This is a genomic window from Sphingomonas plantiphila (assembly GCF_046000505.1).
In the GTDB taxonomy this organism is placed as follows: Bacteria; Pseudomonadota; Alphaproteobacteria; order Sphingomonadales; family Sphingomonadaceae; genus Sphingomonas; species Sphingomonas plantiphila.
In genome coordinates, this window is sequence record NZ_JBELQC010000001.1 from 623,427 (window position 1) to 844,172 (window position 220,746).

General features: G+C 67.7%; 230 protein-coding genes, 4 tRNA genes and 2 pseudogenes (1 of these 236 cut by a window edge). 99 read left to right on the plus strand and 137 right to left on the minus strand.

Annotation, left to right across the window (positions count from 1 at the left end; all coding sequences use genetic code 11):
- Positions 1-36 precede the first annotated feature (36 nt).
- Together ABS767_RS02840 and ABS767_RS02845 are read right to left on the minus strand one after the other, a co-directional pair.
- Positions 37-450 (minus strand): DUF2141 domain-containing protein, encoded by a 414-nt coding sequence (locus ABS767_RS02840; RefSeq protein WP_408076852.1) that lies wholly within the window; start codon positions 448-450, stop codon positions 37-39.
- Complete coding sequence (locus tag ABS767_RS02845; RefSeq protein ID WP_408076853.1) at positions 392-1,171, minus strand: sterol desaturase family protein; 780 nt, start codon at positions 1,169-1,171, stop codon at positions 392-394. The genes ABS767_RS02840 and ABS767_RS02845 overlap by 59 nt, the downstream gene beginning before the upstream one ends.
- Here ABS767_RS02845 and gluQRS point away from each other — a divergent pair.
- From gluQRS to egtD, 6 genes are read left to right on the plus strand one after another with little or no spacing between them, the layout of a single operon-like run.
- The gene (gene gluQRS / locus ABS767_RS02850; protein ID WP_408076854.1) at positions 1,158-2,162 is read left to right on the plus strand and encodes a tRNA glutamyl-Q(34) synthetase GluQRS; all 1,005 of its coding nucleotides are present in this window, start codon (positions 1,158-1,160) and stop codon (positions 2,160-2,162) included. The genes ABS767_RS02845 and gluQRS overlap by 14 nt on opposite strands.
- A 9-nt stretch (positions 2,163-2,171) precedes the next feature.
- The gene (locus tag ABS767_RS02855; RefSeq protein ID WP_408076855.1) at positions 2,172-2,399 is read left to right on the plus strand and encodes a twin transmembrane helix small protein; all 228 of its coding nucleotides are present in this window, start codon (positions 2,172-2,174) and stop codon (positions 2,397-2,399) included.
- Between the two features lie 3 nt (positions 2,400-2,402).
- Positions 2,403-2,837, plus strand: coding sequence for a hypothetical protein (locus ABS767_RS02860; RefSeq protein WP_408076856.1), 435 nt, complete (start codon positions 2,403-2,405; stop codon positions 2,835-2,837).
- Positions 2,838-2,847: 10 nt separating this feature from the next.
- Positions 2,848-3,417: a cob(I)yrinic acid a,c-diamide adenosyltransferase gene (locus tag ABS767_RS02865; protein WP_408076857.1), complete on the plus strand. Its 570-nt coding sequence runs from the start codon at positions 2,848-2,850 to the stop codon at positions 3,415-3,417.
- A 44-nt stretch (positions 3,418-3,461) separates the two neighbouring features.
- Entirely contained in the window at positions 3,462-4,721 is a 1,260-nt protein-coding gene (gene egtB, locus ABS767_RS02870; protein WP_408076858.1) for an ergothioneine biosynthesis protein EgtB, read from the plus strand.
- Positions 4,721-5,698: an L-histidine N(alpha)-methyltransferase gene (gene egtD, locus ABS767_RS02875; RefSeq protein ID WP_408076859.1), complete on the plus strand. Its 978-nt coding sequence runs from the start codon at positions 4,721-4,723 to the stop codon at positions 5,696-5,698. Before egtB ends, egtD begins: the two co-directional genes overlap by 1 nt.
- On the opposite strand, the gene ABS767_RS02880 is transcribed toward egtD, so the two are convergent.
- Positions 5,695-6,807, minus strand: a complete 1,113-nt coding sequence (locus ABS767_RS02880; RefSeq protein ID WP_408076860.1) for a GNAT family N-acetyltransferase — start codon at positions 6,805-6,807, stop codon at positions 5,695-5,697. The genes egtD and ABS767_RS02880 overlap by 4 nt on opposite strands.
- A gap of 74 nt (positions 6,808-6,881) precedes the next feature.
- Between ABS767_RS02880 and ABS767_RS02885 the strand changes: the two genes are divergently transcribed.
- A complete protein-coding gene (locus tag ABS767_RS02885; RefSeq protein ID WP_408076861.1) occupies positions 6,882-7,343 on the plus strand; it encodes a DUF2721 domain-containing protein in 462 nt (153 codons plus the stop codon).
- Positions 7,344-7,363: 20 nt separating this feature from the next.
- Here ABS767_RS02885 and ABS767_RS02890 read toward each other — a convergent pair whose 3' ends face one another.
- Positions 7,364-8,014 (minus strand): DsbA family protein, encoded by a 651-nt coding sequence (locus ABS767_RS02890; protein ID WP_408076862.1) that lies wholly within the window; start codon positions 8,012-8,014, stop codon positions 7,364-7,366.
- 86 nt (positions 8,015-8,100) lie between these two features.
- Between ABS767_RS02890 and ABS767_RS02895 the strand changes: the two genes are divergently transcribed.
- The gene (locus ABS767_RS02895) at positions 8,101-8,589 is read left to right on the plus strand and encodes an asparaginase domain-containing protein (RefSeq protein ID WP_408076863.1); all 489 of its coding nucleotides are present in this window, start codon (positions 8,101-8,103) and stop codon (positions 8,587-8,589) included.
- A 9-nt stretch (positions 8,590-8,598) separates the two neighbouring features.
- Here the strand turns inward: ABS767_RS02895 and ABS767_RS02900 are convergent, their stop codons facing one another.
- From ABS767_RS02900 to ABS767_RS02915, 4 genes are read right to left on the minus strand one after another with little or no spacing between them, the layout of a single operon-like run.
- Complete coding sequence (locus ABS767_RS02900; protein WP_408076864.1) at positions 8,599-10,026, minus strand: Na+/H+ antiporter NhaC family protein; 1,428 nt, start codon at positions 10,024-10,026, stop codon at positions 8,599-8,601.
- On the minus strand, positions 10,023-11,177 hold the full coding sequence (locus ABS767_RS02905) for a trans-sulfuration enzyme family protein (protein WP_408076865.1): 1,155 nt from the start codon (positions 11,175-11,177) through the stop codon (positions 10,023-10,025). The genes ABS767_RS02900 and ABS767_RS02905 overlap by 4 nt, the downstream gene beginning before the upstream one ends.
- Positions 11,174-12,070 carry a glycosyltransferase family 8 protein gene (locus ABS767_RS02910; RefSeq protein ID WP_408076866.1) on the minus strand — a complete coding sequence of 299 codons (897 nt, stop codon included), beginning with the start codon at positions 12,068-12,070 and terminating at the stop codon, positions 11,174-11,176. Before ABS767_RS02910 ends, ABS767_RS02905 begins: the two co-directional genes overlap by 4 nt.
- Positions 12,067-13,902, minus strand: a complete 1,836-nt coding sequence (locus ABS767_RS02915) for an asparagine synthetase B family protein (RefSeq protein WP_408076867.1) — start codon at positions 13,900-13,902, stop codon at positions 12,067-12,069. Before ABS767_RS02915 ends, ABS767_RS02910 begins: the two co-directional genes overlap by 4 nt.
- A gap of 97 nt (positions 13,903-13,999) precedes the next feature.
- Between ABS767_RS02915 and ABS767_RS02920 the strand changes: the two genes are divergently transcribed.
- Positions 14,000-14,839 carry a sulfotransferase gene (locus ABS767_RS02920; RefSeq protein WP_408076868.1) on the plus strand — a complete coding sequence of 280 codons (840 nt, stop codon included), beginning with the start codon at positions 14,000-14,002 and terminating at the stop codon, positions 14,837-14,839.
- 34 nt (positions 14,840-14,873) lie between these two features.
- On the opposite strand, the gene ABS767_RS02925 is transcribed toward ABS767_RS02920, so the two are convergent.
- The 5 genes from ABS767_RS02925 to ABS767_RS02945 all read right to left on the minus strand — a co-directional run bounded on the left by ABS767_RS02925 (position 14,874) and on the right by ABS767_RS02945 (position 17,878).
- Positions 14,874-15,023 (minus strand): hypothetical protein, encoded by a 150-nt coding sequence (locus tag ABS767_RS02925; protein ID WP_408076869.1) that lies wholly within the window; start codon positions 15,021-15,023, stop codon positions 14,874-14,876.
- A gap of 83 nt (positions 15,024-15,106) precedes the next feature.
- Positions 15,107-15,421 carry a PqqD family peptide modification chaperone gene (locus ABS767_RS02930; RefSeq protein WP_408076870.1) on the minus strand — a complete coding sequence of 105 codons (315 nt, stop codon included), beginning with the start codon at positions 15,419-15,421 and terminating at the stop codon, positions 15,107-15,109.
- A complete protein-coding gene (locus ABS767_RS02935; RefSeq protein WP_408076871.1) occupies positions 15,418-16,386 on the minus strand; it encodes a sulfotransferase domain-containing protein in 969 nt (322 codons plus the stop codon). The genes ABS767_RS02930 and ABS767_RS02935 overlap by 4 nt, the downstream gene beginning before the upstream one ends.
- Positions 16,275-17,186, minus strand: coding sequence for a phosphoenolpyruvate carboxykinase (ATP) (locus ABS767_RS02940; RefSeq protein ID WP_408076872.1), 912 nt, complete (start codon positions 17,184-17,186; stop codon positions 16,275-16,277). Before ABS767_RS02940 ends, ABS767_RS02935 begins: the two co-directional genes overlap by 112 nt.
- A 5-nt stretch (positions 17,187-17,191) precedes the next feature.
- Entirely contained in the window at positions 17,192-17,878 is a 687-nt protein-coding gene (locus ABS767_RS02945; protein WP_408076873.1) for an aspartyl/asparaginyl beta-hydroxylase domain-containing protein, read from the minus strand.
- Between ABS767_RS02945 and ABS767_RS02950 the strand changes: the two genes are divergently transcribed.
- Complete coding sequence (locus ABS767_RS02950) at positions 17,877-18,311, plus strand: lasso peptide biosynthesis B2 protein (protein WP_408076874.1); 435 nt, start codon at positions 17,877-17,879, stop codon at positions 18,309-18,311. The two genes, ABS767_RS02945 and ABS767_RS02950, sit on opposite strands and share 2 nt — an antisense overlap.
- 51 nt (positions 18,312-18,362) lie before the next feature.
- On the opposite strand, the gene ABS767_RS02955 is transcribed toward ABS767_RS02950, so the two are convergent.
- Complete coding sequence (locus tag ABS767_RS02955; protein WP_408076875.1) at positions 18,363-18,953, minus strand: TetR/AcrR family transcriptional regulator; 591 nt, start codon at positions 18,951-18,953, stop codon at positions 18,363-18,365.
- Positions 18,954-19,028: 75 nt separating this feature from the next.
- Between ABS767_RS02955 and bdcA the strand changes: the two genes are divergently transcribed.
- Positions 19,029-19,742, plus strand: a complete 714-nt coding sequence (bdcA, locus tag ABS767_RS02960) for an SDR family oxidoreductase (RefSeq protein ID WP_408076876.1) — start codon at positions 19,029-19,031, stop codon at positions 19,740-19,742.
- Positions 19,743-19,797: 55 nt separating this feature from the next.
- Here bdcA and ABS767_RS02965 read toward each other — a convergent pair whose 3' ends face one another.
- Entirely contained in the window at positions 19,798-20,670 is an 873-nt protein-coding gene (locus tag ABS767_RS02965; protein WP_408076877.1) for an SDR family oxidoreductase, read from the minus strand.
- Positions 20,671-20,777: 107 nt separating this feature from the next.
- Between ABS767_RS02965 and ABS767_RS02970 the strand changes: the two genes are divergently transcribed.
- Entirely contained in the window at positions 20,778-21,665 is an 888-nt protein-coding gene (locus ABS767_RS02970) for a LysR family transcriptional regulator (RefSeq protein ID WP_408076878.1), read from the plus strand.
- Positions 21,666-21,787: 122 nt separating this feature from the next.
- Here the strand turns inward: ABS767_RS02970 and ABS767_RS02975 are convergent.
- The 5 genes from ABS767_RS02975 to infA all read right to left on the minus strand — a co-directional run bounded on the left by ABS767_RS02975 (position 21,788) and on the right by infA (position 23,794).
- Positions 21,788-21,863, minus strand: a tRNA-Phe gene (locus tag ABS767_RS02975).
- A 31-nt stretch (positions 21,864-21,894) separates the two neighbouring features.
- Positions 21,895-22,068: a DNA gyrase inhibitor YacG gene (locus tag ABS767_RS02980; protein WP_408076879.1), complete on the minus strand. Its 174-nt coding sequence runs from the start codon at positions 22,066-22,068 to the stop codon at positions 21,895-21,897.
- On the minus strand, positions 22,065-23,003 hold the full coding sequence (locus ABS767_RS02985; protein ID WP_408076880.1) for a ribonuclease: 939 nt from the start codon (positions 23,001-23,003) through the stop codon (positions 22,065-22,067). The genes ABS767_RS02980 and ABS767_RS02985 overlap by 4 nt, the downstream gene beginning before the upstream one ends.
- Complete coding sequence (locus tag ABS767_RS02990) at positions 22,996-23,565, minus strand: Maf family protein (RefSeq protein ID WP_408076881.1); 570 nt, start codon at positions 23,563-23,565, stop codon at positions 22,996-22,998. Before ABS767_RS02990 ends, ABS767_RS02985 begins: the two co-directional genes overlap by 8 nt.
- A 10-nt stretch (positions 23,566-23,575) precedes the next feature.
- A complete protein-coding gene (infA, locus tag ABS767_RS02995) occupies positions 23,576-23,794 on the minus strand; it encodes a translation initiation factor IF-1 (RefSeq protein WP_066578926.1) in 219 nt (72 codons plus the stop codon).
- A 169-nt stretch (positions 23,795-23,963) separates the two neighbouring features.
- On the opposite strand from infA, the gene ABS767_RS03000 reads away from it, so the two are divergent.
- The 7 genes from ABS767_RS03000 (at position 23,964) to ABS767_RS03030 (ending at position 28,160) form a co-directional block, all read left to right on the plus strand.
- Positions 23,964-24,539 carry a NifU family protein gene (locus tag ABS767_RS03000; protein ID WP_408076882.1) on the plus strand — a complete coding sequence of 192 codons (576 nt, stop codon included), beginning with the start codon at positions 23,964-23,966 and terminating at the stop codon, positions 24,537-24,539.
- The gene (locus tag ABS767_RS03005) at positions 24,539-25,132 is read left to right on the plus strand and encodes a malonic semialdehyde reductase (RefSeq protein ID WP_408076883.1); all 594 of its coding nucleotides are present in this window, start codon (positions 24,539-24,541) and stop codon (positions 25,130-25,132) included. The genes ABS767_RS03000 and ABS767_RS03005 overlap by 1 nt, the downstream gene beginning before the upstream one ends.
- Complete coding sequence (gene tsaB, locus ABS767_RS03010; RefSeq protein ID WP_408076884.1) at positions 25,125-25,748, plus strand: tRNA (adenosine(37)-N6)-threonylcarbamoyltransferase complex dimerization subunit type 1 TsaB; 624 nt, start codon at positions 25,125-25,127, stop codon at positions 25,746-25,748. Before ABS767_RS03005 ends, tsaB begins: the two co-directional genes overlap by 8 nt.
- Complete coding sequence (gene rimI, locus ABS767_RS03015) at positions 25,745-26,221, plus strand: ribosomal protein S18-alanine N-acetyltransferase (protein ID WP_408076885.1); 477 nt, start codon at positions 25,745-25,747, stop codon at positions 26,219-26,221. The genes tsaB and rimI overlap by 4 nt, the downstream gene beginning before the upstream one ends.
- A 107-nt stretch (positions 26,222-26,328) precedes the next feature.
- Positions 26,329-26,745, plus strand: coding sequence for a MucR family transcriptional regulator (locus ABS767_RS03020; RefSeq protein WP_408076886.1), 417 nt, complete (start codon positions 26,329-26,331; stop codon positions 26,743-26,745).
- A gap of 124 nt (positions 26,746-26,869) precedes the next feature.
- A complete protein-coding gene (locus ABS767_RS03025) occupies positions 26,870-27,292 on the plus strand; it encodes a Fur family transcriptional regulator (RefSeq protein ID WP_408076887.1) in 423 nt (140 codons plus the stop codon).
- 4 nt (positions 27,293-27,296) lie between these two features.
- Positions 27,297-28,160, plus strand: a complete 864-nt coding sequence (locus tag ABS767_RS03030) for a lysophospholipid acyltransferase family protein (protein ID WP_408076888.1) — start codon at positions 27,297-27,299, stop codon at positions 28,158-28,160.
- Positions 28,161-28,169: 9 nt separating this feature from the next.
- On the opposite strand, the gene ABS767_RS03035 is transcribed toward ABS767_RS03030, so the two are convergent.
- Positions 28,170-28,400, minus strand: coding sequence for a hypothetical protein (locus tag ABS767_RS03035; protein ID WP_408076889.1), 231 nt, complete (start codon positions 28,398-28,400; stop codon positions 28,170-28,172).
- Positions 28,401-28,492: 92 nt separating this feature from the next.
- Between ABS767_RS03035 and ABS767_RS03040 the strand changes: the two genes are divergently transcribed.
- Positions 28,493-30,310, plus strand: a complete 1,818-nt coding sequence (locus ABS767_RS03040) for an ABCB family ABC transporter ATP-binding protein/permease (protein WP_408076890.1) — start codon at positions 28,493-28,495, stop codon at positions 30,308-30,310.
- Positions 30,311-30,314: 4 nt separating this feature from the next.
- Here ABS767_RS03040 and ABS767_RS03045 read toward each other — a convergent pair whose 3' ends face one another.
- Together ABS767_RS03045 and ABS767_RS03050 are read right to left on the minus strand one after the other, a co-directional pair.
- Positions 30,315-30,470, minus strand: coding sequence for a hypothetical protein (locus ABS767_RS03045; protein ID WP_408076891.1), 156 nt, complete (start codon positions 30,468-30,470; stop codon positions 30,315-30,317).
- Entirely contained in the window at positions 30,467-31,792 is a 1,326-nt protein-coding gene (locus tag ABS767_RS03050; protein ID WP_408076892.1) for a dihydroorotase, read from the minus strand. The genes ABS767_RS03045 and ABS767_RS03050 overlap by 4 nt, the downstream gene beginning before the upstream one ends.
- 44 nt (positions 31,793-31,836) lie before the next feature.
- Between ABS767_RS03050 and ygfZ the strand changes: the two genes are divergently transcribed.
- Positions 31,837-32,562, plus strand: a complete 726-nt coding sequence (ygfZ, locus tag ABS767_RS03055) for a CAF17-like 4Fe-4S cluster assembly/insertion protein YgfZ (protein ID WP_408076893.1) — start codon at positions 31,837-31,839, stop codon at positions 32,560-32,562.
- On the opposite strand, the gene ABS767_RS03060 is transcribed toward ygfZ, so the two are convergent.
- The 6 genes from ABS767_RS03060 to ABS767_RS03085 form a co-directional block, all read right to left on the minus strand.
- Positions 32,551-33,261 carry a phytanoyl-CoA dioxygenase family protein gene (locus ABS767_RS03060; protein WP_408076894.1) on the minus strand — a complete coding sequence of 237 codons (711 nt, stop codon included), beginning with the start codon at positions 33,259-33,261 and terminating at the stop codon, positions 32,551-32,553. The two genes, ygfZ and ABS767_RS03060, sit on opposite strands and share 12 nt — an antisense overlap.
- Before the next feature lie 135 nt (positions 33,262-33,396).
- On the minus strand, positions 33,397-34,521 hold the full coding sequence (locus tag ABS767_RS03065; RefSeq protein WP_408076895.1) for an OmpA family protein: 1,125 nt from the start codon (positions 34,519-34,521) through the stop codon (positions 33,397-33,399).
- Positions 34,522-34,624: 103 nt separating this feature from the next.
- Positions 34,625-35,131: a DUF2793 domain-containing protein gene (locus ABS767_RS03070; protein WP_408076896.1), complete on the minus strand. Its 507-nt coding sequence runs from the start codon at positions 35,129-35,131 to the stop codon at positions 34,625-34,627.
- 3 nt (positions 35,132-35,134) lie between these two features.
- Positions 35,135-37,294 carry a phage tail protein gene (locus ABS767_RS03075; RefSeq protein WP_408076897.1) on the minus strand — a complete coding sequence of 720 codons (2,160 nt, stop codon included), beginning with the start codon at positions 37,292-37,294 and terminating at the stop codon, positions 35,135-35,137.
- Between the two features lies 1 nt (position 37,295).
- A complete protein-coding gene (locus ABS767_RS03080) occupies positions 37,296-37,667 on the minus strand; it encodes an NlpC/P60 family protein (protein WP_408076898.1) in 372 nt (123 codons plus the stop codon).
- A complete protein-coding gene (locus ABS767_RS03085) occupies positions 37,664-38,470 on the minus strand; it encodes a DUF2163 domain-containing protein (protein WP_408076899.1) in 807 nt (268 codons plus the stop codon). The genes ABS767_RS03080 and ABS767_RS03085 overlap by 4 nt, the downstream gene beginning before the upstream one ends.
- 134 nt (positions 38,471-38,604) lie before the next feature.
- Between ABS767_RS03085 and ABS767_RS03090 the strand changes: the two genes are divergently transcribed.
- Complete coding sequence (locus tag ABS767_RS03090; protein WP_408076900.1) at positions 38,605-39,012, plus strand: hypothetical protein; 408 nt, start codon at positions 38,605-38,607, stop codon at positions 39,010-39,012.
- Here ABS767_RS03090 and ABS767_RS03095 read toward each other — a convergent pair.
- The 11 genes from ABS767_RS03095 to ABS767_RS03145 all read right to left on the minus strand — a co-directional run bounded on the left by ABS767_RS03095 (position 39,009) and on the right by ABS767_RS03145 (position 46,794).
- Positions 39,009-41,315 carry a DUF2460 domain-containing protein gene (locus ABS767_RS03095; protein ID WP_408076901.1) on the minus strand — a complete coding sequence of 769 codons (2,307 nt, stop codon included), beginning with the start codon at positions 41,313-41,315 and terminating at the stop codon, positions 39,009-39,011. The genes ABS767_RS03090 and ABS767_RS03095 overlap by 4 nt on opposite strands.
- 377 nt (positions 41,316-41,692) lie before the next feature.
- Positions 41,693-42,247: a tail tape measure protein gene (locus ABS767_RS03100; protein ID WP_408076902.1), complete on the minus strand. Its 555-nt coding sequence runs from the start codon at positions 42,245-42,247 to the stop codon at positions 41,693-41,695.
- A complete protein-coding gene (locus ABS767_RS03105) occupies positions 42,240-42,455 on the minus strand; it encodes a phage tail assembly chaperone (RefSeq protein ID WP_408076903.1) in 216 nt (71 codons plus the stop codon). Before ABS767_RS03105 ends, ABS767_RS03100 begins: the two co-directional genes overlap by 8 nt.
- A complete protein-coding gene (locus ABS767_RS03110) occupies positions 42,452-42,760 on the minus strand; it encodes a GTA-gp10 family protein (protein ID WP_408076904.1) in 309 nt (102 codons plus the stop codon). The genes ABS767_RS03105 and ABS767_RS03110 overlap by 4 nt, the downstream gene beginning before the upstream one ends.
- Positions 42,757-43,164: a phage major tail protein, TP901-1 family gene (locus ABS767_RS03115; RefSeq protein WP_408076905.1), complete on the minus strand. Its 408-nt coding sequence runs from the start codon at positions 43,162-43,164 to the stop codon at positions 42,757-42,759. The genes ABS767_RS03110 and ABS767_RS03115 overlap by 4 nt, the downstream gene beginning before the upstream one ends.
- Before the next feature lie 108 nt (positions 43,165-43,272).
- Positions 43,273-43,659: a DUF3168 domain-containing protein gene (locus ABS767_RS03120; RefSeq protein ID WP_408076906.1), complete on the minus strand. Its 387-nt coding sequence runs from the start codon at positions 43,657-43,659 to the stop codon at positions 43,273-43,275.
- Positions 43,656-43,859: a hypothetical protein gene (locus ABS767_RS03125; protein WP_408076907.1), complete on the minus strand. Its 204-nt coding sequence runs from the start codon at positions 43,857-43,859 to the stop codon at positions 43,656-43,658. The genes ABS767_RS03120 and ABS767_RS03125 overlap by 4 nt, the downstream gene beginning before the upstream one ends.
- Complete coding sequence (locus ABS767_RS03130; RefSeq protein ID WP_408076908.1) at positions 43,856-44,395, minus strand: head-tail connector protein; 540 nt, start codon at positions 44,393-44,395, stop codon at positions 43,856-43,858. The genes ABS767_RS03125 and ABS767_RS03130 overlap by 4 nt, the downstream gene beginning before the upstream one ends.
- Positions 44,396-44,418: 23 nt before the next feature.
- Positions 44,419-45,366: a phage head spike fiber domain-containing protein gene (locus ABS767_RS03135; RefSeq protein WP_408076909.1), complete on the minus strand. Its 948-nt coding sequence runs from the start codon at positions 45,364-45,366 to the stop codon at positions 44,419-44,421.
- On the minus strand, positions 45,366-45,632 hold the full coding sequence (locus tag ABS767_RS03140; protein WP_408076910.1) for a spike base protein, RCAP_Rcc01079 family: 267 nt from the start codon (positions 45,630-45,632) through the stop codon (positions 45,366-45,368). The genes ABS767_RS03135 and ABS767_RS03140 overlap by 1 nt, the downstream gene beginning before the upstream one ends.
- A gap of 106 nt (positions 45,633-45,738) precedes the next feature.
- Complete coding sequence (locus ABS767_RS03145) at positions 45,739-46,794, minus strand: phage major capsid protein (RefSeq protein WP_408076911.1); 1,056 nt, start codon at positions 46,792-46,794, stop codon at positions 45,739-45,741.
- A 205-nt stretch (positions 46,795-46,999) separates the two neighbouring features.
- Between ABS767_RS03145 and ABS767_RS03150 the strand changes: the two genes are divergently transcribed.
- Positions 47,000-47,287, plus strand: a complete 288-nt coding sequence (locus ABS767_RS03150) for a hypothetical protein (protein ID WP_408076912.1) — start codon at positions 47,000-47,002, stop codon at positions 47,285-47,287.
- 64 nt (positions 47,288-47,351) lie between these two features.
- Here ABS767_RS03150 and ABS767_RS03155 read toward each other — a convergent pair whose 3' ends face one another.
- Positions 47,352-47,858 (minus strand): lyase, encoded by a 507-nt coding sequence (locus ABS767_RS03155; RefSeq protein WP_408076913.1) that lies wholly within the window; start codon positions 47,856-47,858, stop codon positions 47,352-47,354.
- 185 nt (positions 47,859-48,043) lie between these two features.
- On the opposite strand from ABS767_RS03155, the gene ABS767_RS03160 reads away from it, so the two are divergent.
- Both ABS767_RS03160 and ABS767_RS03165 read left to right on the plus strand, forming a co-directional pair.
- Positions 48,044-48,412 carry a hypothetical protein gene (locus ABS767_RS03160; protein ID WP_408076914.1) on the plus strand — a complete coding sequence of 123 codons (369 nt, stop codon included), beginning with the start codon at positions 48,044-48,046 and terminating at the stop codon, positions 48,410-48,412.
- Positions 48,394-48,627: a hypothetical protein gene (locus ABS767_RS03165; RefSeq protein WP_408076915.1), complete on the plus strand. Its 234-nt coding sequence runs from the start codon at positions 48,394-48,396 to the stop codon at positions 48,625-48,627. The genes ABS767_RS03160 and ABS767_RS03165 overlap by 19 nt, the downstream gene beginning before the upstream one ends.
- Here ABS767_RS03165 and ABS767_RS03170 read toward each other — a convergent pair.
- From ABS767_RS03170 to ABS767_RS03210, 9 genes are all read right to left on the minus strand, one after another.
- Entirely contained in the window at positions 48,573-49,106 is a 534-nt protein-coding gene (locus ABS767_RS03170; protein ID WP_408076916.1) for an HK97 family phage prohead protease, read from the minus strand. The two genes, ABS767_RS03165 and ABS767_RS03170, sit on opposite strands and share 55 nt — an antisense overlap.
- Positions 49,107-49,159: 53 nt before the next feature.
- The gene (locus ABS767_RS03175) at positions 49,160-49,441 is read right to left on the minus strand and encodes a DUF6127 family protein (RefSeq protein WP_408078638.1); all 282 of its coding nucleotides are present in this window, start codon (positions 49,439-49,441) and stop codon (positions 49,160-49,162) included.
- 32 nt (positions 49,442-49,473) lie between these two features.
- On the minus strand, positions 49,474-50,610 hold the full coding sequence (locus ABS767_RS03180; RefSeq protein WP_408076917.1) for a phage portal protein: 1,137 nt from the start codon (positions 50,608-50,610) through the stop codon (positions 49,474-49,476).
- A gap of 122 nt (positions 50,611-50,732) precedes the next feature.
- Positions 50,733-51,185 (minus strand): hypothetical protein, encoded by a 453-nt coding sequence (locus ABS767_RS03185; protein ID WP_408076918.1) that lies wholly within the window; start codon positions 51,183-51,185, stop codon positions 50,733-50,735.
- 95 nt (positions 51,186-51,280) lie between these two features.
- Positions 51,281-51,952, minus strand: coding sequence for a spermidine synthase (locus ABS767_RS03190; RefSeq protein WP_408076919.1), 672 nt, complete (start codon positions 51,950-51,952; stop codon positions 51,281-51,283).
- A gap of 37 nt (positions 51,953-51,989) precedes the next feature.
- Positions 51,990-52,730: an NRDE family protein gene (locus ABS767_RS03195; RefSeq protein WP_408076920.1), complete on the minus strand. Its 741-nt coding sequence runs from the start codon at positions 52,728-52,730 to the stop codon at positions 51,990-51,992.
- Between the two features lie 42 nt (positions 52,731-52,772).
- On the minus strand, positions 52,773-54,092 hold the full coding sequence (locus ABS767_RS03200; protein ID WP_408076921.1) for a DNA-packaging protein: 1,320 nt from the start codon (positions 54,090-54,092) through the stop codon (positions 52,773-52,775).
- Complete coding sequence (locus ABS767_RS03205; protein ID WP_408076922.1) at positions 54,082-54,705, minus strand: hypothetical protein; 624 nt, start codon at positions 54,703-54,705, stop codon at positions 54,082-54,084. Before ABS767_RS03205 ends, ABS767_RS03200 begins: the two co-directional genes overlap by 11 nt.
- 225 nt (positions 54,706-54,930) lie before the next feature.
- A complete protein-coding gene (locus ABS767_RS03210; protein WP_408076923.1) occupies positions 54,931-57,483 on the minus strand; it encodes a family 20 glycosylhydrolase in 2,553 nt (850 codons plus the stop codon).
- A gap of 98 nt (positions 57,484-57,581) precedes the next feature.
- On the opposite strand from ABS767_RS03210, the gene ABS767_RS03215 reads away from it, so the two are divergent.
- Positions 57,582-58,643: a glycosyl hydrolase family 18 protein gene (locus ABS767_RS03215; protein WP_408076924.1), complete on the plus strand. Its 1,062-nt coding sequence runs from the start codon at positions 57,582-57,584 to the stop codon at positions 58,641-58,643.
- A 69-nt stretch (positions 58,644-58,712) separates the two neighbouring features.
- Positions 58,713-59,453, plus strand: coding sequence for a GntR family transcriptional regulator (locus ABS767_RS03220; protein WP_408076925.1), 741 nt, complete (start codon positions 58,713-58,715; stop codon positions 59,451-59,453).
- On the opposite strand, the gene ABS767_RS03225 is transcribed toward ABS767_RS03220, so the two are convergent.
- The 4 genes from ABS767_RS03225 to ABS767_RS03240 form a co-directional block, all read right to left on the minus strand.
- On the minus strand, positions 59,450-60,934 hold the full coding sequence (locus ABS767_RS03225; protein ID WP_408076926.1) for a tryptophan halogenase family protein: 1,485 nt from the start codon (positions 60,932-60,934) through the stop codon (positions 59,450-59,452). The two genes, ABS767_RS03220 and ABS767_RS03225, sit on opposite strands and share 4 nt — an antisense overlap.
- Entirely contained in the window at positions 60,931-62,316 is a 1,386-nt protein-coding gene (locus tag ABS767_RS03230) for a tryptophan 7-halogenase (RefSeq protein WP_408076927.1), read from the minus strand. Before ABS767_RS03230 ends, ABS767_RS03225 begins: the two co-directional genes overlap by 4 nt.
- A complete protein-coding gene (locus ABS767_RS03235; protein ID WP_408076928.1) occupies positions 62,313-63,818 on the minus strand; it encodes a tryptophan halogenase family protein in 1,506 nt (501 codons plus the stop codon). The genes ABS767_RS03230 and ABS767_RS03235 overlap by 4 nt, the downstream gene beginning before the upstream one ends.
- A gap of 115 nt (positions 63,819-63,933) precedes the next feature.
- Positions 63,934-67,137 (minus strand): TonB-dependent receptor, encoded by a 3,204-nt coding sequence (locus ABS767_RS03240; protein ID WP_408076929.1) that lies wholly within the window; start codon positions 67,135-67,137, stop codon positions 63,934-63,936.
- Between the two features lie 177 nt (positions 67,138-67,314).
- Between ABS767_RS03240 and ABS767_RS03245 the strand changes: the two genes are divergently transcribed.
- From ABS767_RS03245 to nagE, 5 genes are all read left to right on the plus strand, one after another.
- Entirely contained in the window at positions 67,315-68,391 is a 1,077-nt protein-coding gene (locus ABS767_RS03245; protein WP_408076930.1) for an acyltransferase family protein, read from the plus strand.
- Positions 68,392-68,481: 90 nt separating this feature from the next.
- Positions 68,482-69,522 (plus strand): SIS domain-containing protein, encoded by a 1,041-nt coding sequence (locus ABS767_RS03250; RefSeq protein WP_408076931.1) that lies wholly within the window; start codon positions 68,482-68,484, stop codon positions 69,520-69,522.
- Positions 69,519-70,685 (plus strand): N-acetylglucosamine-6-phosphate deacetylase, encoded by a 1,167-nt coding sequence (gene nagA, locus ABS767_RS03255; protein ID WP_408076932.1) that lies wholly within the window; start codon positions 69,519-69,521, stop codon positions 70,683-70,685. Before ABS767_RS03250 ends, nagA begins: the two co-directional genes overlap by 4 nt.
- A gap of 19 nt (positions 70,686-70,704) precedes the next feature.
- Complete coding sequence (gene ptsP / locus ABS767_RS03260) at positions 70,705-73,212, plus strand: phosphoenolpyruvate--protein phosphotransferase (RefSeq protein ID WP_408076933.1); 2,508 nt, start codon at positions 70,705-70,707, stop codon at positions 73,210-73,212.
- Positions 73,209-74,900, plus strand: a complete 1,692-nt coding sequence (gene nagE / locus ABS767_RS03265; protein WP_408076934.1) for an N-acetylglucosamine-specific PTS transporter subunit IIBC — start codon at positions 73,209-73,211, stop codon at positions 74,898-74,900. The genes ptsP and nagE overlap by 4 nt, the downstream gene beginning before the upstream one ends.
- A 46-nt stretch (positions 74,901-74,946) precedes the next feature.
- Here nagE and dapF read toward each other — a convergent pair whose 3' ends face one another.
- Positions 74,947-75,885 (minus strand): diaminopimelate epimerase, encoded by a 939-nt coding sequence (dapF, locus tag ABS767_RS03270; protein ID WP_408076935.1) that lies wholly within the window; start codon positions 75,883-75,885, stop codon positions 74,947-74,949.
- A gap of 104 nt (positions 75,886-75,989) precedes the next feature.
- Between dapF and ABS767_RS03275 the strand changes: the two genes are divergently transcribed.
- The 3 genes from ABS767_RS03275 to ABS767_RS03285 are packed head-to-tail and all read left to right on the plus strand — an operon-like array spanning position 75,990 to position 79,428.
- Positions 75,990-78,491, plus strand: a complete 2,502-nt coding sequence (locus ABS767_RS03275; protein ID WP_408076936.1) for a DUF2339 domain-containing protein — start codon at positions 75,990-75,992, stop codon at positions 78,489-78,491.
- Between the two features lie 43 nt (positions 78,492-78,534).
- Entirely contained in the window at positions 78,535-78,957 is a 423-nt protein-coding gene (locus ABS767_RS03280) for a hypothetical protein (RefSeq protein ID WP_408076937.1), read from the plus strand.
- 3 nt (positions 78,958-78,960) lie between these two features.
- Entirely contained in the window at positions 78,961-79,428 is a 468-nt protein-coding gene (locus tag ABS767_RS03285) for a hypothetical protein (protein WP_408076938.1), read from the plus strand.
- A gap of 4 nt (positions 79,429-79,432) precedes the next feature.
- On the opposite strand, the gene ABS767_RS03290 is transcribed toward ABS767_RS03285, so the two are convergent.
- Complete coding sequence (locus ABS767_RS03290) at positions 79,433-79,912, minus strand: DUF6456 domain-containing protein (RefSeq protein ID WP_408076939.1); 480 nt, start codon at positions 79,910-79,912, stop codon at positions 79,433-79,435.
- Positions 79,913-80,002: 90 nt separating this feature from the next.
- Between ABS767_RS03290 and ABS767_RS03295 the strand changes: the two genes are divergently transcribed.
- Both ABS767_RS03295 and ABS767_RS03300 read left to right on the plus strand, forming a co-directional pair.
- A complete protein-coding gene (locus ABS767_RS03295) occupies positions 80,003-80,572 on the plus strand; it encodes a helix-turn-helix domain-containing protein (protein ID WP_408076940.1) in 570 nt (189 codons plus the stop codon).
- Positions 80,573-80,644: 72 nt separating this feature from the next.
- The gene (locus ABS767_RS03300; RefSeq protein WP_408076941.1) at positions 80,645-81,004 is read left to right on the plus strand and encodes a hypothetical protein; all 360 of its coding nucleotides are present in this window, start codon (positions 80,645-80,647) and stop codon (positions 81,002-81,004) included.
- Between the two features lie 12 nt (positions 81,005-81,016).
- Here ABS767_RS03300 and ABS767_RS03305 read toward each other — a convergent pair.
- Positions 81,017-81,092: transfer RNA gene (locus tag ABS767_RS03305), tRNA-Val, on the minus strand.
- Between the two features lie 93 nt (positions 81,093-81,185).
- On the opposite strand from ABS767_RS03305, the gene gltX reads away from it, so the two are divergent.
- The 9 genes from gltX to ABS767_RS03350 all read left to right on the plus strand — a co-directional run bounded on the left by gltX (position 81,186) and on the right by ABS767_RS03350 (position 87,901).
- Entirely contained in the window at positions 81,186-82,523 is a 1,338-nt protein-coding gene (gene gltX, locus ABS767_RS03310) for a glutamate--tRNA ligase (protein ID WP_408076942.1), read from the plus strand.
- A 117-nt stretch (positions 82,524-82,640) separates the two neighbouring features.
- A complete protein-coding gene (locus ABS767_RS03315) occupies positions 82,641-83,309 on the plus strand; it encodes an energy transducer TonB (protein WP_408076943.1) in 669 nt (222 codons plus the stop codon).
- A gap of 42 nt (positions 83,310-83,351) precedes the next feature.
- Positions 83,352-83,708 carry a hypothetical protein gene (locus ABS767_RS03320; RefSeq protein ID WP_408076944.1) on the plus strand — a complete coding sequence of 119 codons (357 nt, stop codon included), beginning with the start codon at positions 83,352-83,354 and terminating at the stop codon, positions 83,706-83,708.
- Positions 83,709-83,722: 14 nt separating this feature from the next.
- Positions 83,723-84,667, plus strand: a complete 945-nt coding sequence (ribD, locus tag ABS767_RS03325) for a bifunctional diaminohydroxyphosphoribosylaminopyrimidine deaminase/5-amino-6-(5-phosphoribosylamino)uracil reductase RibD (protein ID WP_408078639.1) — start codon at positions 83,723-83,725, stop codon at positions 84,665-84,667.
- Positions 84,668-84,682: 15 nt separating this feature from the next.
- The gene (locus ABS767_RS03330) at positions 84,683-85,291 is read left to right on the plus strand and encodes a riboflavin synthase (protein WP_408076945.1); all 609 of its coding nucleotides are present in this window, start codon (positions 84,683-84,685) and stop codon (positions 85,289-85,291) included.
- Positions 85,278-86,429 (plus strand): 3,4-dihydroxy-2-butanone-4-phosphate synthase, encoded by a 1,152-nt coding sequence (gene ribB, locus ABS767_RS03335; protein WP_408076946.1) that lies wholly within the window; start codon positions 85,278-85,280, stop codon positions 86,427-86,429. Before ABS767_RS03330 ends, ribB begins: the two co-directional genes overlap by 14 nt.
- A complete protein-coding gene (gene ribH, locus ABS767_RS03340; RefSeq protein WP_408078640.1) occupies positions 86,429-86,845 on the plus strand; it encodes a 6,7-dimethyl-8-ribityllumazine synthase in 417 nt (138 codons plus the stop codon). Before ribB ends, ribH begins: the two co-directional genes overlap by 1 nt.
- A 52-nt stretch (positions 86,846-86,897) precedes the next feature.
- Complete coding sequence (locus ABS767_RS03345; RefSeq protein WP_408076947.1) at positions 86,898-87,440, plus strand: GNAT family N-acetyltransferase; 543 nt, start codon at positions 86,898-86,900, stop codon at positions 87,438-87,440.
- Entirely contained in the window at positions 87,437-87,901 is a 465-nt protein-coding gene (locus ABS767_RS03350) for a hypothetical protein (RefSeq protein WP_408076948.1), read from the plus strand. Before ABS767_RS03345 ends, ABS767_RS03350 begins: the two co-directional genes overlap by 4 nt.
- Here the strand turns inward: ABS767_RS03350 and ABS767_RS03355 are convergent.
- Entirely contained in the window at positions 87,886-88,977 is a 1,092-nt protein-coding gene (locus tag ABS767_RS03355; protein ID WP_408076949.1) for an alkene reductase, read from the minus strand. The two genes, ABS767_RS03350 and ABS767_RS03355, sit on opposite strands and share 16 nt — an antisense overlap.
- A 57-nt stretch (positions 88,978-89,034) precedes the next feature.
- Between ABS767_RS03355 and ABS767_RS03360 the strand changes: the two genes are divergently transcribed.
- Genes ABS767_RS03360 through ABS767_RS03375 form a run of 4 tightly spaced genes read left to right on the plus strand, consistent with a single transcriptional unit; the run spans position 89,035 to position 93,885 of the window.
- Positions 89,035-89,976, plus strand: coding sequence for a DMT family transporter (locus ABS767_RS03360; RefSeq protein WP_408076950.1), 942 nt, complete (start codon positions 89,035-89,037; stop codon positions 89,974-89,976).
- Positions 89,973-90,632, plus strand: coding sequence for a COQ9 family protein (locus ABS767_RS03365; protein ID WP_408076951.1), 660 nt, complete (start codon positions 89,973-89,975; stop codon positions 90,630-90,632). The genes ABS767_RS03360 and ABS767_RS03365 overlap by 4 nt, the downstream gene beginning before the upstream one ends.
- Positions 90,629-93,349, plus strand: coding sequence for an ATP-dependent DNA helicase (locus tag ABS767_RS03370; RefSeq protein WP_408076952.1), 2,721 nt, complete (start codon positions 90,629-90,631; stop codon positions 93,347-93,349). The genes ABS767_RS03365 and ABS767_RS03370 overlap by 4 nt, the downstream gene beginning before the upstream one ends.
- Positions 93,346-93,885, plus strand: coding sequence for a SixA phosphatase family protein (locus tag ABS767_RS03375; protein ID WP_408076953.1), 540 nt, complete (start codon positions 93,346-93,348; stop codon positions 93,883-93,885). The genes ABS767_RS03370 and ABS767_RS03375 overlap by 4 nt, the downstream gene beginning before the upstream one ends.
- A 10-nt stretch (positions 93,886-93,895) precedes the next feature.
- Here the strand turns inward: ABS767_RS03375 and ABS767_RS03380 are convergent, their stop codons facing one another.
- From ABS767_RS03380 to rpmF, 5 genes are all read right to left on the minus strand, one after another.
- Positions 93,896-94,225 carry a MerR family transcriptional regulator gene (locus ABS767_RS03380; protein WP_408076954.1) on the minus strand — a complete coding sequence of 110 codons (330 nt, stop codon included), beginning with the start codon at positions 94,223-94,225 and terminating at the stop codon, positions 93,896-93,898.
- A 1-nt stretch (position 94,226) separates the two neighbouring features.
- The gene (locus ABS767_RS03385) at positions 94,227-94,526 is read right to left on the minus strand and encodes an integration host factor subunit alpha (protein ID WP_408076955.1); all 300 of its coding nucleotides are present in this window, start codon (positions 94,524-94,526) and stop codon (positions 94,227-94,229) included.
- Between the two features lie 97 nt (positions 94,527-94,623).
- Positions 94,624-95,619 carry a beta-ketoacyl-ACP synthase III gene (locus ABS767_RS03390; protein ID WP_408076956.1) on the minus strand — a complete coding sequence of 332 codons (996 nt, stop codon included), beginning with the start codon at positions 95,617-95,619 and terminating at the stop codon, positions 94,624-94,626.
- A complete protein-coding gene (gene plsX / locus ABS767_RS03395; RefSeq protein WP_408076957.1) occupies positions 95,616-96,647 on the minus strand; it encodes a phosphate acyltransferase PlsX in 1,032 nt (343 codons plus the stop codon). Before plsX ends, ABS767_RS03390 begins: the two co-directional genes overlap by 4 nt.
- A 41-nt stretch (positions 96,648-96,688) precedes the next feature.
- A complete protein-coding gene (rpmF, locus tag ABS767_RS03400; protein ID WP_408076958.1) occupies positions 96,689-96,868 on the minus strand; it encodes a 50S ribosomal protein L32 in 180 nt (59 codons plus the stop codon).
- A gap of 207 nt (positions 96,869-97,075) precedes the next feature.
- Here rpmF and ABS767_RS03405 point away from each other — a divergent pair, with 207 nt between their 5' ends.
- From ABS767_RS03405 to ABS767_RS03425, 5 genes are all read left to right on the plus strand, one after another.
- On the plus strand, positions 97,076-97,498 hold the full coding sequence (locus ABS767_RS03405) for an MAPEG family protein (RefSeq protein WP_408076959.1): 423 nt from the start codon (positions 97,076-97,078) through the stop codon (positions 97,496-97,498).
- A gap of 118 nt (positions 97,499-97,616) precedes the next feature.
- Positions 97,617-98,594 (plus strand): SIS domain-containing protein, encoded by a 978-nt coding sequence (locus ABS767_RS03410; RefSeq protein ID WP_408076960.1) that lies wholly within the window; start codon positions 97,617-97,619, stop codon positions 98,592-98,594.
- Complete coding sequence (locus tag ABS767_RS03415) at positions 98,578-99,387, plus strand: 3-deoxy-manno-octulosonate cytidylyltransferase (RefSeq protein ID WP_408076961.1); 810 nt, start codon at positions 98,578-98,580, stop codon at positions 99,385-99,387. The genes ABS767_RS03410 and ABS767_RS03415 overlap by 17 nt, the downstream gene beginning before the upstream one ends.
- A 75-nt stretch (positions 99,388-99,462) precedes the next feature.
- On the plus strand, positions 99,463-101,217 hold the full coding sequence (locus tag ABS767_RS03420; RefSeq protein WP_408076962.1) for a type I secretion system permease/ATPase: 1,755 nt from the start codon (positions 99,463-99,465) through the stop codon (positions 101,215-101,217).
- The gene (locus ABS767_RS03425) at positions 101,214-102,557 is read left to right on the plus strand and encodes an HlyD family type I secretion periplasmic adaptor subunit (RefSeq protein WP_408076963.1); all 1,344 of its coding nucleotides are present in this window, start codon (positions 101,214-101,216) and stop codon (positions 102,555-102,557) included. The genes ABS767_RS03420 and ABS767_RS03425 overlap by 4 nt, the downstream gene beginning before the upstream one ends.
- A gap of 18 nt (positions 102,558-102,575) precedes the next feature.
- On the opposite strand, the gene ABS767_RS03430 is transcribed toward ABS767_RS03425, so the two are convergent.
- Positions 102,576-102,650 (minus strand) — tRNA-Thr (locus ABS767_RS03430).
- A 100-nt stretch (positions 102,651-102,750) separates the two neighbouring features.
- Here ABS767_RS03430 and ABS767_RS03435 point away from each other — a divergent pair.
- Positions 102,751-102,921 (plus strand): hypothetical protein, encoded by a 171-nt coding sequence (locus tag ABS767_RS03435; RefSeq protein ID WP_408076964.1) that lies wholly within the window; start codon positions 102,751-102,753, stop codon positions 102,919-102,921.
- On the opposite strand, the gene nudC is transcribed toward ABS767_RS03435, so the two are convergent.
- The 3 genes from nudC to mutY are packed head-to-tail and all read right to left on the minus strand — an operon-like array spanning position 102,918 to position 106,122.
- A complete protein-coding gene (nudC, locus tag ABS767_RS03440) occupies positions 102,918-103,802 on the minus strand; it encodes an NAD(+) diphosphatase (protein WP_408076965.1) in 885 nt (294 codons plus the stop codon). The two genes, ABS767_RS03435 and nudC, sit on opposite strands and share 4 nt — an antisense overlap.
- The gene (locus ABS767_RS03445) at positions 103,802-105,112 is read right to left on the minus strand and encodes a serine hydrolase domain-containing protein (RefSeq protein WP_408076966.1); all 1,311 of its coding nucleotides are present in this window, start codon (positions 105,110-105,112) and stop codon (positions 103,802-103,804) included. Before ABS767_RS03445 ends, nudC begins: the two co-directional genes overlap by 1 nt.
- Positions 105,109-106,122, minus strand: a complete 1,014-nt coding sequence (mutY, locus tag ABS767_RS03450; RefSeq protein WP_408078641.1) for an A/G-specific adenine glycosylase — start codon at positions 106,120-106,122, stop codon at positions 105,109-105,111. Before mutY ends, ABS767_RS03445 begins: the two co-directional genes overlap by 4 nt.
- A gap of 90 nt (positions 106,123-106,212) precedes the next feature.
- Here mutY and ABS767_RS03455 point away from each other — a divergent pair, with 90 nt between their 5' ends.
- From ABS767_RS03455 to ABS767_RS03480, 6 genes are read left to right on the plus strand one after another with little or no spacing between them, the layout of a single operon-like run.
- On the plus strand, positions 106,213-106,725 hold the full coding sequence (locus tag ABS767_RS03455) for a DUF721 domain-containing protein (RefSeq protein ID WP_408076967.1): 513 nt from the start codon (positions 106,213-106,215) through the stop codon (positions 106,723-106,725).
- Complete coding sequence (locus ABS767_RS03460; protein WP_408076968.1) at positions 106,725-107,411, plus strand: DsbA family protein; 687 nt, start codon at positions 106,725-106,727, stop codon at positions 107,409-107,411. Before ABS767_RS03455 ends, ABS767_RS03460 begins: the two co-directional genes overlap by 1 nt.
- A gap of 25 nt (positions 107,412-107,436) precedes the next feature.
- A complete protein-coding gene (locus tag ABS767_RS03465) occupies positions 107,437-108,180 on the plus strand; it encodes a thioredoxin domain-containing protein (RefSeq protein ID WP_408076969.1) in 744 nt (247 codons plus the stop codon).
- Positions 108,181-108,207: 27 nt separating this feature from the next.
- Positions 108,208-111,621 carry a chromosome segregation protein SMC gene (gene smc, locus ABS767_RS03470; RefSeq protein ID WP_408076970.1) on the plus strand — a complete coding sequence of 1,138 codons (3,414 nt, stop codon included), beginning with the start codon at positions 108,208-108,210 and terminating at the stop codon, positions 111,619-111,621.
- Entirely contained in the window at positions 111,618-112,124 is a 507-nt protein-coding gene (locus ABS767_RS03475; RefSeq protein WP_408076971.1) for a hypothetical protein, read from the plus strand. The genes smc and ABS767_RS03475 overlap by 4 nt, the downstream gene beginning before the upstream one ends.
- A gap of 1 nt (position 112,125) precedes the next feature.
- Positions 112,126-113,460, plus strand: a complete 1,335-nt coding sequence (locus tag ABS767_RS03480) for an MFS transporter (protein ID WP_408076972.1) — start codon at positions 112,126-112,128, stop codon at positions 113,458-113,460.
- 103 nt (positions 113,461-113,563) lie between these two features.
- Here ABS767_RS03480 and ABS767_RS03485 read toward each other — a convergent pair whose 3' ends face one another.
- Positions 113,564-115,855 carry a glycoside hydrolase family 3 N-terminal domain-containing protein gene (locus tag ABS767_RS03485; RefSeq protein WP_408076973.1) on the minus strand — a complete coding sequence of 764 codons (2,292 nt, stop codon included), beginning with the start codon at positions 115,853-115,855 and terminating at the stop codon, positions 113,564-113,566.
- A 180-nt stretch (positions 115,856-116,035) separates the two neighbouring features.
- Here ABS767_RS03485 and ABS767_RS03490 point away from each other — a divergent pair, with 180 nt between their 5' ends.
- Together ABS767_RS03490 and ABS767_RS03495 are read left to right on the plus strand one after the other, a co-directional pair.
- Entirely contained in the window at positions 116,036-117,031 is a 996-nt protein-coding gene (locus ABS767_RS03490; protein WP_408076974.1) for a LacI family DNA-binding transcriptional regulator, read from the plus strand.
- 31 nt (positions 117,032-117,062) lie between these two features.
- Complete coding sequence (locus ABS767_RS03495; RefSeq protein WP_408076975.1) at positions 117,063-118,508, plus strand: glucoamylase family protein; 1,446 nt, start codon at positions 117,063-117,065, stop codon at positions 118,506-118,508.
- A gap of 42 nt (positions 118,509-118,550) precedes the next feature.
- Here the strand turns inward: ABS767_RS03495 and ABS767_RS03500 are convergent, their stop codons facing one another.
- The 8 genes from ABS767_RS03500 to ABS767_RS03535 form a co-directional block, all read right to left on the minus strand.
- The gene (locus ABS767_RS03500; protein WP_408076976.1) at positions 118,551-120,377 is read right to left on the minus strand and encodes a family 43 glycosylhydrolase; all 1,827 of its coding nucleotides are present in this window, start codon (positions 120,375-120,377) and stop codon (positions 118,551-118,553) included.
- Between the two features lie 9 nt (positions 120,378-120,386).
- Positions 120,387-121,061 (minus strand): DUF6445 family protein, encoded by a 675-nt coding sequence (locus tag ABS767_RS03505; protein ID WP_408076977.1) that lies wholly within the window; start codon positions 121,059-121,061, stop codon positions 120,387-120,389.
- Between the two features lie 68 nt (positions 121,062-121,129).
- On the minus strand, positions 121,130-124,120 hold the full coding sequence (locus ABS767_RS03510) for a TonB-dependent receptor (protein ID WP_408076978.1): 2,991 nt from the start codon (positions 124,118-124,120) through the stop codon (positions 121,130-121,132).
- A gap of 182 nt (positions 124,121-124,302) precedes the next feature.
- Positions 124,303-127,500: an amidohydrolase family protein gene (locus tag ABS767_RS03515; RefSeq protein ID WP_408076979.1), complete on the minus strand. Its 3,198-nt coding sequence runs from the start codon at positions 127,498-127,500 to the stop codon at positions 124,303-124,305.
- 66 nt (positions 127,501-127,566) lie between these two features.
- Positions 127,567-128,154 (minus strand): methionine biosynthesis protein MetW, encoded by a 588-nt coding sequence (metW, locus tag ABS767_RS03520; RefSeq protein ID WP_408076980.1) that lies wholly within the window; start codon positions 128,152-128,154, stop codon positions 127,567-127,569.
- Positions 128,151-128,567, minus strand: coding sequence for a GNAT family N-acetyltransferase (locus ABS767_RS03525; protein ID WP_408076981.1), 417 nt, complete (start codon positions 128,565-128,567; stop codon positions 128,151-128,153). The genes metW and ABS767_RS03525 overlap by 4 nt, the downstream gene beginning before the upstream one ends.
- Complete coding sequence (metX, locus tag ABS767_RS03530; protein ID WP_408076982.1) at positions 128,564-129,679, minus strand: homoserine O-acetyltransferase MetX; 1,116 nt, start codon at positions 129,677-129,679, stop codon at positions 128,564-128,566. The genes ABS767_RS03525 and metX overlap by 4 nt, the downstream gene beginning before the upstream one ends.
- Positions 129,680-129,704: 25 nt before the next feature.
- Positions 129,705-131,261 (minus strand): flavin monoamine oxidase family protein, encoded by a 1,557-nt coding sequence (locus tag ABS767_RS03535; protein ID WP_408076983.1) that lies wholly within the window; start codon positions 131,259-131,261, stop codon positions 129,705-129,707.
- Positions 131,262-131,339: 78 nt separating this feature from the next.
- Here ABS767_RS03535 and hisC point away from each other — a divergent pair, with 78 nt between their 5' ends.
- Together hisC and ABS767_RS03545 are read left to right on the plus strand one after the other, a co-directional pair.
- Positions 131,340-132,452: a histidinol-phosphate transaminase gene (hisC, locus tag ABS767_RS03540; RefSeq protein ID WP_408076984.1), complete on the plus strand. Its 1,113-nt coding sequence runs from the start codon at positions 131,340-131,342 to the stop codon at positions 132,450-132,452.
- Positions 132,449-133,204, plus strand: a complete 756-nt coding sequence (locus ABS767_RS03545; RefSeq protein ID WP_408076985.1) for a prephenate dehydrogenase/arogenate dehydrogenase family protein — start codon at positions 132,449-132,451, stop codon at positions 133,202-133,204. Before hisC ends, ABS767_RS03545 begins: the two co-directional genes overlap by 4 nt.
- Here ABS767_RS03545 and ABS767_RS03550 read toward each other — a convergent pair.
- From ABS767_RS03550 to ftsE, 4 genes are read right to left on the minus strand one after another with little or no spacing between them, the layout of a single operon-like run.
- Positions 133,201-133,905: a lysophospholipid acyltransferase family protein gene (locus ABS767_RS03550; RefSeq protein WP_408076986.1), complete on the minus strand. Its 705-nt coding sequence runs from the start codon at positions 133,903-133,905 to the stop codon at positions 133,201-133,203. The two genes, ABS767_RS03545 and ABS767_RS03550, sit on opposite strands and share 4 nt — an antisense overlap.
- Positions 133,898-134,440, minus strand: coding sequence for a YdcF family protein (locus ABS767_RS03555; protein WP_408076987.1), 543 nt, complete (start codon positions 134,438-134,440; stop codon positions 133,898-133,900). Before ABS767_RS03555 ends, ABS767_RS03550 begins: the two co-directional genes overlap by 8 nt.
- Positions 134,437-135,330, minus strand: a complete 894-nt coding sequence (locus ABS767_RS03560; protein ID WP_408076988.1) for a cell division protein FtsX — start codon at positions 135,328-135,330, stop codon at positions 134,437-134,439. Before ABS767_RS03560 ends, ABS767_RS03555 begins: the two co-directional genes overlap by 4 nt.
- Positions 135,327-136,034, minus strand: coding sequence for a cell division ATP-binding protein FtsE (gene ftsE / locus ABS767_RS03565; protein ID WP_408076989.1), 708 nt, complete (start codon positions 136,032-136,034; stop codon positions 135,327-135,329). Before ftsE ends, ABS767_RS03560 begins: the two co-directional genes overlap by 4 nt.
- Before the next feature lie 164 nt (positions 136,035-136,198).
- Between ftsE and ABS767_RS03570 the strand changes: the two genes are divergently transcribed.
- Positions 136,199-136,882: an MJ0042-type zinc finger domain-containing protein gene (locus ABS767_RS03570; RefSeq protein ID WP_408076990.1), complete on the plus strand. Its 684-nt coding sequence runs from the start codon at positions 136,199-136,201 to the stop codon at positions 136,880-136,882.
- On the opposite strand, the gene ABS767_RS03575 is transcribed toward ABS767_RS03570, so the two are convergent.
- Complete coding sequence (locus ABS767_RS03575; protein ID WP_408076991.1) at positions 136,854-138,212, minus strand: MATE family efflux transporter; 1,359 nt, start codon at positions 138,210-138,212, stop codon at positions 136,854-136,856. The genes ABS767_RS03570 and ABS767_RS03575 overlap by 29 nt on opposite strands.
- A gap of 118 nt (positions 138,213-138,330) precedes the next feature.
- Between ABS767_RS03575 and ABS767_RS03580 the strand changes: the two genes are divergently transcribed.
- Positions 138,331-138,417: transfer RNA gene (locus ABS767_RS03580), tRNA-Leu, on the plus strand.
- Positions 138,418-138,861: 444 nt separating this feature from the next.
- Here ABS767_RS03580 and ABS767_RS03585 read toward each other — a convergent pair.
- Entirely contained in the window at positions 138,862-139,500 is a 639-nt protein-coding gene (locus ABS767_RS03585; RefSeq protein ID WP_408076992.1) for a PilZ domain-containing protein, read from the minus strand.
- A 217-nt stretch (positions 139,501-139,717) separates the two neighbouring features.
- On the opposite strand from ABS767_RS03585, the gene ABS767_RS03590 reads away from it, so the two are divergent.
- Positions 139,718-141,220 carry a tryptophan halogenase family protein gene (locus ABS767_RS03590; protein ID WP_408076993.1) on the plus strand — a complete coding sequence of 501 codons (1,503 nt, stop codon included), beginning with the start codon at positions 139,718-139,720 and terminating at the stop codon, positions 141,218-141,220.
- 95 nt (positions 141,221-141,315) lie between these two features.
- Here ABS767_RS03590 and ssb read toward each other — a convergent pair whose 3' ends face one another.
- Positions 141,316-141,876 carry a single-stranded DNA-binding protein gene (gene ssb, locus ABS767_RS03595; protein ID WP_408076994.1) on the minus strand — a complete coding sequence of 187 codons (561 nt, stop codon included), beginning with the start codon at positions 141,874-141,876 and terminating at the stop codon, positions 141,316-141,318.
- Between the two features lie 35 nt (positions 141,877-141,911).
- Here ssb and ABS767_RS03600 point away from each other — a divergent pair, with 35 nt between their 5' ends.
- On the plus strand, positions 141,912-142,085 hold the full coding sequence (locus tag ABS767_RS03600; protein ID WP_408076995.1) for a DUF4169 family protein: 174 nt from the start codon (positions 141,912-141,914) through the stop codon (positions 142,083-142,085).
- A 439-nt stretch (positions 142,086-142,524) separates the two neighbouring features.
- On the opposite strand, the gene feoB is transcribed toward ABS767_RS03600, so the two are convergent.
- The gene (gene feoB / locus ABS767_RS03605; RefSeq protein ID WP_408076996.1) at positions 142,525-144,372 is read right to left on the minus strand and encodes a ferrous iron transporter B; all 1,848 of its coding nucleotides are present in this window, start codon (positions 144,370-144,372) and stop codon (positions 142,525-142,527) included.
- Positions 144,369-144,632 (minus strand): FeoA family protein, encoded by a 264-nt coding sequence (locus tag ABS767_RS03610; protein ID WP_408076997.1) that lies wholly within the window; start codon positions 144,630-144,632, stop codon positions 144,369-144,371. The genes feoB and ABS767_RS03610 overlap by 4 nt, the downstream gene beginning before the upstream one ends.
- 146 nt (positions 144,633-144,778) lie before the next feature.
- On the opposite strand from ABS767_RS03610, the gene ABS767_RS03615 reads away from it, so the two are divergent.
- Complete coding sequence (locus ABS767_RS03615) at positions 144,779-146,359, plus strand: lysine--tRNA ligase (protein WP_408076998.1); 1,581 nt, start codon at positions 144,779-144,781, stop codon at positions 146,357-146,359.
- Positions 146,360-146,377: 18 nt separating this feature from the next.
- Here ABS767_RS03615 and ABS767_RS03620 read toward each other — a convergent pair whose 3' ends face one another.
- Entirely contained in the window at positions 146,378-147,856 is a 1,479-nt protein-coding gene (locus ABS767_RS03620) for a DUF389 domain-containing protein (RefSeq protein WP_408076999.1), read from the minus strand.
- 73 nt (positions 147,857-147,929) lie between these two features.
- On the opposite strand from ABS767_RS03620, the gene nhaA reads away from it, so the two are divergent.
- Both nhaA and ABS767_RS03630 read left to right on the plus strand, forming a co-directional pair.
- Positions 147,930-149,180 (plus strand): Na+/H+ antiporter NhaA, encoded by a 1,251-nt coding sequence (gene nhaA / locus ABS767_RS03625; RefSeq protein ID WP_408077000.1) that lies wholly within the window; start codon positions 147,930-147,932, stop codon positions 149,178-149,180.
- Complete coding sequence (locus ABS767_RS03630; protein ID WP_408077001.1) at positions 149,180-150,184, plus strand: histone deacetylase family protein; 1,005 nt, start codon at positions 149,180-149,182, stop codon at positions 150,182-150,184. Before nhaA ends, ABS767_RS03630 begins: the two co-directional genes overlap by 1 nt.
- A gap of 301 nt (positions 150,185-150,485) precedes the next feature.
- On the opposite strand, the gene ABS767_RS03635 is transcribed toward ABS767_RS03630, so the two are convergent.
- From ABS767_RS03635 to sucC, 5 genes are all read right to left on the minus strand, one after another.
- Positions 150,486-151,223, minus strand: a complete 738-nt coding sequence (locus tag ABS767_RS03635; RefSeq protein WP_408077002.1) for a hypothetical protein — start codon at positions 151,221-151,223, stop codon at positions 150,486-150,488.
- A gap of 95 nt (positions 151,224-151,318) precedes the next feature.
- On the minus strand, positions 151,319-151,441 hold the full coding sequence (locus ABS767_RS03640; protein ID WP_408077003.1) for a DUF6471 domain-containing protein: 123 nt from the start codon (positions 151,439-151,441) through the stop codon (positions 151,319-151,321).
- A gap of 349 nt (positions 151,442-151,790) precedes the next feature.
- A complete protein-coding gene (locus ABS767_RS03645; RefSeq protein WP_408077004.1) occupies positions 151,791-152,717 on the minus strand; it encodes an electron transfer flavoprotein subunit alpha/FixB family protein in 927 nt (308 codons plus the stop codon).
- A complete protein-coding gene (locus ABS767_RS03650; protein WP_408077005.1) occupies positions 152,714-153,463 on the minus strand; it encodes an electron transfer flavoprotein subunit beta/FixA family protein in 750 nt (249 codons plus the stop codon). The genes ABS767_RS03645 and ABS767_RS03650 overlap by 4 nt, the downstream gene beginning before the upstream one ends.
- 188 nt (positions 153,464-153,651) lie before the next feature.
- The gene (sucC, locus tag ABS767_RS03655) at positions 153,652-154,851 is read right to left on the minus strand and encodes an ADP-forming succinate--CoA ligase subunit beta (protein ID WP_408077006.1); all 1,200 of its coding nucleotides are present in this window, start codon (positions 154,849-154,851) and stop codon (positions 153,652-153,654) included.
- Between the two features lie 195 nt (positions 154,852-155,046).
- Between sucC and ABS767_RS03660 the strand changes: the two genes are divergently transcribed.
- A complete protein-coding gene (locus tag ABS767_RS03660; RefSeq protein WP_408077007.1) occupies positions 155,047-155,550 on the plus strand; it encodes a sterol desaturase family protein in 504 nt (167 codons plus the stop codon).
- Positions 155,547-156,293 (plus strand): sulfite exporter TauE/SafE family protein, encoded by a 747-nt coding sequence (locus ABS767_RS03665; RefSeq protein ID WP_408078642.1) that lies wholly within the window; start codon positions 155,547-155,549, stop codon positions 156,291-156,293. The genes ABS767_RS03660 and ABS767_RS03665 overlap by 4 nt, the downstream gene beginning before the upstream one ends.
- Before the next feature lie 59 nt (positions 156,294-156,352).
- Here the strand turns inward: ABS767_RS03665 and ABS767_RS03670 are convergent, their stop codons facing one another.
- The gene (locus ABS767_RS03670; protein WP_408077008.1) at positions 156,353-157,288 is read right to left on the minus strand and encodes a ribose-phosphate pyrophosphokinase; all 936 of its coding nucleotides are present in this window, start codon (positions 157,286-157,288) and stop codon (positions 156,353-156,355) included.
- Positions 157,289-157,531: 243 nt separating this feature from the next.
- Between ABS767_RS03670 and ABS767_RS03675 the strand changes: the two genes are divergently transcribed.
- Genes ABS767_RS03675 through ABS767_RS03685 form a run of 3 tightly spaced genes read left to right on the plus strand, consistent with a single transcriptional unit; the run spans position 157,532 to position 161,204 of the window.
- Complete coding sequence (locus ABS767_RS03675; RefSeq protein ID WP_408077009.1) at positions 157,532-158,815, plus strand: 3-methyl-2-oxobutanoate dehydrogenase (2-methylpropanoyl-transferring) subunit alpha; 1,284 nt, start codon at positions 157,532-157,534, stop codon at positions 158,813-158,815.
- A gap of 50 nt (positions 158,816-158,865) precedes the next feature.
- Entirely contained in the window at positions 158,866-159,870 is a 1,005-nt protein-coding gene (locus tag ABS767_RS03680) for an alpha-ketoacid dehydrogenase subunit beta (protein ID WP_408078643.1), read from the plus strand.
- A gap of 5 nt (positions 159,871-159,875) precedes the next feature.
- Positions 159,876-161,204, plus strand: a complete 1,329-nt coding sequence (locus tag ABS767_RS03685; RefSeq protein ID WP_408077010.1) for a dihydrolipoamide acetyltransferase family protein — start codon at positions 159,876-159,878, stop codon at positions 161,202-161,204.
- Between the two features lie 35 nt (positions 161,205-161,239).
- Here the strand turns inward: ABS767_RS03685 and ABS767_RS03690 are convergent, their stop codons facing one another.
- Both ABS767_RS03690 and ABS767_RS03695 read right to left on the minus strand, forming a co-directional pair.
- Complete coding sequence (locus ABS767_RS03690; protein WP_408077011.1) at positions 161,240-162,520, minus strand: spinster family MFS transporter; 1,281 nt, start codon at positions 162,518-162,520, stop codon at positions 161,240-161,242.
- Positions 162,521-162,607: 87 nt separating this feature from the next.
- Positions 162,608-164,833: a TonB-dependent receptor gene (locus ABS767_RS03695; protein ID WP_408077012.1), complete on the minus strand. Its 2,226-nt coding sequence runs from the start codon at positions 164,831-164,833 to the stop codon at positions 162,608-162,610.
- Between the two features lie 105 nt (positions 164,834-164,938).
- Between ABS767_RS03695 and ABS767_RS03700 the strand changes: the two genes are divergently transcribed.
- Positions 164,939-165,595 (plus strand): TetR/AcrR family transcriptional regulator, encoded by a 657-nt coding sequence (locus ABS767_RS03700; protein ID WP_408077013.1) that lies wholly within the window; start codon positions 164,939-164,941, stop codon positions 165,593-165,595.
- Between the two features lie 3 nt (positions 165,596-165,598).
- On the opposite strand, the gene aguB is transcribed toward ABS767_RS03700, so the two are convergent.
- The 4 genes from aguB to ABS767_RS03720 all read right to left on the minus strand — a co-directional run bounded on the left by aguB (position 165,599) and on the right by ABS767_RS03720 (position 169,949).
- Positions 165,599-166,453 (minus strand): N-carbamoylputrescine amidase, encoded by an 855-nt coding sequence (gene aguB / locus ABS767_RS03705; RefSeq protein WP_408077014.1) that lies wholly within the window; start codon positions 166,451-166,453, stop codon positions 165,599-165,601.
- 62 nt (positions 166,454-166,515) lie between these two features.
- The gene (locus ABS767_RS03710) at positions 166,516-166,869 is read right to left on the minus strand and encodes an Imm8 family immunity protein (protein WP_408077015.1); all 354 of its coding nucleotides are present in this window, start codon (positions 166,867-166,869) and stop codon (positions 166,516-166,518) included.
- A 448-nt stretch (positions 166,870-167,317) separates the two neighbouring features.
- Positions 167,318-168,286 carry an agmatine deiminase family protein gene (locus ABS767_RS03715; RefSeq protein WP_408077016.1) on the minus strand — a complete coding sequence of 323 codons (969 nt, stop codon included), beginning with the start codon at positions 168,284-168,286 and terminating at the stop codon, positions 167,318-167,320.
- Between the two features lie 4 nt (positions 168,287-168,290).
- The gene (locus ABS767_RS03720; RefSeq protein WP_408077017.1) at positions 168,291-169,949 is read right to left on the minus strand and encodes a M28 family metallopeptidase; all 1,659 of its coding nucleotides are present in this window, start codon (positions 169,947-169,949) and stop codon (positions 168,291-168,293) included.
- A 122-nt stretch (positions 169,950-170,071) separates the two neighbouring features.
- Between ABS767_RS03720 and ABS767_RS03725 the strand changes: the two genes are divergently transcribed.
- Positions 170,072-172,012: an alpha/beta hydrolase family protein gene (locus tag ABS767_RS03725; protein ID WP_408077018.1), complete on the plus strand. Its 1,941-nt coding sequence runs from the start codon at positions 170,072-170,074 to the stop codon at positions 172,010-172,012.
- A 45-nt stretch (positions 172,013-172,057) separates the two neighbouring features.
- On the plus strand, positions 172,058-173,380 hold the full coding sequence (locus ABS767_RS03730) for an alpha/beta hydrolase family protein (RefSeq protein ID WP_408077019.1): 1,323 nt from the start codon (positions 172,058-172,060) through the stop codon (positions 173,378-173,380).
- Between the two features lie 73 nt (positions 173,381-173,453).
- On the opposite strand, the gene rpsD is transcribed toward ABS767_RS03730, so the two are convergent.
- From rpsD to rpiB, 7 genes are all read right to left on the minus strand, one after another.
- Entirely contained in the window at positions 173,454-174,068 is a 615-nt protein-coding gene (rpsD, locus tag ABS767_RS03735) for a 30S ribosomal protein S4 (RefSeq protein ID WP_145848632.1), read from the minus strand.
- Between the two features lie 170 nt (positions 174,069-174,238).
- Positions 174,239-174,484, minus strand: a complete 246-nt coding sequence (locus tag ABS767_RS03740) for a hypothetical protein (RefSeq protein ID WP_408077020.1) — start codon at positions 174,482-174,484, stop codon at positions 174,239-174,241.
- A gap of 93 nt (positions 174,485-174,577) precedes the next feature.
- Positions 174,578-174,817 carry a hypothetical protein gene (locus ABS767_RS03745; protein ID WP_408077021.1) on the minus strand — a complete coding sequence of 80 codons (240 nt, stop codon included), beginning with the start codon at positions 174,815-174,817 and terminating at the stop codon, positions 174,578-174,580.
- 102 nt (positions 174,818-174,919) lie between these two features.
- Entirely contained in the window at positions 174,920-175,636 is a 717-nt protein-coding gene (locus ABS767_RS03750; RefSeq protein WP_408077022.1) for an RNA methyltransferase, read from the minus strand.
- The gene (gene nrdR / locus ABS767_RS03755) at positions 175,633-176,106 is read right to left on the minus strand and encodes a transcriptional regulator NrdR (RefSeq protein ID WP_408077023.1); all 474 of its coding nucleotides are present in this window, start codon (positions 176,104-176,106) and stop codon (positions 175,633-175,635) included. Before nrdR ends, ABS767_RS03750 begins: the two co-directional genes overlap by 4 nt.
- 3 nt (positions 176,107-176,109) lie before the next feature.
- Positions 176,110-177,417, minus strand: a complete 1,308-nt coding sequence (gene glyA, locus ABS767_RS03760) for a serine hydroxymethyltransferase (RefSeq protein WP_408077024.1) — start codon at positions 177,415-177,417, stop codon at positions 176,110-176,112.
- A gap of 25 nt (positions 177,418-177,442) precedes the next feature.
- Positions 177,443-177,880 carry a ribose 5-phosphate isomerase B gene (rpiB, locus tag ABS767_RS03765; RefSeq protein ID WP_408077025.1) on the minus strand — a complete coding sequence of 146 codons (438 nt, stop codon included), beginning with the start codon at positions 177,878-177,880 and terminating at the stop codon, positions 177,443-177,445.
- Positions 177,881-178,043: 163 nt separating this feature from the next.
- On the opposite strand from rpiB, the gene ABS767_RS03770 reads away from it, so the two are divergent.
- The 3 genes from ABS767_RS03770 (at position 178,044) to ABS767_RS03780 (ending at position 180,423) form a co-directional block, all read left to right on the plus strand.
- Positions 178,044-178,445 (plus strand): hypothetical protein, encoded by a 402-nt coding sequence (locus ABS767_RS03770; RefSeq protein ID WP_408077026.1) that lies wholly within the window; start codon positions 178,044-178,046, stop codon positions 178,443-178,445.
- 95 nt (positions 178,446-178,540) lie between these two features.
- Positions 178,541-179,776, plus strand: coding sequence for a DUF3419 family protein (locus ABS767_RS03775; protein WP_408077027.1), 1,236 nt, complete (start codon positions 178,541-178,543; stop codon positions 179,774-179,776).
- A gap of 26 nt (positions 179,777-179,802) precedes the next feature.
- Positions 179,803-180,423 carry a class I SAM-dependent methyltransferase gene (locus ABS767_RS03780; RefSeq protein WP_408078644.1) on the plus strand — a complete coding sequence of 207 codons (621 nt, stop codon included), beginning with the start codon at positions 179,803-179,805 and terminating at the stop codon, positions 180,421-180,423.
- Here ABS767_RS03780 and ABS767_RS03785 read toward each other — a convergent pair.
- On the minus strand, positions 180,420-181,193 hold the full coding sequence (locus ABS767_RS03785; RefSeq protein WP_408077028.1) for an SDR family oxidoreductase: 774 nt from the start codon (positions 181,191-181,193) through the stop codon (positions 180,420-180,422). The genes ABS767_RS03780 and ABS767_RS03785 overlap by 4 nt on opposite strands.
- Positions 181,194-181,247: 54 nt before the next feature.
- Between ABS767_RS03785 and ABS767_RS03790 the strand changes: the two genes are divergently transcribed.
- Positions 181,248-182,015, plus strand: coding sequence for an ATP-binding cassette domain-containing protein (locus ABS767_RS03790; RefSeq protein WP_408077029.1), 768 nt, complete (start codon positions 181,248-181,250; stop codon positions 182,013-182,015).
- A complete protein-coding gene (locus ABS767_RS03795) occupies positions 182,012-183,538 on the plus strand; it encodes an ABC transporter permease/substrate-binding protein (protein ID WP_408077030.1) in 1,527 nt (508 codons plus the stop codon). The genes ABS767_RS03790 and ABS767_RS03795 overlap by 4 nt, the downstream gene beginning before the upstream one ends.
- Here the strand turns inward: ABS767_RS03795 and ABS767_RS03800 are convergent.
- On the minus strand, positions 183,535-183,825 hold the full coding sequence (locus ABS767_RS03800) for a 4a-hydroxytetrahydrobiopterin dehydratase (protein WP_145848610.1): 291 nt from the start codon (positions 183,823-183,825) through the stop codon (positions 183,535-183,537). The genes ABS767_RS03795 and ABS767_RS03800 overlap by 4 nt on opposite strands.
- A 38-nt stretch (positions 183,826-183,863) precedes the next feature.
- On the opposite strand from ABS767_RS03800, the gene ABS767_RS03805 reads away from it, so the two are divergent.
- The 3 genes from ABS767_RS03805 to ABS767_RS03815 all read left to right on the plus strand — a co-directional run bounded on the left by ABS767_RS03805 (position 183,864) and on the right by ABS767_RS03815 (position 185,618).
- The gene (locus tag ABS767_RS03805) at positions 183,864-184,274 is read left to right on the plus strand and encodes a metallopeptidase family protein (protein ID WP_408077031.1); all 411 of its coding nucleotides are present in this window, start codon (positions 183,864-183,866) and stop codon (positions 184,272-184,274) included.
- The gene (ccmA, locus tag ABS767_RS03810) at positions 184,271-184,855 is read left to right on the plus strand and encodes a heme ABC exporter ATP-binding protein CcmA (protein WP_408077032.1); all 585 of its coding nucleotides are present in this window, start codon (positions 184,271-184,273) and stop codon (positions 184,853-184,855) included. The genes ABS767_RS03805 and ccmA overlap by 4 nt, the downstream gene beginning before the upstream one ends.
- Positions 184,856-184,973: 118 nt before the next feature.
- Positions 184,974-185,618, plus strand: coding sequence for a heme exporter protein CcmB (locus tag ABS767_RS03815; RefSeq protein ID WP_408077033.1), 645 nt, complete (start codon positions 184,974-184,976; stop codon positions 185,616-185,618).
- A gap of 297 nt (positions 185,619-185,915) precedes the next feature.
- On the opposite strand, the gene ABS767_RS03820 is transcribed toward ABS767_RS03815, so the two are convergent.
- The 11 genes from ABS767_RS03820 to coxB form a co-directional block, all read right to left on the minus strand.
- Complete coding sequence (locus ABS767_RS03820) at positions 185,916-186,785, minus strand: class I SAM-dependent methyltransferase (RefSeq protein ID WP_408077034.1); 870 nt, start codon at positions 186,783-186,785, stop codon at positions 185,916-185,918.
- 144 nt (positions 186,786-186,929) lie between these two features.
- Positions 186,930-188,330, minus strand: a complete 1,401-nt coding sequence (gene thrC / locus ABS767_RS03825; protein WP_408077035.1) for a threonine synthase — start codon at positions 188,328-188,330, stop codon at positions 186,930-186,932.
- A gap of 42 nt (positions 188,331-188,372) precedes the next feature.
- Positions 188,373-189,017 carry an SURF1 family protein gene (locus ABS767_RS03830; protein WP_408077036.1) on the minus strand — a complete coding sequence of 215 codons (645 nt, stop codon included), beginning with the start codon at positions 189,015-189,017 and terminating at the stop codon, positions 188,373-188,375.
- The gene (locus ABS767_RS03835) at positions 189,014-189,388 is read right to left on the minus strand and encodes a DUF983 domain-containing protein (protein WP_408077037.1); all 375 of its coding nucleotides are present in this window, start codon (positions 189,386-189,388) and stop codon (positions 189,014-189,016) included. The genes ABS767_RS03830 and ABS767_RS03835 overlap by 4 nt, the downstream gene beginning before the upstream one ends.
- A 9-nt stretch (positions 189,389-189,397) precedes the next feature.
- Positions 189,398-190,303 carry a cytochrome c oxidase subunit 3 gene (locus ABS767_RS03840; protein ID WP_408077038.1) on the minus strand — a complete coding sequence of 302 codons (906 nt, stop codon included), beginning with the start codon at positions 190,301-190,303 and terminating at the stop codon, positions 189,398-189,400.
- A 41-nt stretch (positions 190,304-190,344) separates the two neighbouring features.
- Entirely contained in the window at positions 190,345-190,899 is a 555-nt protein-coding gene (locus ABS767_RS03845) for a cytochrome c oxidase assembly protein (RefSeq protein WP_408077039.1), read from the minus strand.
- On the minus strand, positions 190,896-191,042 hold the full coding sequence (locus ABS767_RS03850; protein WP_408077040.1) for a hypothetical protein: 147 nt from the start codon (positions 191,040-191,042) through the stop codon (positions 190,896-190,898). The genes ABS767_RS03845 and ABS767_RS03850 overlap by 4 nt, the downstream gene beginning before the upstream one ends.
- Positions 191,039-191,941, minus strand: a complete 903-nt coding sequence (locus tag ABS767_RS03855) for a heme o synthase (protein WP_408077041.1) — start codon at positions 191,939-191,941, stop codon at positions 191,039-191,041. Before ABS767_RS03855 ends, ABS767_RS03850 begins: the two co-directional genes overlap by 4 nt.
- 47 nt (positions 191,942-191,988) lie before the next feature.
- Complete coding sequence (locus ABS767_RS03860; protein ID WP_408077042.1) at positions 191,989-192,435, minus strand: hypothetical protein; 447 nt, start codon at positions 192,433-192,435, stop codon at positions 191,989-191,991.
- Positions 192,436-192,507: 72 nt separating this feature from the next.
- The gene (gene ctaD / locus ABS767_RS03865) at positions 192,508-194,184 is read right to left on the minus strand and encodes a cytochrome c oxidase subunit I (RefSeq protein ID WP_408077043.1); all 1,677 of its coding nucleotides are present in this window, start codon (positions 194,182-194,184) and stop codon (positions 192,508-192,510) included.
- Between the two features lie 3 nt (positions 194,185-194,187).
- Positions 194,188-195,333, minus strand: a complete 1,146-nt coding sequence (gene coxB, locus ABS767_RS03870) for a cytochrome c oxidase subunit II (protein WP_408077044.1) — start codon at positions 195,331-195,333, stop codon at positions 194,188-194,190.
- Between the two features lie 215 nt (positions 195,334-195,548).
- Between coxB and pyrE the strand changes: the two genes are divergently transcribed.
- From pyrE to ABS767_RS03910, 8 genes are read left to right on the plus strand one after another with little or no spacing between them, the layout of a single operon-like run.
- A complete protein-coding gene (pyrE, locus tag ABS767_RS03875; RefSeq protein ID WP_408078645.1) occupies positions 195,549-196,130 on the plus strand; it encodes an orotate phosphoribosyltransferase in 582 nt (193 codons plus the stop codon).
- A complete protein-coding gene (locus ABS767_RS03880; RefSeq protein WP_408077045.1) occupies positions 196,127-197,203 on the plus strand; it encodes a serine hydrolase domain-containing protein in 1,077 nt (358 codons plus the stop codon). Before pyrE ends, ABS767_RS03880 begins: the two co-directional genes overlap by 4 nt.
- A complete protein-coding gene (locus tag ABS767_RS03885) occupies positions 197,200-197,928 on the plus strand; it encodes a pyridoxine 5'-phosphate synthase (protein ID WP_408077046.1) in 729 nt (242 codons plus the stop codon). The genes ABS767_RS03880 and ABS767_RS03885 overlap by 4 nt, the downstream gene beginning before the upstream one ends.
- A gap of 49 nt (positions 197,929-197,977) precedes the next feature.
- Positions 197,978-198,388 (plus strand): holo-ACP synthase, encoded by a 411-nt coding sequence (gene acpS, locus ABS767_RS03890; protein ID WP_408077047.1) that lies wholly within the window; start codon positions 197,978-197,980, stop codon positions 198,386-198,388.
- Between the two features lie 14 nt (positions 198,389-198,402).
- Complete coding sequence (lepB, locus tag ABS767_RS03895; RefSeq protein ID WP_408077048.1) at positions 198,403-199,257, plus strand: signal peptidase I; 855 nt, start codon at positions 198,403-198,405, stop codon at positions 199,255-199,257.
- 4 nt (positions 199,258-199,261) lie between these two features.
- Positions 199,262-200,383, plus strand: coding sequence for an AI-2E family transporter (locus ABS767_RS03900; RefSeq protein ID WP_408077049.1), 1,122 nt, complete (start codon positions 199,262-199,264; stop codon positions 200,381-200,383).
- On the plus strand, positions 200,380-201,018 hold the full coding sequence (gene maiA / locus ABS767_RS03905) for a maleylacetoacetate isomerase (protein ID WP_408077050.1): 639 nt from the start codon (positions 200,380-200,382) through the stop codon (positions 201,016-201,018). The genes ABS767_RS03900 and maiA overlap by 4 nt, the downstream gene beginning before the upstream one ends.
- Positions 201,015-203,054, plus strand: a complete 2,040-nt coding sequence (locus ABS767_RS03910) for a TonB-dependent receptor (protein WP_408077051.1) — start codon at positions 201,015-201,017, stop codon at positions 203,052-203,054. Before maiA ends, ABS767_RS03910 begins: the two co-directional genes overlap by 4 nt.
- Before the next feature lie 12 nt (positions 203,055-203,066).
- Here the strand turns inward: ABS767_RS03910 and ABS767_RS03915 are convergent, their stop codons facing one another.
- The 18 genes from ABS767_RS03915 to ABS767_RS04000 all read right to left on the minus strand — a co-directional run bounded on the left by ABS767_RS03915 (position 203,067) and on the right by ABS767_RS04000 (position 218,295).
- Complete coding sequence (locus ABS767_RS03915; protein WP_408077052.1) at positions 203,067-203,465, minus strand: flagellar export chaperone FliS; 399 nt, start codon at positions 203,463-203,465, stop codon at positions 203,067-203,069.
- A 4-nt stretch (positions 203,466-203,469) separates the two neighbouring features.
- Entirely contained in the window at positions 203,470-204,906 is a 1,437-nt protein-coding gene (gene fliD / locus ABS767_RS03920) for a flagellar filament capping protein FliD (RefSeq protein ID WP_408077053.1), read from the minus strand.
- A 30-nt stretch (positions 204,907-204,936) separates the two neighbouring features.
- Complete coding sequence (locus tag ABS767_RS03925; protein WP_408077054.1) at positions 204,937-206,079, minus strand: EscU/YscU/HrcU family type III secretion system export apparatus switch protein; 1,143 nt, start codon at positions 206,077-206,079, stop codon at positions 204,937-204,939.
- Positions 206,079-206,852 carry a flagellar biosynthetic protein FliR gene (gene fliR / locus ABS767_RS03930; RefSeq protein WP_408077055.1) on the minus strand — a complete coding sequence of 258 codons (774 nt, stop codon included), beginning with the start codon at positions 206,850-206,852 and terminating at the stop codon, positions 206,079-206,081. The genes ABS767_RS03925 and fliR overlap by 1 nt, the downstream gene beginning before the upstream one ends.
- A 162-nt stretch (positions 206,853-207,014) precedes the next feature.
- Positions 207,015-207,284, minus strand: a complete 270-nt coding sequence (fliQ, locus tag ABS767_RS03935; RefSeq protein ID WP_408077056.1) for a flagellar biosynthesis protein FliQ — start codon at positions 207,282-207,284, stop codon at positions 207,015-207,017.
- 7 nt (positions 207,285-207,291) lie between these two features.
- A complete protein-coding gene (fliP, locus tag ABS767_RS03940) occupies positions 207,292-208,098 on the minus strand; it encodes a flagellar type III secretion system pore protein FliP (RefSeq protein WP_408077057.1) in 807 nt (268 codons plus the stop codon).
- Entirely contained in the window at positions 208,095-208,349 is a 255-nt protein-coding gene (locus ABS767_RS03945) for a flagellar biosynthetic protein FliO (RefSeq protein WP_408077058.1), read from the minus strand. Before ABS767_RS03945 ends, fliP begins: the two co-directional genes overlap by 4 nt.
- Positions 208,350-208,356: 7 nt before the next feature.
- Complete coding sequence (gene fliN, locus ABS767_RS03950) at positions 208,357-208,647, minus strand: flagellar motor switch protein FliN (RefSeq protein ID WP_408077059.1); 291 nt, start codon at positions 208,645-208,647, stop codon at positions 208,357-208,359.
- On the minus strand, positions 208,644-209,573 hold the full coding sequence (locus tag ABS767_RS03955; protein ID WP_408077060.1) for a FliM/FliN family flagellar motor switch protein: 930 nt from the start codon (positions 209,571-209,573) through the stop codon (positions 208,644-208,646). The genes fliN and ABS767_RS03955 overlap by 4 nt, the downstream gene beginning before the upstream one ends.
- 27 nt (positions 209,574-209,600) lie before the next feature.
- Complete coding sequence (locus tag ABS767_RS03960) at positions 209,601-210,209, minus strand: flagellar basal body-associated FliL family protein (RefSeq protein ID WP_408077061.1); 609 nt, start codon at positions 210,207-210,209, stop codon at positions 209,601-209,603.
- A 21-nt stretch (positions 210,210-210,230) separates the two neighbouring features.
- On the minus strand, positions 210,231-211,451 hold the full coding sequence (locus ABS767_RS03965) for a flagellar hook-length control protein FliK (RefSeq protein ID WP_408077062.1): 1,221 nt from the start codon (positions 211,449-211,451) through the stop codon (positions 210,231-210,233).
- Between the two features lie 27 nt (positions 211,452-211,478).
- The gene (locus tag ABS767_RS03970; protein WP_408077063.1) at positions 211,479-211,910 is read right to left on the minus strand and encodes a hypothetical protein; all 432 of its coding nucleotides are present in this window, start codon (positions 211,908-211,910) and stop codon (positions 211,479-211,481) included.
- Between the two features lie 32 nt (positions 211,911-211,942).
- A complete protein-coding gene (locus ABS767_RS03975) occupies positions 211,943-213,271 on the minus strand; it encodes a FliI/YscN family ATPase (protein WP_408077064.1) in 1,329 nt (442 codons plus the stop codon).
- Between the two features lie 8 nt (positions 213,272-213,279).
- A complete protein-coding gene (locus tag ABS767_RS03980; protein ID WP_408077065.1) occupies positions 213,280-214,005 on the minus strand; it encodes a FliH/SctL family protein in 726 nt (241 codons plus the stop codon).
- Complete coding sequence (fliG, locus tag ABS767_RS03985) at positions 213,998-215,008, minus strand: flagellar motor switch protein FliG (RefSeq protein ID WP_408077066.1); 1,011 nt, start codon at positions 215,006-215,008, stop codon at positions 213,998-214,000. The genes ABS767_RS03980 and fliG overlap by 8 nt, the downstream gene beginning before the upstream one ends.
- Before the next feature lies 1 nt (position 215,009).
- Complete coding sequence (fliF, locus tag ABS767_RS03990) at positions 215,010-216,671, minus strand: flagellar basal-body MS-ring/collar protein FliF (RefSeq protein ID WP_408077067.1); 1,662 nt, start codon at positions 216,669-216,671, stop codon at positions 215,010-215,012.
- 2 nt (positions 216,672-216,673) lie between these two features.
- Positions 216,674-217,045, minus strand: a complete 372-nt coding sequence (gene fliE / locus ABS767_RS03995; RefSeq protein WP_408077068.1) for a flagellar hook-basal body complex protein FliE — start codon at positions 217,043-217,045, stop codon at positions 216,674-216,676.
- Positions 217,042-218,295 carry a sigma-54 interaction domain-containing protein gene (locus ABS767_RS04000; RefSeq protein WP_408077069.1) on the minus strand — a complete coding sequence of 418 codons (1,254 nt, stop codon included), beginning with the start codon at positions 218,293-218,295 and terminating at the stop codon, positions 217,042-217,044. The genes fliE and ABS767_RS04000 overlap by 4 nt, the downstream gene beginning before the upstream one ends.
- A gap of 253 nt (positions 218,296-218,548) precedes the next feature.
- On the opposite strand from ABS767_RS04000, the pseudogene ABS767_RS17605 reads away from it, so the two are divergent.
- Both ABS767_RS17605 and ABS767_RS04010 read left to right on the plus strand, forming a co-directional pair.
- Positions 218,549-219,067: pseudogene (locus ABS767_RS17605) on the plus strand (flagellin N-terminal helical domain-containing protein); the annotation flags it as partial.
- A gap of 858 nt (positions 219,068-219,925) precedes the next feature.
- Positions 219,926-220,180, plus strand: a pseudogene (locus ABS767_RS04010) (flagellin); the annotation flags it as partial.
- Positions 220,181-220,329: 149 nt separating this feature from the next.
- Here the strand turns inward: ABS767_RS04010 and ABS767_RS04015 are convergent.
- Positions 220,330-220,746, minus strand: partial view of a M28 family metallopeptidase gene (locus ABS767_RS04015; RefSeq protein ID WP_408077070.1) — the final stretch only. Its footprint extends 978 nt past the window's final position; the window shows 417 of its 1,395 coding nt (coding positions 979-1,395); its start codon lies beyond the right edge, outside the window; it ends in the stop codon at positions 220,330-220,332.

Here is a 220,746-nt window from a genome sequence, read left to right on the forward strand (position 1 = left end):
CGCAATTGGATGCGTGGCATCCGCCGATTCATCCGCTCACAGCAGATAGCGCATCTTCACCCGCTGTTTTGTCCCATCGAGCTGGAAGCTGGCGGCGCCGAATTTGGGCGGGCCGAAGGCGATGGCGGGGTTGCGGCTGAACCCGAAGCCTTCGCGCGGAATGCCGAGCATCGTGTCGAGTTTCTTGTTCCCGTTCGCGTCGTGGATGATCGCGACGGCATAGTCGGCCTTGGCCAGCCCCTCGAACCGGGTCGTCGGGTTCGCCGCCGAGATCGTCCGCGAGATGCCGCGGGGATCGTCCTTGCAATCGGGAAAACTGTCGGGGCGCGCGGTCAAGCAGATCTGAAGCACGCCCTTGGCATTGCGCAGCCCGGTGACTTCGAGGTCGAGGCTACCGACCGGCGAGGCCGCCGGGAGGAGGAGCAGCGCGGCGGGAAGCAGCGCGCGCATGTGCTTTCTGGAAATCGCCAATCCCCCGGTCTGTGCCGCAAAGCCGGTCCCAGAAGCGGAAATAGAGACCATAATTGCACCCATATTGCTCATGGTGCCGCTGATGATGGCTCGCGGTGATCAGCCACGCCCCCAGTGGCCCCCGCCACATCACCCGCGGGAACACCTCCCACCCCATGTGATTGGTCACACCCATAACCGTCATGATTCCAAGCACAAAGCCCAATGCGGCGACATGGATCGGAATCACGAAGATCAGTGACGGAATTACCACGGCGCCGGTCAGTGCCTCGATCGGATGGAAGCTCATCGCCGCCCAGGCGGTGGGCGGGCGGCTGTCGTGGTGCACGGCGTGCGCGATGCGGAACAGCCGCGGGCGGTGCATCCAGCGGTGGGTCCAGTAGAACCACGTGTCGTGCGCGAAGAGGTAGAGAAATACCGAGAGCGGCAGATGCCAGAGCGGGAAGGCCGAGACATCGGTGTAGATCCGCGTCCAGCCATGGTGCTGCCAGCCCCAGGCGATGACGCCCGCCGGGACGCCGTAGATCGCGGCGCTGGCGAGGCTCCAGATCACCTCGCGCCGCATCTGGCGATCAAGCCCGGCATAGAGACCGGGATGCCGCACGCGCGTCGCCCAGGCGAACGCGCCCGAGACGATCAGGTAGCGCACGCCGACGATCAGCGTCATCGCGAGTGCCGACAGGAGGATGGCGAGGAGCATGGGCAGCCTCTACATGGAAATCGTGCCATCCGACAGCCACACCATCGTCACCCGCTTTGCGCCGAGCCCGACCGGGCGGCTGCATCTCGGCCATGCCTTTTCGGCGATCGCGGCGCATGATTTTGCGCGCGAGCGGGGTGGCAGCTTCCTGCTGCGGATCGAGGATATCGACGGGACGCGCAGCCGCGCGGAGCATGTCGAGACGATCCTGGCCGACCTGCGCTGGCTCGGACTCGACTGGGATGGCGATGTGCTGTTCCAGTCTTCCCGGCTGAATGCCTATCAAGCGGCGCTCGACGATCTGCGCGCACGCGGCCTGATCTATCCGTGCTTCTGCACGCGCGCCGATATCGCGGCGAGTGCGAGCGCGCCGCATGGGCCGGACGGGCTGGTCTATCCCGGGACGTGCCGGGGGCTGGAGGCACCGGACCTGACCCAGCCGCATTGCTGGCGGCTGGATATGGGGGCCGCTCTGGACTCCCTGAGCCGTCACCCCCGCGAACGCGGGGGCCCATCTCCTGCCGGTGAACCGTATCGGACCGACGCGGCAGATGGACAGTTTGGGAGATGGGCCCCCGCGTTCGCGGGGGTGACGGACGAGTTGGAATTCGAGGACTCCCGCTTCGGCAGGATCGCTGCCGATCCGGGCGCGCATGGCGATGTCGTGCTGGCGCGCAAGGATGCGCCGGCCTCCTATCACCTCGCGGTCACGATCGACGATGCGATGCAGGGGGTGACCGATGTGGTGCGCGGCGAGGATCTGTTGCCGGCGACGCACGTCCACCGCCTGCTCCAGGCGCTGCTCGGTCTGCCGGTGCCGCGTTATCATCATCACCGCCTGTTGACCGGGCCGGATGGCGCGCGGCTGGCCAAGCGCCACGGCGCGCCGACACTCGCGGCGCTGCGGGAAGGCGGGGCCGACGGGCGGGCGCTGGCCGATGCGCTGCGGCGGGGCGAGCTTCCGGTTGGATTCGGGGCGGCATCGGCCTAGATAGGAGCCATGAAACTCTTCCTGATCCTGCTGCTCATCGCCGCGATGCTCGCGACCGTCTTTGCGCTCATCAAGGGGATCGTCGCATTTCTGCGCACCACCGAGGCGGAGCTGAACTCCAGCGACGGGCCGAGCGCATCGTCGCTCAAGTCGAACAAGGCGATGCAGCAGCGCATCCTGTTCCAGGGGATCGCCATCGCCATCGTCGCGCTGTTGCTGCTGCTCGCGAGCAACTGACGAATGCCGGCGAGGCCGGTCCGCTCGGTTCTGCCGCGCTGGGTGCTGCCTCTCTTGATCCCCGCATCCTTATCCGGATGTGGAAGTTCCGAGCCTGAGCGCTTTTGTGGCGCGAGTTTCTGTCTGAAGGATGTTCCGCCTCAAGCCGTTTCGCGTGCCCCGACCCCGCATGACTTCGCAGTCTATCGACTCGCGACCACTGCCGGGCCGCTTACGATCTATGAGGGCAATCATCCGCCGGATGTGTCCCGATCGCTCGACGATTTCCATACGCTTGCCGACGGGCGGCTGCGCGCGATTCAAAGGATCGATGAAAATGTCGCGATCACTTTTGTGAACGTCCGCCCCGACCAGCCGCGTTACGTGGTGATCAGCCTCCCATGCCGCACAGGGATTTGCCAGATCGATCGCATTGCGGCGCGTTTGATCGCGCGATAGCAGGAAGCAGATGGTCAAGCTCAACAAGATCTACACACGCACCGGTGACGACGGCACCACGGGCCTTGTCGATGGATCGCGCGTTGCCAAGCACGATCCGCGCATGGCCGCGATCGGCGATGTCGACGAGGCGAACAGCGCGATCGGGGTCGCCATCGCGGCGATGGGCGGGGCCTATCCCGCGCAGTTGCTGGAGACGGTGCAGAACGACCTGTTCGACCTGGGCGCCGATCTGGCGACGCCGGGCGACGATTTCGAGCCGGGCGAGATGACGTTGCGCATCGTTCCCGCGCAAGTGGCGCGGCTGGAGGCTGCGATCGATGCCGCCAACGACACGCTGGCGCCGCTCACCAGCTTCATCCTGCCCGGCGGATCGCAGGCCGCAGCAGCGGTGCATCTGGCGCGCGCGATCGTGCGCCGGGCCGAGCGCAGCGCGACCGCGGCGGCGGCGGCGGTGTCGCTCAACCCGCAGGCGCTGACCTATCTCAACCGCTTGTCCGACCTGCTTTTTGTTCTTGCGCGCGAAATGAACCAAAAGGCGGCGGGCGACGTTCTGTGGACGCCGGGGGCGCATCGCTGAGCTGAGGAATTGACCCTCGTCGCGTTTCGCGGTAGGAGAACGAAATGCGAACGAAGGCGAGTCCCGCCGCGTGCTGCACAACGCTCGAAGCGCGGTTCCGCGCGGTCCGGGCGCTATCCGCGAACTTGGTATCCACCCTCTCGGACGCGGATGCGACCGTGCAGTCGATGGAAGACGCGTCCCCCGCCAAATGGCATCTGGCGCACACGACATGGTTCTTCGAGACGTTCGTGCTGCGCGATCATGTGCCGGGCTATGCGCTGCACGACGCGCGCTTCCCGTTCCTGTTCAACAGCTATTACGAGGCCGAGGGGCAGCGCCATGCGCGGTCGCGGCGCGGCATGGTGACGCGCCCGGCACTCGACGAGGTGCTGGCCTATCGCGCGGCGGTGGATGCGGCGTTGGTCGATGCGCTGCCCGACCTGCCCGATGCGGCGCGCGCGCTGATCGAGCTGGGTTGCCATCACGAGGAGCAGCATCAGGAGTTGCTGCTGACCGACATCCTGCATCTGTTTTCGTGCAATCCGGTCGAGCCCGCGATCTGGCCGGGCGAGCGCAAGGTGCCGGTGGCGATGCCGGGGCCGCTCGGCTGGATCGACGGGGCGCAGGGCGTGCACGAGATCGGCACGGAGGGCGACGGGTTCGCGTTCGATTGCGAGGGGCCGCGCCACAGTGTGCTGTTGCACCCGCATGCGATCGCCGACCGGACGGTGACCAATGGCGAATGGGCGGCGTTCATCGCCGATGGCGGCTATGCCGAGCCGCGGCACTGGCTGTCCGATGGCTGGGCATGGGTGCAGGCGCAGGGGATCGAGGCGCCGCTCTATTGGGAGCAGCGCGACGGCGGCTGGACGCGCTTCGGGCTCGACGGGCGGCGCGCGATCGATCCGGCGGCGCCGGTGACGCATGTGAGTTTCTATGAGGCCGATGCCTATGCCAGCTGGGCGGGCGCGCGGCTGCCGACCGAGGCCGAGTGGGAGGTCGCGGCGGCGGCGCACGATCCGCTGGGTGGCAATCAGCTGGATGCCGCCGGGCCGGTCGAGCCGCGCCCGGCAACCGGCGGCCCGGCGTTCTTCGGCGATGTATGGGAATGGACCGGAAGCGCCTATCGCCCCTATCCCGGCTTTGCCGCCGCCGAGGGCGCGGTGGGCGAGTATAACGGCAAGTTCATGAGCGGGCAGTGCGTGTTGCGCGGCGGAAGCTGCGCCACGCCACGCGGCCATGCGCGCGCCAGCTACCGCAATTTCTTCTATCCGCACCAGCGCTGGCAGTTCACCGGCGTGCGCCTCGCAAAGGATCTATAATGCTAAAGCAGGAAATCGAGGATGGCGAGGCGGGCCTGGCCGATCCGGCATTCCGCGCCGATGTGCTGAACGGCCTTGCCGCGCGGCCGCGGGCGATTCCCGCGCGCTGGTTCTACGACCGGCGCGGGTCCGAACTGTTCGAGGACATTACCCGGCTGCCCGAATATTATCCCACGCGGACCGAGGCGGCGCTGCTGGAGCGGGTGTCGCCGGACGTGGCGGATTCGATCGGGCGCGGGGTCGCGGTCGTCGAATTCGGCTCGGGATCGTCGGCCAAGACGCCGGTGCTGCTGCGTGCGGTGAAGCCCGCGGCCTATGTACCGATCGACATTTCGGGCGAATTCCTGCGCGCGTCGGCGCGCGGGATCGCGGCGCAGTTCCCTGATATCGCGGTCGAGCCGGTCGAGGGCGACTTTCTCAAGCCGCTGAAGCTGCCGGCCGGGATCGGCGGGATGACGCGACTGGGGTTCTTTCCGGGATCGACGATCGGCAACATGGCACCGTTGGCGGCGGTCGACCTGCTGCGTGCGATGCGCGCGTCGCTGGGCGAGGGATCGGCGCTGCTGATCGGGATCGACCGGATCAAGGATGCCGACATACTGGTCCCCGCCTATGACGATGCGCAGGGGGTGACGGCGGCGTTCAACCTCAACCTGCTCGAGCGGATCAATGCCGAGCTGGACGGGACAATTCCCGTCGACGCGTTTCGTCACGTCGCGCGCTGGAACGACGAGCTGGCGCGGATCGAGATGCATCTGGAGGCGGTGCGGCCGGTGGCGTTCGAGGTCGAGGGACGCGGCTTTGCGATGGCGGCGGGCGAGACGATCCATACCGAGAACAGCCACAAATATGGCGACCGCGACGCGCGGTTGCTGCTCGCGGCGGGCGGGTGGACGGTCACGCGTGCATGGGCCGACGAGGCCGGACTGTTCGGGCTGTATCTGGCCGAAGCCGGCGCGCCGGAAACGGCGCCCTAGCGGCGCGGCTCGACATTTCCGCTTGCCCGCCAGCGGCCGCGCAGCAGGCGCGCCGCGAGCGCGGGAAGGCCGGGGCGGACGAACAGCCAGTCGCGGATCGCGGGTCCGGCATCGGCACCGATCACGCGTTTGTATCCACTATCGCCCGCGCCCCAGTCGACATCGGTGATGCCGTCTTCGAGCGCGCGGACGAGGTTGCGGTAGTAGAGCAATTTGCCCGGCGAATGCTTGGCGACGCGCGGGTCGTAGCTGTTGGCGATGGCGTATTTGAGCGACCCTGCGTTGAGGTCGAACGAGAAGGCGGTGGGTGCGCCATCGATGCGCAGCACCGCGGCCCACAGCATCTGCGCGATCACCGGATCCTGCGCGGCGGCGCGCCAGAAGGCGCCGTGGCCGTCATCGGTGAACTTGGCATCGCGCCCGTCGGTCCGCTCGGCGATCCAGCTGTTGCGTTCGATCGTGGCGAGATCGTCGAATGCCTGTGCGGTCCAGTCTGCGCCCGAGACGAAGCTCCAGTCGGGGGTGCCGTGTTCGGCGAGATGTTTTTCGTGGAAGCGGTTCTTGCGTAGCGTCGAATTGCGCGGCCAGGTCCCCTCGGCCTGCAGCGCGGCCATGTCGAGCAGGAAGCTTTCGGCGACGAAGCGGTCGAGCGCGACCCAGCCGCGCGCGGCGGCGGCGGCGCGCAATCCTTCGAGCGCGGGATCGCCGTCATAGATCGGGCCTATGCGCAGCGCATTGGCGTGCCGGGCGAGCGTGTCGAGTGCGACTTCGAACGCCTCCGTGCCAGCGTCCTGCGCGACGGGGAAGCTGCGGAACGGCCAGTAGCAGCCGGGCACGCTGGCGAGCTGCAATGGGGCGGGGCCGGTCGCGACGAGCGGCAGCGCGAGCAACGGCGCGCCTTCGCGCAGTACGGTGAGCGTGCGCGCCGCCCCGCCATAGGCGTGCAACGCGGCGGCGAACCAGCCATAGCGCAGGAAACGATGCGACGGCGCGGCCTTCGCGGCCACCGCGTCGAGCGCGCTGGCCAGCCCGTCGCCGATACTGACGGACAGCAACGGCGGCAGGCGCGTGAATTCGGCGAGCGGCATCGGCTTCGTCATTGCCCGCATGTAGCGCGCAAGGAGTTACCAAGCGGTGGAAGTCCCGCTTGGCGCCGCGCATGCCGCACCATAAGATGAGGGCAATGCAAGCCCCGATGCTCTCCACCGTCGCAGCGACGATCCAGACCGCGATCGCGCCCGTTTTCCTGCTCGCCGGCATCGCGGGCATTCTCAACGTGCTGGTCGGGCGGATGGCGCGCGTCGTCGATCGCGCGCGCAAGATCGAGCAGCTTCACCCGGTGTCGACCGGGGCGGAGCATGAGCGGCATGTCTGGGAATTGCGCCTGATCGACCGGCGGCTGTCGGTGATCAACACCGCGATCTGGCTGTGCGTGGCGAGCGGAATCGCGATCTGCCTGGTGGTCGCGCTGCTGTTCGGGGCGGAGATCGTCCATCTCGACATCGGCGTCGTCGTCGCGGTGGCGTTCATCGCATCGATGCTGTTGCTGACCGCGGGGCTGGTCGCGTTCCTGGTCGAGGTGCGGCTGTCGGTGCGCGCGGTTCATGTGCGCGAGGAGCTGCTGGAGCGCGATCGCACGGGATAAGCGCGCCGTTCGCTGCCGCGCTATTGCGTCTGCTTGTCGCGCGACATCTGCACCGCCTTTTTGAGCGTCGCGAGATCGACCAGACCCGGAATCACATAAGGCCCGACCAGGATGCCCGGCGTGCCGGAAAGGCCGAGCAATCTGGCATAGCCGCCGGTTCGCGAAAGCAGCGCGTCGATCGCCGTCTTGTGCTTCGCCTGATCGGCGACGAGCCGGTTCCAGTCGAGCCCGGCCTTGTCCGCCGCCGCGCGGATCTTCGCGGCATCCAGCCGTCCGCTGGTGGCGATGAGCGCGCGGTGGAAGGCGAGGTGGCGATCCTGCCCCTGAAAACGGGCGGCGACCGCGGCGCGCGCGGCGTCGCGCGATCCCGCGCTGAGGATCGGCCAGTCGCGATAGACGACGCGAACCTTGCGGTCCTGCGCCATCAGTGTGTCGAGCGTCGGGCTGAAGCGCCGACAATAGCCGCATTGATAATCGGAGAAGACGACGATGGTGACATCGTGGCCGCGCGGCGCGATCGTGGGCGCGAGCGGGTCGTTGCGAATGCGCTCACGCAGCTGCTCCACCTCAGCCCGGCTGCGGGTATCGCCCGATTCGGCAACTCCATCGGCCTGCGCGAAGGCGGAAGACGGGACGAGAAGGGCGAGCGCGGCGAGGATCAGCGACTTCATCCGCCCTGCCTAGCGCAGTTGCCGGCCGATGCGAAGGCGCCCGCACCGATGTGACAGCGGAGCGGCGCGCCGCTATAGGCCGCGGCATGGCAGATATCCTGATCCTCACCACCGGCGGCACGATCGACAAACTCTATTTCGATGCGCTGAGCGAATATCAGATCGGCGACAGCGTGGTCGCACGGCTGCTGGCGGTCGCGCGGTCGGCAGCGGACGTGCGGGTGGTCGAGCTGATGCGCAAGGACAGCCTGGAGCTGACCGACGCCGATCGCGCGCTGATCGCCGACGTGGTGCGCGCCGCGCCCGAGGAGCGGATCGTCATCACCCATGGCACCGACACGATGACGCAGACCGCCGCCGCGCTGAAGGATATTCCGGGCAAGCGGATCGCGCTGCTCGGCGCGCTCGCCCCCGCGCGGTTTGCCGAGAGCGATGCGGCGTTCAACCTGGGGATGGCGTTCGCGACGGTGCAGGTCGCGCCGGCGCCGGGCATGTGGATCGCGATGAACGGCACCGTCTTTCCCGCCGACCGCGTGCGCAAGGACCGCGAGCGCAACAGCTTCGTCGCGGTGTAGCGCAGGCTGCTACGCGACGGGTGCGGTCCGGCCCCGCGCGAGCAGCTTTGCTGCAATCAGCGACGCGACCGGGCTGAGCCAGCAGAACAGCGCCCAGGGCGCATAGGCGAGCGTCGGGACGCCGAGCGTCGTCGCCATGAACACCGCCGAGACGGTCCACGGCATCAGCGGTTCGGTAACGGTCACCGAATCCTCGATACTGCGCGACAGCGTTTCGGGGCGCAGGCCCCATTCCGCATAGGGCCGTCGAAACAGCCCGCCGACGACCAGCGCGGTGACCCCGCCATGGCTGGTCATCGCCACCATGATCGCCCCAGCGGCCATCGTCGCGGCGACTAGGCTGAACACCGAGCGGACCAGCGCGAGCAGCGCGTCCATCAGCCGGTCGAGCGCGCCCGACACCCGCATCGCCGCAGCCAGCAGGAAGGCCGCGATGATGAACAGCAACGTCCCCGCCATCGACATCACCCCGCCGCGATCGAGCAGGTTGGCGAGCGTCGGGGGCAGCGCGGTGTCTCCCAGCATGGTCGCGGCATCGAAGCCCTGCACGAAGCTGGTCATGGCGGCGGCCGACGCGAAGCCCTGATGCGCCACCCCGATGACGAGTGCGATCAGGGCGGACCCGGCCAGCACCAGCGCGGGCGGCTTGCGCAGGCAGATTCCGACCAGCGCGATCAGCAGCGGGATCGCCTCGAGCGGACCGAGGCGGAACGCGGCGGCAAGCGCGTCGCGCATCTGCGCGGTACTGGCCGCCCCCGCCCCCGGCGGTACCGCCTCGAAAAAGCCCAGAGCGGCGAAGACCGCGAGCGCGACGAGGGCAGGCGGGATGCTGGTCCACAGCATGTGCCGGATGTGGCGATACAGGTCCGCCCCCGCGCCGATCGCGGCGATATTGGTCATGTCCGACAGCGGGGATAGCTTGTCCCCGAAATAGGCGCCGCACACCACGGCACCGGCCACCGGCGCCAGCGGGATCTGCAGCGCGGTCGCCGCCCCCATCAGCGCGACCCCCACCGTCCCGGCCGAACCCCAGGAGGTGCCCGAGATGACCGACATGAGCGCGGTCGCGACAAATGCGGTCAGCGCCATATAGTGTGGATCGATCAGGTCGATGCCCAGCACCACCAGCAGCGGGATCGTCCCGCCGAACATCCAGCTGCCGATCAGCGCGCCGATGGTGAGCAGGATGAGGATCGCGGGAAACGCTTCCCCGATCTGGCGCGCGGTTTCGGCCTGGACCTGCTCCCACCCTGCCCCCACCGATGCGGCGACGATCATAGCGACCGCGGCGGCGGCGAGGATCGAGACCAGCAGCGCGTCGCCGCCGGCCTCGACCGCAAACATCGACAGGCCGATCGCGCCGAACAGCGTCAGGATCGGGAGCAGGGCCAGCGCGAGCGGGAGCCGCGGGACCGGCGCATCGATCCCGGCAGTCATGCGAGCGCCCGATCCAGATCGGCGATCAGCGCGGAGGCACCCTCCAGCCCGACCGACAGTCGCAGCAGCGCGGCCGGAATGCGCAGCGTCGGGTCCGCACCGGGATCGCGCTTGTGCCCGGTGATGACGAGGCTCTCGGCGCCGCCCCACGAAACCGCCTTGCCGAATAGGTCGAGCCGGTTGGCGACCTCGACCGCGCGCGCGAATCCGCCGGCCGCGACTTCGAATGCGAACAGCCCGGAATGGCCCCGGCGATTGCCGGCCCCTTCCGGCGCAGCGTCCAGATCGGGATGGAAGACGCGTGCGACCGCCGGATGCTGCGCCAGAAACCGCGCGAGCGCCAGGCCATCGGCGTGATGCTGGCGCAGCCGCGTTGGCAGCGTCATCAGCCCGCGTAGGAACAGCCACGCCTCGAACGGCGGCATGACCGCGCCCATCAGCATATAGGCGTTGTAGAAGATGCGCTCGACCAGCTGCGCCGAGCCGATCACCGCGCCGCCCAGCGCGTCGCTGTGCCCACCGATATATTTCGAGCAGCTGTGAACCACCAGATCGACGCCGAGCGCGATCGGCTTTTGCAGCAGCGGGGTGGCGACGGTATTGTCGATCGCGGTGAGGATATCGCGATTGCGGGCGAGCGCGACGATGCCGGGCAGGTCGATTGTGCCGAACCGCGTCGACCCGGGGCTTTCCATGAAGATCAGCCGCGTTTCTTCGCGCAGCAGCGGCGCGATCGCGTCGGGGCTGCCGGTGAAACACTGATCATGGCTGATGCCGAAATCCGCCAGCCGCCGCGCGAGTTCGAGCGTCGGGCCGTAAATGTCGTTGACGAACAGAATATGGTCGCCCGCCTTGAGCAGACCGAACAGCACCGCGCCGATCGCGCCCATGCCCGACGCGAAGCATTTGCAGGCCTCGCCGCGTTCGAGCGCGGCCAGGGTGGTTTCGAGCACCTGCACGGTGGGGTTGGTGCCGCGCGAATAGGTTGCGGTCAGGTGCTCGCGTGCGAGGTCGCGATGCAGGTCCTGCATCGTCGCCTTGCGAAACAGCGACGCCTGCGCGATCGGCGGAAGCACGGCGCCGCCATGCGCATCCGCCCCTTCCCCGGCGCGCAGACAGATGCGCAGGTCGTGCGGGTCGAGGTCGATCATCGCTTCGCAGTCATCCAGGGCGTCGAAATGCTGTCCGGCAACAGCGTGCGGGCGCGGGCGCGCCAGCCGGCGATCGCCTGGAACATCAAGGGGTTACGGACCAGGCCGGTCCTGGACGCGGTCCAGGGCTTGGGCGACCCGTTGAAGTGCAGCACGGCGATCGCATCGAACGGCATCGGTTCCTTGTGCGCGATGAGATCGGCGTAGAACAGGAGGAAGTTGAAGCGCCACGACATGAGCGACACGCGGTGTTCGAAGATGCGGTTGAGCACCAGCTGATCGGTGTGGCTTGCTACGATTCCCGCCCAGCGCTCGGGTGCGAGCATGGCCAGCGCCTGGCGATAGGCGCGACCGTCGAGTGCGGTCGAACCGAACAGCATGAGTCCGGCGTTGAACGTCGGGTAGAGGGCGCCCTCCGCGTCCGGAGGCACTTCGGCGAAGCTGGTGCGATCCCAGGCCAGACCGCGCAGGAAGCCCGCGTCGCCGACCGCGACGACATCGCCCGGCGAAGCGGCGAACATTGGCAGAATCGACGCCTGGAACAGCACGTCGCTGTCGCAGAACAAGACCTGTGCATAGTCCTCCAACGCGAGGGTGGCGAGCGAATGGAAGCGCGCGCGGCGTCCCGCGAGCCGGGGTACCGCGTGGACCAGCGTCGCGATCGCGTCGGCCAGGTCCTGCGGGATGCGGCGGAATTGCAGATCCGGCCAGATTTGCGAGAGGGTGCGTATCGATCCGGCCGACAGATCGGCATCGTGGAAGATGACGATATCGCCGGAAAACCAGCGATTGGTGTCGAGGAAGGATCCGATCGCCACGATCGTTCCCGGCAGAAAGTCGTCGGTCGACACGGTGGCAAGGCACAGCCGTCCGGTCGGCGCGGCGACGCTCACAGGAAGCGCGAGCCGAGGAACTGGATGGCGCGCGAGGCCGCGAAGGCCGGACCGGGCCGGATTCCGCGCAGCTTTCGGCCATCGGGCTTAAGGGCGTCGTGCACCCGCTCCATCGCGATCCAGGACAGTGCCCGCGCATTCGGCTGCACCAGGCCCGGCAGCGCGAGCAGCGTCTCGCGCGCCGCGTGCATTGCGTCGACGGTGGCGTCGATGCGGATCTGTTCGGTCTTGTCCTGGTTCCAGGTGACCGCATCGGGCAGCAAACCATCGAGCGCGCGACGCATGACGTACCGGTTGATCGACCCGCGGCGGAACTGTTCGATCGGCAGGCCGAGCGCATATTCCATCAACCGCCGGTCCAGCAGCGGATAGCGGTAGACGATGCCGCGGCGCGCCCCGCTGTCGGCCCAGCAGTCGAGACGGCTCTGGAGATGCCCGCGCTGCAGCAACGCCGCGCGGACCTGCAGGGCGTTGCGTTCGACGACGGCGGAACTTGCGCGCGGCTGCCAGCGGCGAAAGGACGGGTGACGAAGGGAGGTGGCTGCCCGCCCGGGGAGCTGCGCAACCGACGTCGCGAGCATCTGCAATCCGAGCCGCCTGAACATTCCGGCGGCCCTGCGAAACGCGCGATATCCCTTGGTGCCCGACAGACGGACAAAGCGCGCGAACTGGCCGCTGAGCAGCAGGCCCATCAGCACGCCCCGACCGTTGAAGGACACGCAGTCGTCGCCGCCCCAGCCGGACAGCATGACACGGATGCCGGAGGTCTCCGCCGCACGCATCACCGGCAGTTCCTGGACCAGGCTGACGTCGATCGGGCGGAGATAGGGGTCGAGCGTGAAGCATTCGATCACGTCCTGCACCGTGGGCGTGGCATACTGCATGGCGAAGCCTTCGGCGGCGACCATCGCATCGATGATCCTGTGCTCATGGACCGCGGGCGCTCCCCCCTCGCCGGGCGCGGGCTGCCACGCGAAGCACGCCGGCGCCGGGCGACCGGCGGCACGCAACTGATGCGCGGCGATCGTCGCGACGCTGGAGGAGTCGAGCCCGCCCGTCATGTGGCTTCCGACCGCGCCGCTTCGTGGCAGCCTCACGCGGACCGCCTCGACCAGAAGCGCGCGCAGGCCTTCGCCATAGTCGGCATCCGAGTCGCGGCTGACCCGGGGCAGTTTTCGAGGGTCCCACCATCGCTCGATCCGTGCGCTGGTGCGATCGGCCAGCAGCCGATGTGCGGCGCGCAACCGCCGGACCGGAGCGAGAAAGGTGCGGTCGGGCGGGACGCGGCTGCCGCTGTCGAGATAGCGCCCGATGGCATCGAGGTCCGGGGTACGCGGCACGCCACCGCCGCGCGCCAGCGCTTCGAGTTCGCTGGAAAAGACGATCCGCTCGCGATCCCGGAAATAGTAGAAGGGGACGATCCCGATATGATCACGCATGCAGATCGCCTGGCCGCTGCGGCCGTCCCAGATGACGAAGGCATAGTCGCCGTAGAGCCGATCGAGACCGACGCGGCCGGAGCTGCGATAGACCGCCAGGACGAGGTCCAGATCGCTGGCCGTATTCGGCTGGCTCAGTTCGGCGCGCAACTCCGCGCGATTGTCGAGCCGTACGTTGCCGACCGCGGCGAGATCAGCCGAATCGTCGATGGCGATCGCCTCCCCGCCCGGTTCGCCTGCGTCATCGATCGGGCGGACGCCGAAGCGGGCGCGTGCGCTGGCGTCCTGCCACAGGCGCACCGGCGCCCGGGCGCGAGACGCGGCAGCATCGAGCATCGGCGCGACGCGGTCGGGCGCGGTGTCGATCGTGAATTCAACCTGTCCGCAAAACATTCCCGGCGCCTTTCGCGAGCGCGTTCGTTATCATCCATGAATGACGTGCGCTACGCATGTACTTGAAACATCGGCAATCGCGCGCTCTAGCCGGGGCATGATCCATGCGGACTCCGATTCACATCCGCTGCGTGTGCCCGGTGTCGCGCACGATCTCGAACGACTGGTGCAGACCCATCTGTTCGTGATCGGACCCAATAACAGCGGATCGACCTTTCTGCGCCGCGCATTCGAGAACAGTCGGCATAGCTGGAACCTCGATCGCGAGGGCCAGCACATGGCTGGCTTTTCCGGGCCGCGGACGCGGGGCAGCGGCAAGGCGTTGATCTGGAATGCCACGCCCGAGCGTCGGGCGGAGTTCGCCGATCCTGCTGCGTTCGACTGGGAGCGGTCGCGGCGTGCCTGGTACTTTCACGCGTTTGCGCGTGACCCCGGGGCCAGCGTCTTCGTCACCTCGTCGCCACCCTTTCTGCTTCAGGTGGAAGCATTGCGGACGGGATTTCGCGATGCGCGGTTCATTTTCCTGACGCGCGATCCCTATGCCATCGCCGAGGGGGTGCTGCGTCGAGCGGCCCAGCAACAGATTGCAGCCGACGAGGACATCGTCGACGTCGTCGCCGCCCATGTCATCCGCTGCCTGGCGGATCAGAAGCGCAACCAGACGGACTTCGCATCGTGCGGTATCGCGCTGCGGTACGAAGATATGTGCGCCGATCCTGCGCGCAGCGCACAGGCCGTCCGCGCGCTCGTGCCGGCGCTCGACGATTTCACCCTTGAGGGCGCGGTCGCGGTGAAGGGAATGTACCGCGAGCCGCTGCGCGACATGAACGCCCAGCAGCTCGCGCGCATGCCAATCGCCACGCGTGCACGGCTCACCGAACGCTTCCGCGAGCACGAAACGCTATTGGCGGATTTCGGCTACCAGCTTGTCCCATGACAGGACGATGGCAGCCGACATCGCGACCGAACAATCAGCTCTGGTAGTAAGCGTCCCCGCGCTCGGTATCGGCAATGATCGGAACGGTCCCGCGAGTCGCGTCGATCGTGTTGACCGTGGTCATGGTCGGCGCCGTCCATTCCTTGCGCTCGACCGGCGCGGCGATATCGTTCTTGTCCGTCATGTCGCTTGTCCCCTAAAGATGCCCATCAAAGAATGAGACATCAAAGCGCTCAACAAGTGCTTGATGTCATTTCCCATGTCAACTCATTCCGGTGACACCGGAGCGGCCGCCGACGCGGACCGCAGGTGGGCGAACTTGTTGTCGATAATTTTCTGGAGAAAGGCGCCGACCTGCTCCCGGCATTGCCGATCGTCGACCGCATATTCGGCGACGAGTTCGGTGCACAGGGTGCCGAACCTGACGGGCGAGGCGATCCGACGCCAGATCACGGCGCCGATCGCGTCGAGCTCGTAATAGTCGCCGGTATCGAGGTCCATCATGACGACCGAACCGTCAAGTTCGGTGAACAACACCTCGCTGTCCCGCTCGATCACCATATCGTCCGTGAATGCGGTCACGCTTTTTCTCCCTCGATCGGCCCGGCTTCGGACCTATCATATCCGAGCGAATGCATAGCCTTAGCGTGCGCCGACTCGATACTGGCGATTTGCCCGATACTCAATTCATTCCGCCAGCCCCCTGCCCTGCCGCTGCGAAAAAATGGCGCGGCGTTGCGCGGACGCTCATGGAACGGGGTATCGCGCTCCTGCGCCTGCAGGCGCTCGAACCGCGCCGCATCGATGGCCTTGGCCAGATCGGCCTCAGAACAGGCGACGCCGGAAAAGGAGAGCGCCTTACCGAACGCAGCGAGCGGATCGGCGAGCATATCCTCGAAGCGGAGCAGATGGACCGGGAGCTCGGTCTGCGCGAGCCATGCTAAGGCATGGTCGCTCCAGCTGCCCATCGGCTCGTCGATGACCAGCCCGCCGCGCCGGAACTGACTGACGTGGTCGGAACTGGCCATCCGTTCGATGGTGTCGTCGATGCTCTTGCCGCGGTGATGGGCATAGGAACAGGCGACATCGCGCGGATCGCGGACGAGGTAGATTACGCGCGCCGCATCGCGGCTGCCGAATGACGTGAAATCGCCATCCGCGGGCAGAAACGCTTCGTGCGTTTTCCAGAAGACCGGCCGCTCGCTTTCTCGCGCAACCTGTTCGACGACGAGACCGCGCAAGCACCGGCGCTCGTCCGCCGAAAGTTCGTCGAACGGTAGGCCCACGACTTCTTCGAACAGCCCGACGCCGGGCCCCCACTCCCCCGGATCGATCGTATTGATGTCGACCGCGCCCGCCGAGAGTATCGCCTGCAGCACGGCGCGGAACCAGGTATTTCCCGATTTGGGATAGGAGGCCAGCCACACGACAGGCATCACGCCGTCGCCACCGCCGCGGCACCGTCCAGCGACAGGAAATCCTCTTCGAGCTGGTCGGCGAGTTCGGTCAACCGGAACGTGTCGAGCGGACGGCGCACCTGCCTGCATTCGACGCTCTGCAGCAATGTGGTGATCTTGCCGAAATGATCCGGCCACAGCCCTTGCGCCTTGCAGATGCGCTTGCGGTGCGTGAAGTCGGACAGGCTGTTGAAGGCGTTGATGCGCGCCATGGGCTGAATGGAAATCGGCGCGTCCCGCGCCGGATAGAGCAGATAGATGGCCCGTATCCGGACCGGATCCACATTTATCGCTTCGCTGGGGACGATGAACTTGTCGATCCCGGTCAACCGGCGGGTGGCCGCGTCCTGCGAAATCTCGAGGTGATTCATCGTGTCCTGCCACAGGCGGAAGCCGGGATAGGCCGGGATGGCCATCGGTTCAGCCGGGCGTTCGAAGCAAATCGCCGTGACATCGTCCGCGATCAGCGGATAGCCGCGGCGGCGCATTTCCACAGCGAGGGTCGATTTGCCCGCACCCGAGCGGCCGGCAAAGGCGACCGCACCGTGCGGCGTGCGGATCGAACTGGCATGCAGCGTGAGCAGCCCACGCTGCTGCAGCAGCGCGGTCAAGCCCGATCCGGTCAGAAAGACGCGAATCCGCCCGTCATCGATGCTTTCGAACGTCACCCGGCGCCCGTCGCGCACCAGAATCGAGCCGTATCGCGGATCGTGCATGTAGAAGGCGCCGCGCTCGGCCTTGCTGAGACCGAAGGCGCGCGCATCGGGGCCGAACGGGTGATCGGTCGGCCCGCGTTCGATGGTCACGTCGGGAATTTCGGCGTGATCGTCCGCGAAGGGAAGCGCGATATCCGAATGGATGGCCAGCCCGTAGGCGCGATAGCGGTGCATGGGCTTCAGGCGTGCTCGTGCGCCGACACCTGCCCGGAACGGGCATCGTCGAAGACTTCGAAGACGAGATGAATCCGGTCTTCGTCTCCGAAATTCTCGACCGCGTGGCGGACCACGTTGTTCACCTCATAGGCATGCCCTGCCCGCAGGTGGAACGGCTCGCCTTCGATCACGATCAGCGCCTTGGGATTGGTCTGCAGCGGCACGTGAATCTTGTGCGCCCGCCGGTCGGACTCGCCGCCATCGACATGGCGATCGATCGTGCCGCCCGCTTCGAGCCGCGCCAGCATCGCCTTGGGATATTCGCGCGCGCGAAACCCGTAGCCGCGCGTGACGTGATCGAACACGGGCAGCAGCAGGGGTTTCCACACATGCCAGGCGGGGTAGGTGTCGAACAGGCGCGGATTCGCATTATGGGGCGTGAAGCGAAACAGAAGGTGCCGCGTGCTGTGAAAGCACTCGAAATCATTCTGCTTTTCCGCGTCGGCCCTGTTCCAGGCCGTTTCCGACAGACGGGCGACCATGCGCTGCAACGCTTCGGTGTCGACCGCGCCGAGATCGCGGATACGCGCCGGCTTTTCGACGATCGCGGGCAATTCGGCTTGGACGTCGGCGGCGGTCTGCATGGCGAGCAGACTTACCCGGAATGCAAAGGCTTGGAAATAGACGCCGAAGCGGCGATGAGGACGCATGACGATCGGCAAATGGATGATCCGTGCGGAGGCGGCGGCCGGCTTGGCGCTGGCCAGCACGCTCGTCCACCTCGTCCCGTTCCGATGGTGGCGATCGTCGCTTGGCCCGCTGGGGCAGGACAGCGCGCCGCCCGCTTCGCTGAACGAAGAGCAGAAACGGCGGGCAATCGCCATCGGGCGGCTGGTGCGGCGCGTTGCCGAACGGCTGCCCCTCGATGCCGCCTGCCTGCCCCAGGCGATGGTCGGCCGATGGATGCTCGCCCGGCGCGGCATTCCTGCGCGCATCGCCCTTGGATCACGCCGCAGTGATACCGCAGCCGCCGGCTTCCTGATGCACGCATGGCTGATCGCGGACGACAGGATCGTGACCGGCGGAAAGGGGCTCGAGGGGTTCAGCCCGTTGCAGAAAGGCGGCGGGCCCGCGCCCGGGTGAGCGAACGCATTCCGGCGACCGTTTGGGGACGACCGCAGGGCGGTGAGAGCTTCAGGCCGGAAGCGCCGACTTGAGCGCCGCCCCGGCGAGCCGGGCGGTGGCGAGAAGCTGGTCGAGACTGTGTCCCTGCCGCGCCTTGGCGGACAATCCGAACATGGTCGTCGCCACGAAGTCGGTCAGCCGCGCGGCGTCGGCGGGGTGCCGGTCCGCGATATAGCTGCGGATCGCCTCCTCCGCCGCGCGATTATAGGCGCTGGTCGCTTCGCGCGCGTCGGGATCGTTGCAGCGGGTGCCCTCGACGACCAGGCACCCGGCGGATTCGGGCGTGGCGGCGTAGTGGCGCGCAGCTTCCTCCAGCACCGCCGCGAGACTCTCCGCGACCGGTCGGTCGGTCCGCAGCAGGCGGGCGAACGGGATCGCACCCGTCGCATCGTAGCGCGCGAGCACGCGGGCATAGAGGCCCGCCTTGCTCCCGAACGCCGCATAGAAGCTGGGAGGGTTGATTCCCAGCGCCTCGGTGATCTCGGCCACGCTGACCGCATCATAGCCCTGCGCATGAAAAAGACGCTGCGCCGTCGCGACCGCCGCCTCCGGGTCGAAGCGGCGTGGTCGGCCGCGCGCGCGATTTATTTTTGTATTCAACCCTACAAAACTCCTTGCCCTCGCGTCATTCAATTTTATGTAGCGCCTGCTACATTAAATCTCAAGGAGACCGTAATGACGTCCTTTCAGGGCAAGACCATATTGGTGCTCGGCGGTAGCCGCGGCATCGGCGCTGCCATCGTCCGCCGGTTCGCGAGCGATGGCGCGCGGGTGATCTTCACCTATGCCGGATCGCGCGACGCGGCCGAGGCGCTCGCACGGGAAACGGGCAGCACCGCGGTGCAGACCGACAGCGCGGATCGCGCGGCGGTGATCGCGCGGGTTCGCGACAGCGGGCCGCTCGACGTGCTGGTCGTCAATTCCGGCTTCGCGATCTTCGGCGATGCTCTGGAACAGGACCCGGACGCGATCGACCGTCTGTTCCGCGTCAACGTCCATGCGCCCTATCACGCCTCGGTCGAGGCCGCGCGCAGCATGCCCGAGGGCGGGCGGATCATCGTCATCGGATCGGTGAACGGCGATCGCATGCCGCTCCCCGGCATGGCCTCCTACGCGCTCAGCAAGTCCGCGTTGCAGGGACTGGCGCGCGGGCTGGCGCGCGACCTGGGGCCGCGCGGCATCACCATCAACGTCGTGCAACCCGGGCCGATCGACACCGATGCCAATCCGGCGGACGGCCCGATGAAGGACCTGATGCACAGCTTCATGGCGATCAAGCGTCACGGCCGCCCCGAAGAGGTCGCCGGGATCGTGGCGTGGCTGGCGGGACCCGAGGCGGGCTTCGTCACCGGCGCGATGCACACGATCGACGGCGCGTTCGGAGCATAATGCGCACGGCCGGCGGGCGCCTGCCCACCGGCCGTGCCGACGCTGCTCAGCGCGCTCACGCACCCGCGTTGACGAGCGAAACGGCGAAGTCGCGGTAGCGGTGCAGCGGTCGGCCGAGCATCGTCGTGAGCCGTTCCGCGTCGCCATCCTCCGGCACCATGCCGTCGCTCACATAGCGCTCGGCCATCAGACGCATTTCATAGGCCATCCATTTCGGCATGAAGCGCGCCATGTTCGCCTCGAACGCGCTGGGATCGTCGCCGCCATAGACGACGGGACGACCAAGCACGTCCGACCAGATCGCCGCCACCGTCTCACCGGTCAGCGTGTCCGGGCCGACCAGGTTGATCGTCTCGAGCGGCAGCTTGCCGGGCGCGTCGTGGCGGCGGATGAGTTCGATCGCGGCGACCTCGGCAATGTCGCGCGCATGGACCATCGCCACGCCCTTGTCGCCGATCGGCATGGGATAGACGCCGTGCTCGACGATCACGTCCTTCACCATCGCTTCGTTGTCGATGAAATAGGTCGGGCGCAGGATGGTGGCGCCGAACTCCATCGCCGCCAGCATCCGCTCCGCACCCGACTTGACCGCGAAGTGCGGCACGTTGACGGCGCGATCGGCCTGGAACACCGACAGATAGACGATCCGCTCGATCCCCGCCGCACGCGCGATGTTCAGCGTGACGATCGCCTGAGTGAACTCGTCACCGGTCACCGCATTGAGCAGGAACAGGGTGCTGACGCCGGAAAGAGCGGCGCGCAGCGCGTCGATGTCGAGCAGGTCGCCCTGCGCGACCTCGACGCCAGCCGGGAAATCGGCCTTGGCGGGATCGCGGGTGAGGACGCGGACGGGCGCCCCGCGCCGCACGAGTTGATCGACGACGTGGCGGCCGACACGGCCCGTGGCGCCGGTTACGAGAATGGTCATTGGGTCACTCCTCTGGTGCTGCCGGATTGGCTGGGCCTGAAATGAGTGATCCACTTGACGGCGAATAGCCGCTATATCTGGACATGTCGTCTCACTGGTGGAACAGTATGGACCTGCTCGCGCTCGCCGATTTTACCCTGGTTGCCCGTCATGGCGGGTTTGGAAAGGCGGCGCGCGCCGCGTCCCGGCCCAAGGCGACGCTGTCGCGGCGCGTGGCGGAGCTCGAGGCGAGTCTCGGCCTGCGCCTGTTCGAGCGCGGCGCGCGCGACCTGAAGCTCACGCAGGAAGGCCGCGCGCTGTTCGAGCGCGCCGGGGCGCTGCTCACCGATCTCGAGGAAACGGCGGCCGCGATCGCTGCGGGCGGCGACCGGCCGCGCGGGCGGCTGCGGATCAGCGCGCCGCTGTTGTTCTCGCAGACCGCGATGGGGCGACTCGCCGCCGAGTTCGCGCTTCGCTATCCCGATGTTCGGCTCGAAGTGACGACCGAGGACCGGCCGGTCGACATGATCGAGGAAGCCTACGACCTCGTGATCCGCGTCAACCCGGATGCGGACGAGGCGCTGGTCGGTCGCCCGTTTCTGCACGACCGGCTGGTGGTCGTCGCCAGCCCCGCTCTCTCGCGAACGGACGACGCGCCGGTCCCCGCGGTCGTCCGGGGCGCCGATCCGGCGGAGAGCTGGACCGTCACCACTCCGGAAGGAACGCTCAGCATCCCTATTGACCCGATCCTCCGCCTTTCGTCGCTGGTGATGATCCGCGACGCGGTTCGCGCCGAAGCGGGCGCCGCGCGCCTGCCGGTGTCGCTGGTCAGCCGCGACCTTGCGGCGGGACGGCTGGTCCATTGGGGTGACGTCGCAGGATCGGAGATCGCCCTATGGGCACTCTACCCGTCCCGCCGCCTCCTCAGCGCCCGGGTCTCGGCGTTCCTCGACCTTCTGAAACGCGCTTTTCCGCAGTCGGCACCCGAGGAGCTGGCGGCTTACCTGACCGACTGAAAGTCAATCCATCCCACGCGCAGTTGGCGCGCCCGCGTATCCCAGATCCTCGCCATGCGAAGTCCGCCGACTTCCTGGGTGCTGCGATTTGCGGATAAGGATCGGAGGTTATGAGGAAATCATGGTGCCCGGGGACGGAATCGAACCGCCGACACTGCGATTTTCAGTCGCATGCTCTACCAACTGAGCTACCCGGGCACGGGTCCGGTCAACGCCGGAAGGCGCGCTCTTAGTCGCGGTGTTCGTCGCTGTCCAGCCCGCTTTGCGCATCGGCGGGCGGGCCGGGGATGCGATAGCCCTCGCCCAGCCATTGCAGCAGGTCGCGGTCCTTGCAGCCGCGGCTGCAAAAGGGCTTGAAGTCGGGCGCGGCGGTGCGGCCGCAGATCGGGCAGTCGGTCTTCATCCTCGCTCCACGAAGCGTGTGTGGCCGCCGGTGCGGCGATGCAGCTGTGCGATCCAGTCGGGCTCGCGCTCCAGCCGCCGCAGCAGCGCCGGGGCCAGCATATGGGTATCGGGCGCGGGCGGGGGAAGGCGTTCGAGGCGGCGTAGCTCCGCGCGCACCGCCGCGCCCACCGGATCGGCGGCGATCAGCTCGGGCAGCGACATGCGCGTCTTGCGCCGGACGATCTGGAGGAAGCCGAAGCCGTTTACCGCGGTCCGCTCGAACGGCTGGGGCAGCGCGGCATCGATCGCCTCCGCCACGGCGTTGCGCGCGCTCTTGTTGGCAAGGGTGGGAAAATCGATGCCCACCGAGCCGGCGATGCCGAGCCGCTCCATCGCCGCGGCGACCGCATGGGCGGCGTCGATCGACAAGGGGCCGAGCGGCGGACCGCCGTCGACATCGAACAGGCTCATCGCCGGGGTGAGCGCAAGCCGCAGCGCCCCGGTCGCAAAGGCAATCTCCCCGGTGCGCGCTTCCTCCAGCACTTCCGACCAGCCCGCCTCCTCGAACGCATCGGGCTCGTGCGGATGGCAATGGCGCACCGGAAGCCCGTACGCGGTGATCCGCGCGATCAGGTCGGGGCCTCCAGCCAAGGGCTGGTCAAGGGCCGGGACTGCCTTGGCCAGCTTCATCCGGCTGCGCTCGGCGACGGGTTCGCGGACGATGCGGACGGCGAAGGTGGCCCCCTGCGTCACCCCCTTGGGCAGCGGGTCGCACAGCGCCTCGTCGCCATCGGGGAGCATCACCTTGCCGGTGTTGCGGTCGATCAGCTTTGCCGGGGCGACGGTATCGGCGCGCAGTCCGGGCAGCTCGATCCGGGCCTTGCGGATGGTGCCGCGCGCGACCAGCGCGGCGCGGTTCTCGCCGATCCCGGCCTCGTAGAGCCATTCAGCCAAGCGGGTAGCCAGCGGCTTCGAGCAAGGCGCGCGTGTCGTAGAGCGGCAGGCCGACCACGCCCGAATACGTGCCGGAGATGAAGCGCACGAACGCCTCGGCCCGGCCCTGGATCGCATAGCCGCCAGCCTTGCCCAGCCCCTCGCCGCACGCGACGTAGCGGTCGATCTCGGCATCGCTCAGCCGCTTGAACGCGACGATCGTGTCGGACAGGCGCACGCGCGCACGGCCATCGAGGCCGATCAGGCATACCGCCGACAGGCAATGGTGGCGGCGCCCGGAAAGCTTGCCGAGCAGGTCACGCTGCACGGCTTCGGTGTCGGCGGGGGGCAGGATGCGGCGCCCCAGCGCGATGGTGGTGTCGCCGGCGAGGACGATTTCGTCGTCGCCGCGCGTCACCGCCCGCGCCTTCGCCTCGGCCAGCCGCAGCGCATAGACGCGCGGGAGCTCGCCCTTGAGCGGATTTTCGTCGATGTCTGGGGCCGCCACGGAATCGGGAACGACGCCGATCCGCGCCAGCAGGTCGCGGCGGCGCGGCGAAGTGGAGGCAAGCACGAGCCGCACCGGCCCGGCCTTATTTGAAGCGATAGGTGATGCGGCCCTTGGTCAGGTCATAGGGCGTCAGTTCGACGAGCACCTCGTCGCCGACCAGCACGCGGATGCGGTTCTTGCGCATCTTGCCGGCGGTATGGCCGAGAATCTCGTGATCATTCTCAAGCCGGACGCGGAACATCGCGTTGGGGAGAAGCTCCACAACACGCCCGCGCATTTCAAGCAGTTCTTCCTTGGCCAAACAAACCTCTTGGTACGGATCAGAAAAAGTCGCGGTGCCTTACTCTCCCTCGACACAAAAGAAAAGCATCTCGCTGGAGTTGGTTGCAGTTCGACGGCACCGGCCCGCGCAACCATGCGTTTCGCGTTCCTTGCTTGATGCGCCGCGCCCTTGCCCCCAAATGGGCGACATGCTGATCGAAACCGAACCGACGCCCAACCCGGCGACACTCAAATTCCTGCCCGGCAGGACCGTGATGGACACCGGCACGCGCGATTTCGCGACGCCCGAAGAGGCCGAGGTCTCGCCGCTGGCGGATGCGCTGTTCGCGCTGGGCGACGTGACCGGCGTCTTCTTCGGCCGCGACTTCATCTCGGTCACCGCCGCGCCCGGCGTCGATTGGCCCAGCCTGAAGCCGGACGTGCTCGGCATCCTGCTCGACCATTTCAGCGCCAACATGCCGCTGTTTCGCCAGGGCAGCGCGGCGGGCTTCAGCGTTCCGCCGGCCGAGGGCGATTTCGGCGACGATCCCGAGGATGCGGACATCGTCACGCAGATCAAGGAGCTGATCGAGACGCGGGTCCGGCCCGCCGTCGCCAATGACGGCGGCGACATCGTCTATCGCGGCTTCGACAAGGGCAAGGTGTTCCTGCAGATGCAGGGCGCCTGCGCCGGCTGCCCCTCCTCCACCGCCACGCTCAAGAACGGGATCGAGCAATTGCTCAAACACTATGTCCCCGAAGTCACCGAAGTGCGGGCAGTCTGATGGGAAAGCCGCTCGACGACGCCGCGCTCGACACGCTGTTCCGCACCGCGCGCACCTATAACGGCTATCTGCCGGGCGAAGTGACCCCGGCGGATATCGAGGCGATCTACGCACTGGTGAAGATGGGGCCGACCTCCGCCAACCAGCATCCCGGGCGCTTCGTGTGGTGCCTGTCGCAGGAGGCGAAGGACAAGCTCGCCGAGTGCGCCACCGGCACCAATCCCGACAAGATCCGCAAGGCGCCCGCCGCAGTCGTGATCGGCATGGACCTCAATTTCCATGAGGAACTGCCCTGGCTGTTCCCCCATACCGACGCGAAGAGCTGGTTCGAAGGGGACCCGGAGAAGCGCCGCGAGCACGCCTTCCGCAATTCTTCGCTCCAGGGCGCCTATTTCCTGATGGCGGCGCGTGCGCTGGGCTGGGACACCGGCCCGATGTCCGGGTTCGACCCCGCCAAGGTCGAGGCCGCATTCTTTGCGGACCAGCCGAACGTGCGGGTGAATTTCATCTCGACCTTCGGCAAGGGCGACCCGGCCAGCATTTTCGACCGCTCGCCGCGCCCCGATTTCGGGAAGTTCAACAGGATTGACTAGAAGCCTGGTCATCGAGACCGCGACGGCGGCCTGTTCGGTCGCGCTGATCGGCGATGACACGATCCTTGCCGAGCGGCATGAAGAAGTCGGTCGCGGCCATGCCGAACGGCTGATCCCGATGATCGCCGAACTGCCCGACGGTGGCCGCGCCGATCGGATTCTGGTCGATTGCGGCCCGGGCAGCTTCACCGGGATCCGCGTCGGCATCGCCGCCGCGCGCGGGCTGGCGCTGGGATGGAACGTCGAAGTGGCGGGCTTCTCGTCGCTTCCGCTGATCGCCGCAGCGGCCTTCGCCGCCGATCCGGGTAGCGCCGAACTGGCGGTCGTACTCGAAGGCGGGCATGGTGAGGTCTTCATGGCCGCCTATGATCGTGATCTTGTGCCGACCTTCGCCTTCGCTTCGCTCAAGCCCGAAGCGGCGCTGGCGGCGCTCGGCGGGCGACCGGCGGTGGGCAATGGCGTACGGCATCTCGCCGCGCTCGATCCGGCGCTGGACCTGCGCCCCGCGCTGCCCCGCGCCGCCGATGCGATCCTGCTCCCCGCCACGCTGACGGCGCTGCCGCCGCGCCCGATTTACGGCCGCGCGCCCGACGCAAAGCCGCTCGCCGCCGCATGAGCACGGCGCCCTACCCGATCGAGATCGTCCAGGGAAGTCCGGCCGACCTGCCGCATGTCAATGCGATCATGGCCGAGGCGTTCGATCCCCGGTTCGGCGAGGCATGGACGCCCAGCCAGTGCCTGGGGATGCTCGCACTGCCCGGCGTATGGTTCGCGATCGCATGGGTGGACGATCAGCCGGCCGGCTTCGCGCTCGCCCGCGCCGTGCTGGACGAGGGCGAATTGCTGTTGCTGGCGATCCGGCCGAAGATGCGCAGGCGCGGAATAGGCACCGCGCTGCTGCGGACGATCGTTGCGCAGGCGCAAGATCGCGGTGCAACTCTTCTGCATCTCGAAGTGCGCAGCAACAATGATGCAGTTCGATTGTATCGATCCGAAGGTTTCGAAAAGATCGGTGAACGCCGCGATTACTATCGCGGACGGGATGGCAAATCATTCGACGCTCACACATTTTCCAAATCGATCGCGTAATTCGTCCCATTTGAGTAGAGCCGGGGCTTGAAAACCAGCCGTACAAGTTCGATAGCGCGCGGCAGCGGCCTGTAACTAGTACCTGCCGCGTATTCGAAAGGATCGAAATGGACTCCCAGAACGACATGCAGGAAACGCTGATCACGCTGACCGCAGACATCGTCGCGGCGCATGTCAGCAATAACAGCGTGGCGGTTTCGGACCTCCCGCTGCTGATCGGCAACGTTCACAGCGCGCTCGCCAATTTGGGCAGTGCGAAGCAGGAGCCGGAAGCGAAGAAACAGGAGCCTGCCGTTTCCATCCGCGCCTCGATCAAGCCCGACTATATCGTGTGCCTTGAGGACGGGAAGAAGCTCAAGATGCTCAAGCGGCATCTGATGACCCACTATCAGATGACCCCGGACGAATATCGCGCCAAGTGGAATCTTCCGGCAGACTATCCGATGGTCGCGCCGAACTATGCCGAACAGCGCCGGACACTGGCGAAGAAGATCGGCCTGGGCACGAAGCGCCGCAAGCGCTGAAGCCTGCAGGCACCTGAACGAATCCGACGCCGGGCCGGGGGACCTTCCCCTGGTCCGGCGTTCGTCATTCCGGCGGACCGCACTGGCCCTTTTCCCGTGACCGCGTACCCGCTACATCGGGTCCATGAACCGTAAGATCGATCTTGAAGCGCTGTGCCACGAAAAGGGCCTGCGCATTACCGAACAGCGCAAGGTGATCGCGCGTGTCCTGTCCGAGGCGGACGACCATCCCGATGTCGAAAAGGTCTATGCCCGCGCATCCGCGATCGATCCGGGCATTTCGATCGCCACGGTCTATCGCACGGTGCGATTGTTCGAAGAGGCGGGCATCCTCGATCGCCACGATTTCGGCGACGGCCGCGCGCGCTACGAGCCGGCGCCCGAGGCGCATCACGACCATCTGATCGATGTCGAGACGGGCAAGGTGATCGAATTCGTCGATCCCGAGCTTGAACTGCTGCAAAAGCAGATCGCGGAACGACTGGGCTATCGCCTCGTCGATCACCGCATGGAATTGTACGGCGTCGCGCTGGACCGCAAAAACTGAGGCGATGGCGACCGGCGTCGATCCCCGGCGCCTGGACGCCGCACGCGGTCTTCCGACGCAGCTGACGGCGGCGGAGACGTTCCGGTTCTGGCGCAGGGTCGCGCTTTTGCTGCTCGCCGTGCTCACGCATGTGCCGATGCACTATCTCTGGCGGCTGCTGCGCCTGCCCTCGCCCTGGCCGCGCTGGTTTCTGGGCCGCGCCGGGCGCATCGCCGGGGCGCGGGTGCAGGTCGTGGGGACGCCGCTGCGGCGCGATGTGTTCTACGTCTCCAACCATCTGTCGTGGATCGACATCCTCGCGCTCGGCGGCGCGAGCGGGACCGCGTTCGTCGCCAAGGCGGAGATCGGCGCGTCGCCGGTGGTCGGCTGGCTCGCCGGCCTAAACCGGACCGTCTACGTCAAGCGTGAGAACCGCATGGGCGTCGCCGAACAGATCAACGCGCTACGCCTTGCGCTCGAGGAAAACTGGGCGATTACCGTGTTCCCCGAAGGAACCACCACCGACGGAAAGTCGCTGCTCCCGTTCAAGACGCCGATGCTGCGCGTGCTCGAACCCCCGCCGCCCGGCGTGATGGTTCAGCCCGTGCTGCTCGACTATGGCGATGTCGGGGAAGAGATCGGCTGGGTGGGCGACGAAGGCGGGGTGAACAATGCGCGTCGCATTCTCGCCCGGAAAGGCAGTTTTCCGCTGCGGATCCACTATCTCGAACCGTTCGACCCGCGCGACTTTCCCGGTCGCAAGGCGATCGCTGCGGAAAGCAGGCGGCGGATCGAAGTAGCGCTGATTGCGACGCTGAGTGCGCCGTTGCGGCCGTTCGCCTGGGCGGTCGGGCAGGTCGGTTACCCCGGCTCGGAAACGGACGCCTAGCCTTACAGATCAATAGTGGCGCGGCTTGGCCTCGTTGCGCGCCATCTGCTCGCCGCGACGCTGGCATGTCGCAGCGATGGTGGGGAAGGAAAGGTCGGTGTGACGGGGCAGGACCTCCGCCATCGCCGCCTGGCATTGCGCCGCGCTCTGATACCGGACTGGCTCGATTCGCGCTTGCTGGCATTGATCCTGAAGATCGCCGCAGCCCATGATCGCCATTACGAAGAAAACCGGTTCCATCTGTATCGCTCCTCGTTTTTGTTAACGATTGGCGACGCCGGTTTGTTTCATGCAGCGTTGATTCGGCGGGTGCGCGGCCCCAGATTACGCGGATGCCTCCCGATACCGCGCCCGTCGGCGGCGAACGTCCCATGTTCGCGACGCTACGACGGTTCCTTCCCTATCTCTGGCCTGCCAGCGCGCCGGGGTTGAAGGCGCGCATCGTCGGTGCGCTGTGCCTCGTGCTGCTGTCGAAGGTCGTGCAGGTCTATGGCGCGGCCTATGCGTTGAAGGCGGCGGTGGACGCCATGGCGATCGGCGAGCGCGGGGCGGTGACCTTGGTCATCCTGATGGTGGTCGGCTATGCCGCGGCCCGCCTGTTCACCACCGTGTTCGACAATCTGCGCAACACCGTGTTCGAAAAGGTGGGGCAGGACGCGACGCGCAATCTTGCCATCGTCACCTTCCGCCACCTGCACCAGCTCTCGCTGCGCTTTCACCTGGAGCGCCGCACGGGGGCGGTGACCAAGGTGGTGGAGCGGGGCACCAAGAGCATCGATTCGATGCTCTACTTCCTGCTGTTCAACATCGCGCCGACGGTACTCGAACTCGGCATGGTGCTGCAGATCTTCGGCAGCAAGTTCGGCTGGTGGCTGGTCGCATCGACGCTGGCGATGGTGGTGATCTACATCGCCTTCACTCGCTGGGTGACCGACTGGCGCGCGAAGCTGCGCACGCGCATGAACGATCTCGACACCGGCGCGGTCGCGCACGCGGTCGACTCGCTGCTCAACTTCGAGACGGTGAAATATTTCAACGCCGAAAAGCGCGAGGCGGATCGCTATTCCGCAGCGGTCGAGGCCTATGCCAGCGCGGCGGTGAAGAGCGAGAATTCGCTCGCCTGGCTCAACATGGGCCAGTCGCTGATCACCAATGTGATGCTCGGCGCGGGGATGGCGGTGGTCGCCTGGGGCTGGTCCACCGGCAAATTCACGGCGGGCGATGTCGTGTTCGTCTCGACCCTGCTCAGCCAGCTGTTCCGCCCGCTCGACATGCTCGGCTGGGTCTATCGCACGATCCGGCAGGGCGTGATCGACATGGGCGCGATGTTCGACCTGATCGACACCGATGCCGAAGTGAAGGACGTCCCCGCCGCGCCGCCGCTGGTGGTCGATCGCGGCGAGGTTCGGTTCGAGGATGTTCGCTTCGGCTATGATCGGGATCGGGACATTCTGAAGGGCATCGATCTCGTCATCCGGCCTGGCCAGACGATCGCGATCGTTGGTCCCTCGGGTGCGGGCAAGTCGACGCTCGCACGCATTCTCTACCGTTTCTACGACCTGACCGGCGGGCGCGTGACGATCGACGGGCAGGACATCGCCCAGGTCACGCAGGCCTCGCTCCGCGCGCAGATCGGGATCGTCCCCCAGGATACCGTGCTGTTCAACGACACGATCGGCTACAATATCGGCTATGGCCGGGAGGGCGCACGCGCGGAGGACATCGCACGGGCCGCGCGTGGCGCAGCGATCGCCGGCTTCATCGAGAGCATGCCGGACGGCTACGACACCCGCGTCGGTGAACGCGGCCTCAAGCTGTCGGGTGGCGAGAAGCAGCGCGTCGCGATCGCCCGCACGCTGTTGAAGGATCCGCCGATCCTGATCCTCGACGAAGCGACCAGCGCGCTCGACTCCCGCACCGAGGCCGAGATCCTCGACACGCTGGAGGCGATCGAGCGCGGCCGCACCACCATCGTCATCGCCCACCGCCTGTCGACCGTGGTCAACGCCGACCGCATCGTCGTTCTGGAGGAAGGGCGGATCGTCGAACAGGGCACGCATGGCGAGCTGCTCGAGCTGCGCGGCACCTATGCCGAGATGTGGGCGCGGCAGCAGGCCGAGCGCGAGGCGGTCGCCGACGCGGCGGAATAGGTCGTCAGCCGAGGTACCACCAGATGGCGATCGCGACCGCCGCAACTGGAACGCCGACGCAGACCGCAAACGCGAACGCCCAGGCGGCCGGCTGTCCAAACCGCTCCTCGATCCGCTCCGCCAAGGCTTGAGCGAAATCGAGAAGTGCCGGGCCGATCACCCGAACTCGACCGCCTCGAACCGCACCGGTCGCCCGTGTGCGCTGTTCGCCAGCTGCCCGTCCCACATGACCTTGCGCCCGCGGATGATCGTGCCGATCGGCTTGCCGGTGAGCTGGTCCCCGGTGAAGGGCGACCAGCCGCAGCGCGACGCCAGCCAGCCTTCCTCCACCGTCCACTGCTTCTTCAAATCGACCACCGTGAAGTCCGCGTCATAGCCGGGCACGATCCGCCCCTTGCCGACCAGCCCGAACACCCGCTGCGGCCCCGCGCTGGTCAGGTCGATCAGCCGCTGGAGCGTCGTGCGCCCCTTGGCGACATGGTCGAGCAGCAGCGGCAGCAGCGTCTGCACCCCCGGCATCCCGCTCGGCGACGACGGATAGGGCTTCGCCTTTTCCTCGATCGTGTGTGGCGCATGGTCCGATCCCAGCACATCGGGCACGCCCTGGTTGAGCCAGTGCCACAGCCCGTCGCGATGCGCCGCCGAACGGATCGGCGGGTTCATCTGCGCATAGCTGCCAAGGCGCGGATAGGCGTCCTCCGCTGCCAGCGTCAGATGCTGCGGGGTCACTTCGCACGTCGCGATGTCCTTGTGCTGGCCGAGCAGTTCCAGCTCCGCCGGCGTCGTCACATGCAGCACATGGATGCGCCGCCGCGCCTCCCGCGCCAGCTTCAGGATGCGCCGCGTCGCCAGGATCGCGCTCTCGTCGTCGCGCCACACCGGATGGCTCGACGGATCGCCCGGCACCCGCTCGCCCTCGCGGTCGTTCATCCGGAACTCGTCCTCGGCATGGATCGCGACGCGGCGATGACCGCTCGCCAGCACGCGCGCCAGATTGGCGTCGTCCGAGACCAGTAGGTCGCCGGTCGACGCACCCATGAAGATCTTGACCCCCGCCGTGCCCGGCATCCGCTCCAGCTCGGCGAGGTGCTCGGCATTATTGTTGGTCGCGCCGACGTAAAAGGCATGGTCGCACCACATGCGATCCTTCGCGCGGGTGAGCTTGTCGTTCACCGCATCGGCGCTGTCGGTATTGGGCTTGGTGTTCGGCATTTCGAACACCGCGGTCACCCCGCCCAGCACCGCCGCGCGGCTGCCCGATTCCAGGTCTTCCTTCGCTTCCAGCCCCGGCTCACGGAAATGCACCTGGCTGTCGATCACGCCAGGCAGCACGTCGAGGCCCGTGCAATCGATCGTCTCGCCCGCATCGCCCGATGCGCCGATCGCCACGATCTTGCCGTCGCGCACCCCGACATCGACCTGCGCCGGGCCCGAGGGCAGATGCACCGTGCCACCGGTGAGCTTCAGATCGAACGTCGCCATCTCTGCCTCTTTCGCTTGCCTGTCCCGCCTCCTACCTGTTCGCCATGAGTGATGCCACCCTGCTCCCCGATCGCGCGCTTGTCCGCGTCTCCGGCGAAGATGTGCGCGGCTTCCTGCAAGGGCTGGTGACGCAGGATATGAACGCCGTGCGGCCCGCCGCGCCGCAATGGGCCGCACTCCTCACCCCGCAGGGCAAGGCGCTGTTCGACTTCATCCTGTGGGCGGACGATGCCGACGTGCTGATCGACTGCGAGGCGACCCAGCGCGATGCCCTGATCCGGCGCCTGTCCATCTATCGCCTCCGCCGACCGATCACGATCGAAGCGGTCGCGGGCGGTGTGCACTGGTCCGCGTCGCCCGGACAAGGCGATCCCGACCCCCGCCTAGCCGAACTCGGCTGGCGCTGGCTGGGTCAAGCGGAGGGCGACGCCGCGACCGGCTGGCGCGAACATCGGCTGCGGCTCGGTGTGACCGAGGGGGCGGACGAGTTGGGTCAGGACAAGACACTCTGGCTCGAATGCAATGCCGCCGAGCTGAACGGAGTCAGCTTCGGCAAGGGCTGCTATGTCGGCCAGGAAAATACCGCGCGGATGAACTGGCGGGCCAAGGTCAATCGCCGCCTCGTGGTGGCGCCGCTTACCGAGCCCGGCGACCGCACCCGTGCCAGCTATCCCGATCTCGGCCTGATGGTCGAGCATCGCCGGGTCGAGGCGTTGGGCGACGCGCTCATCCCTGGCTGGCTGGCGGACGCACTCGCGTCAGATGCCTGACCATTCCAGCCCGCCGGGCAGATCGAACGCCGCATAATCCACCTGCAGCACCCGTCGGCGCCGCGGTCGCACGGCCGCCTGCGATGCGTGCAGGATCGGCGTGGCATAGAACCAGATGTCCCCCGCCCGCGCCGTACAGGCGTCAATCCCGCAGTGTGCGACGACGGTGTCGATCGCCTCCTCGCGCACCACCCCGAAGCGGTGCGATCCCGGCGCGATCAGCAACGGCGCATTGTCTTCGGGGACATCGTCCAGGTGAATGCGGATCGTCACCATGCGCTCGAGAAATTCGAAGGGCGGCGCGACATGGAGCAGCCCGGACTTGATCGTCCATGCGCCGAATCCCGCGACGTCGCGGCGCTCCCGCACACAGAGTGTCCGGTCCTGATGCCAGGCGAGCGACCAGTTGGTCGCCGCACTCTTGTCGAACAGCACCGCGCGGACCGGTCGCGGCGACCCGCCGGTAAATCGTGCGACGTGCGATCCGATCGCACCGTCCGCTCCGAGCAGGGGGACGAGGCCCCGAATCTCATGAAGCCGCAAGCCGGGCTGGTCGGCGGGTAGCGGGGCGAGCGCCTGCCGAATGTCCCCGAGCACGGGCAGGGCCGAGCCGACGCTGCGTTGGGCGCCATGCGTGGCGAACCGCATCGGGTCGCGCGCATGTCCGGCGATCGACGAAGCAGGGGCGGAACCGATCATGCGCCCATTTGAGAGTCTGGCTGCGCATCGCGCAAGCACATCCGCCTCACGCTCGCCTGTGTGACACAAAGAAAAAGGGAGGCCGGTTTCCCGACCTCCCCAATTCTTGTCGATCCGTAGAACGGACCGCGCGGCTTACATGCCCGAGCCCGGACCGTAAGTGATTTCCACGCGGCGGTTCTGCAGTTCGCGCACGCCGTCGGCGGTGTCGACACGCGGACGGCTCTCGCCGAACGCTTCCGAGCTGATCACGCCATCGGCAATGCCGCGACCCGTCAGGTACGCACGGACCGAGTCCGCACGACGCTGCGAGAGGCCGACGTTGTAGCTGGCCGAGCCCGACTTGTCGGCGTGGCCGGCAAGCATAACCTGCGCGTTGCCGCAATCCTGATAGGCCGAGATGGCGTTGTCGAGGATGCCTGCGGCTTCCGGCGTGATGTCCGACTTGTCCCACTCGAAGAAGACAATGTACGGCCCCGGGGTGCACACCACCGGAGGCGGCGGAGGCGGAGGGGTCGGTGCCGGCGGCGGAGGCGGCGGCGGCGGCGGCGGCGGGGGCGGCGGTTCAGCCGGCGCGCCGAAGTTGAACGTCACGCCACCCAGCAAGCTGTGCGTGCGCATGCCACCGTCGAACGTGCGGCCGGTCACGTCGACCAGACGAACGTTGTCCGCGTTGAAGAAGCGATACTTCAGCGTCACGTCGATGTTGTCGGTGATCGGCTGACGCAGACCGGCAATTGCCTGCCATGCGAAGACCGTGTCCGAATCGTCGAGGAACGCGCCGTTGGTGGTCATCGCATAGTCGGCCTTGACGCGGGCAACGCCCACACCGCCGCCGACAAAGCCCTGGATGCCGTCATCGTCGCCGAAGTCCAGCATGCCGTTGACCATGAAGCTCAGCGCACTGGTGGTGCCGCCGGCATAGTCAAAGGTGCCGGCGCCGATGTTCGAAAGAGCGCCACCAGGCGTGAAGAACGGCGTGGTCAGCGAGGACGCATAGGTATCGACGGTCGCACGACGATAGCTGACTTCGGCTTCGGCGCGGAACCCGCCGAAATCGTAGCCGATCGTGCCGCCGACATCCCAGCCGGTGTTCGAGTCAACGCGACCCGCGTCGCTCGTTGCACCAATGTCGTAATCGATATCTTCGACGATCATCGCGCCGCCTTCAACACCCACGTACCACGCGTCGTCGCGTGCGAGGGCGGGCGTGCTCAGAGCGGTCGAAGCAAGTGCCAGAGTTATGGCCAGCTTCCGCATCATATTCCCCTTTCTTAGGTTGCCACTTCGGACAGCGCTAACTTCCTAACCCTTGGAAAGTTTCCGCGCAAGCGAACAAAATCCGGGGACTGTTGCCGTAACGTCACAGTTCGGTGCCAGCGATCAGCCCGTGCGCGCGCAGCGCATCCAGCACCGCATTAATCGCCGTTCGCGCCTCCGCGTCAATAGTGGTGCCTGCATCGGGCGCAGGGATTGCCGCCAGACGCGGGCCCAGCACGCGGTTGCCGCCAATCTCCACGCGTTCGGCGACGACGGTTCCGATCTCCCATGCGCCATCGGCGAACCTTGCGGACAGCCCGGCGCTCTCCACCCAGACCGTCATTCCCGAAGTCGGCGGCAGGAACCGCCACCCGCCCTCCGTCCAGGCGGCGATCTCCGACTCGTGCCCGCTCCATGCATCGAGCGGGGCCGTGCCGATGACCCACGCCGCGCCCGCTTGCGGGTCGATCGGCGGCGCATCGAGCGCGATTGCCTTCACGCCCGCGTGCAGCAGGATATCGATGATCGTCAGTGCCTCATTGTGGAACATTTCCTTCTGCGCCTGCCCCGCATGCAGCATGGGCAGCGCGAATCGCGCGCTGTGGTTCATCGCTCACTCCGGTTCGTTATCGAGGACAAGGATCGCGGCCGGCGACAGGCCCAGATCGCCTGCCTGCCTGACCTCGATGGTGAGGGCGCCGGTTCCGACCCCCTCGGACGGCAGAATCAGTTCCGGCAGGTCGGCCGAAACCAGCTGATCGGGCAGGCCGGCACGGCGAATGCGGATCTGATAGCGCTCGACGCTTTCGCCCAACGGCGCGTCGCTGCCGTCGCTCCACCGCCATCCGATCCGGCTCCGGCGCGTCCAGCGCAGCCTGCGCCCGCCGTCCGGCATGGGCACGGCATGCAGCGCCACCGGGGCGGGCGGCGTCACCGAACGGCCGGTGACGCTGGCCTGCGTCTCGACCGCTTCCGGATCGCCGACACCCGTCGCCATGACGGTCAGCGTGGCGCCGATGCCCGCAAGTCCATCCAGTGCCATGATCGCGCCCGCCTCGATCAACACGAACCGATCGCCGGAACGCCCGGTCCCGATCGCATCCTCGGTCCCGCGTCGACCGCGCCACAGTCCGGTCAGCGCCCATTGCCCGCCGCCAAGCGGCTCGGCCTGCGCGAACTGGATCAGCTCGTCGCCGACCAGCGCCAGATTGGTACCCGACGCCAGCGCCTCCGGATCGGCGTCGCCGAGCGCCATCTCCTCGTGCGCGAGCGCCACGACCAATCGTGAGCGGCGATCCGCGATTGCCGCACTCGCCGCTCCCGCCGGGGTCACCACGGCGCCGATCACGGCGGGCTGCGCGGTCGCTCCCGCCGGTTCCCAACGTGCGCCGCCATCGCTGCTCGTCGCCAGGACGGCCTTGCGCCAGCCGGGTGCGTCGCCGCTTGCGGCAACCAGCACCCGCGGCGCGCTCAATGCGCCATCGGTAAGCGGCGGAAGCTCGAACGCGTGCACAATCGTCCGCCCCTGTGCCACGTCGGGCGCCCCGATCACCCTCCCCGGAACCGCGGGCGCCGCCAGCGCGGCAGGCGCGAGCGGCGCCAGCTGAAGCTGCACCCCACCGGCCTCGATCCGCGTCTCGACCACCCGCCAGCGCCCGCTTTCCCCGTCGATCGCCACGCGCGCGCCGGGTACGATCGCCAGCCCCTCCCACCCCGTCGCCACCGTGCGCAGCGTGCGATCCGCATCGGCGCGGGACAGCGCTGCGTGCGCCAGCTGCTTGGCGTGCGATGCCGACAGGGCTGCGGGCAGCTCGATCCGCAGCTCGCGGTCCTGCCCCCCGCCCCAGCTCGCGCGCTGGACCCCCGCCTGATAGTCGCGCGCGGGATCGTAATGACTGAGCGTCACGGTGCGCGGCGCGCGATCCGGCGTTGCGATGCTCCTGCGCTCTTGCCCGCGCGCGTCTGCGCCGCGGTCGCGTACCGGGATCGACGCCCCGTCCCCCGCCGCCATCGCAAGTCGTCCGTCGGCGATCACCGGCCACGCGCCGCATGCCTGTGCCAGCGGCTCCACCACCGCGCGCACCGATCCGCCATAGGCCGAGAACCCGCCGATCGCCGGCCCGCCCTCGCCCGCCAGCACCGCCCCGCGCGAGACCTGCTCGATCACTGCGCCCGCGCTCACCGGCCCGGTATCGGCGGTCACCTCGAAGGTCAGGGAGGGGATGCGGTTGCCATAGTCGGCGAGTTCCAGATCCTCGAACACCGCATAGGCGATCCCGCGATGCGCGGGCGCGAGCGCGATGCCCTCCGCCGAAGCGATCAGCGGATCGACCGCCTGGTCCTCGCCGCCCAAGTGCAGCCGGAACCCGGTCCGCGCCTTCCAGTCCCCCGCCGCCCCGCGCAACAGCTTGCCGTCCGCCCAGATCCGCCCGACCGACAGGATCGGCCGCGCCGACAGCGCCACCGCGAACGAGGCTGTATAGCTATAGCTGGTCACCGTCGGCCGTCCCTTGCCGCCCTCGCGCTGGCGATGCTCGACCAGGTCGGTCGCCCAGATCACGCTCCCCGCCACGCGCATCGTCCCGAACAGCTGCGGGATCGGCGTGCCATAGCTCGACGTCTGCAGCGCCAGCTCGGTCAGCCGCGGTCCCTCGCGCCCCTTGGGCTTGAACAGCAGCTCCCGGTCGACGCTCTGCCCGACCAGCCCGCCCAGCATCGCGCCGATCGGCCCGCCGAAAATCCCGCCGACCGTAGTCAGCACCAACGTCGCCATCTCAGTCCTCCCGCCGCCACCGCGCCAGCTCGGGCCAGGGCGGCGCCCCCGGCCGTTCGACCACGCGGCGCAGACCCGCATCGGCGTGGATCACGCCATCCTCGCTCGCGATTCCCAGATGCAGCTGCCCGGCGCCCGCGCGAAACAGCACCAGATCGCCCGGCCGCCCATCTTCGACGCGCACCAGCCCCGCCGCGCGCACCACTGCCTCGATCCGCTCCGCCGATCCCCCGCGCAGCGCATAGCCGCGCGGCACCTCTGCCCCATAGGCAAGCCCCGCCAGCCCGACACAATCCAGCCCGTGCGCGACATCACGCCCGTGCAGCCGGAACCGCGCCCCGATCGCGCCGCGCGCCCGCTCGATCGGACTCATGCCCCCGGATACCGTGTCAGCAGGTCGATTCCGGGCAGATAGGGCTCGCCGCGAAAATTCGCGGCATTGCCGAACCGCGCCGCACAGGTTGCGATCGACTTGTCGCCCCCCTCGCTAACCTCGACCAGCGCCCCCAGCGGATCGAACCGCGGCGGCCGCCGCAGCGTCACCTGCGCACCCGCCGACAGCGCGACCGTATCGCCCAGCCCGCAATTTGCCCCGCCCATCCAGCGCAGCCGACCGCCGCCCCAGCCACCGGCGACGGGTTCGGCGGTATCGAGGGTCAGCACCGCCCCGTCCGCCGCCAGCACTCGCGCCAGCACCCGCCGCCCCGCCATCGCGACGCGACACCGTTTGTCCCCCAGCTCCGCGCGGCACTCCGCCGACGTCGCCTCGACCACCGGCGCCTCCAGCGCTGCCGCCACCCCGCGCAGCTCCGCAGTCAGCGTCCCGTCGCGCAGCTCGACCGCACCGATCGTCCCCTCGCCCAGCGGCACCGGCTCCACCGGATCGCTCCAGTCGACCGCGAACAGCACCACCCGCGCGCCGTCCCAGCGCCCGGCGAGCAGATCACGCTCCCCGATCGCCGCCCCGCTCAGCGCGCCGGTCACGTCCATGCTGTCGGCATCGAACCCCGCGCTGCGCCGCACCGCCGACGGCGTCATCCCCGGCGCCGCGCGATAGCGAAATCCCTCGATCTCCAGGTCGCGATCATGCGCCGTCAGCCCGATCGCCACCCCATCCCGCCGCTCGATCCGCCAGCAATAGGCGATCGTGGCAAGGGGTTCGGCAAGCCAATCCATACCGCCTCCAATCTTGTAGAATTTGTCAGCCCGGCCTCGTGCCGGGGTCCACCGCGCCGCCAGCGCACCCATGGCGGTCCAGCCATATTGGGAACGCGATTGCCGCGCTCGCGCGTCCGATCTAGCAATCGGCAATGCGCCGCATCCGCCCCACCATCCTGCTAGCCAGCATAATGGTGGCAGCATGCGCACCAGCCGAGCCACCGCGCGCCTGCACGCCGCCCCGCGCCTCCTGGGGCGAACCGCATCCGCACGGACTTATGGCGGCATCCGTGGTCGTGACCCTCGACCGCAACGACAAGACCTATTGGATGGGCAAACCCGCTTCGGCAGCGAAAATCACCGAATATCTTCGCACGGCGTACCAGCTGAGCCCGCAGCCCCCCGTGCAATTCGAGGTGGAAATGGGGGCAAGCTGCAAGCGCCTCGATGAACTCCGTTCGCTCATCGAACGCGAATATCGCTGCGGCGGCGATGGCCATTGTGACGAAGGCAGCCGGACGATCGGAAACCTGCAACCGTCGAAAGGCCCAGTCACCTAGTCCTCCCGCACTTCCACCAACGGCACGCTCGGCGCCGCCCCCGCCAGGAAGGTCGCGCGGTTCACGCTCAGCGAATCCTCGGCAAAGCGCACCGGCACGTCGAAGCGGAACCCGGCGGTCACCACCACCCCCGCGTCCGGCGGCGCATCCAGCACGACCACGCCGCCCGCGCCGATCTCGAACGCCACCGTCTCCTCGCCGTCCAGCGCGACCCGCACGCTCCCCGCGACCGGTCGGGTGATCCGCCGCACCACGCCGCCATAATGCTTCACCAGCGCGAACGCCTGCCGCGCCCCGTCGCCGCCGCCGAGCAATTGGTCGCTCGCCCCCGGCTCGCCGCCATCGTTCGAGCAATCGTCGAACGGGTCGCGCAGCCGGAACGCCCGCGCCGGCCCCATCCGCGCGCGATAGAAGGCGAGCAGCCGCTGGATATCCTCCTCCCCGCGCACCCCCGGCCCGACGTCGTAGCGGGTGCGCGCCTGCGCCCAGGCGGCGTTGCGCGCCTCATGCCCGCCCGCGCTGGTCAGGATCGCGGTCGAGACTTCGGGCGCCACCTCCGCCTCGCGCCCCAGCGCGATCGGGAACAGCACATCGTCAAACGCCTGCATCTCTTCCTCCTGATCGAAATGGACGAACCCGTCGCGGATCACCTGCGGCAGCGCCCAGACGAACGTCGCCGCCACCCCGCGCCGCCGCGCTGCTTCCGCCGCCGCGGCAATCCCGCGCCACTGCTGCGCATCCTCCGGGTTCAGCACGAACCCCGCGAAATAATGCTGTCGCGCGACCGGATAGCCGAGCCGCTCCTGCGCCAGCGCCACCCCGCGCGCGCTCGCCACGGCGTTTCCCGCCGCCGCCCAGTCATAATCCTCGAGCTGCAGCACATCGAAGGCGGGCGACGCCCAGCCAACCGGCAGATTCGCGCGCTTGAGCTCGGGCGCCGCACGATCCAGCACCGTAGGGAGGTAGGCGAGCAACAGCGTCACCGCGTCCGGCGCCACCGCCCGCACCGCCGCACATAGCGCGGCCGTCGATGCCGCGAGCAACGCCCCCGCCGCATCCAGCACCGCGCTGTCGGGCGCGCCGCGCACATTCTGCTCGGGCGGATCGCCGAGCGCCGCACGCGCCGCATCGTCGTGGATGCACAGGCGGCCATCGGCCATCACCCACCACCACGGCTCGCCGACCTGGAATTTCACGGCCAGCCCGGCAGCGTGGGCAATCCCGACGAAAGCCCCCGCCGCCGTGCGCAGATAGTTCATCGCGCCCCCATGCGCGGGGGAAAGCAGCGCAGACGGCGGCTCCCATCCGGTCAGCGCCGGCGACCCGTCCTGCGCGCGCTGCTTCCAGTCGTTCCAGCAATGCGCATCGAACAGCTCGTAGGACAGCGACCAGATCACGCCGAAGCCTTGTCGCTTCGCCCGCACCGCGAAATCCGCATGCCACGCCGCGCACGGCGCGTTGAGCACCCCGCCGGCAAGGCTGACATAATAGCCTCCGCCCAGCGGCTCGAGCCGGAAATAATGGCTCATCCCGACATAGTGGACGATGTCCCCGCGATAGCCGAGCTGCAGCGCGTTGCGCAGCAGCCGCGCGGGCGTCAGGTGATAGCTGTCGTCATAGCCGCTGCAGATCGACAGCCCGTGCTCGGGCACCACGACATCGCCGATCGCCAGCACCGCGCCCGGCCCGGTGACCGCAACGTCGCTCAGCTCGACCCAGCCCTCGACCGGCGCCGCCAGCGGCGCGTCCGCCCCGCTATAGCCGGGCGGCACCAGGCTCACGAACATCCGGTCGACATCGCCCGCCCACACCGGGTCCGCCTCGCCCGGCAACAGGAAGCCGCCCGCCACGCTGGCGAAATCGATGGTAACGACGCAATCCTCCGCCGTCCCCTGCGCATAGTTCCACAACCGCACGTACCAGGCGCGCGCGGCGCCGCTCGCGTCGCGCCCTTCGATCGTAAGCACCGGGCCGTTGACCGCATCCAGCGCCAGCACCCCCGACGATCGCCAGCGAAAGCTGAGGCGGCACCCGCGATAATCACGGCTGGTCTCATAGGCGAGCAGCGGGTGGTCGTGCCGGTCCACGCTCTCCCAGATCAGCCCCGCCAGATCGTTTTGCCGGTAGAACACCGCATCGACGCGCAGCCCCTGTCCTGAGCCTGTCGAAGGGGCATCCGGCGCAGTCGTGACCACGCTCGCCATCATCGGTCGCGGAAAATTGACCGTCCAATAGGCAGGATCGAAGCGCGTCAGCACACCCGCCTCCTGCACGGTCCGCGCGCGCGCCAGCCAATAGGTCACAGCCTTCTCCTTGTGATAGGATTTGCCCGAATGGAGGTCCGATGTTGACCAGTCTGATTCTTCTCGCTGGCGCGTGCTCAGCGCCGACATGTCCCTCGCCGCAGGAACTGGCTGAGGCAGTAAGGGTCTGGCGCGAGATCGAGGCGCAAGAAAAGCTCAACCGGGACTGCTTGGAGTGCCTCAGGACCGCAAGTGCCATTCGGGCGACCCGGATATCGCGCGCGCATTGTCGTCCACCTGAAGAAGACGAGACCGCAGCGACATGCAGAATCTCTCTGTATTACCGCGGTCGCGGCACGCTTCACGCGATCGTGGAAGTCGTGAAAGAGGACGAAGAATGGAGCGTCCGCAGCGGACACACCATTTTCGAAAAATAGCTAATCTGCCCCGCTGAGCGCCGCCTTGACCGCCCGCGCCACTTGCCGGCTCGATTGCCGCAATGCCCCGGCCGCCGCCTCGCCGCCGCCCGGCGCATGGATCGTGATCGCCACCCGCACGTCGCGTCCGCCGCCCGGCATCGGCGCCTCGACCCGCCCGCTCGCGGTCGGCACGAACAGTTCCGGCCCGCGCTCGCCGACGACATAGGGCCGCCCCGGCGCCACCGGCCCGCCCGTCGCCCGCCCCGGCAGCCCGAACAGGCCGCCGATCAGCCCGGCCAGCCCCCCGCCGCCGAAGATCGACGCCAGCCCGCCGCGCACCGCCTCCGCGGCGATCTCGCTCAACATCTGGTTCGCCACGCGCTTCAGATCCTCGAACCCCAGCTTGCCGGTGCGCACCGCGCGCAGCAGCGCGGTCTCGATCCCGCGCCCCGCCCGGTCGGCCCCCGCCTGCAACGGCCCGTCGATCGCCCCGCGCATCTCCGCCACGTCGCGCGCGAACCCCTGCGTGTCGGCGCGGACGCTCACCACCAGCCGCTCGATTTCCTCATCCATCGGGATACGCCTCCATCAGCTTCGCGATCGTCGCGCGGTCGGGCGGCGCCACCGTCTCGCCCGTCACCGCGCGCACGAGCGCCATCAGTTCCGCCGGCGTCGCGCGCCAGAACGCCTCGGGCGCCCAGCCGAACGCCACCCCCGCCTGCCCCGCCAGCAGCGCGGCGCGGTCGGCGAAGCGCCCGCCCCGGGCCTGATCCGGGGTCATCGCCCCGCCAATATCTGCCCGATCAACACGCGCAGCGCCGGGGACGCCGCGGCCAGTCCCCCCGCCGCCACCCCCTCGCCGAACGCCGCGCGGGTCAGCCCCTCGGGCCGTTCCTTCAGGCAATGCCAGAACAGCGCGACCATCTCGCCCAGCGCCAGCCGCCCCTCCGCCGCGCGCTCGACCAGCGCGAACAACGGCCCCAGTTCCGCCTCCGCCGCGACCAGCGCGGCAAAGCTCGGGCGCAGCACCAGGCTTTCGCCCGCCACCCGGATCGCCGCCTCGCCGCGCGCGGGATTGGCACTCATGCCGACACCACCGGCCCGGAACTCTCCAGGCTCAGCGTGTAGCTGCGCTCCCCGTTGAAATCCCCGGCATAGTCCAGCCGCGTGACCAGGAACCGCCCGGTCATCGTCTCGCCGCTCTCGAAGCTCAGCCGATAGTCGTCGAGCGTCCCGGCCAGCGCGTTGCCCTTGATCCGCGTCTCCGCTGCGGAGCCGGTAAACACCCCCGCTGCCGACACGCTCACCGATCGCACCCCCGCGCCCGACAGCAATTCGCGCCATCCGCCCGAATCCTTCGACGTGATCGCCACCGCCTCGCCATTGACGCTCAGCTGCGTCGTGCGCAGCCCCGCCACCGTCGCATAGGCCACCGGCACCCCGCCATCGCCCACCTTGAGCAGGAACGCGCTTCCCTTCTCCACCGTCATATCTTGTCTCCTTGTTTGATTGCGGCACCGGCCCGCTCCCCCACCCGGCCACCCAGCGCCAGCATCCTATGGGTGGCCGGGTGGGGGAGCGGGCCGGTGCGGGACCAATCAGCTTTCCCGCAGCATCCGCACCCGAAAGTCGCTCGTCGCCACCCAGCCGTCGCCGCCGCGGACGATCCGGCTGCGCAGCAGCTGCAGCGCCACCACCCGCCACCCGCCGCCCAGATCCGCATCCATCGCCAGCAGCGCATCCTCCGCCGCACTTGTCAGCGCCCGCAGCCGCCCCGGCCGCTCGCCGCGGTCGACCAGCCCGATCGCGATCCGCCCCTCGCGCCCCGTCATGTCCTTGGTCGACCAGTCGCCCAGCAGCGGCTCGTCGACCACCGCATGCGGCAGCGCCGCGCGCGCCGGCGGCGCGTCGAACACGCGCACCCCCTCCAGCGCCGTCTCGAGCGCCGCGACACACGCCGCCTGCAGCGCCTCGCGCGCGCTCATCGGATCAGCCCCGCGATCCAGCGCAGCGCCGGCTCGCGCAGCATCCGCGCCACCGCCCCGCGCCCGGCGATCGTCACGCGGTCGCCATCCACCGCGACGCCCTCGCCCAGTTCGTCTTGCAGCGCCGCCGCAATCCGCTCGCGCGTCTGCACCGCCGCCCGCGCACCGATCCGCCGCGCCTTGGTCTCCAGCCCGCTCATGCCGCCCGCTCCCCGCTCAGCCGCATCCGCCGCCACGGCCGCCACAGCGCCGTCACCACCGCGGGCGGTTGCGCGCCCTTCGCCTCGAACAGATGCGCCGCCAGCAGCACCACCCCCTGCGCCACCGGCGGCGGCAACCCCGCCCAGTCGGTCGCCAGCCCCGCTTGATAGTCCACCGCGATCCGCCCCTCGCGCGCGCCAGTCATCCGTACCCAGCCCTCGCCCCGCGCATCGATGTCGATCGCATGGCCCTCCGCCGGCACCGGGGTCGCCACCCCGTCCTGTGCAAGCCACGCGACGCCGCTGATCGCCCGCACCGGCGCCTGGTCCAGCCGCTGCCACGCGCCGCGCGCCGCCAGCGTCTGGCGCAGCGATCGCACGATCAGCACCTGCCCGGTAAAGGCCTCGCACAGCCCCATCGCGCTCGCCGCATGCTGCGCGATCAGCGCGTCCTCGCTCGTCCCCACCGCGCGCAGATGCACCTTCACCGCGTCGCGCGCAGCCGCGATCGCGTCCGCCGGAATGCCAGCGTCCATCTCTTCTCTCCCGATTGTGGGTGTCAGACGATGCGGGCGGACCGCAGCCGCGCGCGCGCCAGATTGGTCGGCACGATCGTCACGCCCCCCGCGATCGTCGCCGCCCCATCCTGGCTGCTCAGATCGTCGAAGGTGTAGCGGATCGTCACCGGCCCGTCGGCCACGCCCAGCATGCCCCAGTTCAGCGTCAGCACATCCGCCGCCCGCGTCCACGCCGATGCGCCGGTCGCGATATAGCTCGACGGCGTCGCCCGCCCCTCGACCTGCACGCCCCACACCGCGGTCGCGCCGACGACCGCGCCGTTGAAGCTCGCCAGGGTCATCGCCCCTGCGCCGCAGGCGGGGTGCAGCGTGACGCTGGCGACGCTCGCCCCGGTCGCGATCCATACCCGCCACCATGCGCCGCAATCCTCGACGCCATGCCCGCTCGCATTGCCGCGGACATCGGCGACCTCGCCCGTCGCGGTGTCGATCCCCAGGTCGATATTCCCGCCCAGCCGCAGCAGCGCAAAGCGCGTCGCCTTGCCGACCGCGTCCTTGCGCACATAGGCCGACAGGCACACCGTCCCGCTCGTCGCGCCGAAGCTCTGCAGCACCTGGCCATAGCTGGCGGCGGCATTGTCGTTGACCAGCGTCGCGGCGGTGCCGCCATCGGGCGATGCCTGCCCCTCGCTCAGCACCACGCTCGCCGCGGACCAGGGCGTGCTCCCCAGCGCCCCCGACCGCGCCAGCGCATTGGTCTGCGCCCCCTCGATCAGCAGCCCACGCGGCGCCCCGGTCACCGGATGGTGATCGAACCGCGCCACATCGGCGCCCAGCGTCGCCAGCACCCCCTGCGGCGTCCAGCGCACCCCCGGCGACGCGCGCGTCAGCGTCGCGCCGACCGGCAGCACCCCGCCCATGAAGTCGAACCCGCGCACCCATCCGCGCTGACGCAGCGCCAGCGACGGGCCGATCCCGATCGCCCCCATCAGTACAGCGCCAGCAGGTCGCCCGCGCTGGTCCCCGTCGCCCGCACATAGCGCGCGCGGAACGGCAGCACCGTCCCGCCCGGCACATTCTTCCACAGCGTATCGGCGGTGCCGTTGACGCCGCGCATGGTGATGTTGCCGCCGGTCCCGACATACAGCGCCTTGGGCGCGTCGGTCAGCGGGTTGCTGTCGTGCGGCGTCACCGCCACCGCCCGCGTCGCCGGCGCCGACACCGTGTCGGCCCGATTCTGGAATTGGTCGCTCATCATTCCTCCCCGGAACGGGGAGGGGGACCATGCGCAGCATGGTGGAGGGGGCCCGCCGCGAAGCGAGCCGCCTTTTCATCCCCCTGCCCGGATTAAAGATGTCGGATCAGGCGGCGCTGAACTTCAGCAGCTTGATCGCCTCGCTGTTGGTCACCGCCCCGCCGACACGCTTGGTGGCATAGAAGTGCACGAACGGCTTGTTGCTGTACGGATCGCGCAGCACCTGCGTCTCGCCGCGCTCGGCGATCAGATAGCCCGCCTTGAAGTTGCCGAACGCGATCGCCAGCGCATTGGCGGCGATGTCGGGCATGTCCTCGGCCTCGACCACCGGATAGCCGAGCAGGCTCGCCGGCTGCCCCGCGCTCAACGACGGCTGCCACAGGAACGCCCCGTCGCTGGTCTTGAACTTGCGGATCCGCGCCAGCGTCGTCGAATTCATCACGAACGCCGCCCCCTGCCGGTACGGCGCGCGCAGCGCCTGGACCAGGTCGATCAGCGTTTCCTCCGGGTTCGCCCCGAACGCGCCCGCCGCGCCCGACGGCACATGCTGCAGCGTGCCGAAGGCGCGCGTGGCGTCCCCGGTCGCCGCGGTGGCATAGGACAGGAAGCCCTTCGGCTTGTTGACCCCGTTGCCGCTCACGAACGCCGCGCCCTCGGCCCGGGCGAACTCGCGCGAAATCTCGTCGGCGAGCCACGCCTCGACGTCGAACGCCGCATCGTCCAGCATCGTCTGGCTCGCGGCGGGATTGGCGAACAGGTCGCCCATCGGCGGCGCGATCTCGTTGAACGTCGCGGTATCGGTCTCGTCGCGCGCCGCCGTCTCGCTCGCCCAGCCCGACGGCGTGCCGCCGCTCGCCACCAGCTTGCGATAGCCCGCGCTGCCCACCGTCACGACATTGGCGATTGCGCGGATCGGCGAAATGCTGGCCAGCGTCGCGTCGACCATCGTGTCGATCTCGCGCGGGATGGCATAGCCGCCCTCGGCTCCGCTCACCCCCGACAGCGCCTTGGCCTCCAACGCGCCGCTCCCGCTGCGCAGGAACCCCTCGAACGCCGCACCACCGGCGCTGCGCGCGCCGCTCAGCATCGGTCGCGCCACCGGCACGCCAGCCGCTTCCACCGCCTCGAACGAGTGTTCGAGGACATCCGCCTTCGTTTCCATAGTCTTCTCCATGCCAAAGGAACCTCCCCGGGCATGGGGAGGGTGAACCGCGCCCGACCGGCGCGGTGGAGGGAGCCCGCGCCAGGCGAACCCCGTCGTCTCGAAAAGATCGGGCGCTCACCCGCGATAATCGCGCACCCGCGGGCCCATCGGCGCTCCTGTATCGTTAGGGACGCTGACGCACCGTCATTCCGGGAAAATTCAAATGTCCAAACGATCGACCAGAAGCTGGATGAACGCCGGATTCGACGCCTGGGCGCTCGGCTGGGAATCCGCCGCCGTCATGGGGCTGCGCACGGCCAAGATCGCCCAGGGCGGCGCCGAGGCGCAGCGCGAGGCCGAACGCATGGTCACCGAAAAGATGACCGCCGCGTTCGAACTCCAGATGGCGCTGATGACCGGCGCCATGGGCATGAGCCCCGCGACCACCACCCGCAAGGCGCTCGCCCACTACCGCCGCAAGGTCCGCGCCAACGCCCGCCGATTGAGCTAGGCCAAAAGCCCCCCCTCACGATTGGGTTGGGGTGGGGCAGTCAAGGCCTCGCAGAGGCTTATGGTTAGACCAATCTCCATTCCAGCGCCCGAGGAACCTTCCCCGTCCGGCTCGCCTCCAGCGCGTCACGCGCCAACACGGCAAACACCACATCTACATCGTCAAAGGGCCTTACGCAGATTTGCTCGAGCACCGCTATGAGCGACCGATCGGCCAGCAACCCGGCCGCCTCCAGCGTCAGCGCATAGATATCATCCTGTTCCAGCATCTCCTTGACGCGCGGCAAGGCGAAGCCCGGCTCGACCACCGCCAGTCGGAGCAACGCCTCGCACCGCGTATCGATCTGCGGGTCGTCCGCCGCGCGCCGAAGCGCGGACCGCACTTCGGCCGTATCGATCCCGCTCGCTGCTAACAGCGTCACGGCCCAATCACGGTTACTGTCGTCATCGTCACTGGTCAGATCGATCAGTCGCGCGAGATTTACCTCGGCCAGACTTCCGCCCGTCAGCGGTACTTCGTCATGCAGCACCATCATCAGAAAATCGGAATTGGGACGATATTCTTCCTGCATCCTCATCACCTGCATCGCGCGTTCCGACTGCGCAACATGTATGCGGCTGCATCGACCACGCCACCCGGCTGACCTCGCACAACCCCCGCCGCTTCGCCCCTGTGCGATACTGAAGGCTCCGCTCGCTCGACCGCCTATTGCCAACGTCGCCATCGCCCCTAGGCTGCTCCGCCGGGGGCGTTGGCATGAGCCAGTTTGAATTCTTCATGACGTTCTACAGCCTGCTCGTCGGCCTTGCCGTTGCAGAGCTGCTGCTCGGCTTCATGAACCTGCTGCGCCACCGCCAGCGCCCGAAACTCGGCCTGTTCACGCCCTTGCTCGGGGCGCTCGTATTTCTGCAACTGATGGCACTGTTCATCGATGCCTGGGTGAGCCTGCAGGATGTGCAGATCTCGATACAGGGACTTGCGATCCCGACGCTGATCGGGGTCAGCGCCTTTGCCGCCAGCGTGCTCGTCGTGCCCCGCGATCCGGAAGACTGGGCAATCTCGACGATTATTTTCTGCGCAACCGCCGCGTCGCCCTCGGCCTCCTGGTGGCGACCAACCTGCTGATTCTCGTGCACGAAAGCGCCACCATCCCGTCCCAACTGCTGCTGCCCTATATCATCCTCAACCTCATCGGCTTCGCGTTGCTCGGCGGCGCGATCTTCGCACGCAGCCGCTGGGCGATCTTCGCCTTCCTCGTCGCGTCGATCCTGCTCACCCTCTCCGCCTATGGCGGCGGCCCGCTATCTGCGTTCAAGCTTCTGGTCGCGCTGCTGGGATGATGCTGCGCGGTTGAGCCCATCCTCCCCGGCATCGGTCGGGGCGCCGCCGCAACCGCATGCACCCGCGCATGCGGCTGCATCGGCCGCGCCACCAGGCTGACCTCGCACAGCTCCAGCGCCATGATCTCGCGCCACCGCCCCTGCCGCGCCTTGACCGTGCGGTATCCGAAGCTGAGCCCGCTCACCGCGCCCGTCGCGACCAGCGTCGCCAGTTCCGGCGCATCGACCCGCCCGGTCACGCGCAGCCCGCGCGCGTCCGCGCCGATCGCCTCGATCACCCCCACCGGCTGCCCGCGATGCTGCCACAGCAGCGGCACCCGCCGCACCGCGTCCCCGAACGCGCCGCTCCGGATCACGTCGCCGCCCCGGTCGGGCGCATCGAACACCGCCGCATAGCCGGCGAACCGAACCGGCCCCGACCAGGCCTTCTCCTGTTCCCCTGCGAACGCAGGGGCCCAGGGCCGCGGGCGACGAACCACAAGGCTCTGCCCCCCTGCAAACGCTGGAGATCGGTCAGGACCTGCACGATCGCTCACTTCCCCACCCCCCAGAATCCCAGCTTCACCGCCAGCCCGACCACGACCAGCGCCAGCAGCATCCGCACGACCCATCCGGCCACCGCCTTCACCGCCGATCGCTTGGCATCGCGCCAGGCTTCGAGCAGCTCGCGCAGCTCGCCCATGTCCTTCGCCGCCTTGGGATCGTCCAGCCCCAGTCGCGCCAGCGCCCGGATCGCGCCCAGCTCGCCCGCTTCCTCGGCGATGCCGCGCAATGTCGCCATGTCCGCGCCCTGCGCCTCGCCCTGCGCGATCATCTGCGCCAGCAGCTTGCCGTCGACCGGCGCGCTCACGACCCGCGCTCCTGCTCCGGGCCCTGCCCCAGCCCCAGCATGACGCGCTTCTCCGCATCGCTCAGGAAGTCCGCGCCCGATACGCTGCGCCACAGCCGCTCGCGATCCTCCGCCATCGCCGGCACCTTGTCGACCTCGACCCACAGCTTCGCATCGGCGAACCACGGCGCCAGCCCCTGCGCCAGCGCGGTCAGCACCAAGTCCGCCAGCGGCAGGATCGTCATCCGCCACACCGCCTTGTTGGCTTCGCGATAATTGGCATAGCTGTTGTCGCCGGGCAGGCCGATCAGCATCGGCGGCACCCCGAACGCCAGCGCGATCTCGCGCGCCGCCGCGGCCTTCAGCCCGACGAAATCCATGTCCGCCGGGGTCATGCTCATCGCCTGCCACTTGAGGCCGCCTTCCAGCAGCATCGGCCGCCCGGCATTGGCGGCGCCGGCAAAGCCCGCCTCCATCTCGCCCTTCAGCCGGTCGAACTGCGCCGGCGACAGCGCGCTGCCGTCGCCCGGCTCATACACCAAGGCGCCCGAGGGGCGCGCGGCATTGTCGAGCAGCGCCTTGTTCCACCGCGTCGCCGCATTGTGGATCGCGATCGCCCCCGACGCGGCGCCCAGGCACCCCAGCCCGTAGTGATCGTCGAGCGGGTTGAACCCGCGGATATGGATCAGCTGGACGCGCCCGCTCGCATCCTCTGCCGCGATCGGCGTCACCGATCCGCCGACGCGATAGCGATAGGCGACCGGCCAGCCCGCCGCATCGGTCTCGACGCTCACCCGCTCGGGCCGCAGCGCGAACAGCTCGGCCACCCCGCCCGCGCCGTCGCCCAATATCTGCACATAGGCATTGCCGTGCAGCATCAGCTGCGCCGCCAGCGTCGCGCTCAGCTCCAGCCCCTGCATCCGCGCGTTCGCCAGCGTCAGCAGCGCCGGGTCGCTCGCCGCCAGCGGCGCGCCCGCGATCGCGTCCATCACGAACTTCACCGCGCGCTGCGCCACCGGATTGGCGGCGTAGCCGCTGCGCACCTGCGCCTCATAGCTTTGCGGCCACTCGCCCAGCGGCACCGCCATCCCCGCGCCACGCGCCAACACCGGACGCGATCCCTCGCGCCCGGACTTCCGCCCGAACCATTTCATGGAATTTCTCCTGATGCGCCCTCGACCGCTCGGGCCGGGGTGAGTGCGCGCTGAGCGCCTTAATCTAAATCCCCCCGAGCTCGCTCAGGGGGCGCCCTCGCAGCGCGTGGACGCCACCATCACTACGGCGCCGGCGGTTTGTAGAGCATCGTCACCCGCTCGATATTGCCGTTCACGCCGAACACCACCTCGATATCCCAATAGCGCTTGCCGAGGCCATCGGGCGCGTAGCTCAGCCGAAAGGGTTGCCACAACGGATTGTCGCGGCGCCCACGCTCGATTTTCCAGACCTGGTCGAACGGCACGCGCAAAAACGCCTCGCGCGGCCCCAGTTTGGCCTGTTCATAGGATGCGATCGCGCCGGAAAGCAGTTCGAACGGCGGGAACGCGCCGGCTTGCAAAAGCCGTTGCGCCTCCTCCAGCTTCGCGACCAGCGCGCTTGCCTCTGCCGGATCGAGCCCGCTCAATTGCTGTCTGGACGGGGCTGGAACGCCGCCCTGCGCCTGCGCCGGCGCCCAGCCGGGCCAGCACGATGCCGCAACGGCAATGGCCAGACCGATGTACCAAATACGCATGTCGGCACCCTCGCAGATCACTCGATGGCGGCACTCTGGTCCGATCGCCGCAGCCGTACAAGGCAGGCGCCCGTCGTGGGTGTCGGTCGCGGGCCTCAGCCCTTGCGCCCGAACCAGATCACATGCCTTGGTCCCTTGCCATTCTGCCGCGCCCGCACCTGCACTTCCTCGACCGCAAAGCCCGCGTCGCGCATCCGTCGCGCGAACGCCGGGTCGGGCCCCGCCGACCACACCGCCAGCACCCCGCCCGGCACCAGCGCCGCCCGCGCCCGCTCCAGCCCGCGCATCGTGTACAGCCCGTCATTGGCGTCGCGCGTCAGCCCGTCCGGGCCATTGTCGACATCCAACAGGATCGCCTCCCAGCTCCCCCGGCTGCGCGCGATCTCCGCGCCGACATCGCCCATCACCAGCTGCGTGCGCGGATCGTCCAGGCACCCGTCGGCCAGTTCCGCCATCGGCCCGCGCGCCCACTCGATGATGCCCGGCACCAGCTCGACCACGCACGCCCACCCCTTGCGCCCCAGCCGCCTGAGCGCCGCGCGCAGCGTGAACCCCATGCCGTATCCGCCGATCAGCAGCCGCGCGTTTGCCGGATCCTTCAGCCGGTCAAGCGTCATGTCCGCCAGCGCCTCTTCCGATCCGCTCATCCGGCTCGACATCAGCTCGTTGCGCTCGAGCATGATGATGAAGTCGCGCCCGTGCCGAACCAGCCGCAACGCCTCCCCGCCCGGCACCTCGGCTACGCCGATCACTTCGCGGGGTGTCATTGCGTTTTCCTCTTTTGGCGGCACCGAATCCCGAACATCACGCCCACGTAAAACTCACCGAACTCTCGCCCTCCAGCGATCCCGCCGCGTTGAACCGCCGCTCGGCGATCCGCCCGCGCCCCAGATGATCGACCGCCACCACCGTGCTGCACCGCGTCCCATAGACCGGGTTGCGGATGAACACCGGCGAATCGACGGGCTCGAGCGGATCGGGCTCGTAGCGTTCCGCCGCCCCCGCCGGCCGCTCGTCCGCCAGCGCGTTGAACAGCGGCTCGAGCGACGCGCGCCCCGCCTCCAGCCACGCGGTCAGCGCCATCTGCACCCGGATCGTCTTGGGCCACAGCGTATCGAACAGGCCGTTCGACAGCCCATGGATCCCCGGGCTCAGCGGTCGCCGCACCGGCTCGGGCCGGTTCGACAGATAGACCGGCCCGGTCGGGTCCAGCGCGATCAGATTGAACGGGTTGTACGCGTCCAGGTCCTCGGGCTCGTGCCCGGCCAGCATGTCGGTCACCAGGTTCCCGCGTGACAGCTTGCCCGGATCGGCCGCCTCGCCGCGCACATTGGTCACCGCCGCCAGCCGCCCGGCTTCGTTCACCGCCAACCAGCTCCCCCCGGCGACCATATCGCGCCCGCCGATCACCGCATGGTTGTGCGGGCTCGTCGCCATCCACCGCCCCAGCGGCGCCGACGCGCGCGCATGCCGCTCGTCGCGGTTGCCCGCGGCGACCAGAAGCCAGTTGGGATGCATCCGCCACGCCAGCGCCAATACGCACATGCGCGCTGGCTTAGCGGGGGCGACGGGCGGGGGCTAGGGGGCTCACGTCCCCCGCACGCCCACTTCCCCCTTCCACCCGAACACCAGCTCCCACACCGCCCATACCAGCGCGTCCGCCCGATCCGGCGACCGCCCCGGCCCCACATAATCGCCCCCGCGCACCAGCCCGCACAATTCATCCTCCAGCGCCGCGAAGGGCTCGGCGTGCCGCACCCTGCCCTGCTCGTACAGCGCCGCCACCGGCTCCGCCCGCGCCGCCTTGCCGCGGCTCGCATGGACCAGCCGCACCGGCATCGACACCGCCGCCGCGCGCAGCACGCTCTCGACCATGTCGCCGCCCTGGTTCTTCTCCGCCACCACGCGGTCCGCACCGTGCCGCCGCGCGCACGCCGCCACCGCCTGTGCCCAGCCCTCGGGCGACAGCCCCGCCACGCTCGCATCCTCGAGCACGCTCAGCCGCCCCGCGTCGTCGACCGCCACCGCGACGATCCCGCACGCATCGCCCTCCGCGCTCGCCGGCGGGTCCACCCCCACCGCCACGCGCACCGGCGCGTCGACCGCCACGCCGCGCGCCGCCTCGATCATCGCCCGCGTCCACAGCGCGCCCGGCACATCGCTCAACAGCTCGCCCTCCAGCTCCTGCCGTCCCAGCCGCGTGCCGCCATATTCGGCCTCCATCGCCGCGACGAAGCTCGCCGGCAGATGCGGATTGTCGCGCGTCGCCCCGCGCGTCTCGACGGCGTTGGGCAGCGCCATCACCCGCCGCATCAGCCGCGTCGGCCGCGGCGTCGTCGTCACCAGCACGCGCGGCCGCTCGCCCAGCCGCAACCCCATCGTCAGATTGTCCCACGCCGCCTCGCCGCCGCGCCCCCATTTGCCCAGCTCGTCCGCCCAGGCGGCATGATGCTCGGGCCCGCGCAGCCCTTCGGGCGAATCCGCCGAATAGGCGAAGGCGATCGCCCCCGACGCGAAATGCAGCTCGCGTGCGCTCGCCTTCCACACCGGCCGCCGGTCCGCCCGCGCCACCGCGATCAGCCCCGACTGCCCCTCGATCATCACCCGCCGCACCTCGTCCAGGCTCGCGCCGACCAGCGCGAAGCGCCCGGCGGGTTCGTCCAGCGCCAGCTGGTGCACCCATTCGCTCCCCGCACGCGTCTTGCCGAACCCGCGCCCGGCGCGGATCAGCCACACGCGCCAGTCGCCCGGCGGCATCAGCTGCCCGCCATGCGCCCACAGGCTCCACCGTGCCAGCAGCTCGCGGCGCATCGGCACCGTCATCGCCCGGATCGCATGGGCGCGCTCGTCGTCCGGCAGCGCGATCAGGCGATCGATCGCCGCGCGGATGTCCGCATCACTCGCCATCGCCCACCGCCTTCACGTTCGGCTGCTGCTCGATCACCGCATCGCTTGCGGCGACCGGCGCAGACGCTCCGGCGTCATGCGTCAGCTGCCGGGCCTTGCCTGCCGCCACCGTTGCCGCCCATTGCGCCTTGCGCACCCGCCGTGCCTCGATCAGCTTCAGCTGCTTCAACAGCATCGCATCGGTCTCCTCGCGCGCGGCATATTGCGGCCCCGCGCCGCGCCCGCGCGGCTTCCCCGGAACATTGCGGTGCGCCACGAGCAACCGCAGCGCGCTTTCGAAGTCGATTCCCCCCAGGTTGCCGTCGGCATCGCACCCCAGCGGCTCGTGGCGCGTGCCGCCGGCCAGGACATGGCCGATCACCCGCGTTTCCAGCATCTGATAGCCGAGTGCCAGCGCCTCTTCCCATGCCGCCGCGAAGTGCGGGTCGCGGCGCCGCAGGCGATAGACCGATCCCGCGATCACCCCGATCACCGCCGCCGACTCTTTGACGTTACAGGTGGCGGCAAGGTGATCGAGGAACGCCTCGCGCATCGCCTTGGTCCAGCGCACCCGCTTGCCCGTGCGGTCGCCCGGCGCCTGCGCCGCATCGGTGTCGCCACTGCGCGTGCCCATCCCTGCCTCTCCCCCAACGCAGATCGGGCCGGAAGGCGTCGCCGCCCCGGCCCGATCGAGTGAATTTCAAAAGCCGCTGGGAAGCGGAGTTCAACGGGCGATCGCCGCGACTCGCAATTCTTCAGCGTTCCTGTTATGTACCTGAACAGCGCGACGCTGTCAAGCCATTTGTGCCTATTTGGTTATCTTCTTTGAGCCGTACCGCACGAACGCGCTTCCCCGCTATCAGGGCGGCGACACCATCACCGTCCGGCTGCTGCGCTTGCCGTCGCGCGATCGGCTGCGGAGTTCGACCGGACCCTGCACCGCAACCGGCCCCTTGTACCGCGTCCAGTTGCCCCCGCGCACGCGATACTCGATCGCCATGCCGGGGAAGGCGCTGTTCGCCTCCAGCATCCCGCCGACAATGCGCGCGCCCGGCGGCGCGACGCGATAGGCGATGTTCAGCCGCTCGAGCTGTCCGAACTGCACCGCCACGCGCCCGGCAAAGTCGCGCCACCCGGCCGCCAGCGCGGCGCGATCCACGCGCGGATCCTGCCACGCATAGGATTGGCCGGGGTCGTACGGGGGCGTCCAGCGCGCCGGCGCCCAGCCGCGCTCGGCCAGCGCCAGCAGGCGCGGGAACAGCATGTAATCGACCTGCGCGTCGGTGCGCACCGTCTCGCTCCACAATTGTGCCTGGATGCCGGCGATGCGGCGGCCCGGCGCGCGCACCGGCTTGTCCTCGATCGCCTGTGGCTCCGCGCTGGTCGTGGCGATCAGCGCGGCATTGGCCGGAAGATTGTCGGGCATGAAGCCGAACACCTGATGGCTGTCGACGCCGCGCGACGCCCAGTAATAGCCACCTTCGTCGGGATGCGGCGCATAGGGCATGTCGAAATAGCCGAGATCGGGGATCGACAGCACCACGTCCCACCCCCGGTTGAGCTGGTCGTGCGCCTCGCGGATCGCGCCGGTATGCAGCACGCCCCAGATGTTGGTCAGCACATTGGCGGGCATGCGCGCCGGATCGGTATGCCCCATCCCGTCGCTCCACCCGCCCGCGCGGATGCCCTTGGCCGCCAGTGCGGTGGCGACGCGCTCGATGAAACGCGGGGTGAGGTTGCGGGCGTCGCCGCCATTGTCCGCGATCATCGCCTTGCACGCCGGCGAATTCACCCACGCCCCGGCGGTTTCGTCCGCGCCCAGATGAAAGGTCTTGAGTGGCGTTCCGGCGGTCTTGTGCATCTGGGCCAGTGCATCGACCACCGTGTCGACGAAGCGATAGGTCGCCGGGATGCACACGTTGAGCGTGTTGTCGCTATAGTTCTGGATGCTGCGATAGGTGGTCGTGTCGGCCGGGTCGATCAGGCGATAGGCATCGGCCTCTGCGGACTTGCCGGCCGCCGCCAGCCGGTCGTGCCGGCGTTCCATCGCGACGATCGCCGCGCGCGAATGGCCGGGCATGTCGATCGACGGGATCACCTCGATCCCGCGCGCGCTCGCCGCGCGCACGATCGCGACATAGTCGGCGGTGGTGAGATAGCCGTTGACCCCCGGCGCCCCGTCCGGCCCCGCGCCGAGCTGGGGCAGCAGGCAGCGTTTCTCCTCCGGATCGTGGCAGCGCACCGATCCGATCTGCGCCAGTTCGGGCAGCGCCGGAATCTCGATCCGCCAGCCCTCGTCCTCGGCAAGATGCAGATGCAGCTTGTTGAGCTTGTACGCCGCCATCGCCTCGACCAGCTTCAATATCTGGTCGCGCCCATGAAAATTGCGGCCGAGGTCGAGATGCAGGCCGCGATGCGGATAGAGCGGCGCATCCGCGACCGTCAGCGGGCGCATCTTCCCGCCTTCGAACGCCGCCTGCTGGGCGAGCGAGCGCAGCCCGTAGCTCGCTCCCGCGGCGTCGGCGGCGGTGATCGCAACGCCGTCGGCGCGCGCCTCCAGCCGATAGCCTTCGGGCGCGATCCCGCTGGTCGGGTCGACCCGGATCGCCAGCGGCAAGCCGCCGCCTTCGCGCACGCCAAGCGCTGCCAGCGCGGGCGCGATTCCCGCCCGCTCCACGCCGGTCAGCGTCAGCCGGACGCCCTTGGTCAGATCGACGGACGCGCCGTCATGCTGCTCGGCCTGGCCCGGCCGCGGGAGGATCACGATGCCGTCGGCCGGCGCCGTCGCGCGCTCGGCATTCTCGGCGAAGGCGCGCTCGGGGGTCAGCCATACCGTCTTGTCGTCATCGCTCTTGGTCGTCAGCCGTGCCGCATCGGTCATCGGCGCGACGAAGCGCAGCGCGGGCAACCCGGTATCGGGGTCGATCGTGTCGCGCGTCGACGCGATGACCCGCGCGCGCCGCCCCTCCGCGGCAAGATAGGCGTTCGGCATCACCACCGCGCGCGACAGATGCGATCCGACGCCCCACAGCTTGATCACATGCCGCGAACCGGGCCGCAGCACTGCGCCGGGCTTGAGCGTCAGCCGCTGAAAATCGCCATTGATGGCACTGTGCTCGAACAGGTCGCTCTCGACCCGCGCGAGCGGATTGACGAAGCTGAAATAGAGCGACAGCCCGCTTCCCGTGCGCAGCGCCGCCGGCAGATTGTCCGGGATCGTCAGGGTGATCGTCGCGAGGAAGCAATTGGCCACGTCCGCAGGGCATGCCGGGCGATTGTCCACGACTTCGAAGCGATAGTCGAGCGTGTCGGCAAGCCGGTCGAGCGCCCGTTGCGACGGCGCATCGGCCTGCGCGACCGCCGGTCCTGCCACGGCCAGCGACACTGCCGCCATCCAACCGATCCTGCGCATTGCGTTGCTCCCTCTCGACGATTTGTATTTAAGTTGTCATATCGGAGATGAAGGGTCAATCGCTTCGGATCGGCCGTTTCGCTATGGGGGATCGCGCGTTGAGACCGATAATCATGCTGCGCGCGGCGCTGGCCGCACTGATTGGTTTTGTATTCGTCATATCAGCTCCGGACGCGGCATCCGCGCCGCGCCAGCCGGTGATGGTCGGCTATATCGCCGCGTTCAAGGGGATCGACCCGACGATCGCGCGGGTCCGACTGGCGGATTACACCCATTTCAACATCGCCTTCGCCAATCCCGACGCGGATGGCGCGTTCGAACGCGACGGGCAGCTGACTTGCATGCCCGCCCCTCTCGGCGCGAAAACCCATGTTGCGGAGCTGCACGCGCAGGTTGGACGGCTGCGCGCGAACGGTGCGAAGGTCCTGGTGTCGATCGGCGGCGGCGTCATTCCGTCCTGTTCGGGCGACTGGTCCGCGCTGCTCGCCGCCGACCGGCGCGACGCGACCGTCGCGGCGCTGGTCGCGCTGTCCGACACGCTCGGTCTCGACGGGATCGATGTCGATCTTGAGGGCGAATTGTTGACCGCGATCGACCGGGCCGGGGACTATACGCCCTTCATCGCGGCGCTGTCGCGCGCGATGCAGGCGCGCGGTAAGCTGCTCACCTGCGCCACCGCATCCTATGACGGGGGGATGATCCCGGTCGCGTCGATCCGTTATTTCGATCTGGTCAACGTCATGTCCTATGACGCGATCGGGCCGAGCTGGGGGCCGGCCGGCGCCGAACATGCCCCGCTGGCGATGGCCCGGCGCGATCTCGCGCTGTGGCTTGAACGCGGCGTCGCGCCCGAGCGGCTGGTGCTCGGCGTCCCCTTTTACGGCTATGGCTTCAACGGCGTCGCGGCCAATTGGTCCTATCGCGACCTCCTCGCCGCCTATCCCGAAGCCGCGAAGCGCGACCGGATCGGCACGCCCTGTGCCGGGTGCCGCTACATCACCTATAACGGACCCGCGACGATTGAGGCCAAGGCGCGCCTCGCCCGGCGGCAGGCCGGCGGGGTGATGGTGTGGGAAGTGTCGCAGGACAGCGCCGATCACGCGCTCGCGCGGGCGGCGCAGCGTGGCCTGTCCACAGCCCAGCCGCGCGGCACCGATTGACGCAACGATACCAATGCAACACATGTGGAGCGGGCCCCGGCGCGCCCGACCGAAGGTGGAGCAACGTCCGTGTCGCTGATCGAAGTCGTGGGGGCACTCCACAAGGCAGACCCCACCCCGCTATATCTCCAACTGCAGAAGATCCTGCGCGACGCAATCGACAGCCATGTCGTCAAGGCGGACGAGGCGATCCCCACCGAACGCGACCTCGCCGAGGAATTCGACGTGTCGCGCATCACGGTGCGCAAGGCGATCGACGGGCTGGTCAGCGAGGGGCTGGTCGCGCGCCGCCGCGGTGCCGGCACCTTCGTCACCCGCCCCCGCGTCGAGAAGAGCCTCTCCAAGCTCACCTCCTTCTCGCAGGACATGATCTCGCGCGGGCGCCGCCCGTATAGCGAATGGGTGAGCAAGACCGCCGGGACCGTGACGCCGGAAGAGGCGCTCTCGCTCGGCCTCTCGCCCGGCTCGCTGGTCTATCGCTTCCACCGCATCCGCTACGCCGACGACACCTCGATGGCGCTCGAATATGCGACCGTCCCCGCCTATTGCCTCCCCTCGGTCGCGGTGGTCGGCGCGTCGCTGTACGAGGCGCTCGAGGCGCATGGCCACCTTCCGGTGCGCGCGCTGCAGCGGCTGCGGGCGATCGCCTTCACCCTCGAACAGGCCGATGTGCTGGGGATCGAGCCCGGCTCGCCCGGCCTGTTCATCGAACGCCGCGGCTTCCTCTCCGACGGCCGCACCGCCGAGTTCACGCAAAGCTACTATCGCGGCGACGCCTATGACGTGGTCGCCGAACTCAACAGCGGCTAGAGCGCCCCCAGAAACGCCGCATGCGTCGGCAGCTCCGCCAGCTGCTCCGCCACCCGCGCCCGCAGCGTCGCCAGCCGCCGCGCGAGCTCATCGGCCGACAGCCCGTCGGCGATCGGATGCCAGCTCGCCGGGCGCACCCCCTGCCCGGTCAGCACGGCATACCAGTTGGTCGGGCCGAACAGGTCGCCCGGCTCGAACAGGATGTTGCCGGTCGCGCGGAACACGTCGATCCGCTCGGCCAGGCTGTCGGGAACGCCCGCAGCCGCGACATCGCGCCAGAACGGCGTGTCGTCGCGCCCGGCCAGCGCATAGTGCGCGATCACGAAGTCGCGGATCGCCTCGACCTCGCGGATCGTGTCGCGATTGAACCGCGCGGCAACCCCGGGGTCGAAGCCGTCGCGCGGCAGCATCGCCAGCAGCCGCACGATCGCGGTCTGGATCAGGTGGATCGACGTCGATTCGAGCGGCTCGAGAAATCCGCCCGCCAGCCCGATCGCCACGCAATTGCGGTTCCACACCAGCCGCCGATGCCCCGCCGCGAAGCGCAGCCGGTTCGGCTCGGCCAGCGCCGCGCCCGGCAGCCGCTCGGTCAGCAGCCGCGCGGCCTCGTCCTGCGCCAGATGCGCGCTCGAATAGACATAGCCATTGCCGTCGCGATGCTGCAGCGGGATGCGCCACTGCCACCCCGCCTCGCGCGCGGTCGATCGCGTGAAGGGCGGCGGATCGCCGTCGCGCGCGGCCGGGATCGCGATCGCGCTGTCGCACGGCAGCCAGTGGCGCCAGTCGACATAGCCCGTCTCCAGCGCGCCTTCGATCAGCACCCCGCGAAACCCCGAACAGTCGATGAACAGGTCGCCCGCGATCACCCGCCCATCGTCGAGCAGCAGCGAGTCGATGAACCCGTCCTCGCCGTCCAGTCGCACATCGGCCACCTTGCCCGCGATCCGCACCACCCCCGACGCCTCGGCCTGCCCGCGCAGGAAGCGCGCATAGCCCGCCGCATCGAAATGCACCGCATGATGCACCGGCCCCAGCCGGGTCGCAGGCGCAAACCGCCCCGCACGCGCCGCCAGCGTCTCGAGCTGATAGGGCGCCGCATCGGGATCGCCCCCCTGCGCCAGATGCCGCAGCCAGTAATGGTGGAAATGGATGCCGCCCATCTCGACGCCGAAATAGCCGAACGGGTGGAAATAGCCGTTGTCCGCCCCGCCCCAGCCGTCGAACTGGATGCCGAGCTTGATCGTGCCCTGGGTCGCGCGCAGGAATTCGGCCGGATCGATCCGCAGATAGCGGTTGAACTCGTGGATCGGCGGCACCGTCGCCTCGCCCACCCCGACCGTGCCGATCGCATCCGATTCGACCAGCGTGATCGCGTGCCGCTGCCCGGCGAGCGCGCGGCCCAGCGCCGCGGCGGTCATCCACCCGGCGCTGCCGCCGCCCAGGATGACGATGCGCCGCACCGCCCGCGTCCGCGCGCTCATCGCCCGCTCCGCAATGCCGCCAGCGCCTGCGCATGCGTCGGCATGGCGCGTACCTCGGCCGCGATCGCGCACAGCTGGCGCTGGAATTCGGCCATCAGCGCCTGATCCTCGACCAGCAGCGCCTGCGGGTCGTGACTGCGCGGCACCACGCCATGCCCCGCCATGCACAGCGCCCAGCCATCGTCGACATGCGCCTCCTGATCGAAGTGCGCGACCATGCCGCGCGCCGCGAACAGGTCGATCTTCGCGGCCAGCTCCAGCGACATCGGCGCCGCCCGCGCGGCCTCCCAGAAGGGCGATCCGCGCGCGTTCAGCCGGAAATGCTGCGCCGAAAAATCGGCGATCCGCGCCCGCGTGCCGCGCAGCTCGTCGCCATACTGCTCCGCCTCGATCATCGCCACGCGGTCGATCGGCCACAACAGGATCAGCTGCGCGATCGCCAGCTGCAGCTCGATCAGCCCCGCGCCGTCCAGCGTGGCGGCGATCCCGTCGGGCTGCGCGATCGTGACGCGGTTGCCGGTCCAGCCCGGCACGCGCCGCGCTGCCACCGCCACCGCCGGATCGGACTGCACCGCCCGTCCCACCGCCTGCTGCAGCGCCGCCAGCGCGTCCTGCTCGCGCATCCGCGCCGAGGCATAGTGACACGCCACCGCCACCCGGTCGGCCAGCGGGGTCAGCGCGATCCAGCCGGCATCGTGCGCGATCATCCGCCCGTGCAGCGGGATCGGATCGATCGGCGGCGCGGACGCCAGGATCATGCGGTCACACAGCGGCGCTGGCGCCCCGTCCTCCGCCGCGTCGCGCGCATCGACGATCAGATCCGCCTCAGCCGCCACCTCGGCGGCCACGATCTCCACCCCCGCCGCCCGGCATGCGGCGCGCAGCACCGCGGCATAGCCCTGCGCGTCGAGATGACGCCCGGGCTTGACCGCCTGCGGCACGGCGGGGTCGCGCACGGCTCCGACGCGCCCCTGCTTCGCCGCCACCGCCGCGATACAGAATTCCTCGAGCGGGACGCGCAACCCGGCATGGCGCGCCCGCGTCCAGTGCTGGATAAAGGGCAAGGACGCAAAGGGCGTTCCGGCATCGCCATAGGCATGCAGGAAGACGTCGTCCCCGCCCCAGCCGACGAATTGCTGGCCCAGCGTCAGCGTGGCGTGCGCATGATCGATCAGCGCCGCATCGCCGATCCCCAGCAGTCCGTGAAAGCCGACCAGGTCGGGCGGCGCCACCAGCGCGGCATGGCGCGGCGGCCGCGTGCCGTCGTCGTGCCAGCGCACCGTCACGCCCATCCGCCCATAGGCGCGCCGGATCGCCAGCGCCGCCATCGGCGCGGCAATGCCGCCGCCCAGCACGGCGACGCGTTGCACGGCCCCGGTCATGGCGCGGGCGCCGGGCAATAATCGGCGACGAAGGCGCCATGGTCGCGCGCGCTGTGGACGCCATACTCGATCGTCGCCGACAGCGCCTCCAGCCGCTCCGCCAGCACCGCATCGGGCAGCGTATCCGCCAGCCGGTCCGCCGCGCGCGGCACGATGCCCTGCCCCACGAACACCGCCTGCCAGCTGGTCGGCCCGAACAGCCCGTCGCGATAGGCCGGAACGTGCGCGCGATGGCGAAACCGCTCGATCCGCGCGCGCAGCGTATCGGGCAGGTCCGTCGACGTGACCGCTTCCCATAACGGCGCATCGGCGACGTTGGCGACATAGTGCAGGATCAGGAAATCGCGGATCCGGTCATATTCGATGTCGAGCACGCGGTTGAACTCGGCGGCCAGCGCGGGGTCGATCTCCGGCCGGTCGGGCAACAGCGTCAGCATGTGCATGATCGCCGCCTGCACCAGATAGATGCTGGTCGATTCGAGCGGCTCGAGGAACCCGCCCGCCAGCCCCATGGCGATGCAGTTGCGCGACCATGCCTGGGCGCGCTTGCCCGCCGTGAAACGCAGCACGCGCGGCTCGGCCAGCGCTTCGCCGTCGAGCCCGGCGAGCAGCGCCGCGGCCGCCGCGTCGTCGGAAAGATGCCGGCTCGCATAGACATAGCCGTTGCCGGTGCGATGCTGCAGCGGGATGCGCCATTGCCAGCCGGCATCGCGCCGCGTCGCGCGGGTATAGGGGGTGAAGGCGGCGGACCGCGCCGACGGCACCGCGACCGCGCTGTCGCACGGCAGCCAGTGCGACCAGTCCTCGAACCCGATGCCCAGCGTCTGGCCGAGCAGCAGCGAGCGGAAGCCCGAGCAGTCGACGAACAGATCGCCCGCGACCCGCGCGCCGGACTCAAGCGTGACCGCAGCGATGCGCCCGTCCGCGCCGTCGCGCGCGACGTCGACGATCCGCCCCTCGACCCGCTCGATCCCGCGCGCCTCGGCCCAGCGCCGCAGGAAGCGGGCATAGAGAAAGGCGTCGAGATGATAGGCATAGGAAAAGGCGTTGCGGACATCGTCCGGATCGCCATTGGGCAGCATGAAGCGATCGGCCTTCGCCATCACGATCGGGAAACAGGTGTCGAACAGCGACGGCGCCGTCCCCGCCGCGTTCGCGCGCGCCCAATAGCTGAAGAAATCCGCCTCGCCGATCGGCCGCCCGAACGTGCCGAAGGGGTGGATATAGCGGTCACCCTGCCGCCCCCAGTTCACGAACTCGATGCCCAGCTTGAAACTGGCCTGGGTCGCGGCCATGAACTCGCGTTCGTCGAGGCCCAGGAAGTCGTTGAAGTCCTTCATCTGCGGCAGCGTCGCTTCGCCGACGCCGACGGTCCCGATCGCTTCGGATTCAATCAGCCGCACGCGATAGCGGCGCGGGTCCAGCTTGGCGGCGCACGCCGCGGCGCACATCCACCCGGCGGTACCCCCGCCGACGATCACGATATCGAATTGCCCGCTCATCTCGTGCGACCTTAGCGCCTGTTTCGGCCAAGCCGAAACGGTTGCGGCACCGGCCCGCTTTCGCGCCGCGCTATTCCGGCGCCGGCCCCGTGCGGGACCGACGCCGGATCGCGGGTCACAGGCTCAACCGAACGCCGAACTGGAAACGCCGGTCTTGTTTGAACCAGGCATTTGGTTTCAGCAGTCCGGTCGAGTCGACCTGCTGGTACAGCACCGTATCGGTGCCGAGCAGGTTCGAGCCTTCCAGCACGAACTCGATATTGTTGGTGGCGCGGAAGCGGATCGACGCGTCGAGAAGGCCGGTCGCATCCTGCCAGATCGGCAGGCCGACGCAGCAGTCGATCGCCGTCACCAGATATTTGGAGCGCCAGTTATAGGCGACGCGCGCCGACACCTGGCCCTTCTCGTACATGGCGACCAGGTTGAAGCTGTGCTTCGAAATCCCTTCGAGCGCATCCGCCTTCACCGCCGAGGTTTCGTAGGTAAGGCCCCCGCCGACGGTTCCGGCACCGGTCTCGTTGGTCAGATTGACCGTCTCGATCCCGTCATTCTTGACATAGGTATAGTTGGCCTGGACGCCGAAACCGCTCAACGCGCCCGGCAGGAAGTCGAAGAAGGTGCTGAACGACGCTTCCATGCCATAGATGCCGGCACCCTCGCCATTGACCGGGCGGTTGAGCCGGACATTCTCGGTGACGCCGTTATTCTGGATGGTCAGGTTGAACTGGCCAGCCTGGATATAGTCGTAGAACTGCTTGTAGAAGCCGGTGATGCTGAACGATCCGGCGCGCGCGAAATAATATTCCAGCGTCAGGTCGAACTGGTCCGCCGTGATCGGCTTCAGCCCCGGATTGCCCGACGTGGCGGTATATTGCCAGTCATAGGCGATCGCGTTGCCCGCCGCGTCGCGCGTAACCAGCGGGTTGGTGGGATCGTTGAGATTGGGGCTCAAGGGGGTGATCGTCAGGTAATTGCGCAACAGGCCGAAATCGGGCCGCGACATCGCGCGCGAATAGGCAAAGCGCGACACCAGCTTGTCGGTCAGGTCGAACTTGATGTTGAAGCTGGGCAGCACGTGGAAATGGTTCACGCTAGTCGTGTCGGCCACGGTCGCGCCGTTGTTGAACGCGATCTCCGCCGGCGTGATCACGCATCCTGCCGTCGCGGTGGGATTGCCCGCGCCATCGACGCCGCGGGAGCACGACAATTCGGTGGCGGTGAACGGGTTGCCAAAGGTCGTCGCGCCCACCGTCGCATCCTGCGTCCACACCAGACGCGCGCCGAGGTTGCCCGAGATCTTGACCCCGCCGATCGCCAGTCCGTCGCCGCCGAACTTCGCCATGGCATAGGCGGCGACGGTGCGCTCGCTCACGCGGTGGATTTCGCTCGGCAGATAGCAGCCGAAGTCGCGCTCGATCGTCTCGCCCGCGCGATAGCCTTCGCCCGAGCATACCGGATAATATTCGCCCACCCCGATCGCCGGCCGGCCGAGCGACGCGGCCAGCGTCTCGCGGTTCACCAGATTGTCCATGTTGAAGAACACGAACGAATTCTGGTTCAGCTGGTTACCGGCGAAGAAATCGCCGCCGAACGTGTGCGTCTGGGTCGTCCCGGCCGGATAGACCGGGCTGTCGATGTTGAAATAGGGCGCCTGGGTATAGGTCCAGGTGTTCGAGATATTGGCCCAGTTATAGGCGCCCCAGCGCACCGTCTGGTCGCGGTCGGAATAGCGCGCGCCGACCTTGATCGCGTTCAGCCAGCTCGATTCGACCGAATATTCCGCGTCCATGCGCAGCGCGATTTCCTGGCCGTCGCTGTCCTCGGTATGGTCGGTGATCGCGTAGTAGTGATAGTTGTTGGGATTGTTCAGCCCGCCCGACGACAGGTTGATATTGTCCGCCACCGTCGGCGTGAACTGCAGCCGCGGATATTCGCCGGTCAGGTCGACAAAGGTGTTGGCATAGCTGCGTGCGAGCACCGACGCGTTGTAGTTGCTCACGCTCGCATCGACATATTGCCCGTCGAAGGTCAGCCGCAGCCGGTCGTTCACTTCCCAGCGAAAGTTCAGGCCGAAGTCCTGCGTGATCTGGCGGTTGCGCAGCGCGTTCGCGGACGCGTCGACCTGCGGCGCGCGCTGCGTGTTGGTGCAGCCTTCCCAGGCATAGCAGCGGTTGTAGAACGCCTCGCCATTCTCGTTGAGGCCCAGGCCCAGATTGTCGTTGCCTTCGCCGACATAGGGGCGCGGCGCCGACCACCAGCCGGACAGGAAGTTTCCGTCTTCGTCGAAGGTGAAGGGCGCGGTGCCCTGCAGCGGCTGGATCTGGCTGCCGTCGGTATATTCGAAGTCGGCCGGCCGTCCGTACAGGTCGCCGCCGAACGCGCTGGAGAGGACCGAATATTCGCGCCAGCTGTTATTGTATTGCGAGCGCAGGTACTGGCCCGTCAGCGTCATCGACTCGTCGGTCGACTTCCACTGGAACGCCGCCGCGACGCCATAGCGCTTCCGGTCATACTCGTTTTCGCGCATCGAAATGCCGCTCGGGATATATTGCTTCCCCGGCCCGAACACCCCATCGAACACACCCATCCGATCAAACTGCACCCCCTGACTCGCCGTGATCGCGTGTGCATAGGCGCCATTCAGCATCAGGCCGATCTCGCCGATCCCGGTCTCCCAGCGATCGGAGACGATACCCGAAATCTCTGGTGAGGATTTGCGGGCGATGTCGCCATAGGTGTTCTTGATTGAGAGGGAGATAATTCGCCCGGGGCTGTCAAACGGGAGCCGCGTGCGCAAATTTACCGTGCCGGCGATGCCGCCTTCGATCAGGTCCGCGGTCTGGTTCTTGTAGGTGTCGATGCCGCCGAGCAACTCGGGCGAGATGTCCTGCCAGCTTAGCCCGCGCGAGCTGTTCGCGCTGAAGGTGTCGCGGCCGTTGAATTCCGAACGGACCTGGTTGAGGCCGCGGATAATGACGCCCGACGGCTCGGCCGAAAAGTGCGAGGTGTCGTCGGTACCGGCGAAGCGAATGACGGTGATGCCGGGGACGCGCTGCAGCGCTTCGGCCACAGACTTGTCGGGGAAGGAGCCGATATCCTCGGCCGTGATCGAATCGACCACGGTGTCGGCATAGCGCTTGCGGTTCTGCGCCGATTCGAGGTTGTCGCGGATCCCGGTGATGACGACCGTGTCCGAATCGTCCTGCTCGGCGGCGTCCTGAGCCAGCGCCGGCGCGCTGATCGCGCTGGCCAGCGCGGCCACGCAAATCCCGTGCATCAAGCGGCGCCCATGCGCAGCCTTGAGGGTCCGTTCGATCATTGCCTGTCTCCCCGTCTTGTCCCGGCCCCCGTTCGCTCCCAACGAACTTTTATGAGACCAATTTCGATATTGGACTATTACCAATAGACTACAAATTCAAAATCCTGTCTATTGCAAATTTGCGACCAGGCAGGAATTGTCCGGCTTGCGCGGGATCGGTGACAGGGGGAGCGCGGGATGCGGCTGATTTCACTCGATGTATTGCGCGGCCTGACGGTCGCCGGGATGATCCTAGTGAATTCCGCCGCAGCGATGAAATGGGGGGCGGATGCCGAGGTCGCCCCGATCCTGTTGCACAAGAGCTGGGACGGCCTGACCCTCGCCGACCTGGTCTTTCCCGGATTTCTGACGATGGTGGGGATCGCCATCCCCTTCTCGCTGCGCGACCCCAAACCGGGGCAGCAGGGGCGTGCGCTGGCGCGCGCCGGCCGACTTGTCCTTCTGGGTGTGATCCTGTCCAACCTCTATTGGGCGACCGATTTCGACGCACACCCATTTCGCGTGTTCGGCGTGCTGCAGCGGATCGGTCTGGTCTATGGCGCATGCGCGTTGCTTTATCTGACGGCCGGGCCGCGCCTGCGGATTGCGCTGATCGCCGTGATCCTGATCGGATACTGGCCCCTGACCCTGCTTCCCGCACCTGACGGCTTGCCCAACGACCTATGGCAACGCGGGCATAATTTCGTCGCCTCGCTCGACCGCGTCGTGCTTGGTGCCCATCGCTATGTCCAAGGACCGGAAGGCTATGATCCAGAGGGAATTCTGGGAACGCTCCCGGCGATCGCCCAAGGACTGATCGGAGTCGTACTGGGCGAGTTTCTGCGCAACCGCAGCGGCGGCCGCACGCGAGCGCTTGCCCTTGCCGGTGGTGCGATGGTGGCCGTCGGTGCGGCGTGGAGCTTCGCCTTTCCGATCGTGAAGGACATCTGGTCGAGCAGCTTCGTTCTGGTGACGTCGGGCATCATCACGCTAGCGCTCGCCGCGCTCCATCCCTGGCTGGATCGAACCGGGCAAAAGCCCGGCCCCGCCGCCACCGCGATGATCGCATTCGGCGGCAACGCCATTGCCGCCTATACCCTGCATCAGTTGACCGCCAGCATGGTGACATGGGACCTGTTGCGCACGCCGTTCGACGCGACGCGAACCACCCTGGGGGATCCCGTCGCCTCGCTGATTCCGGTGCTGCTCTATATGGTGCTGATATGGGCTGCGATGGAGTGGCTGCGCCGCAAGGCATGGATCATCAAGATTTGAGAGAGGAATACCTCTTGATGAGACCAATATAACCACTATAATACCAGTCTGGAACGCGCCGGGCGTGGAGCGATCGAGAGGAGGGCGGCAATGGGGGCACCGGCGATGGCCGAGCGCACCACCCTGATGGGGGGCGAAGCGTGCGAGGCAGCTGCTGCAGTTGCGCGCATGCTCGACGCAAATCGCGCCGCGTTCGCCCGGATCGCCGAACGTCTGCGCGCGCATCCGCCCGAAACGGTCATCACCTGCGCGCGCGGATCGTCCGATCACGCCGCGACCTATGCCAAATATATGATCGAAACGCGGACCGGCGTGCCGGTGGTATCGGCCGCGCTGTCGCTGGCGACGCTGTTCGACGCGCCGGTCGTCCCAGGCAACCGGCTGGTGATGGCGATTTCGCAGTCGGGCCGCAGCCCCGACCTGCTCGCGACGGTGGCGCTGCACCGCCGCGCAGGTGCATATGTGGTCGCGCTGGTCAATGCCGAGGATGCGCCGCTGCGCGATCTGGCGGATGAGGTGATTGCGCTGTCGGCCGGGCCGGAACGCTCCGTCGCGGCGACCAAATCCTATATCGCGTCGCTCGCGGCGATCGCGGCACTGACCGGCGCCTGGGCACGCGATGCGGAAATCGCGGCGGGCGTGGCGAAACTGCCCGCGCTGCTACCTGCCGCCTGGGCCCTCGACTGGTCCGGCGGGGTGCCGGCACTGATCGAAGCGGACAATCTGTTCGTGCTCGGTCGCGGCCACGGCTATGGTATCGCACAGGAAGCCGCGCTCAAGTTCAAGGAGACGTGCGCGCTGCATGCCGAAAGCTTCAGCGCCGCAGAGGTTCGACACGGGCCGATGGCGATCGTCGGACGCGACTTTCATGTCCTGGCGTTCGGCGGCAGCGACCGGGCGGGGGCGAGCGTGCGCGAAACCGCGACCGAGTTTCGCGCACGCGGCGCGAAGCTGCTGCTCGTCGATCCCGATCCGGCCGCGGCGGACCTGGCCGCACTGGCGGCACATCCGGTGATCGAGCCGATCCTGATGGTGCAGAGCTTCTATCGCCTCGCCAACGCGCTGGCACTGGCGCGGGGACTCGATCCCGATTCGCCGCCACACCTGCGCAAGGTGACCGAGACGTTATGATCGTACGTGTCGTCAACGGGCGCATTGCGACGCCGGGCAGCATTTTGCGCTCCGCCGAGATCGCGGTCGCGGGGGACCGGATCGCGGCAATCGGGCCGGAAGGTTCGGGGCGCGTCGATGCGACGATCGATCTGGACGGCGGCTGGCTGCTGCCCGGGTTCATCGATTGTCAGGTCAATGGTGGCGGCGGCGTGCTGTTCAACGACCATGCCGATCCCGACGCGATTGCCGCGATCGGGGCGGCGCATGCGGGATTCGGCACGACCGGCTTCCTCCCCACGCTGATCAGCGACACCGCGCCGCAGATCTCCGCCGCGCTCGACGCGGTGGATGCTGCGATCGCAAAGGGAGTTCCCGGGGTGGTCGGCATCCATATCGAGGGCCCATTCATCAACGAGGCGAAGCGCGGCATTCACGAAGCGCACCGCATCCGCAGGCTGGATGCGGCAATGCTATCGCTGCTTACCGCGCCGCGGCGCGGCCGGGTGATGCTGACGCTGGCGCCCGAACAATGTGCGCCCGAGGATATCGCGACGCTGACCCGTTATGGCGTGATCGTCAGCGCCGGCCATAGCGACGCGACCTATGAAGAGGCGAAAGCGGCGATCGCAGCAGGTCTTTCGGGGGTCACGCATCTGTTCAACGCGATGTCGCCGCTGCACCACCGCGCGCCGGGACTGGTCGGCGCGGCGCTCGATTCGAATGTCTGGTGCGGGCTGATCGTCGACGACGCGCATCTGCACGCGGCCGCGGTGCGGATCGCGGTCAAGGTCAAGGGCGTCGACCGGCTGATGCTTGTCACCGATGCAATGCCGACCGTGGGGACTGAGGCGACGGATTTCATGCTGCAGGGCAAGCGCATCACCGTGCGCGACGGCGTATGCGTGTTCAGCGACGGCACGCTCGCCGGCACGCATCTCGACATGGCATCGGCGCTGCGCAACACGGTTGAGGTGACCGGCCTGTCCGTCCCCGACGCCGCAACCATGGCCAGCACGACGCCTGCCCGTTTCCTGTCGCTCGCCGGTCAGCGCGGTGCGCTGGCGGCGGGGCTGCGGGCCGACTGGGTCAGCTTCGACCGCGACCTGCGGCCGACCGGCACCTGGATCGGCGGCGTCGCGCTGCACGCCGATACTCCTGCGCTATTGCGCGCTTCCCATTGACGAAAGGACCGGCGGCACGATGGCGCTGATCATCACATCGCCGCTCCGGGGCTGGGCCGCACCGCTCGATCAGGTTCCCGATCCGGTCTTCGCCGATCGCATGATGGGCGACGGCGTCGCGATCCACCCGCTCGGCGACACCGTCTGCGCGCCGTGCGACGGAGAGATCGTCGCGCTGCACGAATCGGCGCACGCGGTGTCGCTGCGCAGCGACGAGGGCGCGGAGCTGCTGATCCATATCGGGCTGGAGACGGTGGCGCTGAAGGGGCGCGGCTTTACCCCGCTCGTCGCGCGCGGTGCGCGGGTGGCGCGCGGCGACCCGCTTATCCGGTTCGATCTCGACAGCGTCGCGCTCGCCGCGGCCAGCCTGATCACGCCGGTGGTGGTGACCAATGCGGAGACGTTCACCATCACCCGCCGCACTGTCGACCGCGCGGTCGGTGCGTGCGAGGAATTGATGGCGCTGACGCCGGTCACGGAGCCGTCGCGCCGCTGGTCCGACGACGGTACGGTCATCGCCCAGCCCGTGACCCTGCGCCTGCCGCACGGCATCCATGCCCGTCCGGCGGCACGTCTGGGCGAATGCGCGCGCGGGTTCGAGGCGGATGTCCAGCTGGTGCTGGGTGATAAGCGCGGTGACGCGCGCAGCCCGGTCGCGTTGCTGGCGCTCGGAACGAAGCTCGGCGACACCGTGACGATCGAGGCGCGTGGTGACGATGCCGAACGCGCGCTCGCCGCGATGGTCGCGCTGCTCGATACCGACATGGGAGAGGGCGCGGCGGCGGCGACCCCGGCCCCGCCCCCCGCCAGCGCGACGCCGCTGAAGCCGGGCCAGATCGCCGGCGTCATCGCCGCGCCTGGGCTGGCAATGGGGCCGGTGGTGCGGATCGATCGGTCGGCCATCGCGGTCCAGCGGGAAGGCGCCGGGAGCCAGATCGAGCGTACGGCGCTGGCGGCGGCGCGCGCCGATGTGCGCGCGCGCATCGCCGCCCGCGCCGGGGCCGGCAGCGCGCAGGTGGCGGCGGTGATGACTGCCCATCTCGCCCTGCTCGACGATCCCGGTCTCGCCGCTGCGGCGGACGCGCGGATCGCCGAGGGTGCGAGTGCCGGCTTTGCCTGGCGCGGCGCGGTCCACGACCAGATCGATATGCTGCGCGCGACCGGCAATGCGCATCTGGCCGAGCGGATCGACGACCTGATCGATATCGAGCGGCAGGTGCTTGCTGTCCTGACCGGAACGTCGGCCGATGCCGACGATGCTCCGCCCGGAGCGATCCTGGTCGCCGACGACCTGTTGCCCTCGCAACTGGTGACGCTGGCCGAATCCGGCCCGGCGGGACTGTGTCTCGCGCGCGGCGGCCCGACGTCACATGTCGCGATCCTGTGCGCAGGCATGGGACTGCCCGCCTTGGTCGCGATGGGCGACGCGCTGGACGCGGCGACACCCGACGCCGTGCTGCTGCTCGATGCGGAGGCGGGGCATGCGACGATCGCCCCCGACGCGGCCGACCACAGCGCGTTCGCCGAGCGGATCGCGGCGCGCGACGCCCGGCGCGACGCCGCGCGCGCCCGCGCCGCCGACCCCTGTCACACCGCCGATGGGGTGCGGATCGAACTCTTCGCCAATCTGGGCAGTGTCGAGGATGCCTGCGCCGCCGCCGCCCAGGGCGCCGAGGGTTCGGGGCTGGTGCGCAGCGAGTTCCTGTTCCTCGGCCGCGACGCCGCGCCGTCGGAGGATGAGCAGTACGCCGCCTATCAGGGTATCGCCGACGCATTGCCCGGCCTGCCCGTCATCGTCCGCCTGCTCGACATCGGCGGCGACAAGCCCGCCGCCTATCTGCCCTTCGCGGCGGAGGAGAATCCGGCGCTCGGCCAGCGTGGTATCCGTGTCGGCCTCGCCCATCCCGCCCTGCTCGAGACCCAGTTGCGCGCGATCCTGCGCGTCCGCCCGGTCGGCCAGTGCCGCATCATGCTGCCGATGGTGTCCAGCATCGACGAGCTGCGCGCGGTGCGCGCGATCGCCGATCGGCTGCGCGGCGAACTCGACATCGCCGAGCGGGTCGAGATCGGCGTGATGGTCGAAACCCCCGCAGCGGCGATCACCGCCGACCTGCTCGCGGTAGAGGCCGATTTCCTGTCGATCGGGACCAACGACCTCAGCCAGTATGTGCTGGCGATGGATCGCGGCAATCCGGCGGTGGCGGCGCAGGTCGATCCGCTCCACCCCGCAGTGCTGCGCATGATTGCGGAAACGTGTCGCCGCGGCGCTGGCGCGGGACGCTGGGTCGGCGTGTGCGGCGGCCTCGCGTCCGATCCGCTCGCCGTCCCGATCCTGATCGGGCTTGGCGCGACCGAGCTGTCCGCGGTCCCCGGCTTCGTCGCCGAGGCCAAGGCGATCGTGCGATCGCTCACGTCCGCACAGGCACAGGCGCATGCGCGCGCCGCGCTCGACTGTACATCGGCGGGCGAAGTCCGCGCGCTTGCCCGCGCGTTCGCGAAGACAGCCCTGGGGGAGAGTGGCGCATGAAGAGGATTCTCGAAGCGCTCCAACCGCTCGGCCGCGCGCTGATGCTGCCCATCGCGGTGCTGCCGATCGCCGGCCTGCTGCTGCGCATTGGCCAGCCCGACCTGCTCGACATCGCCTTCGTGTCGGCGGCGGGCGCGGCGATCTTCGACAATCTCGGCATCCTGTTCGCGATCGGGGTCGCGACCGGCTTTGCGCGCGACGGCAATGGCGCGGCGGCGCTGGCGGGGATCACCTGCTACCTCACCACCACCACCGGCGCGCAGACCTTCCTCGTCGTGCCCGCCGACATTGGGGCGGGATTGCCCGAAGCGTCGGCGGCGCTCGCGGCCAAGGCGTGGGCGAGCGGGCAGATCGACCGGCTCGAAGTGCCGATCGGCATCCTTTCCGGGCTGATCGGCGGAAAGTTCTACAACCGCTTCGCGACGATCGCGCTGCCCGAGTATCTCGCCTTTTTCGGCGGGCGGCGGTTCGTGCCGATCGCGTCCGGCATCGCCGGCCTGCTGCTCGCGGCGGCGATCGGCTATGGCTATTCGCATATCAGCGACGGACTGGATGCGGCGAGCCGCGCGGTAGTCGGATCGGGCGAGATCGGGCTGTTCGCCTATGGCGTGCTCAACCGGCTGCTGATCGTCACCGGGCTGCACCACATCATCAACAATGTCGCCTGGTTCGTGATCGGCGATTTCGGCGGCGTGACCGGCGATCTGCGGCGCTTCTTCGCCGGGGACCAGAGCGCGGGGGCGTTCATGTCGGGGTTCTTCCCGGTGATGATGTTCGGGCTGCCCGCCGCCTGCCTCGCCATGTATCACGAGGCACGGCCAGAACGACGCAAGGCGGTCGGCGGCATGCTGTTCAGCCTCGCCTTCACCAGCTTCCTGACCGGCGTGACCGAGCCGATCGAATTCAGCTTCATGTTCCTGGCACCGGTGCTCTACGCGATCCACGCGGTGCTCACCGGCATCTCGATGGCGCTGATGCAGTTCCTTGGCGTCAAGCTCGGCTTCGGCTTTTCGGCGGGGCTGTTCGACTATGTGCTCAATTTCGGCTTGTCGACGCGGCCCTGGCTGCTGCTGCCGGTCGGCGCGGTCTATGCGCTGCTCTATTACGGTCTGTTTCGCTTCTTCATCCGCAAGCTCGACCTGGCCACGCCGGGGCGCGAGCGCGAGGCAGCGCGGGAAACGGACGGCGCTGCAGCGGTTGCGGGCGGGCGGGGCGAACAGTTTGTGGCCGCGCTCGGCGGTGCGGGCAACATCACCAGCGTCGACGCGTGCACGACGCGGTTGCGCCTGATCGTCGTCGAACAAGGCGCGATCGACGATGCCGCGCTCACCGCATTGGGAGCGCGCGGGATCATCCGCCCCTCCGCCAATGCCGCACAGGTGGTTCTGGGGCCGCTCGCCGACCTGATCGCGGAGGAAATCCGGGGCGCGCTCGGCCAGCCACGGCACGCCGCGCCCGCTCGCGCCGGTTCGGAACCGCCACCACCCGCCGCAGCGGCGCCAGCGCTGAGCGCCGCGCTGATTGCCGCATTGGGGGGCAGGTCGAACATCGTCGGCACGCGCGCGCTGCAGGATCGACTGCGCGTCGAGGTGGCAGCGTCGGACCGCGTCGATACCACCGCGCTGGCCAATGCAACGCGCGGTGCAGTGGAGCCCAGCCCGGGCGTCTTTCACCTGCTCGTCGAGTAATTGTCACGATTGCGTGACTTGCTGAGCGCAGGGCGCAACTCCGCGCCTAGGCCCGCGCCGCGGCCCAGGCCGCCACCTCGTCCTCGCGCTGCCGCACAATCTTCAAGGCCCCGGCGCTTCCGGTCGCCGGATCGATGTCGATCGCGCCGTCCCATTCGAACGTCGCATTTCCCGCGATTGTCACTGCATCGCCTCCCGCAGGGCCCTCCGCGCACGCGCGCACCCGACCGCCGGGATTGAACACCGTCAGCCACTGCCCGAACGGCAGCCGCCCGGTCAGCCCCGCGGCATGCGCCGACGCCGCCATCGCGGTGCCGCAAGCGTTGGTCAGCCCGACGCCGCGTTCGAACGTCTGCACGAACAAATCCTGCCCGCGCACCTCGACAAAGCTCACATTGGCGCGATCGACGAGCAGGTCCGGCCCCGCCTCGCACCACGCGCCCAGCGCAACCAGCGCATCGACATCGACCCGATCGACGAATGCGATCAGATGCGGATTGGGCATCGCCAGCGCGGTGAAGGCGCGGTCGCTGGGCAGGCCGGGGATCACCGCGTCGATCACCGGCGCCGCGACGCGCAGGCCCACCGCCGCCGGGTCGGTCCGCACCGGCGCCACCGTCTCGCGCACCGTATAGACGCCGGGGGCTAGGCTCGCCTCGCGCGCGACCTGCGCATCGCTGGTCTTCAGCCGCACCCGCGCCGCATCGATCCCGAGCGCCTCGAACCCGGCCCGCGCCGCGCACCGCAACCCGTTCAGACAGGTCTCCGGCTCGGACCCGTCCGCATTGATGATCCGCATGCCGAAATCAGCGGAGTCCTTCCCCTCGGTCAGGAGTAGAATTCCGTCCGATCCCACCGGCCCCGCCCTATCGCAGAGCGTTCGCGCGATCCGCCCCCAGCTCGCATCGTCTAGCTGGAGGTCGCGTGCATCGATCAGGGCGAAGTCGTTCCCCGATCCGTGGCATTTGGTGAGGCGCAGTTCCATGGCTTCCGCTCTACGCGCGCCGGGCCGTGACGCAACCGCAGTTCGGCTTGGCCCGCGCAAACGGGCGCTGGCGTGACCCGCGCCAAGCTGCCACAAGGCGCGCGATGGACGGCATTCTGTTCCTCGCCGTGGTGGCCCTGGGCATCGTCGCAATTGCGCAGGGCCAGCGGTTGCGCGCGCTGACGCGGCGGATCGAATGGCTAGAGCGCGGTCAGCCCGCGCCCGCGCGACCGCTCGACCCGGTACGGTCGGCAGCGCCGCCACCGACCGCCCCCATCGCAACAGCCGCCCCCGCGCCGGTGCGGGCTGCCCCCGCAGCAGCGTCGCCGCGCCCGCCCGCCAAGGCCCCACCGCCGGCGCCCAAGCCGGGACCGGCGGCGGCCCGCCCCAGCCTCGAATCGCTGATCGGCGCGCGGTTGCCGGTGTGGATCGGTGCGGTCGCGCTGGTCGTCGCCGGCTTCTTCCTCGTGCGCTATTCGATCGAGATCGGCCTGCTCGGCCCCGGCGTGCGCACGATCCTTGCCGCCTTGTTCGCCGCATTGCTGGTCGCCGCGAGCGAGGCAGCACGCCGCATCCCCACGCTGCGCGACGATCCCCGCATCGCCCAGGCGCTGGCCGGGGCCGGCATCGCCAGCGCCTATGGCACATTGTACATCGCCGCCGCGATCTACCGCTTCATGGGGCCGCTGCCCGCATTCGGGCTGATGCTCGCGGTCACTGCGCTCGGCCTTGTTCTCGCGCTCCGCCACGGCCCGCCGACCGCAGTCCTCGCGCTCGCAGGCGGCTTCGTCGCGCCGCTCGTCGCGGGCTATGACGCGGCCGGGATCGGCCCGCTGCTGACCTATCTCGCGCTGTTCACCGCCGCCTTGTTCGGACTTGCGATCCACCGGCGCTGGCCGTGGCTCGCCATCGCCGCGACGGTCGCGGCGTTCGCCTGGGTCAATTTCCTGCTCTTCGCACTTTCTAACAGCATCCTCGACGCTCCGGCGGCGTTCGTCGTCGTCCTCGCCATCGCCGCGACCATCGCGCTTCCCCGCGCGGGAGCCACCGCGCGCTGGCTGCGCATCGCGCCGATGCTTGCCGGCCTCATCCAGATCTTCTTCTTCGCCCCCGAGCTTGGGTTCGACGCGATATTCTGGGGGTTCTACGTCATCCTCGCCGCCGCCGCGCTGTTCCTTGCGTGGCGAGATTTACAGTATCTGCCGGGCGCGCTCGCGGCGCTCGGCCTCGCGCTCGTTCTGCTCGCCCTGGGCCTGATCGTGCCGCATGGCGGCGTCACGCTGCTCGCTGCCCCCATCCTGGCCGCGCTGTTCGCGGTCCCGGGTCTCGCGCTGCTCGATCGGGGGCGGAGCTGGGCAGTCATCGCGATCGGCGGGCTCGCCGGTCCCGTGCTGCTCGCCAATCTTTACAAGCCCGGCCTGCTCGACACCTGGCAATGGGCCGCACTCCAACTCTCCGCCGCCGCGCTGGCGGCGTGGACCAGCTGGCGCCGGCGTACCGCGATCAACCAGCGCGATCCTGGTCTGATCGGCGGCGCGCTCGCCGCTGGCATCCTGGCCACGACGGGGATCGCCCAGTTCCTTTCGCTCGACTGGATCGCGGTTCCGCTCGCCCTCGCGACGATCGCGCTTGGCCTGTGGGCGCGACGGACACAGGATCAGACGCTGTTCGGGCTTCCCGCATTGGGCTTCGCTGCCTTGGTCGCCGCCGCGGTGATTCCGCTGGGCAGCTATGCGCTGCTCATCGCCGAGTCGGCGACCGGCGGCACGCTCCCGGCGCGCGCACTGCCATCGCTCACCGATGCGCTGCGCAGCCTGTTGCCCCCGATTGTCGCGGTCGCGGCCCTCGCTCCGGACGCGCGTCAGTTCGCCGAGATGCGCCGCGCCGTGCTCGGCCTCGCCATCGCCAGTGGCCTGATGCTGGCCTATCATCTCGCCAAGCTGCCGCTGGGGATCGTAACCGACGCGCAGTTCCGCGCCTGGGGGTTCGTGGAGCGCATGCTCATTACCCAGGCGCTGTTCGCCGGCGCTTGGCTCCTGCACCGCCGCAGTGCGATGTCGGCGCTCGCCACCGCGCTGTTCGCCCTCGCGGCCGCGCGCTTCCTGTGGTTCGACCTCGCGATTCTCAACCCGGTCTTCGTCGCGCAGCAGGTGGGCAGCGTGCCCGTGCTCAATGCCGCGGTGGCGCATGCCGCGCTCGCCGCCTTCTGGGCGCATGCCTTCCTACCCAAACCCGCCAGCGTGCGCGCAGCGATGGCGCTCACCCTGCTCGCCGTCCTCGTTGCGATGCGCCAGCTGGCACATGGTACGCTCCTCACCGGCCCCATCGGCACCGGCGAAACCTACAGCTACTCCGCCGCGCTTCTCGTCCTGGCGCTGGTCTGGCTCGGGATCGGCATCCGGCGCGGGGGGCGCGACCTGCGCCTTGCCGGACTGGCCCTGCTGACGGGGGTGACGCTCAAGGTCTTCCTGATCGACGCCGCCGCGCTCGACGGGCTGTTGCGCATCCTCTCCTTCCTCGGCCTCGGCGTTGCGCTGATCGGGATCGGCTGGGTTTACACCCGCTTCCTGGCGGCGCGACCGAAAGCGTCAGTGGCGGACGGCTGAGCGGCGCGGCACCAAGGGGCCACACCGAACAGGGAGTGAGCCAATGACCCGCACCGTCCATATCGCCGACCCCGCCCAGATCGACATCGACGCCGCGCGCAACATCGCGCTGTCGGGCGAGCTCGCCAGCTATGCCCGCGCCGCCGCCGACCCGCTCGCGATGATCGAGGCCGCCAAGCTGCTCGCCGCCCTCCCGCGCGAAGCCTTCGCCCCCGGCGCCACCACCCCCGCCGCCCTCTACGCCGAGGCGCGCCTCCTCGCCCGTGGCGATCGTGCGATGCTGGGCGAGATCAATGCCGTCCAATATGGCTTCGCCCGCCCGGCGACCGGCAGCTATGCCGCGGAAAGCTGGATCGTCGGCTATCGTGGCAACGGCATCGGCCTCACCGCGAAACCGCGCCCCCGCATGCAGTTCCGCATCGGCGCGCCGGTCTGGACCGGACCGAATGTCGCGAAGGTTGCCTAAGCCATGCGCGCCGCCCTCGCCATTGCCGCAGGTCTTTCCCTCCTCGCCGCCCCCGTCGCGGCGCAGGAGTTACCGCGCCCGGTGACCGGCGCGGAGATGCGCGCCGAAGCCCGCGCCATGGCGGCCGGCGATCCGGCGCTGCTGGCCGAGGTCGATGCCGCCGAAGCCGAGGCGACGCGCGGCATTCTCGGCAACGGACCCACCTCTATCCGCCAGAGCGTCCCGGCCGGAGGAAGTTGGTCGCTTTCGCTGAAGCGCAGCGCCGACGCGGCGGCGACGATCGCGGTGCGCCGGATCGGGGCCGCACCCGTCGCGCTCACGGTCCTCGACGCCGCGGGCCGCCAGCTGTGTACCGACGCCAGTGGCGGCACGATGCTCACCTGCCGCATCGCAGCGGGTGGCGGTCCCATCGTCGCGCGGGTCGCGAACACCGGCGCTGCCGCCGCCGATATCCTGTTGCTGATGAACTGACCGGTCAGGGCAGGCGGTAGTGATCCGCCAATCGGTCCAGCGCCAGGGTGAGCACGATCCGCCCGGTGCGCGCGGGCCAGGCCAACTCCTTTTCCGCCAGCGCCATGCTCTCGCCGGCGCAGATGACCCGCCACGCGATATCGGTCAGCCCCCCTCCCAAGGGGGCCATCGCCGCATCGAAGCGACGCTTCGCGGAAATCTGCGCCAGGGTCGGGTCGAGCCCGTCTGGCGGCCCGCCCCGACGCTGCGCGGCGGGCGCCGCATCCCACCGCATGGTGACGCGCGGCCCCAGCGCCGCCAGCTCATAGTCGGCGCGCAACCGCTCTCCCGCCTCGAACTGGCGTGCGTCCACCAGCCCGCGCGCGCGCAGCCAGGCCAGCGGCGATTCGGCGTCGTTGACGCTCACGCGCCGCCCGCTGCGCCGCGCCGGAGCGTGCCGCACAACATGCCCGTCCTCGATCGTCCGTTCGACCAGTTTCCGCATCCGCCACTCTCCCGTGCTGCGAATCGGGCTTGCCATAGCGTCACGCTTGTAGGAAAGTGATTTAACCGTATCGGTTATGTGGAGAGAGCATTGATCACCGCGATCCGCGAAGTTCGCCGCGCCAAGGGTCTGACATTGGAAGAGGTTGCGGCGCGCTGCGTGCCGCCGACCACCGCGCAGACGATCGGGCGGCTCGAGACCGGAACGCGGACCGTATCGGTCGCCTGGCTCAATCGCATCGCCGCGGCGCTGGAGGTGGATGCCGCCGATCTCGTCCGCCTGCCCGATCGGCCGGATATCGCCGTCGCGGCTTCGCTCGACGCCGCCGGGGCCCATCCGCTGCGGCGTCCGGCCACCGTCGCACCGCCGGTCGCGGAGGCGGATCTCGTCGCGATCACCGTCTCGGGCGGGATCGGCGACTATCGCGCGGGCGACCAGATCTGGTGCCGCCGCCTCGCACCCGACGCCTTTGGCCAGGCGCTCAACCGCGACGTGCTGATCCCGCGCCCGGCGGGCCGGTTCCTGTTCGGCCGTCTGATCGCCCATGAGGGCGGTGGCGGGCGACTCAACATCCTGCCGCTCGGGCCAGGTGCGCGCCAGCAGGTGGTCGCCGACCCGCCCTGGATCGCCTGCGCGGTGCGCCTGATCCGCCAGCTATAGGATATTGTCCTATCTTGCGTCGAATTGGCGACAGGCGCATGCTTTCGACATCCTTTTTAGGGGAGGATGCCCATGCGAATTGCCATCGGCCTGATGGCCGCGATGCTCGTTGCCGTGCCCGCGCTGGCGGAGCCCTGGGATTTCGTGCTCGTCAATGAAACCGGCAAGCCGATCAAGCTGATCGAGATCGCCCCGACCGGGTCGACCGACTGGAAGGCCGGGTTCGAGGAAGAAGGGCGGCGCGAGCCGATTCTGAAGCCCGCGGCGCGGACCACCGTCCGGCTCGATCGCCCGTCCAGCCAATGCCGCTACGATGTGCGTGCCAGCTACGAAGACGGGACGACCGAGGTCTTTTCGAGCGCGAACATCTGCGACAACAGCTATGTCACGATCAAGCTGACAGGCGGGAAACCGGCGATCTCCGCCAACTGATGGGCGGGGATCTGGTGGGCGCTGACGGGCTCGAACCGCCGACCCTCTCGGTGTAAACGAGATGCTCTACCAACTGAGCTAAGCGCCCGCAGGCGCCCCGATAGTGCTAAGTGCGGCCCGCGTAAACAGGCTGGATCGTCGGCACGTTCCATCGCGGCGCCAAATCGGCTAGCGCGCGGGGATGAGCAGCATGCCGCCCGTCGTCACCCGTTTCGCGCCCAGCCCCACCGGCCGCCTGCACGTCGGCAATATCCGCACGGCGCTTCACAACTGGATGTGCGCGCGCAAGACGGGCGGCGCGTTCCTGCTGCGCATCGACGATACCGACGCCGAGCGGTCGCGCGAGGAGTATGTCGCGGCGATCCGCGACGATCTCGCCTGGCTGGGCCTGACGATCGACGGGGAAGCGCGCCAGTCGCAACGGTTCGATCTCTACGAGCGCCGCTTCGCCGAACTGGTCGCCGCCGGTCGGGTCTATCGCGCCTATGAGAGCCAGCAGGAGCTTGAGCTCAAGCGCAAGATCCAGCTCGGGCGCGGGCTGCCGCCGATCTACGATCGCGCCGCGCTCGCGCTGACCGAGGCCGATCATGCGCGGCTGGCGGCCGAGGGCGCCGCGCCGCACTGGCGCTTCAGGCTCGACTCCGACGCGCCGATCGAATGGACCGACCTGATCCGCGGTCCCCAGCGCTTCGACCCAGCAACGATGAGCGATCCGGTGGTGCGCCGCGCCGACGGGTCGTGGCTCTATCTGCTCCCGTCGGTGATCGACGATATCGACCTGGGCATCACCCATGTCGTGCGCGGCGAGGATCATGTGTCGAACACCGCGGCGCAGTTGCAGATGTTCGACGCGCTCGGCGCCGAACCGCCCACCTTCGCGCATGAGGCGCTGCTGACCGGCAGCGAGGGCAAGCTGTCCAAGAGGCTGGGGTCGCTGGGCGCGGATCATTTCCGCGACGCGGGGATCGAACCGCAGGCGATCGTCGCGCTGCTCGCGCGACTCGGCACCAGCGACCCGGTCGAGCCCGTCGCGGATCGCGCGCCGCTGCTCGACAGCTTCGATTTCGCCCGCTTCGGCCGCGCGCCCGCGCGCTTCGACGAGGGCGAGCTCGCCCAGCTCAATTCCCGCATCGTCCACCAGCTGCCCTTCGATGCGGTCGCTGGCCGACTTCCTGCGGGCATGGACGCCGCCGCATGGGACGCGATCCGCCCGAATCTTGAAACGGTCGCCGGGGCTGCTGCGTGGTGGCAGGTGATCGAAGGACCGGTGGCGTCCGGCGTCGATCCGGAAGATCGCGAGTTCCTGACCGCCGCCGCCGCCCACGCGGAGACGATCGACTGGTCGGGGGATCCCTGGCACGCGCTGACCGGCGCGCTCAAGGAGGCGACCGGGCGCAAGGGGCGCGCGCTGTTCCTGCCGCTGCGACGTGCGCTGACCGGCCAGGATTCGGGTCCCGACATGGCCGCGCTGCTTCCGCTGATCGGCCGCGAGCGAGCCATCGCGCGCCTGCGCGGCTGATCGGGCTCGCGCGCCACGAACGGGGATAAGTCTCTCGACGAAACCATTTTGTCGCCGCTGTGTAATGGTATATCATGCTTCGAACCGGCACAGACCGGGAATGATGGAGAGCCTGTCATGCACACCGATCGCTACCAGCCATCCGCCAACCGTCCGGCCAGCGCCGGCGCCTCGTTGCTCGTCCTTGCCACCGTCGCCTTCGGCGCCACGCTGGTGGGGCCCAGGATCGTCCCCGACATCTTCAAAACCCCGCCGCTGGTCATCGAGCAATATCCGGTACCGACGCCGCCGCCCGAACCGGTCGATCCCGTGCGCGATCAAAAGCCGACGCCGGTGCGCACGACGCCGAAACCGCACCAGCCCGACTCGCTGGTCAAACTGTCCAGCGATGCCGGAGCGATCGACTCGACCCCCGATTTCACCCCCGTCACTATCGATCCGCCCGCAGACCCCGGCCCATCCAGCAGCGGCGTCACGATCGACCCTCCCCGCGCGCCGGTGCTGGTCGGCGCCAGCGTCGACCCGCGCTACGCCGATTCGCTCCAGCCGCCCTATCCGAACTCCGAAATCCGTAACCAGACCGAAGGGAAGCTGACCGCGCGGGTGCTGGTCGGAGTCGACGGGCGGGTGAAGGACATCGAGATCACCCGCTCACCCAGCAAGGGTCTCGCCGACGCGACGCGCCGCCACGCCCTCGCCAAATGGCGCTTCAAGCCAGCGACGCGCGACGGCGTTCCCTATGAAAGCTGGATGACGATGTCGCTCAATTTCCGGCTGGTCGACTGAGCGGGGCTGGCCCATGCGCGCCACAGCCCCTATCTTGCCCCCATGAGATTCTTCAAACCCGATCGCCCGGTCTCGCCGGTCGGCGCGCTGGCGGATTTGCGGAGCGTGCTCCGCATCCGCCATCGCTACCAGGTCTGGTTCCTGCTCGCCGCCGCGATCGTCACCGGTCTGATCCTGTTCGGATTCTACAAGGATTCGCTCTTCGTGGCGCCGTACAAGCGTGAGATCATCTATTTCGAGAACTGGCGCGCCGACCGCACGCTCGACGAGATCATCGCGCAGCAGAAGATCGACGAGCCGATTCGCCAGAAGCGACTGGCCGAGGAAAAGGCGCGCAAGGAAAAGCGCCGCCAGGAATATAAGAAGATCGACGACAAGCTGAAAGAAATGGGCATTTGAACGACGGCGCGTGGATGGGCGCCGCCCTCGCGCTCGCCGAACGCGGGCGCGGGCGAACCGCGCCCAATCCCAATGTCGGCTGCGTGATCGTCGCGCATGATCGCGTGATCGGGCGCGGCTGGACCCAGCCCGGCGGGCGCCCGCATGCCGAGGCGATGGCGCTGGCACAGGCCGGCCCGGCAGCGCGCGGCGCCACGGTGTATACCACGCTAGAACCCTGCGCTCACGAATCGCCGCGTGGCCCGGCCTGCGCCGATTTACTGGTCGATGCGGGAGTCGCGCGCGTCGTGGTGGCGCTGGGCGATCCTGATCCGCGTACCGATGGCCAAGGCATCGCCCGCCTGCGCGCGGCGGGGATCGACGTGACCGCGTCGATTTGCGCCGATGGGGCGCGGCGCAGCATGGCGGGCTTCCTCACGCGGCGCGCACACGGTCGCCCGCACGTGACGCTCAAGCTCGCCACGTCGCTCGATGGCTGCATCGCGCTGGCCAATGGCGAGAGCCGCTGGATCACCGGCCCGCGCGCGCGGGCGCATGCGCATCTCGAGCGCGCCCGGCACGAAGCGATTCTGGTCGGTCGCGGCACGCTCACCGCCGACGATCCGAAGCTGGATGTGCGCGTGCCGGGACTCGAAGATCGCGGGCCGCGTCGTATCCTGCTTTCCACGCGCGCCGAACCCGGTTGGGAGCAGATCGCCGCGCCGGACGCCATCGCGTCGCTCGCCGGCGTCGACCATCTGCTGGTCGAGGGCGGTGCGCAGACTGCTGCCGCGTTCCTGCGTGCCGACCTTGTCGATCGCCTGCTGCTCTACCGCGCGCCGATCCTGCTCGGCGGCAAGCCCGGCCTCGCCGATCTCGGCCTCGACACCCTCGCTCCGGCGCATGGCTGTTGGCGGCTTTACGACGCGCGCATGCTTGGCAGCGACCGGATCGAGGTCTACGAGCGCGTCAAAGGATAGGGCCAGAAGAGCACGATGTTCACCGGAATCATCACCGATGTCGGCACGATCGAAGCGGTCGAGAACCGCGGCGATCTGCGCATCCGCATCGCCACTGGCTATGATATGGCTACGGTCGACCTCGGCGCATCGATCGCCTGTTCGGGCGTGTGCCTGACCGTGGTCGACAAGGGTCCGGGCTGGTTCGCGGTCGATGTCTCGCACGAAACCGTGTCGCGCACCGCCGCGCAATGGAGCGATGGGCAAAAACTCAACCTCGAGCGCGCGCTGCGGGTCGGCGACGAATTGGGCGGTCACATCGTCACCGGCCATGTCGACGGCGTCGGCACCGTGCTCGGCATCTGCCCCGAAGGCGATTCGAAGCGCATCGGCATCGCGGTTCCCGCCGCGCTCGCGCCGTTCATCGCCGCCAAGGGGTCGATCACGATCGACGGCGTCTCGCTGACCGTCAACGAAGTCGCCGACCAGCCCGACGGCACCGCGCACTTCGCGATCAACCTCATTCCGCATACTCAGGCCGTCACCACCTTGGGCGCCCTCGCCCAGGATCAGGCCGTCAACCTGGAGATCGACGTGCTCGCCCGCTATCTCCAACGCATGGAGGCCGTACGTGGCCAAAGCTGAACAAGCCAATGAAGTCCGGCGCCTTCCCCACGCCTTCCTCTCCTCGCCCGAGGAGATCATCGATGAGGCGCGCAACGGCCGCATGTTCATCCTGGTCGATGACGAGGATCGCGAGAATGAGGGCGATCTGATCATTCCCGGCCAGATGGCGACGCCCGACGCGGTCAACTTCATGGCCCGCCATGGCCGCGGCCTGATCTGCCTGGCGATCACGCAGTCGCGCGCCGACCAGCTCGGGCTGGAGCCGATGTCGCGTCGCAACGGCACCAGCATGGGGACCGCCTTCACCGTGTCGATCGAGGCGAAGGAAGGCGTGACCACCGGCATCTCCGCGGCCGACCGCGCACGCACCATCGCCGTCGCCACCGACGGGACCAAGAGCGCCGCCGACATCGTGTCGCCCGGCCATGTCTTCCCGCTGGTCGCGCGCGAGGGCGGGGTACTCGTCCGCGCCGGCCACACCGAAGCCGCAGTCGACGTGGCGCGGCTGGCCGGACTCAACCCGTCGGGCGTGATCTGCGAGATCATGAAGGACGACGGCACGATGGCGCGGCTGGACGATCTCGTCTCGTTCGCGCAATTCCACAATCTCAAGATCGGCACGATCCGCGATCTGATCGCCTATCGCCGCCGCTACGATCACCTGGTCGAGCGGCGCGCGGAGACAATGTTCACGAGCCGCTGGGGCGGCGACTGGCGCGCGATCACCTTCTGGAACAAGGCGACCGGCACCGAGCAGATCGCCCTGACCAAGGGGCACATCGATCCGGACAAGCCGACACTGGTTCGGATGCACGCCCTGTCCGCGTTCAGCGACATCTTCGGCGACGCCGACAAGCGCGGACATCTGCTCCAGCGGTCGATGGAGATCATCGGCGCGGAAGGCGCGGGCGTCGTTGTGGTCATCAACAAGCCGCGCGCCGACGCATTTACCATGGCGGTCGAGCGCAAGGCCGGCAAACGCAGTGACAGCGACATGGAAGAATTGCGCGACTATGGCGTCGGCGCGATGATCCTGAGCGAATTGGGCGTCGAAGAAATGGTGCTGTTGACCAACACGCACCACACGCTGGTCGGTCTCGACGGCTATGGGCTGCGCATCGTCGGCGAGCGCGCGATCGATCTGGAGGGCGAATGATGGCGCATATCCTGATCGTCGAAGCGCGCTTCTACGACCATCTCAACGACATGCTGCTCGCCGGCGCGCGCGCCGCGATCGAGGCGGCGGGCCATTCGCATGAGACGATCACCGTTCCGGGCGCGCTGGAGCTGCCGGGCGCGATCGTCATGGCCGAGGATACGCAGCGCTTCGACGCCTATGTCGCGCTCGGCGTGGTGATCCGGGGCGAAACCTATCATTTCGAGATCGTTTCGAACGAGAGCGCACGCGGGATTATGGCGCTGACGATGGACGGCATTCCGATCGGCAATGGCGTGCTGACCACCGAGGACGAGGCGCAGGCGATCCGCCGCGCCGATCCCGCGCAGCTCGACAAGGGCGGCGGGGCGGCGGAAGCTGCGCTCGCGATGCTGGCGCTCAAGCAGCGGCTGTGATGCTCCGGTCACACTCGCTTGATGGTGGCACCGGCCACTGCAGAGCCCCAGGATGACCCACCCCGTCCTGTTTACGGAGCGGCTGATCCTGCGCCGTCCGGCGGCGGAAGATCTCGACGGCTGGGCGGCCTTTGCCGCCGATCCTGTGGCGACCACGCATCTCGGCGGACCGGTCGACCGCGCCACCGCCTGGCGCCAGCTGTGCACCATGGCGGGCGCGTGGGAGATCGATGGGTTCGCGATGTTCAGCGTGATCGAGCGCGCGACCCGCAAATGGGTCGGGCGGCTCGGCCCGTGGCAGCCCGAGGGCTGGCCCGGCACCGAGGTCGGCTGGGGCGTCGCGAGCGAGTTCGCGGGCAAGGGCTACGCGCATGAAGGTGCGGTCGCGGCGATGGACTATGCCGTCGATGTGCTCGGCTGGACGCATGTCATCCACACCATCGCGCCCGAAAACACCCGCTCGATCCGGCTTGCCCAACGATTGGGATCGACCAATGGCGGGCGGGTGAGCCTTCCCGCGCCCCATGCCGATGTCACCGTCGATGCCTGGGGCCAGAGCGCAGAGCAGTGGCGCGCGGGGCGGTCCTCCCGGTGACCGCAATGCCGCCCAGCCGCTACAAGGTGGTCGAGCGGGGGCGGCGGCTGGTGGTGATCGATACGCTGACGGGACGACCCGCCAGCCCGGAACATGGTTCGGTCGAAGCGCCCGCACCGCGGAGCCGGGGCAAGCCACCGTCCACAACCGGCACCCGTCCGGTAGAGGAGCTTGCGGCGCGCCGCATCGACGATCGCAGTGGTGCGGCAATCGTGACCACATCGCCGCTGTACGACCTGAAGGCGCCGCGCAGCATCGTGCTGGACGATCGCTTCAACGATCGTATCGGCAAGGCGATCGGCGGCTGGATGATCGGGCTGTTCAGCGGCCTCGGCTTCGCCATCATCTTCTTCCCCTGGCTGATGGTCGTGCCGGTGATCGCCCTGCTCCAGCCAAAGGTCCGCGCGGCGATCCGCCAGTGGATCACTTCGCGGCTGGACGAGGTTCAGGCTGCTTCCTGATCCGCCAACGCCGGATAGTCGACATAGCCTTCCGGCCCCTGGCTGTACCAGGTCGCCATATTGCTCTCGTTGAGGGGTGCGCCGGTGCGAAGCCGTTCGGGCAGGTCGGGATTGGCAAGGAAGGTGCGGCCAAAGCTCACCGCGTCGGCAACGCCGCTGTCCAGCGCCGCCTGCGCCTGCTCACGCGTCACATAGTCGGAATTGACGACCAGCGGACCGGCAAAGGCCTTGCGGATCGCCGGGCTCAGCTTGGGCACTTCGGTGCGGCCGAACGTGCCGTCGGGTCCCGGCTCGCGCAATTCGAGGAACGCGATGCCGAGTTCGGACAGACGCGCGGCCGCGGGGACGAACAGCCTTTCGGGATCGCTGTCGTCGACTCCCTGGCTTGCTCCGTTGGGGGACAGGCGCACGCCGGTGCGGTCGGCCCCGGCGACCGACACGACCCGCTCCGCGACCTCGCCGAGCAGGCGGATGCGGTTCTCCACGCTCCCGCCATACCGGTCGGTGCGCAGGTTGGCGCCGTCGCGCAGGAACTGGTCGATCAGATAGCCATTGGCGGCATGGATCTGCACGCCATCGAACCCGGCCTTCAGCGCGTTGTCGGTGGCGCGGGCATAATCGTCGAGGATGCCGGGAATCTCGTCGATGTCGAGCGCACGGGCCATTTCGGAGGGCTGGCGGCCCTCATAGGTGTGCATATGCCCGGACGTCTGGGTGGCCGAGGACGATACCGGCTGCTCGCCCGTGACCGAGCTATGGACCTGGCGGCCCATGTGCCACAGCTGCGCGACGATGCGCCCGCCTGCGGCATGGACCGCCGCAGTCACCGGCTTCCACCGATCGACCTGCGCATTGGTCCACAGGCCGGGCGCGAATGGCCAGCCCAGCCCCTGACGGCTGATCCCGGTCGCCTCGGAAATGATCAGGCCGGCCGACGCGCGCTGCGTGTAATATTCCGCCATGATCGGCGTCGGCACCGCGTCGCGATCCGCGCGGCCGCGCGTCAGCGGCGCCATCAGGATTCGGTTGGGGGCTGCGATCGCGCCGAGGCGCAGGGGGTCGAACAGATCGGGCATATGGGTTTTTCGCTCCACAGGGTTGCGTTGCAACAAACTTAGGACGCTAAGCGCGCAATGCACGACTCCGCCACCCCAAGAAAAGCTGCGCCGCCGCAAACGGTCGCTGCTTTGCCCTTTGCCGCGCTGCTGCTCGGCAATCTGGCGCTGGCATTCGGGCCGTGGTTCGTGCGCGCCGCCGATGTCGGGCCGGTGGCGGCCGGCTTCTGGCGGCTCACGCTCGGCGTCCCGGTGCTGTTCGCGATCCTGCTGGTCGGGCGCGGCAAGCCGCTGCAGGGGACAGGCGGCCTGTGGGGCGTGCTGGTGATCGCGGGCGTCGTGTTCGCGGGCGACCTTGCCGCCTGGCATCTCGGCATCCTCCAGACCAACCTCGCCAATGCCGCGCTGTTCGGCAATTCGGCGACGTTGATGTACCCGATCTGGGGCTTCCTGATCGCGCGCGCCTGGCCGACCCGGCAACAGGGGGTGGCGCTGGGCCTCGCGGCGATCGGCGCGGGGCTGCTGCTCGGCCGCTCCTACGAGCTTTCGCCGCAGAATCTGGTCGGCGACCTGCTCTGCCTGCTCGCAGGCGCGCTCTACACCGTCTATTTCATCATGATGGCGCGCGCCCGCGCCGCGATGGCGCCGCTGCCCGCGCTTGCCTGGTCGAGCCTTGCCGGGACGGTCCCGTTGCTCGCCTTCGCGACCTTGCTGGGCGAGCAGATCTGGCCGCAAAACTGGGGTGTGCTGGTCGGCCTCGCGCTGGCCAGCCAGGTCGTCGGCCAGGGGCTGATGATCTATGCGCTCGGCCACCTCTCGCCGCTTGTCGTCGGGATTGCGTTGCTCACCCAGCCGGTGGTGGCCGGAACCGTCGGCTGGATCGTCTATGGCGAGCGGCTCGGTGCGCCCGATCTGATCGGTGCAGCGCTGGTCGCGATCGCACTCGTACTGGTGCGACGTGGCAAGGCACCGCCCGGACAGGTTGCGTCGAGCGAGGCAGAGGCTAAATCTGACGCATGACCGATGTTGCCGACATGACGCTCGACGAACTGCGCGAAGCCCTGGCCCCGCATCTGGCGCCCAATGCCGCGTTCGATGGCTGGAGCGCGGCGGCCGTCGCAGCGGCGGCGGGCGCGATCGGCGCCGATCCCGATATCGCCCGGCTGGCGATTCCCGCGAAACCGATCGAGATGATCGATCTGTGGTTCGCGCATGTCGACCGCGAGATGGGGCGCCGCCTGCCGCCCGAGCGGCTCGCGACGATGAAGATTCGCGAAAAGATCACGGCGCTGGTCGAGGCGCGGCTCGACATTCTCGCCCCGGATCGCGAAGCGCTGCGCCGCGCGGTCGCGATCCTCGCCATGCCGCAAAATGCCGCGCGCGCCGCGCGACTCGGCTGGCGCTCGGCCGACGCGATGTGGCGCCTCGCGGGCGACACCGCCACCGACTATAACCATTATACCAAGCGCGCGATGCTCGCGGGCATCTACGCCGCGACGATCGCCGCATTCCTGAGCGACGAGAGCGACGGCCAAACCGACAGCCGCGCCTTCCTGTCGCGCCGGATCGACAACATCATGGCGTTCGAAAAGACCAAGGCAAAGCTGGCGGCGCGCTCCGACCACCGTTTCAGCATGTCGCGCTTCATCGGCCGGCTGCGCTACAACGCGCGGTGATCGCGCTTCCCTATCCTGCCCTCCACGCCAGTCACGGCGGAATCTGGATCGCCACCGAGGACGGCACGCGCAGCGTCGGGCGCGGCGAGGCGGTGCGGATCGCGGCGGACACTCCGGTCATCCTGCTCAATGCCCCGCTCGCGGCGCAACGGCTCGGCTATGCCGACCTCTCGGGCCTCGACCTGCTCGAACTGTTCGCTTTCCTGCGCCCGGCGCGCTTCATGGTGCCGACCCCCCGCGGCCTCTCCCGCACCCTCGGGATCGACGGCCCCGCGAGCGACGCCGAGGTGGCGCCGTTTCTGCGCCGTGCCGCCGAGGCGATGCTGGCGATCGCGGACGGCGACTGGCCCGAGCGCGAGGGCGCGTGGCACGCCGCCCAGTCGCTGGCGCGCCTGCGCTGGAGCTGGGCGCCGATGCTGTCGCAGCGGCTGACTCGCCCCGAAAAAGCCGAGCGCTGGCTGTTCTCGCGCCTGCCGGAATGGAGCGAGGCCCCCCCGCGCACTGCGCCGCGTACCGTGACGCTCGATCCCGGGGCGGTGCGCGACCAGCTCGCGGGGCTGACCGGCGCGGGCGCGGAGGAGCGCGATGGGCAGCGCCGCTATGCCGAAGCCGCCGCCAGCGCCTTCGCGCCGCGCTCGCTGCGCGATTCGCCAAACCTTGTGCTGGCGGAAGCGGGGACCGGGATCGGCAAGACGCTGGGCTATCTCGCGCCGGCCTCGCTCTGGGCGACGCAGGCGGACGGCGCGGTATGGATCTCGACCTTCACCAAGGCGCTGCAACGCCAGCTCGGGCATGAGAGCGAACGGCTGTTCGCCGATCCCGAGCAGCGCCGCAAGCGCATCGTCACGCGCAAGGGGCGAGAGAATTACCTCTGCCTGCTCAATCTTGAGGATGCGCTGCAGGGCGGGTTTGCGGGGCGCGCGGCGGTGCTGGCGCAGCTGGTGGCGCGCTGGGCCGCCTATAGCGCCGATGGCGACATGATCGGCGGCGATTTGCCCGGCTGGCTTCCCTCGCTGTTCCGCCGCAACGGATCGACCGCGCTCACCGACCGGCGCGGCGAGTGCGTCTATGCCGGATGTCCGCACTATCGGAAGTGCTTCATCGAACGCGCCGCGCGGGCGAGCGCGGAGGCGGACATCGTCATCGCCAATCACGCGCTGGTGATGGTCAATGCCGCGCGCGGGCGCGAAACCGGCACCCGCCCCACCCGCTATGTCTTCGACGAGGGCCACCACCTGTTCGATGCCGCCGACGCCATGTTCGGCGTCGCGCTGTCGGGGCAGGAGACGATCGAGCTGCGCCGCTGGGTGACGGGGCCGGAGGGCGGGTCGCGCGGGCGCCGTCGCGGACTCGCCGCGCGCCTGTCCGACGTGGCGAGCTATGACGAGGCGGGGGCGCAGGCGATTGCCGACGCGGTGGATGCGGCGCGTGCGCTTCCCTCCGACGGCTGGCTTCAGCGGCTCGCCGAAGGGCAGCCCTTCGGCCCGATCGAGCATCTGCTCGCGGCGGTGCGCGGCCTGGTCTATGCGCGCGACGCCGACGGATCGGGCGAGGCAGGATACGGGATCGAGACCGAGCTGGCCGAGCCCGACCCGGCGCTGATCGACGCGACGCCGGGCGCGGCCGCCGCGCTGGAACAGCTGCTGCGCCCGTTGATGGCGCTCGGACGGCGGCTGGAGGCGGTCCTCGACGAGGCACCGGACTGGATGGACGGCGCGGCGCGTGCGCGAGTCGAGGGTGCGATCGCCTCGCTCGGCTGGCGCGCCGAAACGGTCGCGGCGTGGCTGGCGCTGGTCGCGCGGATCGGCGGCCCAGCGAGCGCGGAGTTCGTCGACTGGCTCGCGGTCGAGCGGATCGAGGGACGCGAGATCGATATCGGTGTGCATCGCCGCTGGCTCGACCCGACCAAGCCCTTCGCCGAAACGGTGCTCAAGCCCGCCCATGGCGCGCTCGTCACCTCGGCAACGCTGCGCGCGGGGGGCGATTGGGAGGTGGCGGAAAGCCGCAGCGGCGCCCAGCATTTGCTCCACCCGCCGCTGCGGTTCGAAGCGCCATCGCCCTTCGACTATGCCGGGCGATCCGAGGTCTTGATCGTGACCGATATCAAACGTGGCGACATGGGCGCGCTGGCCGCTGCCTATGCCCGGCTGATCGTCGCGGCGCAGGGCGGGACGCTGGGCCTATTCACCGCGATCCGACGGCTGCGCGCCGTCCATGCGCGGATCGCCGACCGGCTCGCGCGCGAAGGGCTGCCGCTCTACGCCCAGCATGTCGATCCGATCGACACCGGCACGCTGGTCGACATCTTTCGTGACGATCCCCGCGCGTCGCTGATCGGCACCGATGCGCTGCGCGACGGGGTCGACGTGCCCGGCCGATCGCTGCGGCTGGTGGTGATGGAGGGCGTGCCCTGGCCCAAGCCCAGCGTGCTGCATGCCGCGCGCAGGCTCGCCAATGGCGGAAGCGCCTATGACGATCGGCTCGTCCGCGCGCGATTGGCACAGGCGTTCGGGCGGCTGATCCGCCGCGCCGACGACAGCGGCGCCTTCGTTCTGCTGTCCTCAGCCATGCCCTCGCGCCTGCTCTCGGCCTTCCCGCCCGACACGCCGGTCGCCCGGATCCCGCTCGATGAAGCGATCGAGCGCGTGCGACGTCTTTCCTCCGTCGCATCGCTGGGGCAGAAGGCCGGCGAACATGTCGAACCGGAGGCCCGATGAAGACGCTGACGTTGCTGCGCCACGCCAAATCGAGCTGGGACGATTCCGTCGCACGCGATTTCGATCGCCCGCTCAACGCGCGCGGCCAGCGGGCGGCTGCCACGGTCGGGCGCCACATGCGCAGCGAAGGACTGGAGTTCGATCATGTCGCCGCTTCCCCCGCGGTACGGGTGGTCGAGACGATCGAGCATGTCGAAACCGGCTATGGCAGCGAACTTGCTCCGGCCTGGGACCGGCGCATCTATCTCGCCTCCGCATCGAGCCTGCTCGACATCGTCCACGAGCTTCCCGCCGGGGCCGACAGCGTATTGCTGATCGGCCATAATCCGGGGCTGGAGGATCTCGTGCTGTTGCTGGTCCCGGATCGGGCGAACGATGCACTCCGCGATTCGGTGGAAGAGAAATTCCCGACCGCCGCGCTGGTGGAGATGCACTTCGATACCGACGCATGGTCGGAGGTGCGCGCTGGTGGCGCGACGCTGATCCGGTTCGTGCGCCCCCGCGACCTCGACCCAGCGCTGGGGCCGGACCGCTAAGCGCTGCGGTTCAGCCGTCGCCGTCGAGCGCGGCGCGCAGCTTGTCGCGTACGGCTACCAACGCAGCTGGCCGTTTACGTTGCGCGCCCCGCTCCGCATCGAGCAGCCGCTGGACTCCGCGGATCGTGTACCCTTCCCTGCCGAGCAGGGCATCGATCCGCCGTACCAGCGCGACATCGTCCGGCCGGTAATAGCGACGGCCGCCTGCGCGCTGTAGCGGACGCAATTGTGGAAAACGCGTCTCCCAATACCTCAATATGTGCTGAGGTCGGCCGATTTCCTGCGCAAGCTCGCCGATCGTCCGGAAGGCTTCGGGGCTCTTCTCGGGACCGCTCCGCATCTCATCCCCCGTCGACGATCCGATCGCGCAACATCTGGCTCGCGCGAAAGGTCAGCACGCGGCGCGGTGCGATCGGTACCTCAACCCCCGTCTTGGGGTTGCGGCCCACCCGCTCCCCCTTGTCGCGCAGGATGAAACTGCCGAAGCCGGAAATCTTTACATTCTCGCCCTTGGAGAGCGCTTCGCACATATGGCCCAGGATCTGCTCGACCAGCCGCGAAGCGTCGGCGCGCGAAAGCCCCATGTCGCGGTGCAGCGCATCGGCGAGATCGGCTCGTGTCAATGTCGCGGCGGTCGCCATCGCGGAAAAACCCTCTTACCCCGGTCGATAACCGTATCACATTAGGGGCTTCGCGCAACCATCGTTGCGCCTTCGTTATGATACTGTAGAAATACGATCAGAAGCGTACGATCGCCGCGCCCCAGGTAAATCCGCCGCCCATCGCCTCCAGGACGAGCAGGTCGCCGACCTTGATCCGGCCGTCGCGGACGGCTGCGTCGAGGGCGAGCGGCACCGACGCCGCCGAGGTATTGGCGTGCTGATCGACGGTCACCACCACCTTTTCCGGTGCCAGGCCCAGCTTGCGGGCCGTCGCATCCAGGATGCGGGCGTTCGCCTGGTGCGGGACGACCCAGTCGACATCTTCCGCTCCCAGGCCAGCCGCGGTCAGACCCTCGTTCATGACGGCCGCAAGGTTGACCACCGCGTGGCGGAACACTTCCTTGCCCTTCATGCGCAACTTGCCGACCGTGCCGGTGGTCGAGGGGCCGCCGTCGACATAGAGAAGCTGGTTGTGCCGGCCGTCGGCGTGCAGCTTGGTCGCGAGCACGCCGCGTCCGCCGTGGGTAGCGGTTTCCTGCGCTTCCATCACGATCGCCCCAGCGCCGTCGCCGAACAGCACGCAGGTCGCGCGATCTTCCCAGTCGAGAATGCGGCTGAACGTCTCGGCACCGATGACCAGCGCACGGCTCGCCGAGCCCGCGCGGATCATGCTCTCAGCCACCTGAACCGCGTAGAGAAAGCCCGAGCACACTGCGGCGACGTCGAACGCGACGCAATCATCGATGCCCAGCGCCGCCTGGACGCGCGTGGCACTCGCCGGAAACGTCTGGTCGGGGGTAGCGGTCGCGAGGACGATCAGGTCGATGTCCGTTGCAGCGGTCCCTGCAGCCGCCAGCGCCGCGCGTGCCGCATCGGTCGCGAGCGTCGATGTCGTCTCGTCCGGCCCGGCGATGTGACGGAAACGAATTCCGGTGCGCTCGACGATCCATTCGTCGGAGGTGTCCACCTGCTCCGCCAGTTCGGCATTCGATACGCGGCGCGCGGGCAGCGCCGATCCGGTCCCGATAATCACCGCGCGCCGCGTGGTCGCCGCGCTCGTTGCATCATTCATGCTGCCTGGGCCTCGAAATTGCCGAGATCCTCGGCGATGCGGCGGGTCAGATCGTCGCGCACCATCTTCGCCGCGACGCCGATCGCGGTTTCGACGCCGACCTCATTCGCGCTGCCGTGACTTTTCACCACGATGCCGTTGAGGCCCAGAAACACCGCGCCGTTATGGTTGTTGGGATCGAGATGATGCCGCAGCAGATCGGTCGCGGGCCGCGAGATGAGGAAGCCGATCTTCGACCGGATCGAGCTGGAAAAGGCGCGACGCAGTAGATCGGCGACGAAGCGGGCGGTGCCCTCGACGGTCTTGAGCGCGATATTGCCCGAAAAGCCGTCGCACACGATCACGTCGACATCGCCCCGCGAAAGCGCATTTCCCTCCACGAACCCGGAGAACTTGAGCGGGAGATGGGTCGCGGCGCGCAATTTCTGCGCAGCATCGCGGATGCTGTCGGTGCCCTTGAGCTCTTCGGTACCGATATTGAGCAGCGCGACGCGCGGAGCCTCCAGATCGAGCACCGTTCGCGCATAGGCGGCGCCCATCACCGCGAACTGGATGAGATTTCGGCTGTCGACTTCGGTATTCGCGCCAAGATCGAGCATCACGACATCGTTCGCGCCCAGCGTCGGCATGCGCGCCGCCAAAGCAGGCCGGTCGATTCCGGGCATGGTGCGCAGCGACAGCTTCGCCATCGCCATCAATGCCCCGGTATTGCCCGAGGAAACCGCAGCGGCCGCCTCGCCACGCTTCACCAGATCGATGGCGATGCCCATCGAAGTCGTCTTGGCGCGGCGTATCGCCTGGCTCGGCTTGTCGTCAGCGGTAACGACTTCCGGCGCGTGGACGATTTCCGACGCGGCGGTGAGGTTCGGGTGGCTCTTCAGCCCCTCGCGAATCGCATCCTCGTCGCCGACCAGCACGAAGCGCATGCCGTCATACCGGCGTCGCGCGCGTGCGACCCCGGCGAGCATCACCGCCAGCCCCTCGTCGCCGCCCATCGCATCGACGGCGATTCGCGCGCTGGAGGTCATAGCTGCCGGTCCTCGATTATCTGAGCCCTAAGTCTCGGGGCTCAGCCCTCGGCCGAGACGATTTCACGGCCATTATAATGGCCGCATGCGCCGCACAGCACGTGCGGACGCTTGAGTTCGCCGCAGTTGGGGCATTCCTGGAATGCCTCGACCTTCAGCGCGTCATGCGACCGGCGCATGCCACGGCGGCTCGGCGAAACTTTTCTCTTGGGGACGGCCATTTCGGCAAACCTTCTTGAAACTGTCGTCTAAAAACTGGATCGCGATACGCCCATGACAGCCAACGGGCAAGCACCGGGGCCCCGGCACTCGCCGGACTGCCTGGAGCCAGTCGCGAAGCGAGCGAGCGCCTATAGCGATTCTCGACCAAGTTGCAAGGCGAAGCACTACATGGCAGCGGTGCGGCGTCGAAAACAAGGGGAGGCCTTATGGAAGCGATCATCCTACCGGTCACGATCGTCACGGCCGCTGCATGCGCGTTCGTCAATATCTGGCTCGCGGTGCGAATCGGCGCGGTACGCCGTGCGGAGAACATCTCGATCGGAGACGGGGGGAACAGCCGGCTGATCGCGCGGATGCGGGCGCAGCTCAATTTCGCCGAATATGCGCCGATCGTGTTGATCCTGATGGGCCTCATCGAACTGGCGGTCGGCACCGAGACGTGGCTGTGGCTCGTGGCAGGCGCGTTCATCACCGCGCGCATTCTGCACCCGATCGGCATGGATGGGTGGGGCGCCGGGCGCGTGATCGGGATCGCGCTGACCCTGCTCGTCACCATCGGCCTTGCCGGATATGCCGCCAGTATCCCGTTCCTCGCGCTCGACGACACCCAAACGATCGTGGCGCAATAGCCGCCGCTTCGACGCATCGATTGCGTTTCACAGGCCGCAGGCGCATGCTGCACGGCAGCAACAGCCTGGAATCCTTAGATGTCTGCCTATCCGCTGAGCTCTTACGGGGCGACACGCCATGGCTGATCTTCAACATCCGGTTCTTGCCGGCGATCTGCTTTCGACGGCACATCGTCTCCTGCGCGCCGAGCAGCGGGCGATCGCACTTCTCGACGACATCATCGACGAGGCAGCGGTGGCCGCAGCAACCGCACTCGCTGCGTGTCGCGGCCGGATTTTGACGAGCGGTATCGGGAAATCGGGCATCGTCGGTCGAAAGCTCGCGGCGACCTTGTGCTCGCTGGATGTGCCCGCCCAGTTTCTGCATGCTGGCGACGCGCTCCATGGCGACCTCGGGGCGGTCCGCGCGGAAGATATGGTGGTGGCGATCAGCTACTCCGGGACGACGCGCGAATTGATGCGCGTGATCGAGCATGCACGGGGCGTCGGCGCCGGAACCGCCGTGATCACTGCGTTCAGTCATGCCGCGATCAGCCTGCTATGCGATCATGTCCTTCTGATCCCGCAGTGCGAAGAGGGAAGCGGGGACCATGCCGCGCCGATGGCATCGACGATCGCTTCGATAGCGATGGGGGACGTGCTTGCCCTGTTGGTCGCGCAACTCAGCGGTCACCGCCGCGGCCAGATGCACGCCCTGCATCCGGCCGGAGACCTGGGCCGCAAGCTGCGCCCCCTGAAACAGGTGATGGTTGGTGGAGACCGCGTGCCTATCGTCCCGATGGATGCAGCGAGCGCACAGGTCATCCGGGAGATCACGGCCAAGGGGCAGGGCATCGTCGGCGTCGTCGATGCGCAGGGGCTGCTCGTCGGAACCGTAAGCGATGGCGATATTCGTCGCCATGCGTCGGCCATCGCGACGTGCACCGCCCGCGAGTTGATGGTGGAACATCCGATCGCGGTCGACATGGCAGCCGACATTTCCCAGGCCCTCGACCTGATGCGCCTGCATCGCGTCTCGACGATCTTCGTGGTGGAAGATGGCCGCGCCCAGGGACTGGTCCATATCCAGGATCTTCTGCGTGTCGGCATCCTCTGACGTGGATCGGGCGACCGCCGCGCGCATCCTGATCGTGGTCCCGGCGCGCTTCGGATCGCAGCGCTTTCCGGGAAAGCCGCTCGTCGGGATCAAGGGGCCAACCGGCGCCAAGCCCCTGATCCAGTGGAGCTGGGAAGCGGCGTCGACGGCACAGGATCGCGCGGACATCCTCGTCGCGACCGATGATGCGCGAATTGCGCAGGTCGTGCGCGGGTTCGGCGGGGCAGTCGCCATGACGGACAGCGCGCTGCGGAACGGAACCGAACGCTGTGCCGCGGTTCTGAGCCAGTTGGATGCGGCGCCGGACCTGGTGGTCAATCTTCAGGGCGATTCGCCTCTGGTCGCGCAGGCGCAGATCGACGCGCTGATCGATGCGTGGCTGGAAACGGGCGCGCCCGTGCTCACCCCCTACCTGACGTGCGACGCGGTGATCGGGCCTGCGCTGATGGCCGATCATGCGGCGGGTCGGGTGGGGGGCACCACCGTCGTATCGGATCTCGCCGGCAATGCCCTGTATTTTTCGAAGCGGCCCGTTCCGTTCGGGGTCGCCGACGGCCAAGGCCTCAAATTGCATCTTGGCCTTTACGCCTACACGCCATCCGCATTGCACCACTATGCAAGCCGCGCGCCGGGCCCCCTGGAAAAGGCCGAGGGGCTCGAGCAGCTGCGGTTTCTGGAACATGGGATCCCGATCCGGCTGGTCGAGGTCGAGCGCCCCTCATCCGGCTTCTGGGAGGTGAACAACCCCGAGGACGTTCCCCTCGTAGAAGAAGCGCTTGCCGCGCGCGGATGAATCCAACGTGCGCGATGGCGTCATGCAGATTTCCGGGTTATCTGCGCGGATCACCCTGGGGAACGGCCTGTTGACATGGGAAAGTTGTTGAGCCGCCTCGGCCAGTCCGAACTTCGCGATGCGTTGCGTCGCATGCGGGGCGGGCTGATCGGCATCGTCGCGCTGAGCGCGATGGTCAATATCCTGATGCTGACCGGCTCCATCTATCTCATGCTGGTCTATGACCGGGTGCTGCCCGGGCAGCATCAGGCAACCCTGTTCAGCCTGTTTGTGATGGTGGTGGTCGCCTACGCATTCTATGGCGCGTTCGACGTCATGCGTTCGCGCATGCTGGCCGATGTCTCCGCGTCGCTGGACCAATCCCTGACCGAGCGTGTTCAGCAGATCGAGGGGCGCATCGCGCTCGAACGGCCCGATGCGAAGGAACTGATCAGCCCGACCCGGGATCTCGATCAGCTGCGCAGCTTCGTCGCCAGCGCCGGCCCGCCCGCACTGATCGATCTGCCCTGGATCGTCTTCTTTCTGCTCGTACTCACGCTGGTCCACTATTGGCTCGGCGTCGTGACGCTTGCAGGGATGATCGTGCTCGCGGGACTGACAGTCGCAGCGGAGCGGATCAACGCCAGGCACCTGGCCGCAGTAAACGAAGCCATGGCGCGCCGTCGCACTCTGGGCGACCGTCGCTGGCGGCATGCGGAGATCATCGCCAGCCTGGGCATGCGCGCGCGGCTGGTGACGCAATGGCGCGATGCGCACGACCTGTTTCTGAAGGAGCAGGGATCGCTGACCGATGCTTCCTCAACGCTGAGCGGCGTGAGCAAGGTCTTGCGGATGTTCCTGCAGTCGGCGGTGCTGACCGTCGGCGCGATCCTGGTGATCGACGGCAAGGCGACGGCCGGGATCATCTTCGCCAGCTCGATCCTCGCCGGACGCGCGCTCGCTCCGGTCGACCAGGCGATCGCGAATTGGCGCGGCTTCGTCACGGCGCGGCAAAGCTGGGCGCGCCTGTCCAACCTGCTCCGCCAGGTCCCGGCGCCGACGGAAGCGCGAACCGCCCTGCCCTTGCCCAGCAAAGCGCTGGCGGTCGAACATTTGACGCTCACGCCGCCATCCGCGACGCGGACGACCGTGGCCGATGCCAGCTTCTCCCTGACAGCGGGGCAGGCGGTCGGGATCCTGGGTCCCAGCGGGTCGGGGAAATCTTCGCTGGTGCGCGGGGTGATCGGCGCATGGAAGCCGGTGAAGGGCGCGGTCCGTCTGGACGGCGCCACGATCGATCAATGGGATATCGACCGCTTGGGCAGTGCCATCGGCTATCTGCCGCAATCGGTCGAGCTGTTCGGCGGGACGATCGCGCAGAATATCGCCCGGTTCGAACCCGATGCGCCCGCCGACCTGATCTTCGCTGCCGCTCGACAAGCGGGCGTGCATGACATGATCCTCAAATTTCCCGATGGCTATGATCTTCAGGTGGGTGAGGATGGTGGGCAGTTGTCTGCCGGCCAGCGCCAGCGGATCGCACTGGCGCGCGCCTTGTATCGCGATCCGTTCCTCGTCGTTCTCGACGAACCCAATTCCAATCTGGACCATGAAGGCGAGGTCGCGCTGATCCGCGCGGTGCAGCAGGTGCGTACGCGCGGCGGCATCGTCCTGATGGTCGCACACCGACCGGCGATTCTCGCCGCCGTCGATATGGCGATGCTCATGCGGAACGGCGCGATCCAGGCGTTCGGACCGCGCGATGAGGTGCTGGCCAAGGTCACCCGGCCGCGCGGCGCATCCGATTCCGCAAATGTCGCCGTTCTACCTCAGCGGGGCGGATCGGCATGAACGCGCACATGCCTGTCGATGCGGCACCGCCGGTGGAGCCCGAGCGGCCGGAAGGCGCAGACGATCGCCTGCGCCGCCGCACGCGTCATGCATTCGCGCTGATCGCCGTCCTTCTATTCGGACTGTTCGGGCTGGCGGCATTTCTGCAGATCGGCGGCGCGGTCATCGGTTCGGGCGAGGTGGTCGTCGATTCGAGCGTGCGGGTGGTCAGCCATCCGACCGGCGGCGTCCTGCGCGACGTCCTGGTGCGCAATGGCGATCGGGTACGGCAGGGGCAGGTGTTGGTCCGCCTGGACACGACCGTGACCGAGATCGGCTCGCAATCCGCGTCCACCGGTCTCGATCAGCTTCTGGCGCGCCGCGCGCGGCTGGAGGCAGAGCGCGACGGCGCGGCCGTGCTGCGATTTCCGAGCGAGCTGACGGGCAATGGCGATGCCCGCACGCAGGAAGTGATCGCGCGCGAAAAAGGTCTGTTCGATCTGCGGCGCGCCGAACTCGTCGGTACGCTGGCACTCCTGCGGCAGCGAATCGAACAGCTGGACAGCGAGATCGCTGGATATCGCGTGCAGATCGACGCAACCGAGCGGCAGCTCGTGTTGATCGAGCCCGAGCTCGAGGGATTGCGGCGGCTGCACGAGAAGCAGCTGGTGACGATCAATCGGCTGAACAGCGCAGAGCGCGCCGCCGTCCAGCTGGAGGGGAGCAAAGCGGCTTTGCAGTCGAACATCGCCCAGGCGCGGGCGCGCATCTCCGAGACTCGCGAGCAGATCCTGAACGTCACGAAGAACATGCGCAGCGATGCTGCGACCCAGCTCGCCGACGTGATCGCGCAGATCAACGAACAGCAGGTCCGGGTCGCCAGCACCGCTGATGCCGTTGCGCGCAGCGACGTCCGGGCACCCCAATCGGGGACCGTCGACAAGATCGCGTTCACCACCGTCGGCAGCGCAGTGCCGCCCGCCCAGCCCATCCTGCAGATCGTTCCAGATCGCGACACGCTGGTGGTCGAGGCCCGGATTCGACCGCAGGATGTCGACCAGGTGCGAACCGGCCAGGATGCGCGCGTCACATTTTCCGGCCTTGATCGCCAGACCACGCCCGACATCCCCGGAACGGTGATCTTCGTGTCACCCGAACTCACGCGCGACGATCGTACCGGAATGTCCTTTTACCGCATTCGCGTGAGGATCGACGGGGCAGTCGCTACGCGGAATACGCCGGTCGCGCTGAAAGCCGGCATGCCGGCGGAAGTTTTCGTCGCCACCGGGGAGCGCTCGATGCTGTCCTATCTGGTCAAGCCGATGATCGACCAGATCCGGTACGCCTTCCGCGAAGGGTGACGTCGCGTCGGGAAAAAATGGTGCTGCCGGTGAGGATTGAACTCACGACCTCAGCCTTACCAAGGATGCGCTCTACCACTGAGCTACGGCAGCACTCGGCGCGGGCGGCAGGGTCCGGTCCGCGCGGGGAGCGGCCCTTTTGCGCGGGAGCGGCCCATTGTCAAGGCGCAGTCCCGCGGTTTATCGCGCGATCATGACCGATCCCGGCAAAAGTGAGCGGCTCGCGGCTGCGCTGAGAGAGAATCTTCGCAGGCGCAAGAGTCAGGCACGCGCCGTCGCGCAGGGCGTCGGCGCGGCCGATGCATCGTCGCGCGCTCCAGACGCGAATCCGGCAACGAACCGCAGCGATCCGGACGATCGCTAGTCGTCGGCGCCCGACCCGACCCAGGCGGTGAGCAGTGACCAGGCTATGGCGTAACGCGGCGGCGCCACGAAGCGGGCCGCCGGATCGCCAGCCAGCGCCGCCCGCACCTCGTCGCGCGTCGCCCAGATCGCGTCCTCAAGCTCATGGGTGTCGAGCGTGATCCGGTCGTCATCCGCCGTGGCGATACAGGCGATCATCAGCGACGACGGAAACGGCCAGGGCTGGCTGGCGATATAGCGCACGTCGCGCACCGCGACGCCCGCCTCCTCCAGCGTCTCGCGCGTCACCGCCTCCTCGATCGACTCCCCCACCTCGACGAAGCCCGCCAGCGCCGAATAGCGCCCTGCCGGCCAGGCCGCCTGACGCCCGAGCAGCGCGCGTCCATCATGTTCGGCGAGCATGATCACGACCGGGTCGGTGCGGGGGAAATGCTCCGCCGTGCAATTCGGGCAACGCCGCGCCCAGCCTCCGCGAAACAGCTCGGTCGCGGTCCCGCACACCGCGCAGTAACCGTGGCGCTGGTGCCAGTCCACCAGACTGCGCGCGCAGGCATAGAGTCCGGCTTGGTCGGGTAACATTAAACTCAGCATCGCGAACAGCGCGGGAGAGCGTGTCGCGCCGTGGCGCTCGCCCAAGCGCAGCGGCACGAAATGCGGCCTGCCGTCGATATAGCCCAGAAACAGCGGCTGACTGCCCTCGGCCAGGTCGGCGAGGCTGTCCCACACCAGCCGGCCTTCGCCATCGAGTTCGGGATCGAGCCCGTTCAGCCGTAACAGCCGCGCGCGCCAGTCCCCCAGCGCGGCGGCGAGCGCCTCCGGATCATTGCGTTCGCGGTCGGCGCGGTCGAGCACCGCTCCGGTGAACCCGACCTCGACCGCCATCAACGTGCGGCTTGGGCATAGACCGCACGGACCGCATCGGCGCGCAGCGGCCATTTGTCCGACGGGAAATAGTTGACCATCACGGTGCCGCGGATCTTGTTCGCGGGATCGACCCACGCGACGGTGCCCGCCGCGCCGCCCCAGCCATAGGTGCCCTTGCCGGGGCCGCCCGGCACGCCTTCGAGATAGACCGATCCGCCGGCGCCATAGCCCATCCTGGGCGCGGTATCACCGCCGGTGCCGCCGGGCGCGCCTGCGAACGTCACGCCCTCCGGCAGGATATCCGACATGGCCAGCCGCACGGTCTCCGCCTTCATCACGCGAACGCCGTCCAGCGTGCCTTCGTTGACCAGCATATGCAGGAACCGGTCATAGTCGCGCGCCGACATCACCAGGCCGGCCCCGCCATAGGGGAAGGACGGCGGGGTCGCATAGGCCGAGGTCTTGGCGGGATCGATCGGGATGCGGGTATCGCCGGCCCATGCATAGTTGGTGGCGAAGCGACCGAGTTCGCTCTGCGGCACGGTCCAGTAGGTCGACGTCATCTTGAGCGGACCGAGCAGGCGCGTCTGCAGGAATGTCTCGTACGGCGTTTTCGCCGCGGCCTCGATAATGGCGGGAAGCAGATCGAGGGCGATCGAGTAGCTCCACTTCGTCCCCGGCTCGGCGATCAGCGGCAGCGTCGCGACGCGCTCGGCGAATTCCTTGAGGCTCTTCGGACGGATCGGGCGCGCCTGCGCCTCGAACGTTGCATTGACCGCGCCGGGGGTAATGCCAAGCCGCTCATATTCCTTGAGCAATGGGCCCTTGGTGATGATCGTGTAGCCAAGCCCGGCGGTATGCGTCAGCAGATGGCGTACGGTAATCTGTGTCTTCGCCGGACGGCTATCCAGACTGTTGTCCGGATCGGTCAATACCCTCATCTCGCGAAAACCGGGGAAGAAATCCGCGATCGGCTGGTCGAGCTTGAGCTTGCCGTCCTCGACCAGCATCATCGCCGCCATCGCGGTGATCGGCTTGGTCATCGAATAGACGCGCCACAGCGAGTCGGGCCCGGCGGCCGGAGCGTCGGCCTCCACCGCGATCCGCCCCGCCGATGCGAAGACCGGCGCGGTGTCGCCCTTGCCCCAGGCCACGACGATGCCCTGAGTGCGATCCTGCGCGACATAGTCGGCGGCCAGCGTATCGACCGGGGCCGCAGTCTTTGCCGTCGCGGCCTGACCGTACGCGGCCGCCTCTCCGAACATCCCCGGCTGCGCAGTCGCCAGCACGAGCGCAGCGGCTCCCCCGATCATCAAAGTCCGCTTCATGCCACGCTCTCCATCGCTTCGACCGCTTTCGCGAACAGCCGGGGCAATCCTGCCTCGTCCAGTCGTGCGATCGGCCACCATTCACCTTCGATCGCGTCTATGTGACGCCCCAATGTTGCAGTCGCAAGCGTCGCATGCAGTTCGAAATGCGTGAAGACGTGGCGGATCGATGCATTGCGCAGCGTCCAGTCCGTCTCGACGGGTGCCTCCTCAAGCTGCGGCGGCGCCGCCGCCCACGGTCCGGTGGGCAACCCACGCATGCCGCCGAGCAGCCCGCGCGGCGGGCGGCGCACCAGCAGCACCTGTCCCTCGCGCTCGAGCCAGAAGAACGTCGCATGACGCACCGGGCGCGCGGCCTTCTTCGCCTTGAAAGGATAGGATTCGGGTGCTCCCTCGGCGCGCGCATCACATCGATCGGCGAGCGGGCAGAGCAGGCATTTGGGGCTGCGCGGAGTACAGATGGTCGCACCGAGATCCATCATCGCCTGCGCGAAGTCGCCCGGGCGCGTGTCCGGCGTGATCGAATCGACGAGCATCCGCAGCGTCGCCTTGGCGCCGGGCAGTGGGTCGGCCAGCGCGAACAGCCGCGCCACCACCCGCTCGACATTGCCGTCGACCACCACTGCGCGCTGTCCGAACGCGATCGCCGCGACAGCCGCCGCCGTATAGGCGCCGAACCCCGGCAGCTTCCGCAGGGCGGCTTCGTCGCCCGGCAGCCGCCCGGCATGTTCGCGCGCCACGACCCGCGCCGCCGCCAACAGGTTGCGTGCCCGCGCGTAATAGCCCAGCCCCGCCCAGGCGCTCATAACCTCGGCATCGTCAGCCGCCGCCAGTGCCGCGAAATCGGGCCAGCGTGTCGTGAACATCTCGAAATAGGGAATCACCGCCGCGACCTGGGTCTGTTGCAGCATCACCTCCGACAGCCAGACGCGATAGGGGTCAGGCGGGGGCGAGCCCGGCGGCGCGCGCCAGGGCAGCGAGCGGGCATGTGCATCGTACCACGCGAGCAGTGGCGCGGCGACGTCGCGAGCGGATGGATACGGACCGGGGACGCGAGAAACATTGTCTGTCACGCCCCGCCTATGGCATGGACGGAGCGAATGAGTAAGCCGCGCACCCCCAGCGACGAACCCCGCCGCAGCAACCGGATTCGCCCCGTGGCGGAACTGGTGCCGGATGTCGGGCGGGTGGCGTTCCGCAAGTTCGGCTTCGTGCAGAGCGCGGTGCTGAGCCGCTGGAGCGAGATCGTCGGCGAGCGCTATGCCGGTGTCTCATCGCCCGAATCGATCCGCTTTCCGCGCGGCGAGCGCGCGAACGGCGTGCTGACCCTCGTCGTTCAGGGCGCGCACGCGCCGATGATGCAGCATATCACGCCCGAAATCGCCGAGCGCGTGAACCGCTTCTTCGGCTATCCCGCCGTCGCGCGCGTGACGATCCGCCAGGGCGAGGTCACCCGCCCGCCCAAGCCGAGAGTGCCGACCGAACCCGCCCCCGTGCCCGCGGAAATCGGCGACAGCCTGCGCACGATCGTCGACCCCGAATTGCGCGCGGTGCTCGAAGGACTGGCCGGAGGCATCGCCGCCTCGCCCGTGAAGCTGGGAAGAATCGATTGATGCGGGTGCTTCGCCTGTTCCTCGCCCTGTTCGTGGCGACCCTGTGCGCCGGCGGCGCGACCGCACAGGCGCCGGCACGCGACTGGCGTACGTATGTGGTGCAGGCGCCGTCGGGCGCGTTCCTGATCGGCAATCCGGCGGCGAAGGTGAAGCTGATCGAATATCTCAGCTACACCTGCCCGCACTGCGCGCATTTCGTCGAGGAGTCCAAGGCGTCGCTGCACGACGACCTCGTGAAGCGCGGGCAGGTGCGCGTCGAATTCCGCCACGCGATCCGCGACCCGCTCGACATGACCGCCGCGCTGCTCGCGCGCTGTTCCGGTCCGCGCGCCTTCGCCGGAACCAGCGAGGCGCTCTTCGCCACGCAGTCGACCTGGTATCAGCAGGGCGCGCAATGGTGGCAGGCGAACATCGGAACGATCGAAGGCCAGCCGCCGCTGGCCCGGTTCAAGGCGCTGGCGAACGGATCCGGCCTCGCCCAGATGATGCGCAAGCGCGGCATGACCACGGCGCGCATCAACCAGTGCTTTGCCACCCCCACCGATCTCGACAAGCTGACCGCGATGACCGACGCCGCGTGGAAGACGATCAGCGGCACCCCCAGCTTCATGATCAACGGCAAGGCCGGTGGCGGCGGCCACTGGCAGACGCTGGAACCCGAACTGCGCGCCGCAGGTGCGCGCTGATTTTCCCCTGTAGTGGAGATGTGACTTGAAGCGAATTGCAATCGGCCTGGTATCGGCAATGGCCCTGGCGAGCTGCGGCAGCGGCGAGGACAACAGCAACGTCATCACGCCCGCCCCCGCATCGTCGCCAGCGGCTGGGGCTGCAGCGCCGGCCGGGACCCAGTGGGTCGATACGGTCGTCAAGACCGCAGAAGGCGGGTTCCGCATGGGCAACCCCGACGCGCCGATCAAGCTGATCGAATATGGCTCGCGCACCTGCAGCCATTGCGCCGCCTTCGCAGTCACCGGCATGGAGCCGCTCAAGGCCTATGTCGCGAGCGGAAAGGTGAGCTTCGAGTTTCGCGACTTCCTGCTCAACGAAATCGACGTCGGCGCCGCGCTGCTTGGCCAGTGCGCCGGCCCCGGCCCCTTCTTCCCGATCATGGACCAGATGTACGAGCAGCAGCGCGAGCTGCTCGCCAACGGCCCCAAGGAAGGCGATCCCTTCCTCGAGCAGGTCAAGTCGATGACGCCGCAACAGCGCATCGGCGCGGCGGCCGAGAAATTCGGCTATCTCGCCTTTGTGCAGCAGCGTGGCGTTCCGGAGGCGCAGGCACGCCAGTGTCTGGCGGACCCAGCCGCAACCGAAGCGCTGGTCAAGAGCAACGAGGCGGCACAGAAGCAGTATCAAATCCCCGGCACGCCGACCTTCATCCTCAATGGCAAGGTGCTCGAGAATACCGGCACCTGGCCGCAGGTCGAAGCCGCGCTGAAGGGCGCGGGCGCCTGAACCCGATGACCGGGCGGGGCCGCTGACATGCAGATCAAGCGGCTCCGCCTGACTGGGTTCAAGAGCTTCGTCGACCCCGCCGACCTGCGCATCGAACCCGGGCTGACGGGCATCGTCGGCCCCAATGGCTGCGGCAAGTCCAACCTGCTCGAAGCGCTGCGTTGGGCAATGGGCGAGAATTCGCCGAAGTCGATGCGCGGCGCGGGGATGGAGGACGTGATCTTCGCGGGCACGGCCAGCCGCCCGCAGCGCGACTTTGCCGAAGTATCGATCCTCGCCGAACAGGCGGGCGGCCCCGAGGAGGGCGAACTGGAGGTGGTGCGCCGGATCGAGCGCGGCGCCGGCTCTGCCTATCGTATCAACGGGCGCGACGTGCGCGCCAAGGACGTCGGCCTGCTCTTCGCCGATTCGGCGACCGGCGCGCATTCACCCGCGCTGGTGAGTCAGGGACGGATCGGCGCGATCATCCAGGCCAAGCCGGGCGAGCGGCGCCAGATGCTGGAGGAAGCGGCGGGGATTTCCGGTCTTCACGTCCGGCGTAAGGACGCCGAGCAGAAATTGCGCGCTACCGAAGCGAACCTGACCCGTCTCGACGAGATGATTTCGGACCAGGAAGCGCGCGCCGCGGCATTGAAGCGGCAGGCGCGGCAAGCCGAGCGCTACCGCGAGCTCTCCGACCGCATCCGTGTGGCCGAAGCGCGGATGATCTTCGCCCGCTGGCGCGACGCCGCCGCCGCGGCAGACGCGGCGAAGAAGGAGGCGGCAGCCGCGGAGGCGGTAGTCGCGCAGCGGACTGCAGCGCAGGAAGAGGCGCTGGCCGCGCAACAGGAGGCCGCGACGACGCTGGCCGGAGTCCGCGCCGCCGCGCTGAATGTGCGCGACCGGGCTAGCGAGGCGATGCACCGACTCGCCACGCTGCGCAGCGAGCGCGCGACGGTGGACCGGCGGATTGCCGAATTGCGCGACGCGGCCGAACGCCTGGAGCAGGACAAGGCACGCGAAGGCGCGTTGGCCCGCGACGCCGCCGATGCACTTGCCCGGTTGGAAGCGGAAGCGCGCGAACTGGAAGCGCGGATCGCTGCGGGGGCCGCACGGATGCCTGCACTCGACACCGCGCTCGCCGATGCGGAATGGGCAGCCCGCGATGCCGAGGTCGCACTCGCCCAGGCATTGGCCGCACAGGCTGCCGAAGCCGCCGAGACCCGCGTCGCCGAAGCCGCACTCACCGCCGCACGCACCCGCACCGAACGCGCGGAACGCGACGCCGCACGGGCCGAGGCGGAGCTGCGCGCGCTCGGCGATCCCGCACCGCTCGCCGCCGAACGCCAGCGCGCTGCCGATACGCGCGCGCAGGCGGCGCGTCAGGGGGAGATGGCTCGCACCGGTCTCGCCCGCGCCGAGGCGGCGGAGCGCGCAGCGATCGATTCGCGCAGCCGCGCACAATCGGTGCGCGCCGATGCCCATGCCGAACTCGCCCAGATCGACAGCGAATCCGCGGCATTGGCCAAGGCGACGCGGCCGAGCGGAAGGGACCGGCTGCTCGATCGGCTGAAGGTCGATCCCGGCTATGAACGCGCGCTCGCCGCCGCACTGGGCGATGATCTGGAGGCCGGGCTCGATCCGGCTGGCGAGCGACACTGGGCCGGAGCCGAACCCTTGCCCTCCGATCCCAGCGCTCCGGGCGGGACCACCCCGCTCGCCGCCCATATCGTCGCCCCCCCTTCCCTGGCGCGCCGGCTCGCGCAGGTCCTGGTCGTCGAGACCGACGACGGCGCTTCCCTCGCCGTAGGCCAGCGCCTGGTTACGCTCTCGGGGGTGCTGCGCCGATGGGACGGCTATGTCGCGCGGTCGGGCGGTGCGGCAGCGGCCGAGCGGCTGGAGCGGGTCAACCGGCTTCATGCGCTGGAAAAGGCGCGACCCGCGGCCGTCCGGGCGGTCGACTCCGCCGATGCCGAACTCGCGCGGATCGAGGAGGAGATCGCCGAAGCGAAGCGCGCCGCCTCCGATTGCCGCCGTCTGCTCGACCACAGCGACACTGCCGCGCGTGAGGCCGCGCGCGCCGAAGACCGCGCAGCCGCCGCGATCGAGCGGCTGGAGGCACAGCGCATCGATCTGGAGGGCCGGCGCGCACGCGCAGCGGCGGAGCAGGAGGACGCTGCGCGTGAGCTTGACCGCGCGCACGCAGCACGCGCCGCACTGCCCGACGGCGTCGAGACGCGTGCGCGCGTCGCGACGCTGACCGCCGATGCAGAAGCGCGTCGCACTGCCGCCGCCAGCGCGCGCGCGGAACGCGGAACGCTCGATCGGGACATCGTCGCCGCGCGCGAACGGCTGGCCGCTGCGCAGGCGGAGCACCGCGGCTGGACCTCACGCGCCGGAGAGGCGGCACGGCGGGCGGCAGAGATGGACGCACGCGCGGACGAGCTGGAGGCGAGCGGCGCGGCGCTGGCAACCAAGCCCGCAGAGCTCGACGAAGCGGTGGCCGAGGCCGAAGCCGCCAGCGACGAAGCCCGCATCGAGAGCGCCGCCGCACAGCTCGCCGAACGCGAAGCCGAAGCGGCGCTGCGCGCGACCGAGGGGGCGGTCCGCACGGCGGGCGACGCGCTGGGCGAGGCACGCGAGCATCGCGCCGGCACCGTCGCCCGCGCCGAAAATCAGGAAAGCCGCCGCGTCGAAATGGGCCGCCTGTCCGGCGAGCGTTTCGAATGTCCACCGCCGCTGCTCCCCGAACGCGCTGGCTTCGACTCGACCACCGTGCGCGGCCCGCAGGACGAGTCGTCGGCGCATGATCGGCTTATCGCCGAGCGCGAGCGAATCGGCCCGGTCAATCTCGTCGCCGATACCGAGCTTGCCGAACTCACCACCGCCGCACAGACCGCCGCCGCCGAGCGCGACGAGCTGATCCAGGCGGTGCACCGGCTGCGCGGGAGCATCGGCACGCTCAATCGCGAGGGGCGCCAACGGCTGCTCGCGGCGTTCGAGGCGGTCGACCAGCATTTCCGGCGGCTGTTCACCACATTGTTCAACGGCGGGCAGGCGCATCTCGAGCTGATCGATTCGGACGATCCGCTCGAGGCGGGGCTCGAGATCATGGCGCAGCCGCCGGGCAAGAAGCTTCAATCGCTGACCCTGCTGTCGGGCGGGGAACAGGCGCTGACCGCGGTGGCGCTGATCTTTGCGCTGTTCCTGACCAATCCGGCGCCGATCTGCGTCCTCGACGAAGTCGATGCGCCGCTCGACGACGCCAATATCGAGCGCTTCTGCGATCTGCTCGAAGCGATGACGCGCGAGACCGCGACGCGCTATCTGATCGTCACGCACAACGCCGCGACGATGAGCCGCATGCACCGCCTGTTCGGCGTGACGATGGTCGAGCGCGGCGTCAGTCGGCTGGTGTCGGTTGATCTGGGCGGCGCGGAATCGCTGCTGGCAGCGGAGTGATGCAGAGCGACGTCCATCACTTTTCGGCGACCGAGATCGGACCACTGCAGCGGCTCCTCCACAAATCAGAGCAGCCTTCGCCACGCGCCGTAGGGGCCCTCCTGGTCCTCGCGGGCGCGCTGGGTATAGCCGCCTATCTTTCGGAGGAGGTCTGGGAGGTCGCGGCGCTTCCGGCCGCGGCAATCGCGATCACTATCGTGGCGTGGCTGACTCCCGGATCCTCCAGTCGAACTCTGAAAGACTGGGTCGATCGACACGCGGCATGTGCTTCGACCGTGGCATGGGATGAGACAGGGGTTCGCACTGGCGGATGCGCGCATGGCCTGGATACGGTGTTCCCGTGGGCGTCGATCCGCACCGTGATCGCCAGTGCGGATTATATCATCCTGCTCTCGCGCTGCGGCCCGCTGATCGTCCCGCACCGCGCGCTCGATGCGGAGCGCTCGGCAGACCTTCTGCGTCAGGTCGAGAAGAACCGGATCACCGTTCGCCACGCCGATTGATGTGACCGATACGCCCCGCCCCTCCCGTCTGCGCCTCGCGCTGTTCGCCTTCGGCGACTTCGCGTTCAATCTCTACTGGCAGAGCGCGATGCTCTTCCTGCTGTTCTACTATACCGACGCGCTGGACCTTCCCGTGGGCATTGCGGCGACGATCTTCATGGCGGCCGCGGTCTGGGACGGAATTGCCAATTTCGCGGCGGGCCTGCTCGCCGACCGGCGCGACCCGCGCGGGGGTCTTGGCCGACTGGTCGCAATCGGCGGCATCCCGCTGGGCACCGGATTCGTGCTCGCCTATCTTCCGCCGCTCGCACCGGGCGTCTGGGGGCTGATCGGCGTCTGTATCGGGCATATCCTGTTCCGCACCGCCTATGCCTTCATCAACGTTCCCTATCTCGCGATGAGCGCCCGGGTCAGCGGCGACGGCAACGATCGCGCCTTTGTCGCGGGCATGCGGATGCTGGCGGGCACGCTCGCTGCGATCGTCGTCGCGCTCGGTACCGTGCCGATCGGTCGCGCGCTGTTCGGCGCGCGCAGCCCTGCCGACGCCTATTTCGGGGCCGCGCTCGCCTTTGCCGTGATCGGGGCGGTTATCCTCGCCTGGGTGGGGCTGAGCTATCACGAAGCGGATGTGCCCGAGCGGCGCGCGCCGGTCCCGGTACTCGCCGCACTACGCGCCATCGCGACCAACCGCGCCTTCGTAACGTTGAATCTGGCGATGATGACTGTGATCGTTGCGGTGACGATCCTCAACAAATCGGTGCTCTATTACTTCAAATATTTCCTCGACGACGAAAGCGGCGGGCAACTTGCGCTTGCGTCGATGAGCGTGGTCAGCGCGGTATCCGTACCCTTGTGGATGTGGCTGCGCCGGAGGCTGGGGGCGCGCAGCCTGTGGTTTCTGGCGTCCGGCCTGGCCATCGCCGGACTTGCCGGCTTCGCGCTGTTCGACATCCATCGCGCAGGCGTGATGCAGACATTCCTGATGGCGATGCAGGCGATGATCGTCGGTCTCAACTTCGTGTTCTGGGCGATGCTGCCCAACACGATCGAATATGGCGAGCGGCACGGCGGGCTGCGCGTGGAGGGCGCGGTGTTCGGGATGGCGGCGCTGCTGCAACGCGTCGCGATCGGCGTGGCGACTGCCATCCTGGGGCTGGGTTTCGAATCGGCTGGCTATGTCGCGAATGTGCAGCAGAGCGAGGCCACGCTGCTCGCGATGCGGCTGACGATCGCATTGGTGCCGCTCGGCTTCATCGCGCTGTCCTGCGTGCTGATGGCGCTCAACCCGCTGGCGCGGGGCGCCCATGCCCGGATCCTGAAGGACCTCGACCGCTAAGGACCTCCGCCGACGCGGAAGCGTCCGGCACCGCCCCGGGGAGGAGGGGGAGGCGAAGCGGTGCCGGACCCCCGGCGCTGCCGGGGATGGGATCGCGGGCGGATCAGGCCGCGGCGAGGGTGAAGGTCGAATGGACGCCCTGCGCCTGCGCGGAGGGTGCGATCCACACGTCGAACAGGCCCGGCTCCGCCGTCGGCTCGAGCTTCTGGCCGATGAACATCAGGTCCTTGCGGCGCAGGACGAAGCGCACCGTCTCAGACGCGCCGGGTGCGAGCGCGACCTTGCGGAACGCCTTGAGCTCGCGCACCGGCCGGGTGATGCTCGCCGCGCGATCGCGGATATAGAGCTGGACCACTTCCTCGGCGGCGCGCGTGCCGCGATTGGTCACCGTCGCAGTGAACGCGATCTCACCATCCCATGGCAACGTCCCCTCCTGCGGGGCGAGGCCGGCATAGTCGATCTTGCCATAGGTCAGGCCGTGGCCGAACGGATAGAGCGCCGAGTTCGGGATCGAGCGATAGTGCGTCTTGTACTCCTCCAGCTTGTCGTCGCTGGGGTTGGGGCGCCCGGTCGGCTTGTGGCTGTAGTAGAAGGGCTGCTGGCCCGGCTCGCGCGGGAAGCTGATCGGCAGGCGGCCCGAGGGGCTGTAGTCGCCGAACAGCACGTCGGCGATGGCATTGCCGCTCTCCGACCCCAGGAACCAGGTGACGAGGATCGCGGGGGCGTTCCTGACCGCGCCCTCCAGCGCCAGCGCACGACCGTTCTTGAGCACCACGATCACCGGCTTGCCGGTCGCGGCGACCGCTTCGGCCAGCGCCTGTTGCGGTGCGGGGACGGTGATGCTGGTGCGCGACTGCGCCTCGCCCGACATCCGCTCGCTCTCGCCGATCGCCAGCAGCACGACGTCGGCGGCGTTCGCGGCAGCCACCGCCGCCTCGATCCCGCCGGCCAGCGGCGCCTCGACTTCCGACCCTTCGACCACGGTGATGTCGGCGCTCTTGCCAAGCGCGTTGCGGATCCCGGTCTCGAGGTCGATCGCCAGCTTGTTGTCGCCATAGACGCACCACGGACCGTTGAGGTCGTGCTGCCCGGCCGCGAACGGGCCGATGATCGCGATCTTCTGCCCGCCCTTGCGTAACGGGAGGATGTCGCCCTCATTCTTGAGCAGCACGATCGACTTCTTCGCCATCTCGCGCGACAGCGCGATCGTCGTCTTGTTGCGGCTGCGCGCCACCTCGCGCTTCTCGTCGATACGGCGGAAGGGGTTTTCGAACAGGCCGAGCTTCGCCTTGATCGCCAGCACCTTGCGCACCGATGCGTCGAGCCGCTCCATCGGCACCTCGCCCTTTTCGACCAGGTCGGGCAGGTGATCGCGGTAGAAGCCGCTGGTCATGCTCATGTCGACCCCGGCCATGAAGGCGAGCTTGGTCGCCTCGCGCGCATCGGCGGCGAAGCCGTGCGCGATCATCTCCATGTCGCCGGTATAGTCGGACACGACGAAGCCGTCATACTTCCACTCGTCGCGCAGCACGGTGCGCATCAGCCATTCGTTGCCGGTGGCGGGCACGCCCGAAATCTCGTTGAACGATGCCATCGCCGAGGGGGCACCGGCATTGAACGCAGCCTGGAAGGGCGGGAAATAGACTTCGCGCAGCGTCCGTTCGGACACGTCGACGGTGTTGTAGTCGAGCCCTGCCTCGGCCGCGCCATAGGCGGCGAAATGCTTGGCGCAGGCCATCATCGCGTCGATTGCCTTGAGGTCGGGCCCCTGGAAGCCGCGCACGCGCGCCGCGGCGAAGAGGTTGCCAAGCAACACGTCCTCGCCCGCGCCTTCCATCGTGCGGCCCCAGCGCTGGTCGCGCGAGATGTCGACCATCGGCGCGAAGGTCCAGTCGACGCCGGCCGCCGCCGCCTCATAGGATGCCGCGCGCGCGGTCTTCTCGGCCATAGCGGGCTCGAAGCTCGCCGCCTCCCCCACCGGAACCGGGAAGATCGTGCGGTGGCCGTGGATGATGTCAGCGGCGAAGATCAGCGGGATCTTGAGCCGCGATTCCTTGACCGCTGCCGTCTGCATGATCCGGCACATGTTGGTGCCGCTGCCGTTGAACACGCCGGTGATCATGCCCTTGCGGACTTCCTCGACCTGCTCGTCGAAATTGGCGTTCGAGCCGCTGGCCGGGTTGATCGCGGTGCTCCCGCCCCACGCCGAGGCCATCAGGCTGAGCTGCCCCGCCTTTTCGGCCAGCGTCATCTTCGAAACGAGCGCATCGACGAACCCGGGAACCGGGACCTGCGCCGCCTGCGTCATCAGCGCGCGCGCCGGGCTGTGCAGCCACGCCGCGATCGCGCCAGCGCCCATCAGTGCCGCGCGGCGGGAAATCCGGGTGTCGAGCATCTTCTTCCTCTCCTGAACGCATCGCGCCGGTGGCGGCGCGGGGGAATGCGATCGGGCGCCGCGCCCGATTTGGGGCTTGTCGCAGCGTTCCGTAACCGGTTACATGCCGCCCGGCGACGCAATTTGCAATCGCGAAAGACCCGTCGGAGAAGCTTTCTTCGAGACGGGGAGAGAGGATCGATGAGCGAGGCGACGATTCGGGACGTGGCACGGCACGCGCAGGTTTCGATCGCGTCCGTCTCGCGCGCGCTCAACGGCCTGGACAATGTGCGGGCAGAGACCCGTGACCGCGTTCTCGCGGCCGCCGCCGAACTTGGCTACGTTCCCCATGCCGGCGCCCGCAGCCTCAGCCTCGCCCGCGCGCATGCGATCGGCGTCGTGCTGCCCGACCTGCATGGTGAGTTCTTCAGCGAATTCGTGCGCGGGATGGACCGCGAGGCCGGGCAACGCGGCTATGTCATGCTGTTGTCCAACATCCATGACGAGAGCGAGCAGGCAGCCAACGCGCTGCGCGCCATGCGCGGACGCGTGGACGGGCTGATCGTGATGGCTCCGCATCTGGGCGAACCGATGCTGCGCCGGTCCCTGCCCGCAGGCCTCCCCTCGCTGCTGATCAACGGCCCCGCCGGCATGACCGATGGCCCGACCGTGCGGCTGGACAATGCCAGCGCGGTCGAGGCGATGGTCGCGCATCTGGTCGAATCGAACCGGCGACGGATCGTGTTCATCGGCGGGCCGGAGGACAATGTCGACGCGCAGGAGCGCGCCGCGGCGTTTCGCGTCAGCATCGCGCGGCACCTGAGCGGGATCCAGCCCGTCCTTCTTTCGGGCGATTTCACCGAAGAGGCAGGCGAAGCGGCGGCGCGCGCGATCGTCGCGGGTGCACTGGACTGCGACGCAGTGTTCGCCGCCAACGACATGATGGCGCTGGGCTGCCTGCAGGGGCTGCGCGCTGCCGGGGTCGACGTGCCGGGGCGCATCGCGGTGGCCGGTTTCGACGATGTCCCGCTCGCCCGCTATCTCGGCCTGACGACGATGCGCGTGCGGATCGCCGAGATGGGCGCGCGCGCGATCACCCGGCTGATCGACATTCTTGAAGGCAAGGGCGCCGATGGCGCCGCGGAGCGCCACCAGGCCGAACTGGTGGTGCGATCGACCACGGCCGCGGCGGACTGACGCATCGCGGCCCGACAGCGAAAGGAAGTTCATGCGTATCCCGACCACCCGCCGCGCACTGCTCGCGGCCCCCGCACTGGCCGGCGCCGGTGCGCTCCTCCCCGGCTGCGCAGCGACGCTCGCGTCGGGCGCGGGGGCGGCCAGGCCCGCGCTGCCGGACTGGTATGCCGATCTCGAGAAGCGCACCTTCGACTTTTTCTGGGAACGGGTGAACCGTTCGAACGGGCTGGTCCCCGACCGCTGGCCCACCCCGTCCTTTTGCTCGATCGCGTCGGTCGGCTATGCGCTCACCAGCTATCCGATCGGGGTGGAGCGTGGCTGGTGCAGCCGCGCCGATGCCGCCGAACTGACCCGCACCACGCTGCGCTTCTTCTGGAACGCTCCGCAAGGACCGGCGGCGAGCTGGACCGCGGGGCACAAGGGGTTCTTCTACCATTTCATCGACATGGAGCGCGGGCTGCGGTTCAGGACCGTCGAGCTGTCGAGCGTCGATACGACGATCCTGTTCATGGGGGTGCTGTTCGCCGCTCAATATTACACGGGCGACGATCCGGTCGAGGCGGAGATCCGCAAGCTCGCCGCCGACATCTACGCGCGTGCCGACTGGAACTTCTTCCGCAGCGACGGGCGCGCGCAGATTTCGATGGGCTGGCATCCCGAGACCGGGCTGATCGAGCGCAACTGGGACGGGTATAACGAGGGGATGTTCGTCTACATCCTCGCGCTCGCCTCTCCGACGCACCCGATTCCGGCAAACAGCTGGCAGGCCTGGACCGCGCCCTATCCCAAATTCTGGCGCGGATCGGGCGAGACCCGGCATCTCGCCTTCGCGCCGCTGTTCGGGCACCAGTACAGCCATATCTGGATCGACTTCCGCGGCATTCAGGATGCGGTGATGCGCGCCGAGAAGATGGACTATTTCGAGAACAGCCGCCGCGCCACCTATGCCAATCGCGCCTATTGCATGGCCAACCCGATGGGCTGGGCGGGCTATTCGCGCGACATCTGGGGCCTGACCGCGTGCGACGGGCCGGGCAACTACCAGCTAACATTCAAGGGGGAGACCCGGCAGTTCTTCGGCTATTCGGCGCGTGGTCCGCTGGGCCAGCCCGACGAGCGCGACGACGGCACGATCGCGCCGACCGCGGCGCTCGGCTCGCTCCCGTTCGCGCCGGAGATCGTGATTACCGCCGCCAACGCGCTACGCCAATGGCCGGGTCTCTACGACCGCTACGGCTTTCTCGATGCGATCAACCCGAGCTTCACCTGGACCGACAAGAAGCTGGAGGTCGGCCGGATCAACGGCGCGCATGGCTGGATCGGCACCGACTATCTCGGCATCGACCAGGGGCCGATCCTGACCCAGGCCGCCAATTATCGCGACGAGTTCGTCTGGCGCCACATGCGCCGGTCGCCGGAGGTCCGACTGGGGCTGGAGCGCGCCGGGTTCACCGGCGGGTGGCTGGCCCAGGGATGACCGGTTGCCGCCCCCGCCACCGAGCGGCGGGGGCGGCCGGAATCACCGGATCGCGACCGGGGCGCTGCGGGCCGAAACACCGGTTTCGTTGAACGCCTCGACCGCGGCATAATAGCCGACCCCGACATTGAGCGCGCGCAGGTCGAGCTTCGCGTCGGTCCCGCCGCCCAGTTCGTCGGCAAAGACCTGATACGTCAGCGTCAGCCGGTCCGGCCGCACGCCCCACATGACGTTGTAGCCGGTCGCGCCGCGCACCTTGCGCCACGTCACCCGCGCATTGCGCGCGTCCTTCTCCCGCAGCGCTTTCACCGCGCCGGGCATCGCAGGCGCCGTGCCATCGGCATTGCCGAACACGCGCAGGTCGTTGATCGCCAGATGTGCGCCGCCGATATGGCCATGAACATAGCGGACGTAGCGGACCTTTGCCGGTGCCTTGAGCTGGAAATAGGCATTGGGCCGGTCGCGGCGGGGCTTTTCGGTCTCGGCGAGCTTCGTCCAGCGCTCGCCGTCCAGCGAGCCTTCCAGCACGAATTCGGTATAGATGTCGGGCGCGTCGGCGTAGCGCCCCGCCTTGTAATCCGCGAAATTGACCTGGATCGCGCGAACCGTCTTCGCCGCGCCGAGATCCATGGTCAGTGTCTCGCCCGCCGCCTTGCTCTTTGCCACCCAGAAGGTGCGCGGATTTTCGTCCGCCGCGCGGCTGGCGTCATACTCGCCCAGCGTCGAGGAGGCGATCAGCTGCTTGCGATAGGAGAGCAGCATCCAGCCGGTAAAGAGCTTCTCGATATCCGCGACCGGTCCTTCCGGCATCCAATGCGGGAAATCGCCGAAGCGCGATGAGGACCACATCTGCCCGTCCGCCTCGAACCGGGTGGGGAACATGTTGATCCGTCGCTCGAACGTCCAGTTGGCGCCCAGCCAGGGCGTGCCGGTGTTCCACCAGTTGCCGTGATTGTCCTGCACCGTCGATCCGTGCCCCGCGCCCTCGACGAACCCGCCGGGCTTGTAGGCGACCGGGTTCCACGGCGCGTATTCCCACGGCCCAAGCGGCGATTTCGAGGTGTAGGTGCCGTTGGCGTACGCGTTGTATTCGGTGCCGGGGGCGCCGTACTGAAGATAATAGGTGCCGGCGACCTTGGTCATCCAGGCCCCCTCCATGAACGGCTTGATCGCCGTTCCGTCGGGCAGCCCGCCCGAATGATCCTGGCCGAAGCGTTCCCAGCCATGACGTTCGGGGTGGAGCCTGAACATCTCCTTCGCCCGGCCCTTGTAGATCAGCTTCCCGTCGGTGAATTCGATCTCCATGCCGTAGAGCGGGAAGACGTTGGACGAACCCCAATAGAGATACCATTTCCCGTCATCGTCGAGGAACAGTGCGGGGTCCCACGGCCCGGGGGGAATCTCGCCCGGCTTCATCTTGTCCTCCTCGCCCGGGCGCACCTGACCCGGCAGGCGCGGCATGCGCCGGACGAGATAGTCGAGCTTCCCCGTCTCCGGCGCGTCGGAGACATAGATCGCGCCGGGCTCCATCATCGAGGGCATGAGGTAAAGCCGCTCGCCGTCCGACCAGGCTGCGGGCGCGACGAAGCTGTCATTCTCCCACCGGCTCGGGGTGATGAACTGCCAGTCGACCAGGTTGGTCGAGCGCCAATAGCCGTCGGCGAGCGTCTGGAAGAGGTAGAAGGCGCCCTTGTGCCGCACGATCACCGGGTCGGCACCGGTGCGGTACGAGATGCCTTCGTTGATCTGCTCGAAATTATAGCGGTAATCGATGTCGATCGGGTTGGCGTAGGTGCGCTTGGCCTGCTGTGCGGCGCTGCCCGTCGCGATCAGGGCGGTAGCGGCGGCGAGAAGGGCGAGGCTGCGCATGGGGAACTCCTATCGGATGCGGACGAACAGATTTGCGGTCAGGCGACCGCGACGCGGGTGGGGGTCGAGCGGCAGGTCCGCCGGGATGATCCCCGAATGCAGCAGGTTGCTGCGATAGATGACGATGCGGTCGCGCACCGCGTCTACCCGACCGATCTGCTCGAAATGGGCATTGCTGCCGTCCAGATAGCCCGAGAGGTCGACGCTGGCCGCGCGGGAAGCGGCAATGAAGCGCGGGCGGTTTTCCTCGTTCACCACTTCGATCCCGGTCGCGTTCTGGCGATAGAAGGCGGTGCCGCTGCCCGGCGCGTCCGACAGATAGTGCAGGATCGCGAGATAGGCCGGATCGGTCGAGTCGAAATGCGGGATGCGCTGCGGCAGGTTGAGCGCGGCCGGCGGCGTGGTGACGATCGAGAAGCTGGCTTCGGTCAGGTCGAACGCGTCGGTATCGAACCCCCCGGCGATATAGGGCGCCGCAGCCTCGAGCAGGCGGTCGACATACGCCACCGCGTCGCGATCCTCGGGCGTCAGGATACGCCGGACCCCGGGATAATAGGTGGTGCTGTACGGAAACGGTGCGAGCGCTGCGGCGATATCCACCACCGCATCGGGGTCGCCGGTGATCCCGTCGACCACGACGACGGGGGCATTGACGGTTCCGAAACGGTGGAGCGCGGGGTTCATCGGCAGGTCTCCGGAATGAAATGGGGAGAGAGGCTTAGCGCCTCCCTCCCCGAAAATCCCGCCGGGACTTAGAAGCGGTACTTCAGGCCCGCCTGGAAAGTGCGGGCATAGCCGACGGTCGAGTTTTCCTCGAGCGGCGGATTGGCGCCGCTGCCCGCGCCCCAGGTCGAATAGTTGCGGTTGACCCAGTCGAAGACGTTGAACACCTCGAAATCGGCGGTCAGTTCGCCCCCGATTCCGGGAATCTTGAACGTCTTCGCCAACCGCAGATCGAGGTTCTTGTAGGCGATGTCGTCCTTCGGGCTGAACACGCCGGCATCGTTATAGTAGGTGCAGCCGCCGGGCGTCACGCCGTCCGCCTGAACGCAGTTGGGCGACGGGGTGCGGCTGAAATCGACATTGCCGAAGCGCGGACCCGAGGCCAGGGTCAGCGTGCCGGCGATCTGGAAGCCGAATGGCAAGTCGCCGATGCCCGTCGCGACGAAGCGCCAGCGCTCCAGTCCGCGGGTCGGCTGCCACCCGAACGCGTCCTGACGTCCGGCGTTGAACATCTGACCCTCGTCGAACCCGATCGCCTGGTTCGACTTGGCGTCCGAGACGGTGAGCGATGCCGTGGCGCCCCAGCCCGAAGCCTTGGTATAGGTCTTGTCCGCCGTCAGGTAGAGCGCGGTATAGCGTGCCTCACCCTCGCTCGAGCCGATGTTCAGGCGGCCGGTATAGCCAGCCGGACGGCCGCTTGCCGGGAAGTTGTCGCGGATCCACCCGTCGCCGTCGGGCGTGTAGTTGCCGTCCGGCTGCCGATTGCCGCGCACGAAGATGAATGCGTCGTGCGAGCGGTTGTGCGCGATCGAAGCGGACAGCTGGATATCGCCCAGCCGCTTGCGCACGCCCAGCGTGAACTGATCGGTGTACGGCACCTTGGCGTCGTTGTTGATGACCCAGATGTCGCCGCTGAGACCCGCCTGGCCAACCGCCTCGCGGAGCGTCTGCGGATCGCGATAGGCGGGATTCCACTGCAATTCGCCGTTCGCGGTATTCCCGCCCGGGACCGAGCAGGCCGGGAGGCCGGCGGCGCCGCAGAAATTCACCGTCGCATCGCTGCGGATGTTGTTGAACAGCGTCTCGAGCGAAGCGAGGTAGAAGATGTTGCGGTCGTAATAGCGCCCCGCACCGGCGAACAGGATCAGGTCGCGGTCGCCATTGACGTCGTAGGAGACACCGATGCGCGGCTGGAATGCGCCGGTGAACGGCTTACGCCGCGTCCCGTCGGTGATGTAATCCTCCGGATCGATGCCCGCGGCCTGCCACGGCTGGTAGTTGCGCAGTGCGTTCGCGACCTTGAACGGGGTCTGGTAGTTGTTGTTGAAATTGTTGCTTTCATAATCCCAGCGCAGGCCGAGATTGACGGTCCAGTGATCGTCGATCGTCCAGTCATCCTGCATGAACAGGCCGACCTGGACGTTGTCCGCCTCCATCGGCGTCGGCGGCAACAGCGAGATCGTCGCGCGAACCGGCGTGCTCGACTCGAAGCCAGTGAAGCCGACCGCGTTGAAGCTGTACGATCCGTTGGCGAACGCGTCCTCGATGCGGGTCAGCGTGTTCATCGACACCTTGAACCCCGCCTTCACCACATGCCGGTCCCAGCCGGTATAGGTGAAGTTGTTCTTGAACGTGTAGCTTTCCTGATCGTTCGCCTGCTGGAACGAATTGGCGCCGCCGATCAGCACCTCGCCGCCCGACGGGTTAAGCAGCTTGTACTCGGGACCGTCGCTGATCGTCGGGGTGCCGGTGAAGCTCTTGAAATAGCTGAGCGTCAGCTCGTTCAGGAAGCCCTCGCCGCGATGCGACCATTCGAACTGCGCATTCTTCGTTTCGGTGCCGATGTCGCGCGCGCCCTCGCGCAGGCGGGTGCCGCCATAGTCGCGCACGTCCGATTCCTGACGCAGGAAATAGCTGGCATTGAGCGTGTCACGGTCCGACGCGAACATCGTCAGCTTGCCGAAATACAGGTCCTGCTTGAAGTCGGCCGGGAAGCTGCCGCTGTTGGCCGACACGATCGACCCGGGGATGCTGGGATCGGTCAGGTTGACCGCGATACCCGGCTGCGTCTTGCGCTGGCCTTCATAGGCCGCAAAGAAATGCAGCACGCCCGGGATGATCGGGCCGCCGAGGTCGGCGCCGAATTCCCAGCGCTTGTAATCGGGCTTCTCGCGATCGCCATTGGGGTTGTTGGCCTCGCCCGGACGGTCAAAAAACGGCCGGCCATAGAAGGATTTCGGGATGAATTTCCCGAATGCGCCGCCGCTGAAGCGCTCGCCACCCGTCTTGGTGATCGCGGTGATGATCGCAGACCCCGCATTCTCATATTCCGCCTTGAAGTTCTGCGTCTCGACGCGGAATTCCTGGATTGCGGACTGCGGGAACGGGTTGCCCTGGCTGAAATTCTGGCCGGCGACGCCGCCGAAACCGACCTGGTTCTTCTGGCTGGTGCCGTCGACGAACACGTTGACGTTGTTCGAGCTGACGCCACCCGCCTGGATGCGCTTGTTGTTCTCGTCAGCCGACAGCGTGACGCCGGGCGCAAGCGCGGCGAAGTTCAGGAAGTTGCGGCTGCTCTGCGGCAGGCTTTCGATCTGCGCCTGGCTCACGCTCGTTCCGATCGTGGCGGTGCGGACTTCGGCGCGCGCGCGCGATGCGGTGATGACGACTTCCTCGCCAGCGGCAGCCTGAGGCGGAGGCGCCAGCTCGACATTCACCGTCTGGCCCACCGGCAGCGACACGTCCTGCGCCTCCTGCCCCTCGGCCTCGACGCGATAGGTGCTGGGACGCAGGCCAACGATGGTGAAGCGACCGTCGGGACCCACTGTCACGGTCGTCGAGCGGCCGGTGACGGTATCGGTTACCGTGACGGCGGTGCCGGGCGTCGCGCCATCGACGCGGCCCTGGAGCGTGCCGGTCGTCTGGGCGAAGGCGGCGGTGCTCGCCACCAGCGCGACGGCAAAGGCCCCGGCCGACACGCCGCGAATCAGACTCGAACGCTTGCTGCGGAAATTCATCATCAATCTGCTCCCCTAAACACCGGCTCCGCAAGCGCCGTCGCGGAAATGTAACCGGTTACAACGTTTCCAGCGCTTTTCACATCGCCTAACGCAGCGCTGTCAAACGCCTTTGTGACTACGTTGTCAACGGGGATTTGTCGTAGGCGAGCGACCGGAGCGCCATCGCTCCGGTCGCGTGCCCATCATTCCCACCAATAGGGGAGCCGCTTCGCGCTTCCGCTTTCCGCCTCGTTCATCGTGCGCGGATCGTAGATGCGTCCGCCCAGGATCACGCGATGGATCTTGTCGCTGTTGCGGATGTCGACCGTCGGATCGGCATCGAGCACGACGAGATCGGCGAGCTTGCCCGGCTCGATCGATCCGACATCCTTGGCGTAGCCCAGCGACTTCGCCGAATCGATCGTCCCCGCGCGCAGCGCCTCGACCGGAGTCATCCCGCCGCGCACGAACGACCATAGTTCCCAATGCGCGCCGATCCCGGCCTGCTGTCCATGCGCGCCGATCGCCACCAGCCTGCCGGCGTCCCGCACCTTGATCGCCTCACGCGCATTCTCGTCGTCGACGAAATTGCTTTCGGGCGCCTTGGTCACCCGCATCGTCGCGGCACGCAGCTGTGCGGGCGGCGTGTGGATCATCAGCGGATTTTCCCAGACATTGGTCGCCTGACGCCAATAGGGATCGCCGGCGAGGCCGCCATAGGTGACGACCAGCGTCGGCGTGTAGTTGGTGTCGCTCTGCCCGAAGAACTGGACGACGTCCTTGTAGAACACGTCCACCGGGACATTGTGTTCCAGCGTCGAGTTGCCGTCGGCGATCAGGTTCATGTCCATGCCGAACAGCGAGCCGCCCTCGGCCACCACCTGCATCCCCTCCGCCCGTGCGGCGGCGACCACCATCTGGCGCTGCTCGCGCCGCGGCTGGTTGTAGTTCTTCACCGAATGCGCGCCCTGCGCCTTCAGGCGTCGGACATGGTTCAGCGCGTCGTCATAGCTGTCGATCTGCGCATAGACCCCGGCTGCCTTCGCGCCGTAGACGATCTCGCCGGTCGAGAAGATGCGCGGGGCGAGGATCTTTCCGGCCTGCTGCATCTCCGATGCGACGAAGACATGCGCCGCTTGGCTCGACGGATCGTGGAGCGTGGTGGTGCCGAGCGCGAGGTTCTGGATCAGCGACCAGTTCTGCTGCGGCACAAGTTCATCCGTGCCATAGGGCCCATGGGCATGGGCATCGACCAGGCCCGGGATGATCGTCTTGCCCGTCACGTCGACCGTCTTCGTGCCGGCGGGAAGCTGGATCGCGGCAGTCGGCGCCACCGCCACGATGCGGTCGCCCTCGATCAGGATCGTGCCGTTCTCGATCACCCCGCCATCGGCGCCTGCCATCGTGACGATGCGCGCGCCGGTGAGTGCGATCGTGCCACTCGGCTTGGCCGCCTTGACCTCCATCGCCAGCGATGTCGTGCGCGGGGTCACCGTCGCCGCCGTCCCTCCCGGGGCGGATGCAAAGAAAGCGCTGCGGTCGGCGGTGTATAGCGTCGGACCCAGGCTCCAGTGCAGCCGCGCACCGTCCCCCGACCAGGTGATATAGTCGCCGCCGTCGCCGCTGACCTGAACGACGGGCAGGGCGTCTGCCTTGGGCGCGACCGCGACCTGCTGCCCGCCCGGCATCAAGGGCATGGCGAAGACCTGATAGTTCTGCCGGAATGCGACGCTCTTGCCGTCGGGCGCGACGACGAATTCATTCGCCAACTCGCCCAAAGCGTGCACGCGCTTGCTGTCGCCGGTCAGGTCGGTGCTGACCAGCTGCAGCTTCTCGCCGCCCTCCAGCATGAAGATGCGATCATTGTCAGCGCCGAATTGCGGCCGCGCCAGGTCCCGCGCGACCAGCACCGGTGCGCCGCCAGCCGCAGCGACCCGATAGACGCCGGGATTTTCCGACCAGGCCGGATCGGTCAGGCCACCGCCGTCTCCCTTTTCGAACACGATGGTCTTGCCGTCGGGTGAGAATTGCGGGCGCGCATAATGCCCGGGCTGAGCAATCACGTCGCGCGCCGCGCCGCCGCTGGCCGAGACGATGCGCAACTTGCCCAGCGTTTCGTCGTTCCACTGCACGAACGCGATCGCGCGCCCGTCACGCGACCAGGCCGGGAACAGCTCGACGCCCGCATCGTCGGCAAGCCCGGTCAGCCGCTTCGCGCTACCGCCCGTAACCGGCTTGATCCATAATTTGCCGAGGCTCTCGAACACCACCCGGCTGCCGTCGGGCGAAACGGCGGCGAAGCGCGGCATCTTCGTGGTGAAGCTGTCCGGCGCGACCGCGATCTGCGGGTGCGGCGCATCGGCCACCGCGCGGGTATCCGTAACGCGGAACGGGATGATCGCCGCGTTCGACCCGTCGCCATCGACGCGCCGAATCTTGCCGCCCGCCCAGAACACGATCGACTTGCCGTCGGGCGTCCAGTCCATATTGGGATAGACGCCGGTGACCGCCCAGGTTTCCTGCACGTCCTGGTCGAGCGCGTCGTAGATGATCCGCTCGACCCCGCTGGTCAGGTCCTTGACCCACAGCTTCGACTTGCCCGCCTCGCGCCGGACAAAGGCGATCTTCTTCCCGTCGGGAGATGGCGTGGGACGTACCGAACCGCCCAGCCCCGCGACCGCGGTCGTCGTCTCTCCGGTTTCGAGGTCATAGCGTTCGATGTTGAACAGGTTGCTGTTCGAATCCTGCGCATATTCGAAGATCGGGCCGGGGGTGATGTTGCGTGTGAAATACACGGCCTTGCCGTCGGCGCTGTAGATCGGCTCGCCCAGTTCCTTCTGGTGACGTTCGCTGACCCGCTTGACCAGCTGGACCCCCGCACCGCCCGAGACATGGTACAGCCACACCTCGCCGGTGCCGAGCGAGCGGCCGGTGGTGAAATGCTTCTTGGCGACGATATACTGCCCGTCGGGCGACCAGCTCGGCTGGTTGAGCAGGCGGAAGCTTTCCTTGGTCAGCTGGCGCTTGTCGCTGCCATCGGCGTTCATGATCCAGATATTGTCGCCGCCCGCACGATCGGAGGTGAAGGCGATGCGGCGTCCGTCGGGCGAGAAGCGCGGATGCACCTCCCACGCCAGCCCTTCCGAAATGCGCGTCGGCGTGCCCCCGGCGATCGGCATGGTGTAGATGTCGCCGAGCAGGCTGAAGGCGATGGTCCGCCCGTCCGGGCTGACATCGACATCCATCCAGGTGCCTTCGTCGGTGTCGATCCGCGCCTGTTTCAGCGTCGCGCCCTGCGGGGCGTTGACGTCCCATTTGGGCTTTTCGGCGGGCTTGTCCTGCGCGTGAGCGTGACCCATGACGAACAGCGCGGCGAGGACGCCGGCGACCGACTGACGCATATGATGATGCTCCCTGACTATATCTGAGCGCAGGTCGTAACGCGCGAAACCGCCCGCGTCACGGCTCTATCGGCGCAGCAGGAACACCGCATGCTCGGCACGAAAATTCGCTGCGGCCGAACTGGTCAGTTGATCGCCTGACAGGAACCACGCCTGCTCCACGGTGATGCCGCGTTCCCGCACGAAAGCGCGGAAATCGTCGATCGTGACATGGTGGATGTTGGGCGTCGCGTACCACGGCACCGGCAACAGCCGCGTCACTGGCATCCGCCCGCCCCACAGCAATGACACGCGCACGCGCCAGTGCGCGAAATTGGGAAAGGATACGACGGCACGCTCGCCGATCCGCAGCAGATGATCGAGCACGACATGCGGCCGCATCGTCGTCTGCAGCGTCTGGCTGAGAATCGCGTAATCGAAGCTGGCGTCGGGATAGTCGGCGAGGTCGGTGTCGGCGTCGCCCTGGATCACCGACAGCCCCCGCCCCACCGCCGCTGCGACATTGGCGGGATCGATCTCGAGTCCGCGCGCGTCGCATTGCCGCTGGTCGCGCAGCGCCGCCATCAGCGCGCCGTCGCCGCAGCCGACATCGAGCACGCGGCTGCCCGACGCGACATTGTCGGCGATGATCGCGAGATCGGGGCGAAGACTCATCGATATGCGTCCGGATTCTCGCGCAGCATCATCCGCTCGGGATGCGCGCTCGCCTGCCAGCCGAACCGGGCGTAGAGCGCATGCATGTCACGGGTGAAGAGCAGCCAGCGGCGCAGCCCCTGGAGATCGGGATGGGCATCGAGCGCCTCGAGCATCGCCCGTGCGACGCCCCGACCGCGATAGCCATCCAGCACGAACACATCCGCGAGATAGGCCATGGTTGCACGATCGGTGACGACCCGGGCCATGCCGATCTGCGCGTCTCCGTCGAAAGCGCATGCCGCGATCGAATGCGCCAGCCCGCGCGCCACGGTCTCGCGCGAGATCCCCGGCGACCAGTAGCTCGTCGTCAGAAAGCCGTGGATGACATCGAGTTGCTGTTCGGCTGGATCGAACGAGATACGAATGGTCATTCGCCCGCCCTCAGAAATCCGTCGACGACGCGGTTGAGCTCGGGCGATTCGAGCAGGAATGCATCGTGCCCGAACGGCGAGGACAGTTCGACGAAGCTGACCGGCGCGCCCGCGGCGTTGAGCGCATGGACGATGCTGCGTGAATCGCGGGTGGGATAGAGCCAGTCGGTATCGAAACTCACCAGGCAGAAGCGCGCCTTGGTCTCGCGAAACGCACTGGCGAGCACGCCGCCATGCTCCTCGGCCAGATCGAAATAATCCATCGCGCGGGTGATGTAGAGATAGGCATTGGCGTCGAACCGGTCGACGAAGCTCAACCCTTGGTGGCGCAGATAGGATTCGACCTGGAAATCGGCGTCGAAGCCGAAGGTTTTGGCTTCGCGCGCCTGCAGCTTGCGCCCGAACTTCTCGGTCAGCCCTGCTTCGGACAGATAGGTGATGTGCGCGGCCATGCGAGCCACGGCGAGGCCGGACGCCGGCGGCTCGCCGTTGTAATAGGCGCCGCCATTCCAGTTGGGATCGGCCATCACCGCCTGCCGCCCGACTTCGTGGAAGGCGATATTCTGCGCCGAATGCCGCGCGGTCGATGCGATCACCACCGCCGCCTCGACCCGCTCGGGGAAGGTCGCGGGCCAGCTCAACGCCTGCATGCCGCCCATCGACCCGCCGACCACCGCCTTCAGGCGTGCGACACCGAGATGGTCGAGCAGCAACGCCTGCGCGCGCACCATGTCGCGGATGGTAATGACCGGAAAGCTCATGCCCCACGGCGCGCCGGTGGCGGGATTGATCGTCGCCGGGCCGGATGACCCCATGCAACTGCCCAGCACATTGGCGCAGATCACGAAATGCCGGGCGGGATCGATCGGCTTGCCGGGCCCCACCATGCGCGTCCACCAACCCGGCTTGCCGGTGACCGGGTGGTTGGACGCGACATGCTGGTCGCCGGTCAGCGCATGACAGATCAGGATCGCGTTGCCGCCATCCGCCGCCAGCTCGCCATAGGTTTCATAGGCGATCTCGAGCGGCGAGAGCAGCACGCCGCCATCGAGCCGCAGCGGGCCGGACAGACTGACGTGACGCGCTAGACCGAACCGCTGATCGCTGGACATGCCCGCGTGACTAGGGTTCGCCCCGTCAAACGGCAAGAGGTGTGATCGTGCTTCCCAGCACCGCCTGTGCCGCCAGACGTCCGGTCTGCGCGCCACCGTTCATATAGCCTGGAAAGGCATCGGACAGGTGCTCGCCCGCGAACACCACGCGGCCGATGGCCGGCGCGGCCTGGGTCGCGGTACCGTCCGCCCCCTCGATCCACAGCAAGCGGCCAAAGCGTGTCAGATGGCCCGGCGGATAGCTGCCATAGGCGCCGCCGATGAGCGGGTTGCGATGCCAAGCGGTGCGCCGGACCGGCGCATCGCCGCACGCGGCCGCCATGTCGCCCAGCGCACCCCGCGCGTCGTGCGCGTAGCGGATCGCAAGCGCCCGCGCGGGGATCGCGCTCTCCACTTCGTCGCCGCCCAGATACCAGGTCCACACCGCCGGCCCCGCCTCCCCGAGCACGGTCCCGTCCCAGCCGCTCGCGCAGCCACCGCCGGTCTGCCAGAATTCGCCGCCCGCACCGACGATCGCGCGCCAGCGCGGATCGGCAGCGGCAGCCAGTATCTTTTCGTTCCGGCCCAGGTCCATCGCCGCGATGAAGCTGCGCCAGGCCGGAGGAAGCGGCAGCGCGAAGTCGATCCGGCGCGTGACGGCGGCGGGCACCGCGACGATGACCCGCTCCGCTTCAACCTTCCGCGCATCGCCAAAGGTCAGGCGGACACCACCGGTAGTGCGATCGACGCGCCGCACCAATCGACCCGTTTCGATATGGCGGGCATGGCGCTCCGCAAGCGCGGCGATCAGCGCGCCGCTGCCCCCGGCGATCGCGTAGCGCTCGTCAGATCCGCCGAGTATGTCGGCACGCGTGCCGTCGACGGTGGGGAGGTTGAACAACAGCGACAGCGCCGACGTCGCGTCCGGTTCGGCGCCATATTCGGTCCGGCCTGTCACCTCCAGCAACCGGCGTACCCACGGATGCGGGAAAAGATCGGCGTGGCGGTCGAGATAGTCGGCGACCGAGATCGCATCGAACGCCGCCAGGGCCGCCGGATCGGCGTCGATCCGATCCGCGTCAATGCCGATCTGCGCCGCGATCGGACGCAGCGCATCGGCCAGTTCGGTGTCACGCACGGGCCGCCCCTCCGCCAGCACGATACTCCGATGCGTATCCGCCTTGCGATCCACCAGAGGGATGCCGAATCGCGCGGTCAGCGCGTGGATGTCGGCATGGTCGCTGTTGACCAGCTGCGCCCCCATCTCGAACGTCGGCGCTCCGTTTCGACGCAGCGTGAACATGCGCCCACCGAGCCGATCGCCCGCCTCGTAAAGCCGCGCATCGACGCCCGCCTCGCGCAGATGATGCAGCGCGGTCAGGCCCGCGATCCCCCCGCCGACGATCGCGACGGGGCCGGTGACGGCGCGGGCAGGTGCGGCGGCGGGGATCGTGGCGCCGATCCCTCCGGCCGCCAGTCCCTTGAGCAGCGCGCGGCGCGTCGCGGCCGGGCTTGCCGGAACCGCCGCAGCCTCCCCCGCCGCCGCGAGGTTCGCAGCGCGCGCAGCCGCCAGTGCCCGCCAGAATAGTCCCCCGCTTCGCATGCCCTCTCCGACTCCCTCGATCGGGTCGATACGCTGCCGACCTTGATATTGCGTAACCGTTCGGCGAAGGGGGCAGCCATGACTGGACCGACCCCCAAGCCGTGGATCATGGAAATCGCCCCCTATGTGCCGGGCAAGTCGACGACCGACGACGGGCGCAAGGCGGTGAAGCTGTCGTCCAACGAAAACCCGCTGGGAACCTCGCCCGCCGCACGCGCGGCGTTCGCGACTGCGGCGACCAGCCTCGAGCGCTATCCCGACGCCAGCGGCACCGAGCTGCGCGAAGCGCTGGCGGTGAAGCACGGGCTCGATCCGGCGCGGATCATCTACGGCAACGGCTCCGACGAGGTGCTGCACCTTGCCGCCGGCGCCTTTGCGGGGCCGGGCGACGAGATCATCTACGTCAATTACGGGTTCACCGTGTATCCGATCGCGACCCGCCGCGTCGGGGCCGCTCCGGTCGTCGCGCCGGACAAGGATTATGCGACCGACGTCGACGCGATCCTGGCAAGCGTGACCGACAGGACGCGCATCGTCTTCGTCGCCAATCCGAACAACCCGACCGGCACCTATGCCAGCCGTGAGGAGATTGCGCGGCTGCATGCCGGACTGCGCGAAGACATCCTGCTTGTGCTCGACCACGCCTATGCCGAATATATCGAGGGTGAGATCGACGATGGCGGGATGGAGCTGGCGAAGACCGCGCCGAACGTGCTCGTCACGCGCACCTTCTCCAAGATGTACGGCCTTGCCGCGGAGCGGATCGGCTGGGGCTATGCCAGCGCGGAGATCATCGCGGCGATGCACCGCATCCGCCTGCCCTTCAGCATCACCATCGCCGGCGCGGCGGCGGCGATCGCCGCGCTGAACGACGACGATTTCGTCGCGCGCTGCAAGTCCGAGAACGCCAAGTGGCGCCGCTGGTTCACCGACGAGATCGGCAAGCTCGGCAATGCCGGGCTGCGCGCGGTGCCGAGCCAGGCGAATTTCGTGCTGGTGCTGTTCGAGGGCAAGCTGACCGGCGAGGCGGCGTACAAGGGGCTGATGGACGCGGGCTATATCGTCCGCTGGCTTCCCGGACAGGGGCTGCCCCATGGGCTGCGCATCACCATCGGTACCGAGGAAGAGACGCGCGCCGTTGCCGCAGTGCTGCAGCAGCTGGTGGCCGACGCCCAGCGCGACGCGGGATGAACCGCTTCGGCATCATCGGCTTCGGCCGGTTCGGACAGCTCGCCGCGCGCCATCTGCGTGATTATTTCGATGTGATCGTCACCGATGCGCGCGACATTGCCGAGGATGCCGCGCGGGTCGGCGTTCGCACGGCGGCGCTTGCGGAGGTGGCAGGCTGCGACACCGTGATGCTCGCGGTCCCGGTCCAGGCGCTCGAACACACGCTTGCCGATATCGCGAGCCATGTCCGGCCCGGCGCGCTCGTTATCGATGTCGCCTCGGTCAAGATGCTGCCCGCGCGCTGGATGACCGAGGCGCTGCCCGCGAGCGTCGATATCGTCGCCACCCACCCGTTGTTCGGGCCGCAAAGCGCGCGGCGCGGGCTCGCGGCGCAACCGCTGGTGATCTGCCCCGTGCGGGGCGAGGCGCATCACCGCGTCGCCGAATTCGGGCGCAAGCTTGGCCTTAAGGTCTCGGTCACCACGCCCGAGGAGCATGACCGCGAAATGGCCTATGTCCAGGCGCTGACGCACCTGATCGGGCGAACGCTGGTCAATATCCGCATCCCCGACGAGGAACTGAAGACCGACAGCTACCAGCACCTGCTGGAGCTGTGCGCGCTGATCGGCGACGATAGCGAGGAACTGTTCTTCGCGATCCAGAACCTCAACCCGTTCGCACAGGAAATCACGCAGCAGTTCATCGGACAGGCGAACGGGCTGCTCGAGCGCAGCCTCAAGGCCGGAAATCGGAGCGTCGCCGCGGAGGCCTAAACCGGTCCGGGCAGTCCGGGCTCGAAGGCGTTGATGCCACGATGCACCTCGGCCTCGATCGCGTCACGCGGCAGCCGCGCGGGAATCGCTTCGCCGAACCGAAAGGTAACGACCCCCGGCCGTTTCGGCCCATTGCGCGGCCACACGCGCCCCGTCTCGCACGCGACGGGCACGACCGGCAGATGGATCGCGCGATAGAGCCCGGCGAAGCCCGAACGCAGCGGCGGCGTCTCGCCCGGTGCGACGCGCGTGCCTTCGGGAAAGATCACCACCGACCGGCCCTCGGCCACCGCGGTGCGCGCCTCCTGCATCATCGCCCGCAGCGCCTTGGCGGAGCCGGCGCGGTCGATGACGATCACGCCATAGCGTCGCGCGACCCAGCCCCAGATCGGAATGCGCGCCAGTTCCTGCTTCATCACGATCGCCGGCGCATCGAGCATCGTCGCAATGGCGAGCGTCTCGAACATCGATTGATGCTTGACCGCGTAGAGTGCAGGACCATCGGCCTGCTGCCCCTCGACCGCCACGCGAATGCCGAGGATCTGGTGGGCCAGCGCCAGCCCCAGCCCGGCCCACGCCATCGAATAGCGGCGGATCGCCGACGTGCCCAACAAGGCCGCGATCGGCGCCGCGAGCACGATCGGCACCGACAGACCGTAGAAGACGATCGAGAACAACAGGGTGCGGATGCGATCAGCCACCGCCGATCCCCAGCAGCAGCGCGAATCGCCGCACCAGATATTTGTGATATTCGCGCAGCAGCATCGACCAGTTCGGGGTCGTGCGGACCCCGTCCCCGCGAATCTCGACCTCCGGCCCCAGCGCGTTGGCCAGTTCCAGCTTCGCCCGTGCCATATGCCAGTCGGCCGTCACGACACGGACCGATCTGTAGCCGTGCCGTGCGACCCAGGCGGCGGTCTCATCGGCGTTCGAGCGCGTATCGACCGCCTCATGGCCAAGATCGATGCAGCAGCGGAACAGCCGGGGCGGCGCCTTGTACTCGACCGCGAGCTCGATCGGGCGGACCGTCGGATCGGTGCCGGTGATCAGCATCCGCTTCGCCGCCTTGGCCTGAAGCAAAGCGATTCCCCGATCGATCCGCCCGGGACCCCCGGTCGGCACGACGATCGCATCGGTCTTCACGGCGTCGTCGAGCGGCGCGCCGAGCGATAGCATGAACAAGCCGAAGCCGAGCGCCCAAGCAAGGATCAGAAGCAGAGGAATGCGCCAGATCACAGCGTCCTCCCCAGCGTCCGCAGCACCGCGACGCGCGCGGCGGCCATTGCGAGCAGCGCGAACAGCACGGGCATCGCCGCGAGCAGGATCCAGTCCATCTGCGCCAGCCCGACCCCGCTCATCAGCTCCGAACCCAGCGTCGCGCTCTGACGACCCAGCAGGGCGGCGACACCAAGCGCGGCGGCGGTGCCGAGCGCTCCGCCGATCAGCGTATCAAGCGCGATGCGGCGCTGGAACAGCCGGGCGACCTGGGTATCGGTGGAGCCGAGCATGTGTAGCACGGCGATCGTGTCGCGGTGGGTGTCCAGCCCCGCGCGCGCGGCGAGCAGCACCACTGCGGCGGTCGCGCTCGCCATCAACAGGACGAGGCCTCCCGCAAACCAGGTGAGCGTGGCAATGAACGAGGCGACCGGGGACAGCCATTGCGCATGCTGGTCCACCCGCGCGGCGGGGGAGACCGCGCGCGCGGTCTGGCTGACCCGTTCGACCAGCGCGGGATCGCCGCTCGACAGATCGATGTCGATCATCGCGGGCATCGGCAGTTCGGGATCGAGCCCGGCATCGCCCAGCCAGGGGCGCAGCAGTTCGGCAAGCCGTGCGCGATCGACCTCCTCGACTCGCGCCACTCCCGGAATGGCGCGCACCCGCTCCACGATCGCGCCGGCATTGGCGTCGCGCTTGGCCGCGTCGGCTTCCACCAGCTGGACCGTCAGGCGCCCGGCGAGCTGGCGTTCCAGCGCGCGGCCCGCGCCTGCCATCCCGAAGCCCAGCGCGCCCGCCAGTACCGTCAGGAACAGCATGATCGTCATGATCCAGATCATCGCGCGCGTCCGCTGCCCCTCGTCGAGCAGGCGGCGTTGCGGCCGGGGCCGGGTGAAGGGCAGGTTCATCCCTCGCCACCCCCAGGGGGGAAGCGCAGCGCGCCGGTGGGATCGAGCACGCGCCCCTTTTCGATCCGCATCATCCGCGCATTGGGGATGCGGTTGAGCAGATGAAAGTCGTGCGTCGCGACCACCACCGTGGTGCCGAGCCGGTTGAGTGAATCGAACAGATGCAGCAGCCGTTCGGCCATGTCCGGATCGACGTTGCCGGTCGGCTCGTCGGCGACCAGCATTTCGGGGCGGGTGATGACCGCACGGGCGATCGCGATCCGCTGTTGCTCGCCGCCCGACAGCGTCGGCGGCTTGGCGCGGCCGCGATCGGTGAGCCCGACCCAGGCAAGCATCTCGCGCACCGGCGCCTCGATCTCGCCCTCCGGCATGCCCGCGACGCGCAACGGCAGCGCGATATTGTCATAGGCCGACAGATGCGGAAGCAGGCGGAAGTCCTGAAACACCACGCCGATGCGACGCCGAAAACCGGGCAGGCGCTTGCGCGGCAACGCTCCGGCATCCTCGCCGAACAGGCGCACGACGCCACGCGTCGGCCGCTGGGCGAGGTAGAGCAATTTGAGCAGCGAGGTCTTGCCCGCACCCGATGCGCCGGTGAGGAAATAGAATGCGCCGGCGCTCAGCGTGAAGCTGACGTCGCTCAGCGTTTCGGCCCCGGTGCCATAGCGCAGGCCGACATTCTCGAACTGAACGATATTCGCCATGTGCCGGCGCGCAGCCGCTCCTGATCCTTCTGCCCCGCCGCCAGCCATCGCACAGCCGCAAGGCTGGCTCAAGCGGTGCGACTCGGGCCTTGCCATTCGGGCGGCACGGGTGTTTAGATTCGGGATCGGCAAGCTGTTGTCGTTGCCGAACAAGACGTGTCGCCATGATCCTTGAATGTCCCGAATGCCGCACTCGCTATCTCGTCCCCGATTCCGCGATCGGTGCGGACGGCCGGACGGTGCGTTGCGCGAGCTGCAAGCATAGCTGGTACCAGACCGCCGCGCCCGACGCCGCCGCCCCTGTAGCGACGCCCGACCTGGTTCGCGCCGACGCCTATTCGAAGCCGGTCCCGCCCGTGGTCGAGGAGCGATCGCGCGATTACGATCCGTTCGCACACGAACCGCCGTTCAAACCGCGCCGCAATCCCGAGAAGCGCTGGACCGCGGCGGCGGTGATCGCAGGACTGTCGATGACGGCGGGGGCGGTGGCGATCGTCTGGACCGGCGCGCCGGGGATCGCAGCGCAGCTGGGCCTGCCGATCGGCGCGGCACAGACGCCGCTGATCTTCACCGCCCAGTCCGTCGAGCGCAAGCCGCGGCTCAACGGCGGCGAATTGTTCCTGGTCAGCGGACAGGTGATGAACCCGACCAAGGAGCGCCAGCGCGTTCCCAACATCCTCGCCGAACTGCGCGACGCCAACAACACGATCGTCTATAGCTGGACGATCACGCCGGACCCCCGCGCGCTGCCCCCGGGCGGCAGCCTCGAATTCAACAGCGGCAAGCTCGACGTGCCGCAGACCGGCAAGACGATCCAGTTCAGCTTTTCAGGCGAAGCCGGCGGCTGATCCACCACAAGCGGCTCCCGTTGAGGACTGCCGCGGCGATCATGCCGCTGCCCGAGGCCCAGACCAGCCCCATCGGGCCCCAGCCGTGATGAACCGTCCATAGTCCGATCGCGCCGGTGAGCAGGAAGAAGGCGGCGATGCCGTTGAGGCCCGCGACCACCTGATCGCCGAGCGAACGCAGCGCATAGACGAACACCACCTGGACGCCGTCGAACAGGATGAACGGCGCCCAGAAGGCAAGCATTGCCGCCGCCAGCACGCCCACCTCGGCCGTCGCGGGAAAGCCCGACACCACCCAGGCGGGGAAGAGGATCAGCGGCAAGGCCAGCGCACCCAGCACTGCCGCCGCCAGCCCTGCCGCGATCGCCGTGCGCGGCCCCGCCTCGGCCGGGATGCCTTCGCCCACCGCATTGCCCGCGCGCACCCCGGCTGCCGAGCCGAGGCCGAGCGCGAAGGCAAAGGTCACATTATGGACCGAGAACACGATCTGGAAGGCGTGGGTCACCTGTTCGCCCAATTGGGTCGACAGCGCGATCAGGATCGAAAAGCCTGCAAGCTCCAGCCCCGATGCGATCGCCGGAACGATGCCGAAGGCGAGCAGCCGCCCCGCCCCCTGCCACATCGCGCGCGACCCGAAGTCGCTCCAATCGCGCACGCCCCGCTCGCGCGCACGCGGCAGGGTGAGTGCGGCGGCAACCATGGCGATCGCCCCGATCACCGTTGCGGCCACCGTCGCGCTCGCAGCGCCGACCGCGCCCATCGCAGGCAGACCGAATTGGCCGGTCGCCAATATCCAGGCGAGGGCGGCATTGAGCGGCAGGATCGACAGATTGACCGCCATCACCCGGCGCGGTCGGCTGACCCCTTCGAGGAAGAAGCTCGCCGCAACGATCACCAGCTGAAACGGATAGGCGATCGCCATCACCTGGACCACGCGTGCGGCGTCGGCTGCGATGCCTGCATCGACGCCGACGCCGCGCAGCATCGGCAGCGCGAAGGCGTAGAGCACGCCACCACTCACCAGGCCGAGGATCGTGCCGAGCACCAGCCCCTGACGCAGCACCGCGCCGGTCGCCGGAAGATCCCTCGCCCCATCGGCGCGCGACGCGAACACCAGCACGCCGGTGAGCCAGCCCAGTGCGACGACGATGCCGATGAAGGTCAGCGTGCGGCTCGCCCCGAGCGCGGCGACCTCATGCGTGCTGACCAGTCCGACGACGATCACGTCGGTGACGTGCAGGATCGTCCAGTTGAGGCTGGTGAGCACGACCGGCCAGGCCAGCGCGAGGATGCGGCGCATCTCGGCGCGGGTATCGGCGGGAAGCGGCATGGGCGCGCTCCTTTAGCCGCGGTTCGGAAGAGTTGAAAGGGAGGTTGCGCGCCCCGCATCGCTTTGCTAGGGGCCGCTGCCTTACCAGCCGCCGGTCGATCCGGCGTGCGATATCCGTGCGGCCATGGCGGAATTGGTAGACGCGCAACGTTGAGGTCGTTGTGGGCGAAAGCCCGTGGAAGTTCGAGTCTTCTTGGCCGCACCAGACTTCGCCGGACGATCCGTCCGGCAATCCGAAAATATGGCCCTGCGCAGTCCCTGCCGGGTAGATGTGAAGCAACCGGACGGTCGCCGACTCCGCCTCCCCACGCCCGGTCCGCGTAGGTTCAACGTTCCGGCAGTGCAGCGCGCAAGGTCGAGCTGTCGCGATCGCACGCGATCAGTGCGATCGACCGCTTGCCATGCGGCAGCGCGTGTCCCGACATCGCTTGCCGATGGGCGCTGGACGGCGGCACACTGCCACGCCCCTTCGACGCAGACCGGTGCAGCTCAGCGAGCTGCGCGTGAGCCGCGCGTGCCGCCGGCGTTGTCGCCAGTCGGGCGCGGACGCGCTCCTCATAGGCACGCGCGAGATGACAGTCGCCAGGTGCCGCCCCTGGCCGGCGCGGCGTCCAGATCCGAAACGGGGCGGCGGGGCCCGCACGCCCCGTCACGCCGCCTGCTCCGTTCGGATACAAGGCCGGTTCGCCGCGATCCATTGCGCCACTTCGGCAATGCGCAACTGCCGGGCAAAGGTCATTCCGACGCGCTCGCCGTGCACCCAGCGGACATGGGCGTGCTCGGTGCCCAGGCCCTCGATATCGATTTCGACCGCTTCGCCGATCTCGACGGGCAAATCGGTTTCGATCTTCGCGCCGCCCTGCGACAGATCGATCAGCGGAACGAGGTGCCAGATCGACCCGATTCGCACGCGACAGCGGCTGACGATCGAGATACGCGGTGCGCGCGGCAGGTGATCGGGCGACCGCACGCAGTGCACGCGCAGATAGGTCTCGACGTCGATCGGCGCATCGAACGCAATCCCGACCAGCCGGTCTTCGGACCAGCGGACGACACCGGACAGGGGATCGCAAACCTTTGGCTCGATCCGCACATGCGTGCCCGGCTCGAGCGCGACATACGCTTCCAGCATCATGCCGCCGGATCCGATATTGCGGATCAGACAAAGGTGCTGGTCGCCCTGCTCGGTCAGCACACGGGCCACCTGAAACAATGTGGTAAACCGCTCGTCCGCCCGTCGGTCTTCAAAGGCGGGCGAATGATGGTCGATCGTCTCCGTATCGTTCACGGGCATCCTCCCCGCGAGCAGGACGTTTCCGGTACAAGAAGTGCTCGCTACTCCGGCACCGGCCCCAAACCCCGACTGCAGGAGATACCCAGATCGATCATTCCAAAGAATTATCGAGTAAGGATAATGCGCGTAAACATTTGCATGCGGTGGCGCCGGTGCGGGTCTGGCGCTACCAGCAGATAAGCGGGGAAACCCGCGCGATCGAGGGACAGGAATGCCGTTCAATATCGTGATCGTCGGCGGCGGTACCGCAGGCTGGATGACCGCCGCCCTGCTGTCCAAGCTCTTCTTTCGCGGCCATTCCATCACGCTCGTCGAATCCGAGGAGATCGGCACGATCGGCGTGGGCGAGGCGACGATCCCGGGCATCAAGGATTACAACCGGCTGGCGGGCATCGACCTGACCGAGATGATCCGCGCGACCCAGGCGACGTTCAAGCTGGGCATCGAATTCGTCGACTGGCGCGCGCCGGGGGCGAGCTACATTCACGGCTTCGGCAAGATCGGCACCGACCTGATGTGGCTGCACCCGCACCAGCTGTGGCTCAAGCTGCGCCAGATGGGGAAGGCGCGACATTTCGACGATTATGCGCTCAACTGCCTTGCCGCGCGCCAGAACAAATTCTGCTTCCCCGATCCGCGCAATCCCGGGTCGCCGATCGGGCATATCGACTATGCCTATCATTTCGACGCTTCGCTCTATGCCCGCTTCCTGCGCAGCCGGGCGGAAGCGCAGGGCGTCACCCGGATCGAGGGCCGCATCGTCGCGGTCAAGCAGCGGCCCGAGGACGGCTTTGTCGACCATGTCGTGCTGGCGGACGGACGGACGGTGGCGGGCGGCCTGTTCGTCGACTGTTCGGGGATGCGTGCGTTATTGCTCGGGACGACGCTGGGCGTCGGCTATGAGGACTGGAGCCGCTGGCTATTGTGCGACCGCGCGCTCGCGGTGCCCAGCGAGCGGGTTGCGCCGCTGACCCCCTATACCCGCTCGACCGCGCATGACGCGGGCTGGCAATGGCGCATCCCGCTTCAGCACCGCACCGGCAACGGCCATGTCTATGCCAGCGCGCTGATCGACGACGATACCGCCGCGCGAACGCTGATCGACAATCTCGACGGCCGCCCGCTCGCCGATCCGCGCCCGGTCAGCTTCCGGCCGGGCAAGCGGCACAAGGCGTGGGATAAGAACGTCGTCGGGATCGGCCTGGCCAGCGGGTTCCTCGAGCCGCTCGAATCGACCAGCATCCACCTCATCCAGACGGCAATCCTGCGGCTTGTCGCGCTGTTCCCGAGTGGCGGGTTCAACGCCGCGGACATCGCCGAATATAATCGTCAGCATCATTTCGAATTCGACGACGTCCGCGACTTCATCATCGCGCACTACAAGGTGACCGAACGTGCGGGCACGCCGTTCTGGGACCATGTCCGCACGATGGACGTGCCCGACAGCCTGGCCGAGCGGCTGGAGCTGTTCCGCGCCTCGGGCCGCTTCTTCGTCCATGGCAAGGCCGAGCTGTTCCGCGAGGAAAGCTGGGTCCAGGTGCTGCTGGGTCAGGGGATGGAGATGACCTATGACCCGATGGTCGACATGTTCCCCGAGGAGGACGTGATCGCGTTCATGAACGATATCGCCGAGACCAATGCCGAGGTCGCCAGGGCAATGCCGACGCATGAGGCGTTTATCGACCGGCACTGCCGGGCGCCCGGCCTGACCTGATTTGCGTGTTCCCCTGCGCAAGCAGGGGCCCAGAGTCGCACGGGCTCATGCGTGTTGATCCTGGGCTCCTGCTTTCGCAGGAGAGCAGCGCTGGCTCAGAACGGCACGTCGTCGTCGAGATCGTCGGGGAAGCCGCCGCCCGAGCTGCTGCCACCGCCGCGATTACCGCCGCCGAAGCCGCCCCCACCGCCGCTTCCGCCGCCATAGCCGCCGCCGCGGTTGCTCGACTGGCCGGCGAATTCGTCGCCGCCGCCCCATTCGTCACCGCCACGGCTGCCACCGCCGCCGCCGCCCTGACCGCCGCCGGGACCATCGAGCATCACCAGCTTGGCGTCGAAGCCCTGCAGCACGATCTCGGTCGAATAGCGGTCCTGCCCCTGCTGGTCCTGCCATTTGCGGGTCTGGAGCTGGCCCTCGAGATAGACCTTCGACCCCTTGCGCAGATAGCGTTCGGCGACATTGGCGAGGCCTTCGGAGAAGAGCTTGACCGTGTGCCATTCGGTGCGCTCCTTGCGCTCGCCCGAATTGCGGTCCTTCCAGCTTTCGGAAGTGGCGACGCGCAGTTCGACCACCTTGCCGCCGTTGGAAAAGGACCGGCTTTCGGGATCGCGCCCGAGATTGCCGACCAGGATGACCTTGTTGACGCTGCCCGCCATGGAAACTCCGCTGCTAATTCGATATCGAGAGACAAATGGCCGATATCCTTAACCTGAACAAGGCACGCAAGGCACGCGCGAAGGCGCAGGCCAGCGCAAAGGCTGTGGAGAACCGCGCCAAATTCGGGCGCACCAAGGCGCAGAAAGCGGCCGACGAAGCCGAGCGCGCCCGGATTTCTGAAAATCTGGACGGCGCGCGGCGGGAGTGAGATTCGGCATGGGACTGGCCATGATCAGGGTATAGCAGGATGAGAACATGTGGAAAACATGTTCGGTATTATCGCTTTATATTAGTAATTTAATGAGGAACTGCGAACGGCCGGACGGGCCGAATCTGGTTGAGCAGGGCAGCGCTGCGGATCGGGCGAAGCGAACATCTCGCGGGATAGCGCGCCATCGGTCCGATTTGGGGTATCGCCTCTGCCGAGGCGCAATGCCGAAAAAGGCGCCGCTCGGCTGCCTCCGGAGCCTTCTCCAGAGGGAGAAGGATAGCGCAGCTTGGCAGCTTGCTGCCTAGCGGAGCTTGGATGAGGGGATGCGCGCTATCGACGGGGGTGATCCCCTCACCCAGCTACGACTAGGGCCGCGCTGAAGAAGCGCGACCCAAGTCTGCGCAACCCTCTCCCGACGGGAGAGGGAGGTCGGTCCCTAAAGCCCCAGCCCCTTCGCCGTCCAATAAGTCAGCCCCGCCGCCACGTACGCTGCGGCGAAGAGATAGACGATCATCACGATCGGCCATTTCCAGCCATTGGTCTCGCGCCGCGCCACGGCGATGGTCGACAGGCATTGCGGGGCGAAGACGAACCAGGCGAGGAAAGCTAGCGCGGTCGGGAGGGGCCAGCTGTCGGCGAGGCGGTCGCCGAGTGCCGCAGCGCCGGCTTCCTCGTCCGGGGCGTCGATCGCATAGACGGTCTGGAGCGCAGACACGGCGACTTCGCGCGCGGCCATGGCGGGGATCACCGCGAGGCTCATTTCGTGGTTGAAGCCGATCGGATGGAGCACGACTTCGAGGCCCGATGCGATGCGGCCGGCGACCGAATATTCGCTCTGCTTCACGCCCTCCGGCGCGACCGGATAGGAGGCGAGCAGCCACAGCGCGACGGTGACGCCGAGGATGATCGTGCCGGCGCGGCGCAGGAAGACATATGCTCTTTGCCAAAGCCCGATCAGCAAATCGCGGATCGAGGGAAGCTGGTAGCGCGGCATCTCCATCATGAAGCCGCCGCTCTTGCCGCGCGTCGCGGTCAGGCGCAGCACGAAGGCAGCGAGGATCGCGCCGACGATGCCGAAGACATAGAGGCCGAACAGCACCAGCCCTTGCAGCCCGATACCCGGCGCAACATCGCGCGCGGGGATGAATGCGCCGATGATCAGCATATAGACCGGCAGGCGCGCCGAGCAGGTCATCAACGGGGCGATCAGGATGGTGGTCAGCCGCTCCTTGGGATCGTCGATCGAGCGCGCGGCCATGATGCCGGGAATCGCGCAGGCGAAGGACGACAGCAGCGGGATGAAGGCGCGGCCCGACAGCCCGACCAGCGACATCAGGCGATCCATCAGAAAGGCGGCGCGGACCATATAGCCGGTCGCTTCGAGCAACAGGATGAAGAAGAACAGGATCAGGATCTGCGGCAGGAACACCACCACCGATCCGACGCCGGCGATGATCCCCTGAACCACCAGATCGCCGATGAAGCCGCTGGGCAGGCTTTCCTGCGCATGCGCGCCGAGCCATTCCTGCGTCCCCTCGATCCAGCCGATCGGGCCTTCCGACCAGCTGTACACCGCCTGGAACATGACGAAGAACAGCGCGAACAGGATGAGCCAGCCCGCGACCGGATGGAGCACGACATTGTCGACGGCGCGGGTGAAGGCGCGGCCGCGCGGCTGATCGGTGATGGCGAGCGCGGCGATGCGGCGGGCGTCGCGCTGAAAGTGCGTAATGTCCGCGTCGGGGGTCGCGGGGGCGGCGGGGCGGCTTGCCCGAAGCACACCATCGAGCGCCGCGCGCAGTGCGTCGAGGCCGCGCCTGCGCACGGCGACGGTGGTGACGACCGGGACGCCGAGTTCGGCGGAAAGCAGGTCGGCGTCGATGCTGAGCCCGTCGCGCGTCGCCATGTCGATCATGTTGAGCGCGACAACCATCGGGCGGTCGAGCTGACGCAATTGCAGCACGAAGCGCAGATGGTTTTCTAGGTTGGAGGCGTCGGCGACGACGATCAGCGCGTCGGGCAGCCGCTCCCCCGCCTGTTTGCCGAGCACGACGTCGCGCGTCACCTGTTCGTCGGGGCTCGACGGATCGAGGCTGTAGGTGCCGGGCAGGTCGACCAGCTCGACCGGGCGCCCGTCCTCGAGCGCGAGGCGGCCGGCATGGCGCTCGACCGTGACGCCGGGATAGTTGCCGACCTTTTGCCGCGCGCCTGTGAGCGCGTTGAACAGCGCGGTCTTGCCGGCATTGGGGTTGCCGACGAGCGCGACGAGCGGGGTGGCGTTCATTCTGCCGGCGTCGCCGCCGGATTGGGCGCAAGCCGGATCGCATCGACGACATGGCGGCGCAGCGCGACCGTCATGCGCCCGATCCGCACCGCCGCCGGGCCGCCGAACCAGCCCGCCGGCTTGACCAGCTCGACCTCGACGCCCTCGTCCAGGCCGAATTCACGCAGCCGTCGCACTTCGGCGGGGGCCAGCGCATGCCAGTCGATCGAGGCGACGGTCGCAGGGATATTGCGCGCCGCGCGGGTCAGCGAGTCACTCATGTTGCGAGCGATTATCAAGAGCGGTGGAGAAAAGCCAGCGGAATGCGAACATCGATCCTCCCCTTGCGCGGGAGGATTTTGCTAGGTTGCAAATCGGCTCGCCATCGCGCACCCGCAGGCTTTCCCTCCAGCAAGACTGACATCGTATGACCGACAGCATTCTCCGCGACGCCGCGCTCGCCTCCAAGGCCTGGCCCTATGAAGAGGCGCGCAAGCTGCTCAAGCGCTATCCGGAGGGGAAGCCTGGCGGCGCGCCGGTGCTGTTCGAGACCGGCTATGGTCCGTCGGGGCTGCCGCATATCGGCACGTTCAACGAAGTGCTGCGCACGACGATGGTGCGGCGCGCATTCGAGACGCTGTCCGACCAGCCGACGCGGCTGATCGCGTTCAGCGACGATATGGACGGGCTGCGCAAGGTGCCGGACAATGTACCGAACGGCGACATGCTGGCGCACTATATCGGCCACCCGCTGACCAAGGTGCCCGACCCGTTCGAGAAGTTCGAGAGCTTTGCGCATCACAACAACGCGATGCTGCGCGACTTCCTCGACCGGTTCGGGTTCGACTATGAGTTCGCGTCGTCCACCGACTATTATGGGTCGGGGAAGTTCGATGATGCGCTGGCCCAAGTCCTGCGCAACTATCAGGGCATCATGGATGTGATGCTCCCGACGCTGCGCGCGGAGCGGCAGGCGACCTATTCGCCGGTGCTGCCGATCAGCCCGAAGACGGGGATCGTCCTTCAGGTGCCGATCGAGGTGCTCGATCCCGAAACCGGCATGATCGCGTTCACCGACAGTGACGGCGAGCGGATCGAGCAGAGCATCTTCGGTGGCAAGGCCAAGCTGCAGTGGAAGGCCGACTGGGCGATGCGCTGGGTTGCACTTGGCGTCGATTACGAGATGGCGGGCAAGGACCTGATCGATTCGGTGACGCAATCGGGCAAGATCGCGCGCGTTCTGGGCGGTCGGCCGCCCGAGGGATTCAACTACGAGCTGTTCCTCGACGCCAAGGGCGAGAAGATTTCGAAGACCAAGGGCAATGGCCTGTCGATCGAGCAGTGGCTGAGCTATGGGCCGGACGAGAGCCTCGCCTTCTACATCTATCGCGAGCCGAAAAAGGCCAAGGCGCTGCATCTGGGGCTGATCCCGCGCGCGGTGGACGATTACTGGCAGTTCCGCGCCGCCTATGCCGACCAGCCGGTCGAGCAAAGGCTCGGCAACCCGGTGCACCATATCCATAACGGCCCGCCGCCCGAGGGGGCGCTGCCGGTGACGTTCGGGCTGCTGCTTAACCTGGTCGGCGTGATGGGCGAGGCGACCAAGGAACAGGTCTGGGGGTATCTCGCCAACTACCTGCCCGGCGCAAATGCAGCCGCGTGGCCCGAGCTGGACGGACTGATCGACTATGCGATCCGGTTTGTGCGCGACGTCGCGGAAAAGCCGGTGCGGCGCGCGCCCGAGGGGGACGAGGTGTTGGCGCTCCAGGATCTCGACCGGCTGCTTGCCGGAGCGGGCGCGGATGCGTCGGCGGAGGATCTGCAGAACATCGTCTATGAGATCGGCAAGGCGCGGTTCGGCAAGGAGGCGCTGCGAGACTGGTTCAAGGCGCTGTACGAGACGCTTCTGGGCAGCTCGCAGGGGCCGCGCATGGGCAGCTTCATCGCGCTGTATGGCGTCGAGAACAGCCGCAAGCTGATCGCCGAGGCGCTGGCAAAGGCGGCATAGGCCGACGGCGCAGGACCGTTAGGGCGCGGCGACTTCCGGGGCGACCCAGCGCAGGCGCGCCGGGCCGGCGCCGCTGGTGCTCACGCTGCGCGCGGGGATGCCCGCATCGGTCAGCGCGGCGACGATCGGTTCGGCATCGCCGCCCGAGACGCCGATCGGCAGCTTGATCCGCTGCGCCGCCCAGATCGCGGTGGCGAGGGCCTCGGGGTCCGGCTTGTCCTCTTCAACCGCCACGTCAGGCAGGGCGGCGACGGGCGGGACCAGCGTGACGGTCCAGCCCTGCACGCTCGCTGCGACGCGAGCTTCGAGCGCGCGATAGGCGGCGAGGTTGGCGCCGGGGAGCGCCACTGCGTTCACCACCGCGCGACGATTGTCGCGATCGATCAGCACCGCGTCGGCATCGACGCCGGCGATCAGCGCGAGCTGCTCCTGCACGCGCGCCGCGACCCGGTTTGCCGCGCTCACGCTGGAAGCCTGCGCGGCGGCGACCTGCGCCGCCTCCGCCTGCGCACCGGTGCCGACGCGGATCTGTTCGAGCTCGATCGCGATGGTGCGGCCAACGAGTTGCTTGAGCGTCGCGGCGGCGCGGCGATCGGCATCGGCGCGAATGTCGGGCGTCAGCACGGTCGCGCTGACGCGCACGGGATCGCTCTGGTAATCGATATCGATCTGGCTGAGGCGGGCGGCGCCTTCGAACTCGGCGCTGATCACCTCGCGGATCTGGCGCGAGGCATTCGCTTCCCAGCCGAGCTGGACCAGCACGAGGCCGAGCGGAATGGCGCACGCGATGAGCGTCGCGGTGACGACGATCGTTTGAAGCATCGTATGCTGGGGCGAGAGGTGCGAGCCGAAGCCGTAGAGCCGCGCGACGATCGCGGCTGCGACGGCGATGGTGATCAGGTTGGTGCCGAACAATAGTAGCGAACCCGCAAATACCGTCCAGTTCCACGTGGCGAGACCGAAGCCGACCACCGCGATTGGCGGCATCAGCGCGGTGGCGATAGCGACGCCCACCACCGTGCCCGCGCGCCCGCGGATCATCGCATAGGCGCCGGCCAGCGCGGAGAAGAACGCCACGAGCAGATCGAACAGGTTGGGGCGGGTGCGCGCGGCGATCTCGGGCGTCACATTCTGGATCGGCGAGACGAGCACGATCAGCGCGGTGAACAGCACGGCGATCACGACGCCGAGCGCGAGCGAAACGCACGCGCTGCGAATCTCGTCCCAGTCGAAGGTCGCGAGGCCGAAGCCCAGGCCGATGATCGGGCCCATCAGCGGCGAGATCAGCATCGCGCCGATCACCACCGCGGGCGAGGACAGCAACAGCCCGAGCACCGCGATGCCCGCCGACATCAGCGTCATGAACGCATAGCGACCGGTGAACCCCGCCTCGTCGCGGACCTTCTCGACCACTTCCACATGATCGACCGATGCGATCACGCGCGCGCGCCACCAGGCAACGACCGGATTGTCGGGCTTCAGCATGGTGATGGTCATCAAAGCGGCTCTAGGGGGTTTGCCCGTGCGTCGCCAGCGGTTAGGCAGGGTCACACGCAAAGCAGGGGAAGACATGGCAGCCAAGAACGATCGACTCGCACGCTCGGCATTGCGCGACTTCCTGCAGAGCGAAGCGGCCGGCGGCATCATCCTGATGGCGGCGGCGGCACTGGCGATGATCGTCGCCAACCTGCCGGGCCTGTCCGAAGCCTATTTCCACTTCCTGCACGCCGATACCGGGCCGGTGATCAGCCCGAAATACGGGTCGATGACAGTGCATCTGTGGATCAACGATGCGCTGATGGCGATCTTCTTCCTGTTCGTCGGTCTCGAGATCAAGCGCGAGTTCGTCGACGGGCGGCTGGCGACATGGGAGCACCGCCGCCTCCCGATCGTCGCCGCGGCCGCGGGCATGGTGGGGCCGGCGCTGGTCTATCTGTTCATCGCGGGCTGGAGCGGCCCTCTGGTCAATGGCTGGGCGATTCCCGCGGCGACCGACATCGCCTTCGCGATCGGCGTGCTGGCGCTGCTCGGCAGCCGGGCCCCCGCCTCGCTCAAGCTGTTCCTCACCACCGTCGCGATCGTCGACGACATGGGCGCGGTGGCGATCATCGCCATCGCCTATACCGCCGAACTGTCGACGCTCTACATCGCACTGGGCTCGCTGGTGATGGCGACGATGTATGTGCTCAACCGCAGCGGGGTGAAGTCGCTGACGCCCTATCTGCTGCTGGGCGCGGCGCTGTGGTATTTCGTGTTCATGTCGGGCGTGCATGCGACCATCGCTGGCGTGCTGACCGCGATGATGGTCCCGATCACCGCCAGCCCCGGCGTGCGCGACGATGCCGAATCGCCGCTGCACCGGCTCGAGCATACGCTGGCGCCCTGGGTCGGCTATCTGATCGTGCCGCTGTTCGGCTTTGCCAATGCCGGCGTCAGCCTGAGTGGCATGAGCCCCGCGATCCTGCTCGAACCGCTGCCGCTGGGCATCGCGGCGGGGCTGTTCATCGGCAAGCAGGTCGGCATTTTCGGCAGCGTGTGGGCGGCGGCGAAGACCGGATTTGCCTCGCCCCCGGGCGGGGCGACCTGGCTGCAGCTCTATGGCGTGGCGATGCTGTGCGGCATCGGCTTTACGATGAGCCTGTTCATCGGCGGCCTCGCCTTTCCCGGCAACGAGTTGCTGGTCGACGAGGTGAAGATCGGCGTGCTGACCGGATCGGTGCTGTCGGCGATCGTCGGCTTCGCGATCCTGCGCTTCGCTCCGCGCTGGGGCGATGCGCGCAGGGGGGATGCCGATATCGATCAGGCCGAGCTGGCCGACTGATGCGCTGTTTCCACGATCCGGGGCAGCTGGCGCATGCCCCGGCGACGGAGCTGCACAACGGCGCCTTCGTCCCCTATGCGGAGAAGCCCGAGCGCGCGACCGCCATCGCTGCCGTGCTGGGCGGGACCGAACTGCCGCCCGACCGCGGCGAAGCGCCGATCCGCGCGGTGCACGACGCTGGCTATATCGAGTTCCTCAAGACCGCACCGGCACGCTGGGCATCGGCGGGCCGGCCGGGGGATGTCATCGGCTATATCTGGCCGACGGTCCGCAAGCGCGCGCTGAAGCTCGACCGGATCGACGCGCTGGCCGGGCAATACAGCATCGACGCATCGACCCCACTGACTGCGGAGACCTGGGACGCGAGCTATCGCAGCGTGCAATGCGCGCTGGCGGCGACGCATGCGGTGCTGGACGGCGCGCGCTCTGCGTTCGCGCTGTCGCGGCCGCCGGGGCATCATGCCGGGGCGGATTACCTCGGCGGCTATTGCTACCTCAACCATGTCGCGGTCGCGGCGCAGGCGGCGCGCGATACGGGGGTCAAGCGCGTCGCGATCCTCGATATCGACTATCATCACGGCAACGGCACCCAGGATATCTTCTGGCAGCGCGGCGACGTGTTCTTCGCCTCGATCCATGCCGATCCGGCGACGGACTTCCCCTTCTATTGGGGCCATGCCGACGAGGTTGGTGAGGGCGCAGGCGAAGGCGCAACGCTCAACCTGCCATTGCCGCGGGGGACCAAGATCGATGCTTTCCGCCGCGCGCAGGAGAAGGCGCTGGCGGCGATTGCGGCGTCGGGCGCGGAGCTGTTGCTGGTGAGTTTCGGCGCGGACACCTTTGTCCGCGACCCGATTTCACAGTTCGCGCTCGAGACGACGGACTATGCGGTACTGGGCCGCGACATCGCCGCGGCGGGCCTTCCGACCGCCATCGTGATGGAAGGCGGCTATGCGATCGACGCGCTGGGGGCGAATGTCGCGAGCTTTTTGAGCGGATTCTGAGGGACGCGAAATTTCTTCGCTAGGTGTGGAACCAATCGCGTCGGGCGGACGTTCTTACCTGGCTTGATCGAGAGAAAGAGCATTTAGACGACCCGAACCCATGTGGAACGGATCGTCCAGGGAGCCCCGCCGCGAAAGCGACGGGGCTTACTTGTTTCTGGTGCTGGCGCTGTGCGAGACAATCCTTCCCCCGCAAGGGCGACGCCCTACGCGAGCGGCATTATGTAGCAAATGCCCCAAGGTGGTTATCGGGGGCATCTGGGTCGTGACGTCCGCGTTTGGGAAGCGCGGCATGAGCGTCCTAGCTGCTTTTGGGCAAGCGCCGGCATGGGTATTCTTCAAGACTGATATTTTCATACCCGCCATAGTCGGTTTCAGTGGGCAAGCCATCCATTCGTCTACAGAAGAACGTCTTGAAGCGCGAGCCGTGGGCAGCCGCATAATCGACATAGCCAATGATATAGACGGGGTACTTGCTGCGTTTACGGACTTTGAAGGCTGGGAGATTGAGCGGGCTGCCAGGAACGCAGATGTCATTCGAAATGAGCTTAGAGAGGCGGTGTGTCGCATACATTGGCTCTTCCCTGAGGGCGTAGTAGACCTCAAAATCTGTAGCGTTGGTCCTTCCGATGTTCACAACCCGAATGGTGATCATAGCCCCATCTTTAGTTTGAAGAGGGGGTGGCTCCGATTGCACCGTACTAATCCGTATGATCGCGCGATCTGCCCTAATAAGCGCCTGCCGCGCCGTTTCGGCATCGCGTTCTGCGCGGGAAGCGACGGCTCTGGCTATCCGGTTCGCTTCATGGGCTCCGTCCGACGCGCTCTTAGCGAACATGGCAGCGGCAACGGCAGCAACGAGAGTGAGGCCGCCAATAATGGTACCCGCCACGATCCAGGGGTACATGCGCCTAGCCCAGTCAGCGGACTCTTTAGCGGCATCGGCGGCCTTCCACTGAGCGCAAAGATCGGAGCTACGATCATCCTTACCTCGCTGGCAACCACGGTCGGCTTCTTTGGCTTTGTTCGCCTCATCCAATGCCGACGCAATGTTGTGTAGGGAATCCGCTACATTGGCCTGAGTATCGGCCTTGTGTGTGGCAGCCCCCTGTTGCTGTAACGGTGAGCCCGATACTAACAGGCACCCGAAAGCCGCAATGAGGATGCACCGATAACCTCTAAGCATTGTAATAAAAATACCGCTTTGAATTTGCCCAGGTTGATCTTGTTCCTGATATTCGAATCAGAGTCCATCACGCCTATCTCCGCAGCTTTTCGCTGGTTGGGCGCAGGTGACCTTTGCGCGCTTGCTCCGCCTTAAGCGGCTCACCGCTGCCCTCCCCCTCTGTCATGCTGCGAAATGCCACCTCCCCCTGGCGGGGGAGGATTTTGGCTGTCGTCCCTGCCCCCTTCGTCGCCCCGGCCCTGTGCCGGGGTCCACCGGGAGACAGCGCGCAGCGTGAGGCTCTGGCGTCGGAGGCGAGGCTGAGTAGACCCCGGAACAAGTCCGGGGTGACGAATGGCATGGGGCGAGCGGCTTCCCGACACACAAAAGGCGCCGCCGACCCCATGGCCAGCGGCGCCTTCTTTACCTCACCCGATCGGCTTACAGCTTCTCGGTCAACTCCGGCACGACCTTGAACAGGTCGCCGACCAGGCCGATGTCCGCGACCTGGAAGATCGGGGCGTCTTCGTCCTTGTTGATCGCGATGATCGTCTTTGAGTCCTTCATGCCGGCGAGATGCTGGATCGCGCCCGAGATGCCGACCGCGATATAGACTTCGGGGGCGACGATCTTGCCGGTCTGGCCGACCTGATAGTCGTTGGGAACATAGCCCGCGTCGACCGCGGCGCGCGACGCGCCGACGGCAGCGCCGAGCTTGTCCGCCAAGGGCTCGATGATGCTGTGAAAATTCTCACCGCTTTGCAGCGCGCGGCCGCCCGAGACGATCACCTTGGCGCTGGTGAGTTCGGGACGCTCGCTCTTCGCGATCTCCGCGCCGACGAAGCTCGACAGGCCCTTGTCGCCTGTACCCGAGATGCTTTCGATGCTGGCGCTGCCCCCTTCGGTCGCGGCCTTCTCGAAGGCCGTGCCGCGGATCGTCAGCACCTTCTTCGCGTCCGACGAGGTGACGGTGGCGATGGCATTGCCCGCATAGATCGGGCGGGTGAACTGGTCGCCCTCGATCGACAGAACCTCGCTCAGCTGCATTACGTCGAGCAGGGCGGCGACGCGCGGTGCGATGTTCTTGCCGGTGGTGGTGGCGGGCGCGACGAAGGCGTCGTAGCCCGACATCAGGTCGGCGATCAGCGGCGCGACATTCTCCGCGAGCGCATGGCCATAGGCGGCGTCGTCGGCGAGAAGCACCTTGGAAACGCCGGCGATTTTCGCGGCGGCATCGGCGGCGCCCTGCGCGCCCTGTCCCGCTACCAGCGCGACGACATCGCCCAGCTTGCCCGCGGCGGTGACGGCGGCAAGCGTTGCGTCCTTCACCGACGCATTGTCGTGTTCGACCCAGACCAGCACGCTCATTTCGCAACTCCCATCGCCTTGAGCTTCGTTACCAGCTCGTCCACATCCGCGACCTTCACGCCCGCGGTGCGCTTGGCCGGTTCCTCGACCTTCACCACGGTCAGGCGCGGCGTCACGTCGACGCCGTAATCGGCCGGGGTCTTGGCAGCGAGCGGCTTGCTCTTCGCCTTCATGATGTTGGGCAGCGAGGCGTAGCGCGGCTCGTTGAGGCGAAGGTCGGTGGTGACGATCGCCGGCATGTTGAGCTTCACCGTCTCGAGGCCGCCATCGACCTCGCGGGTGACGTCGACGCTGTCGCCCGACACCTCGACCTTGCTGGCGAAGGTCCCCTGGCCCCAGCCGAGCAGCGCGCCGAGCATCTGCCCGGTCTGGTTGTTGTCATCGTCGATCGCCTGCTTGCCGAGGATGATCAGGCCGGGCTGCTCCTCTTCGGCGACCTTGGCGAGCAGTTTCGCGACGCCGAGCGGCTCGACGCGCTCTTCGGCGGTGATCAGGATCGCGCGGTCGGCACCCATCGCCAGCGCGGTACGCAGCGTTTCCTGCGCCTTCTGCTCGCCGATCGACACGACGACGATCTCGGTCGCCACGCCCTTTTCCTTGAGGCGGATGGCCTCTTCGACCGCGATCTCGTCGAACGGGTTCATGCTCATCTTGACGTTGGCGAGATCCACGCCCGTCCCGTCCGCTTTCACGCGGGGCTTTACGTTGTAGTCAAGCACACGCTTGACCGGCACCAGCACTTTCATTGCGTCCTCCGCTCCAATCGCGTCGTTTTAAAGGTTCGAGTCTGTCGTCCCCTAGAAGGGTTTGAGCCATTTTCGCAAGTCCGGTATGGAATCGAATGATTGCCGTAGCGTCATTGCGCAAACGAAAAGGGGGTCCGGTACGCGAACCGCACCGGACCCCCCTTCAATGGGCGTTCAAGCCGCCGCGATCAAGCAGCCGCCTTGACCTCGGCCACGATCTTCTTCGCCGCGTCACCCAGATCGTTCGCCGGAACGATGGCGAGGCTGGAATTGGCGAGGATCGCCTTGCCTTCCTCGACATTGGTCCCTTCCAGGCGAACGACCAGCGGGACCGACAGGTTCACTTCCTTCGCGGCGGCGACGATGCCCTCGGCGATGATGTCGCACTTCATGATCCCGCCGAAGATGTTGACGAGGATGCCCTTCACTGCGGGATCGGCGAGGATGATCTTGAACGCCGCGGTGACCTTTTCCTTGTTTGCGCCGCCGCCGACGTCGAGGAAGTTGGCCGGGAACATGCCGTTGAGCTTGATGATGTCCATCGTCGCCATGGCGAGGCCGGCGCCGTTGACCATGCAGCCGATGTCGCCGTCGAGCTTGATATAGGCGAGATCGTATTTCGACGCCTCGAGCTCCATCGGATCCTCTTCGGTGGTGTCGCGCAGCTCCATCAGGTCCTTGTGACGGAACATGGCGTTGCCGTCGAAGCCGACCTTCGCGTCGAGGACGAGGAGGTTGCCCTGCTCGGTCAGCGCGAGCGGGTTGACCTCGATCTGCTCGGCATCGGTGGCGAGGAAGGCGGCGTAGAGCGAGGACGCGACCTTGGCCGCCTGCTTCGCCTGATCGCCGGTCAGGCCGAGCGCGGCAGCGACCGCGCGGCCGTGATGCGCCATGAAGCCGGTCGCGGGATCGACCGAGAAGCTGTGGATCTTCTCAGGGGTCGAATGCGCGACTTCCTCGATGTCCATGCCGCCTTCGGTCGAGACGACGAAGGCGATGCGGCTGGTGGCGCGATCGACCAGCAGCGCGAGGTAGAATTCCTTGGCGATGTCGGCGCCGTCGGTGACGTAGAGACGATTGACCTGCTTGCCCGCGTCGCCGGTCTGGATCGTCACCAGCGTGTTGCCGAGCATGTCCTTTGCATGCGACTCGACCTCGTCGAGGCTGAAGGCGAGGCGAACGCCGCCCTTGGCTTCGGGGCTCAGTTCCTTGAACTTGCCCTTGCCGCGGCCGCCGGCATGGATCTGCGACTTCACGACATAGAGCGGCCCAGGAAGCTTCTTGGCGGCTTCGACCGCTTCCTCGACAGTGAAGGCGGCGTGGCCGGCAGCGATCGGCGCGCCGTATTTCGCCAGGAGTTCCTTGGCCTGATATTCGTGGATGTTCATGGACTCGCCCTTTGCGTTGCAGCAAAATTCGCGCCGCTTAAGCACAGGGGCGCGGCGGAATCAAATATTCTCGGATTGGTATTGCGACGCGGTTGCAATAGCCGACACCGAGACACGATGTGGTGACGTTCGTTCTAGACTATTTGCCTAATCACGCGTCTCGCATCGGGTCGCGACCATCGCTATATCGCGCGCATGAGCCCCGCACTCGGCATCGCGCTGTTCCTGTTGACCGTCGCCCTGATGGAGGGATTCGCCTATGTTGCGCATCGCTGGATCATGCACGGGCCGGGCTGGTTCCTGCACAAGAGCCACCACGCGCCGCGGACCGGCAACTGGGAGCTCAATGACCTCTATGCGGTGATCTTTGCCGTGCCGTCCTTCGTGCTTTTGCTCGGCGGAGTGCATCTTGGCTGGTGGCCGGGCTATGCCTGGATCGGCGCAGGAATCGCGGCCTATGGTGCGATCTATTTCGGGTTCCACGACGTGATCGTGCACAAGCGGCTCAACACGCGCTACATCCCCAAGTCCAATTACATGAAACGGATCATCCAGGCGCACCGGTTGCACCATGTGGTGGAGACCAAGCATGGCACGGTGAGCTTCGGCTTCCTCTACGCGCCCCCGCCCGAAGCACTGAAAGCGCAGCTCAAGGCGCGCGGCAATGCCGGGGTGCGCGAGCCGGTCGGCCGGTTCTGATCGCCGATCCGCTCTTTTACGCGCTGGCAGTTCCGGCGGTCGCCTTGCTCGGCCTGGGCAAGGGCGGCTTCGCCGGGGCCGGCTCGCTGTCGTTGCCGATGGTCGCCTTTGCGACCGACCCGGTTCAGGCCGCCGCGATCCTGTTGCCGATCCTCATCGTGCAGGATGCGGTCAGCGTGTGGGCGTTTCGCCGCAGCATCGACTGGTATGTGATGGGATGGACGCTGGCGGGCGCGGTCATCGGCATCGCGATCGGCTATGTCTTCGCGGCGAGCGTGTCGGCGGACATGGTGCTGGCGATGGTCGGCGCGATCTCGATCCTGTTCGGTGCCTATCAGCTGCGCCGCAACCGGATGGGCGCGACGACCGCGTCCGATTCGCCCGGCTGGGTGGGATCGCTGTTCGGCGTGGCGTCGGGGTTCACCAGCCAGATCGCGCATGCCGGGGCGCCGCCGTGGCAGCTATGGGTCATGCCGCGCCAGCTGGCGCCCGCCTATCTGGTCGGGACGACCGCCTTCTATTTCGCGGCGGTGAACTGGATCAAGGTGCCCGCCTACCTGGCGCTGGGCCAGTTCACGCGGGCGAATCTGACGACCGCGGCGGCCTTGATGCCGGTGGCGATCGCTTCCACCTTCGCCGGGGTGTGGCTGGTGCGGCGGGTTTCGCCCGAGCGATTCTATACCGCGATCTACTGGCTGATGATCGCCGTCGGCGTCGTGTTGGTGGCGAAGGCGATCGCCTGATAGCCACACTGACTGGCTTTGGCATCGTGCCCCCCGTCAAGCCCGGGACGACAACCCCCTCAGTCGAACAGCGACGAAACCGAGCTCTCGTCCGCGATGCGGCGGATCGCTTCGGCGATGAGCGGTGCGATGGTGAGGTGGCGGACGCGCTGCGACTGGCCGACCACGGCGTGGTTGCCGATCGAATCGGTAATTACCAGCTCACGCAACGCCGACCCGTCGACGCGCGCGACCGCGCCGCCAGACAGCACGCCATGGGTACAATAGGCGACGACATCCTCGGCGCCCGCTTCCTTGAGCGCGGCGGCGGCGTTGCACAGCGTACCGGCCGAATCGACGATATCGTCGATCAGCACGCAGAAGCGGCCCTCGACATCGCCGATGATGTTCATCACCTCCGACTCGCCGGCCTTTTCACGCCGCTTGTCGACGATCGCGAGCGGAGCGTTTTCCAGGCGCTTGGCGAGCGCACGGGCGCGCACCACGCCGCCGACGTCGGGCGAGACGACCATGAGATTCTTGTCGGAAAAGCGCGCCTTGATATCCTCGCTCATCACCGGCGCGGCGAAGAGGTTGTCGGTCGGGATGTCGAAAAAGCCCTGGATCTGCCCGGCATGGAGATCGACCGAGAGGACGCGATTGGCGCCCGCCGTGGTGATCAGGTTGGCGACCAGCTTGGCCGAGATTGGGGTGCGCGGGCCGGGTTTGCGGTCCTGGCGGGCATAGCCGAAATAGGGAAGCACAGCGGTGATCCGCTTGGCCGATGCGCGGCGCAGCGCATCGATCATGATCAGCAATTCCATGAGGTTGTCGTTCGCCGGATACGCCGTCGACTGGAGTACGAACACGTCCTCGCCGCGGACATTTTCGAGAATCTCGACGAAGATTTCCTCGTCGGCGAAGCGCCGAACATTCGCCTGCGTCAGCGGAATCTCCAGATAGGACGCGATCGCCTGAGCGAGCGGCAGGTTCGAATTGCCGGCCATCAGTTTCATACGCGCGTCGCTCCCGCCCAGTGTCATGGAATTGTCTCCCCTTAGGAGCGTGGATCGCTCGCGAAAAGGGGGCGTTTAGAGTAGCGTGCGTGCGTGACGGCGTCCCATGCAGGCACAGGCGAGTCAGGACAGCATTGCTGTCCCATCTCGACAGATGCGTTGAAACAATATAATCGGGCGCTGAAATAGAATGTCCGAGCGCGACAGGCGACCCGGACGGGCCCTTTAGCTGCTGGAGAGTGCATGGCGGACGTCCCGCGCAACCTGCCCCCGCTGAGCCTGCATGTGCCGGAGCCGCGCTTCCGTCCGGGCGATGCGGTCGATTTCGCGACGGTGGAGGTGCCGCCCGCCGGTGCCCAGCCCCGCCCTGATACCGCCGCCGATCCGGCGAGCTTCCATGATCTTGCCTATACGCTGGTCCGCGTGCTCGACGATGACGGCCAGGCGGTCGGCCCGTGGAACCCGCGACTCGATCCCGACACGTTGCGCGCGATGCTGCGCGACATGGCGCTGGTCCGCGCGTTCGACGAGCGCATGTTCCGCGCGCAGCGGCAGGGCAAGACCAGCTTCTACATGAAGTGCACCGGCGAGGAGGCGGTGTCGATCGCCGCCACGCACGCGCTGGCCAGCGACGATATGTGCTTCCCCAGCTACCGCCAGCAGGGCATCCTGATCGCGCGCGACTACAGCCTGGTTCAGATGATGAACCAGATCTACTCGAACAGTGGCGACAATCTGCAGGGCAAGCAGCTGCCGATCATGTATTCGTCGAAGGAGGACGGGTTCTTCTCGATCTCCGGCAACCTCGCCACGCAATATCCGCAGGCCGTCGGCTGGGCGATGGCGAGTGCGGCCAAGGGCGATACGCGGATCGCCGCGGTGTGGTGCGGCGAAGGCTCGACGGCGGAGGGAGACTTCCACTCGGCGATGACCTTCGCGACCGTGTACAAGGCGCCGGTCATCCTCAACGTCGTCAACAACCAATGGGCGATTTCGAGCTTTTCGGGCTTTGCCGGGGCCGAGGCGACCACCTTTGCCGCGCGCGCGATCGGATACGGCATGGCCGGCCTGCGCATCGACGGCAACGACGCGCTGGCGGTCTATGCCGCGACGCAATGGGCGGCGGAGCGCGCGCGGACCAACCAGGGCCCGACGCTGATCGAGCATTTTACCTATCGCGCCGAGGGCCATTCGACTTCCGACGATCCGACGCAATATCGCAGCGCGGGCGAGCCGGGCGCATGGCCGCTGGGCGATCCGGTCGCGCGGCTGAAGGCGCACCTGATCGCGATCGGCGAATGGGACGAGGAACGCCACGCGGCGCAGGATCGCGAGGTCGCCGAGCGGGTCAAGGTTGCGCAAAAGGAAGCCGAGAAAAACGGCATCCTCGGCCATGGCCTGCACCAGCCGCTCGATACGCTGTTCGACGGAGTGTTCGAGGAGATGCCCTGGCATCTGCGCGAACAGCGCCAGCAGATGCTGGATGAGGAAGAGGCCAGCGGGCGCCCGTGGGCGAGAAAGGCGTGACCGACGTGATCGAAACCTCCGCTACCGACGAAGCGGGCGAAACCGTCCGCATGAACATGATCCAGGCGATCAACTCCGCCATGGCGGTGATGATGGAGCGCGATCCCGATGTGATCGTGATGGGCGAGGATGTCGGCTATTTCGGCGGCGTGTTCCGCGCGACCGCGGGCCTGCAGGAGAAATTCGGCAAAACCCGCGTGTTCGACACGCCGATCACCGAATGCGGCATCGTCGGCGTGGCGATCGGCATGGGCGCCTATGGCCTGCGCCCGGTGCCCGAGATTCAATTCGCCGACTATATCTATCCTGCGCTCGACCAGTTGGTGAGCGAGGCGGCGCGGCTGCGCTATCGTTCGGCCGGGCAGTTCACCGCGCCGCTGACAGTGCGATCGCCGTTCGGCGGCGGCATTTTCGGCGGGCAGACGCACAGCCAGTCGCCCGAGGGCATCTTTACCCATGTGTCGGGCGTGAAGACGGTGATCCCATCAACGCCGTACGACGCCAAAGGACTGCTGATCGCGTCGATCGAGGACAATGACCCGGTCATCTTCTTCGAGCCCAAGCGCATCTATAACGGCCCGTTCAACGGCCATTGGGATCGCCCGGCGGAAAACTGGTCGAAGCATCCGGCAGGCGCGGTGCCGGAAGGCTATTATCGCATCGAGCTGGGCAAGGCGGCGATCGTGCGGCCGGGCGAGGCGCTGACGATCCTGGCCTATGGCACGATGGTGCATGTCGTGAAGGCGACGGTCGAGGATATGGGGATCGATGCCGAGATCATCGATCTGCGCACGCTGGTCCCGCTCGATATCGAGACGATCGAGGAATCGGTCAAGAAGACCGGCCGCTGCATGATCGTGCATGAGGCGACGCGGACCGGCGGGTTCGGCGCGGAACTGTCGGCGCTCGTGCAGGAGCGCTGCTTCTACCACCTCGAGGCGCCGATCGAGCGCGTCACCGGCTTCGACACGCCCTATCCGCACAGCCTGGAATGGGCTTATTTCCCCGGGCCGGTCCGTATCGGACAGGCGCTCAAGAAACTCCTGAAGGACTGATCCGCATGGCTCGTTTCACCTTTCGTCTTCCGGACATTGGCGAAGGCATTGCCGAAGCCGAGATCGTCGCCTGGCACGTCAAGGTCGGTGACCGGATCGAGGAGGACCAGCAGGTCGCCGACATGATGACCGACAAGGCAACCGTCGAGATGGAATCGCCGGTGTCGGGCGTGGTGGTCGAACTGGCCGGCGAAGTCGGCGATCAGGTCGCGATCGGCGCGTCGCTGATGGTCGTGGAGACCGAGGATGCGGTGGCCGAGGAAGCCCCGGCGGCGGAGGAGGCTACGGCCGAAGCCGCGCCGGTTGCCGAGGAGGCCGAGGAACAGATCGAGGCGGAAACGCCGGGCGCTCCGGAGGTGGTGGCTGAAAAGCCCTCTCTTCAGGGGAGAGGGTTGGGAGAGGGGGACTCTCCTCAAGCACCAGCTCCTGTGGATATGCCCCTCTCCCCGACCCTCTCCCCTGAAGGGGAGAGGGAGAAGATTCTCGCCTCCCCGGCGGTGCGTGCGCGCGCCAAGGATCTCGGCGTCGACCTAGCCGAGGTGAAGCATGACGGGCAGCATGTCCGCCATGCCGATCTCGACGCGTATCTGCGCTATGGCAGCGCTCAGGGCTATCACGCCCCGCATGCGAGCCGCGCGCGGGAGGACGAGGCGGTCAAGGTCATCGGCATGCGCCGTCGCATCGCCGAGAATATGGCCGCGGCTAAGCGCGCGATCCCGCACTTCACCTATGTCGACGAGATCGACGTCACCGCGCTGGAGGCGATGCGCGCCGACCTCAACGCGAATCGCGGATCGCGGCCCAAGCTGACGATGCTGCCGTTCCTGATCGTCGCGATCTGCCGCACCCTGCCCGACTTCCCGATGCTCAACGCGCGCTATGACGATGAGGGCGGCGTGGTGACGCGGCATGGGCGCGTGCATATGGGCATGGCGACACAGACCGATGCGGGGCTGACCGTCCCCGTCATCCGCGACGCACAGGACATGAATGTGTGGCAGCTGGCGAGCGAGATCGGCCGCCTGGCCGAGGCCGCGCGGACCGGCAAGATCAAGTCCGAAGAGCTGCAGGGCGGGACGATCACGATCACCTCGCTCGGCCCGCTCGGCGGCATCGCGACGACGCCGGTGATCAACCGGCCCGAGGTAGCGATCATCGGCCCGAACAAGATCGTCGAGCGCCCCGTGTTCGTCGGCGATGACATCGTGCGCGCGAAGCTGATGAACCTGTCGATCAGTTGCGACCACCGCGTCGTCGATGGCTGGGACGCGGCGAGCTATGTCCAGGCGCTGCGCAAACTGCTCGAAACGCCGGTGTTGCTGTTTGCGGACTGAGGCAGGCTAATCCTCCCCCGGAAGGGGGAGGATTTTTACTCCACCCAGTCCCGGCGCAGGGTGCGCACGGCGAAGAACATCAGCGTCGCCGCGATCAGGTAGAAGGACAGCGCCGCCACCGCCGCGTAGCGCAGCGCGTCGCTGCCATAGCTGGCGGTCATGGCGTCCGACATTGCGCCCATCACCCATGACCCCGCACCCAGCCCAATTAGATTGTTGATCAGCAAGAAGCTGGCGCTGGCGGTCGCACGCATCTGCGGCGGCACGAGGTTCTGGACCGCCGTGGTCACCGGGCCGAGCCACAGGATGTTGAGGCCGTTCGGGATCAGGAACAGGAACCACGACAACGTCGGATTGTCGGTGAGGAACCCGCCTGCGAACAGCGGCACGCAGATCAGCCAGGCAATCGCCGGAAGCTTGGCATACACGCCGCGATCGCCCCCACCGAGCCGGTCGGCGAGGAAGCCGCCCATGAATACGCCGAGCGTGCCGCCGATCAGCAGGATCGACCCGAAGAAATAGCTGGTCGTGGCAAGGTCGAACCCGAAGCTGCGCACGATGAAGGTCGGCGCCCAGAAGGCGAGGCCGTAACCGCACATCGAGCTGAACCCCGCGCCGATCGCCATCAGCCAGAAGCTGGGCTTTCTGGCGAGGATGCCGAACACCTGGCCTACCGGCGCGCGCGCCACGGCGCTCGCCGCGACCGGGCGCGGCGGTTCCTTCACGATCATGCGAAAGACGGGGGCGATCACCACCCCGGCCAGGCCGACGACGACGAACGCCATGCGCCAGTCGACGGTGGCCGCGATCCACGCGCCGAGCAGCGTGCCCGAGGCGAGGCCGATCGGGATGCCGAGCGAATAGATGGCAAGCGCGCGAGCGCGCTGATGCTGAGGGAAATAGTCGGCGATGATGGCGTAGGAGGGCGCGACCCCGCCCGCCTCGCCCACGCCGACGCCCAGGCGGTAGAGGAACAGCGTCCAGAAGCTGGTGGCCATTCCGCACAGCGCGGTGAAGCCGCTCCACACGGTGAGCGAGATGGTGACGACCCAGGTCCGGCTGGTGCGATCGGCGAGCAACGCCAGCGGCACGCCGAGGATCGAATAGAGGAAGGCGAAGGCGATGCCGCCGAGCGCGCCGAGCTGGGTATCGCTGAGGTCGAGATCCGCCTTGATCGGCACCGCGAGGATGCCGAGGATCTGCCGGTCGAGAAAGTTGAAGGTATAGACGAGCAACAGCATCGCCAGCACCGCGGCGCGATAGCCGGGCGTACCGTGGCCCTGTGCGGCCGATGCCGCCCCGTTGGTGGCGCTCATCCGTACCCCCTCCTCAAAAACTGGGCCGGACGCCCATCGCTAGACGCCCGGCCCGATCAGTCTGGCAAACTCAAAGCACGAAAGCGATCAGAACTTGACCTCGAACGTGCCCGTGACGGTGCGCGGCGGGCCGTAATAGCCGATCACCGAATTGCCCGTCAGCGCACCCGGGAAGTTGTACCCGCCGACGCGGTAGCGCGCGTCGGTGAGGTTGCGCGCCGCAACACCGATGCGATAGCGGCCGCTGCCCGAGGTCCAGTTGAGCGATGCATCGACCAGCGCATAACCGTCCTGATCCAGCGCTGGCGTTGCAATCTCGAACATCTGCGTATCGCTGCGCAGCGACACGGCGGGCGTGAAGGCGAGCACGCCGCCCGCGACATCGTTCGACCAGGTGAAGGACGCGTTTGCCGTCCATTCGGGCGTATTCTGGAACGCGCGCTGGTCCGACACGTCGACCGGGGTGGTGCCCCCGCCGATAAAGGTCAGGAACTCCTTGTAGTCGGCATTGGTGTAGCCGACCACGACGCTCGCCTGGAAGTGGCGCGACGGGACCATCCGGGTTTCGAGCTCGAAGCCGTAGATCACGCCCTTGCCTGCATTGTCGACGAAGCTGGCGATGCCGCTGGGCAGCGAGGGCACCTGGATCGTGACCTGCTGGTCCTTATAGTCCGAATAGAAGCCCGCGAGGTTCACGAACAGCGTGCGGTCGAGGAACGCGCCCTTCATGCCGAGTTCGTAGCTGTCAATCGTCTCGGGCTCATAGCCGTTGACCGTCGTCGGCGTCAGGATCGCGTCGCCGCGCATGTCGAAGCCGCCCGATTTGAAGCCCTTGCCATAGCTTGCATAAATGTTGAGATCGGCATTGGGCTGATAGCTCAGGCTGACCCGCGGGGTCAGCTTCTCGAAGTCGCGGCTGTTGGTGTAGTCCGATCGGATCAGGCCGGGGACCGCGGTTGCATTGCCGAAATACGGGCTGCGAATGCCGGTATAATTGCGGCGGAAGACGCTGCCGGTCTTCTCGTCGCGGGTGTAGCGCAGGCCGGCCGAAACCTTGAACTGTTCGGTCAGGTCGAAGCTGAAGTCGCCGAACGCGGCATAGCTCTTGGTGAACACCTCACCCGCGGTCAGCGTGGTGGTATTGAGCAGGCCGACCACCGTGTCGAACGCGCCGCTGGCGCGGCCGTTGAGGTAGTACACGCCGAACACGCCCTGTACCCGGTCGCCTTCATACAGCAGCTGCAGTTCCTGGGTGAACTGGCGGTCCGAATAGGCGGCGGGGACGTCCAGCGTGGGCAGGACCGTGTTGTCGAAGTCGATCACCGTATCGGTGCTGCCGTCGCGCCACGCGGTGATCGTCTTGAACGTCAGCATGTCGGACAGGCCAATCTCGCCGGTGATCGACAGGCCGCGCGTCTCGACGCGATTGTCGTCGCCGATCCCTGCGCGCGTGTCATAGACGCTATTGGTCGGCGCATAGATCGGATCGGCGCCGTTGGGCAGCAGCCGGGTGCCGTGACGCGGGTTGGACCGGTCGAGCGTGCGGTCGCCGGCGACGCGGACGAAGATATTGTCGGTCGGCGTGAACTCTGCCGAAACGCGCGCGGCGAGCACGTCCTTGTTATAGTGCTCGGCGCCGGTGGTCAGGTTGGTGCCAAACCCGTCGCGCCAATATTGCGCGACCGCTGCGCCGACCGACAGGCTGTCGCCCAGCGGCACGACCACCTGCCCGACCAGATCGATCTGGTTGTACGACCCGTAGGAGCCGCGGAGCGACGCCTTGTAGTCGTTGCCCAGGCGACGGGTGACATATTTGACCGCGCCGCCGATGGTGTTGCGGCCATAAAGCGTACCCTGCGGCCCGCGCAGCACCTCGACCCGCTCGACGTCGAAAATGTCGAGCACCGCGCCCTGCGGACGCGCGACATAGACATCGTCGATATACAGCGCGACGCCGGGCTCGAAGCCCCACAGCGGGTCCTGCTGGCCGACGCCGCGGCTGAACGCGATCAGCGTCGAGTTGGAGCCGCGCGCGATCTGCAGCGTGAGGTTCGGGGTCTTGTCCTGCAGCGCGGTGATATCGGCCGCACCGCTCTTGACCAGCGAATCGCCGGTGACGACCGACATCGAGATCGGCACGTCGATCAGGCTTTCCTCGCGACGGCGGGCGGTGACGACGATCTCACCCTCCGTGCCGGTGTCGGCGGCGGTATCGGCAGCCATGTCCTGCGCGAACGCGGGCGTGGCGGCGAGCGCGCCCAGCGCGGCTCCGGTTGCGAGAATCGAGCGGACAGACGGAATCAGGTGGCGCATATTTCCTCCCCAAGTCAGCCGGGCATACCCCGGCTTGTAAGACGTTGCGGATGCCTATAGTGAAACCTGAACCGGGTTTCAACTTCCGGATGAGGGAGGGGATGAATGACGCAGGATCGTGGCTCTGGTGCCACACTGACCCCGGCCCTTCACTCGGGTGAGGGCGCCGCGAGCGAAGGCAAGGAACCGCGCACGGCGCGGGGTCGGCGAACGCTGCGCACAATTCTGGACGCGGCAGCCGCAGAGTTCGGCGAGAAGGGATTCCACGAAGGATCGGTGAGCGGGATCACCCGCCGCGCCGGCGTGGCGTTGGGCAGCTTCTACACCTATTTCGATTCGAAGGACGCGGTGTTCCGCGCGCTGGTTCGCGACATGAGCGAGCAGGTGCGCGAGCATGTCGCCCCGGCGATTCGCGCCGCCCCCGAGCAGATCGCGGCCGAGCGCGCGGGGCTGGAGCAGTTCATCGGCTTCGTGCGCAAGCACAAGGAAATCTACCGCATCATCGACGAGGCCGAGTTCGTCGATCCAGAGAGTTTCCGGCTCCACTATCAGACCACTGCGGAGCGCATCGAGAAACGGCTGAAGGCGGCCGCCGAGCGCGGCGAGGTGCGCGCCGACGTGTCCGATGTCCACGCCTGGGCGATCATGGGGATGAACGTCTTCCTCGGGCTGCGTTACGGCGTGTGGGAAGAGGATGCCGAGCCGGGCGCGGTGGCGGACACCGTTGCAGAGATGCTCGCACGCGGCTTGAGCATCAAGTAGCGGTCAGACGTCCTCGACCATCCGCTTGTACAGCTCCGGGCGGCGGTCACGGAAGAAACCCATGCCGGCGCGGTGCTTGCGCGCGCGGTCGAGGTCGAGCGTTGCGGTGAGGACGCCGGTTTCCTCCGCGCCGAACTCGGCGACGATGTCGCCCCACTCGTCGCAGATGAAGCTGTGGCCGTAGAAGCGCTGGTCGCCCTCGGTGCCGATGCGGTTCGACGCGATGACGGGGACGACGTTGGACACGGCATGGCCGATCATCGCACGCCGCCACATGCGGCTGGTGTCGAGATCGGCGTCGTACGGCTCCGATCCGATCGCGGTCGGGTAGAACAGCAACTGCGCGCCCATCAGCATCATCGTGCGCGCGGTTTCGGGATACCATTGGTCCCAGCAGATGCCGACGCCGAGCGCCGCGTCCTCCGCGGGGCCGTCCCACACCTTGAACCCCGTATTGCCGGGGCGGAAATAATATTTCTCTTCATAGCCGGGGCCGTCGGGAATGTGGCTCTTGCGATAGACCCCCGCGACCTTCCCGTCGGGTCCGATCATCGCGAGGCTGTTGTAGAAATGCGGCCCGTCCGCCTCGAAAAAGCTGGTCGGGACGTAGATCTGCAGCTCCGCTGCGAGGCTTTGCATCGCGGTGACGGCGGGATGGCTGGCGAGCGGCTTGGCCGTCGCGAACAGCGCCTCATCCTCGACCCGGCAGAAATATTCGCCTTCGAACAATTCGGGGGGGAGGACGACCTGGGCGCCCTTCCCTGCCGCCTCGCGCACGAGATCGGTGACGTTGGCGATGTTCTGCGCCGTGTCGGTGGTGAAGGCGAGCTGGAGCGCGGCGACGGTGATCTGGGTCATGCGGGGGTATTTAGGGGGTGTGGGGCGGGAGTGCACGGGGTTTGCTCACGCGGCGAGGCACATCAGCCCCGATAGTCCTCAAATTCCCATTGTGACCAACGCGCAAGCTTCTCCGCTATCGTCGGCCAGTCTGGACCTGTGGCGTGCGCGATCCGCTTTTGGACGTATCCTTCAATCTGCGCCGGCTTGAAATCACGTACGATGAGTAAAAATCGGCCGCCGACCACGGGGTGGTCATCCAGTTCCCGATCAAGCCAAGCAGGCGAACAGACGTCGAAGTCGAAACTCTCTTCGCCCTCTTCCCCAGCAACACCGATCATCGCCCTTAACGAGATTCGAAACGCTTCGGTCGAGGGATAAGCCGTCGTCAGGGGTTCGTGATAGACGGTGACTAGTGAACGAAGCTCAGCCTGCATTTCGCCCTTTTAGCAGCCTCGGACTCACTCCGTCATGCTGAACTTGTTTCAGCATGACGGTGGGTGCGGGGTGGCGGTTGGCCCCTCCCTCTTCGTCACCCCGGACTTGTTCCGGGGTCCACCGGGTGGCGGGCGCATCGGTATGACGGTGAGCGGTGCGCTGGCGGCGGGGTGGACCCCGGCACGGGGGCCGCGGTGACGGTTGTTGTTGGGGATACGCGCTTCTTAGGCCCCCCCTTTAGGGGTTGGGATGGGGCCTATCCTCTGGGCGTGCGGCCTCTGCGAGATTTAGGCGCCCCGCCCCCATCCCCTCCCCTGAAGGGGAGGGGCTAGGATTGCGACGCGGCGCTTGTCGCTTCGTCGGCCGGCAATTGTTTCTGTAAGTGAGAAGAAGAAGACCTTCCCCAACCCCTCCCGCAAGCGGGAGCGGCTTAAGAGGGCAGCTGCGTCACCTCGGAATCTGCTGCGAGATACAGTGGAAGCTGCCGCCGCCCGTCAGGATATGGTCCGCGCGCAGGCCCACCGCCGCACGCCCCGGGAAGAGCGCACCGATTGCCTCCACCGCCTTGCGGTCATTGGGCTGGCCATAGACCGGGACCACCACCGCGGCATTGCCGATGTAGAAGTTCATGTAGCTCGCGGGCACGACCTCATCGCCATGGATGACGCGGCCCGGGGACGGGATGCGGACAACCTCGACCCCCATCGCCTCGGCGCGGGTCTTGGCGTCGGCATAGACGAGCCAGTTGGGGTCGTTCTCCTCCGGCATCGGGATCACCAGCCGGTTCTCGCCGACGAAGCGGGCGAGGTTATCGACATGGCCGTCGGTGTGATCGTTGGCGAGTCCGTTCCCGAGCCACAACACACGGTCGAGCCCCAGATCCTCGCGCAGCCGCCGCTCCGCCTCCGCCTTGGTCAGGCCGGGATTGCGGTTGCGGTTGAGCAAGCACTGTTCGGTGGTAACGACCAGGCCGGTGCCGTCCCAGTCGATCGAACCTCCCTCCAGGATCCAGTCATGCTCGACCGTGTCCATCCGCTTCTTGGCGGCGAGGCGGCGGCCGATATCCTCGTCGCCGTCATATTCATACTTCCCGCCCCAACCGTTGAAGCCGAAGGCGTGGCCCACTCCCTTGTGGTCGACGATGACGCCGGTGTCGCGCAGCCAGATATCGCCGAACGGGGCGACCACCACCTTGGCGGTATCACCGACCAGCAACGATGCGGCCCCCGCCGCCTCGTCATCGGCGGCGACCAGCAGCACCTGCTCCCCCGCCCCGTCGGCATGGACCGCGCGGGCGAAGGCCGCCACCTCCGCTCGCGCGGCGCCGAGCGAGTCCCAGAGTTCGGGATGGCTGGGAAAGCCGATCCACACCGCCTTGTGCGGCGCCCATTCGGGGGGCAGATGCGGGGTCTTCACAGTCTTACTTGGCTCCTTCGCGCGACTTGTCGCGGGCGGCACGGAATTCGTCGCCCTCGACCCAGTTCGGCCACTCGGTGGTCATCGCGAGCATGCGGCCGACGGCGTAATAGACCTGCAGGTCCTTTTCGGCGCCCGCCCAGTTCCAGTTGGGATCGTACTCGTCCTTCGGCCCGTGATATTTGTCTTTCTCATATTCCGCGGCGGCAGCCTTGCCGGCTTCGCGACCGCCCTCGACCAGATCGTCGCCCGCGTCGAAATAGAGCATCGGCACGCCGTGCTTGGCCAACATGAAATGGTCCGAACGGTAGTAGAAGCCCTTTTCCGGGGTCGGCTCGGCGCTGGCGGTGCGGCCCTGCTTGGCGAGCGCGGCCTTGAGATACCCGTCGATCGCCGACTTGCCGAGGCCGACCACGACGACATTCTTCGCAGGCGGCGTCAGGTTCATCGCGTCGATATTGACCCCGCCGACCGTCTTGCCGAGCGGGTAGACGGGATTGTCGCCATAATATTTGGAGCCGAGCAGGCCCGATTCCTCGGCGGTGACCGCGACGAAGACGAGGCTGCGGTCGGGGGCGCCGGCATCCTTGTTCGCCTTGGCGATCGCGATCAGCGCCGCGGTGCCGGTCGCGTTGTCGACCGCGCCGTTGCAGATGTCGTCGCCATCGGGCGCGGCTTCACAGCGGCCGAGATGGTCCCAGTGCGCGGTGTAGAGGACATATTCGTCGGGCCGCTTGGCACCGGGCAGGATGCCGATGACGTTCTTCGACGCGTGCTTGCGGATCGCGTTGTCGAAGCCGACCGATGCCTTCACGTCGCCGAGCGGCACGGCCTTGAACCCCTTAGTCTTGGCGGCGGCGGAGAGCTTGTCGAAATCCTGACCCGCGCTGGCGAACAGCGCCTTGGCCTTGTCGAGCTGCATCCAGCCGATCGCGGCGGACTGGTCCATATGCCCGTTGGCCGCATCGGCCACCTGCTGCTCGCCGGTCCAGCTCGACTGGACGACGTTCCAACCATAGGCGGCGGGCTGGGTATCGTGGACGATGATCGCGGCGGCGGCACCCTGGCGCGCGGCTTCCTCGTACTTGTAGGTCCAGCGGCCGTAATAGGTCATCGCCTGGCCGTTGAAATCGCCCTGCAGCCCGGCGATCTCCCAGTCGGGGTCGTTGACGAGGATGACGACCGTCTTCCCCTTCACATCGACCCCGGCATAGTCGTTCCACCCCTTTTCGGGCGCGTTGATGCCATAGCCGACGAATACCACCGGGCTGTCCTTGACCGAAATCTTCGGCGTCACGCGATAGGTGCCGGCGACGAATTCGGGGCCGTATTTGAGGCTCATCGGCTGGCTGCCGCCGGTGAAGGTCAGGTTGGAGACGTTCTGCGCGGTGATCGCGACCAGCGGCACGTCCTGAAACCAGCTGCCGTTATTGCCCGGCTGAAGCCCAGCCTTCTGGAATTGATCGACCAGATAGGCGAGCGTTTTTTCCTCGCCCGGCGTACCCGGCGCGCGGCCCTCGAATTCGTCCGACGACAGCGTCTGGACCGCCGATTTCATCAAGTCCATCGGCATGGCGGGCAGCGCGACGTCCGGCATGGTGGCGGTGTCCGAAGCGGTCGAGCAGGCGGCAAGGCCCAAAAGGGCGAGCAGCGCGAGGCGCATGGGGTTGGTCTCCCGGGATACTACAGATGGCGCGACTTGTGACAGCGGTGCGCGGCCGGGGCAAGCGAGCCGCTTGCGAAGCGCTATGGTTTTGCATAGCCTTCCCCAACAGGGGGATGAAAATGCTGAAAAATCTGATGGTGTCGCTTGCCGTTCTGGCAAGCGCTCCAGTCGCGGCGCAGACGTTCGACGCGGCGGCGGTATTCGGTTCGCGGGAGTCGGTCGAACAGGCCAGCCTGTCGCCGGACGGGACCAAGCTCGCCTATCTTGGCCCGGGCGACGGCCAGGCCAGCGTGATCTATGTCGTCAAGCTCGGCGATGGCGCCGCCGCGAAGCCTATCCTGCGCACCAATGGCCAGCCCGACCGGGTGAGCGGGTGCAGCTGGACCAGCAACACGCGGCTGTTGTGCGACGTCTACGGCATCAGCCGGTACGAGGGCGATATCGTCTACGCCAGCCGGATGGTCGCGCTCGACGAGGACGCGTCGAACGTCAAGGTGCTGCAGCAGCGTCGCCGCGGCAACATGGCGCTCGAGGTCTCGCTCGGCGACGGCAATGTCATCGATTATAATCCCGGCGAGCCCGGCCAGGTCCTGATCATGCGCTATCAGGTGCAGGAGAACACCGCCGGGACGATGCTGGCGCAGCGCGGGGGCACGATTGTCGAGCGGCTCGACACCACGACGATGCGGACCCGGATCGTCGAAGCGGCGCGCAAGAATGTGAGCGAGTACATCACCGACGGGAACGGCAATGTCCGTGTCCAAGGCCGCAACGACGTCAACAGCGACGGGTTCGACACCGGCGTGACACGCTATTTCTATCGCAAGAAGGATAGCGGCGAGTGGCTGGTGATGAGCGTCGTCGATGCCGATGGCGCGCAATTCAACCCCTATGGCGTCGATCCGGACAAGGACATCGCCTATGGCCTCAAGAAGGTGAACGGGCGCATGGCCGCGTTCAGCTACGCGCTGGACGGCACCGGCACCGAGACCGCGATTTATGCCGATCCCCGGTTCGATGTCGGCGGGTTCAAGCGGGTCGGCCGCAATCGCCGGATCATCGGCGTCGGATCCGAGGGCGGGGTGCGCTATTTCGACCCGGCGCTGGAAAAGATGCTGAAGGCGCTCGGCGGCGCACTCAAGGGCTATACGATCAACGTCATCGATTCGAGCGAGGACATGCAGAAGCTGCTGATCCTGGCGGCGAGCGATACCGATCCGGGCCGCTATTATCTGTTCGATCGCAAGGCCGCGAACCTCAACGAACTGATGCTCGCGCGGCCCCGGCTGGAGAAAGTTGCGCTCGCGCAGATGAAGTCGATCGAATATCGCGCGACCGACGGAACGATGGTGCCCGGCTATCTGACGCTGCCGCCCGGATCGACCGGAAAGGGGCTACCCGCGATCGTCCTGCCGCATGGCGGGCCGGAGGCCCGCGACCATTGGGGATTCGACTGGCTGGTCCAGTATTTCGCCAATCAGGGGTTTGCGGTGCTGCAGCCCAATTTCCGCGGATCGACCGGCTATGGCGACGCATGGTTCAATCGCAACGGGTTCCAGGATTGGAAGATCGCGATCGGTGACGTCACCGATGCGGGCAAATATCTCGTACGCGAAGGGATCGCCGATCCGAACCGGCTGGTCGCGTTCGGATGGTCCTATGGCGGCTATGCCGCGCTGCAGTCGGCGGTGGTCGAACCGACGCTGTTCAAGCGCGTCGTCGCGGTCGCGCCGCTGACCGACATGGAACGGTGGAAAAAGGAGCGGGTCGGCTGGAGCGATTATCAGCTGACCGTCAAGCGCGTCGGCACCGGCAAGCATGTCGTCGAAGGCTCGCCCGCGCAGCAGGCCGCACGCATCCAGGTGCCGGTGCTGATGTTCCATGGCGATCTCGACCGCAACGTATCGGTCGAGCAGGCGAAGTTCATGCACGAGCGATTGAAGGCAGCGGACAAGCAAAGCGAGCTGGTCCTCTATGAAGGCCTGGACCATTATCTCGAGGATGGCGAGGCGCGCGGCGACATGCTGCGGCGGAGCGGGGCGTTCTTGAAACTGCCCTAGCATCTGGTCGGCGCGCAGCCGGCAAGACGGGCGAGGGAGAGGTCCATGCGCGCGATGATCTTGGCTCTGGCGATGCTGGCCCCCGCGCCCGCAGTTCAGCAGGACGATCGCGCCGCCGAGGCCGATCGTGCGGCGATGCTGCAACGGCTCGGCATCGCCGCGACGCGAACGGGCGCGGACGGCTTCGATCCAACGGCCCCCAACGCGGCCAATTACGACGAGGCCAAGGCGGTGATGGCCGGACCCTTGCCGCCATTGATGCGTCTCGCCGACGGACGCATCGTACGCACGGCTTCGGACTGGGCGATACGCCGGGCAGAGATCGTCGCGCTGTTCGATCGCGAAATCTATGGACGGGTGCCGCCCACCGCGCCGGCGATCACCTGGCGGGTGGTGCGGGAGGAGCGCGGTCGCGCAGGCGAAGTTGCGGTGGTGCGCCGATGGCTGGAGGGGGTGGCCGACAATCGCGGCTGGCCCGCCGCTTCGGCGACGCTGGCGCTGCGCCTGACGCTGCCGGCGGAGCCGTCAGCGAAGCGCGTGGCGGTGATCCTCTCATTCGGTCTTCCCGACGGGTTCCGCTTCCCCGGCCCGCCCCGCGCGCCCGATCCGGGCCCGTCGCCGACGGAGCAGCTGGTCAGGGCAGGGTTCGGTCATGCGATCCTGGTCGCGAACAGCGTTCAGGCGGACAATGGCGGCGAACTCGACGATGGCGTGATCGGCATCTCGCTGCGCGGCAACGCCCGTGCGCCCGACGACTGGGGCGTGCTGCGCGCCTGGGCCTGGGGGGCGAGCCGGGCGTTCGACGCATTGGCCGCGATGCCACAGGTCGATCCGGCGCGCATCGGGATCGAGGGATTGTCGCGCTATGGCAAGGCGGCGCTGGTGACGATGGCCTATGACCGGCGCTTTGCGATCGGCTTTGCCGGGTCGTCGGGCGCCGGCGGCGCGGCGTTGTATCGCCGCGATTTCGGGGAGCGGATCGGCAATCTTGCGGCCGGGGGCGAGTATCACTGGTTTGCCGGCAATTTCCTGCGTTACGCCGCACCGCCGTTGAGCGAGGCGGATTTGCCGATCGATTCGCACATGCTGATCGCGCTGGCCGCGCCGCGTGCCCTGTTCCTCGGTGCGGGGACGGTGGACACCGGCGATGGCTGGGTCGATCCGAAGGGGAGCTTCCTCGCCGCGGCGGCCGCAACGCCCGCCTGGAGCGTGCAAGGCACACGCGGGCTGGCTGCAGCCGAATTTCCTCCCATATTGTCGGGCGTGACCGACGGGTGGCTTGGCTGGCGCCAGCATCGCGGCGGGCACAGCAACCGCGACAATTGGCCGAGCTTCATCGCCTTCGCCACGGCGCGGCTGGATCGCTGAACCGAATCGCCGGAAACGAAAACGGGCGGCCCCGATGGGACCGCCCGCTTGTTCGTTCGGCTGAAGCCTGGACTTAGCGCGAATAGAATTCGACGACCAGATTCGGCTCCATCTTCACCGGATACGGCACCTCGTCGAGGGTCGGGACGCGGGTGAAGGTGATCTTCGACGCACCGTCGGGGGCGACGTAATCGGGGATGTCGCGCTCGGCCAGCGCCTGTGCTTCCATCACCAGCGCCATTTCCTGCGCCTTCGATCCCAGCTCGACCGTCTCGCCCGGCTTGATGCGGCGCGAACCGATGTTGCACTTCTCGCCGTTGACCTTGACATGGCCATGGTTGACCAGCTGGCGCGCGGCAAAGATCGTCGGCGCGAACTTAGCGCGATAGACGATCATGTCGAGGCGCTGCTCGAGCAGGCCGATCAGGTTCTGGCCGGTATCGCCCTTCATGCGCGACGCATCTTCATAGGCGCGCTTGAACTGCTTCTCGGTCACGTCGCCATAATAGCCCTTGAGCTTCTGCTTGGCGCGCAGCTGGATGCCGAAGTCCGACATCTTGCCCTTGCGGCGCTGACCGTGCTGGCCGGGGCCGTATTCGCGCTTGTTGACGGGCGACTTGGGGCGACCCCAGATGTTCTCGCCCATCCGGCGATCGAGCTTGTACTTGGCGCTGGAGCGCTTCGACATGTGAAATTCCTAACAATTGCTACGACATTGACCCGGCCAAGACTAACCTGATCGCATTTCCGGTATCGCCTGTGCGCAAGCACAGGGCCGCCGCTTCACCGGAGTGCGGGGCCGATTGCGAAGGCGCGCGCCTAGACGGGCGCGCGCATGGAGTCAAGTTGGCAGCGGATTCAGCCGCCGCTGTAGCGGTTCTGGGTATTGTCCTGAATCTCGCGCGCATCCTGCACGGCCTGCTTCTGGATCGCCTCCCATTCGGCGGCGGTGCGGCACACCTTGCGGCGGCTCAGGCGGGTCCCGGTCGCGGCTTCAGCCTTGCAGATTTTCTTCGGCTTCGCCGGAGCTGCAGTGACGGCATCTTCCGCGACGGGCGTAGCGGAAACGAGCGCGAAGGCCAGACCAAAGGCAGCGACAAGCATGACTCACCCTTCCAAATATCGAATATTCAGCGGCGATATGAACTAGTTGTGCAACGTGTGCAACGCACCATCACGCAACTTGTCGCATAATGATCATTCCGGATCGGGTGCCTTGCTGACTTGTTCGGCCGTGCGCGGCTCGCGCGTGGACGCAGCCATGGCCGCATCTTCTTCCTCGTATCGACCTTCCCACTCCGCGCGGGTCTTGCAGACTTTCGGACCGCGCATTTTGGTACGGCGATCGATCTTCGATTTGCAGAGAATGTCGTCCGGGCTCTTCTCGACCAGCACGGGTGCGGTGGAAAGCGACGCAACTAGAACCATGAGCAGCATGAGGACCCCCTAAAAGTCGTCAGGCTCGTATCACGCCATACTTTGCTGCATCGCACAAGAGCTGGCTGACATTTAATTTTAACAATCGCGCCGCGTCGGAATCTATTCCGGCGGGCGCTTCTTTCCCTCGAGCGCCGAGAGGACGCCGCGCAGCGTGCGCACCTCCTGCGCATTCCATCCGGGTTTGGTCAGGACGCTGCGCAGCGTCAGGCGAGTCGTCGGCACGCGATCGGGCGGATAATAAAAGCCGCTTCGCTCCAGCAGGGCGTCGAGATGGCCGATCAGGCCCTCAAGTTCCGCCTGCGGCGCAGGTGGATCGAGCTCGGTGCGCGGCGGCTGCGCAAGGCCCTGCCCCTTGGACCATTCGTAGGCGACCAGGATCACCGCCTGCGCCAGGTTCAGCGACCCGAATTCGGGGTTGATCGGCACGGTCAGGATCGCGCGGGCGAGCGCGACATCCTCGGTCGCCAGGCCCGACCGCTCCGGCCCGAACAGGATCGCGCTGCGTCCGGGGCCCGCATGGATCTCCGCGGCCGCCTCGACGGGTGTGGCGACCGGCTTGGTTACGCCGCGCTTGCGCACCGTGGTGGCATAGACGTGTTCGCAATCGGCGACCGCATCGGCGACGCTTTCGAACACCTGCGCGCGTTCGAGCACGATATCCGCGCCGCTCGCCGCCGGCCCTGCGGATGGGTTGGGCCATCCGTCGCGCGGCGTCACCAGCCGCATCTCGGTCAGCCCGAAATTGAGCATCGCGCGCGCGGCCTTGCCGATATTCTCGCCGAGCTGCGGGCGGACGAGGACGATGACCGGCTTCACTGCTTGCCGACCTCGCTCACATTACTCGCGAATTCCTCGAAATCCCTCGCCTCGCGGAAATCGCGATAGACGCTGGCGAAGCGGATATAGGCGACCGAATCGAGGTGCTTGAGCCCTTCCATCACCATCTCGCCGATGCGCTTGGACGGGATTTCGCTCTCGCCCAATGTCTCGAGCTGGCGCTGGATGCCAGAGACGAGCTTTTCGACCTGATTGGCGTCGATCGGCCGCTTGCGGCAGGCGAGCGAAACCGAGCGGATCAACTTGTCGCGCTCGAACGGCTCGCGCCGCGCCATGCCGTTCTCGCCGGCCTTGATCACCGCCAGCTCGCGTAGCTGGATGCGTTCGAACGTGGTGAAGCGCGCGGCGCACGCCTCGCACTGCCGCCGCCGCCGGATCGCCGCCCCGTCTTCGGTGGGGCGGCTATCCTTTACCTGAGACGCTTCATGGCCGCAGAACGGACAACGCAATCGTCATGCCTCCGGATAGATCGGGAAGCGCTCGCACAGGGCGCGGACGCGCTGACGGACATTGGCTTCGACCTCGGCATCGCCGCCTTCACCCTTGCTGCGCAGCCCTTCGAGCACATCGGCGACCATGTTGCCGATCTCGCGGAACTCGGCCGGACCGAATCCGCGCGTCGTGCCGGCGGGCGATCCGACGCGGATGCCGCTGGTCTTGACCGGGGGCAGCGGATCGTTTGGGATACCGTTCTTGTTGCAGGTGATCGCCGCGCGCTCGAGCGCCTCGTCGGCGTCCTTGCCGGTGACGCCCAGCGGGGTCAGGTCGATCAGCGCCAGATGCGTGTCGGTGCCGCCCGAGACGACCGCCGCGCCACGCTCGGTCAGCGTCGCCGCCAGCACCTTGGCGTTCTCGACCACCGCAGCGGCATAGCTCTTGAACTCGGGGCGCAGCGCTTCCCCGAACGCGACCGCCTTGGCAGCGATGACGTGCATCAGCGGGCCGCCTTGGAGTCCTGGGAACACTGCCGAGTTGATTTTCTTCGCGATCCCCTCGTCATCGGTCATGATCATCCCGCCGCGCGGGCCGCGCAGCGTCTTGTGCGTGGTGGTGGTGACGACATGGGCATGGCCGAACGGAGAGGGATGCACGCCACCGGCGACGAGGCCGGCGAAATGCGCCATGTCGACCATGAACAGTGCGCCGACCTCATCCGCGATCGCACGGAACTTCGCGAAATCGATATGGCGCGGATAGGCCGATCCGCCGGCGATGATCAGCTTGGGGCTATGCTCGCGCGCCTTGGCTGCGACCTCGTCGAAATCGATCAGGTGCGTGTCCGGGTCGACGCCGTACTGGACCGCATTGAACCACTTGCCGCTCATCGCCGCCTTGGCGCCGTGTGTCAGATGGCCGCCCGAATCGAGGCTGAGCCCCATGATCGTGTCGCCGGGCTTGGTCAGCGCAAGCATCACCGCGCCGTTCGCCTGCGCGCCCGAATGCGGCTGGACGTTGGCAAAGCCGCAGCCGAACAGCTGCTTGGCGCGATCGATCGCAAGGCTCTCGACCTCGTCCGAGGGATGGCAGCCCTGATAGTAGCGCTTGCCGGGATAGCCCTCGGCGTACTTGTTGGTGAAGACGCTGCCCTGCGCCTCGAGCACCGCCTTCGAAACGATGTTCTCGCTGGCGATCAACTCGATCTGATACTGCTCGCGCTCCAGTTCGTGCGCGACGCCCGCGAACACGGCGGGGTCCGCGTCGGCGAGCGCGGTGGTGAAAAAGCCGTCCGAACGGATGGCGCTGATGGGATTGGTGCTCATAAGTCTGTCCTTCAGAGAGCCGGGCCTAGAACGTGGGCTGGGTCAGCTTGTCCACGCGGCGCTGGTGCCGGTCGCCGCCGAAGTCGGTGGCGAGGAATGCGGTGATGCAGGCTTTCGCCATCTCGATCCCGATCAGCCGGGCGCCCATGGCGATGACGTTCGCATCATTGTGTTCGCGCGCGAGGGTGGCGGAGAGCGGCTCCGATACCAGCGCGCAGCGCGCGGCCGGGTTGCGGTTGACCGCGATCGAGATGCCGATGCCGCTGCCGCACAGCGCGATGCCGCGATCGGCGCTGCCCGCCGCGATGGCGGCGGCGAGCTTGTAGCCGTAATCGGGATAATCGACGCTGGCGGGGGTGTCCGGGCCCAGATCGGCGACGTCGTGGCCCGCGCCGCGCAACCAGTCGGCAAGCGCCGCCTTGAGTTCGATGGCGGCGTGATCCGAAGCGATTGCGATACGCATGGGAAGAGCGGTTCGACCCTCAAGCTGAAAGGATGACGCGCTCTCTAGGCGTTCGCCACGACGATGGCTACACCGGATCGCACGATTCAAATTGTGGAGGGTGCAAGTGCGGCTTTTGCTGTGGATGGGGATGGCTGCAGTGCTCGCGGGCTGCTCAGAGGAAATGAGCAACGAACAGCAGGCCGCGCTGGTCGAGAATGCCATCGCCAATGCCGAGGCCACGGCACAGAATGTGACTCGCGAAGTGCGGCGCGAACGACTGGCCGAGCGCGCCGAGGAACGCGACGACTGGATCGGCACCTGGACCGGGGTCGAGGGGATGATGCTGACGATCGCGCGCGGCGATGCGCCGGGCCGCTATCGCATCACCAACAAATGGGGCCTCGATGCCGAGGACGCCGGCACCTACAACGGCCGGGCGAGCGCGCGCGGCATCGTCTTTCGCCGCGGCAAGGAGCGGGTGCGGCTGGTCGCAGGCGATGGCGAGGCGACCGGCATGAAATGGCTGGCGGACAAGAAGGACTGCCTGATCGTGGCCCCGGGCGAGGGATATTGCCGGGACTGATCCATGACGGCTGCGTGACAGTGGCGGTCATCTAGCTGACACGCAACCGCCATAGGCGCGACCGGGGGAGCGATTTCCCCCGGGGAGCCGATGTGATGGGTTCGAACGCCAGCCAGCCGCGCAACGGGGCTGTCCGCACTGCCGTCCACCGCCATGAGCATCTGAGCAAGGACGGGCTGCTCGAACGCGCCTTCACCTTTGCCTTTCGCGGGCTCGTCTATGCGCAGATCTGGGAAGACCCGCAGGTCGACATGGAGGCGCTGGCGATCACGCCCGACTGCCATGTCGTGACGATCGCGAGTGGCGGGTGCAATGTCCTGTCCTACCTCACCGCCGATCCGGCGAAGATCACCGCGGTCGATCTCAACACCGCGCATACCGCGCTCAACAAGCTGAAACGCGCCGCCGCGCTACATCTGCCCGATCATGCCGCGTTCCACCGCTTCTTCGCGCAGGCGAACCGGCCGGAGAATGTCCCGGCGTACCGGCAGTGGCTGCGCCCGCATCTCGACGATGCCACGCGCCGCTACTGGGAGGGCCGCGATCTCGCCGGGCGGCGGCGGATCAAGGGCTTTGCCGGGGGCTTCTACAAGCGCGGGCTGCTCGGCGGGTTCATCGGCGCGGCGCATCTGCTCGCCAAACTCTATCGCATCGACCCGCGCGAACTGCTCGCGGCGAAGAGCGTCGAGCAACAGCGCGCGATCTTCGAAAGCCGCCTTGCCCCCGTGTTCGACAAGAAGTTCGTGCGCTGGCTGATCGACCAGCCCGCCTCGCTGTTCGGCCTCGGCATCCCGCCCGCTCAATATGAGGCGCTGGCGGGAGACGATCCGCGTGGCATCGGGGCGGTGCTGCGCCGGCGGCTCGAAAAGCTCGCCTGCGACTTCGACCTGTCGGACAATTATTTCGCCTGGCAGGCGTTCGGGCGTGGCTATGGCGAGGGGCCGGAGGCACCGCTTCCGCCCTATCTGCAGGCGGCCAATTACGATGTCGTGCGCACCCGCGCGGAGCGGGTCGAGGTGCGCCACCAGAATTTCGTCGACTATCTCGATTCGATGCCCGACGCGTCGCTCGATCGCTATATCCTGCTCGATGCGCAGGACTGGATGACCGACGCGCAACTGACCCGGTTGTGGGATGCGATCACGCGGACCGCGAAGCCGGGCGCGCGCGTGCTGTTCCGCACCGCCGCCGCGCCGACCTTGCTGCCCGGTCGCGTGCCCGACGCCATCCTGAGCCGTTGGGACTATGCCGCGGCGGAGTCGCTCGACTTTACCGCGCGCGACCGTTCGGCCATCTATGGCGGCGTGCACCTCTATCGCCTCAAGTCGTGACAGCCGACGCCGGACATGCCGGGCGCATGGACGCGGTCTATGCGGCGCAGCGGCACATCTATGACGCTACCCGCAAATATTACCTGCTTGGCCGCGACCGGCTGATCGACGATCTGGCGCCCCCATCGGGCGGCACCGTGCTGGAAGTCGGGTGCGGCACCGCGCGCAACCTGATCGTCGCGGCACGGCGCTGGCCACAGGCGCGCTTCTATGGCGTCGATATCTCGGAGGCGATGTTGGCGACCGCGCGGGTAAAGGTCGCGAAGGCAGGGCTGTCCGACCGGATCACGCTGGCACAGGGCGATGCGACGGCGTTCGATCCGCAAACGCTGTTCGGGGTGGCGGGATTCGACCAGGTGTTCGCCAGCTACACATTGTCGATGATCCCCGACTGGGTCGGCGCTATCGAGCAGGGTGCACGCGTGCTGGCGCCCGGCGGGGTGCTGCACATCGTCGATTTCGGGCAGCAGGAGCGGATGCCGCGCTGGTGGCGCGGCCTGCTGTTCGCCTGGCTCGGCCGGTTTCACGTCACGCCGCGCCGCGAACTGCCGGTGGCGCTGCGCCATGTCAGCCGCGAACAGGGGCTGAGCTTCGGGTTCGAGACGCTGTTGCGCGGCTATGCCTGGGCGGGGACGATTCGCCGCTAACGCCCGCCGCGCGCCTGCTTGCGCATCGACCCGCGCATGAAGCGCGAGGCGAACCACATGCGACGCGCTGTCTTGCCGACCAGCGTGAGCAGGCGGTCGCCGTGCACGGCGTCCCACGCCAGCTGCGCGGCCTCTTCGACCGGCGTGAATTCGAGCCGCGCGGCCTTCACCCGCTCGCGCATCGTCGCGTTGCTGCCGACCGGCATGCCGTCGAGGATCGCGGTGTCGATGAAGCTGGGCAGCAACGCGCGAACGCGAATGCCCTCGCCCGACCATTCGCCGTCGAGCGCTTCGGTAAATCCGCGCACCGCGAACTTGGTCGCCGAATAGATCGCGACGCCGCCCGTGCCATAGATGCCGGCGGCTGAAGCGGTGTTGAGCAGGCAGCCGCCGCTGGCCTTCAGATACCGGTAGCCGGCATGCGCCCCCCACACCACGCCCATCAGGTTGATGTCGACGCAGCGCTGCAGCTCGTCCACTGCCGTGGCGGCGAACACCCCGCCGACGCCAATCCCGGCATTGTTGAACAGCACGTCGAGTCGTCCGCCGCTCGCTGCAGTGAAGTCCGCCAGCGCATCGTCCCACGCCGCACGATCGCGCACGTCGAGGATATGCGTCGTCACCGGCGCGTCGCCGAGCAGCGCGGCGGTCTCCGCCATCCCGCCCGCGTTGATATCGGCAAGGCCGATGCGCCAGCCGCGTGCGGCGAAGTGACGAGCCACCGCGCGCCCGATACCCGAACCGCCGCCGGTGATGAAAATCGCCTGCATACCGCCCCTCCCAATCTTTGACCTTGGCGCGATCATTCCCCATCATGCGCGCCGATGCCAGCGCAAACCGGTCCTTCGGTCGCCCTTGCGGGTCTGACCAAAAGCTACGGCGCGACGCGGGCGCTGGACGCCGTGTCGCTGGAGATCGCGGCGGGCAGCTTCGTGGCGCTGGTCGGGCAATCGGGATCGGGCAAGTCGACCCTGCTCAAGACGATCAACCGGCTGGTCGAGCCGGATGCGGGCGGTGTGTCGATCGGCGGCGCGGATGTGCGCGACGGACCTGCGCATCATCTGCGCCGGCGGATCGGCTACGTATTTCAGGGCATCGGGCTGTTCCCGCATATGACCGTTGCCGAAAATATAGCGATCGGGCTGCGGATCGCGGGAGAACGCGAGACCCGAGCACGGGTGGCGGAGCTACTGGCACTGGTCGACCTTCCCAACGATGCCGGCGCGCGGATGCCGGACCAGTTGTCGGGCGGGCAGCGCCAGCGCGTCGGAGTGGCACGCGCGCTGGCGACCGAGCCGGGGCTGATGCTGATGGACGAGCCGTTCGGCGCGCTCGATCCCGTCACACGCGACGAGCTCGGCCGCGCAGTGCGCGCGCTGCACGACCGGCTGGGCCTCACCACGATCATGGTCACGCATGACATGGCCGAGGCGCTGCTGCTCGCCGATCGCGTGCTGGTGATGAAGGCGGGGCGGATCGTCGCCGACGCCGCCCCGGCGCAGCTTGCGCGCGGCGAGGGCGGGGCCGAGGCCGCGGCACTGATCGCGGTAACGATGGCCCAGGCCGACGCGCTTGAGGCGCTCAAGGGATGACCACCGCCTTCGCCCGCGTGCCCGAATTGATGGCGAGCCATGTGCTGCTGGCGATGGCGGCACTCGCGCTGGGGATCGCGATCAGCCTGCCGCTCGCCGTCGCGGCGGCGCGGCATCCGCGGCTGGGGCGCGTGGTGCTCGGCGCGGCGAGCCTCATCCAGACGATCCCGTCGCTGGCGCTGCTCGCGCTCTTCTATCCCGTCCTGCTGGCCTTGCGCGGCGTGCTCGGCGACTGGCTGCCCGCGCTCGGATTCCTCCCCGCGCTGCTCGCGCTCACGCTCTACGCGATCCTGCCGGTGCTGCGGAACGCCACCACCGCGCTGACGACGCTCGACCCCGCGCTGCGCGAGGCGACGGACGGCGTCGGAATGACCGCGCGGCAGAAATTGTGGCTGGTCGAGGCACCGCTCGCCGCGCCGGTGGTGATGGCGGGCATCCGCACCGCGGCCGTATGGACGATCGGCGCGGCGACGCTGTCGACGACGGTGGGCCAGCCGAGCCTGGGCGACCTGATCTTCGCCGGCTTGCAGACGCAGAACTGGGCGCTGGTGCTGGCCGGGTGCATCGGCGCGGCAGCGCTGGCGATGGGTGTCGACCTGATCCTCGCGCTGGCCGAGGGCGGCATCCGGACACGGAAGCGTGGACGGGTCTGGGCCGGTCTCGGCGCGCTCGTCGCAATCATCGCCGCGGCTGCCCTCGCGCTCGCCCCCGCTGCGGGCGGCAAGACCGTGGTGGTCGGTGCCAAGGGCTTTTCCGAACAGTTCATTCTCGCCCGGCTGATCGGCCAGCGGCTGGAGGCAGCGGGCTATCGGGTCGAATATCGCGAGGGGCTGGGCTCGGCGGTCGCGTTTGGTGCGCTCGCAGGGGGCGATGTCGACGTCTATGTCGACTATTCGGGCACGCTCTGGACCAACCAGATGAAGCGCAGCGACGTCCCCTCACGCGCGGCGATCGTCGCGGGGGTCGGCGACTGGGTGAGGGCCGAACACAAGGTCGGCATGCTGGGATCGCTCGGGTTCGAAAATGCCTATGCCTTCGCGATGCGCGGCGACGACGCGCGGCGGCGCGGGATCACGACGCTGAGCGACCTTGCCGCACAGGGACCGCAGATGGACCTCGCCACCGATGTCGAGTTTCTCGAGCGCCCCGAATGGCGCGCGGTGCGCGATGCCTATGGCCTGCGGTTCCGGTCGATGCGGCCCTATCAGCCGACCTTCATGTACCGCGCGCTGGCGAGTGGACGGGCGGATGTTATCCCGGCTTTCTCCTCCGACGGGCGGATCGCGGCGGACAAGCTGGTCGTGCTGGACGATCCCAAGGGCGCGATCCCCGGCTACGACGCGATCCTCATGGTCGCGCCCAGCCGCGTGGCGGACGAGCGCTTCCTGAGCGCGCTGCGCCCGCTGATAGGCAAAATCCCGGTTTCGGCGATGCGCGAGGCGAATCTGATGGTCGATCGCGACACCGACAAGAAATCGCCGGACGCGGCCGCGCGGTGGCTGGCGGCGAAGGTCGGGCTCTAGTCGACCAACGCGTCGATCGCCTGCGCCATCTCGATATCGCGCCCGGACAGCCCGCCCGCGTCATGCGTGGTGAGCAGGATGTCGACGCGGTTCCACACGTTCGACCATTCGGGGTGGTGGTTCGCCTTTTCCGCCAGCAGCGCGACTTGCGTCATGAACGCGAACGCCTGGCTGAAATCGTCGAAGGTGAAGCTGCGCGTGATCGCGTCGCGGCCGTCGTCATGATCCCATTCGGGCAGCCCCTCGAGCGCATCGTCGCGTTCCGCCTGGCTCAGTTGCTCGACCATTCTTCCCCTCCGAAGCTGTGTGCGGCATAGCCGGGGCCATGACCGCTTCGACCGAGACCTTTGCGCCAAGTGCCGAGCAGATGGAAGCGCTCGCGCGCGCCGCACTCGCGCGCATCCCCGAGCCGTTCGCGAGCCACCTGCCCGACATCGTACTGATCGTCGAGGATTTCGCCGACGAAGCGACGTTGCGCGAGATGGGGATGGAGGACCCGTTCGAGCTGACCGGGCTGTATTCGGGACGGCCGGTGGGCGAGAAGGAGGGGTTCGCGCTGGGCGAAATCCCGCAGCCGGACACGATCCACCTCTATCGCCGCCCTTTGCTCGACGAATGGGTCGAGACCGGGGTGAGCCTGGAAGCGCTCGTCACGCATGTCGTGGTGCACGAGGTGGGGCATCATTTCGGGCTGAGCGACGACGATATGCATGCGCTGGAGGACAGCGTCGGGTGAGCGACACGCGCATCCGGCTCGACGGCGTCGCGTGCATGCGCGGCGGGCGGATGCTGTTCGAGGGACTCGATCTGAGCCTCGCGCCGGGCGGCGGGGCGCTGGTGACCGGGCCGAACGGAGCGGGCAAGTCGAGCCTGATCCGCATCGTTGCGGGATTGCTGAAGGCGAGCGCAGGCCACGTGTCGGTGACGGGGGGAAAGGCGTTGCTGGCCGAGGCGGCAGGGCTCGATCCGGAGTTGCCGGTGGGTGAGGCGCTGCGCTTCTGGGCTGGCCTCGACGGGCGGCGGGGCTCGGTCGAGGCGGCGCTGAGCGCGGTCGGCCTCGCGCATCTCGCCCCCGTGCCGGTGCGGCTGCTGTCCACCGGGCAGCGCAAGCGCGTCGGGATTGCGCGGGTGGTGGCGAGCGGCGCGCCGATCTGGCTGCTCGACGAGCCCGCGAACGGCCTCGACCACGGCGCGATTGGCGTGCTCGGCGGGCTGATCGCGGCGCACCGCGCGGCGGGCGGGATCGCGCTGGTGGCGACGCACCTGCCGATCCGGATGCAGGGCGCGCGGGAGATTGTGGTCGGGGGTGAAGGGTGAGCGCTGCGACGCATCCCCGGCCCGTTCTCCTGCGAAAGCAGGAGCCTAGGGTCACGCATGGCTTCCCTCCGTGTCCTTGGACCCCTGCTTTCGCAGGGGAACAACGGGATCATCTCACATGAGCGGGTTCGGTACACTGGTGGCGCGCGAGCTGCGGAGGGCCTGGGCGGCAGGCGGGCTGACGCTGCCCATCACCTTCTTCCTGCTGGTCGCGATCCTGTTTCCGTTCGCGGTGGGGCCAGAACCGAACTTGCTGGCGCGGATCGGGGGCGGGGTGATCTGGGCGGCGGCGTTGCTGGCGGCGCTGCTGCCGGTCGAGCGGCTGGTGGCGCCCGATCTGGAGAGCGGGGTGCTCGATCAGCTGGCGGTGCGCGGCTGGAACGACGCGAGCGTCGCGGCGGCGAAGATCGTCGGCCATTGGCTGGGCTTTGCGCCTGCCCTGCTGCTGGCATGCGTAGTGACGAGCGGGTTGCTGGGCCTCTCGCTGGAACAGGCGATGGCGGCGGGGCTGAGTTTGCTCATCGGCACGCCGGGGCTGGCGGCTCTGGGCGTCGCGACTGCGGCGCTGACCGCGGGGCTGCGCGGCGCAGGCGCGGTGGCGGGGCTAGTGATGCTCCCCCTCGCGGTGCCGCTGCTGATCTTCGGCGCCGGGGCGATGGGCAATGATCCGAGCGCGGTGAAGCTGCTGGGCGCGGTGAGCTTGCTGTTGGTGGCGGGGTGCCCGTTCGTGGCCGGCGCGGCGATGCGGATGGGGCGGGGGTAGGTGGCGGATTTCATCCCAACCAACTGCATGATCGGAGGCAGAAAGGACCGCCTGGCTGTTCGCAAGCGCTTCTGCGCTCGTAACCGCCTGCTCCTTGAACCGATGAACCGGCGGCTGAAGTTCGGGTACGTGCACTACAAGGTTAGGATTCCGGCGGAATTGTCAAAAGGTCGTGCGCTTCGTCTCGCGCGCGCAATAAGGGCACGCCGTAAGCTACTAAAGTTGACGCATGTGGCGAACGCGCTTTGCAAATATGCCGGGCGTTCAACTGGGCCGAAGGCTAAGCGCCTCTGGTAATCAGCGACTCCACCGCGCAAAGATCGCCGTCGGCAGCACCAGCCCCCGCGCCTCCTCGCGCACGCCGAGTTCACCGCACTCAACCGTGCCGCCCAGATCGGCGAAATGCTGGTTGAGCAGTTCGCCAATCGCCAGCGCCGACATTCGGATCGCGTAGACGGTCAGGAACAGGAAGCGCGAGTCGGCGTCCAATAGCTGGCGGCAATCGGCGATCAGGCCGGGAAGGTCGCGTTCGAGTTGCCACACTTCGCCGGTCGGGCCGCGGCCATATTTGGGCGGGTCGAGCAGGATGCCGTCATAGCGGCGACCGCGACGCACCTCGCGCGCGACGAACTTGGCGGCGTCGTCGATGATCCAGCGGACCGGTTTGTCGGTCATGTTCGACAGCGCGGCATTGCCCTTCGCCGCCTCGACCGACTTCTTGGACGCATCGACATGGACGAGTTTGGCGCCCGTTGCCGCCATCGCCAGCGTGCCGACGCCGGTATAGCCGAACAGGTTCATGACCTCGGGCGCGTCGATCCCCGCCGTCTGCTCGCGCATCCAGCTCCACACCGGCGCCATGTCGGGGAAGAAGCCGAGATGGCGGAACGGGGTGGTCTGCGCGGTGAACTTCGCCTCGTTCCACGCCAGCGGCCAGCCTTCGCGCGGGACCGGCTTGCTGAACACCCAGCGGCCGCCGCCCTCGTCGTCCGGCGCGGGCATGAATTCGCCGTGCGCGTCCCAGTCGTCGGACGCGGGCGCCCACATCGCCTGCGGCTCGGGGCGGATGAAGCGGTAGTCGCCATAGCGTTCGAGCTTGCGTCCATGGCCCGAGTCGACGAGGCCGTAGTCCGCCCAGGGCTCGCCGGTGAGGGTGATCAGGTTCATCCGGCCTTTAGCGCTTGTCCGCCGCCAAAAATCAACCGTCACCCCGGACTTGTTCCGGGGTCCACCGGGAGGCGGGCGCGGCGCAAGCGGCTCGAGCTTCGCGCGGGAGGCGGAGTGGACCCCGGCACAGGGCCGGGGTGACGACTAGCTTTTCGGCGTGCCCCGCTCCGCGATAAAGCCGGTGATCGCCTCGAACGTCGCGGGCAGCACGTCGTAGCGCTCCTCGCGCTCGAACAGGTCGCCGACACGGGGCGGAAGCGTCGGACGGATGCCGGTGGCGCGCTCGACCGCGTCGTCGAACTTGGCCGGGTGTGCCGTGGCAAGCGTCACCACCGGCACGTGCGGGGCGAGATCGGCGCGGCGCGCGGCGGCGAGGCCGATCGCGGTGTGCGGGTCGAGCACCTGATTGGTGTTCGAACACGCCCAGGCCATGGCGCGCGCCATCTCGTCGGGCTCGATCCGGTCGCTGGCGAACAGCGCGGCGGCGCCCTGTTGCTGCGCATTGGTCAGGCGCATCGCGCGGCTGGCCTCGAACCCGCGCATCTGCTCGCCCAGCGCGGCCCCGTCGCGCGCCGCAAGGTCGAACAACAGGCGTTCGAAGTTCGAGCTGACCTGGATGTCCATGCTCGGCGCGGCGGTCGGCGTGACGGTGCCCGCCGAATAGTCGCCGCTCGACAGCGCACGGTGGAGGATGTCGTTGACGTTGGTCGCGACGATCAGCTTGGCGACCGGCAATCCCATCTTCGCCGCGACATAGCCTGCGAACACATCGCCGAAATTGCCGGTGGGAACGCTGAACGCCACTTCGCGGGCCGGGGCACCGAGCCGGACGGCGGCGTAGAAATAATAGACCACCTGCGCCATCAGCCGCGCCCAGTTGATCGAATTGACCGCCGTGACGTGGAAGCGACCCGAGAAGTCCGCGTCATTGAACATCGCCTTCACGAGCGCCTGCGCGTCGTCGAAGCTGCCCTCGATCGCGATGTTGTGAACGTTCGGTGCGAGCACCGTGGTCATCTGGCGGCGCTGAACGTCGCTGACCCGCCCCTTGGGGTGGAGCATGAAGATGTCGATCTTCTCGCGGCCGGCAACCGCGTCGATCGCGGCCGAGCCGGTATCGCCGCTGGTCGCGCCGACGATGGTCAAATGCCGGTCGGTGCCGGTCAGGAACTTCTCGAACAGCAATCCGAGGAGCTGGAGCGCGACGTCCTTGAACGCGAGCGTCGGCCCATGGAACAGTTCGAGCAGGAAATGGCGATGGTCGAGCTGAACCAGCGGCGTCACCGCATCATGGCTGAACCGGCCATAAGCGCGGGTGCACAGATCGCGCAGCTCGTCTTCGCTCAGGCTCCCGGCAACGAACGGGGCCATGACGCGCACCGCGGTCTCGACATAGGACAGGCCCGCGAGATCCGCGATCTGTTCCGGCGTAAAGCGCGGCCACTCTACGGGAACATAGAGGCCGCCGTCGCGCGCCAGCCCCGCCAGCGTGACGTCACGGAAATCGAGTTCGGGCGCGGTGCCGCGCGTGCTCTGGTAGCGCATGCGCGGCGGACTAGCCCCCGCACGGCCCAGCGGCAAGAAAGACTAGCTTTGCGGGGGCGTGGGTGCGGACGGCGCGCGGCGTTCGCGCCAGCGCAGGGCCAGCACATAGATCACCATCGCGATCCCGGCGAACAGGAACCATTGCACCGCATAGGCGAGGTGATTGTTGGGCACGCTCGACGGGTCGGGCGCGGCGCTTGCGGCCAGTCCGGGCGCCGGGGTGTCGGCGACGAGCATCAGGTTACGCGGCGGCCGCTTGCCGAACAGCGATGCGAGCAGGGGTGTCGAATCGGGGGCATGGGTGATCGTTCCCGTCACCGCGCCACCCTTCCATGCTGGCTTCATGCCGGGCGCGGTGCTGACGCCCATATCGACCTGGACGCCCATCCCCTCGGCGCCGGTGCGACAGTCGGCGAGGTGGCGCCAACCGCTCTTGCCGCTGGCATCGCGGCCGGCCTGTTCGCTCCACCCAGCGACGTCGAGGCACATCAGCCCTGAGCGGCGGAAGAGGTGCGCGTCGCCGACCGGCGGGCTAGGAAAGGCCATGGCAGGCAGGTCGCGGTTGGCGGCGAGGCTGGCGATCAGCGCCTCCTTCTCCCCCCTCCGGTCGAGTTGCCAGATGCCGAGCCCGATCATCGCCGCGACGGCGAGGCCGACCAGGATGGTGGGGACGAGCGGAAGCTTCATGGCGCGGGATCCTTGAGCCGCCCCTCACGCGCGGCGTTGCGATATTCGAGCGCGATCAGCGCGCCCTTGGCCCAGCGCAGCCCGAAGACGACCAGCGCCAGCGTCACCGGTGGCCAGATCAGCAGATGCACCCACACCGGCGGCTCCGCCACGAGTTCGAGCCAGACCGACAGGCCGACGACGATCGCACCGACGATCAATGTCAGGAACGCCGCCGGGCCGTCGCCGACGTTGAAGGTGCTATAATCAAGCCCGCAGTCCGGACAGCGCGGCGCGAACTTCACCCAGCCGGAAAACAGCGAGGGCGCGCCGCACCGCGGACACGCCCCCTTCACTGCCGCTTCGATGACCGGAGGCTGGGCCTCGCTCATCGCCCCGCGTCAGCCGCCATGGACCGGTGCGCCTGCGCTGCCCCAGACATAGACCGCGACGAACAGGAACAGCCACACGACGTCGACGAAGTGCCAGTACCAGGCCGCCGCTTCGAACCCGAAATGCTGGCGCGGGGTGAAATCGCCCTTATAGGCGCGCAGCAGGTTGACCATCAGGAAGATGGTGCCGACGATGACGTGGAAACCGTGGAAGCCGGTCGCCATGTAGAAGGCCGACGAATAGTTCGTCTTGCCGAACACGAACGGCGCATGGGCATATTCATAGGCCTGGATGCTCGAGAAGATCAGGCCGAGGATGATGGTGAGCCACAGGCCCTTCTTCACCACGTCGTTCTCGCCCACGCCGATCGCACCCCACAGGCCACGCATCGCACCGCCGCGCTGATTGTGGATCAGGCCGTGATGCGCCCAGGTCACCGTGGTGCCCGAAAGCAGCAGGATGAAGGTGTTGAGCAGCGGCAGTTGGAATGCCGGAAGCACTTCCATGCCCTTGGGCGGGAAGGATGCGACCGCGCCCTGCACCAGATCGACGACGCTTCCCTCTTCGGTGACGTTCATCGCCACCGGGAACAGCGCGAAATCGAACCATGCCCAGAACCAGCCGACGAAGAACATCACTTCGGAGGCGATGAACAAGATCATGCCATAGCGCAGGTGCAGCTGGACGACGGGGGTGTGGTCGCCCGAATTGGCTTCCTTGATCACGTCGACCCACCACGATGCCATGCAGAACAGCACCGCGGCCAGGCCGGAGAGCATCACCCAAAAGCCGGCCGGGTGCTCCTTCATGTACATGATGCCGCCGGCCGCCAGCCACAGGGCGGCGAGCGAGCTCAGCATCGGCCACGGGCTGGGCGGGAGAATGTGGAAATCGTGGTTCTTGGCGCCTGCCATCGTCCGTCCCTGTTCGTTTCTGGCGTTGTTCGTCGGCTTCCCTAGCCTTTGGGCTTGGCGGAATCCACTGGGTAAAATGTGTAGGACAGCGTGATCTTCTCGACGTCCTTGGTATCCGGATCGGTCAGGATCTTGGGGTCGACGAAATAGATCACGGGCATGCGCACCGTCTCACCAGGCTGCAGCGTCTGTTCGGTGAAGCAGAAACACTGGATCTTGCTGAAATATTTGCCCGCCGCCTCCGGCGTCACATTATAGGTGGCGGTGCCGGTAATCGGTACGGTGCCGGTGTTCGTCGCGGTGTAGAACGCCATGTCACGAGCGCCGATCGAGATCTCGTCCGACGCCACTTCGGGCTTGAATCGCCAGCTCAACGCCGGGCTGATGTTGCTGTCGAACGCGACCGTGACCTTCGCATCGACCGCTCCCGGGGCAGCGGCGGCGCGCTGCGTCGTTCCGCCAAAGCCGGTGACCTGACAGAACATGCGATAGAGCGGTACGCTGGCAAAGGCGACACCGGTCATCGCGAACACGCCGAGCAGGGCGAACAACGCGGTGCGCAGCTTGCGATCGGCGGGGAGCAGGCTGGCGCTCATTGCGACCTCAGCGGCATTCCCGCCTGGATCTTCACGATCGAGATCGCGAACACCAGCGCCACGAATGCGATCAGCAGCACCGCCATGATGCGGGCGCGCGATTTCTGACGGGCGCGGATCAGCTCTTCTTCCTCTGGGGTCATGCGAACCACCTATCCGCCGCGACCGCGCCGAACAAGATGAAGAGATAGGAGACCGAATAGGCGAACAGCCGCTTTTCGGGCTTCATCGCATCGTTCTCGCCCGCCATCCGCGTCGCGACCTGAAGCGCCAGCAGCGCGAACAATGCGGTGGTGACGATCGACACGACCCCGTACAGCGCGCCGGACAGCCCGAGTGGCCAGGGTGCGACCGCCACCGCCGCCATAGGGATGGTATAAAGGCCGATCTGCAACCGCGTCGCCCGCTCCCCCGCGACCACCGGTAGCATCGGCACGCCGGCATTGGCGTAGTCGGTCTTCACGAACAGCGCGAGCGCCCAGAAATGCGGCGGCGTCCACAGGAAGACCAGGCTGAACAGCAGCACCGGGAGCAGCGCGACATCGCCCATCGCCGCGGCCCAGCCGATCAGCGGCGGGAAGGCGCCTGCAGCGCCGCCGATGACGATGTTCTGCGGGGTGCGGCGCTTGAGCCAGACGGTGTAGACCAGCACGTAAAACAGGATCGACAGCAGCAGAATGCCGGCGGCGACATAATTGACCGCGAGGCCCATGAGGATGACGGAGAGCGCCGCGACACCGACACCGAAATGCAGCGCCGACTGGCGGTCCATGCGGCCGGCAGGCAGCGGGCGTCCCTGCGTCCGCTTCATCTTGCCGTCGAGATCCGCCTCGTACCATTGGTTGAGCGCGCCCGCCGCGCCGGCACCCAACGCGATACACAGGATCGCGGTGAATCCGATCACCGGGTGAATCGGAGCAGGTGCCGCGAGCATCCCGCACAGGCCGGTAAACACGACGAGGCTCATCACCCGCGGCTTGGTGAGCGCAAGGAAATCGCGCCAGTCGGCGGGGACGGTCAGGGTGTGGTTTGCGACGGACATTTGTGGCGCGCTATAGGCCGGGTTGCCGCGTTGGAAAAGGCCGTGGCTTACCGGCGCGTGCACAGCTTCCCGGTCTCCTTGCAAAACGCGGCGGCAAGGTCCTTTTTGAAGTCGAGCTCACCCACCGCGGCCATCGCCTCGACCAGCGCGGGGACTTCGACGGCGCGGCGCCGGGCTGCGGCGGGATTCTCGGCCTGGGCGACGAGCAGACGAAGATCCTCGATCGACAGTCTCGCGGCATAGGCGCTTCCGATCGCGTCGACGATCCGCTTGGTCCCCTTTGCGCCAATCTCGCGGCCGAGCGCCTGCAACCTGTCCCGCTCCGAGTCGCTCAACGTCTTGGCTTCCGAGGCGAGTTCGGCGGTATCCTTTTCGATCAGCATCGGGGCGAGCGTCGCCAGCGTGCCGTGCGCCGCGAGGCGGCGACCCAGATCCAGCGCCTCCGCCGACGGCGTCGCAGCCTGCATCGCGATCGAGAGCATGATGGTGAGCATCCTATCCACTCCAGAAACAACGCCCCGGGAGTCTCCTCCCGAGGCGTCCTATAGGTTCAGCCTGCCGACAACTCAGTGATGCTTGTCGTCGTCGATCACCGGAAGCGTTTCGAACTGGTGGAACGGCGGCGGGCTGGACAGCGTCCATTCCAGCGTCGTCGCGCCTTCGCCCCACGGATTGTCGGGCGCCTTCTTCCCCGCGGCCATCGACCAGAACAGGTTGATGAAGAAGATCACCATGCCGGCCAGCATGATCAGATAGCCGAAGGACGAAATCTGGTTCCAATAGGCATAGGCGTCCGGATAGTCCGGATAGCGGCGCGGCATGCCCTGGAGACCCAGGAAGTGCTGCGGGAAGAACAGCACGTTCACGCCGACGAAGAACACCCAGAAGTGCAGCTGGCCCAGAAACTCGCTGTACATCTTGCCCGACATTTTCGGGAACCAGTAGTAGAAGCCGGCGAACAGGCCGAACACCGCGCCCAGCGAGAGGACGTAGTGGAAGTGCGCGACGACATAATAGGTGTCGTGCATGTAATCGTCGACGCCGCCGTTCGCGAGCACCACGCCGGTCACGCCGCCGACGGTGAACATGAAGATGAAGCCGATCGCCCAGACCATGGGGGTGCGGAAGCTCATCGATCCGCCCCACATCGTCGCGATCCACGAGAAGATCTTGATGCCGGTCGGCACCGCGATGATCATCGTCGCGGCGGTGAAGTACATCTTCACGTTCACGCTCATGCCCGTCGTGAACATGTGGTGCGCCCACACGACGAAGCCGACCACGCCGATCGCAACCATGGCGTACGCCATGCCGAGATAGCCGAACACCGGCTTCCGGCTGAACGTCGCGACGATCTGACTGATAATGCCGAAGCCCGGCAGGATCATGATGTAGACTTCGGGGTGGCCGAAGAACCAGAACAGGTGCTGGTACAGCACCGGATCGCCGCCGCCGGCCGGATCGTAGAAGGTCGTGCCGAAGTTACGGTCGGTGAGCAGCATCGTGATCGCGGCGGCCAGCACCGGAAGCGCGAGCAGCAGCAGGAAGGCGGTGATCAGCACCGACCACACGAACAGCGGCATCTTGTGCAGGGTCATGCCCGGCGCGCGCATGTTGAAGATGGTGGTGATGAAGTTGATCGCACCCAGGATCGAGCTGGCGCCGGCAAGGTGGAGCGACAGGATCGCCATGTCGACCGCCGGCCCCGGCTCGCCATAGGTGGAAAGCGGCGCATAGACCGTCCAGCCGGTACCCGCGCCGCCGCCGAAGAAGGGCGAGGCGAGCAGCAGCAGGAAGGCCGGGCAGAGCAACCAGAAGGACAGGTTGTTCATGCGCGGGAACGCCATATCCGGCGCGCCGATCATGATCGGAACGAACCAGTTGCCGAAGCCGCCGATCATCGCCGGCATGACCATGAAGAACACCATGATCAGGCCGTGCGCGGTGATCAGCACGTTCCAGAAATGGAGCGATTCGTCGAAGGTCTGCGGACCGCCATGGACGAACTCCGCGATCCAGCCGAGATGCTGGATGCCCGGCTCGGCCAGTTCGAGGCGCATGATGCCCGAAATGCCGCCGCCGATGATCCCCGCGATGATCGCGAAGATCAGGTACAGCGTGCCGATGTCCTTGTGGTTGGTCGACAGGAACCAGCGCGCGAAGAAACCGGGCTTGTGATCCGCGTCGTGATGGTGGTCGTCATGCGCCGTGAAGGCGTGCGCGTCGCGTGCTGCGTCGGTCATGGCTTACTGGTCCGTGTTGCCGGTGGCGGCTTGATTGGTGGGCGCGCCCGCGGCGGTCGCGTCGATCGTGTCGTTGCCGGTGGGAACGGTGCCCTCCAGCGGGGTCGCGGTGGCGTCGGCGGCGTCGCTGCCCGGCTGCGCCGGAGCGGCGGCCGAGGGCTTGTTGGCGGACGGCATCGTACCGCCCTTGGCCGCGATCCACTGCGCGAACACCGCAGGCTCGACCGCCTCGACCACGATCGGCATGAACGCGTGACGCGCGCCGCACAGTTCGGAGCACTGACCGAAATAGACGCCGGGCTTGTCGACGGTGAAGCTGGTCTCGTTGAGGCGGCCGGGCACCGCATCGATCTTGATCCAGAAGGCGGGGACCGCCCAGCTGTGGATCACGTCGTTCGCCGTCGCGATGATGCGGACCGGGGTGCCGACCGGGACGACGATGCGATTGTCGACCGCGAGCAGGCGCGGACCGTCGACATCGGTGCGGAAGCGGGCACCCGCGGCGACCTCGTTCTTTTCCTTGAGCATGTTGGCGGTGATCGAAATCCCGCCATGGTCGGGATATTCGTACGACCAGTACCACTGGTTGCCGATCGCCTTGATCGTCACGGCATTGTCGGGCGCCGGCTTGAACTGCTTGGCCAGCAGCGAGATCGACGGCCACGCGATGACCGCGAGGATCAGCACCGGCACCAGCGTCCACACGATTTCGATCAGCGTGTTGTGCGTCGTCTTCGACGGATTGGGGTTGGCCCGCTGGCGATAGCGATAGATCGTCCAGCCGAGCAGGATCAGCACGAAGATCGAGATCACCACAATGATCGGCAGCAACAGATGGTTGTGGAAGTTCGCCGCGCGCTGGCCCAGCTGGGTCACCTGGCGCTGAATGCCGAGCTTGCCGTCGACCGGCTGACCGACCGCCGCGGTCGGGCCGTTCTTGTGCGTGCCATCGGCATTGAGCAGCGGATCGGCGGGCGTTGCCGCAGCGGGCGCAGCCGCAGCCGCAGCCGCGGGCGATTCGACCGCCACGGGAGCGGGTGCCTCGGGCGCGGCGGCAACCGGTGCCGCGGGAGCCTGCTGCGCCTGGGCGGTCATGCCACCCGCCAGCGCCAGCCCCGCAGCGAGGACGATCGCCTTCAATCCATCCATGCGCATCGTGTCGTTCAACCCCTAGTTTTCCGTCTTCCCCGATTGTGGGGGCGCCGGCTCTCCGGTCGCGCGGGCGCACTCCGCCCGTTGAGGCTGGCCTATAGCACCACAATCGCGGGCCTCAAGCACATCGCGTGCTCTTTTTGACCCAGTCGGTTGCGGGGGGAAGGGCACGCGCCTAGATGCTCGGCAACTACAAGGGAGCAGGCGGCGGCGTGACCGAGGACGATGTTCTGAACGAATTCAGGGCGGCGCAGGCGCTGCTCGAGGGTCATTTCATCCTGTCGTCGGGGCTGCGCAGCCCGCGCTATCTGCAATGTGCGCGGGTGCTGATGAACCCGGCGCGCGCGGCGCGGCTGGCCGAAGCGGTCGCGGCCAAGATCCCCGCCGAGCTGCGCGCGAAGATCACTGCTGTCGTCTCGCCCGCGATGGGCGGTGTGATCGCAGGACAGGAAGTCGCCCGCGCGCTCAATGTCGACGCGATGTTCGTCGAGCGCCCGACCGGCACGTTCGAGTTGCGCCGCGGCTTTGCGCTGGAGCCGGGCCAGCAGGTGCTGATGATGGAGGACGTCGTCACCACCGGGCTTTCCTCGCGCGAGGCGATCCGCGCGATCGCCGACGCCGGGGGCGAGGTGATCGCCGCGGCGAGCCTGGTCGACCGGTCGAACGGCGCAGTCGATCTCGGTGTCCCCTTCTTCCCGCTGATCCGACTGGACGTTCCGAGCTATGCGCCCGACGCACTTCCGTCCGAGCTGGCGGCGATCCCGGCGGTCAAGCCGGGAAGCCGGGCGGCGTGAAGATAGCGCTCGCCGCGCTGCTGCTGCAGGCAGCAACGGCGCAGACGGCGCCCCCGATCGACGCGCAGGCGGTGGACGCGCTGGTCGAGAAATCGGCGTTCAGCGGCGATATCCGGATCGCCGATGCGCAGGGCGGCGGCTGGAGCCGCGTCGGGCCGCTCCCCCAGCCCGCGCGCGGCGACGAGGACGGCGCGACCTGGCGCTGGGCGTCGGTCACGAAGCAGGTCGTCGCGGTACTGGTGATGCAGGAGGTCGTCGCCGGGCGAGTCGAACTCGACCGCCCGATCGCCGCCTATCTCCCCGGATTTCGCAGCGCCAATGCCGCGACGGTGACGGTCCGCCAGCTGCTCCAGCACCGCTCCGGTCTGCCCAATCCGGACGACAGCCCGGTAGGGACCGGCGGCTTTCCGTCCTATTATCAGCCCGGATACGCGGGCAGCCGCGATCCGCTGACCGGCTATTGCGCGGGACCGGTCAAGGGCGCGCCGGGCGGCGACTGGTCGTACAATAATTGCGACTATCTGGTGTTGGGCGCGCTGCTGGAGGCGGTGACCGGCACGCCCTGGGCGGCGCTGGTCGAGCAGCGCATCGCCAGGCCGCTGAAGATCGATTTCCTCGCCGCCTATCCCGGCGAGCGCTTTACCCGCATCGGCATGATCGAGGGCAAGCCGGAACCCGCGATCGATCTGGCGAGCTACGGCGCGGCGGCCGGGCTGTATGGATCGGTCGACGCTCTCGCCAAATTCGATCTGGCGCTGATGGACGGGACGCTGCTCCCGAAGGACGCGCTGGCCGTGCTGTGGAAGGGCGATCCTGCCCTGGGCTATATGGCGCTGGGGCAATGGGCGTTCGAGGCCCCGCTCAAGGGCTGTGACAAGCCGGTCCGAATCATCGAGCGGCGCGGCGGGGTCGGCGGGGTCGAGGTGCGCAACTTCATCCTGCCCGAGATCGGTCGCGCCGTGATCGCCTTTTCCGACCGCGCGCCGTTCGACTTTGGTGAGGTGTGGCAGGGGAGCGGCTTTTCGCACGATCTCTTGAGTGCGGCAGCGTGCGGCAAGAGGGTTGGGGAATGAGCGGCCATCTGCGCCTCGGCGTGAACATCGATCACGTCGCGACGGTTCGCAATGCGCGCGGGAGCGGCTATCCCGATCCGGTGCGCGCGGCGTTGCTGGCGGCACAGGCCGGTGCCGACGGCATTACCGCGCATCTGCGCGAGGACCGGCGGCATATTACCGATGACGACATCGCGCGGCTGGCGGCCGAGCTGACCGTCCCGCTCAACCTCGAAATGGCGGCGACCGACGAGATGCTGAGCATCGCGCTGCGCCACCGTCCCCACGCCGCGTGCATCGTGCCCGAGCGGCGCGAGGAGCGGACCACCGAGGGCGGGCTGGACGCCGCGGGCAAGCACAATATGCTCGCGCCGATGGTGTCGGAACTCAAGGGCGCGAACATCCGCGTGTCGCTGTTCATCGAACCCGATCCGGCACAGATCGAGGCGGCGATCCGGCTGGGCGCGCCGGTGGTCGAGCTGCACACCGGGCGCTATTGCGAGCTGGAGGGTGAAGCGCGAACCGCCGAACTGCGCCGTATCGCCGATGCCGCCGCGCTGGCGGCGAAGAACGGGATCGAGGTCCATGCCGGGCACGGCCTGACGTTCGACAATGTCGTGCCGATCGCGGCGATCCCGCAGCTGGCGGAACTCAACATCGGCCATTTCCTGATCGGCGAGGCGATCTTCGAGGGGCTGGCACCGGTGGTTAAGCGGATGCGCGACCTGATGGATGCGGCGCGGTGAGGGTTTTGGCGTTTGACGGCGCAGCGGCACCGGCCCGACCGGAGACACCATGATCATCGGCATCGGATCCGACCTGTGCAACATCGAGCGTATCCAGAACTCGCTCGACCGGTTCGGCATGCGGTTCGAGCAGCGCGTGTTCACCGATGTCGAGCTGCGCAAGGCAGCGCGCCGGCCCATGGGCTATGCCGCAACGCTGGCAAAACGATTCGCCGCCAAGGAGGCTTTTTCGAAGGCGGTGGGGACCGGTTTCAAGTCTGGCGTGTTCATGCGCGACATCGGTGTGGTCAACGCGCCGTCGGGGGCGCCGACACTGGCGTTGACCGGCGGCGCGAAGGCACGGCTTGACGCGATGACGCCACCGGGTCACGTCGTGAAGGTGCATCTGACGCTGACCGACGACCATCCCTGGGCGCAGGCGCTGGTGGTGATCGAGGCGCTGCCCCGCGCAGCGGAATGAGGAACGGGACGGGGATGGCCAAGGAGTTGGCGTTGAACGGCGAGGAAGACCATGGGCGCGGCGGCACCGACTGGTGGAGCGAAGCGCGCGGCATCTTCTGGCTCGTCCTTGCCGTGCTCGGGTTTCACAGCCTGATCGCCAAGCCCTTCTACATCCCGTCGGAATCGATGATGCCGACGCTGTTGGTGGGCGACCGGCTGGTGGTGACCAAATATCCCTATGGCTATTCCTACGTCACGCCGACCTTCCATATCCTGCCCTTCATCGACGGACGGCTGTTCGGGAGCCTCCCGAAGCGCGGCGATATCGTCATCGTCACGCCGACCGATGCGCGCACCGATTACATCAAGCGCGTGATCGGCCTGCCCGGCGACCTGGTCGAGATGCATGGCGGCATCCTCTATATCGACGGCCGGCCGGTGCAGCGCGAAAAGCTGGGGACGCGCGCGCTGAAGGTCGATGACAATCTGACCTGCGATCCGGACCATTATCCCGGCGCGCTGGGCCGCGATGCGACAGGCGCGCTGGTGTGCAACGTCCAGATCGTCCGCGAAACGCTGCCCAACGGGTCCAGCTACGATACGATCGACATCGGCCCGACCACGGCGGACAATTTCGCGCCGGTACGCGTGCCTGCGGGCCATGTGTGGCTGATGGGCGACAATCGCGACAACAGCGCCGACAGCCGCATGTCGATCGCGCAAAGCGGTCTGGGCGGCGCCGTTCCGATCGAAAATATCGGCGGGCGCGCCGAATTCATCACCTTCAGCCTCGACGGCAGCGCGAGCTGGAACCCGCTGAGCTGGGCCGGATCATTCCGATCGGGCCGAGCGGGCAATTCGCTGCACCCCGACCGGCCGGAGACATGACGCGATGACCAGCACCGCGCAGGACGATGTAAACGTCACGCACGCCCCCGGTCCCAACGAAATGCGCGATCCGGTGATGCGCGCGGAGATGCGGCGCGCATCGGTATGGTTCGGGCTCGCCATCGCCGCGGCCCTGATCGTGCTGCTGATCCAGCCGCTTCTGCTGATCTTCGCGGGTCTCGTCGTGGCATCGATGCTCGACGGCGGCGTGCGGCTGATCCGCAAGGCGCTTCCGATCCCGCGCGGTCTGGCGCTCGCCATCGTCGTGCTCGCGGTGATCGCCTTCATCGCCGGTGTCTTCTACCTCACCGGCGTTGAGATCGCCGCGCAGGCCGAACAATTGCGCCAGACGCTGGAGGGGCAGGCGGTTCGCATCAGCGCCTGGCTCAGCAACCTCGGGATCATGCCCGCCGCATCCGACCTGACCGGCCTCGCCCAGCAAGCGCTGGGATCGGTGGGGCGCGTCACCTCGTTCATCGGCGGGGCGATCGGGGCGATCGGAAGCTTCTTCCTCGTCCTCGTCATCGGCCTGTTCGTCGCCATGGAGCCGCGCATCTATGAGCGTGGCCTGCAATGGATGGTGCCGATGGGATCGCGCGAACAGTTCGCGATCACGCTCGCGCGCATGGCGCGGACGATGCGCGTCCTGCTCGCTGGACGCCTGCTCGGCATGGTGTTCGAAGGGTTCATCACCTGGGTCCTGCTCGAAGTCGCCGGCGTCCCGATGGCGCTGCTGCTCGGCATCCTCACCGGCATCCTCGCCTTCATCCCGAACATCGGCGCCTTCATTTCCGGCGTGCTGATGGTGGCAGTGGGCTTCAGTGCCGGCCCGACCGAGGGGCTATGGGCGATCGCCATCTATTTCGGGGTGCAGACGTTCGACGGCTATGTGCTGCTTCCGCTCGTTGCCAAGCGGACGGTGGACATGCCGCCGGCGCTCACCGTTTCGTCGCAGATTCTGATGAGCACCCTGTTCGGCTTTCTCGGCCTCGCGCTGGCCGACCCGATCGTCGCGATGATCAAGGTCGCGCTGGAGCGGCGATCCGAACAGGCGATCGAAGCGGGCTATGGCGAGGGCCAGAGCGACGATGGCCCGGCACCCGATCCGGAAGGGGCGGCGGCTTGATCCTCTACGATTATTTCCGGTCGAGCGCCGCTTATCGCGTCCGCATCGCGCTCAATCTGAAGGACGTGCCGTATGAGCGGCGCGAGGTGCACCTCGTGAAGGGCGAGCAGCGCAGCGACGCACATCTCGCCCGCAATCCGCAGGGCTTCGTTCCGGCACTTGAGATCGGGGGCAGCCATGTGCTGACACAGAGCCTGGCGATCATCGAATGGCTCGATGCGACCTATCCCGATCCATGCCTGATTCCTGCCGAGCCGCTGGCGCGCGCCGCGACTATGGCGATGGCGCTGAGCATCGCCGCCGACATCCACCCGCTCAACAATCTGCGCGTGCTCAAGCGACTCGAGAGCCAGTTCGGAGCGGACGAAGCGGCTAAGGCCGACTGGTACCGTCACTGGATCGTTGAGGGCTTCACCGCGCTCGAGGCGATGGCCGCCGCCAATTCGGCTCCGGGCCCGTTCCTGGGCGGCACCGCGCCCAACCTCGCCGACATCTTCCTGGTGCCACAGCTGTATAACGCGCGCCGGTTCGACACCCCGCTCGACCCCTTTCCGACGCTGCTCGCCGCCGACGCCGCGGCGCAGGCGCTCGATGCGTTCATCGAAGCCAGCCCGGACCGGACCAAACCGCAGTGAGGGGGGCGCCCCTCGTCTTTCTCCTTGCCCTGCCCTTCCCCGTCGCGGCGCAGGAGATCGTCATCACCGGTCGCGGGCTCGACGCGCCGCCCGGCGACGCCGCCTATGCCGTCGCTGAGATCGATCGCGCGCGGATCGAGGACAGCGGGAGCGGCCGGATCGAGGACGTACTGCGCGATGTCGCGGGTGTCGCGCAATTCCGCCGCGCGGATTCGCGCTCTTCCCATCCCACCGCGCAAGGGATCAGCCTGCGCGGCATCGGCGGCAATGCGTCGAGCCGCGCGCTGCTTTTGCTCGACGGGGTGCCCCAGGCGGATCCGTTCGGCGGTTGGGTGCCCTTTCCCGCCTATCTGCCCCAGCGGCTGGCCGGGGTGCGCATCACGCGCGGCGGGGGAAGCGGCTATCATGGCGCAGGCGCGCTCGCCGGTACGGTCGAACTGACCAGTGCGAGCGCCGACGAGCTGGGGCCGCTGGCGCTGAATGGCTGGTATGGCAGCCGCGAGTCGATCGATCTGGTCGCGACCGGCGGCGCGCGGCTCGGCGCGGGGGAAGTGACGGCGGCTGCGCAGTTCGCGCGCGGCGACGGCTTCGTCCCGACCGTGGCCGAAGACCGCGGCGTGGCGGATCGCGCGGCGCCCTATCGCCAGGCCAGCCTCGCGCTACGCGGCGTCGCGCCGGTTGCACCGGACGTGGAGCTTCAGGCCAATCTCTCCGCCTTCACCGATTCGCGCGAACGCGGCACCGCCTTCACGCCGGTCGACAGCAGCGGCGCGGATGCCAGTGTGCGGCTCGTCGGCCGCGGTGCCTGGCGCTGGTCGGCGCTTGCCTATCTGCAGCACCGCGATTTTTCGAGCGGGTTCGCCAGCGTCGATGCGATGCGCGCCACGGCGACCCCGGTGCTCGATCAGCACGTGCCCGCGCGCGGGCACGGCGCGCGGATCGAGATCGAGCCGCCGCTGGGGTCGGGCATCACGCTGCGACTGGGCGCGGACCGGCGCAGCGTGCAGGGGCGGACGCAAGAGCGCTACAGTTTCGTAAGCGGTGCTCCGACGCGGCGGCGCACGGCGGGCGGCGCGAGCGACACGACCGGCGCCTTTGCCGATCTGAGCATCGAGCGCGGCGACTGGACGCTGAGCGGCGGCGCACGCCTCGATCGCTGGACAATTCGCGACGGAAATCTGTTCGAAGCCCCGCTCGCAGCTGGCGCTCCGCTCACGAACATCGGCTTTGCCGACCGCAGTGGATGGGAAGCGAGCGGACGCGCCGGACTTGCCTGGCGCGCGAGCGAGGCCGTCACGCTGCGCGCCGCGGGATATACCGGCTGGCGGCTGCCCACGCTCAACGAACTCTACCGCCCGTTCCGCGCCGGAACCGATGCGACCGCGGCCAATGCGCTGCTCGATCCCGAGCGGCTGCGCGGGGTCGAGATCGGCGTCGATCTGACCCCGAGTGCGGGCCTCAGCCTGCGCGCCACCGGGTTTCTCAACCGGCTCGATAATGCGATCGGCAATGTGACGCTGGGGACCGGCCCGGGCAGCTTCCCCGGCGTCGGGTTCGTCCCTGCAGGCGGCGCCTATCGCCAGCGGCTGAACCTTGACGCGGTCGACGCGCGCGGAGTGGAACTCGATCTGCGCTGGCAGGCGGGGCCGTGGCGGGCGAGCGCATCCTGGGCCTATACCGATACGCGGGTCGATGCGTCGGCCGCAGCAGCGGCGCTCGACGGAAAGCGTCCCGCGCAGACCGCTCCCCACCAGCTCTCGGCGAGCCTCGGCTATCATGGCGAACGTGCCGCCGGATCGGTCACTGCGCGCTATGCCGCAGCGCAGTTCGAGGACGACCTCAACGACCGCGCGCTGGCCGACGCGTTGACCTTCGACGCGCGACTGAGCCTGCCGCTCAACGATGCGATCGGACTGGAACTGCGGGGTGAGAATCTCGCGGATGCCCGGGTCGAGACGGGAGTGAGCGGAACCGGCGTGATCGAGCGCGCCACGCCGCGCACGCTATGGATCGGGTTCAGCTACCGGATGCGTTAGATTCCGGTCCGGTCAGGCCGCGCGTGCCTGGCTCCACGCCCCGGCAATTTCCTCCAGATCGTCGGCGACCGCGCGAAACGGCGCGGGGTCACGGCCGATGCTCGCCTGGACGATCTGACTGCGCAGCCCGTGATAGAGCGTCGCCAGCGTGCGCGAGACATCCCCGCCGCGCTCGAAATCGAGCCCGCCTTCGAGCGCAAACAGGATCGCCGTCGCGCGTGCGATCCGCTCGCTCTTGACCGCCAGCTGGCGCTTTTCGGTAGCGAAAGCGGCCGAGCGGAGCGCCGCGACGCATTCCTTGTACATCAGTTCGACCAGCTGGTGCGGATCGGCAGTCGCCGTGCGCCCCACCGCGTCGATCGAGCGGTAGGTGGCGGCGGCATCGGTGGTGAGGCGCATGGGGGCGGTCATCGCATCAATCCTGCTTGTTCCACGCGTCGACCTGGTTCTGGAGGAAGGTCATCGTCGATTTGTACGCTGCGACCTTCGCATCCATGGTCGCATATTGCTGCGTCATCCGCGTGCGCATCGCGTCCGCCTGCTCCAGAGCCTTCGCGCGATCGTCGGCCAGATCGGTCTTGGCGCGCGAATAGCTGAGCTCGCTCGCACCCAGGCCGCGGATCGTGCTTGCCGCTTCGGTCGCGATCGCGTTGAGCGCGCCCGCCAGCCCGTTCTTGCTGGCCGACGATCCGACGGGCTCGGCGAAGATTTTCTCGACGGCATTGGGATTGTTCACCAGCGCGCGGCTCAGCGCCGCCGTATCCACGGTCAGCGATCCGTCGCGTTCGGTCCGGATGCCGATCTGCGCCAGCGTCGTCGGGCTGCCGTCGGTCGCACTGGTCAGCGTCGCCACGGTCAGTCCCTGCAGCTGGCGCTTGAGCGTCTTGGCCGCGCCATCGGTGCGCAATGCCCCGCCCATCGGATCGAGGTCCGTGTTCAGCCCGGCCAGCATCTCGTTATAGGTCGCGACGAAATCCTGCGCGGCCTGGAGCAATGCCGCAGTGGGGAGCGACTTCCCGATCGACACGCTCGTCCCCGGCTGTGCCGAGGTAAGATCGAGCCGCACGCCCGGCACCAGATCGGAAATGCTGTTCGAATCGCGCCGCAGCGCCACGCCGTCGACCGCGACGATCGCGTCGGCCGCGGCGCTCCCGATCGTCGTTCCCCCGGCGCCGACCCCGACCGCAAGCGCCGACAGACCCTCATGGCCGGGGGCTTCGGTCGCTGTCAGCGTAAAGGCGCGCGCTTCGCCGCTGGCGCCTTTGATCACCAGCCGCGCGCCGCTCGAGTCGGTCAGGATGCTGGCGGTGACCCCGGCATTGGCCGCGTTGATCGCCGCCGCAATGCCGTCCAGGCTGGAATTGTCCGCGCCGATCGCGATCGTGACTGGATCGGCGGTGCCCGGCGTAAAGCCGGTCATCGCGCCATCGGCGACGGTCGCAGTGCCGAAATTGAGCGTCAGCGTGCCGCGTCCCACCGCCGCGGTGCGATCCGCGACGGGCGCCGACGCAGCACTCTGCGCCGAGGCAAGCTGGCGCACCTCGACCTTGGCGTTGAGATTGGCGAGATTGGCGCCGGCCAGCCGCGTCACGCCCAGGATGGCGGGGTGCGAGCTGGTCGGCTGGGTCGCCAGCGTCCCGCCGCGCGTCAGGCTGGTCAGCGCGCTGGCGAAGCCGGTGATGTTGGACTTGTGGGTCGAGGCGGCGGTGATCTGCGCCGTGAGCTTTTCCTCACGCGCGGCGATCTGCGCATTCTTCGGCTCGAACTGCGCGTCGACCAGATTCTGGACGAGCGCGGTCGTGTCGATGCCCGATCCGGTGCCGATCGTCTTGGCGATCGATTCAATGGCCATAACGCCCCCCTCTGATCAGGTTAACGGCCATTACCGGCCGCCCTTTAGGCCCGTCTGACGGCCTTCCTCGTCGAACTGCGCCGTCGCCGGGACGGTGACCTGCGGCAGCTGCGATCCGGCGCGCTTGTCGAGGCCGAAGACGAACGCCAGCACCGTCGCGACCGCCATGTAGAGATCGTCGCGAATCTCCTGTCCCTCGCGGCTGGTGAAATAGATGGCGCGGGCGAGCGGCGGCAGTTCGATCCGCGGCACTGTCAGCTCGTCGGCCAGCTCGCGGATCGCCAGTGCGATCTCGCCGCGCCCCTTGGCGACGACGACCGGCACCTGATCCTTGCCCGCGTCATAGCGCAACGCGACCGAGAAGTGCGTCGGGTTGGTCAGCACGACATGCGCGGTCGCCATCGCCTTGCGCATCCCGCCCTTGGCCAGTTCGCGCTGGCGCTGGCGGCGCGCGCCCTTCGCCTCGGGCGAGCCCTCGGTCTGCTTGTGTTCGTCCTTCACTTCCTGAAAGCTCATCTTGAGCCGCTGCATATGGCGGAAGATCTGGATCGGCAGGTCGACGCCCGCGATCAGCAGCAACCCGCCCGCCATCACGAAGATCAGCGTCGCAAAGGTATCGCCGAGCGACTTCACCGCCGTGCCGAGATCGGACGACACCAGCCCCATCGTCGGCCCGGCGGCACCCCACAGCATCCATGCGCCCATCCCGCCGAGCAGGATCACCTTGAGCAGCGACTTGCCCAGCTCGATCCAGCCATTGGGGCCGAAGATGCGCTTGAGGCCCGAGCCAGGATTGATGCGATTGCCCTTGGGCGCCATCAGCTTGCCGTTGAAGCGCAGCGATCCCAGTGCGGCCTGACTCAGCACGGCACCGAGCAGCGTGACGCCGAGCAGCGCGCCGAGCGCGGGCGCAAGCTTCCACCCGGCGATCGCCAGCGGCTTCCACGGCTGGAAGCTTTCGATATCCGCGCGCCCAAAACTGAAGCTCGCCGACATGACCTCGCGGATCGCGGCGAGCAGCTGCGGCCCCAACAGCACCATCCAGCCACATCCGAGCAGGATGATCAGCGCCGCACCGAAATCGCGCGATTTGATCAGATCGCCGTCGTCCAGCGCCTTTTGTTTGCGCTTGGGTGTTGGGGCTTGTGTCTTTTCGCCTGCGCTTTCCGACATCAGCCGAGCACCAGCAGCTGCGCCGCATCGAGCGCTTCACGCACGATCACCAGCATATAGTCGCCCATGGCGGGCATGCCGACCAGCAGCGCCAGCACGCCCATCGCCAGGCTGGCAGGAATGCCGATCGCGAACAGGTTGAGCGCGGGGGCCGAACGCGACAGCATGCCGACAACGATGTTGAGGCAGAGCAGCAGAAAACCGACCGGGAGCGCGAGCAGCAGGCCCGCGAGAAACGCATAGCCGCCGAACAGCACGATGTTCATGAGCTTGTCCGGCGCCAGCCACGCTCCGCCCGGCGGCAGCAAGGTGTAGGAACGCACCACCAGCTCGACCAGGACGAGATGCCCGTCGACGGCAAGGAACAGAAGCGTCAGCAGGATCGTCAGGAACTGGCCCAGCGCCGGGGTCGACTGACCGGTCTGCGGGTTGACCGCGGTCGCGAAGCTGAGACCCATCGACACGCCGATCATTTCGCTCGCCACCAGCGGCGCGGCGAAGGCGATCTGGAGGATGAAGCCGAGCGCGAGGCCGACCAGCGCCTCGGCCGCGACCGACAGGATCGTGGCGACGCCGAAGATTTCCGAAGGCGGCGAAATCGGCGCGGCGTTCATCGACAGGATCGCGACCGCACCGGTCAGCAGCACGCGCACGTTGAGCGGCACCGACACCGCGCCGAACACCGGCGCGGCGAGGAACGCGGCACCGACCCGCACCATCGTGAACAGCAGCGTCCACAATTGCGGTTCGATCGAGAGGCCGAGGCCGAGCATGTCAGTGGAGCGACCGGCTCGAGCGATCCCTCACCGCCATCTCCACGACAGCGCAGGCCCGCATCCCGGACTCCGCACCCGCGCACCACAAGGGAATGTCGCGGACGGCGGGGACGGGTCCCCGCTTGCGCGGCAATGACGGAAGCGGAAGCGACGTGGGGATCACCGCACCAAATCCGGAATGCGTTCGAAGATGCCGGTGGTGAAATCGCCCAGCAGCGTCATGATCATGCCGCCGAAGATCACCAGGCTGAGTCCGACGATCGCCAGTTTCGGCACGAAGGTAAGCGTCTGCTCCTGGATCGAGGTCGCCGCCTGGACCATGCCGAGGATCAGGCCCGACAACAGCGCCGGGATCAGGATCGGCGCCGAAGCGAGCGCGAGGATCCACATCGCCTCACGCGCGACGGAGAGGAAATAATCTGCGTCCATGGTCCGGCTACCCACTAAAACTTGAGGCGAGGCTGCCCATCGTCAGCGCCCAGCCATCGACCAGCACGAACAGCAGCAGCTTGAACGGCATCGAGATGATCGTCGGCGACATCATCATCATGCCCAGGCTCATCAGCACGGTGGCGACGATCAGGTCGATGACGATGAACGGCAGGAAGATCAGGAAGCCGATCTGGAATGCGGTCTTGAGCTCGCTCGTCACGAAGGCGGGGAGCAGGATCGAAAAGGGCGTATCCTGCGGGTTGGCGATCGGCCCGGTCTTGGCGATGCCGGCGAACATGGTGATGTCCTTGACCCGGGTCTGCGCGAGCATGAAGGCATGCAGCGGCGCACCGGCCTTCTCGATCATCTCGGTCGCGCCGATGCGCCCTTCGGCATAGGGCTGGATCGCCACGCCGTTGATCTGGTTTAGTGTCGGCGCCATGATGAAGAAGGACAGGAACAGCGACAGGCCGACCAGCACCTGATTGGGCGGGGTCTGTTGCAGCCCCAGCGCCTGGCGCAGCACCGCGAGCACGATGATGATCCGCGTAAAGCTGGTCATCATCAGCAGGATGCCCGGAAGGATCGTGAGCAGGCCCATGATGATGAGGACCTGCAGCGACAGCGACAGCGGCGCGTCGCCGCCGCCCAGCTCGCCCAGCGCGCGATCGATCGCATCGCCGGCGCCCGGCGTCGGCACCGCAACCGGAACCGCCGGGGCGGCCGCCTGCGCAAATGCCGGAGCGACCGCGAACAGCGCGAGCGCCAGCGCACCGAGCAGCAGCAGAAGGTGGCGCAGCATCGGGCTCATGCGTCGATCCGGTCGATCAGGCTGACGCCGTTGCGGCTCACCGACACCAGGATGCGCTTGCCCTCGACCTCGAGCACCGCGATGCGCGTGCCGGTCGAGACCATCATCGTCTCGCGCACCTTGAGCATGCGGTCGCCCTGATTGCCCGGCAGCCGCGATTCGAGCTTCCGCCACAGATACAGGCAACCGATCAGCAGGCCGCAGACCAGCGGAAGCAGCACCACCAGCTTGAGGATGTAGGACCACATCATCGGTAGATCAGCCGCGCTTTTCGGGTGCGACCAGCTCGGTCATGCGCACGCCGAACTTGTCGCCGACGGTCACCACCTCGCCCCGGCCGATCAGCGTGCCGTTGACGAACACGTCGAGCAGTTCGTCGGCCTCGCGGTCGAGCTCGATCACGCTCGTTTCCGAGAGCGCGAGCAGTTCGCGCAGCGTCAGCGTGGTCGATCCGATCTCGACGGTCAGCTTGACCCCGACATCCTGGAGCAGGTGGAAATTGGCCGCCGCCGCGGTTTCGGCGGCAAAGCTGGCAGTCATGTCGTTCATCGTGCGTCCTCGAGTTCGAGAGGGTCGAAACGGGTCATGCGGATCGCGGCGCGTCCGTTGGCGGTGCCGACGGTCCCGGCGCCGATCGCGCGGCGCGCGACCATCACCGGCACATCGGGACCGAAGCTGATCGGGATCACGTCGCCGGGCTTCAGCGCCATCAGCGTCTGGACCGGCACCACCGGTTCGGCGAGCACCGAGCGGACCTGAAGCCGGACGCCGAGCGCGGCGCGGGTCAGCGCATTGCGCCATTCGGGTTCGGCCTCCGGCTCGCCGCCGATCACCTTGGCCGTGAGCGAAGGCGTGTAGGGCTTCAGCGCCGAAACGGGGTAGAGGATGTCGATCCAGTGTGGCTTGGCGTTGCCGTGCGCGACGCCGATGCGGGTCACGACCATCGCGTCGCCGCCGTCGATCTCGGGCACGACCGACAGCGGGGCATGAACCGGAACCGGCGCGAAGTCGATCTGTGCCAGCACGTCCCAGGCGGGCTGGAGCTGGGCGGCGATGCGGCCCGAAAGCCGCGTCAGCAGCATCTCCGCCGATCCGGTGAACTCGGTCGGAAGCGGATGCGGCGCCTCGCCGTCGCCGCCGAAGAAGCGGTCGAGCATTTCGAAGGTCAGCTTGCCATCGATCGCGATCAGCGCGCGCCCGCGACCGGGCGCCATCGCCAGCGGCAGCCAGGCGGTGAGCCCGTCGGGCCGCTCGGCGCGATAATCGGCAAAGCGCTGCACCGCGAGCGGCTCGGCCCACACGCGCAGCCCTTCGCCCACCAGCGGCTCGAAGATCGGCTTCAGTGTCTTGGCAAGGCGCGCGGTCAGATGCTGCACGCCGTGCAGATCGCCGAACGGATTAAGATTTACGGTCCCCAGCGCCGGCGCGTGCTCCGCACCGGATCGGGTCCGCTCGCGCCGTTCGGGCGTGTCCAAGTCTGAAGGGCCGTTAACCATGCCCGTTCACTGAACAATGAAATTGGTAAAGTAGACGTTACCAATTCCGCCAAAGCCCTCTTTTTCCTTCAATACGCCGTTGATTGCGGCGGCGAGCCGCTTCTGCAGCTTCACCTTGCCGTCGGCGGTGAACACGTCGTCCTCGCTGGTTTCGCCGAGCGCGAGCAGGATCGCCGATCGCACGGCAAGCTCGTGCGTCTTCAGATTTTCGATCACGCGGTTGTCGTAGGGCGTCGAAATCGCGACCCCGACCTGCACGAAATGCACGCTTTCGCGCAGGTTCGAGGTGAATTCCTTCTCAAGCTGATAATAGGTCGAGGCGTATTTGTCCCCGCCCTCGCCCTTGGGCGTCGGCTTGCCGCCGCTCGCGCCCTCTTCGCCCTCGCCCTTGGTTTCCGCGCGGACTTCCTCGCTCTTCGGGACGAGGCGCGGCGCATCCGCATCGGCCGGGGCGGCATGCGCACCGCTACCGCCGATCAGGCCGGAATTGGCGGCATAGAGCCCGCCCCCCACGCCTCCGCCGACCAGCACCACCAGCCCGGTGCCGATCAGGATCCATTTCATCGCGCCGCCCTTCTTCTTCGGCGCCGCGGCGTTGGCTTCAGTATCGCTCATCTCTCAATTCCCCCTGATTGTTCACGCGACCCGCGCATCGGCGGCGGGACCGGTTGCGGCGGCTGCGGCGGATGCCGGGCGCGCTTGGCTGTTGCGATGCGACGGCGGTGCGTCATGACGGCCGTCCTGACCGCCAGTTCCGCCTCCGACGCTGGTCTGGCCGAGCTTCACCCCGCGAGAATCCGCGAGTTCGGCAAGCCGCGGCGCGGCCTCGGCGAGCAACTGGCGGGTCGCGGGGTTCTCGGCGTTGAAATGGACATGCAGCCGGTCGCCGTCGCGGCGGATCGACACCTCGACCGATCCGAGATGTTCCGGCGCCAGCCGGATCCGCGTGTCCGCCGCCTCTGCGGCATCGCGCAGCGTGGCGATGCGGTCGATCATCTTCCCGGCCCATGCGTCGCGGGTAAGGTCGAGCGGCGCCTCATCCGCAGCATCTATCGCCTGGACCGAGGTTCGCTGCACCTCCAGCGCACGCGCGGTCTGACCTTCGATCACGACCGGCTCGGTCGTGCGCGACACGGGCTCGGCGGCGTCGGCAAGCGCGGCGGCGAAGATCTGCGCCGCCGGGCCGCTGTGCAGGGGCGCTGCCGAGTGAGGCAACGCAGTCGCTGCGATGGGCAGCGGGCCGGGAGCAACCGGCTGCTCCCCGCGCGCGCTATGCTCCCCGCCCCCGACGCGCGGCTCGGCCTGGGCCGGAACCGTCGCGGATCGGGGGCGAAGTCCGTTAACTGGATCCGGTGTCTCTACCACCGTGTCGACGGCGGTGTCGGGCACCGGCGATTCACCCGCTGTCGCAGGATCCCCGGCAATGGGGCTTCCGACCGCGACCTCCTCCGCAAGGGCGGGGAGCGCAACGTCGCAAGGCGGCCCCTGATCCGCGCCCGCATTCACCAACACGGAGTCCGCTGCGGAGTCCGGCACCGACGCAAGCGCCGCACCCGGCAAGCTCGGCTTTTCGGGGAGCGGGATCGGCTGACCCGGAAGCCAGGCAAGCACCGGCTCCGCATCGTCGGTATCGGTATCCGTCTCGATGCCGGCTTCCGGCAAATCCTTGCCGCCCTCGGCAATCGCCTTGCCGTCGCCCTTGCCGGGCAGTTTGCCGCCCGGCAACGCCAGCATATTCAGCGCAAGCGCAAAGCCGCCCTCGATCGGCGCTTGATCGGGCAGCGCCACGGGGGCGGTACGGGACAGGATCGCGGGACCGAGCGCGGGGAGCGCGGGGGTGGCGAGCAGGTTGGGCACGACGGGCGAATCTCCTTCGCCCGACGATCAGCAAGGATCGTGCCGTTTTCTGGGGACCGCCGGCATGTCCTCGAGCGCGCGCATCGCGCGGCGTGCGGCGTTGGCCTCGGCGCGCTCGATCAGCTTCTCGATCGCGCTCTGGTCGCGCTTCGCTTCCTGCGTGGCGGCGCGCGCGGTCTGGAGTCCGCGCTCCGCTTCCGCGACCCGGCGCTCGGCGGCATGGGCGGACTGGTGCAGCCGTTCGCGATAGTGCGCCGCTGCGATCAGGCTGGTGGCGCTGCCTGGCACCGGCGCGGGCGCCGGGGCGACGCCTTGTGCGAGCTGTTCGATCCGCGCACGCAGCGCCTGCTCGGCGGCGACCTTGTCGCGCGCCGCCGCCTCACCCGCGCGCACCATGTCGAGCTGAAGCGAACGGACGCGGAGCAGCCGCCCCAGCTTCTTCTGATGCTTATCGGGCATTTGCGAGCGCGCGAACCGGGGCCGTGATCACATCAGGCATCCCCGAATACGCCGACCAGCTCGGTGACCGCATCCTCCAGGCTGACCGTCTCGTCATAGGCCTGGCGGATATAATCTAGCACCGTGTCATGGCACGCGATCGCCGCGTCGATCTGCGCATCCGCACCGGCGCGATAGGCACCCATCAGCACCAGGTCGCGATTCTCCTCATAGGTCGCGAGGTGGCGGCGCAGCACGCGCGCGGCGGCGACATGCTGCTTGTCCGCGATGTCGGTCATCACACGGCTGACCGAGGGTCCAAGATCGATCGCAGGATAGACCCCGCGTTCGGCCAGCGCGCGGCTGAGCACGATATGCCCGTCGAGGATCGAGCGCGCCGAATCCACGACCGGGTCGTTGCCGTCGTCGCCATCGGCCAGCACGGTATAGATCGCAGTGATCGATCCGCCGGTATGCACGTCGGTGCCGGCGCGTTCGATCAGGCTGGGCAGCATCGCGATCGCGCTGGGCGGATAGCCGCGTGCGCTCGCCGGCTCGCCCAGAGCCAGGCCGATCTCGCGCCCGGCATGCGCGACGCGCGTCAGCGAATCCATGATGAGCAGCACCTTCTTGCCTTCGTTGCGAAAGGCTTCGGCGATGGCAGTAGCGCGGAGCGCACCGCGGATGCGCAGCACCGGGGAGTGGTTGGCCGGGACGGCGACGACCACCGACCGCGCACGTGCCGCGCCGGCCACCTTGGTCTCCAGAAAGTCCGAAACCTCGCGCGAACGCTCGCCGATCAGGCCGATGACGATGACGTCCGCCTTGGCCGCGCGGACCATCATGCCGAGCAGCACCGATTTGCCGACGCCCGATCCCGCCATGATCCCCACGCGCTGGCCCTGACCGATCGTCAGCAGCCCGTTGATCGCGCGCACGCCGACATCGAGCGGCTGGAGCACGCGCCCGCGGTCGAGCGGCGACTGGATCTTGCCCGCGAGCGGCCATTTGCCCGCCCCGCGGATCGGGCCGAGCCCGTCGATCGGCTTGCCTGCGCCGTCGACAACGCGGCCGAGCATCGCCGCGCCCACCTCCGCCTCGCCCGGAGCGCCGACCGGTCGCACCGGCGCGTTGGGCAGCAGCGCGGCCGGGCCGCCCAGGTTCATCAACAGCGTCTTGCCGCCGCGAAACCCGATCACCTCCGCCTCGACGCGCTGCTCGCCGGTTCCGATCGCGCAGACGGTCCCGACCGGGAGCGACAGGCCGATCGCTTCCATCAGCAGCCCGTCATAGGACGACAGCCGTCCCGAGACCTTGGGTCGCGGCCGAAAGTCGCCACAGGCCAGCCCGTCGAGATAATCGGCGGTAAATCGGTTGAGCATGGGGTCCCTTAGACGGCGGGAGGAATGGGAACGCGGTCGATCGCCTGGGCAAGCTGTTCGAGCCACAGGTCGGGCCCATCCTCGACGATGGTCGAAGCGCTCTCGATGACGAACCCGCCGCGCGCGACATGCGGATCGCCCACGGGGAAGACATTCTTGGGCAGATGCCCTTCGATCAGGACGACATCGTCGGGATGCAGGCGCAGAATCGCCGATTCGGCGCTGTCGGCGAGCATGTCGGTCGCCGCTTCGATCCGTGCGGCGAGGACGTCGGGGGCGATCCCCGCCTCGCCGATCATGCGCGTGACGAGGTGCAGCACCGTCTGGCGCAGATGCCCCGCCATCCGCTCGCGGTCGAAATGCGCGCCCTTGGTCAGCGCATCGCTGACCTGCTGGAGCAGGGCCGCCTGCTGCGCCGCGGCCGCCTCGCTCTCGGCGCGTCCGGCGGCATATCCCTCGGCATAGCCCGACGCGCGTGCAGCGGTGACCGGATCGACGAAGCTCTTTGGCGCAGGCTCCGGAACGGGGTCGGCCACTGCGTCGGCATCGAACATGTCCCAGCCTTCGGTCGGCTTGTGGCCGGGTGCCTCGGGCGCGAAATGGCGCGGCCTGGCGGGGCGCTCGGCGGCGGCAACCGCGCGCGGGGCGAAGCCCTGTGCCGGCGCGAATGCGCGCTTGAGCGCCTCGGCGATGCCGTCGCCGCGCGCGGCGAGGCCTGGGGTGAAATTAGACATAGTCGTCGTCTCCCCCGCCGCCCGGCATGGTGATCGTGCCGTCCTTCACCAGCTGGCGCGCGATCGCGATCATGTTCTTCTGCGCGTCGAGCACCTCGGCCATCTTCATCGGCCCACGCGCCTCGAGTTCGTCGCGGATCGTGTCGGCCGCGCGGCTCGACATGCACGCCAGGAAGCGGTTGCGCGCCGCCTCGTCCACGCCCTTGAGGCTGCGGACCAGGATGTCGCTGTCGATATTGCGCAGCAGCGTGCCCATGTTCTTGTCGTCCAGCTCGAGCAGGTTGTCGAAGACGAACATCTGCTCCTCGATCGCGCGGGCGATCTCGCGGTCGAGCTTGGCGAGCTTGGGCATCACCTTCTGCTCGGTGATCTTGCGTGCCGACGACATGATCTTCGCCGCCTCGCGCGTGCCGCCCATCTGGACGCCGGCGGCACGGCGCGGCTGGCGGGCATGGCGTTCGAGCACTTCGGTCAGCGCGGCGATCGCCTCCGACGTTACCGGCCCCAGCCGCGCGACCCGGCGCAGCACCTGCGGCTGCATCGCCTCGGGCAGCATCTCCAGCACCTGCGCGGCGGTCGCGGGGTCGAGATGCGCCATCAGCACGGCGGCGATCTGGGGATGCTCGTCCTCCAGCATCGCGGCGATCTCGGTCGGCTCCATCCAGGCGAGGGCGGCGATCGATTCGTCGGGTTGCGGCGGCAGGATACGCGCGAGGACACTGCCCGCGCGTTCGGGCCCCAGCGCCTTGGTCACCACCGATTCGAGCTTGGGGCGCGGATCGAACTGGATCGCGCTGCGCTCCTGTGCACGGCCGGTAAAATCGTCGAGCACCTGCGCCATTTCCCATTCGCTGACATCGGCGACGCTCATCATCGCCGTGCCCAGCTGGCGCACCTCGTCGGGATCGAGCTTCTGGAGGATGGCCGCGGCCTCCTCGTCGCCGACTACCATCATCAGCACGGCGGCGCGTTCGATGCCGCTGAACTTGCGGGGCGCGTTCATCTCAATTCGCCTCGGTGCGGATCATGTCGCGCACCGCCAATGCCGCGCGCGCGGGGTTCTCGCGGGTGAAGTCGCGCACCAGCCCGACCCGGTCGCCTAGCGACAGCCCGGCCCCGCCCAGCATCTCCGGGCTGACCTGCGCGGGCAGCTGCACGCCGTCCCCGGCGATTGGCAGCGCGCCGGTCGTGGGCCGCGCATCCTCGCGCTTGCGCAGCAGCGCTTTGGCCAACGGGCGCACGCCCAGCAGCAGGACGAGCAGCGCGATGACCAGCGCAGTAACGTTGCGCGCGACCATCGCGAACCAGCCGGTTTCGTAGAAGGGAGCGCCCTCGCTCGCATCGGCGGCGTTGGTGCTGAACTTGCGGCTCACCACGGTCACCTGGTCCTGACGCTCGGCCTTGAAGCCGACCGCGGCTTTCACCAGGCTGTCGATCTGGCGCAGTTCGACCTGCCCGCGCGGCTTGCCCGGCTCCTCGCGCAGCACCACGGCGACCGACAGGCGGCGGACGCTGCCCGGTGCGTTGCGGGTGACCGAGATTTCCTTGCCGGTGTTGTAGCTGCGCACGAAGCTGTCGCTCTGCTTCATTCCGGGTGCCGCCGCCTGCGCGGCCTGCCCCGGTGCCGCGGCGGCGGTGCCGTCCGGCGAAGGGGTCACGGCCGTGCTCGGCGGCGGCGGAACGTTGGACAATGCGCCGGGGATGCCGCCCGGGGCAGTGGCAGCGTCGCGCGGGGCGCCGGTCCAATTGCCCTGTTCGGCGCGCACCACGGCGCCTTCCTTGTCATAGCTTTCGCGGGTCGCCTGGCTCTCGTCCAGATCGACCTCGGCCTGCACCTCAGCGCTGAAATTGCCCGCGCCGAGCAGCGGGGTGAGGAGCTGCACCAGCTGCTGGCGCACCTTGTCCTCGATCCGGCCCTGGAAATCGATCCGCGCATCGCCTGCGCTGGTTTCCTGGCCCGATTTGCTCAGCAGCGCGCCCATCTGGTCGACGATCGTCACCGCATCGGGCTTCATTCCCGGCACCGACGACGCGACGAGATTGACGATCGAGCGCACCTGCGCCTCGGACAATGCGCGGCCCGGCTGAAGCTTCAGGATCACCGATGCCGACGGCTCGGCCTTGTCGCGCACGAACACCGTTGCCTCGGGCGTGGCGAGGTGCACCCGCGCCTCCGCCACAGTATCGATCTCGCCGATCGAGCGGGCGAGTTCGGTTTCGCGCGCCTGGCGCAGTCGCTCGCCTTCCACCGCGCGCGATGCGCCCATCGGCATCTGGTCGAGCAGCGCATAGCCGCCCGGCGCCGCCTTGGGCAGGTCCTGCCCGGCGAGCAGCATCCGTGCCTTATGATAATCGTCCTCGTTGACGGTAATCGACCCGGCATTGTCGATGCGGTTGGCGATGCTCGCGGCATCCAGCGCCTGCGCTACCGCCGCCTTGTCGCTTTCGGGCAGGCTGGCGAACAGCACGCGCTGCGGCGGCGTGGACAGGCTGGCCCAGGCCAGCGCGGCGGCGCCGATCAGCCCGAGCATGAAGATCAGCGGCAGGCTGCGCTTCACCGCGGGCTGGGACAGGATGCCGCCCAGCTGCTTCATCGGATTGGCCAGGCCGAGCCCCGCAGGAGCGGGGGCGGCGGGCGCGTCGGAGACGGAGAGTGCGTTGCTCATGGTCAGACCGGCATGCTCATGATGTCACGATAGGCGGTCAGGAGCTTGTTCCTGACCTGCAGCGTCGCTTCGAAGCCGACCGACGCTTCCTGGCGGGCGAGCATCACCTTGGCGATGTCGATCGTCTCGCCGCGCTCATAGGCGGCGGCGAGGTCGCCGGCGCGGCTCTGCGCGTCGTTCACATTGGCGACCGCCTGCTGCATCGTATCGATGAAGCTCGACGGACCCGCGGGCTGGCCGACGGGAGCCGTGGCCGGGGCGGCAGCGCCGCTGGTGGCGCGCTGCAGCGCTTCGTTGCGCTCGAGGATCTGGGCGCGCAGCTGCATCACGCGATCGATGCCCCCTGCGCCGCCAACACCGCTGATGCCGCTCATGCGCTAGCCCTCCGAACCAGATCCTCGCCCTGCTCGCGTGCCTTGGCGAGGCGGTAACGCAGCGTGCGCTCGGAGATGCCGAGCCGCTTGGCGGTCTCGGTCCGGCTGCCGCCACACGCCGCCAGCGTCTCGCGGATCGCCGCGAATTCGCTGAGCTGGACGATATTGCTGAGCTGGCCAGGCTCGGTGAGGACGGGAGCAGCCTGAACGGGCGCACGATCGAAGATCAGATGATCGGGCGTGATCGCATCGCCGGCGCTGAGCAGCAGCGCGCGCTGGATCACATTTTCGAGCTCGCGCACATTGCCCGGCCAGTCGTGCGACTGAAGCACCGCCAGCGCCTCACGTGTCACCCAGGGCAGCCGCGCACGGCCCGCGCCGTGGCGCAGCACCATCGCGGCCGCCAGTGCGGCGACGTCGCCCGGACGCTCGGCGAGCGGCTTGGTGGAGAGCGGAAAGACCGACAGGCGGTAGTAAAGGTCGGCACGGAACCGGCCTTCGGTCACCTCGCCCTGCAGGTCGCGGTTGGCACAGGCGATGACGCGCACGTCGATCTTTTCGGGCGTCGTCGCGCCGATCGGCACCACTTCGCGCTCCTGCAGCGCTCGCAGCAGCTTGGCCTGGAGCGCGAGCGGCATCTCGGCGACCTCGTCGAGCAGCAGCGTGCCGCCATTGGCAGCGCGGAAGAACCCCTCGCCCGCCGCATTCGCGCCGGTGAAGGCCCCCTTCTGGTGGCCGAACAGCAGCGCTTCGAGCATCGTTTCCGGCAACGCCGCGCAATTGACCGCGATGAACGGACCGTCGCGGCGCGCGGAACCCATGTGGATGGCGCGCGCCAGCACTTCCTTGCCGGTGCCGGTCGGGCCGTTGATCAGGACGGTGATATCCGCCGCTGCGACGCGTTCGGCGAGCGCGTAGAGCGCCAGGCTTTCGGGATCGGCGGCAACCGGTGCATGGGCGCCGCGCAGCATCGCGCTGGCAAAACCGCTCGCCACCGCCGCATCGTCGGGGCCATAGGCCAGGCGCGCGGGATTGCCGTCGGAAAAGGGGATCGCCGACACCGGACCGTCGGCCAGCGCCAGGGTGCGCGACGAAACGGGCGGCGCCTCTCCTTCGACGATCATGAACAGGTCGCCGGGCATCGGCTTCACCTTGTCGGCCGCGCCGATCGTGAAGCCTTGGGCCCGCAATCCCGAAATCAGCGCGTAATTCTGGCGAAGCACGGCAGCCGACGGAAAGATGGTCTGCATTGAAGAACCCCCTGTTGATGGGGTGAATGCGGGATTGATGGTAAACGACTCGTAAACCAACCGGCAATTTTTCGCCTTTTCGGCTCCAGATTGCCGCGCGCGCCTCTACGCACACGCGCGAGGGGCGTGGGAATTCTGGTTCAGAAAAGTGCTTAATCCCGTCCGCAGCCTGCCGTTCACCCCTTTGGCGGCTCGGGTTCCTTCGCATTCAGGGGGGTATCGCGGGGACGCCGGGACTGAACGGAGAACGCACATGACTGTTATCGGAACGAACATCGCGAGCCTGCGTGCCGCGAATGCGTCCAAGATGGCGTCGACCTCGCTGCAGAGCGCGATGGAGCGCCTGTCGACCGGCAAGCGCATCAACAGCGCCAAGGACGACGCAGCAGGTCTCGCGATCGCGAGCCGCATGACCAGCCAGATCAAATCGATGACCGTATCGATCCGCAACGCGAACGATGGCATCAGCCTCGCTCAGACTGCGGAAGGCGCGCTGAGCGAAGTCACCAACATGCTCCAGCGCATGAAGGAACTGGCGACCCAGGCTGCGTCGGGCACCTATTCGGACGACGACCGCAAGAACATGCAGAACGAAGTCACCGAGCTTTCGGGCCAGGTGAACGACATTCTGAAGAACACCAAGTTCAACAATGTCCAGCTGTTCGCGACCGACGCCGACATCACCAAGACGATCCAGGTGGGATCGAGCGCCGACCAGACGGTTTCGCTCAAGATCACCAAGCTCGACCTGTCGTCGATCACCGGCCAGACGATCGCGGCTCCGGTCGAGACCCCGGCGACGGGCGGCACCGACGGTGCGGGTGAAGGCGACGGCGCAGGCGAAGCGACCTATTCGCTGCAGACGATCGCTTCGGGCGATGACCGGATCGGCACCGAATATACGGTGTCGGCGGACGATGTCGCCAAGGGCGCGACGTTCACGATGGCCGAGGGCCGCCAGGTCCAGCTGAAGGCGGGCGACAAGATCTCCGACGGCGCGGGCAGCACCAAGACGCTGGTCGACGGCGATACCGAACTCACCGGCCTCTACACCGTGACCGCCGATGACGTCACCGACGGTGCCGAGATCAGCGCATTCGAAAGCCCTGCGGAAGGCGACAAAATCAAGCTCGCCGAAGGCGACAAGGTCTGGGCGGCGGATGCGGCCGAGGAAGCCGGCGACAGCGAGGCTGCCGGGGAACTCAAGACCATCGCGTCGGGCGACGCCAGCATCGGCACCAGCCATACGGTGACCGCAGACGATGTCGCCAACGGCGCGACGTTCACGATGGCAGAGGGCCGCCAGGTCCAGCTGAAGGCGGGCGACAAGATCTCCGACGGCGCGGGCAGCACCAAGACGCTGGTCGACGGCGATACCGAACTCACCGGCCTCTACACCGTGACCGCCGATGACGTCACCGACGGTGCCGAGATCAGCGCGTTCGAAAGCCCCGCCGAGGGCGACGTGATCAAGCTCGCCGAAGGCGACAAGGTCTGGGTCGCAGCCGAAGCCGGTGAAGGCGATGGCGCGGGCGAGGGCGAAGGTGAAGGCGAGGGCGAAGGTGGCGGCGCAGCTGCGACCGTGCTCCAGATCGGCACCCGCACCCAGGCGTCGGCAGCGCTCAAGACGATCGACGATGCGCTCGACGCGGTGGCATCGACGCGGGCCAGCCTGGGCGCCGCCCAGAGCCGCCTGGAATCGGTGGTCAACAACCTGACGACCAACTCGACCAACCTGTCCGAAGCGCGCAGCCGCATCGAGGACGCCGACTTCTCGGCCGAAACGATGGAGCTGGCCAAGGCACAGATCCTGGGTCAGGCATCGACCGCGATGCTGGCACAGGCCAACCAGTCGCAGCAGAACGTTCTTTCGCTGCTTCGCTAAGCGTGAGCCGGTCGGGGTGTCACCCCCCTGACAGGCGCCACGGCCGGTCACCCTTCCCTAACGGAAGGGCATGCGAGGAAGCCCCGGTGGTCGAAGGACCGCCGGGGCTTTTCGGTGTTTGCGCTTGCGCGATGCGCCGGTGCCGAGCCCTACTCGGTCGGCTTGCCGCCCGCAGTCCAGTCGGGGCGGAAGTCGCCATCCGCCAGCCAGCGCGCCGGACCGATCAGCGACTGGATCGCCCGCGCCATGAACGGGATGTCGAGCGCGTCGACCGTATCCTTGGGCGAATGATAGGTCGGCGTCACCGCCCAGCCCGAAATCGTGTGCGCCACGACCCCGCGCAGCGCGAGTGCGTAATTGTCCGATCGCGCGAAAAAGTTCTGCTCAGGATAGGGATCCTTGGCGATCAGCGCCCCCCGCGCGGCGAGCGTCGGCCCCAGGGTCGAGCGCTCATAACCGGTCATCATCATCGTCCCGGCCGGCAGCTTGGGGTCCTGCGCCCCGATCATCTCGAAGGCGAGATTGGCGACGATCTCGTTCAGCGGAACCGGCGGCGCTTCGGCAAA

Excerpts from the sequence above, each read along its gene's own strand:
- ABS767_RS02840 (WP_408076852.1), bottom strand. The coding sequence starts at position 450 with ATGCGCGCGCTGCTTCCCGCCGCGCTGCTCCTCCTCCCGGCGGCCTCG.
- gluQRS (WP_408076854.1), top strand. The coding sequence starts at position 1,158 with ATGGCGAGGAGCATGGGCAGCCTCTACATGGAAATCGTGCCATCCGAC.
- ABS767_RS02845 (WP_408076853.1), bottom strand. The coding sequence starts at position 1,171 with ATGCTCCTCGCCATCCTCCTGTCGGCACTCGCGATGACGCTGATCGTC.
- ABS767_RS02855 (WP_408076855.1), top strand. The coding sequence starts at position 2,172 with ATGAAACTCTTCCTGATCCTGCTGCTCATCGCCGCGATGCTCGCGACC.
- ABS767_RS02860 (WP_408076856.1), top strand. The coding sequence starts at position 2,403 with ATGCCGGCGAGGCCGGTCCGCTCGGTTCTGCCGCGCTGGGTGCTGCCT.
- ABS767_RS02865 (WP_408076857.1), top strand. The coding sequence starts at position 2,848 with ATGGTCAAGCTCAACAAGATCTACACACGCACCGGTGACGACGGCACC.
- egtB (WP_408076858.1), top strand. The coding sequence starts at position 3,462 with ATGCGAACGAAGGCGAGTCCCGCCGCGTGCTGCACAACGCTCGAAGCG.
- egtD (WP_408076859.1), top strand. The coding sequence starts at position 4,721 with ATGCTAAAGCAGGAAATCGAGGATGGCGAGGCGGGCCTGGCCGATCCG.
- ABS767_RS02880 (WP_408076860.1), bottom strand. The coding sequence starts at position 6,807 with ATGCGGGCAATGACGAAGCCGATGCCGCTCGCCGAATTCACGCGCCTG.
- ABS767_RS02885 (WP_408076861.1), top strand. The coding sequence starts at position 6,882 with ATGCAAGCCCCGATGCTCTCCACCGTCGCAGCGACGATCCAGACCGCG.
- ABS767_RS02890 (WP_408076862.1), bottom strand. The coding sequence starts at position 8,014 with ATGAAGTCGCTGATCCTCGCCGCGCTCGCCCTTCTCGTCCCGTCTTCC.
- ABS767_RS02895 (WP_408076863.1), top strand. The coding sequence starts at position 8,101 with ATGGCAGATATCCTGATCCTCACCACCGGCGGCACGATCGACAAACTC.
- ABS767_RS02900 (WP_408076864.1), bottom strand. The coding sequence starts at position 10,026 with ATGACTGCCGGGATCGATGCGCCGGTCCCGCGGCTCCCGCTCGCGCTG.
- ABS767_RS02905 (WP_408076865.1), bottom strand. The coding sequence starts at position 11,177 with ATGATCGACCTCGACCCGCACGACCTGCGCATCTGTCTGCGCGCCGGG.
- ABS767_RS02915 (WP_408076867.1), bottom strand. The coding sequence starts at position 13,902 with ATGTTTTGCGGACAGGTTGAATTCACGATCGACACCGCGCCCGACCGC.
- ABS767_RS02920 (WP_408076868.1), top strand. The coding sequence starts at position 14,000 with ATGATCCATGCGGACTCCGATTCACATCCGCTGCGTGTGCCCGGTGTC.
- ABS767_RS02925 (WP_408076869.1), bottom strand. The coding sequence starts at position 15,023 with ATGACGGACAAGAACGATATCGCCGCGCCGGTCGAGCGCAAGGAATGG.
- ABS767_RS02935 (WP_408076871.1), bottom strand. The coding sequence starts at position 16,386 with ATGCAGGCAGGTGCGCCGTCCGCTCGACACGTTCCGGTTGACCGAACT.
- ABS767_RS02940 (WP_408076872.1), bottom strand. The coding sequence starts at position 17,186 with ATGCACCGCTATCGCGCCTACGGGCTGGCCATCCATTCGGATATCGCG.
- ABS767_RS02950 (WP_408076874.1), top strand. The coding sequence starts at position 17,877 with ATGACGATCGGCAAATGGATGATCCGTGCGGAGGCGGCGGCCGGCTTG.
- ABS767_RS02945 (WP_408076873.1), bottom strand. The coding sequence starts at position 17,878 with ATGCGTCCTCATCGCCGCTTCGGCGTCTATTTCCAAGCCTTTGCATTC.
- bdcA (WP_408076876.1), top strand. The coding sequence starts at position 19,029 with ATGACGTCCTTTCAGGGCAAGACCATATTGGTGCTCGGCGGTAGCCGC.
- ABS767_RS02965 (WP_408076877.1), bottom strand. The coding sequence starts at position 20,670 with ATGACCATTCTCGTAACCGGCGCCACGGGCCGTGTCGGCCGCCACGTC.
- ABS767_RS02970 (WP_408076878.1), top strand. The coding sequence starts at position 20,778 with ATGGACCTGCTCGCGCTCGCCGATTTTACCCTGGTTGCCCGTCATGGC.
- ABS767_RS02980 (WP_408076879.1), bottom strand. The coding sequence starts at position 22,068 with ATGAAGACCGACTGCCCGATCTGCGGCCGCACCGCCGCGCCCGACTTC.
- ABS767_RS03000 (WP_408076882.1), top strand. The coding sequence starts at position 23,964 with ATGCTGATCGAAACCGAACCGACGCCCAACCCGGCGACACTCAAATTC.
- ABS767_RS03005 (WP_408076883.1), top strand. The coding sequence starts at position 24,539 with ATGGGAAAGCCGCTCGACGACGCCGCGCTCGACACGCTGTTCCGCACC.
- rimI (WP_408076885.1), top strand. The coding sequence starts at position 25,745 with ATGAGCACGGCGCCCTACCCGATCGAGATCGTCCAGGGAAGTCCGGCC.
- ABS767_RS03020 (WP_408076886.1), top strand. The coding sequence starts at position 26,329 with ATGGACTCCCAGAACGACATGCAGGAAACGCTGATCACGCTGACCGCA.
- ABS767_RS03025 (WP_408076887.1), top strand. The coding sequence starts at position 26,870 with ATGAACCGTAAGATCGATCTTGAAGCGCTGTGCCACGAAAAGGGCCTG.
- ABS767_RS03030 (WP_408076888.1), top strand. The coding sequence starts at position 27,297 with ATGGCGACCGGCGTCGATCCCCGGCGCCTGGACGCCGCACGCGGTCTT.
- ABS767_RS03035 (WP_408076889.1), bottom strand. The coding sequence starts at position 28,400 with ATGGAACCGGTTTTCTTCGTAATGGCGATCATGGGCTGCGGCGATCTT.
- ABS767_RS03040 (WP_408076890.1), top strand. The coding sequence starts at position 28,493 with ATGCCTCCCGATACCGCGCCCGTCGGCGGCGAACGTCCCATGTTCGCG.
- ABS767_RS03050 (WP_408076892.1), bottom strand. The coding sequence starts at position 31,792 with ATGGCGACGTTCGATCTGAAGCTCACCGGTGGCACGGTGCATCTGCCC.
- ygfZ (WP_408076893.1), top strand. The coding sequence starts at position 31,837 with ATGAGTGATGCCACCCTGCTCCCCGATCGCGCGCTTGTCCGCGTCTCC.
- ABS767_RS03060 (WP_408076894.1), bottom strand. The coding sequence starts at position 33,261 with ATGATCGGTTCCGCCCCTGCTTCGTCGATCGCCGGACATGCGCGCGAC.
- ABS767_RS03065 (WP_408076895.1), bottom strand. The coding sequence starts at position 34,521 with ATGCGGAAGCTGGCCATAACTCTGGCACTTGCTTCGACCGCTCTGAGC.
- ABS767_RS03070 (WP_408076896.1), bottom strand. The coding sequence starts at position 35,131 with ATGAACCACAGCGCGCGATTCGCGCTGCCCATGCTGCATGCGGGGCAG.
- ABS767_RS03075 (WP_408076897.1), bottom strand. The coding sequence starts at position 37,294 with ATGGCGACGTTGGTGCTGACTACGGTCGGCGGGATTTTCGGCGGGCCG.
- ABS767_RS03080 (WP_408076898.1), bottom strand. The coding sequence starts at position 37,667 with ATGAGTCCGATCGAGCGGGCGCGCGGCGCGATCGGGGCGCGGTTCCGG.
- ABS767_RS03085 (WP_408076899.1), bottom strand. The coding sequence starts at position 38,470 with ATGGATTGGCTTGCCGAACCCCTTGCCACGATCGCCTATTGCTGGCGG.
- ABS767_RS03090 (WP_408076900.1), top strand. The coding sequence starts at position 38,605 with ATGCGCCGCATCCGCCCCACCATCCTGCTAGCCAGCATAATGGTGGCA.
- ABS767_RS03100 (WP_408076902.1), bottom strand. The coding sequence starts at position 42,247 with ATGGATGAGGAAATCGAGCGGCTGGTGGTGAGCGTCCGCGCCGACACG.
- ABS767_RS03105 (WP_408076903.1), bottom strand. The coding sequence starts at position 42,455 with ATGACCCCGGATCAGGCCCGGGGCGGGCGCTTCGCCGACCGCGCCGCG.
- ABS767_RS03110 (WP_408076904.1), bottom strand. The coding sequence starts at position 42,760 with ATGAGTGCCAATCCCGCGCGCGGCGAGGCGGCGATCCGGGTGGCGGGC.
- ABS767_RS03115 (WP_408076905.1), bottom strand. The coding sequence starts at position 43,164 with ATGACGGTGGAGAAGGGAAGCGCGTTCCTGCTCAAGGTGGGCGATGGC.
- ABS767_RS03120 (WP_408076906.1), bottom strand. The coding sequence starts at position 43,659 with ATGAGCGCGCGCGAGGCGCTGCAGGCGGCGTGTGTCGCGGCGCTCGAG.
- ABS767_RS03125 (WP_408076907.1), bottom strand. The coding sequence starts at position 43,859 with ATGAGCGGGCTGGAGACCAAGGCGCGGCGGATCGGTGCGCGGGCGGCG.
- ABS767_RS03130 (WP_408076908.1), bottom strand. The coding sequence starts at position 44,395 with ATGGACGCTGGCATTCCGGCGGACGCGATCGCGGCTGCGCGCGACGCG.
- ABS767_RS03135 (WP_408076909.1), bottom strand. The coding sequence starts at position 45,366 with ATGGGGGCGATCGGGATCGGCCCGTCGCTGGCGCTGCGTCAGCGCGGA.
- ABS767_RS03140 (WP_408076910.1), bottom strand. The coding sequence starts at position 45,632 with ATGAGCGACCAATTCCAGAATCGGGCCGACACGGTGTCGGCGCCGGCG.
- ABS767_RS03145 (WP_408076911.1), bottom strand. The coding sequence starts at position 46,794 with ATGGAAACGAAGGCGGATGTCCTCGAACACTCGTTCGAGGCGGTGGAA.
- ABS767_RS03150 (WP_408076912.1), top strand. The coding sequence starts at position 47,000 with ATGTCCAAACGATCGACCAGAAGCTGGATGAACGCCGGATTCGACGCC.
- ABS767_RS03155 (WP_408076913.1), bottom strand. The coding sequence starts at position 47,858 with ATGCAGGAAGAATATCGTCCCAATTCCGATTTTCTGATGATGGTGCTG.
- ABS767_RS03160 (WP_408076914.1), top strand. The coding sequence starts at position 48,044 with ATGAGCCAGTTTGAATTCTTCATGACGTTCTACAGCCTGCTCGTCGGC.
- ABS767_RS03175 (WP_408078638.1), bottom strand. The coding sequence starts at position 49,441 with ATGATCGCGCAGGGCGAGGCGCAGGGCGCGGACATGGCGACATTGCGC.
- ABS767_RS03180 (WP_408076917.1), bottom strand. The coding sequence starts at position 50,610 with ATGAAATGGTTCGGGCGGAAGTCCGGGCGCGAGGGATCGCGTCCGGTG.
- ABS767_RS03185 (WP_408076918.1), bottom strand. The coding sequence starts at position 51,185 with ATGCGTATTTGGTACATCGGTCTGGCCATTGCCGTTGCGGCATCGTGC.
- ABS767_RS03190 (WP_408076919.1), bottom strand. The coding sequence starts at position 51,952 with ATGACACCCCGCGAAGTGATCGGCGTAGCCGAGGTGCCGGGCGGGGAG.
- ABS767_RS03195 (WP_408076920.1), bottom strand. The coding sequence starts at position 52,730 with ATGTGCGTATTGGCGCTGGCGTGGCGGATGCATCCCAACTGGCTTCTG.
- ABS767_RS03200 (WP_408076921.1), bottom strand. The coding sequence starts at position 54,092 with ATGGCGAGTGATGCGGACATCCGCGCGGCGATCGATCGCCTGATCGCG.
- ABS767_RS03205 (WP_408076922.1), bottom strand. The coding sequence starts at position 54,705 with ATGGGCACGCGCAGTGGCGACACCGATGCGGCGCAGGCGCCGGGCGAC.
- ABS767_RS03210 (WP_408076923.1), bottom strand. The coding sequence starts at position 57,483 with ATGCGCAGGATCGGTTGGATGGCGGCAGTGTCGCTGGCCGTGGCAGGA.
- ABS767_RS03225 (WP_408076926.1), bottom strand. The coding sequence starts at position 60,934 with ATGAGCGCGCGGACGCGGGCGGTGCGGCGCATCGTCATCCTGGGCGGC.
- ABS767_RS03230 (WP_408076927.1), bottom strand. The coding sequence starts at position 62,316 with ATGACCGGGGCCGTGCAACGCGTCGCCGTGCTGGGCGGCGGCATTGCC.
- ABS767_RS03235 (WP_408076928.1), bottom strand. The coding sequence starts at position 63,818 with ATGAGCGGGCAATTCGATATCGTGATCGTCGGCGGGGGTACCGCCGGG.
- ABS767_RS03240 (WP_408076929.1), bottom strand. The coding sequence starts at position 67,137 with ATGATCGAACGGACCCTCAAGGCTGCGCATGGGCGCCGCTTGATGCAC.
- ABS767_RS03245 (WP_408076930.1), top strand. The coding sequence starts at position 67,315 with ATGCGGCTGATTTCACTCGATGTATTGCGCGGCCTGACGGTCGCCGGG.
- ABS767_RS03250 (WP_408076931.1), top strand. The coding sequence starts at position 68,482 with ATGGGGGCACCGGCGATGGCCGAGCGCACCACCCTGATGGGGGGCGAA.
- nagA (WP_408076932.1), top strand. The coding sequence starts at position 69,519 with ATGATCGTACGTGTCGTCAACGGGCGCATTGCGACGCCGGGCAGCATT.
- ptsP (WP_408076933.1), top strand. The coding sequence starts at position 70,705 with ATGGCGCTGATCATCACATCGCCGCTCCGGGGCTGGGCCGCACCGCTC.
- nagE (WP_408076934.1), top strand. The coding sequence starts at position 73,209 with ATGAAGAGGATTCTCGAAGCGCTCCAACCGCTCGGCCGCGCGCTGATG.
- dapF (WP_408076935.1), bottom strand. The coding sequence starts at position 75,885 with ATGGAACTGCGCCTCACCAAATGCCACGGATCGGGGAACGACTTCGCC.
- ABS767_RS03275 (WP_408076936.1), top strand. The coding sequence starts at position 75,990 with ATGGACGGCATTCTGTTCCTCGCCGTGGTGGCCCTGGGCATCGTCGCA.
- ABS767_RS03280 (WP_408076937.1), top strand. The coding sequence starts at position 78,535 with ATGACCCGCACCGTCCATATCGCCGACCCCGCCCAGATCGACATCGAC.
- ABS767_RS03285 (WP_408076938.1), top strand. The coding sequence starts at position 78,961 with ATGCGCGCCGCCCTCGCCATTGCCGCAGGTCTTTCCCTCCTCGCCGCC.
- ABS767_RS03290 (WP_408076939.1), bottom strand. The coding sequence starts at position 79,912 with ATGCGGAAACTGGTCGAACGGACGATCGAGGACGGGCATGTTGTGCGG.
- ABS767_RS03300 (WP_408076941.1), top strand. The coding sequence starts at position 80,645 with ATGCGAATTGCCATCGGCCTGATGGCCGCGATGCTCGTTGCCGTGCCC.
- gltX (WP_408076942.1), top strand. The coding sequence starts at position 81,186 with ATGAGCAGCATGCCGCCCGTCGTCACCCGTTTCGCGCCCAGCCCCACC.
- ABS767_RS03315 (WP_408076943.1), top strand. The coding sequence starts at position 82,641 with ATGCACACCGATCGCTACCAGCCATCCGCCAACCGTCCGGCCAGCGCC.
- ABS767_RS03320 (WP_408076944.1), top strand. The coding sequence starts at position 83,352 with ATGAGATTCTTCAAACCCGATCGCCCGGTCTCGCCGGTCGGCGCGCTG.
- ribD (WP_408078639.1), top strand. The coding sequence starts at position 83,723 with ATGGGCGCCGCCCTCGCGCTCGCCGAACGCGGGCGCGGGCGAACCGCG.
- ABS767_RS03330 (WP_408076945.1), top strand. The coding sequence starts at position 84,683 with ATGTTCACCGGAATCATCACCGATGTCGGCACGATCGAAGCGGTCGAG.
- ribH (WP_408078640.1), top strand. The coding sequence starts at position 86,429 with ATGGCGCATATCCTGATCGTCGAAGCGCGCTTCTACGACCATCTCAAC.
- ABS767_RS03345 (WP_408076947.1), top strand. The coding sequence starts at position 86,898 with ATGACCCACCCCGTCCTGTTTACGGAGCGGCTGATCCTGCGCCGTCCG.
- ABS767_RS03355 (WP_408076949.1), bottom strand. The coding sequence starts at position 88,977 with ATGCCCGATCTGTTCGACCCCCTGCGCCTCGGCGCGATCGCAGCCCCC.
- ABS767_RS03360 (WP_408076950.1), top strand. The coding sequence starts at position 89,035 with ATGCACGACTCCGCCACCCCAAGAAAAGCTGCGCCGCCGCAAACGGTC.
- ABS767_RS03365 (WP_408076951.1), top strand. The coding sequence starts at position 89,973 with ATGACCGATGTTGCCGACATGACGCTCGACGAACTGCGCGAAGCCCTG.
- ABS767_RS03375 (WP_408076953.1), top strand. The coding sequence starts at position 93,346 with ATGAAGACGCTGACGTTGCTGCGCCACGCCAAATCGAGCTGGGACGAT.
- ABS767_RS03380 (WP_408076954.1), bottom strand. The coding sequence starts at position 94,225 with ATGCGGAGCGGTCCCGAGAAGAGCCCCGAAGCCTTCCGGACGATCGGC.
- ABS767_RS03385 (WP_408076955.1), bottom strand. The coding sequence starts at position 94,526 with ATGGCGACCGCCGCGACATTGACACGAGCCGATCTCGCCGATGCGCTG.
- ABS767_RS03390 (WP_408076956.1), bottom strand. The coding sequence starts at position 95,619 with ATGAATGATGCAACGAGCGCGGCGACCACGCGGCGCGCGGTGATTATC.
- plsX (WP_408076957.1), bottom strand. The coding sequence starts at position 96,647 with ATGACCTCCAGCGCGCGAATCGCCGTCGATGCGATGGGCGGCGACGAG.
- rpmF (WP_408076958.1), bottom strand. The coding sequence starts at position 96,868 with ATGGCCGTCCCCAAGAGAAAAGTTTCGCCGAGCCGCCGTGGCATGCGC.
- ABS767_RS03405 (WP_408076959.1), top strand. The coding sequence starts at position 97,076 with ATGGAAGCGATCATCCTACCGGTCACGATCGTCACGGCCGCTGCATGC.
- ABS767_RS03410 (WP_408076960.1), top strand. The coding sequence starts at position 97,617 with ATGGCTGATCTTCAACATCCGGTTCTTGCCGGCGATCTGCTTTCGACG.
- ABS767_RS03420 (WP_408076962.1), top strand. The coding sequence starts at position 99,463 with ATGGGAAAGTTGTTGAGCCGCCTCGGCCAGTCCGAACTTCGCGATGCG.
- ABS767_RS03425 (WP_408076963.1), top strand. The coding sequence starts at position 101,214 with ATGAACGCGCACATGCCTGTCGATGCGGCACCGCCGGTGGAGCCCGAG.
- ABS767_RS03435 (WP_408076964.1), top strand. The coding sequence starts at position 102,751 with ATGACCGATCCCGGCAAAAGTGAGCGGCTCGCGGCTGCGCTGAGAGAG.
- nudC (WP_408076965.1), bottom strand. The coding sequence starts at position 103,802 with ATGGCGGTCGAGGTCGGGTTCACCGGAGCGGTGCTCGACCGCGCCGAC.
- ABS767_RS03445 (WP_408076966.1), bottom strand. The coding sequence starts at position 105,112 with ATGAAGCGGACTTTGATGATCGGGGGAGCCGCTGCGCTCGTGCTGGCG.
- ABS767_RS03455 (WP_408076967.1), top strand. The coding sequence starts at position 106,213 with ATGAGTAAGCCGCGCACCCCCAGCGACGAACCCCGCCGCAGCAACCGG.
- ABS767_RS03460 (WP_408076968.1), top strand. The coding sequence starts at position 106,725 with ATGCGGGTGCTTCGCCTGTTCCTCGCCCTGTTCGTGGCGACCCTGTGC.
- smc (WP_408076970.1), top strand. The coding sequence starts at position 108,208 with ATGCAGATCAAGCGGCTCCGCCTGACTGGGTTCAAGAGCTTCGTCGAC.
- ABS767_RS03485 (WP_408076973.1), bottom strand. The coding sequence starts at position 115,855 with ATGCTCGACACCCGGATTTCCCGCCGCGCGGCACTGATGGGCGCTGGC.
- ABS767_RS03490 (WP_408076974.1), top strand. The coding sequence starts at position 116,036 with ATGAGCGAGGCGACGATTCGGGACGTGGCACGGCACGCGCAGGTTTCG.
- ABS767_RS03495 (WP_408076975.1), top strand. The coding sequence starts at position 117,063 with ATGCGTATCCCGACCACCCGCCGCGCACTGCTCGCGGCCCCCGCACTG.
- ABS767_RS03500 (WP_408076976.1), bottom strand. The coding sequence starts at position 120,377 with ATGCGCAGCCTCGCCCTTCTCGCCGCCGCTACCGCCCTGATCGCGACG.
- ABS767_RS03505 (WP_408076977.1), bottom strand. The coding sequence starts at position 121,061 with ATGAACCCCGCGCTCCACCGTTTCGGAACCGTCAATGCCCCCGTCGTC.
- ABS767_RS03510 (WP_408076978.1), bottom strand. The coding sequence starts at position 124,120 with ATGATGAATTTCCGCAGCAAGCGTTCGAGTCTGATTCGCGGCGTGTCG.
- ABS767_RS03515 (WP_408076979.1), bottom strand. The coding sequence starts at position 127,500 with ATGCGTCAGTCGGTCGCCGGCGTCCTCGCCGCGCTGTTCGTCATGGGT.
- metW (WP_408076980.1), bottom strand. The coding sequence starts at position 128,154 with ATGAGTCTTCGCCCCGATCTCGCGATCATCGCCGACAATGTCGCGTCG.
- ABS767_RS03525 (WP_408076981.1), bottom strand. The coding sequence starts at position 128,567 with ATGACCATTCGTATCTCGTTCGATCCAGCCGAACAGCAACTCGATGTC.
- metX (WP_408076982.1), bottom strand. The coding sequence starts at position 129,679 with ATGTCCAGCGATCAGCGGTTCGGTCTAGCGCGTCACGTCAGTCTGTCC.
- ABS767_RS03535 (WP_408076983.1), bottom strand. The coding sequence starts at position 131,261 with ATGCGAAGCGGGGGACTATTCTGGCGGGCACTGGCGGCTGCGCGCGCT.
- hisC (WP_408076984.1), top strand. The coding sequence starts at position 131,340 with ATGACTGGACCGACCCCCAAGCCGTGGATCATGGAAATCGCCCCCTAT.
- ABS767_RS03545 (WP_408076985.1), top strand. The coding sequence starts at position 132,449 with ATGAACCGCTTCGGCATCATCGGCTTCGGCCGGTTCGGACAGCTCGCC.
- ABS767_RS03560 (WP_408076988.1), bottom strand. The coding sequence starts at position 135,330 with ATGAACCTGCCCTTCACCCGGCCCCGGCCGCAACGCCGCCTGCTCGAC.
- ftsE (WP_408076989.1), bottom strand. The coding sequence starts at position 136,034 with ATGGCGAATATCGTTCAGTTCGAGAATGTCGGCCTGCGCTATGGCACC.
- ABS767_RS03570 (WP_408076990.1), top strand. The coding sequence starts at position 136,199 with ATGATCCTTGAATGTCCCGAATGCCGCACTCGCTATCTCGTCCCCGAT.
- ABS767_RS03575 (WP_408076991.1), bottom strand. The coding sequence starts at position 138,212 with ATGCCGCTTCCCGCCGATACCCGCGCCGAGATGCGCCGCATCCTCGCG.
- ABS767_RS03590 (WP_408076993.1), top strand. The coding sequence starts at position 139,718 with ATGCCGTTCAATATCGTGATCGTCGGCGGCGGTACCGCAGGCTGGATG.
- ssb (WP_408076994.1), bottom strand. The coding sequence starts at position 141,876 with ATGGCGGGCAGCGTCAACAAGGTCATCCTGGTCGGCAATCTCGGGCGC.
- ABS767_RS03600 (WP_408076995.1), top strand. The coding sequence starts at position 141,912 with ATGGCCGATATCCTTAACCTGAACAAGGCACGCAAGGCACGCGCGAAG.
- feoB (WP_408076996.1), bottom strand. The coding sequence starts at position 144,372 with ATGAACGCCACCCCGCTCGTCGCGCTCGTCGGCAACCCCAATGCCGGC.
- ABS767_RS03610 (WP_408076997.1), bottom strand. The coding sequence starts at position 144,632 with ATGAGTGACTCGCTGACCCGCGCGGCGCGCAATATCCCTGCGACCGTC.
- ABS767_RS03615 (WP_408076998.1), top strand. The coding sequence starts at position 144,779 with ATGACCGACAGCATTCTCCGCGACGCCGCGCTCGCCTCCAAGGCCTGG.
- ABS767_RS03620 (WP_408076999.1), bottom strand. The coding sequence starts at position 147,856 with ATGACCATCACCATGCTGAAGCCCGACAATCCGGTCGTTGCCTGGTGG.
- nhaA (WP_408077000.1), top strand. The coding sequence starts at position 147,930 with ATGGCAGCCAAGAACGATCGACTCGCACGCTCGGCATTGCGCGACTTC.
- ABS767_RS03630 (WP_408077001.1), top strand. The coding sequence starts at position 149,180 with ATGCGCTGTTTCCACGATCCGGGGCAGCTGGCGCATGCCCCGGCGACG.
- ABS767_RS03645 (WP_408077004.1), bottom strand. The coding sequence starts at position 152,717 with ATGAGCGTGCTGGTCTGGGTCGAACACGACAATGCGTCGGTGAAGGAC.
- ABS767_RS03650 (WP_408077005.1), bottom strand. The coding sequence starts at position 153,463 with ATGAAAGTGCTGGTGCCGGTCAAGCGTGTGCTTGACTACAACGTAAAG.
- sucC (WP_408077006.1), bottom strand. The coding sequence starts at position 154,851 with ATGAACATCCACGAATATCAGGCCAAGGAACTCCTGGCGAAATACGGC.
- ABS767_RS03660 (WP_408077007.1), top strand. The coding sequence starts at position 155,047 with ATGAGCCCCGCACTCGGCATCGCGCTGTTCCTGTTGACCGTCGCCCTG.
- ABS767_RS03670 (WP_408077008.1), bottom strand. The coding sequence starts at position 157,288 with ATGAAACTGATGGCCGGCAATTCGAACCTGCCGCTCGCTCAGGCGATC.
- ABS767_RS03675 (WP_408077009.1), top strand. The coding sequence starts at position 157,532 with ATGGCGGACGTCCCGCGCAACCTGCCCCCGCTGAGCCTGCATGTGCCG.
- ABS767_RS03680 (WP_408078643.1), top strand. The coding sequence starts at position 158,866 with ATGAACATGATCCAGGCGATCAACTCCGCCATGGCGGTGATGATGGAG.
- ABS767_RS03685 (WP_408077010.1), top strand. The coding sequence starts at position 159,876 with ATGGCTCGTTTCACCTTTCGTCTTCCGGACATTGGCGAAGGCATTGCC.
- ABS767_RS03690 (WP_408077011.1), bottom strand. The coding sequence starts at position 162,520 with ATGAGCGCCACCAACGGGGCGGCATCGGCCGCACAGGGCCACGGTACG.
- ABS767_RS03695 (WP_408077012.1), bottom strand. The coding sequence starts at position 164,833 with ATGCGCCACCTGATTCCGTCTGTCCGCTCGATTCTCGCAACCGGAGCC.
- ABS767_RS03700 (WP_408077013.1), top strand. The coding sequence starts at position 164,939 with ATGACGCAGGATCGTGGCTCTGGTGCCACACTGACCCCGGCCCTTCAC.
- aguB (WP_408077014.1), bottom strand. The coding sequence starts at position 166,453 with ATGACCCAGATCACCGTCGCCGCGCTCCAGCTCGCCTTCACCACCGAC.
- ABS767_RS03710 (WP_408077015.1), bottom strand. The coding sequence starts at position 166,869 with ATGCAGGCTGAGCTTCGTTCACTAGTCACCGTCTATCACGAACCCCTG.
- ABS767_RS03720 (WP_408077017.1), bottom strand. The coding sequence starts at position 169,949 with ATGCGCCTCGCGCTGCTCGCCCTTTTGGGCCTTGCCGCCTGCTCGACC.
- ABS767_RS03725 (WP_408077018.1), top strand. The coding sequence starts at position 170,072 with ATGCTGAAAAATCTGATGGTGTCGCTTGCCGTTCTGGCAAGCGCTCCA.
- ABS767_RS03730 (WP_408077019.1), top strand. The coding sequence starts at position 172,058 with ATGCGCGCGATGATCTTGGCTCTGGCGATGCTGGCCCCCGCGCCCGCA.
- rpsD (WP_145848632.1), bottom strand. The coding sequence starts at position 174,068 with ATGTCGAAGCGCTCCAGCGCCAAGTACAAGCTCGATCGCCGGATGGGC.
- ABS767_RS03740 (WP_408077020.1), bottom strand. The coding sequence starts at position 174,484 with ATGCTTGTCGCTGCCTTTGGTCTGGCCTTCGCGCTCGTTTCCGCTACG.
- ABS767_RS03745 (WP_408077021.1), bottom strand. The coding sequence starts at position 174,817 with ATGCTGCTCATGGTTCTAGTTGCGTCGCTTTCCACCGCACCCGTGCTG.
- glyA (WP_408077024.1), bottom strand. The coding sequence starts at position 177,417 with ATGAGCACCAATCCCATCAGCGCCATCCGTTCGGACGGCTTTTTCACC.
- rpiB (WP_408077025.1), bottom strand. The coding sequence starts at position 177,880 with ATGCGTATCGCAATCGCTTCGGATCACGCCGCCATCGAACTCAAGGCG.
- ABS767_RS03770 (WP_408077026.1), top strand. The coding sequence starts at position 178,044 with ATGAGCAACGAACAGCAGGCCGCGCTGGTCGAGAATGCCATCGCCAAT.
- ABS767_RS03775 (WP_408077027.1), top strand. The coding sequence starts at position 178,541 with ATGGGTTCGAACGCCAGCCAGCCGCGCAACGGGGCTGTCCGCACTGCC.
- ABS767_RS03780 (WP_408078644.1), top strand. The coding sequence starts at position 179,803 with ATGGACGCGGTCTATGCGGCGCAGCGGCACATCTATGACGCTACCCGC.
- ABS767_RS03785 (WP_408077028.1), bottom strand. The coding sequence starts at position 181,193 with ATGCAGGCGATTTTCATCACCGGCGGCGGTTCGGGTATCGGGCGCGCG.
- ABS767_RS03790 (WP_408077029.1), top strand. The coding sequence starts at position 181,248 with ATGCCAGCGCAAACCGGTCCTTCGGTCGCCCTTGCGGGTCTGACCAAA.
- ABS767_RS03795 (WP_408077030.1), top strand. The coding sequence starts at position 182,012 with ATGACCACCGCCTTCGCCCGCGTGCCCGAATTGATGGCGAGCCATGTG.
- ABS767_RS03800 (WP_145848610.1), bottom strand. The coding sequence starts at position 183,825 with ATGGTCGAGCAACTGAGCCAGGCGGAACGCGACGATGCGCTCGAGGGG.
- ABS767_RS03805 (WP_408077031.1), top strand. The coding sequence starts at position 183,864 with ATGACCGCTTCGACCGAGACCTTTGCGCCAAGTGCCGAGCAGATGGAA.
- ABS767_RS03815 (WP_408077033.1), top strand. The coding sequence starts at position 184,974 with ATGAGCGGGTTCGGTACACTGGTGGCGCGCGAGCTGCGGAGGGCCTGG.
- ABS767_RS03820 (WP_408077034.1), bottom strand. The coding sequence starts at position 186,785 with ATGAACCTGATCACCCTCACCGGCGAGCCCTGGGCGGACTACGGCCTC.
- thrC (WP_408077035.1), bottom strand. The coding sequence starts at position 188,330 with ATGCGCTACCAGAGCACGCGCGGCACCGCGCCCGAACTCGATTTCCGT.
- ABS767_RS03830 (WP_408077036.1), bottom strand. The coding sequence starts at position 189,017 with ATGAAGCTTCCGCTCGTCCCCACCATCCTGGTCGGCCTCGCCGTCGCG.
- ABS767_RS03835 (WP_408077037.1), bottom strand. The coding sequence starts at position 189,388 with ATGAGCGAGGCCCAGCCTCCGGTCATCGAAGCGGCAGTGAAGGGGGCG.
- ABS767_RS03840 (WP_408077038.1), bottom strand. The coding sequence starts at position 190,303 with ATGGCAGGCGCCAAGAACCACGATTTCCACATTCTCCCGCCCAGCCCG.
- ABS767_RS03845 (WP_408077039.1), bottom strand. The coding sequence starts at position 190,899 with ATGAGCGCCAGCCTGCTCCCCGCCGATCGCAAGCTGCGCACCGCGTTG.
- ABS767_RS03850 (WP_408077040.1), bottom strand. The coding sequence starts at position 191,042 with ATGACCCCAGAGGAAGAAGAGCTGATCCGCGCCCGTCAGAAATCGCGC.
- ABS767_RS03855 (WP_408077041.1), bottom strand. The coding sequence starts at position 191,941 with ATGTCCGTCGCAAACCACACCCTGACCGTCCCCGCCGACTGGCGCGAT.
- ABS767_RS03860 (WP_408077042.1), bottom strand. The coding sequence starts at position 192,435 with ATGCTCACCATCATGCTCTCGATCGCGATGCAGGCTGCGACGCCGTCG.
- ctaD (WP_408077043.1), bottom strand. The coding sequence starts at position 194,184 with ATGACCGACGCAGCACGCGACGCGCACGCCTTCACGGCGCATGACGAC.
- coxB (WP_408077044.1), bottom strand. The coding sequence starts at position 195,333 with ATGGATGGATTGAAGGCGATCGTCCTCGCTGCGGGGCTGGCGCTGGCG.
- ABS767_RS03885 (WP_408077046.1), top strand. The coding sequence starts at position 197,200 with ATGAGCGGCCATCTGCGCCTCGGCGTGAACATCGATCACGTCGCGACG.
- acpS (WP_408077047.1), top strand. The coding sequence starts at position 197,978 with ATGATCATCGGCATCGGATCCGACCTGTGCAACATCGAGCGTATCCAG.
- lepB (WP_408077048.1), top strand. The coding sequence starts at position 198,403 with ATGGCCAAGGAGTTGGCGTTGAACGGCGAGGAAGACCATGGGCGCGGC.
- ABS767_RS03900 (WP_408077049.1), top strand. The coding sequence starts at position 199,262 with ATGACCAGCACCGCGCAGGACGATGTAAACGTCACGCACGCCCCCGGT.
- ABS767_RS03915 (WP_408077052.1), bottom strand. The coding sequence starts at position 203,465 with ATGACCGCCCCCATGCGCCTCACCACCGATGCCGCCGCCACCTACCGC.
- fliD (WP_408077053.1), bottom strand. The coding sequence starts at position 204,906 with ATGGCCATTGAATCGATCGCCAAGACGATCGGCACCGGATCGGGCATC.
- ABS767_RS03925 (WP_408077054.1), bottom strand. The coding sequence starts at position 206,079 with ATGTCGGAAAGCGCAGGCGAAAAGACACAAGCCCCAACACCCAAGCGC.
- fliR (WP_408077055.1), bottom strand. The coding sequence starts at position 206,852 with ATGCTCGGCCTCGGCCTCTCGATCGAACCGCAATTGTGGACGCTGCTG.
- fliQ (WP_408077056.1), bottom strand. The coding sequence starts at position 207,284 with ATGGACGCAGATTATTTCCTCTCCGTCGCGCGTGAGGCGATGTGGATC.
- fliP (WP_408077057.1), bottom strand. The coding sequence starts at position 208,098 with ATGAGCCCGATGCTGCGCCACCTTCTGCTGCTGCTCGGTGCGCTGGCG.
- ABS767_RS03945 (WP_408077058.1), bottom strand. The coding sequence starts at position 208,349 with ATGATGTGGTCCTACATCCTCAAGCTGGTGGTGCTGCTTCCGCTGGTC.
- fliN (WP_408077059.1), bottom strand. The coding sequence starts at position 208,647 with ATGAACGACATGACTGCCAGCTTTGCCGCCGAAACCGCGGCGGCGGCC.
- ABS767_RS03960 (WP_408077061.1), bottom strand. The coding sequence starts at position 210,209 with ATGAGCGATACTGAAGCCAACGCCGCGGCGCCGAAGAAGAAGGGCGGC.
- ABS767_RS03970 (WP_408077063.1), bottom strand. The coding sequence starts at position 211,910 with ATGCCCGATAAGCATCAGAAGAAGCTGGGGCGGCTGCTCCGCGTCCGT.
- ABS767_RS03975 (WP_408077064.1), bottom strand. The coding sequence starts at position 213,271 with ATGCTCAACCGATTTACCGCCGATTATCTCGACGGGCTGGCCTGTGGC.
- ABS767_RS03980 (WP_408077065.1), bottom strand. The coding sequence starts at position 214,005 with ATGTCTAATTTCACCCCAGGCCTCGCCGCGCGCGGCGACGGCATCGCC.
- fliG (WP_408077066.1), bottom strand. The coding sequence starts at position 215,008 with ATGAACGCGCCCCGCAAGTTCAGCGGCATCGAACGCGCCGCCGTGCTG.
- fliF (WP_408077067.1), bottom strand. The coding sequence starts at position 216,671 with ATGAGCAACGCACTCTCCGTCTCCGACGCGCCCGCCGCCCCCGCTCCT.
- fliE (WP_408077068.1), bottom strand. The coding sequence starts at position 217,045 with ATGAGCGGCATCAGCGGTGTTGGCGGCGCAGGGGGCATCGATCGCGTG.
- ABS767_RS04000 (WP_408077069.1), bottom strand. The coding sequence starts at position 218,295 with ATGCAGACCATCTTTCCGTCGGCTGCCGTGCTTCGCCAGAATTACGCG.